A 229,476-nucleotide genomic window follows, 5' to 3' on the forward strand; every position below is an offset into this window, starting at 1 on the left:
CTACATCCGCTTTTACAATCACCGTCGCCGCCATTCGACGCTGGGCTATCTCAGTCCGATGGAGTTTGAGCGGCGCTATGCGAGCAGTAGCTCTTAACTACCTGTCCACCAGTTCCGGGACAGACCACCATGGTGTGTCTACCAACGAGACATTTTGAATAGGCCCTGAAATACCAGCCCGCTCCTTAGCTTGCCCAACGAGCTTATCCAGGTTTTCAATCCCCGATTGAAGGCGCTTCGAGGCCTCAAAGGGGTCAGAGGCCGGCTGCCCACCAGCTATCCCTTTCGCCTGGTTGAGCACATCCCTGACGGCATCAGCGTTTTGGGAAATGAAAACCCCGGACCCCATGACGACTTCAAGCTGGCGATAGCAGCACTCACTGGTCAGGACCACTTGCCCACCGGGCAGAACACCTCCGAAGGTACGAGAGTTGTGCTGAAGCGGCTTGCGGCACACTCCACAATTGTCTCCATCCTTCTTCAGGATCTTGGAAAACTCTTTGTCATACCTACGGCGCTCTGATCGGTTCATTCCAAGGGAGCCTCATGACAGGTGGTAGAGAAAGTCCCGCAATTCAACGTCGGTCACTGCTTCGGGACTGCGAGTAGCCACGGGGGGGGGACTGCAATGAAATTGCCTTATAGAGCCATGATGTCGTGGGTTGTGCAATGACAGTATGAGCGCCCGCTTTTGGCCGGGAGCAGACGCTGGTGACAGGCAGCTCTCGGCCAATATCTGCCGATCAGGGACGACTCGTATCCAAGTTTAAGCTCATAGTCGTCCCTGACTCCTCAAATGGCGATTGGGGTGAAAGTTCTCCGCCGCCAGACGGTAGCAAACTTAATCTAAATGCTGGTAATGACTCTCACATCCGAGCCGGAAACGCTCTTGATGTACGAGTAACTGGTGCCAAGCACCGCCAGCTGATCAGCGGAAACCTTGCCGGCCGAAATACCGGGTTGGACGATCACAAAGCGGAACACCATTTCATGGTCGTGGCACTTGTTGCGCAGCAGTTCCAAATCCAAGGGCTCACCCTTAAGGATCCTGTCGAAGCCTTTGGGCAACGACTGCTGATAGCGCTGCAACAACCGGTTGAAGAACTTTTCTTCCGTGTGCAACCACTTCACCGAGCGTGATGCCTGACCACAGACCTCGTAGACATCGGAGACACGTGCACCCGGCCGCGCCTCGCCATCTTGCTGAGGGCAGTACTTGCAGTGGTACAGGTCGACAAAGATGGCATCCTTGCTGTCCTTTATCGCCACTAGGTCGGCGATCTCGCCGGCGCCATCATCATTGAAAATGAACGAGTAGTCGTTCTCGATTCGGCGATAGGTGAACCCCTGAACGGTGTCTAGGTTGCGGTCAGCCCTCATCGACTCACAGTGGATCTGGGTCGTGCCCCAGTCCCACGGCTCAATCAGGGCGACTGGCAGCTTCAGGTCCAAACTGTTGGGGGAGTAGTAGCGGTAATTGCCTTCGACCATCGAACCGTCGACGGCCAACAGCACCAACGGGTTGGTATCCAGGTACTGCTCGAACGAACTCTCTTCTGCAAATACGATCTTGACTCCCGGGCAGGAAAATTTGTAGCCGTCATCCAGCAGCCGGATCGTGATGTCAGGCAGTTGGCGCTCCGCGCCATCAATTGCCGTTGCGCTGATAGGCACTTCCAGCGTAAGCGCATTGATTCGCCGGGGCTTGCCCAGTTCGACATCCAGCAGGTTGAACACCTCAGCCAGGTACGCCAGCGAGATCTTCTGCTCATTTTCGATCAGGATGGACGCAGGCCAATCGGCATAGAAAAGTCCCGCAGGCCACGCCGCCTCGATCTTTTCAGAGCGAAGCACATCCTTGAGGACTTCAGATGGATTGATCGTCGCGTCGTTGAGCTTCTGCGAGGCGCGCTTGCACCACTCGATCCAGTCGTTGATGCTGGAAGAGTTCATCTCCCAGATCTTGCCCTTGTGCGAACAGCCAACGGTGGTGCGCTGACCATCCTCGTAGCCGGTTGCAAAGATGTTGGACTTTCTCGCAGTGCCGTTCTCGATTTCACTTATGACGGTATTGATGTCGCGCCCGACATGCATGGTAAAGCGCAGATCCTTGCGCATACGAGACAGGCCCACGTTCTGCAGTTTCATGAGTTTGATGCCGTGCAGGGTGCGGAACGTCGGCTCGCCGCTGATGCGCCGGGCATCCTTAGCGATCAGGTTCAGGAATCGGTTGGTTTGCGATTCATCCCCTGAAGAGTGAACGAACAGCGTCTTGTCAGGCGTATGGTAGTACGCCAGGTAGAGGATCCAGTTGGTGTCCACGATCGCCGACGTTTGCGCCCAGCCGACGGGCGTTTCGCGCCGTGTCACCATAATGATGGTGTCGGCCTCGTCGTTGATGGACAGAAGCTGCAGCGGTTCTTTCTTGTGCGAGAAGTGCTGGGCCTTCTCGGGTCGCCAGTGCTCAAGCTCCACGTGGTAGGCGATCGCACTGATCTTGGGGTTGGGGTTCAACCCGAAAATGTCCTCGGCGTCGGCATCATCCGGAAACTGTTCGGTGAACGTCTCCTTCTCGATCTCGCGGGCGATCTTGTCCTGGCTGACGTCGCGGATCACCGCACTCCAGTCAGCGCTTTCCTTGTACAACACCGCCATCTGGTAGTCGACTTTCTGGTTGGCGATGTTCGAGACGAACTTGGCGTCACCGAGCGTATCATCGACTCGCGTCAGGCGACCGATAAACTGCAAGGTGACGGCGGGACTGCGGTGCTGGTCGTGGATGGCCGCAATCTTAAGCTCCGGTAAGTCGAAGCCTTCCCCCAGCATGTCCACACAGACGATGATCTTGTATTTCTTCTCGACAATCTCACCCAGTAGTTTGGCCCGATTAGGTACTTTGCTGTGGATGAGGATGGGCGAAAGATCCTCGTGCTGCTTGTACAACTCAAACAATTCGGCGGCACGCTTCTGTGACCGCGCCCGCACCATCAGCAGGTGGTTAAACCCACGCGCGCGGTCGTCTCGTAACAGCGCTACCGCCTTGTCAGCCACCGCCTGGTCAGCCAGTTCCAGGTTGTACTCGCGCACCGGATGGAATTCGATCGACTTGAAGTAGCCATCGCTCTGTGCGTCCTTCAACGGGTAGTTGTAGATGATCTTACCGTCCAGCGGCTGGTTATCCTCTCGGAAAGGCGTAGCCGTGAACTGCAGGCAGGGCTTGTCCTTGAACGCAGTCTTTACCCTGTTCCAAGTCAGCGCGGCCACATGGTGCGCTTCATCGATGATTAGGTGGCTGCAGAGCGCGGCCAAGGCCTCCAAGGCGGGCTGGTCGAAGCGCTGCAGCGCTTGCGGCGTGGCGACGATCACGTTGGCCTCGACCAACTGCTGAACCTCATCAGCTGACAGGCCCGAACCGATCGCCTGCACTACCGGGTTGAGTGCGGTGGCCGAAACTGCACCAATCTCCCGCAGCTTCTTCAACTCAGTACATTTCTCGACCAGCTGGGAACGCAACGGGTCGGAGGGCACTAACACTAAGGTTCTGGCCAGCCGCCCGGCGATCAGCAGCCCGAGCATGGTGTCGGTTTTTCCGGTCCCGGTCGGCATCACGATCGTTGCGGTCGTGGCCGGCGCCATCACCAGGTGCCCCAGGGCGGCATAAAGAGCCGCCAGTTGCGGCTTGCGCAAGCCCGGCGTCTGGGTTTCCCGGACAGCCAGATTGAAATTAAACAGATGCTGATGCCAGCTGCGATAGACGTCTGCGTACTTCCCTGCTTCAACGGCCATTACGGTTACCAGAGTGAGGATGAAGATGAGTCTGCCTAAATAATGGCCACAGGCTACCAGTGAAGCGCTAGCACGGTGTAGTCCTGCTAGGCGCCTCCTGTCTTGTGTGATTAATCATCCAGGCATCTCCTCGGCAAGCCGAGCTATCCCCCTTTCCAGTGTTCCATTTTTAGCGGTGGGGCAAAAAGTGGGGCAAAATTCAGCAGCGCTCAAAAACCATCAGACATAAAAAAATCCAGTCACCGTTAAGTGACTGGATTTTCTAGGGATTTTTGGTCGGGACGGAGTGATTCGAACACTCGACCCCTTGCACCCCATGCAAGTGCGCTACCAGGCTGCGCTACGCCCCGACATTGCATCCGAGTTCCCTCAGAAGCGGATCGCACTATACCCCAAGCATTTGCTTTGGAGAAGTGCTTTTTTCATTTTTTTCAGTTACTTGCGCAACACATGCAGCACATCTTCCAATTCGGCGATCATCTGCCGGATCAGTTGCTTGTACTGGGTGGCGTCCTCGCGGGCTTCGTCGCCGGTGAGGCGCTGACGGGCGCCACCGATAGTGAAGCCCTGGTCGTAGAGCAGCGCGCGGATCTGGCGAATCATGAGCACGTCCTGGCGCTGGTAATAGCGCCGGTTGCCCCTTCGCTTGACAGGGTTGAGTTGCGGGAACTCCTGTTCCCAGTACCGCAGTACGTGCGGCTTCACCGCGCAGAGGTCGCTGACTTCACCAATGGTGAAATAGCGCTTGCCCGGGATAGGGGGCAACTCGTCGTTATGACTTGGTTCCAGCATAAGCTTCAACCCTGGCCTTCAGTTTCTGCCCTGGACGAAAGGTGACGACGCGCCGGGCTGTGATCGGGATTTCCTCTCCCGTCTTCGGGTTGCGTCCGGGACGCTGGCGCTTGTCGCGCAGATCGAAGTTGCCGAAACCCGACAACTTCACCTGTTCGTTGTGCTCCAGCGCCTGGCGGATCTCTTCGAAGAAGAGCTCCACCAGTTCCTTGGCTTCCCGCTTATTCAGGCCCAGCTCTTCGTACAGACGTTCAGCAATTTCAGCTTTCGTCAGAGCCCCCATACGCTACTTCCTTAACGTGGCGTTGAACCTTTGTTCCAGCGAGGCGACGATATTCTGCGTAGTCGCGTTCACCTCGTCATCATTAAGAGTGCGTGATGGATGCTGCCAGGTCAAGCCAACGGCCAAGCTTTTTCTAAGCGGATCAATGCCTTTACCGTGGTAGACGTCAAAGAGCCTGAGGTCCGTCAGCCATTCGCCCGCCGTTTCACGGATATTTGCCAGGACGAATTCGGCCGGGGTATCCAGATCGACGATCAGCGCGAGGTCACGGCGCACTTCGGGGAAGCGCGACAGTTCGCTGAATTTCGGCAGGCGACCCTTGGCGACTTCGGCCAGTACCAGCTCGAAGACGTAGACCGGGCGATCCAGGTCCAGCGCCTTGGCCAGCTCCGGGTGCAGGGCGCCCAGGTAGCCGACCAGCACGCCGTCGCGCTCGATCTTGGCGGTCTGGCCCGGATGCAGCGCCGGGTGCTCTGCCGGAGAGAAGGTGAAGGCTTCGAGGGCGCCGGCATTACCCAGCAGCGCTTCGACGTCGGCTTTGACATCGAAGAAGTCGACGCTCTCGCGGCCGTTGGCCCAGCCTTCCGGCTGACGAGCACCGCAGACGACACCGGCGAGCATGTTTTCCTGCACCAGCCCTTCCAGCTGACCAACGAAGCGCAGGCCGCTTTCGAACAGGCGCACGCGGGTCTGCTGGCGGTTGAGGTTGTGCTGCAGGGACTTCACCAGACCCGGCCAGAGCGAGGCGCGCATGGCGGCCATGTCGGCGGAGATCGGGTTGGCCAGCATCAGCGGCTCGACGCCAGGATGGAACAGCTGGAACAGCTTGGGATCGATGAAGCTGTAGGTGATGGCTTCCTGGTAGTCGCGGGCGACCAGCAGGCGGCGCAGCGCCGGCAGCTCGGCCTGGGACTCGGACTTGGTGTTCGGCGCCAGGCGAGCCTGCGGGTAACGAACCGGCAGGCGGTTGTAGCCGTACAGGCGACCAAGTTCTTCGATCAGGTCGACTTCGATGGAGACGTCGAAGCGATGGCTCGGCACACCCACGGTCCAGGCATCGGCACCGGCTTTCTGGACGTCGAATTCCAGCGCAGTGAGCAGGCGCTCGATCTCGGCGTTTTCCAGGGTCATGCCCAGCATCTGAGTGACGCGCTCGGCACGCAGGGTGACCGGCGCAACCTTCGGCAGGTCGGCTTCGCTGGCTTGCTCGATGATCGGGCCGGCTTCGCCGCCGACGATCTGCAGCAGCAGCTCGGTGGCGCGCTCCATGGCGCGGCGGGCCAGTTGCGAGTCCACGCCGCGCTCGAAGCGGTGCGAGGCATCGGTGTGCAGGCCATAGGAGCGGGCCTTGCCGGCGACGGCGATGTTGTCGAAGAAGGCGCTTTCGAGGAACAGGTCGCGGGTCTTGGCGCTGACGCCGCTGTGCTCGCCACCCATTACGCCAGCAATGGCCAGGGCGCGTTCATGGTCGGCGATCACCAGGGTGTCGGCACGCAGGGTGACTTCGTGGCCGTCGAGCAGGACGAGCTTCTCGCCCTCCTCCGCCATGCGCACGCGAATGCCGCCCTTGATCTCGTCGAGGTCGAAGGCGTGCATCGGCTGGCCCAGCTCGATCATCACGTAGTTGGTGATGTCGACGGCGGCATCGATGCTACGGATGTCGGAACGGCGCAGGCGTTCGACCATCCACAGGGGGGACGGCTTGCTCAGGTCGACGTTGCGGATGACGCGGCCGAGGTAGCGCGGGCAAGCCTTGGGCGCCAGCAGTTCGATGCTGCGTACTTCGTCGATATGCGGAGCAACGGCGTTGACCACCACCGGCTTGACCTCGGCGCTGTACAGCGCGCCGACTTCGCGGGCGAGACCGGTCAGCGACAGGCAGTCACCGCGGTTCGGGGTCAGGCCGATCTCGATGGAGGCGTCGTCCAGTTCGAGGTAGTCGCGGACGTTGGCGCCCACCGGCGCGTCTGCGGCGAGCTCCATCAGGCCGGCGTTCTCTTCGCTGATTTCCAGCTCTTTGGCCGAGCAGAGCATGCCGTTGGATTCAACGCCGCGCAGCTTGGCTTTCTTGATCTTGAAGTCGCCCGGCAGTTCGGCGCCGATCATGGCGAAGGGGATCTTCAGTCCCGGGCGCACGTTGGGCGCGCCGCAGACGACCTGGAAGGTCTCCGAACCGTTGCTGACCTGGCAGACGCGCAACTTGTCGGCGTCCGGATGCTGTTCGGTCGACAGCACTTCGCCTACGACCACACCGCTGAACTGGCCGGCGACGGGGATCACGGCGTCGACCTCGAGGCCGGCCATGGACAGACGAGCGACCAGCTCGTCACGGGATACCTGCGGATTTACCCAGCTCCGCAGCCACTGTTCACTGAATTTCATCCTGCTCTCCTAAATGCGTTGACGGTCGTGCGGGCTAGCGGAACTGGCCGAGGAACCGCAGATCGTTGTCGAAGAACAGGCGCAAGTCGTTCACGCCATAGCGCAGCATGGCCAGGCGCTCGATCCCCATGCCGAAGGCGAAGCCCTGGTATTTCTCGGGGTCGATGCCGGACATGCGCAGCACGTCGGGGTGGACCATGCCGCAACCCATGACTTCCAACCAGCCGGTCTGCTTGCAGACGCGGCAACCCTTGCCGCTGCAGAGCACGCACTGGATGTCGACTTCCGCCGAAGGCTCGGTGAAGGGGAAGAAGGACGGACGGAAGCGGACTGAGAATTCCTTCTCGAAGAAGGCGCGGAGGAATTCCTCGATGGTGCCCTTGAGGTCGGCGAAGCTGACGTCTTCATCGACCAGCAGACCTTCGACCTGGTGGAACATGGGCGAGTGGGTCAGGTCGGAGTCGCAGCGGTAGACGCGGCCCGGGCAGACAATGCGAATCGGCGGCTTCTGGTTTTCCATGGTGCGGACCTGTACCGGCGAGGTATGGGTGCGCAGCAGCATGTTCGCATTGAAGTAGAAGGTGTCGTGCATGGCACGAGCCGGGTGGTGGCCCGGAATGTTGAGCGCTTCGAAGTTGTGGTAATCGTCTTCGACTTCCGGACCCTCGGCCACTTCATAGCCGATGCGGGTGAAGCACTGCTCGATGCGCTCTTTGGTGCGGGTGACCGGGTGCAGGCCGCCGGAGGACTGGCCACGGCCCGGGAGAGTCACGTCGATGCGCTCGGCTGCCAGCTTGGCGGCGAGGGCGGCGCCCTCCAGCTCGGCCTTGCGGGCGTTCAGCACATCCTGAACCTTTTCCTTGGCGACGTTGATCAGCGCACCGACCTTGGGGCGCTCTTCGGCCGGCAGGTCGCCCAGGGTCTTCATGACCTGGGTCAGCTCGCCTTTCTTGCCGAGGTAGTGAACCCGGATCTGCTCCAGGGCGTTGACGTCTTCGGTGTTCCGCACGGCGTCCAGGGCCTGCGAGACCAGCGCGTCCAGGTTTTCCATGTACCAACTCCAGATACAAAATAGGGGAAGAGCGGTAAGGCTCTTCCCCTATCGGTGACGTTACGTCCGGACCAAGATCCGGTAACTGTCGCGGGGCTTAAGCCAGGCTGGCTTTCGCTTTCTCGACAATTGCGGTAAACGCCGCTTTTTCGTTCACAGCCAGATCGGCCAGGACCTTACGGTCGATCTCGATGGCCGCTTTTTTCAGACCAGCGATCAGACGGCTGTAGGACAGACCGTTCAGACGAGCACCAGCGTTGATACGAGCGATCCACAGAGCGCGGAACTGACGCTTGCGCTGACGACGGTCACGGTAGGCGTATTGGCCTGCTTTGATGACCGCCTGCTTGGCAACACGGAACACACGCGAACGCGCGCCGTAGTAGCCTTTTGCGAGCTTCAGAATCTTTTTGTGACGACGACGGGCAATCACGCCACGCTTAACACGAGCCATTTATTTATCCTCTACCAGAAATCAACGCAGACGCAGGGAGCGCGCTACACGGCGAACGTCGGAAGCAGCGAGCATCGAAGTGCCGCGCAGCTGACGCTTACGCTTGGTGGTCATTTTGGTCAGGATGTGGCTCTTGAAAGCGTGCTTGTGCTTGATACCACCAGCAGTCACTTTAAAGCGCTTTTTGGCGCCACTCTTGGTTTTCATCTTTGGCATGTTTAGTACTCCGCATTCGTTAACAACTGATAACCATCAGGCCTGCCAGTGCCCGGGAGGTTATTTACGCTTCTTGGGAGCGATGACCATCATCAGCTGGCGTCCTTCCAGCTTAGGATGCTGTTCCACGGTGCCGACTTCGGCGAGGTCGGTTTCGACCCGCTTCAACAGCTCCATGCCCAGCTCCTGGTGGGCCATCTCACGACCACGGAATCGAAGCGATACCTTGGCCTTGTCCCCTTCATTAAGGAAACGTACCAGGTTGCGTAGTTTTACCTGGTAATCCCCTTCTTCCGTCCCTGGACGAAACTTGATTTCTTTGATCTGTTGCTGGTGCTGGTTCTTCTTCGCAGCAGCGGCTTGCTTCTTCTTCTCGAAGAGGTGCTTGCCGTAGTCCATGATGCGGCAGACAGGGGGCACCGCATCAGCAGAAATTTCCACCAGGTCCAGCTTGGCCTCGTCAGCCAGACGGAGAGCCTCATCGAGGGAGACCACACCGATCTGCTGACCGTCAGCACCAATCAGACGAACCTCACGGGCGGTGATGTTCTCGTTGATCGGCGGTTTCGGGAGAGCCCGCTTATCCTGTCTCATTTCACGCTTAATAATGATTACTCCGAGTCTTGGCGACCACGCCGGGAAACCGCCTGAGCAAGCAGCTCAGCGAACTGGGCGACCGGCATCGAGCCGAGGTCTGCCCCTTCGCGCGTACGTACGGCGACGGCCTGCGATTCAACTTCCCTATCACCGATGACCAGCAGATAGGGAACCTTGAGCAAAGTATGCTCGCGGATTTTAAAGCCAATTTTCTCGTTTCTCAAGTCAGACTTGGCACGGAATCCGCTTTGCTCGAGCTGACGCACCACTTCTTCAGCCCATTCGCCCTGCTTGTCAGTGATATTCATCACTACAGCCTGGGTCGGTGCGAGCCAGGCCGGGAACAGGCCGGCGTAGTGCTCGATGAGCATGCCGATGAAGCGCTCGAAGGAGCCGAGAATCGCGCGGTGCAGCATGACCGGGCGGGTACGGCTGTTATCTTCGGCGATATAGCTGGCATCCAGACGCTCCGGCAAGTTCGGGTCGTACTGCAGGGTGCCGCACTGCCAGTTACGGCCGAGGCAATCCTTCAGGGTGAACTCGATCTTCGGACCGTAGAAGGCGCCCTCGCCCGGCTGGTATTCCCACTCCAGGCCGGATTCGTTCAAAGCGTCGGCCAGCGCGCTTTCAGCGCGATCCCACAGCTCTTCGGAACCGACGCGTTTGGCCGGACGAGTGGACAGCTTCATGGAGACATCGCTGAAACCGAAGTCCGAATAGACCTGCAGGGTCAGCTTGATGAAGTCGGCCGCTTCCTTCTTCACCTGCTCTTCGGTGCAGAAGATGTGGGCGTCGTCCTGGGTGAAGCCACGCACGCGCATGATGCCGTGCAGCGCGCCGGACGGCTCGTTGCGGTGGCAGGCGCCGAACTCGGCGAGGCGCAGCGGCAGGTCACGGTAGGATTTCAGGCCCTGATTGAAGATCTGCACATGACATGGGCAGTTCATCGGCTTGACCGCGAAGTCACGGCTTTCCGACGAAGTGGTGAACATGTTCTCGGCGTAGTTGGTCCAGTGGCCGGAGCGCTCCCAGAGGATGCGATCGACAACCTGCGGGGTGCGGACTTCCACATAACCGTGGTCGCGCTGCACCTTGCGCATGTACTGCTCGAGCACCTGGTAAACGGTCCAGCCGTTCGGGTGCCAGAAGACCATGCCCGGCGCTTCTTCCTGGAGGTGGAAGAGGTCAAGCTGCTTGCCGATGCGGCGGTGATCGCGTTTCTCGGCTTCCTCGATGCGCTGGATGTAGGCAGCCAGCTGCTTCTTGTCCGCCCAGGCGGTGCCGTAGACGCGCTGCAGCTGCTCGTTCTTCGAGTCGCCGCGCCAGTAGGCACCGGAAATCTTGGTCAGCTTGAAGGCCTTCAGGAAACGAGTGTTCGGCACGTGCGGGCCGCGGCACATGTCCACGTACTCCTCATGGAAGTACAGGCCCATGGCCTTCTCGTCCGGCATGTCGTCGATGAGGCGCAGCTTGTACTCCTCACCACGAGCCTTGAAGGTCTCGATGACTTCGGCACGCGGCGTCATCTTCTTGATGACGTCGTAGTCCTTCTCGATCAGCTCGGCCATGCGCTTTTCGATCGCGGCCATGTCGTCCGGAGTGAAGGGGCGCTCGAAGGCGATGTCGTAATAGAAGCCTTCGTCGATCACCGGGCCGATGACCATCTTGGCGGTCGGGTACAGCTGCTTGACCGCATGGCCCACCAGGTGAGCGCAGGAGTGGCGGATGATCTCCAGCCCGTCCTCGTCCTTCGGGGTAATGATCTGCAGGGTCGCGTCGCTGTCGATGATGTCGCAGGCATCGACCAGGCGGCCATTGACCTTGCCGGCCAGGGTGGCTTTTGCCAAGCCCGCGCCAATGGATTGCGCCACCTCGGCCACGCTGACCGGATGATCGAATGAACGCTGACTACCGTCGGGAAGAGTAATGATGGGCATGGCGCCTCCTCTCCTAGTGGTGACCCCTACGAAAGGCCACATGGGTTGGGATGTGCCAGTAAGCGTCGCCCGCTGGGTAAGCCTGCCTCACAGTGGCAGGCGCCTTGTCGGCACCCTGCGCTTACGCGCGCGGACGTAGATCACTGGAAGAAATCGAAAACCTGTCCGCAAACGATAGCGGGCAAGGCGTGGGATGTTACTGCATGTTTGGGAAGCTGACGAGCGGCAAGCCTGACTTCGCTCAGTACTGGTCGACAAACTCCAGCACGCTGCGATTGAAGGACGCCGGGCGGATCACATTCATGCCGTGGGACGCACCGGGAATCGTCACCGAGCGCGCATCCACAAGCGTCGATTGCAATGCCTGGATGATTCGCGGAAACGGCTCCGGACTTTTTGCCCCGCCGATCAGCAATACCGGCAACTGCAACTGCAAGATCTGCTCATGCCTTATAGGCACGGGATGATCAGCGACCTGCCCAACCAATGTCATGGCATTAGCTGTCGCCATTTCGCGGAATTGCCGGGAAGACCGCGACCAGACTCCTGCACCACTGACAGTATCGACAAAGAGTTGCAGCCCCTCTTCCACCGCCCCCGCTCGAATCATCTCCAGCGCCTGCTGACGAAACTGATTGCGCTCCACGGGAGATACTGGCGCCTCGATATTTACCCCCGCGAAAACATCATCGGCATAGTCCCCGCCGGGATCAGCGAGTGTCAACGAGAGTAATTTCTGCGGAGCCGCCAGTGCCAAGCGCAGACAGATATTACCGCCCCGCGAATGCCCCAGCAGATGAACCGGACCCGGCAACTGATCGAGCAACGCCCACAGATCATCGACATGCTGCTGCGTTGTAAAATCCGGCCCCGCTCCATCCCACTGCTCGGGAAAATAGTGGCGCAGGCTGGGCACCACCACACGATAACGGGCAGACAACGCCTGGACTTGTCCCTGCCAGTAGCGGTAGTCACAGAGCGAACCATGCACCAGCAGCAGCGGCACGCCCTGCCCGGCAACCTGGCACGTCAGTTCATAATCATTGACCCGGTATTGCACTATCTCGTTATTCATCCAGCACTCGCACGCAACGCACCACAATAAAGCACACAGATTTCGCAGGGGCTATTGATCGACGAAAAATACCGCCACACCCTTTAGCCGGCACATTATCCCTCATTGATCAATTAATCGACCAACCCTTTATGCGCCCTTAACATTTAAAGCGCGCTTCCCAATCGCAACAATTCATATATTCAGTTGACGCGAACAATCACAAGAACACAGAATCGCGCCGTACTAAATCACCCTGCATACGGGAGCACCCAGATGTCCAAACTTGCGGAATTCCGCGAAGCCGAGCGCAAACTCCAGGAACAACTCGCCCTGCTCGAGAAACTCAAGAGCGATGGCGGCCTGAAGAAAGAACTGGAGTTCAAGGATCAGCTGCAAGCCTTGATGAACCAGTACGGCATGAACCTGCGCAATGTCATCGACATTCTCGATCCGCAGACTTCCACCGAGCCGGCTGCCGCACAACAGCCGCGCCGTACCCGCCAACTGAAGGTTTACAAGAACCCGCACAACGGCGAGACCATCGAGACCAAGGGCGGCAACCACAAGACCCTGAAAGCCTGGAAACAACAATACGGTGGCGACACCGTGGAATCCTGGCTGCAGTAATGCTGATGTTCCGCGGAGCGCTCCCGCTCCGCGGAATCTATCCTTTGCTCGGCGACTCCTGACAGACGGCTGCATATAAACTAGCCATCGTTAGAAGAAATCCTTATACTGGCCGACAGCGAACACCAAACCCAAGGTCGCCCCTCCCAGCACTCCCTACCTGATCCAGGGCAGAAGCTGGGCTCTACAGGGCCACGGCCAGCGCATCCTCCGCATTGATTCCAGAGCACGCCAACCGCGCCAGGAACATTTGCCCGAGCGATCAGCGCCCCACGTCAGACCCCCTGCTTTCACCCAACATCGCAGCCTGACGCGAACAGACCCCCAAGCTTCCAATCGCTGCCATATTCCGGTCATACGTTTTCTGCATTCTCAGATCGCACCCGGAGCTTTTGACGATTTCGACGGTCATAGGACCGTTACCTATTTGGAAAGACAAGACAATGAAAACCTCCCTGCAAATCCAGGAGGCGATTCGCACCCTCTCGGCGGCCTTCGCCCCTCTGAACTGCGTTATCCAGGCCAAGCGCAAGCACGGCTTCAGCTTCACCCTGGTGAACGAGCATGGCATCGCCAAGCACACCGAACGCCTCTACCCTCAGCAATACCAGGGCGAGGTACCGCTGAGCGCGGTGATTCAGCGAGTGCAAGCCACCATCGCTGCCTGAGCCTGAAAACGAAAAAAGCCCCGCATGAGCGGGGCTTTTGCTTTTCTGCCGTCCCTATAAAGGCAGCACTCAATTCAGACTGATGCCTGCCTTCACCGATTCGATCTCCGCCATCAGCGCCGCATAGCGCTCCGATGGCGCCGCATAGGTCAGCGAGTACGCCGCCCCATCACCCAACGCGACCTGCACGGTCTGCTTGAGCACCTCGGTGCCGTTCTGGCTGATGCCGCAATGCACTTCCAGCCCCGCCAACCCACCCAGCCTCGCATCCAGCGGCTTGCTGCACGCCGCCTGGAATCCCTGGCGCATGAAGTCCTTCTGCAACGCCTTGCGCATCTCGACGATGACATTCTCGACACTGACCTTGGCGGCATCGCCGAGCCGACTGCGCGTGATCTCCATGACCAGATCCTGGGATCCATCCTCCGCCATGCGCACGCCACGCTGACGAACCACCGGTGCATCAGCAGCCGCTTCCGCTGGCGAACGCGAAACCTCCCAGCCCTGCGGCCAGATCACCTGCATTTCTGCCAAAGCCGGCAGCGGCACCCACAACACGCCGAGCAACAACCAGGATCGCAGACCACCCATCACCACCTCCGTGCACACGCCAAGGGCCACCATAGCAGGCAGCCCTGCAATTTCGCGGGCCAGCCGCCCTTCCGAGAGCCAAGGAAAGGGCGACCCTACCGGACCACCCTTCCAGCGCCAAGCACCGCTTACGACGCCTGACGCCCCAACCGCCGGGTCGAAGCTACATTCACAGTACAGCCGAAGGACCGGCTTGCCCGTACCCCCCCCTGAGTTGCCGTCTTGAAGCCCCGCGCGCTCCAGCTGCGGGGCTTCTCCTTAGTGCCACCAGCAAAACGCCGTCCATCGATCGCCGGAAATGCATCAGCGCCGACACAATACTTACCCTGCCGATACCAAATTCTTCGAGACACCGGCGCCCCCGGCGGGTCTACTTCGCACCGATTTTTCCATGTCCCACGGTGTCTCGATGTTATCCAAGCTGACCAAAGCCGCTCTGCTCACCGCCTTAGTATTGCTCTCCGGCTGCTGGCCGTTCTTCCCGCCCTTCGGCGGTCCAGGTGGAGGTGGCCACGGCGGTGGCGGCAACCACGGAGACGGTGGCCACGGCGGCGGTCCCGGCTTCGAAAGTCGCCGATAGCGAAACGCCCGGCGCACCGCATCGGGCGTTTTTGATTCCCGTCATCACAAACAACCTGGGCAGATCCGGCAGACACACGCCCCGAAAGAGAGAGGCTTCGTCACACTCACGCACAGGACGAGCAGAAGGCCGCAGCAGGCTCCATACTTAGAGGCAGAATGAAATCGCAGGCTCAGTGAGGCCACATGAAAAAGCTCACAGCATTGCTCCTGCTCATGCCACTTGCCGCCGGCGCCCAAGCCTCCGACTTCTGCACCGGCATCGGCCTGTTCGCCCGAGCGGGAGCCCTGTACCGAAACGAGGGCAAGACCGAGCAGCAGGCGATAGCGGCCGTTCACGAGGGCAGCGCCAAGCTCGACGCGGATACTCAGGTGGTCGTCAGGTACTTCGTGCGCTTCGGCTACCACGGAGATCAGACACCCGACCAGGCGTTTGCCAACGCCGAGCAGAAATGCCGGCAGTACGAAGCCTATAGCGAGCGCAGAAGCGCGATGAACTAGAGGCGACTCAACCGCCCGCGCCTACTTCGGCGACTGAGGCGGTTCGATGCGATACACGTAGCGGGGATAGTAGAGGCATTCGGTCTTGGCCTTGATTGCTGCCGAGTAGCGCTCCCGAGGACTCGTGCTTTCATTCAGAGCGATCGCCATTTCGGTCTTCACTGCCGCGCTGATGTTGTTTGCAATCGTAATATCTGCACCGCCGCTCATCCCAGCATTATCCACTTGGCGAACAGCAACAGCGCTCGCACCACCAACACCACTGAAAGCCGCAATCCAGGGCGCATTGGCCGCGGCGTCCGCTGCTGTCAGCGCGGGAGCAATCACTGAACCGGCTGCCAAACCAATCAGCGAGATGCCAAGGGTGTCGCGAGACCTCTTCTGGGCCAGTTGCTCGCGCGAGCCGATGACTTCGCTGCAAGTCTGATTGGCATCCTCGATGGCGGACTGGATCTTCGCATCCAGCTTCTCCTCGACCTCGACTCTTTCCTTCTGCGCACTGGCGTCCCCACCCGCCGCCAAGGCCATGAGCTGTTGCCGCCGCTGCAGCAGCTCAGGAAAGCCAGTTTTGAGTGTGTCGGTGGTGGAGCAGCCTTCCAGCAGGGCAAGTGAAAGCAGCAACACGGCGCAATGGCGCATCGGGAGAGTCCTTTCAGTGATGGGCGTCAATATCAAATTGATAGCACACCACCAGCATCGCGACGCCCAACCTCCGATTAATTCAATCAGCGCCCCACCGCACTCCTTGCACGGCAGTTACCGGCGACCGGCGCACTCACCCATAAGCCAACTGAGGGGCTGCCGGGTTAAGCAGGCGAAAGGCAAACCGTGCGAATGACCCGGGATTCTGGTGCGAAGGCCAGCTTCACCAGTCGTGGCGCCGGCAACAAAAGCGATTTCGTCGACGCCTATGCGAGAGGGGCATCCGGGAAAACAAACGCCCAGGAGAGCAAGACGATGCCCCCAAGGCCAACCAGCAGCAATCACCACCAGCCAGCACGCAGGCAAGCGCGCCATCTTCAGCAAGCCGTCCTCGCACGGCGCAGGCCGGTGCTTCGCCAGCTTCACTAGCGGCCTGCTGGCCGGCGCGCAGGTCAGGGTCAGCGATATCCAGGCCATCCTTTGATGGCCTACGCCACTTGGGCCGTCGACGGTCGCAAACTTCCGACCGAGATCAACTTCTGCACCCACTGCAGCACCGAGCCTTAGAAGATCATCCCATTGAGCGAGACCGATCAAATCCTGGGCGCGGATAGGGCCGCATCCCGGTACTGCTTCTCGCAGGAGGCAGCGCGATGTCAGCTCACGCCCAGCAACAATATCGAGGACACGGCGAGGGCGCCTGCGACCAGTGAAAGAACGCCGAGCGCAACAACGGCATCGTCACTGCCAATCAGATCTACCAATGCGGACAGAGCTTTCATCTTCAGGTCCTCCAAACAGCGCTCATAGCGCCTGACCTAAGTCTCGCCCTCCTCGCTCGGCGCCTGACTGATAGATGTCAACGCACCAGCGGGCGCCGGCCGGATGAGGTATTGCCCATGACAAAGGTGATTTCACAAGTTACCGCGAGAACGCCGCGCCCAATGGAGGCCGGCGAGCATAGAAAGCTGCGGTACGTCGGCGGCAAGCCGAGCCTGCAGCAACTCAAACGATGGATTGAGGAAGGCGCGGGACAACTGCGGGGCGTACACATCACCAGGCCAACTGTGCATGAGCTTCGCGCGCTGAGTTCCTGGCTATATGAAGAGCAGGGATTCCCGACCGAGTACGTGCAGGCGCTGACGGGCCACGCCGACGGCGAAATGACGACCTACTCTCAGGAGGGACACGAACAGAAGGCGATCGAGTATCGGAGGATGCGAGCCAACCTGAAACTCTAGAGCCGGCGGCCGTTTTCCCAAGGATTTTCCAAATAGCCCCAAGACAAAAAGGGCGACCCTTTCGGATCGCCCTTTCTGAAATCGCCGAAGCGATTATGTTTGGTAGGCACAATTGGACTCGAACCAACGACCCCCACCATGTCAAGGTGGTGCTCTAACCAACTGAGCTATGTGCCTGTCGTGTGGGGCGCATTCTACGCGATCGTTTTAGAGCGTCAAGCACTTTTTTCAGCTAAGCCACTGAAAAAGTGAATTTTTTTATGTTCGACCGTCCGTAAATTATTTTGCACGGGCACTAGCCGGTCCGATTCGACTCAGGTAGCATCCGCACATCTCGTAAAAAATAACAAACACAGGTGCATTATGCCGCACACTTCCTACCCCTCTTCCTATTACGCAGCTTCGGCCAACCCGGTTCCGGCCCGTCCTGAACTGCAAGGCGAGGTGGAAACCGATGTCTGCGTGATCGGCGCAGGCTACACCGGCCTGTCGACCGCCCTGTTCCTGCTGGAAAACGGTTTCAAGGTCACCGTACTGGAAGCCGCCAAGGTTGGCTTCGGTGCCTCGGGCCGCAACGGCGGTCAGATCGTCAACAGCTATAGCCGCGACATCGACGTCATCGAACGCAGCGTTGGCGCCAAGCAGGCCAGACTGCTGGGCGACATGGCCTTCGAAGGCGGCCGCATCATTCGCGAGCGCATCGCCAAGTACAACATCCAGTGCGACCTGAAGGACGGCGGCGTGTTCGCGGCCCTCAGCACCAAGCAGATGGGCCACCTGGAGTCGCAGAAGAAGCTGTGGGAGCGCTTCGGCCACACCCAGCTGGAACTGATGGACGCCAAGCGCATCCGTGAAGTCGTCGGTACCGACAGCTATGTCGGCGGCATGCTCGACATGAGCGGCGGCCACATCCACCCGCTGAACCTCGCCCTGGGCGAAGCCGCCGCCGTGGAGTCCCTGGGCGGCGTGATCCACGAGCAGTCCCCTGCCGTGAAGATCGACCGTGGTGCCAACCCGGTAGTGCACACTCCGAAGGGCCGTGTGAAGGCCAAGTTCATCGTGGTAGCCGGTAACGCCTACCTCGGCGGCCTGGTGCCGGAACTGGCTTCCAAGTCCATGCCGTGCGGCACCCAGGTGATCACCACCGAGCCGCTGAGCGCCGACCTGGCCAAGTCCCTGCTGCCGACCGACTACTGCGTCGAGGACTGCAACTACCTGCTCGACTACTACCGCCTGACTGGCGACAACCGCCTGATCTTTGGCGGTGGCGTAGTCTACGGTGCACGCGACCCGTCGAACATCGAAGCAATCATTCGTCCGAAGATGCTCAAGGTCTTCCCGCAGCTGAAGGACGTGAAGATCGACTTCGCCTGGACCGGCAACTTCCTGCTGACCCTCTCGCGCCTGCCGCAGGTTGGTCGCATCGGCGACAACATCTACTACTCCCAGGGCTGCTCGGGCCACGGTGTGACCTATACCCACCTCGCGGGCAAGCTGCTGGCCGAAGTGCTGCGTGGTCAGGCCGAGCGTTTCGACGCCTTCGCCACCCTGCCGCACTACCCCTTCCCGGGCGGTCGCATGTTCCAGGTCCCGTTCTCCGCGATCGGTGCCTGGTACTACACCATGCGCGACAAGCTGGGCATCTGACGCCTCGCTTCTCACCGCACGAAAAAACGGCGCCTCAGGGCGCCGCTTTTCTTTTCGGGGACTTCTCCGGTGGCGACGTATCGCTGCGCACCTGGGCATGGCTCATCAGAGCGAAGATCAGGCTGCCGCCGACGATATTGCCCACCAGCGTCGGCAAGGCGAAATCGACGACGAACGCCGCCAGCCCCACTTCGCCGGCAAACATCAGGTAACCCACCTCGCAGGTGCCGACCACGATATGGCTGAAGCTGCCCAACGCCATCAGGTAGGTAACCAGGAAGATGATCCACACCTTGGCGTTTTCCGCCGCCGGCACCAGCCAGACCATGGTGGCGATCATCCAGCCGGATACGATGCCCTTGGAGAACATCTGCCAGTGGTCGTTCTCCATCACCTCGCGGCCGATATCGAGGAAGGCCTGGTCGGCCTTTGTGTCGAAGATCGGCAGATGCAGCATGCCGTAGGCGAACAACAGCGCGCCGACGACATTGCCCGCCAATACCACCGACCACAGCCGCAGCAACTGTCCGAACTTTTCCAGCGTTGGTTCGCTCATCACCGGCAGCACTGCCGTCAGGGTGTTCTCGGTGAACAGCTGCTGGCGCGCGAGAATGATCGCCAGGAAGCCCACCGGATAACCCAGGCTGGTGGTGATCACCGCCATGTCGTGATCCGGCAGCCGAGCACGGAACAACCCCATGGCCATCAGCGACAGGCCGATAGTCAGCCCGGCCGCCAGCGCCGACCACCAGAGCGCCGCCAGAGTGCGGTCCAGTTCATGATTGCCCTGCAGGCGGATGACTTCGTGCAGCACCAGCGCACGGGGCGGCTGGCTTTTCTCGACCTTGCGGCGCTCCTCGGCGGAGAGATCGTCGGCCGTGTCGCTCCCGGCTTTCGAGCTGCGGGAAGGATTGCGAGGCGCCGCCTTCTTAGTAGTCGACGCGCTCTCCTTGGCACGCGCGCCGCCGCGTGCCGGTGGTTTTTCGCTGGCCATGCCAAGCACCTCGCTGGGACATTGCAGGTTTAGGCTGTGCCCTTCCCGCTTCGGTTCCAGAAACCTTCGCGTCTCAGTTCGCCGGGCAGACCGGCACCGCCTGGCAACCGTCACCTGCCGCGGCCGTACTACCGATCCTCTGCGAGAAGCGCGCATCGTCCGGCGCCAGGTGCCGCGCACAACTCGCCGCTGCGCCAGCCTGCTGCGGACAACCACGCTCGCCCAATACGTTGGCCAGGTTGAACCAGCCCGCCGCAAACCCCGGCTTCGCGCCGACGCTGTGGCGCAGCGCATCCTCGGCATCGCCGAGATTTCCGTCGCTGTAGCGCGCATTGGCCAGGGCGAACCAGCCGAGCGACTCCTGCGGCCAGGCCTTGGTCGCGGTGCGGTAGGCCTGCTCCGCCAATGCCGGCTGACCGGTTTCCTCCAGGTCATGGACCGCCCTCAACCAGGCCGTCGGCTCCGCCGTCGCCGGTAGCCGGTCCGCTGGCACGGTCAGCACCGCCCAGCGCTGGCTGCGCTTCCAGGTCACGTCGAAGGCGGTGAAGTCGATCACCAGGCGCTCGGTGATGCCCGAGCGGAGGATCAGTTCGTGCCGATTGCGATCGAAGCCGACCACCACCGCGAAGTGCCAGACCGGCAGCCAGTCCAGCCCCTGATTCTGCAGGATCAGCACCGGATTGCCCGCCGCCACTTCGGTCAGGATATTCTCCAGGCGCGGCCTGAGCGGATAGACCAGCATGCCCTTCTCCCGCGCCGCCGCTACCAGCTCCACCTGCAAGCTGCCCTCGCGTCCAGGGATGAACACCCGATCCTTCAGCTCGCGAGGAGTCACCCGCACGCCGCGCTGATTAAGCATGGTCGCGAGCGCGGCCGGGCCGCACTGGAACTCCTGCTGCGGGAAGAACTGCACATCACTCAGTTCCACCCGCTCCGGCAACGCATCCACGCTGGCTGGCAACCTCGGCGACTGCGCGCAGCCGCCGAGTGCCACGGCCGCCGCAAACGCGACGGCCATGGCCCAGCGTCTCAACGCTGGCACCTCACGAAGGTGAAGATGTGGGTGATACAGAGCAGGTCGGTGATCACGAAGATCAGCAGGAACAACAGGATGATCCCGATGATGCCGCCAGCGGGGGCCTCGTCCAGTTGCTGGTTGAACTGCGCCAGCTCTTCATTGGACAGGCTCTTGATGCGCTGCTCGACCTTGCTGCGCTCGACGCCCATGGACTGCAGTTTTTTCTGCACGCCCTGGTCATCGAGCATTTTCAACAACTGTTCGCGGTCGACCTGTTGCTGCTGTGCCTGCAGCACTTCGCCGGTGCCAACCATGGCGGCCTGAGCCAACGGGACTTCCGCGACGACACCCAACTGCGCGAACACCAGGACTGCTGCAAGGCTCTTTACCCGTCTTGTTATGGTCATTCTGGGTCACCTCATCATGGACTGCATGCACTGGGCAGGAGGTGCAGGCCGCTCGCACGCGAGACAACCGACCACGACGCTCCCGCCGTATCGGCGGCACCGCAGGGCCGCTATCTAGTGTGATGCCGGCTCAGGAAAAGAGTTCGAAGCGAATTTGGCGCCAGTCGGCGTCCAGATGCCCCAGGTAGAGGCAGGCATGGCCATGGGGAAAGAGGATGTGCTCCGGGCCGATGCCCGGACCTTCGAGGCGCAGCAGACGTCCCCAGGGATAATGGCTAATGCGCCCGCGCACATCGTCGACCGTGCCGCCGCGCCACCAGTGGATAGCGGCCTCGGCATCCTCGACGCCTTCGGGCTGCTCGATGCGCACCGGCTCGTCGCGCCAGCCGATCACCCGCTGCGGGTCGAAACCAGCCTGCTGCGCCAGCGGCAGCGGCGTGATCCACTGTGCGCCATCACGCTCCTCGAGCGACACAGCCAGCGGGCACCACTGCGGCTGCTCCAGCGCCCAGAGCAGATCGCCGTCGATGGCCAGCGAAGGTTCGGGCTGGGCCTGGATGCGGAAACCAGGGCAGACCAGCGCGCCTTCGCGCAGGGGAATGCGAAGCTCGCTCACGCACTCTCCTGCCGTAGAAAAGGCCCGACCTTGCGCTCCAGCAGGAGCACCAGCTCGGGCTGGAGATAGACGTAGTCGTCAGGGATATCCAGGCACACCAGGCGCTTGCCGCGCATCGCCACGGGGAAGCGGCGCAGCAGTGCCTGCCGATGGCGGCGCTCCATGACGAAAACCAAGTCGGCCCACTCCAGTTGCTCGGCGCTCAGGGAGACTTCCGCGTCCGACGCCAGACCGGCGGAGTCAGTCTCGACCTCCGGCCAGTTGGCGAAGACGGTTTCGGCAGTGGGACTGCGCAGACGGTTGCGGCTGCAGATGAACAAAGCGCGGCGCACTTCATCCTCCCTACGGCTGGCGCGCAAACGGCAGCGGCGATTCTAGGGAAGAAGGCGGCTCACGGCGACTTCTGTTTCGCTTTCTGGCGCTCGAGGAAATCCACTTTCCACTGCTCGACGCCCAGGTGCTCGGAGTCCAGGCTCGCCTCGACGCCGTACTTGGCCTTGAGCGCAGCCACCTCCCTGGAATGGTCGACGAGGAAGCGGTCGAAGCGCTCGATCAGCTCGCCGTGCTTCACCGTGGACAGGTGGAAGGCGCTGCGCGTGTGCGGCAGCGATGGATCGAACACCAGCGCCCCCGGCTTCGCGCGGATGTTGTCCAGGTAGAAAGTGGCGACCACCACGTTGAAATAGACGCCGTCGGCCTGCTTCTTCAGCGCGGCATGGATCATCTGCTTGAGGTCGGCGCTGGGCGCGAGGGCGATCTGCCCGGCCTGCACCGACTGCTCATAACCGCGTGGCGTCCAGCCATCCACCAGCGCCAGCCGCCTCAAGGCGCCAACGCCTTGCCCCAGCCGCTCCGGCGCCACCAGCACGCCGTCGACGTACTCGGTCACCGGCTGGCTGTAGCGCAGGGTTCTCCCGGCTTTCTGCTCGGGCGCCCAGTTCGGGTTGTCGGGGTACTTGAGATCGACCTGGCCGGACAGCAGCGCCGGCAGCAGCGCGTCCACCGGCAGCGGACGATACTCCAGGGTGATGCCGCTGGTGCTGGCGAAAAGGTCCAGCACCTCACGGGCGAAGCCCTGGTAATTGCCCTGCGCATCGGTGCTGTAGTGAGGGGCGAAGGCCAGGTTCTCGACGCCGACGACGAAGGTCTGCGCCATGGCGACACTTGAAACACCGGTGGAAAAAATGCTGGCGAGCGCGCAGCAGAATGCCTTGAGCTTCAAACGACTCTCCTTGTTGCCTGTTGTTTTTGTTCTGTCCGGCGGGCCGGGCGCCCGCCCTGGCGGACTCAGCCGCCGGTCATGCTCATGAAGCGCAGCACCTGCACCTGCTGGTCGGCTTCGAAATGATGGCGTTCGGGCTTGAGCTGCAGCGCCTGCATCAGCGCCTCGCGCAGGCGCGCGCCGTCGCCGGGGTGCTCGCGCAGCAGTTGGCGCAGGTCCAGCGCGCCCTCGTGGCCGAGGCAGAGCACCAGCTTGCCTTCGGCGGTCACCCGCACCCGGTTGCAGTCGCCGCAGAAGTTGTGGCTGTGCGGGGAAATGAAGCCAATGCGGCTGGCGTAGCCGTCGATGCGGTAGTAACGCGACGGGCCGCCACTGCGCTCCGGCGTCGGCAACAGTTGCCAGCGCTCGGCGAGCTGCGCACGGACTTCGTCGCTGCTGCACAGAGTCTGCTTGCGCTCGTGGCTGCTGACGCTGCCCAGCGGCATCTCCTCGATGAAGCTGATGTCGATACCCTTCTCCAGGGCGAAGGCCACCAGGTCGCAGACTTCGTCGTCGTTGCGGCCCTTCTGCACCACGGCATTGAGCTTGATGCGCTCGAAGCCGGCCTCGCGGGCGGCGTCGATTCCGTCGAGCACCTGCTCCAGCTTGTCGGAGCGGGTGAAGGCGGCGAAGCGTTCGCGGCGCAGCGAGTCGAGGCTGATATTCAGCCGACGCACGCCGGCCGCGCGCAGCTCTGCTGCACGCTCGCGCAGTTGCGATCCGTTGGTGGTGATGGAGAGATCGTCCAGCTCCGAACGTGCGCCCAGTCTTGCCAGCAGACCGGTCAAGCCCTTGCGCACCAGCGGCTCGCCGCCGGTGATGCGGATGCGCTTCACGCCCAGGCCGATGAAGGCGTCGGCCACGGCTTCGAGTTCCTCCAGGCTCAATACCTGGTCGCGCGGCAGGAACTGCATGTCTTCGCTCATGCAGTAGGTGCAGCGGAAGTCGCAGCGGTCGGTGACCGACAGGCGCAGGTAGGTGATGCGTCGACCGAAGGGGTCGACCAACTGGGAATCGGACATGGGGGGTTCCGGATGGCAGGTGCCGAACGAAAGTGCGCTAGAAATACCTTAGAACGTCGTCGCTGTACACACAAAACCGACCCGCGAGTCAGGAAATTGCACGCAAGTACCCGCAACGGGGCCGAGTTGAGGGGCTCAAGAGCCCGGTGCTACCATGCCCGGCTCGGTGACAACAGCTATAACAGCAATAAAAGAAAAGAAGACCAGCCAATGACCAGCATCCGCGAGCGTAACCGTCGCCTCATCCTTCGCGCCGCCAGCGAAGAATTCGCCGAAAAGGGTTTCGCGGCGACCAAGACCAGCGACATCGCCGCTCGCGCCGGGCTGCCCAAGCCCAACGTCTACTACTACTTCCAGTCCAAGGAAAACCTCTACCGCTGCGTGCTGGAAAGCGTGGTGGAGCCGCTGCTGCAGGCCTCCGCGCCGTTCCGCGAGGATGACGAGCCGAGCGAGGCGCTGCGCGCCTACATCCGTTCCAAGGTGAAGATTTCCCAGGAGCTGCCGCACGCCTCCAAGGTGTTCGCCAGCGAGCTGATGCACGGTGCGCCGCACCTGCCCAGGGAATACCTGGATGAGCTGAACGCCCAGGCGCAGCGCAACATCGCCTGCCTGCAGAGCTGGATCGACCGCGACCTGCTGGCACCGGTGGACCCGCACCACCTGCTGTTCACCATCTGGGCGGCGACCCAGACCTACGCCGACTTCGACTGGCAGATCTCCATGGTCACCGGCAAGACCAGCCTCAGCGAGGCAGACTTCGAAGCGGCCACCGAAACCATCACCCGCCTGGTGCTGCGCGGCACCGCGCCGGACAATGGCGCCGAGCCCAAGCCGCAGGGGCGTTTGCGGCCGTTGTCGATCTGACGGTTATCAACCGCTGCAGCATGGGTATCGCTTCGCTCCACCCATCCTACGGATGCCCCGGAAACGCGTAGGAGCGAGGCGCGCGATGAACCGCGCGCCCTGCCCTTCTTCGATCAGCCCGCGTCAGCGACCAGGCCCAGCGCCTGCACGCCACGGATCGCGCATTGCTCGTCGATGTCCGAGACGTCGCCGCTGATGCCGATGGCACCAATCACTTCATTGGCCGAATTGCGGATCAGCACGCCGCCGGGCGCGGGTACCACGTTGCCTTGCGCCAGGGTGTTCACCGCGGCGATGAACGACGGCCGCTGCTGAGCGTCCGCCGCCAGCACCCGCGACGACTTGCCCAGCGCCACCGCGCCCCACGCCTTGCCGATGGCGATCTGCGGGCGAAGCATGCTCGCGCCGTCCTCGCGCTGCAGGCTCAACAGGTGCCCGCCGGCATCCAGCACGGCGATGGTCAGCGGAGCGGTGGACAGCTCGCGGCTGGCGACCAGGGCGTGACGGGTGATGTCCAGTGCGGTTTCCAGACTCAGGGTGCTCATGAGGTTTTCCTCTTCAAGTTGATAAGGCGGTTCAAGATCGACAAGCCGGGGCCACGCCATGCGCACAAGTGAATGCTGCGCACACGCGTATCAGAAATCTGTACGCAATCTAGTAGCCGAAGGTCTCAACCAAAGCAACTGAAAAGGACAATTCATATCTATTTTTGTATACATTTTTTCAAACGACAGTTTGACCCTGCGTTCAGCTTTTTCTCGAGACCCCCGGAATAAAAGGCCCACAGCGAAAAATGACCACTCAGTCCCTCGTATACAACCCGTCTTGACCTTCGTCGAATTGCCTGCCTAGAATCGCCTCAACTTTTGTACACAATCAGTATAAGAACCGAGGAACAAAATATGGCCAGAATGAGAGCAATCGAGGCTGCCGTACTCGTCATGCGTCGCGAAGGCGTGGATACCGCCTTCGGCGTACCGGGCGCCGCCATCAACCCCATGTATGCGGCCATGAAGAAACTCGGTGGCATCGATCACGTCCTGGCCCGCCACGTGGAAGGCGCCTCGCACATGGCCGAGGGCTACACCCGCACCAACGCCGGCAACATCGGCGTGTGCATCGGCACCTCCGGCCCCGCCGGCACCGACATGGTCACCGGCCTGTACTCGGCTTCCGCCGACTCCATCCCGATTCTCTGCATCACCGGCCAAGCTCCCCGTGCGCGCATGCACAAGGAAGACTTCCAGGCCGTGGACATCACCAGCATCGTCAAGCCGGTCACCAAGTGGGCGACCACCGTGCTGGAACCGGGCCAGGTGCCCTATGCCTTCCAGAAGGCCTTCTTCGAAATGCGCAGCGGCCGTCCCGGCCCGGTGCTGATCGACCTGCCCTTCGACGTGCAGATGGCCGAGATCGAATTCGACATCGACGCCTACGAACCGCTGCCGGTGAACAAGCCCAAGGCCACTCGTGCCCAGGCCGAGAAAGCCCTGGCCCTGTTCAATGACGCCGAGCGCCCGCTGATCTGCGCCGGCGGCGGCATCATCAACGCCGACGCTTCCGACAAGCTGGTCGAGTTCGCCGAGCTGACCGGCGTGCCGGTAGTCCCGACCCTGATGGGCTGGGGCACCATCCCCGACGACCACCCGTTGATGGCGGGCATGTGCGGCCTGCAGACCTCGCACCGCTACGGCAACGCCACCGTCCTGGAATCGGACATGGTGCTGGGCATCGGCAACCGCTGGGCCAACCGTCACACCGGTTCGGTCGACGTCTACACCGCAGGCCGCAAGTTTGTTCACGTGGACATCGAACCGACCCAGATCGGCCGTGTGTTCACCCCGGACTTAGGGATAGTTTCCGACGCCGGTTCCGCCCTCGACGTGTTCCTTGAAGTAGCCCGCGAGTGGAAAGCCGCCGGCAAGCTGAAGGATCGCAGCGCCTGGGTCGAAGCCTGCCGCGAGCGCAAGCGCACGATGCAGCGCAAGACCCACTTCGACAACGTGCCGGTCAAGCCGCAGCGCGTCTACGAAGAGATGAACGAGTTCTTCGGCAAGGACACCTGCTACGTCAGCACCATCGGTCTGTCGCAGATCGCCGGCGCGCAGTTCCTGCACGTCTACAAGCCGCGCCACTGGATCAACTGCGGCCAGGCCGGCCCGCTGGGCTGGACCATTCCGGCAGCGCTGGGCGTGGTCAAGGCCGACCCGAGCCGTCAGGTCGTCGCGCTGTCGGGCGACTATGACTTCCAGTTCATGATCGAAGAACTGGCCGCCGGTGCGCAGTTCAACCTGCCGTACATCCACGTCCTGGTGAATAACTCTTACCTGGGCCTGATCCGCCAGGCGCAGCGTGGCTTCGAGATCGACTACTGCGTGCAGCTGGCCTTCGACAACGTCAACGCTCCGGAGCTCAACGGCTACGGCGTGGACCACGTCGCAGTGGTGGAAGGCCTGGGTTGCAAGGCGATCCGCGTGTTCGACCCGAACCAGATCGGCGCCGCCTTCGCCCAGGCTCGCGAGCTGATGCAGCAGCACCGTGTACCGGTGGTGGTCGAGGTGATCCTGGAGCGCGTCACCAACATCTCCATGGGTACCGAGATCAACGCGGTCAACGAGTTCGAAGAGCTGGCGCTGAAAGGCATCGACGCACCGACTGCCATCTCGCTGCTGGACTGATTAGCTGATCCGTACGACTCCTCCCTTCGGGGAGGAGCTGGGGGTGGACATTTCCTGGCGGGGAGTCCCCCACCCCCTGCTCTCTTTCATCAGGAAGCCGAGCGCCACGCACCACCCGTTCAACAGGAGTGACCCCATGCCCCGTTTCTGCGCCAACCTGTCCATGCTGTTCACCGAGGTGGACTTCCTCGACCGTTTCGAAGCCGCCGCGCGCGCCGGTTTCAGCGGTGTCGAGTACCTCTTCCCGTATGACGTCGAGGCCGAGGTGATCAAGGCCCGCCTGGACGCCAACAAGCTCGAACAAGTGCTGTTCAACCTGCCGGCCGGCGACTGGTCGAAAGGCGAGCGCGGCATCGCCTGCCACCCGGACCGCGTCGAAGAATTCCGCGCCGGCGTCGACAAGGCCATCGCCTACGCCAAGGTCCTGGGCAACACCCAGGTCAACTGCCTGGCCGGCATCCGCCCGCAGGGCCACGACTGCGCGACCATCGAGAACACCTTCCTGAACAACCTGGAATACGCGGCAGGCAAGCTCGAAGCCGCGGGTATCAAGCTGGTCATGGAAATGATCAACACCCTCGACATTCCCGGCTTCTACCTGCAGACCACGAAGCAGGCCCAGGACATCCGCGAGAAGGTCGGCAGTGCCAACCTGTTCCTGCAGTACGACATCTACCACATGCAGATCATGGAAGGTGACCTGGCGCGGACCATCGAGAAGAACCTCGCCTCGATCAACCACGTGCAGCTGGCCGACAACCCCGGCCGCCACGAGCCGGGCACCGGCGAGATCAACTACCGCTTCCTGTTCGATCACCTGGACCGCATCGGCTACCGCGGCTGGATCGGCTGCGAATACAAGCCCAAGACCACCACCGAAGCCGGCCTCGGCTGGCTCAAAAGCCACAACGTCATCTGATTCGCCGGCCGGCGCGGTGGGTACGCACTGCGCCAGCCAGCCTAACAAGAACAACCAGGAGAACTCCTCATGGCCAAAATCGGATTCATCGGCACCGGCATCATGGGCCTGCCCATGGCGCAGAACCTGCAGAAAGCCGGTCACCAGATCTTCGTTTCCACCCACCACGACGCAGCCCCGGCGGCCCTGGTCGAAGCCGGCGCCATCGGCCTGGCCAACCCCAAGGAAGTCGCCCAGGAAGCCGAGTTCATCATCGTGATGGTCCCGGACACCCCGCAGGTCGAAGACGTGCTGTTCCGCAAGGACGGCATCGCCGAAGGCGTGGGCCCGAACAAGGTGGTGATCGACATGAGCTCGATCTCCCCCACCGCCACCAAGACCTTCGCCGAGAAGATCAAGGCCACCGGCGCGCAGTACCTGGACGCCCCGGTCTCCGGTGGTGAAGTCGGCGCCAAGGCTGCTTCCCTGAGCATCATGGTCGGCGGCTGCCCGAACACCTTCGAACGCGCCCTGCCGCTGTTCCAGGCCATGGGCAAGAACATCACCCGCGTCGGCGGCAATGGCGATGGCCAGACCGCCAAGGTAGCCAACCAGATCATCGTCGCCCTGAACATCCAGGCTGTTGCCGAAGCCCTGCTGTTCGCCGCGAAGAATGGCGCCGACCCTGCCAAGGTACGTGAAGCGCTGATGGGCGGCTTCGCCTCCTCGCGCATCCTCGAAGTGCACGGCGACCGCATGGTCAAGGGCACCTTCGATCCGGGCTTCCGCATCAGCCTGCACCAGAAGGACCTCAACCTGGCCCTGGCCGGCGCTCGCGAACTGGGCCTGAACCTGCCCAACACCGCCAACGCCCAACAGGTGTTCAGCACCTGCGCGGCCATCGGCGGCAGCAACTGGGACCACTCCGGCCTGATCAAGGGCCTGGAGCACATGGCCAACTTCTCCATCCGCAAGGACTGAGAATCGGCGGATGAAGCGTTCCGCTTCATGCGCCCTGCGAGGTACGCCAACGTAGGGCGCATAACGCCAAAGGCGCTATCCGCCACAGTGCAAAGTGACGGGCGAGGTTATGGGAGTGGCCTCGCCCGCCACGCTGCAAAGCGACTCGAACACCCGGCCGTAGGGAATCACGGCCTCGCCGGCCGGGGTGTTCGATTCCATCGCTGAGCCTTCTGCAAGACAGAAGCCTGAGCCATGGAACACCACAACAAGAATCATCGGAGCCTGTCATGAGCCTCGACCCACGCGCCTTCCTGCGCGAGCTGTTCGACACCGCCATTGCCGCCGCGCATCCGGCCCAGGTACTGGCGCAGCACCTGCCCACCGACAAGGGCGGCCGCACCATCGTCATCGGTGCCGGCAAGGCCGCCGGCGCCATGGCCGAAGTCGCCGAGAAGCACTGGAACGGTGAGGTCCAGGGTCTGGTGGTCGCGCCCTACGGCTACGGAGCGCAGTGCCGCAGCATCGAAGTGGTGGAAGCCTCGCACCCGGTGCCGGACGACGCCGGCGAACGCGTCGCCCGCCGCGTGCTGGAACTGATCAGCGGCCTGTCCGAGAACGACCGGGTGATCTTCCTGCTCTCCGGCGGCGGCTCCGCCCTGCTCGCCCTGCCGGCCGAAGGCATCAGCCTCGACGACAAGCGCAGCGTGAACAAGGCGCTGCTGAAATCCGGCGCCGCGATCAGCGAAATGAACTGCGTGCGCAAGCACCTCTCGGCCATCAAGGGCGGCCGCCTGGCCCGCGCCTGCTGGCCGGCCAGCGTGTACACCTACGCGATTTCCGACGTGCCCGGCGACGAGGCCACGGTGATTGCCTCCGGCCCGACCGTGGGCGACCCGACCACTTCCGCCGACGCCCTGGCGATCCTCAAGCGCTATGCCATCGACATCCCGGCGAACGTGCGCGCCTGGCTGGAAGACCCGCGCTCGGAGACCGTCAAACCCGGCGACGAATGCCTGTCGCGCAGCCACTTCAAGCTGATCGCCACGCCTCAGCACTCCATTGACGCGGTAGCTGCCAAGGCCGAAGCCGCCGGCATCCCGACACTGATCCTGGGCGATCTGGAGGGCGAATCCCGCGAGGTCGCCAAGGTCCACGCCGGTATCGCCCGGCAGGTCCGCAAGCATGGCCAGCCGCTGAAGGCGCCGTGCCTGATCCTTTCCGGCGGCGAGACCACCGTGACCGTGCGCGGCAACGGCCGTGGCGGACGCAATGCAGAGTTTCTCCTCAGCCTCACCGCCGACCTCAAGGGCGAACCGAACATCTGGGCCCTGGCGGGGGACACCGACGGCATCGACGGCATGGAAAGCAACGCCGGTGCCCTGATGAGCCCGTGCAGCTACAGCCGCGCCCTCAAGGCCGGCCTGAATCCGCTGCACGAACTCGACAACAACAACGGCTACGGTTTCTTCGCTGAACTGGGCGATCTGGTGATTACCCGGCCGACCCGCACCAACGTCAACGACTTCCGCGCCATCCTGGTCCTCGAGAACGACAAATGACTCCGGATAAAAAAGTAAAGATCCTCGCCACCCTGGGCCCGGCGATCAAAAGCCGCGACGACATCCGCGCCCTGGTGGAAGCCGGCGCCAACCTGTTCCGCCTGAACTTCAGCCACGGCGAATACGACGACCACGCCCAGCGTTTCGCCTGGGTGCGCGAAGTGGAAGCCGAACTGAACTACCCCATCGGCATCCTCATGGACCTGCAAGGGCCGAAGCTGCGCGTGGGTCGCTTCGCCGACGGTGCGGTCCAGCTGCAGAAGGGCCAGACCTTCACCCTCGACCTGAACGACGCACCGGGCGACGACAAGCGCGTCACCCTGCCCCACCCGGAAATCATCCAGGCGCTGGAGCCAGGCATGAGCCTGCTGCTGGACGACGGCAAGATTCGCCTGCAGGTACTCAACGCCCATAGCGATGCCATCGAGACCCGCGTGATGAACAGCGGCGAGCTGTCCGACCGCAAGGGCGTCAACGTCCCCGAAGCGGTGCTCAAGCTCAGCCCGCTGACCGCCAAGGATCGCCGCGATCTGGCTTTCGGCCTGGAGCTGGGCGTGGACTGGGTCGCCCTGTCCTTCGTGCAGCGCCCCGAAGACATCGAGGAAGCCCGCGAGCTGATCGGCGACAAGGCCTTCCTCATGGCCAAGATCGAGAAGCCCTCGGCGGTGCAGTCCATCGAAGCCATCGCCAGGCTGTCCGACGCGATCATGGTCGCCCGTGGTGACCTGGGTGTGGAAATGCCGGCCGAGAGCGTGCCGGGCATCCAGAAGCGCATCATCCAGGTCTGCCGCCAGCTCGGTCGCCCGGTGGTGGTCGCGACGCAGATGCTCGAATCCATGCGTTTCTCCCCGGCGCCGACCCGCGCCGAGGTGACCGACGTCGCCAACGCCGTCAGCGAAGGCGCCGACTGCGTGATGCTCAGCGCCGAGAGCGCCTCGGGCCAGTACCCGCGTGAAGCGGTGGAGATGATGGCGAAGATCATCCGCCAGGTCGAAGCCGAGCCGGACTACCAGGCCACGCTGGAAATCAACCGCCCGGAACCGGATGCCACCGTCTCCGACGCCATCAGCTGCGCGATCCGCCGGATCAGCCGCATCCTGCCGGTGGCGGTGCTGGTGAACTACACCGAATCCGGAGCCTCGACCCTGCGCGCTTCCCGTGAGCGGCCCAAGGCACCAATCCTCAGCCTGACGCCGCAACTCAAATCCGCCCGCCGCCTGACGGTGGCGTGGGGCGTCCACTCGGTGGTCAACGCGCAGCTCGCCCATGTCGACGAGATCTGCTCCACCGCCCTGGACATCGCCCTGGCACAGCGCATGGCTCGCCGTGGCGACACCGTGGTGATCACCGCCGGCGTGCCCTTCGGCCAGCCGGGCAGCACCAACATGCTGCGCATCGAGACGGTGGCGCCGGCGTTGGAGGTTTGACTCAAGCCTGAGAGCCCCTCTCCCCAACCCTCTCCCTGAAGGGAGAGGGGGCAGTTCGGCGCCGCCGGTGACTCCGGTGTTCCGCCTTCTGCCACTCAAGCCCCCTCTCCCGCTTGCGGGAGAGGGCTGGGGAGAGGGCAACCGAGTTCAGGAGCCACGCCCAAGCGCGTGCCTCCGCACCGAGTCACTCCCGGACGGACGGGGCCGGGAATACGGGGCCGCGTCCCCGTCCGTCCGGGATTGACCTTTGTACTGAGTGCTTACGCACCAGCAACATGCGTACCGAATGCTTGTCGGTCCATGGCCCCCACGCAGCAACTCCCAATGCTGGCCATGGAATTTCGAGGTTGTTGGCGGTGATCCCGCCGGCAACCTCTTTTCTTTTTCCTGACCCGTGGCGCAGCCCCGTATGGCGGCGTCACAAGGTTCTCACGCAGCGCCCGCCGATGGGGCCTCGATGCCCCACACCCAACGAGGCGCTGCGGAGTCACTTTCAACTGCCCAGACGTCAAATGCCCCTGAACAAGTTCATCCCCAACCGGCTGATCGGCTTCGGCCAGATCTACCTGCAGGCCGATGCCCGATTCGGCCTGATCCTGCTGCTGACCATCGCCTGGTCCGCGCCGCACCTGCTGCCCGGCGCCCTGCTCGGCGCGCTGCTCGGGCCGCTGACCGCCCGCTTCGTGCGCGAGCCGCAGACGGACATCGATGCCGGCCTGCACGATTACAACCCGATCCTCATCGGCCTGCTGCTGCCCTTCCAGTTCCAATGGTCGCTGGGGCTGGTGATGCTGAGCATCGCCGCCATCCTCACCAGCGTCGCCGTGCAGGCCGTGCTGCTGCGCCAGTCGCGCCGGCGCTTCGGCCTGCCGGCCTACACCTCGGCCTTCGTGCTGCTGGGCTGGGTCTCGGTCGCGCTGGGCAAGGCGCTCGGTTTCGCGCCGGCCAGCGGCGTCGCCTGCCTGTCCTGCGGCACAGCCAATCTGCTGCTGGATTCGACTGCACTGGGCTTCGGCGAAGTGATCTTCCTCGGTGAACCGCTGGCCGGCCTGACCATCGCCCTCGGCCTGCTGCTGGTGGAGCGTCGCGCCGCGTTCTGGGCACTGGCCGGCGCCGCCGGTGCGCTGGCCATGGCGCCGCTGTTCGACCTGCCGGGCGCCTCGGCGCAGGCCGGCCTGCTCGGCCTGAACGGCGCGCTGGCCGGTATAGCCCTGTCGCTGCGTTTCCGCAGCCCGCTGGCGCCGCTGTGCGGCATCGTCCTGGCGGTGCTGCTGCAACCCGGCTTCGCCCTCATCGGCCTGCCCGCGTTCACCGCGCCCTTCATCCTCGCCTGCTGGCTGGTGATCCTCGGCCAGCGCGTGCTGGAAGCGCTGCTGCACGATCCGCGAAGGGAAAACAGCCGCCCGCGTGTATAGTCGGGGACCTTCTTCCGGCGATGGATCGCACCGATGAACTTCGTGAAATACCAGGCCCTGGGCAACGACTACCTCGTCTATGCCGGCGACGCACCGTTTGCCCTGACCGCTGCGCAGATCGGCCGCGTCTGCGACCGCCACCACGGCATCGGCTCCGACGGCATCCTGGTGGCGAACCACAGCGACGCCGCCTTTGGCCTGCGCATCCTCAACCCCGACGGCTCCGAGGCGGAGAAAAGCGGCAACGGCCTGCGCATCTTCTCCCGCTACCTGTGGGACTGCGGGCTGGTCGCCGGGCAGGCGTTCGACATCGTCACCGCCGGAGGCACCGTCACCAGCCAGGTGTCCGACGAGGGCCGCACCGTGGAGGTGTCCATGGGGCGCGCCGAGTTCGCCTGCGCGAAGATCCCGGTGCTGATCGATGCTCCCGAGGCGCTGGACCACGAGCTGGAAGTCGGCGGCGTGGCGCTGAGGATCAACGCCGTCTCCATGGGCAACCCGCACTGCGTGGTGTTCGTCGAACAGACCAGCCGCGAACTGGCCTGCCGCCTCGGCCCGCTGCTGGAAAACCACCCGCTGTTCCCCCGCCGCACCAACGTGCAGTTCGTCCAGTGGCTGTCCCGCGATGCGCTGCGCGTGGAAATCTGGGAGCGCGGCGCCGGCTACACGCTGTCCTCGGGCACCAGCAGCTGCGCCGCCGCTGCGGTGGCGCGCCGGCTCGGCCTGTGTGACGGGCACATCGACCTGCACCTGGCCGGCGGTCTGCTGAAAATCCGCGTCGAAGACGACTTTCAGGTGACCATGCGCGGCGCCGTGCAGCGGGTCGCCGGCATCGACCTGGATCCGGAAGCCTTCGCCGACCTCGGCTGACCCGCCGGCTGGTTCCTCGGGAATTGCCGACGCGACCGGCATGGATCAATGCCGGCCCGCTCGCGCCCGTCCAGACTTCGACCTGACACCTGCCGAAGCAAAGCCTGACCGATCAATCGACGGGTAACCGCGCATTTCCCGGCATCAGACGGCATAATCCGCGACCTTTCGCACCCGGTCCGCCGGGGCGATCCCACTTCCAGCAGCGAAAGACGTCATGACGCTTCCAACTCCCACTCTTCTGCAGCGCATCAAGGGCACCAGCCTGGTCCTGCGGATTTTCATCGGCATGCTCTGCGGCATCGCCCTCGCCGTGCTCTGGCCGCAGGGTGCGGCGGCAGTCAGCCTGCTCGGCAAGCTGTTTATTTCCGCCCTGAAGGCCGTGGCGCCAGTGCTCGTCCTGGTGCTGGTGATGGCCTCCATCGCCAACCACAAGCAGGGCCAGCGCACCCACATCCGGCCGATCCTGCTGCTGTACCTGATCGGCACCTTCTCGGCTGCCGTGGTCGCGGTGATCGCCAGCTTCACCTTTCCCTCGACCCTGGTGCTCAGCGCCCCCACCAGCGAACTGACTCCGCCCGGCGGTATCGGCGAGGTACTGCGCTCGCTGTTGTTCAGCGTCACCACCAACCCGGTGAAGGCGCTGCTGGAGGCGGACTTCATCGCCATCCTGGCCTGGGCCATCGGTCTGGGCATCGCCCTGCGCCACGCGCGCCAGAGCACCCGCGACCTGCTCGATGACATGGCAGGTGGAGTGACCCTGATCGTCCGCGTGGTGATCGCCTTCGCCCCGCTGGGTATCTTCGGTCTGGTGGCCGGCACCATCGCCGAATCCGGCTTCGACGCATTACTGGGCTACCTGCACCTGCTGGCCGTTCTGCTGGGCTGCATGCTGTTCGTGGCGCTGGTGGTCAACCCGCTGATCGTCTTCGCCAAGATCCGCCGCAACCCCTACCCGCTGGTTCTGCTGTGCCTGCGCGAGAGCGGCATCACCGCTTTCTTCACCCGCAGTTCGGCGGCCAACATCCCGGTCAACCTGCAACTGTGTGAACGCCTGGGCCTGCACGAGGACACCTACTCGGTGTCGATCCCGCTGGGCGCGACCATCAACATGGCCGGCGCGGCGATCACCATCAGCGTGCTGACCCTGGCAGCGGTGCACACCTTGGGGATAGCCGTGGACCTGCCCACCGCCATCCTGCTCAGCGTGGTCGCCTCGGTCTGCGCCTGTGGCGCATCCGGCGTGGCCGGCGGCTCGCTGCTGCTGATCCCCCTGGCCTGCGGCCTGTTCGGCATCTCCAGCGAAGTGGCGATGCAGGTGGTGGCGGTCGGCTTCATCATCGGCATCCTCCAGGATTCGGCCGAGACCGCGCTGAACTCCTCCACCGACGTGCTGTTCACCGCCGCGGCGTGCATCGCCGAAGGCGACGTGGACGAGCCGCAGGAAGGCGAGCGCGCCTGAACCTGCTTTCCCGGATGTGAACCGGGGCGGCTGCGGCCGCCCCGGTGCATCTCGGCTAAGGTGTCTGAATCCCTTCCGTGGATTCCCCCATGGCCGACTCCCCCAGCTGGCGCCAGCGTCTCTACGTCGTCATTTTCCAGTCCGACACCATTGCCGGCCGGCGCTTCGACAGCGCGCTGCTGGTCGTCATCCTCGCCAGCCTGCTGGTGGTGATCCTCGACAGCGTCGACGACATCAGCCACGCCTACGGCAGCCTGCTCAGCGACATCGAGTGGGTGATCAACGGCCTCTTCCTCATCGAATACCTGCTGCGCCTGTACTGCTCGCCCAAACCGCTGCGCTATGCGCTGAGCTTCTACGGGCTGGTCGACCTGCTGGCAGTGCTGCCGGGAGTGATCGCCATCTTCTACCCCGACGCGCAGTACCTGCTGGCGGTGCGGGTGATCCGCGTGCTGCGCATCTTCCGCATCCTCAAGCTGCGCCAGTACCTGCGCCAGGCCGACTTCCTCCTCACCGCGCTGCGCGGCAGCCGGCAGAAGATCACGGTGTTCTTCGTCTCGGTGATGAGCCTGGTGACGGTGTTCGGCTCGCTGATGTACGTGGTCGAAGGCCCCGAGCACGGCTTCACCAGCATCCCGCGCGGTATCTACTGGGCCATCGTCACCCTCACCACCGTGGGCTTCGGCGACATCACGCCGAAGACGCCGCTGGGCCAGGCCATCGCCAGCCTGGTGATGCTCACTGGCTACTCGATCATCGCCGTGCCCACCGGCATCTTCAGCGCCGAACTGCACAACGCCATGCGCCAGGAACGCATACCAGGCGCGCTGGACAAGCCTTGCCCCGCCTGCGCCAAGGCCAGCCACGAAGCCGAGGCGGCGTTCTGCTCGCGCTGTGGCAATCCGCTCTATCCGCGTATGGACGACGCCGCGCAGCGCTGATCCGCGCTGGATAGCCGTTCGTCGGTCATCCTCACCCACGCTCAACCCGTTCCGCACGCCCTCTTCGTCACACGCTGCATGGACGGACGCCGTGGTGGCGTTCCGCAGTGCCGGCCGCCTTCCAGGCCGCGAGGTGAGCACATGCCCTTTCGATTCCACCCACTGATCCTCGCCATGGCCGGCGCGCTGGCCAGCCCTTCGCTGCTGGCCGCGCCGCAGGTGGCCGACAGCCGCATCAGCGCGGTCACGGTCTACACCGACCGCGCCATCGTCACCCGCACCGCCACCCTGCAATTACCTGCCGGCCAGCATGAAATCGCCCTGGAGCAGTTGCCCCTGCGCATCGACGACAACAGCCTGCAGGCCTCGCTCAGCGCCAGCGCCGCCGCGACCCTGCTCGATGTCAGCAGCGCACCGCAGGCGTCGCCGCCCTCCGCGGACAACCGCTTGCAACAACTGGACGCGCAACTGCGCGACATCGAGCGGCAGGAGCGTGAGATCAGCGACCGAGGCAGCGTGCTGGAGAATCAGAAGCAGTTTCTCGCCGACATCCAGGCCAGCAGCACCAAGCCGGGCAAGAACCAGGCACTGCCGAGCATCGACGAACTGAAGAACCTTCTGCAGATGAGCGAGGGCAACCTCGGCCGCATCCTCGACGAGCAGCGCAAGCTCGACCAGCAGGGCGAGGAGTTGCAGCAGCGCAAGCAGGAGCTGGAGAACCAGCGCAGCCACCTGGCTGGCGACGGCACCCACTACAAGCGCGCGATCCTACGCGTAGCGCTGGAGAAGCCCGCACAGGTCCAGCTGCAGCTCAGCTACACGCTCTACGACGCCTCCTGGCGCCCGGCCTACGACGCCCGCCTGCGCGATGGCGAAGAGCAGATCGAGATGACCTACCAGGGCATCGTCCGGCAGAGCAGCGGCGAAGACTGGACCGACGTCGACCTCACCCTGTCCACCGCCCGCCCCAATCTGGGCAGCAGCGTACCGGCACTCTCACCATGGTTCGTCGATACCTTCGACCCGCGCACGGTGATGGCCGCCCGCCCCGCCCCGGCGCCAGCCGCGCCGATGATGGCGCTGGAGGCGAAGAAGGCCCAGCGCTTCGCCGCGGACGAGATGGCCGCGACCGGTTCGCTGGAAGAGATGCCGGTGGCCGTCGCCGAAGTCAGCGGCGCGACCACCAGCGCCTCCTTCCACATCCCGACCCGTGCCACGCTGAACAGCGACGGCAGCTCGCAGAAGGTCTCCATCGCCCAGTTCAAGCTGCCGGCGACCTTCCGCTACCTGGCCACGCCGTCGCTGCGCGAAGCCGCCTACCTGCAGGCCGACACCCGCAACGCCAGCGACTATCCGCTGCTGCCGGGCACACTCAACACCTACCTGGGCAACACCTTCGTCGCCAGCGGCCAGCTGCGCGCAGTGATGCCGGGCGAGACCTTCGAGCTGGCCCTGGGCGGCGACGAGGCGATGTCGATCAAGCGCAAGCTGGTCAACCGCTACACCGACTACACCGGCCTCACGGGTGGCCGCAAGCGCGTCACCTACGAGTTCCGCATCGACGCACAGAACAACCACAAGACCGAGCAGCGCCTGCAGTTCAAGGACCAGTTGCCGGTCTCGCGCAACGAGCAGATCAAGGTGGCTCTGCTGGCGCCCGAAGACCAGGCCGCCACCCGCGAGGACGACGGCAAGCTGCTTTGGGACTGGCAACTGAAGCCGGGCGAGAAACGCAGCACCACCTTCAAGTTCAGCGTGGAGTATCCGAAGGAGCTGGAAGTCAGCGGGCTGGACTGACGTCCGTCGGGAGCAGTCATAGCCCGGCAGGCCTGCTAGGCTGCCGGGCAACCTTCTTCTGCGTTGGGTGCGACACACGGGGAACCCCGCATAAGCAAATAGCCTTTAAGTATTTAAGTGCCATATAACCTGTCGGCATAATCGACACCCAACAACACTGCCCAAAGGAACTGCTCGTGAAACGTCTGTTCAGCGCCTCGCTGCTGGCCGCCGGCCTTGCCCTGGCCTCCACCGCCCAGGCCGCCCAGCCCCTGCTCAACGTCTCCTACGACGTGATGCGCGACTTCTACAAGGACTACAACGCCGCCTTCCAGAAACACTGGCAGGCCGAGAAAGGCGAGAAGATCACCATCCAGATGTCCCACGGCGGTTCCAGCAAGCAGGCCCGCGCCGTGATCGACGGCCTGCCGGCCGACGTCATCACCATGAACCAGGCCACCGACATCGACGCCCTGGCCGACAACGGCGGCCTGGTGCCCAAGGACTGGGCGACCCGCCTGCCCAACGACAGCGCGCCCTTCACTTCCGCCACCGTGTTCATCGTGCGCAAGGGCAACCCCAAGGGCCTGAAGGACTGGAACGACCTGGTGAAGCCGGGCGTGCAGGTCGTGGTGCCGAACCCGAAGACCTCGGGCAATGGCCGCTACACCTACCTCTCCGCCTGGGGCTACGCGCAGAAGCACGGCGCCGATGAAGCCAAGGCCAAGGAATTCGTCGCCCAGCTGTTCAAGAACGTCCCGGTGCTGGATACCGGCGGCCGTGCAGCGACCACCACCTTCATGCAGAACCAGATCGGCGACGTGCTGGTGACCTTCGAGAACGAAGCCGAGATGATCGCCCGCGAGTTCGGCCGTGGTGGCTTCGAAGTGGTCTACCCGACCGTCTCCGCCGAAGCCGAGCCGCCGGTGACCGTGGTCGACAAGGTGGTCGACAAGAAAGGCACCCGCGCCGAGGCCGAGGCCTACCTGAAGTACCTGTGGTCCGACGAAGGCCAGACCATCGCCGCGAACAACTACCTGCGCCCGCGCAACCCGGACGTGCTGGCCAAGTTCTCCGACCGCTTCCCGAAAGTGGACTTCTTCTCCGTGGTGAAGACCTTCGGCGACTGGCGCACCGTGCAGAAGACCCACTTCGCCGACGGCGGCGTGTTCGACCAGATCTACACTCCGAACTGATTCCGCTCCCGCGAAAATGTGAAAGCCGGAGCGGCCCTGCAGCTCCGGCTTTTTTCATGGAGCAGCACTCCTGCAAACAGCGCCGAACCTTCCGGTTGCGACTCGCAGCGATCCCCATGCCGCATCGGCACAGGGCCCATCGATGGGTATCGCTGCGCTCCGCACCATCCTACCCATGCGTCATCTCATCCCTTCCAACCCACTTCGCGCAACGCCGCCAGCAGCCGCTCCCCGCTCAGCGCAGGCACCAGCACGCCGTCATCGGTGCGCATGTCCTTGCCGGCCAGCAGCACGTTGACGATGGCTTCCTCCACTGCCTCGGCAGCGGCGGCGAAGAGCGGCGAGATGTGGTCGTTGTTCACCATCTCCAGGGCCGTGGCGAACGACAGGCCTTTGCGTCCGTAGTCCGCGGGCGGCAGGTCGCGGTTGCCAGTGGCGAAGGCGAGGAAGATGTCGCCGCTGGAGTCGTCGGTACCGCCTCCCGTGCGGGCGATCCCCAGCGAAGCACGCTGCGCCAGGCGCTGGCACTGGTGCGGCAGCAGCGGCGCGTCAGTGGCGAGGATCACCACGATGGAGCCCATACCCGGCGTGCCCTGCTCGGCGAAGGGTGACGGCAGGTCGCCCAGTTGGCGGCCGACCGGGTAACCATCCACCCGCAGTTCGCGGCGCTGGCCATGGTTGGCCTGGACCAGCGCACCCACGGTCCAGCCGCCCTGCTCCATCGGTAGTTTGCGCGAGGCTGTGCCAATGCCGCCCTTGAACTCGTGGCAGATCATCCCCGTGCCGCCACCCACCGGGCCTTCCCGTACCGGACCGGACTCGGCCGCAGCCAGGGCCTCGCGCACCTGCTCGGCGCCGACGTGCTGGCCCCAGATGTCGTTGAGCAGGCCATCGTAGGTTTCCATCACCACCGGCATGCACCAGTAGATGGTCGGGTCCGCCAGCTCGACATGCTCGGCGGCGATCAGCGCATCGCGCACCGCGCCCACGCTGTGGGTGTTGGTGATGGCGATGGGCGTGGTCAGCAGCCCCGCCTCGCGAATCCACTCAAGGCCGGTGGCGTCGCCGTTGCCGTTGAGCACATGGCAGCCGGCGAAGCAGGGTTGCTGGCGCGCCGCGCCGTCACGTGGTTGCACTACCGTGACGCCGGTGCGCACGGCCTTGCCGTCGCGCTCGCCGATCAGAGTACTGTGACCGACACGGATGCCGGGCACATCGGTGATGGCGTTGAACTCGCCGGGAGTGCCCAGGCCGAGGGTGATGCCGAGTTGACGAGCGCGCATGCTGTCTCCTTGGTTTTCGAAAAGGGTTCAGAGCTTCTGGAAGGCCGGGCTGAGCTTGCCGTAGGTGCTGTAGAGAATCACCGACACGGCCAGTATCCCGACAATGATCATGACGTCCCGCGAGGAGGCATCCAGTAGCAGGTTGAGCAACAGGTAGCCGGCGCCGACCACCGCCAGCATCGCCGGCAGCGGCCAAAGCGGCATGCGGTACGGGTGCTCGCGGTCGCGGCGCAGCACGCGGCTGAACAGCGCACAGAGCGCCACCACCAGGTAGACCATCACCAGCAGCAGTACGGTGAAGGAGGTCAGCTCCTCCAGGTTCGAGCTGAAGCTCAGCGCCGCCGAGGGCACGCCGAGGAACAGCGTGGCGATCCATGGCGATTCCCAGCGCGGGTGAATACGGGTGAAGGCACGGTTCATCAGCGGCGTCCACAGCTCGTCGCGGCCGCTGCTGAAGATCACCCGGCCGACCTGGATGACGATGGCGACGATGGCGTTGAACACCGAGAGGAAGATGCCGGCGCTGACCAGCCGCGACAGCGTTGCATTGCCGTGTGCGGTGAGCAGGTAGCCGACCGGGTCGGGGCTGGCGATCATGTCCTTGAGCGAAGGCGCGCCCAGCAGCAGTGCGGTCAGCGGGACGATCTCGATCGCCACCACCAGCACCAGCGACCAGATCACCGCGCGGTGCACATTGCGCCCGCCGCACTTCATATCCTCGGCCAACAGCACCGCGCCGCCAAAGCCGTTGTAGGAGAACAGCGCGGTGCCCACGGCGCCGATCACCAGCGCCCAGGGCGCGGCGGCCAGTATCCCGCCGTCGATGTGCTGCGGTTGCACCAGCACACTGACCGGCTGACTGACGTGGCCAAAGCCGAGCACCACGATCACCAGCAGCGCCGCCACTTCGCAGAGCAGGAACACCCCGGTGATCCAGGCGTTCACGCGGATATTGAGGATGCCCAGCACGTAGCTGGCGGCGACTATCACCAGGGCGACGGTCTGGGTGTCGAAGTTCGTCCCCAGGGCGTTGTTGAGGTAAGTCGCCGCGCCCGTCGCCAGAACCGGCGGGATGAACAGCAGCGAGACCAGTACGGTGAGGAAGGTGGCGTAGCCGGCGAGACCGCCGAACACGCGCTTGGCGTAGACGTACTCGCCGCCGGCGGAGCTGTGGGCGCGGCCGAGTTCGGCGTAGCACCAGGCAAACATCAGCGCCAGGAAGCCGGCGAAGACAAAGGCCAGGAAGGCGCCGCTGCCGGCCTGCTGGATGGCAAAGGGGGCAATGACGAAAACGGAGCTGGCGGGGGTGACCGCCGAGACGGTAATGGCGACTACGTCGAGCACGCCCAGGCTGGGCTTGAGCGCGCTCGCTGGCGCAGGGGAAGCGCTCATATCGTTGTTTCCTCGTGTTGTTATTGGTGGCTGAGGCAGGAACGAAAACCTTCTTGCGCCCTCTTGCTCGGGGCGTCAGGTGGCGCTGAGTCTGTGCGTGGCACGCGGAGCGGCCAATCACCATTTGGGGTTACGCCCCCTTGACGGCAGGCAGGTAAAAGGAGGAAACCGTGGGCCGAACCCACGCCGCCAGTTCGGAGAACTACCGTCGATGCACACCCTGTTCCGCGAGGTCGGCATGCACGCCAACCTCGGCCGCGCCATCGAGCAGATCGGTCAGCCGCGCTTCTGGAAGCAACTGGTCCTGCTGCTGCACCAGTGGTTGCCGTTCGATAACGCCCTGGCGATGTTCTACCCGGCCAGCGGCACCCCGGTGGCGCTCGAGGAATACGATGCCGAACCCACCGCCGGACCGGCCGCCATGGCCATCTACCTCGACGGCCTGTTCCAGCTCGACCCGTTCTACCAGGCCTGCCGCGAGGGCGTGCCCAGCGGGCTGTACCGGCTGGAAGAAATCTCCCCGGACCAGTTCCGCCAGAGCGAGTACTTCCTCAGCTACTTCCACGACAACGTGCTGGAGGACGAGGTGCAGTTCATCCTCCAGCTTCCCGGCCAGGGCGCGCTGTCGCTGTCACTGGGTATGCGCAAGCTGTTCGATGGCGAGCAGACCGGCCTGTTGGCGATGCTCGGCCCCTGGGTGCTGGCGCTGATGCAGCAGCACTGGCAGCAGCGCAGCCAGCGCCTGCTGCCAGGCACCAGCGACGGTGTGGCGGTGCAGGTGCGCGACGCCCTGAGCCACTTCGGCGCCGGCGTGCTCTCCGAGCGAGAACTGGAGATCGCCCGGCTGATCCTGCGGGGTTACTCCTCCAAGGCCATGGCCGAGCGCCTGGCGATCTCGCCGGAGACCATCAAGGTCCACCGCCGGCACCTGTACAACAAGCTCGACATCTCCTCGCAACCGGAGCTGTTCTCGCTGTTCCTGCAGTCGCTGGGGCACGATCCGCAGAATCCCTGAACGCCAACGCGCTTCGCTGCCCAAGGACTGAGCACGTCGCCGGCCCAACCACAGCGCGCCATTCACCCTGGCCACCGCGTTCAGCGTGCGCTCGCAAAAGCTCGAAGTACTGGCAGGGCTCTCCGAGCGCTTCCCCAAGGCGGATGTATTCTCCGTGGTGAAGACCTTCGGCGGCTGGCGGCGGGCTCGGCCAGTTCTACCCCCTGACAGATTTCCCCCCGGCTGCGCGCGCAACTTTGCAGCACAGGCCCTGTATCAACGCCGCAGGCTGGACAGGACCTTCCTGAGCGGCTCGGTGGCACGCCAGCTGGTCGAATTCCTCAGTGCGCGAAGCTCTTCCCGCAAGCATGAATTCTCCTGCCTCAAGTGCTCCTGGAGGCTGCCCATCCTCTCCAGCTCGGCGCCCTGCAAGTCAATTTCGGCCTGAGTTGCTTCCAACTGAAGGAGAGTCGACTGCGGGGTCGAATCAACCTCCTGAAGATAGGGCAAGGCTCCCTTCGTATGGGCCAGCTCTGCAAACTGATCTGCCTTTTCCCCTGGGACCATAAAGAAGTCCCAGCACAGGAAATCCACTGCCTCGACCCAATCCGTGCGGTCTTCCAGGCGGTTCAGGAAGATGTCGAACAGGACATATCCTGCCTCGGTCGCCAGGTCATAGAGGCTTTCCGGCACATGACCATAGGCTTTGAAGGCCAGCGAACCATACTCGACCGAAATGATCGGCCGAAGCCGCTTCAGGACGTCGCCAGCACCTCGCAGACAGTCGATCTCAGCGCCTTCGATATCGATCTTGATATAGGCAACACTGCTCAGATCCTGGGTGAATTCGTCCAACTGATGCACTTTGACCCGAATGGTTCTGGGTCTTGCCAGCTCAGGCACATTGAAGGTTCGCTGGATCAGACCACTTTCTTCCGGAGAACCTTCGGCGAAGGTGAAATCGAATTCGCCATCCTTGTTGGAAAGCGCGACGTTGTGCAGCGAGAGATTGGAATGAGGCAGGGTGCTGCACAACTGTTCGTAAGCGAACGGCAAGGGTTCGAAGGCGATCGCTCTGCCGCTTTCACCAATGCACTCGAGCAATGGACGCAAATGCCGTCCGGCATGTGCACCAATGTCGATCACGGTGTCCCCCGGTCGCAGGATCTGCCGGTAGACATGCTCGAGCATGCGTTCGAACTCCAGGCGAATGATTCCCCGGGAAAGGAGATTGGCGACACCTTCCATTCTCGATCTCATCGACACTCGTTCCATGTTGCGTTCCTTTGTCAGAGCCGGATCCGAATTGGCAAAACCCGATTCAGGCTAGCTGCTTCCTCCCGCTCTGCAATTACATAACAGGACAACTTACCCATCGGGACATCCCGTTGGCGTCCTACGGACACTTCCGTGTCCCATACAGGCTTCTAGACTGGACCCGTGCCATCCAGACACGCCACGACAATCACAAGAGAGCACAGCCTGATGAACGCACGCGCCAATTTCACCCACATGGAAGACGGCAGCGCCGAGGACTGGGCGATCATCGCCAAGGACTTCGGCCAGTACGCCGCGCTTCTGCCCGACCGGATCATGACCCACCTGCGCCTGCTCGACGGCGACTTCGGTGGCTTCCCGGTGGACCGCCTGACCCACTCGCTGCAGACCGCCACCCTGGCCCACCGCGACGGCCGCGACGAGGAGTACGTGGTCTGTGCCCTGCTCCACGATATCGGCGACACGCTCGGCTCGTTCAACCACGCCGACATCGCCGCGGCCATCCTCAAGCCGTTCGTCAGCGAGGCGAACCTGTGGATGATCGAGAAGCACGCGATCTTCCAGGGTTACTACTTCTTCCATCACCTGGGGCTGGACCGGCACCTGCGCGAGCAGTTCAAGGACCATCCGCAGTTCGAGCAGACCATCGAATTCTGCGCGCGCTACGACGCCGCCGCCTTCGATCCGGACGGCGAAGTGCTGCCCCTGGAGTTCTTCGAACCCATGCTGCGCCGGGTCTTCGCCCAGCCCCGCCGCTCGATCTACCAGAAGCCTGACGGCACGATGGCCTGAAGGTCCCGTGGTGACCGGCGGTCCGCGACGAAGAGTGGCGAACCGCCGCTGGCCCGGGGGCTGCGCATGGAATAAGATTCCTCCCAAAATCAGACGCGCAACCGGCCACGAGCCTACGCGCACCAGGGAAGTTTCTTGCGCATGAAGCCTAACGTTCTTGAGCGCCCCAGCAGTCCGCTCACCCCCGCCCCTCTGCGCGAATACCATTCCCGCGTGCTGGCGTATATCGCCATCGCCGCGACCATCACCGCCGGCATTTTCGCCAAGTACTTCGGCTACGAGATCCTCTGGATGATCCCGTACGCCCTGCTCTACCCGCACCTCGCCCAGCAGGTCAGCCGCCGCTTCAAGCGCGACAACCCACAACGCACCCGCCTGGTGCTGCTGTTCATCGACGCCCTGCACGCCGGTATCGCCACCACGCTGCTGGGCTTCTCCGAAGTGCCCAGCCTGATGCTGGTGCTGATCCTCGCCTTCTCCGCGCTGATCATCGGCGGCCTGCGTTCCCTGGGCCTGGCGCTGCTGGTGGCACTGAGCGCCGCGGTCCTCAGCGCCGCGCTGATCGCCCCGGCCTACAAGGGCCAGACGCCGAGCATCGTCGCGCTGGTCAGCGTGCTGTTCTCCACCCTGTATATCTGCATCACCGCCTTTTTCGTGCACCAGCAGGGCCTGCGCCTGGCCCAGGCCCGCTCGGACATCACCCTGGAGCAGGAAAAGGCTGCGCGCCTGGCCAGCAACCTGGCCAAGTACCTGTCTCCGCAGGTGTGGGAATCGATCTTCAGCGGCAAGCGCACGGTGCGCCTGGAAACCCAGCGCAAGAAGCTCACGGTGTTCTTCTCCGACATCAAGGGTTTCACCGAGCTGTCCGAAGAGCTAGAAGCCGAAGCCCTTACCGACATGCTCAACAACTACCTCAACGAGATGTCGAAGATCGCCCTGAAGTACGGCGGCACCATCGACAAGTTCGTCGGCGATTGCGTAATGGTGTTCTTTGGCGACCCGGCCACCCAGGGCGCGAAGAAAGACGCCGTGGCCGCCGTGTCCATGGCCGTGGCCATGCGCAAGCACATGAAGGTCATGCGCCAGCAGTGGCGCGCCCAGGGCATTACCAAGCCGCTGGAAGTGCGCATGGGCCTGAACACCGGCTACTGCACCGTGGGCAACTTCGGCGCCGACACACGCATGGACTACACCATCATCGGCCGCGAAGTGAACCTCGCCAGCCGCCTGGAAAGCGCCGCCGAAGCCGGCGAGATCCTCATCAGCCACGAGACCTACTCGCTGGTCAAGGACGTGCTGATGTGCCGCGACAAGGGCCAGATCGCCGTGAAGGGCTTCAGCAAGCCGGTGCAGATCTACCAGGTGGTCGACTTCCGCCGCGACCTGGGCTCCAACCCCAGCTTCGTCGAGCACGAGGTGCCGGGGTTCTCCATGTACCTGGACACCAACAACGTGCAGAACTACGACAAGGAGCGGGTCATCCAGGCGCTGCAGCAGGCGGCGGAGAAGCTCAAGGACAAGATCATTCTCTGATCCTCCGACCTCCTCGCTCAGGCTCACCCGATCGCGGACAGAGTCCGCTCCTACCCGAAATATTGCGCAAGGGCATGCCCTCTCCCCCACCCTCTCCCTGAAGGGAGAGGGAGCCGCCTGTGCCGGCTGACACTTTGGTTTCAACCTGTGCTGAACGGTCCCCTCTCCCTTCAGGGAGAGGGTTAGGGAGAGGGAATCGCTGGTACAGGGTTTCAGATAAAGACAGTTGTTCCTACGCTCGCCGGGCAGTATCTGGCGTCCGGCAAGGCTCACGCCTGGCATCGCGGCGTAGCCCACCGGCGTAGGAGCGGACCCTCTCCGCGAAATCCATCGCGGCGGCCCCCCTCTCACCGGTTAGCACTAATACGTGCCGCCATTGCAGGCGCACATCCTGCCCACGATCCATCGTCAAACGACGAAGCCCAGCGCTCCTACGAAGAGCCGAAGAGCCCGCCCTTTTCCCCCGCCCATAAAAAAGCCCGCTCAATCGAGCGGGCTGGAAAGGCTCCGGCGCTTCACGTTCACCGGGCCGAATTGCTCGTTGAGGCACTCGTCAGGAGGGCTGAAGCTCCGCAGAGTTGCCCGGGCCGGCGGCCAGTTCGGTGGACAGGGTCTTCTCGTCCAACTGCTTGCACCACTTGGCAACCACGATGGTGGCCACGCCGTTGCCGACCAGGTTGGTCAGGGCGCGGGCCTCGGACATGAAACGGTCGATACCCAGGATCAGCGCCAGGCCGGCAACCGGCAGGTGGCCGACGGCGGACAGGGTGGCGGCCAACACGATGAAGCCCGAACCGGTAACGCCGGCAGCACCCTTGGAGGCAATCAGCAGCACGACCAGCAGGGTCAGCTGGTGGGTGATGTCCATCGGGGTGTCAGTGGCCTGGGCGATGAACACGGCGGCCATGGTCAGGTAGATCGAGGTGCCGTCGAGGTTGAACGAGTAGCCGGTGGGGATCACCAGGCCGACGACGCTCTTGTCGGCGCCCAGCTTCTCCATCTTGGCGATCATGCGCGGCAGGGCCGATTCGGAGGACGAGGTGCCCAGCACGATCAGCAGTTCTTCGCGGATGTAGGAGATGAAGCGCAGGATGCTGAAGCCATGGGCGCGGGCGATGCCACCCAGCACGATCAGCACGAACAGCAGGCAGGTGATGTAGAAACACAGCATCAGCTGACCCAGCTGCACCAGCGAGCCGAGACCGTAGGCGCCGATGGTGAAGGCCATGGCACCGAAGGCACCGATGGGAGCGACCTTCATGATCACGTTGATGATGTTGAACATCACATGGGTGATGCGATCGATGAACTCGAACACCGGCTTGCCGTAGTCACCCAGGCGGTGCAGCGCGTAGCCGAACAGCACGGAGAAGAACAGCACCTGGAGGATGTCACCGTTGGCGAAGGCGCCGACCACGGTGCTGGGGATGACGTTCATGAAGAAGTCGATGGTGCTCTGCTTCTCGCCCGAAGCGATGAAGCCGGTGAGCGCCGCGTTCTTGTTCATTTCGGCGGTCAGCGTGGCGACGTCGGCGTGCATGCCGGCACCCGGCTGGACGACGTTGACCACGACCAGGCCGATGATCAGCGCGACGGTGGAAACGATTTCGAAGTACAGCAGCGCCATGCCGCCCGTCTTGCCCACGGCCTTCATGCTCTGCATGCCGGCGATGCCGGTAACCACGGTGCAGAAGATGATCGGCGCGATGGCCATCTTGATCAGTTTGACGAAGCCATCGCCCAGCGGCTTCATCAGTTTGGCGGTGTCGGGGTAGAAGTGGCCAAGTGCGATACCGATGGCGATGGCGATCAGTACCTGCACGTACAGGCTTTTGTAGAAGGGTTGCTTGGTCATGGCAGCTCTGTCCTCACGGGCGAGTGCTCCCTGGGAGGAAACACAAGACCGAACGCGTTATCTCCCTGCAATGGGAGAATTTGTTTTCAGGGCATGCCAGAAGGCAGGCCTTGATCGCATATGGCAAGTGCTGTGCCAGACCTTTAAAAAATATTTAATCCCTTTAAATTCAATAGCTTCCGTAAAAAGTCGCGGCACGGAAGGCCTCGGAAATGGCGGAAACCCGCCTCCGCACTGGCGGGTTTCCCGCCCTCTGGCGGGTATCCGCCACGGCCTTCGTACCGTAGATTGTAGAACTCCGATCAGGTTCGATCGGGTTAACCGCGCGGCTGTTGGACGTGCGGCCAGAACAACAAGGACCGCTCATGCGTGAACGCACCATTGCCAGCCATTTCGTCCGCGCCGCCGTCCACGGGGCCCAGCGCAAGGGGCTGGATATCCAAGTCCTGCTGCGTGACGCCGGCATCGCCCCGGCCATCCTCGACGAGCCCCGCGCACGCATCGATCCATTGCAGTTCACCTGCCTGATGCAACGCCTGTGGGAAGTGCTCGACGACGAGTACATGGGCTTCGGCGCCATGCCCAGCAAGCGCGGCACCTTCGCCATGATGTGCAACGCGATCATCCACTGCCGCACGCTGGAAAAGGCTCTGGGACGCGGCGCGCTGTTCTACGGGCTGTTTCCCGAGGCACCACGGATCGAGCTGGTGCGCGACGGCGACCGCGCCCGCCTGACCCTGGATGAAACGCACCTGCGCGACCCGGACCACTTTCTCGCCGAGAGCCTGCTGCTCATCTGGCACCGCCTGGCCAGCTGGCTGATCGGCCAGCGCATCCGCCTGGAGGAAGCTACCTTCAGCTACCCGGCGCCCGAGCATCAGGCCGAGTACGACCTGCTGTTTCCCTGCCCTCGCCGCTTTTCCGCCGGCAGCACCAGCCTGCTCCTGCAGGCGCGCTACCTGGACATGCCGCTGCTGCAGGACGAGCGCACGCTCAAGCACTTCCTCAAGGATTCCCCCGCCGACCTGCTCGCCCGCCCCGACGGCGGCGACAGCCTGACCAGCCAGATCCGCCGCCTGCTCGGCCGCGACTGCCGCAGCTGGCCGGACCTGGAACAGGTCGCCGCGCAACTGCACATGAGCCCGCAGACCCTGCGCCGGCACCTGCGCGAGGAGGGGCCGAACTTTCAGGAGCTCAAGGACCAGCTGCGCCGCGACCTGGCGATCTACTACCTGGGCCGCGCCGAACTCTCGATCCAGGACATCGCCGACCAGCTCGGCTTCTCCGAGCCCTCGGCGTTCCACAGGGCGTTCAAGAAATGGACGGGGCTGACGCCGGGCGCCTACCGGGCGCAGCAGGGGGAATAGCTCGGTTTCAACCTGCAGGCGCGCCGGCGCCCAGGCCGTGGGGCGCATAGCCCGGAACGGGTTATCCGCCGATTGCTCTCGCGGCGGATAACGCTGGCGCGTTATGCGCCCTACGACCTAAAACGAGACTACGGTGCGTGGGCGTTCGCGAGCAAGCTCGCGAATCCGAACCGACTCCCGATCACCCCGGCAGGCGAATGCGGAAACACGCCCCGCCCAGCGCGGAATCCTCCAGCGCCAGCTCGCCGTCGTAGCTGTCGATGATGTCCTTCACCACCGCCGTGCCGATGCCCTGGCCGGGGTGCTGGGTGTCCAGGCGCTCGCCGCGCTTGAGGATACGTTCGCGCTGGCTGGCCGGCACACCGGGGCCGTCGTCTTCGATGATCAGCTCGAACAGCCGGCCGTTCTTGCGTGCACTGACCTTTACCGTGGTCAGGCAAAGGCGGTAGGCGTTCTCCAGCAGGTTGCCGAGCATCTCCAGCAAGGCGCCCTTCTCCAGCGGCAGGGAAAAGCCCGGCGGAATTTCCCGCTCCAGCTTCACACGCTTGTCGCGGTAGACCTTGTCCAGCGCACCGCCGATGGTGTCCAGCAATGGGTCGAGTGCCGCGCGGTGGCGGATCAGACCACTCTTGCGCATCGTTGCGCGCTGCAACTGGTAGCCGATCTGCTGGCTCATGCGCTCGATCTGGGTCTGCAGCACCTGCACCTGCTCGCGGTTCTTCGGCTCGTCGGCGAGGGTTTCGCTGACGCCCTGCAGCACCGCCAGCGGCGTCTTCAGGCTGTGGGCAAGGTCGCCCAGGGAGTTGCGATAGCGCTCGCGCTGGGCGCGCTCGCTTTCCAGCAGGCGGTTCACCGAGTCGGTCAGGCGCAGCATCTCGGCGGGGTGATCGTCACTCAGGCGCTCGCGGTCACCGGTCTCGATCTGGTCCAGCTCCGAACGCAGGCCGCGCATGGATCGGAAGCCCCAGCCAAGACCGAGCCACAACAGGCCCAGCAACAGCAGCAGCGCGCCCCCCAACCAGAGGTAGAGTTGATCACGGAAGCCGCTGACCAGCTCACGGAATTCGCTTTCCGGCTGCATGGTGACGATGCTGTAGGCCGCGCGCTTGCCACCGAGCAGGTCGATCTCCACGTCGTAGACGAAGAACTCCTGGCCGGTGGCGTCGCGGATACGGGTGAACTCGTCGATCAGGCCGTCGTACTTGGGCGAGTAATCAACGCTCTCGTCCTGGGCCGAGGTGGAGCGCCAGACCAGCCTGCCGGACTGATCGTAGATAAAACCCAGCAACTTCGATTCGGGGAGGTTGAAGTCCTCCACCGGCAGGTGCTCGGGCATGCTCAGGACATTGCCCTCGATGCGCGCCGAGGACACCAGGGTCGCCACGTCCGCCGCCAGGCGCTGCTGGATGGCGTTCTCCAGGGCAATGCTGAATGCACGCTGGAGCGCCGGCAGCAGCGCCGCCATGAACAGCACGGCGAGAATCGCCGCACCGATCATCAGCCGCAGCCGTAGCGAGCGGATCATTTACACAGCTCGTTGAAAATGTAGCCTTGGCCGCGCACGGTATCGATCGGCTTGAAGCCTGCGGCACTCTCCAGCTTGCGGCGCAGGCGGCCGACCAACACTTCGATGACGTTCGGATCGCGCTCGTCGTCGTCCGGGTAGAGCTGCTCGATCAGGCGCTCCTTGGCCACCACCTGCTGGTGATGGCGCATGAGGTATTCAAGGATGCGGTACTCGAAGGCCGTCAGCTGCAGCGACTCGCCGTTGACCAGCGCCTGCTTGCGGTTGGTATCCAGCACCAGCGGGCCGGCCTCGATGCTCGACTGGGCGAAGCCGCTGGAACGGCGCAGCAGCGCGTTCAGCCGGGCCTCCAGCTCTTCGAACTGGAAGGGCTTGACCACGTAGTCGTCGGCGCCGGCGGCCAGGCCCTCGACCTTGTCCTGCCAGTTGCCGCGAGCGGTGAGGATGAGAATGGGGAAGGTCTTGCCCTGGCTGCGGAATTCGCGGATCAGGTCCAGGCCGCTCATGCCCGGCAGGCCCAGGTCAATCATCGCCAGGTCGTGATGGTATTCGCTGGCGCGGTACAGCGCCTCTTCGGCGTTGGCGACGGCATCGACCACATGGCCTTGCTCGCCGAGCCGGGTATACAGGTGATGGCGCAACAGCGCCTCGTCTTCCACCACCAGCAGTTTCATGCGCGTGCTCCCTGAGTCAGGCAACCGGGCCACGCGGGGCCCGGTTGCGGTACCGGTCAGAACTTGTAGTTGGCACCCAGGTAGAACTGGGAGCTGCTGTGCAGGTCAAGGGATCCCACCTTGCCGCCGCCGTGCGGGCTCATCTCGGTACTCGCGTTGGTACGCAGGTAACGGTAGCCGCCTTCTACGGATGCGTTCTTGCCGAGTTCCTGGAGGATACCGGCTTGGGCGCCGATGGCGTACCCCACATCGCTGTCGCGGCTGTAGCCCTTGGAGTCCTGCTCCAGCTTGACCAGGCCGGCGGTGCCGCCGCCGAACAGCTTGGTGCCCTGGTCGCCCAGCGGCAGGAAGGCGTCGTAGCTGCCGAGCAGGTTCTGCTGGCGCAGCTTCAGGCCGTTCTCGGTGTCGGAGACGTTTTCATAGGTGACGTAGTAGCGACCCTGCTCCATCTGCTGGCCGGCGCGTACGCCCCAGGTGCCACTGTTGTTGATCACACTGTCGAATTTCGGGTTGCCGAGGTTGCGGTTTAGCGCATCGGACTTCTGGATGTTGTTGCTGGTTTCACCCCAGGTCATACCGACGAAGGTGTCGGCGGCATTGGCTGCGGTAGCGGCGACGCTGGCACCGAGAATGGCGGTGGCGAGGGCGATTTTCTTCATGGTGTTCATGGGGATTCTCCCGTCAAGGATGTCTGTAATGTGTTGACGGGAAGTAGGTTACGAGGGGGGCACTGAACCGAACCTGTCGGACTGCTGAACCAATGCTGAACGACTTGGCTGAAGGAAATTTCGCTCCTACAGAAATGCAAAGCCCCGGCACAGGCCGGGGCTTTGCTGGAACGGGCGGGATGCTCAGCCGCCCTGCAACGCCTTCAGGATCTTCTGTCCCGCGCGACCGTCCGCCGGCGTCATACCGCGCTTGTTCTGCTCCTGCTGGATCGCCTTGCGCGTCACATCGCCGATCATGCCGTCGGGCTGGCCGATGTCGTAGCCACGCTGGATCAGCAACTCCTGCAGCTCCTTGCGCTGCGCGCGGCTCAAGCCCGGATCATCGGTCGGCCAGGGCGTGCGCAGGCCCGGCTCGCCGCGCAGGCGATCGGACAGCAAGGCAATGGCCAGCGCGTAGCTTTCCGCCGCGTTGTAGGAATAGATCGCGTCGTAGTTGCGCAGCACCAGGAAGGCCGGGCCGTTGGCGCCCGCCGGCAGCAGGATCGCCGCCTTGGAATCGATGCTCGGGATCGGCTTGCCGTCGACACGTTTCACGCCGCGGCTGGTCCAGTCGGACAGCGCACGGCGCTTGGTGCGCCCCGCCAGCGAGGCGTCGAAGCCCGCCGGCAGTTTCACTTCGTAGCCCCACGGCTGCCCTTCGCGCCAGCCGGCCTTGCGCAGGTAGTTGGCGGTGGACGCCAGGGCGTCGGCGGTACTGCCTACGAGATCGCGATGACCGTCGCCGTCGAAGTCCTCGGCGATGCGCGCGTAGGTCGAGGGCATGAACTGCGTCTGGCCAAAGGCGCCCGCCCAGGAACCGGTGATGCCGCTGTCGCGGATATCGCCCTGCTGCAGCAGCTTGAGGGTGGCGATGAACTCGCCCTGGAAGAACGACTGGCGCCGCCCATAGCAGGACAGCGTCGACAGCGACACCAGCAGCGGGCGCTTGCCGGTGATGCGCCCGTAATCGCTCTCCACGCCCCACACGGCGACCACCGTGGCCGGGTCGACTTGATAGCGCGCCGCGACCTTGCGCAGCAGGTCGGCGTGCTCGGCCATACGCGCCTTGCCGTCAGCCACGCGCTGGTCGTCCACCAACCCGGCCAGGTAGTCCCAGATCGGCGTGGTGAACTCGGGCTGGGCGTCCAGCAGCGGCAGCACGCTCATGTCCGGCTGCAGACCCTGGGTGAATTGCGCGAAGCTGGCGGCGCTGACGCCCTTGGCCTGGGCTGCACCCTGCAGACGATTCAGGCAGGAACCGAAATCGTCGCCCGGCGCTGCCTGCGCCAATGCCGCCGGCAGCAGCAGGGACAAGGCCAGGGACGCGCGGCGCGCGATGGAGGAAGTCTTCATTGGTGTCGAATGCTCAGATCGGTGAAGGTGGCGCGCCCGCCCTCGCTGGCGGGCCCGCGATTGTCCTGCAGGTAGAGCCCTGCCTTGAAGTACAGGCCCTGGTAGGCCCATTTCGTATCCAGTTGCTGGCTGACCTGGCCGCCCTCGACCTGCACGCTCAGCACCCCGCTGCTGGACACGCCCAGCCGGTAGGTAAAGGTATCGCCCAGCGCAATGCCGTCATAGACGGTATAGGTGCGCGTGGTGATGTCGTCCGGCCGATCGCGAACCAGCGCCTGTACCCGCGCCTTGTCCAGGCGCTGCTGGTACACCAGCTTGACCAGCGGCAGGGCCTCGGCGCTGCCGCTGCCGTTGCTGTGGATCTGCCCGATCACCATGCGCCGGCTGGAGGGCACGGACTCCACGCGCAGGGTGGCGACCATCAGGTTCTCCGCCAGCGGATAGCGCCAGGTCAGCAGACGGCCGTCGGGCTTGGTCTCGCGCAGTTCGGTGCGGGGATATTCGCTGCCGCTGGTATGGGCGCCGTTCACCGGCACCCAGAACTCCACGCCATCGGCGCTGCGGCGGAAATACGGGCTCTCGTAGTCACGGCCGAGTTTCGCCGTGGAAATGGTCGCGGCCGGGCCGCGTTGGGGAATGGTCAGATTCCAGGTGCTCAGGTCCAACATCGGCCTATCGCTTCGCGGGTCAGGACATGGGCGCAAGGGTAGACGAGGCTGTCGGACTTTTCATCCATGCGGCTTCCCCCCTCTTCTAACGAACAACCGCGCCCTTGAGCGGCCGCGTGCAGTCTGCACGGGCGTTTTCCGCATCACCGGCTATCGTCATGGTTTCCGCCATCCGCCATCCGCCATTGCCACGGCCAACGCCACGGAGAAACCTCATGCGCCTGCTCACTGCCCTGCTGCTGTTCGCCTTCGCGGCCAGCGCTTCAGCCGCGATCAAGACTCAGGAAATCCCCTACGAATCCACTGACGGCACGAAGATGATCGGTTATTTCGCCTACGACGACGCCAAGTCCGGCATCCGTCCCGGCGTCATCGTCGTCCACGAATTCTGGGGCCTGAACGACTACGCGAAAAGCCGCGCGCGGCAGCTCGCCGAACTGGGCTACAGCGCCCTGGCCATCGACATGTACGGCGAAGGCAAACACACCGACCATCCCAACGATGCCAAGGCCTTCATGGCCGAGGCGCTGAAGAATGCCGACGCCGCCAAGGCGCGCTTCCAGGCCGGCCTGGAGTTGCTGAAGAAACAGCCGCAGACCGACCCGAGCAAGATTGCCGCCATCGGTTACTGCTTCGGCGGCAAGGTGGTACTGGACATGGCCCGCGCCGGCCTGCCGCTGGCCGGCGTGGCCAGCTTCCACGGCGTGCTGGCGACCCAGACGCCGGCGCAGCCGGGGCAGATCAAGGCGAAGATACTGGTCGAGCACGGCGGCGCCGACACCCTGGTTTCGGCCGAGAGCGTTGCGGCATTCAAGTCAGAAATGGACAACGCCAAGGCCGACTACAAGCTGGTGATCCAGCCCGGTGCCAAGCACAGCTTCACCAGCCCGGACGCTGACAAGCACAAGGGGCACGGGCTGGACGTGGGCTACGACAAGACCGCCGACCAGAAGTCCTGGGCGGACCTGCAGGCGTTCTTCAAGGAAATCTTCGACGTCAAACCGGACGCGTCATAAATCGCAGGCAATAAAAAACGGGAGCCCATTCGGGCTCCCGCACTCAATCAAGTGTCTAAGGTCAGAGCCCGCCTTGGCGGCACTCCAACAACAACCTCACCTGCGTCCCCTAGGGAACGCGGCGTGCAGTGTGACAAAGCTTGTCAGACGAATCCGTACGCCTTTGGTGAAGGTTTGCAAACGAATGTAAGTGCCGCGTGACTGGTGAGCCACGTTCCGGCGCGGCAGAATGCTCCCATGACTGCCCTCCCCGACTTCTGCACCCCCCTCGATGCCGACTGGCCCCTGCCCACCCCGCTGGCAGGCATTCAATTGCGCAGCACCCGCTTCGACCGCCAGCGCCTGCAGGCCGGGGACTTTTCCCTGAGCCAGGTCGAGGCGCCGGCCAACATCCAGCGCTCCGTCGCCAAGCGCCAGGCCGAGTACCTGGCGGGGCGCATCTGCGCCCGCGCGGCATTGCTGGCCGCAGGCTCGACGGCCTGGGTACCGGGCACCGACGAGGAACGTGCGCCGGTCTGGCCGACGGGCTTCTGCGGCTCGATCACCCACGGTGACGGCTGGGCGGCGGCCATTGTCGCCCGTGACAGTTGCTGGCGCGGGCTCGGCCTGGACGTGGAGAACCGCCTGGAAACCGCACGAGCGGAGCGACTGGCCGCTGAAATCCTCACGCCGGACGAACTGGCGCGCCTCGACCCACGGCAGGCGGCGCTTCAGGTCACCCTGACCTTTTCCCTCAAGGAAAGCCTGTTCAAGGCGCTCTTCCCGCTGGTGCGCAAGCGCTTCTACTTCGAACACGCCGAGCTGCTGAGCTGGTCCGCCGGGGGCCATGCGCGCCTGCGTCTGCTCACCGACCTGTCGGAGGAATGGCACCACGGCAAGGAGATCGACGGGCAGTTCAGCCTGTTCGATGAACGCCTGCTGAGCCTGGTGGCCATTCCTTCGGTCAAGGGCAGCGCCTGACCGCCGCGACTGACAGACACATCTGAAAGTCTTGACTTAAAAGTCAGAATTTGGCGTCATGCACGCCATCCAGACGTCCCCGTACCTCTTTTGATCCTCAAGTTTTGCCTTCAGAGGAATCGTCAGCAGGCCTATCGGTATATAGAATCTTATACAGCCAAACGGCAACGTCTGGTTCTTGGGGTCCCCACAAAAAGAAATGACCATCGGAGCAAACGTAATGACCAGAAACACCCTGGCGCTCGCCATTGCCGCCAGCTCGCTCGGCCTCATCGCGCAATCGGCACACGCCGGCGGCTTCATCGAAGACAGCAAGGCCAGCCTGACCCTGCGCAACTTCTACATCAACACCGACAACCGCAACGGCCCCGCCTCACCCAGCAAGCAGGAAGAATGGGGCCAGGGCTTCATGCTCAACTATTCCTCGGGCTTCACCCAGGGCACCGTGGGCTTCGGCGTCGACGCCCTGGGCCTGCTCGGCGTGCGCCTGGACGGCGGCGGCAAGGCCGGCAAGGCCGGCGTGGATCGCCAGCCCGGCACCATCTTCCCGCTGGAGAGCGATGGCAGCGCCGTCGACGAATTCAGCAGCCTCGGCATGACTGCCAAGGCGAAGATCTCCAAGACCGAATTCCGCTACGGCACCCTGCAGCCCAAGCTGCCGGTGGTGGTCTACAACGACGCCCGCCTGCTGCCGATGACCTACGAAGGTGGCCAGGTCACCTCCACCGACATCGACAACCTGACCCTGACCGGCGGCCAACTGACCCACACCAAGGGCCGCAACTCCACCGACTGGCGCAGCATGTCCATCGCCGGCGCCAACGGTAGCAGCGCCTCTTCGCGCGACAGCAACAAGTTCTACTTCGCCGGCGGCGACTACAAGGCGACCAAGAACCTGACCCTGTCGTACTACTACGGCGAACTGGACAACTTCTACAAGCAGAACTACCTCGGCCTCGTCCATAACTGGGGCATCGGACCGGGTACCCTGAAGTCCGACATCCGCGTCTTCATCAGCGACTCCGACGGCAAGAACGGCAGCGCCTCCGGCCGCGCCGACGGCTACGTCAGCAGCGGTTACTACGGCGGCAACAGCCTGAAGGGCGAAGTGGACAACAACGTCTACAGCGGCATGTTCACCTACTCCCTGGGCGGCCACAGCATCGGCGCCGGTTACCAGACCATGACCGGCGACAGCGACTTCCCCTACCTCAACCGCGGCGACGGCGAAGGCACCAGCACCTACCTGATCTCCGACGCCCAACTGCTGAAGTTCAACCGTGCCGGCGAGCGCACCTGGATCGGTCGCTACGCCTATGACTTCGCCGACCTCGGCATGCCCGGCCTGACCTTCAGCGTGCTCTACCTGAACGCCGACAACATCGACACCAAGCAAGGCGACAAGGGCGAGTGGGAACGCGATATCGCCCTGGGCTACGTGGTCCCGGAAGGCACTTTCAAGGGCCTGGGCCTGGCCTGGAAGAACGCCGCCATGCGCAGCGGCCTGCCGGCAACCAGCACCGCGGGCGTGCCGAGCCAGCGCGACCAGGACGAGAACCGCCTGATCGTCAGCTACACCATCCCGCTGCTGTAAGGCGTGGAGTGAAACGAAGAAGGGCGGCCAATGGCCGCCCTTTTTGTTTCTGATCTATCCGCAAAGCTGGTCGTCAGGAGGCATCTGCAGGATGGCGTGGAGCGCAGCGATACCCATCGCTCCAGCGCACCGGCAGCCTGGGTATCGGCGCGCTCCACCCATCCTACGAGAAGCAGGCGCAGTCTCAGGCCAGCAACGCCACCGATTTGATCTGCGCCCAAACTTCCTGCCCGGCGTGCAGGCCGAGCTGGTCGTGGGAGTAACGGGTGATCCGCGCCAGCAGCGGCGTGCCGGCCACATCCAGCTTCACCAGCAGGTGCGCCGGGTTGTCCGTCGGCACGATCTCGACAACGGTCGCCGGCAGCACGTTGAGGATGCTGCTGTGGGCCGCCGGCTCCAGGCTCAGGCTGACGTCCCGCGCCTGCACCTTGATGCGCAGCGCCCTGCCCTTGTCCATCGGCGCGTGGGCCAGGCGAATGCGCTGCTCGCAGTGGGGCAGCGCCAGGGTCAGCAACCCGTAGTCAGCGTCGTGCCCCAGCACGTGGCCGTCGATTACCACGCCGGCGTCTTCCAGATGGGAGATGGGCAGATCGGTGCGAGCCAGGGTCTCCACCACCGGGCCACTGGCGATGGCCTCGCCCTGGTCCAGCAGCACCAGGTGATCGGCCAGCCGCGCCACTTCATCCGGCGAGTGGCTGACGTAGAGAATCGGGATATCCAGCTCGTCGTGCAGGCGCTCCAGGTACGGCAGGATTTCCGCCTTGCGCTTGAGGTCCAGCGCCGCCAGCGGCTCGTCCATCAGCAGCAGGCGCGGGCTGGTCAGCAACGCCCGAGCCATGCCGACTCGCTGGCGTTCGCCGCCGGAGAGGTGACCCGGCATGCGCTCCAGCAGATGGCCGATGCCCAGCAGTTCGGTGGCCTGCTCCAACGCCACACGGTGCTGGTCGCGCGGCACGCGCTTCATGCCGTAGGTGAGGTTGCGCTTCACCGACAGATGCTCGAACAGGTTGGCGTCCTGGAACACATAGCCCAGCGCGCGCTGGTGCGGCGGCAGGAACACACCGCTCGCGCTGTCCTGCCAGACCTCGCCGTTCACCACCAGCCGGCCGATCGGCGCACGCTCCAGGCCCGCCACGCAGCGCAGACAGGTGGTCTTGCCGGAGCCGGAATGGCCGAACAGTGCGGTCACGCCCTTGCCCGGCAGCTGCAGGTCGACGTCCAGGCTGAAGCCCGAATAGGCGATCTGGAAGCGGGCCTCGATGGCACGCGCGGAAAACTCTTGCGACATGCCCACCTCAGGCCCAGGCCGACCGGCTGCGGCGACTCGCATAGAGCGCCAGCAGGACGAAGAAGGAGAAGATCACCATGCCGCCGGCCAGCCAGTGCGCCTGGGCGTACTCCATGGCCTCGACGTGATCGAATATCTGCACCGACACCACGCGGGTCTTGCCCGGGATGTTGCCACCGATCATCAGCACCACCCCGAACTCGCCCACCGTGTGGGCAAAGCCGAGGATGCTGGCAGTGATGAAGCCCGGCCGCGCCAGCGGCAGGACCACGGAAAAGAAGGTATCCAGGGGGCTCGCGCGCAAGGTCGCGGCGGCCTCCAGCGGCTTGTTGCCGATGGCCTCGAAGGCGTTTTGCAATGGCTGCACCACGAAGGGCAGCGAATAGAACACCGAGCCCACCACAAGCCCGGCGAAGGTGAACGGCAGGCGCCCCAGCCCCAGGCTCTCGGTCGCCTGGCCGATGACGCCGTGGGGGCCCATGGTGATCAGCAGGTAGAAGCCGATCACCGTCGGCGGCAGCACCAACGGCAGCGCCACCACCGCTCCCAGCGGACCTTTCAGCCAGGAGCGGGTGCGCGACAACCACCAGGCGATCGGCGTGCCGATCAGCAGGAGGATCAAAGTGCTCAGGGCGGCCAGCTCGATGGTGAGCCGGATGGCCAGGAAATCCTCCTGCGTGAGGGGCATCGCTATTCCTTGAAGGCTTAGAGTTCGTAACCGTAGGACTTGATCACCGCAGCGGCCTTCGGCCCTTTCAGGTACTCGACCAGGGCCTTGGCGGCGGCGCTGTCCTTGCCCTTGTTGAGGATCACGGCATCCTGGCGGATCGGGTCATGCAGGTCGGCCGGGACGATCCAGGCGGAACCGCTGGTCACCTTGCCATCCTTGTAGATCTGCGACAACGCCACGAAGCCCAGCTCCGCGTTGCCGGTGGAGACGAACTGGAAGGCCTGGGTGATGTTCTGGCCTTCGACGATCTTGCCGGCGACCTTGTCCTTCAGGCCGAGCTTGTCGATCACCTGGGTGGCGGCCAGGCCGTAGGGCGCGGCTTTCGGGTTGGCGATGGACAGGTGCTTGTACTCGTTCTTCTTCAGCACCTCGCCCTTGGCGTCGACGTAGCCGTCTTTCGCCGACCACAGCGCCAGGGTGCCCACGGCATAAGTGAAGCGTGAACCGGGGACGATTTCCTTCTCTTCCTCGAGCTTCTTCGGCGTGGTGTCGTCGGCGGCGAGGAAGACCTCGAACGGCGCGCCATTCTTGATCTGGGTGTAGAACTGGCCGGTGGCACCGTAGGCGGCGACCAGCTTGTGGCCGGTGTCCTTCTCGAAGTCCTTGGCGATCGCCTGGATCGGCGCAGTGAAGTTGGCGGCGACGGCAACCTGCACTTCATCGGCCAGGGCCGAGTGCAGGGTGAAGCAGGATGCGACCAGCAGAGAAAGACTTGCGAAGCGGTGTTTCATCGTGAGGCTCCAGTGGGTGTTGTTTTTTAAAACTTCGATTTGTCAGGACTGGTCTATAAACTCGGTTCAGCCCCGTGTTACGCCCGGCGCAAAGCCGGCCATTCAAAACGTTCAAGGAGAGTCAGTTCATGAAGGTCAGTGCACGCAACGTGTTCAAGGGCAGCGTCAAGCAGCTGCGCAACGGTGCGGTCAACGCGGAAGTCGTGGTCGCCCTGCCCGGCGGCAGCGAGCTGGTGGCGATCGTCACCGAGGAAAGCGTGAAGAGCCTGAAGCTTGCCCAGGGCAAGGAAGTCATCGCGCTGGTCAAGGCGCCCTGGGTGATGCTGATGACCGAGGCCGACGGCATCCGCCTGTCCGCGCGCAACTGCCTGGCCGGCACGGTGAAGTCGGTCACCGACGGCGCGGTGAACGCCGAAGTCGTGCTGAGCCTGCCGGGCGGCACCGAAGTGGTGGCCGTAGTCACCCGCGATGCGGTCAGTGAGCTGGGCCTGGCGGCCGGCGTGAAGGCGACTGCAGTGATCAAAGCGTCCCATGTGATCCTCGGTGTTCCTGCCTGAAACCCTGCGCGGGCCTGTCGCTGACAGGTCCGCCTGCTGTGCCTGCAAGCGCTCGTTATAGCAAAAATTACATAACGATACCGGTGACTCTGCAATACCCCCGAAGAGAGAGTGATCTCAAAAAGGCTATTTACCGTAGGGAGGGACTGCAGAGTGACGCGGCGAATGCCATCCACCTGTGATGGCACCGCAGCATTCTGCATTTTTTGACTTCAAGGTCAAATATTGTCTTCGACCTTCGGCGCCTGGCGGCGTGGCCACATCAGCGTGAAGCACGCGCCGCCCAGCACTTCGCTTTTGGCGATCTGCGCGCGGCCGCCGTGCCAGTGGATGATCCGCCGCACGATGGACAGCCCCAGCCCATGCCCGCCGGTAACCCGCGCGCGGCTGTCGTCGGCGCGGAAGAACGGCTGGAACAGTCGGTGCCACTGCGCTTCCGGTACGCCGGGGCCGTCGTCCTCCACATCCACCTGGCAGCGGTCCACGCTCACCCGGTAACTGATGCGCACCCGCCCTTCGGCGTAGCGCAGCGCGTTGGTCATCAGGTTCTGCAGCGCGCGATGGAGGTAGCGCGGCTCAGCCTCGATCCAGCTGCCCTGGTCGAACGGCACCAGCGCACCCGCCTCGCAGGTGACGGTAATTTCCCGGCGCAGCGGGGCGATCTCCGACACCACCTGCTCCACCAGCGCGCCCAGCTCGATGCGCTGGTAGCTCAGCGCCGGCGAGCCCTGCTCCAGCCGCGCGTAGGTGAGCATCTCGTCCACCAGCTGGTCGAGGTCCTGAATGTCGCCATCCATGCCTTCCATGTACTTGCGCCGCGCCGTCTCAGTCTCGGCGGACTCGATCATCTCCAGCCCGAAACGCAACCGCGCCACCGGTGTGCGCAGCTCGTGGGATACCGCGCGCACCAGCTCGCGCTGCACCGTCAGCAGCAGGTGCAACTGCTCGGCCATGTGGTTGAAGGCCCCGGCGAGGCGCCCCACCGAGTCCGCGCCGCGCACCTCCACGCGGGTGTCCAGGCTGCCGCGGGCAATGCGCGTGGCGGCGGACTCGAGCCCGCGCAGGCGCTGCTCCAGGCCGCTGATCAGCAGGTACAGGGTCAGGCCGATCAGGGTCAGCGCGACGACCACGATGATCGTCAGCAACTGCGGCGGGTACGGATTCATCTGGTAGATCGGCCCCAGCTCCAGCACCCAGGGCGTGTCGAGTATGCCGGAGAGCACGCGGATCGAATCGCCGCCCTTGCCCAGCGCCATCACCGTGTCGCCCTCTTCCACGCGGCGGCTCTGGTCGTCGTCCAGGTCGACCTCCTTCAGGCGCAGCAGGTGCACCTCGAAGCCGAAACGCTTGTCGCGGACGATGCGCGCCAGGTGATAGGGCTGCTCGCTGGCAGGGTAGCGCTTGAGCTCGTCCATCAGCAGGTAGATGGTGGCGCGCGCCAGTTGCTCGCTGACCTGCTCCACCTCGCCGGTGAGGATCAGCCCTTCCGCTGCACTCACCTGGGTCATCACCTTCACTTCATGGGGCGCGCCGGCCTGCACCAGCACCTGGTCGTTCATCAGCCGCGCCCGGCTGCGCCCTTCCATGCCCAGCGCGTCCAGGCTGGTAAGCTTCAGCGGGATGCCCAGCAGGCGGCTCCACTGGCTCAGCGCACGCTTGCGGTCCACCTCGCTCATGGGCAGCAACTCATCCGCCATCAGGCGGAAGGTGCCGCGCGCCAGGTCCTCGCGGTAACGCTCACCACGCACGTCGTTGACCAGGTGCAAAGTCAAAACCGCCAGCGCGGCGACCGCCACCAGGGTCAGCAGCATGCCGCCGTAGATGCGCAGGAAGATGGATTTCATTGAGGGCTGTTCCGGGGTGACACGGTGCAGGCTGGGAGCACCCTCACCCTAGCCCTCTCCCAGAGGGAGAGGGGACTGTGCGGAGTACGCGTGAAGATTGGCGCCCTGCTCGAATGGCTCGGCTGGCATCGATCACGACAGGACAACACCGAATCGGCAGCTCGCACGGACGGCCCCCTCTCCCCCTGGGAGAGGGTTGGGGTGAGGGCAGGCCCGAGCACCGGACTCACCCTGCCTCCTCCGAGTTGAGCAACCCGTAGTTGTCCAGGCTGAGGAACGCCCCGTCCTTCACCTCGCATTCGCGGCGCCGGCCTTCCAGCGTGAACCCCTGGCGCAGCAGCAGGCGGCCGCTGGCAAGGTTCTCCGTTTCCACCTCGGCCTCGATGCGGTGCACGTTCATTTCGCGGAAGGCGTGGCGGAAGATCAGCGGCAGGCACTCGCCCATCACGCCCTGTCCCCAGTGCTCGGGCAGCAGCCAGTAGCCCAGTTCCAGGCGGCGATGTTCCTGCTGCCAGTTGTTGAAGCCGCAGCCGCCGAGGATGTCCTCGGGCGCATCCGGCCGGCAGATCGCCCACCAGATGCCGCTGCTTTCCTTATAGATGCGCTCGAACCACTCCATCTGCTCGCGGGTGGCTTCCAGCGTCGCGTAGGAGACGCCGTAGTAGCGGATCACCTCGGGATGCGACAGCGCGCGGAACACCGCCGGCTGGTCGGCATCGGTGAAAGCCCGCAGGCGGAAGCGTTCACCATGCAGCTCGGGGAACGGTGGCACGGCGCTCACGGCTCAGAGTTCCCCGACGAACAGGTAGCCCTTGCTGCGCACCGTCTTGATCAGGCGCGGGTGCATCGGGTCGTCGCCGATCTTCGGGCGGATGCGCGAGATGCGCACGTCGATGGAACGGTCCTGGCCGTCGTACTCGATACCGCGCAGGGAGTTGAAGATTTCCTCGCGGGAGAGAATGCGTCCGACGTTGGCCGCCAGCAGCCAGAGCAGGTCGAACTCGGCGCTGGTCAGCTCGATGGTCTGCTCGTCCAGCCAGGCCTCGCGCATCGCATTGTCGATCACCAGCTTGCCGAAGGTCAGGCGCTTGCCGCTCACCGCCGGCGCAGCCTCGGCCGGCTCACTGCGGCGCAGCAGGGCGCGGATGCGCGCCAGCAGCACGCGCGGGCGCACCGGCTTGCACACGTAGTCGTCGGCGCCCATCTCCAGGCCCTGCACCTGGTCCATGTCGTCGGTACGCGCGGTGAGCATCAGGATCGGCCCGTCGTAATCCGGGCGCAGGCGCTTGCAGATGGACAACCCATCCTCACCCGGCAGCATCAGGTCGAGCACCACCAGGTCCGGCCGTTCGGCCAGCACCCGCTCCACCGCCTTGCCGCCATGGGACTCGATGGACACCGCCAGGCCGTTGCTCTCCAGGTAATCCTGGGTCAACTCGGCCAGTCGCTGGTCGTCCTCGACGATGAGAATGCGCGCTTCTTGTTCCACCTTGCCTCCTGATGCGCCATGAGCGAGCACGGCCCCTCTTACTATAGAGAGCCCGCAAAAGCGGCCGGCATTGTAGCCAGATTGCCAGCGCCGCCGCACGCCAACGGCGTAAACAGGCATTGCACGAAAAGGTCAAGGGCTGCTGCGCCAGAAACACTACATATTGTGGTAGTGTTCCTCCCCGCGCAGCGCCCCTTACGCGTGTGAAAAATCTGTCGCCGAGCACGACGAACGGTGAAAGGCAGTCAGCATCAGGGATAGCGCGAGTTACCCCGCTTCACCCACATTCCATGCACATTTTATCCACAGCTTTTCCCCGCCTCCCCGCCTTGCAAACACCCCCTTAGCGCATTATCTTGTATCCCCGTTGCGGTATACCCCTACATCTTGGGGTTACAGCAGCGAACCGGACACAAGAAGAAAGTCGAAATCCCGAGCCTGTTCCACGGCTCCTCCGGTTCCACCACAACGTATTCCAGACGTACTGATGTGCCAGGCGGCCCCGCCCGCGAGGAGCGATTCATGTCGATGGAAATGCGGTACGGGTGTTGCAACGTAACGTTCAACACCACTAGGTATTGTGGTCCCGGCCCGTAAAGCCGGCACCCGAGATGGGCCAGGGAGGCGCTTCGGGTCATTCCCCCTGTTCCAGAAGAATTCCAGCTTGCGGCTGCAATCGCGGGCGACTGCTCTTTATTTCGCAACGACGCCCCGGCGTCAGCAACACACCAAATTACGAGAACGTGGAGACAACCACCCATGCAAATCGACACCACTCGCGAGAACCCGCAGGCCAACGCGCCGCAGGCCGCCGAATCCGCTCAGGATCTGGCTGCCACCGCGCCCGGCCAGCTGCGCGTGATCAAGCGCAACGGCACCGTAGTTCCCTACACCGATGACAAGATCACCGTAGCCATCACCAAGGCGTTCCTCGCCGTGGAAGGCGGCACCGCCGCCGCCTCGTCGCGCATCCATGAGACCGTGCGCCGCCTGACCGAACAGGTCACCGCGACCTTCAAGCGCCGCATGCCCTCCGGTGGCACCATCCACATCGAAGAAATCCAGGACCAGGTCGAACTGTCCCTGATGCGCGCCGGCGAACAGAAAGTCGCCCGCGACTACGTGATCTACCGCGAAGCCCGTGCCAACGAGCGCAAGACCGCCGGCGTCGCCAGCGACATCGCCCAGCCGCACCCGAGCATCCGCATCACCAAGGCCGACGGCAGCACCCAGCCGCTGGACATGGGCCGCCTGCAGACCATCATCCGCGAAGCCTGCGAAGGCCTGGCCGAAGTCGATGGCGCCCTGATCGAACGCGAGACCCTGAAGAACCTGTACGACGGCGTTGCCGAGAAGGACGTCAACACCGCCCTGGTGATGACTGCCCGTACCCTGGTCGAGCGCGAGCCGAACTACTCCTACGTCACCGCCCGCCTGCTGATGGACACCCTGCGCGCCGAAGCCCTGGGCTTCCTGGGTGTCGCCGAGAGCGCCACTCACCACGAGATGGCCGACCTCTACGCACAGGCCCTGGTTGCCTACGTCGAGAAGGGCTCCGAGTTCGAGCTGATCGACAGCAAGCTCAAGGGCTACGACCTGGCCAAACTGGGCGCCGCGATCAACCACGAGCGCGACCAGCAGTTCACCTACCTCGGCCTGCAGACCCTGTACGACCGCTACTTCATCCACAAGGACGGCATCCGTTTCGAACTGCCGCAGGTCTTCTTCATGCGCGTGGCCATGGGCCTGGCCATCGAAGAGAAGGACCGTGAAGCTCGCGCCATCGAGTTCTACAACCTGCTCTCCTCCTTCGACTACATGTCGTCGACCCCGACCCTGTTCAACGCCGGCACCCTGCGTCCGCAGCTCTCCAGCTGCTACCTGACCACCGTTCCGGACGACCTGTCGGGCATCTACAACGCCATCCACGACAACGCCATGCTGTCCAAGTTCGCAGGCGGTCTGGGCAACGACTGGACTCCGGTCCGCGCGCTGGGCTCCTACATCAAGGGCACCAACGGCAAGTCCCAGGGCGTGGTTCCGTTCCTCAAAGTGGTGAACGACACCGCGGTGGCCGTGAACCAGGGTGGCAAGCGCAAGGGCGCCGTCTGCGCCTACCTGGAAACCTGGCACCTGGACATCGAGGAATTCCTCGAGCTGCGCAAGAACACCGGTGACGACCGTCGCCGCACCCACGACATGAACACCGCGAACTGGATTCCGGACCTGTTCATGAAGCGCGTCTTCGACGACGGCAAGTGGACCCTGTTCTCCCCGTCGGAAGTTCCGGACCTGCACGATCTGACCGGCAAGGCCTTCGAAGAGCGCTACGAGTATTACGAAGCCCTGACCGAGTACAACAAGATCAAGGTGTTCAAGGTCGTCCAGGCCAAAGACCTGTGGCGCAAGATGCTCTCCATGCTCTTCGAGACCGGCCACCCGTGGCTGACCTTCAAGGACCCGTGCAACCTGCGCAGCCCGCAGCAGCACGTGGGCGTGGTCCACAGCTCGAACCTGTGCACCGAGATCACCCTGAACACCAACAAGGACGAGATCGCGGTCTGCAACCTGGGCTCGATCAACCTGGTCAACCACATCGTCGACGGCAAGCTGGACACCGCCAAGCTCGAGAAGACCGTGAAGACCGCCGTGCGCATGCTCGATAACGTTATCGACATCAACTACTACTCGGTCCCGCAGGCTCGCAACTCGAACCTCAAGCACCGCCCGGTTGGCCTGGGCATCATGGGCTTCCAGGACGCGCTGTACCTGCAGCACATCGCCTACGGCTCCGACGCTGCCATCGAGTTCGCCGACAAGTCCATGGAAGCGGTGAGCTACTTCGCCATCCAGGCTTCCTGTGACCTGGCCGACGAGCGTGGCGCCTACGAGACCTTCGACGGCTCCCTGTGGTCCAAGGGCATCCTGCCGCTGGACTCCCAGCAGATCCTCATCGAAGCCCGTGGCCAGAAGTACATCGACGTCGACCTGACCGAATCCCTCGACTGGGCTCCGGTACGTGCCCGCGTACAGAAAGGCATCCGTAACTCGAACATCATGGCCATCGCGCCGACCGCGACCATCGCCAACATCACCGGCGTATCGCAGTCCATCGAGCCGACCTACCAGAACCTGTACGTGAAATCGAACCTCTCCGGCGAGTTCACCGTGATCAACCCCTACCTGGTTCGCGACCTGAAAGTGCGCGGCCTGTGGGACCCGGTCATGGTCAACGACCTGAAGTACTACGACGGCTCCGTGCAGCAGATCGAGCGCATCCCGCAAGACCTGAAGGACCTGTACGCCACCGCCTTCGAAGTCGAGACCAAGTGGATCGTCGACGCCGCCAGCCGCCGCCAGAAGTGGATCGATCAGGCCCAGTCCCTGAACCTCTACATCGCCGGCGCCTCGGGCAAGAAGCTGGACGTGACCTACCGCATGGCCTGGTTCCGTGGTCTGAAGACCACCTACTACCTCCGTGCCCTGGCCGCGACCAGCACCGAGAAGTCCACCATCAACACCGGCAAGCTCAACGCCGTGTCGGCTGGTGGCAACGAAGGCCTGCAAGCCGCCGCTGCCGAGCCGCAGCCGGCTCCGGTCCCTCAGGCATGCAGCATCGACAATCCCGACTGCGAAGCCTGCCAATAAGGTGAGCGTGCCGCGAAAGCGGCGCTGACACCGAAACGGCAGACCGCACGGACTGTCCCCTCTCCCTCTGGGAGAGGGCTAGGGTGAGGGGCTCTTCCGGGCCCCTTTTCCCCACCGAACAACAGCCTCCTCCGCCGCGCACCGCGCAGGACGGAAGACGCACAAGCTCTTAGCGTGCACCACACGCCACCAGACATCAGGCCGCCCTAGAACGGCCATCCAGAACAGGAGAGGACCCATGCTGAGCTGGGACGAATTCGACAAAGAAGACGCCACCGAAGCCAAGGCCGCCCCGGCCGTCGCCCAGGCCGCCGCGCAGAACGCTGACAAACTCGACGCCGACGCCGCCGGCTCCGTCGAAGAAGCGCGCGCTGTATCCGCCGACGACTCCGACGCCGTCGCCCGCGCCAAGCAGGCCCTCGACGCCCTGGACATCCAGGAAGGCCTGGACGATCTCGAAGGCTCCGCCGCCCGCGTACAAGTCGGCGACAAGCAGATGATCAACGCCCGCGCCGACCTCAACCAGCTCGTACCCTTCAAGTACGACTGGGCCTGGCAGAAGTATCTGGATGGTTGCGCCAACCACTGGATGCCCCAGGAAGTGAACATGAACGCCGACATTGCCCTGTGGAAGAGCAAGGACGGCCTGTCCGAAGACGAGCGCCGCATCGTCATGCGCAACCTCGGCTTCTTCTCCACCGCCGACTCCCTGGTCGCCAACAACCTGGTGCTGGCCGTCTACCGCCTGATCACCAACCCCGAGTGCCGCCAGTACATCCTGCGCCAGGCCTTCGAAGAAGCGATCCACACCCACGCCTACCAGTACTGCATCGAGTCGCTGGGCATGGACGAGGGCGAAATCTTCAACATGTACCACGAGATTCCTTCGGTCGCTAAGAAAGCGTCCTGGGGCCTCAAGTACACCCGCTCGATCTCCGATCCGAAGTTCGAAACCGGCACCCCGGAGACCGACCGCCAGTTCCTGCGCAACCTGATCGCCTACTACTGCGTCCTGGAAGGCATCTTCTTCTACTGCGGCTTCACCCAGATTCTCTCCATGGGCCGCCGCAACAAGATGACCGGCACTGCAGAGCAGTTCCAGTACATCCTGCGCGACGAATCCATGCACCTGAACTTCGGCATCGACGTGATCAACCAGATCAAGATCGAAAACCCGCACCTGTGGGATGCCCAGATGAAGGACGAGGCCACCCAGATGATCCTCCAGGGCACCCAGCTGGAGATCGAATACGCTCGCGACACCATGCCGCGTGGCGTGCTGGGCATGAACGCCGCGATGATGGAGGACTACCTCAAGTTCATCGCCAACCGTCGCCTGACCCAGATCGGCCTCAAAGAGGAATACCCGGGCACCAGCAACCCGTTCCCGTGGATGAGCGAAATCATGGACTTGAAGAAAGAGAAGAACTTCTTCGAGACCCGCGTAATCGAGTACCAGACCGGCGGCGCGCTGAGCTGGGACTGACGAAAGTAGTAGCACCACCGCAAGTCAAGACCATTAGAAACGCTGTAGACCGAAATGGAATTTTGGGGCAGTGATTAGAAAGCGAAAAGCCCCGCCTAGTGCGGGGCTTTTTTATGGAGCATGGCAATGTACGCCAATGAAAACAACGATAGAATTCAAGAATATATAAAAACACAGAAGCTAAAGAAAAGCCTTCAATCCCTAATAATCATCGCATTTGCATTTACAACACTAATGTTCCTTGCTCGCTTTGAAAGAACCTTTCCAAGCGATATATCCGACATACTCACAAGCATCTCCATAACAGTAACCTGCGTTCTAATTGTCTACTACTACTTACAAACAAGACCAATTTTCCTACCGCGAAATATAATTGAGAGGACCACTCTCCAAGAATTAAAAGCGGCAAGAAGCAGCCTGGAAGAACTGGAAAACTTGTTGTCAATGTACGAAGGCAGCGACAACCCTAACAGCACAGAACTAAAACCTCTCAAAGAGAGAATAAAGAGCTCATACATTGGTCTTTGCCAAGAATGGTTCTCTCCTAGAAACATGCTCAATCTAGATGACTCACTGCTCGCCACAAAAACCGGAATACTAATCCTAAGAAACAATCTGAGCACAACACGAATACATATTCTCGAGCTAATATCGCAAGAACACGAAGATCAAAATACCGAAAATAGAGAAAGCGAGAGAAAAATCGAGAGGACTAGGCTTCTTGGAGAAAGGGCTCACTCTAGAATAACAGGAGAAATAGCGCAGCTTTCCAAGAGAGCCAATATCTACATCTCAATTGGCACAGCAATAACAATTATTGCAGGATACATACTTTACCTAGCCGCTCAAGACTCATACAAAAGCATAATCACGACAGATGGGTCCAATTTAAACGAGTTACTCCAACCAAAGATCTTGCTTGGAGTAACCGTGAAAATATCCATAGTTATATTCATAGAGATATTTGCATTCTATTTCCTAAAACTGCACAAAGAAATAATGGAAAATATCAAATATTATCAAAATGAAATTACAAATATCGATTTAAAAATGGCAGGCCTGAACGCCTCTGAAAGCTCTGACGAGTGCATGAAAATAGCTGTAGAAGAGCTCATCAAGACAGAAAGGAACTTCATAATAAAAGACAAACACACCACCATAGAACTAGAAAAAAGAAAACACGAAAGCACAACAACAAAGGATTTAATAGACACTATATTCAAAGCAATAAAAATAAAAGAAAAATAAATCAACCAATCTCAACAAAGGATTCCTACTTAAGGAATCCTTTTATTAACAAATCACTCTAAACAAGCGAGTAGCCTGGACATCCATCCGGTCCCAACTCCTACGCCGTAGCTGAACTTTGTGTAGGGCGAGTAACGCCCCGCGTTATCCGCCGAATCCCCAAGGTACCCTCCAGACTCCAACCGAGTTCGGAGGGACCCAATGCCAAACTACCGACGCGCCTGGGTGCGGGGTGGCACCTACTTCTTCACGGTCACGCTACGTGACCGCCGCTCCAACCTCCTCACCCAGGAAATCAATCTGCTGCGACGCGTCATCGCCCAGACCAAACGCAACCACCCTTTCCAGATCGATGCCTGGGTCGTGCTGCCGGAACACATGCACTGCCTGTGGACGCTGCCCCCGGGCGACGCCGATTTCGCCACGCGGTGGAAGGTCATCAAATCCGGTTTCGCGCGGCGCATTCCCCACGGAGAGCCGCGGAGCATCGAGCAACAGATGCGCGGCGAGCGCGGTATCTGGCAGCCGCGTTATTGGGAGCATCTGATCCGTGATGAAACGGACTACCAGCGTCACTTCGACTACATCCACATCAACCCGGTGAAACACGGGTGGGTGACGGCGGTGAAGGATTGGCCGTATTCCACCTTTCGCCGGGCGGTTGCCGAGGGCATTTACACCGAAGATTGGGCGGGGGATGTGTCGTTGGATGTGCGGGCGGCGGAGCGGCGGTGAGGTGGATGGCGGATAACTGCTTCGCAGTTATGCGCCCTACGGCAATGCATGCGCCGGCGCTTAGCCCACCCGTAGGGCGAATAACGCGAAGCGTTATCCGCCGCCCAGGTTGACCCGCCCACACCAACGCCATACCCTCACGCCCGGCGCCTAAGAAACGCCTGTCACCTAGCGGCTTGACCGCTCCCGAAAGATAAGCGGCTTTTTTGAGCCTGCGGGATTTTCTCGTCCTCAAAAAAGACTCTGCAACGTCGGGAGTGGGCTAATACAAGACCCGAAAGGGGAATACGTCCGGCCCTCTAGGTGGGGTTTCTTAGCTCCCGGCACCACAGCCCTAAGAAGCTGTTTAGACCTAGCAGAGGTAATGGATATGCCTGTCACCCCCAGCCTTCACCACGAAGGCGCTTCGCTGTACCCGCCCTCTTCGCCCTCCTTCCCGGAGGTGCGCCATGTCTGAAGAGGTCCTGATCCCCACCGAATTCATCCGCCACAAGCGCCTGCTGCGCGCCGTGCTGCTGGAAGACCAGTGCTGGTTCTGCGCCCACGACCTGGGCAGGCTGATCGGTGTTCCATGGCTGGCCGAGCGCGTGGAGCGCAACCTGGACGACGACCAGTTCCGCCGCGCCTGGGTGCGCGATGGCAGCGGCGATTACGTCGATGAACTGCTGATCAGCGAGTCGGCGGTGTATGCGGCGCTGATTCACTACTTCCATCCGGAGAATCGCAGCGTCCGGCAGTGGTTGTCGCTGCATGTGATTCCGGCGTTGCGGGACCAGCATCGGCTGGATGCTGGCGAGCCGAGACGGGAGCTCCTGAGAGGGACGACGACGTTGTCGGTGTTGAAGTGGCAGGGCGTGACCTGGGTGCCCTACCAGAACTGGCCCGAGCTGAGCCTCGGGCCGGAGAGCAAGACGTAGGATGGTGTGGAGCGGAGCGATACCCATCGCTCTGCTCTTCCCATTCGACGCGCGGGCGTTCCCTTGTAGGAGCGGGCCATGCCCGCGATCCGCCGGCAGGGCCGGCGCCCGTTTCGGTGCCTGTGTTGGTCTGTTGCTTCGGAATGGGTGTTTCTGCGCCGCTTCGGCGTACGCGCGGGCTTTTTGTTTCGCCCCCTCGGGCGAGTCCCTTTTGGCAAACGCCCCAAAAGGAACCAAAAGGGCTTGCCCCTGCCATCCGGCTTTTCGCTTCGCGAAAAGTACCCTCGGTTCTTCGGAGTTTCAGGGGGCCGCCGCGAAGGGCCATCCCTGGCCAGTCGCGGCTTCCGCGGCATCCATGCCGCTCTCCCCCTGAAACTCCGATCACCTTCGGCCTCCTGAAAGGGGCATTTCGGCGCGTGCGGTTGTATCGCTGGAAGACTTGCAAGAGCCAAAGCCAGTGCAGCGGCGTTGAGGAGTTTTGTAGGATGGGTGGAGCTTGCGATACCCATGCTGCCCCGCGCACAGCAATCGATGGGTATCGCTGCGCTCCACGCCATCCTACGTTTGTGCTTCGCCGTGGCTTCGGCGTGGATGGAAACTCCAATCGCGGACAAGGTCCGCTCCTACGAAAGCTGGTACGTCGGCGCGGGGATGGTTCGCGAGCAAGCTCGCTCCTACGAAAAGCCAAACCTGCCAATCCCCGGCTCTGGCTCTGGCTCTGGCTCTAAAGGCTTCCAGAGAAATACCAGCGCACTCCGGCCTGCCCCGTTCAGGAGGCCTCGTTGAATTGGAGTTTCTGGGGTTGAGCGACATGGATGTCGAGAGAGCCGCGATGGGCCAGGGATGGCCCTTCGCGGCGGGCCCCTGAAACTTCGATTCAACGAGGGAATTTTTCGCCTAAGCGAAAAACCGGATGTCCGGGGCAAGACCTTTGGTTACTTTGGGGCGTTTGCCAAAGTGACTCGCCCGAGGGGGCGAAACACGAATCCCGAGCGCACACCTAAGCAGCGCTGGAACACCTAGGACAACGCAGCACAACCCAAACAATGGAACGAGGATAGGCGTCGGCCCTGCCGACGGATCGCGGGCATGGCCCGCTCCTACAGGGGGTTCCCTGCAACGCGCAATAAAAAACCGGAGCCTCGCAAGAGGCTCCGGTTTTCATTTCAGCAACCGCTTACTTGGCGGCAGCAAACGCGTTGTAACTGGTCATCAGATTCCGGTAATCCGGAATGTGGTTCGAGCACAGCGCCGCCAGCCCTTCGACATCGTTGCGCCAATCGCGGTGCAGCTCACAGGCCACGCCGAACCAGGTCATCAGCTGGGCGCCAGCCGCTTCCATCCGGCGCCAGGCGGCGTCGCGAGTCATCTCGTTGAAGGTGCCGGACGCATCCGCCACGACGAACACATCGAAACCTTCCGCCAGGGCCGACAGCGCCGGGAACGCCACGCAGACCTCGGTCACCACGCCGGCGATGATCAGCTGCTTCTTGCCAGTGGCCTTCACCGCTTTCACGAAATCCTCGTTGTCCCAGGCATTGATCTGACCGGGGCGGGCGATGTACGGCGCGTCCGGGAACTGCGCTTTCAGCTCGGGAACCAGCGGGCCGTTGGGGCCGGTTTCGAAGCTGGTGGTGAGGATGGTCGGCAGGTTGAAGAACTTCGCCAGGTCGCCCAGCGCCAGCACGTTGTTCTTGAACTTGTCCGGATCGATGTCGCGGACCAGCGAGAGCAGACCGGCCTGGTGGTCAACCAGCAGTACGGCGGCGTTGTCTTTGTCCAGGCGGTTGTAGGTGGCGTTGGTCATGGTGAAATCCTCGATTTGCTTTCAGTGGGTGCCGGCTGCGCCGGAAGATTTGGACTCGTCTTGCAGTGCGTCACTGCATGGAACAAAGATTAAATTCGACACCCTTGATCCACCAGACGGCAAAATTCACTTCTAGCGTTCCATTTTCAGAACGATAGCAACAAGACACCCCGCAAACCCACGGCTCCCAGGGGCGGCCCCCCTGAGCAAACGCCGACCATCACTCCAAGCACCGCCCCAGAGCCCCCGATTTCACGTCCTTCAGAAATCAGCCTACCAACGATCACCCAGGCCTTTACAAGAAATACTGTATTTACATACAGTATTTCCATCCACCCCGAACCGAAGGCCTCCCATGCACGCCGCAACCTACAACCAGCTGTCCGCCCGCGTGAACGCCCTGCTGGCAGACCCGACCACCCTGAAGAACCTCGGCATCACTCTGCGCCGCGAACCCAGCGACGACTCCGCCGCCTGGAGCCAACTGGTCACCGACCTGCGCCAGGCCCCGAACCTGACCCTGCTGCCCCTGCAGGACGGCGCGATCCGGCTGGCCTGGCACAGCTGGCTGGATTGATCCACGAGAGGGAAAGCAAATCAGGATGGACCACAAACTCCCCATCCCAGATGACTTACGGCGAGCTGGTCCGCGCCGTATCGGCGATGGCGTTGCAGGTGGTGGGGTTGAGGCAGTAAGTGATGTAGGTCGCCTGCTTGTTACAGCCGCGCACGCCGATGGTGTATTCGGTGCGCTCCATGGCACGGCGAACCTGGGTGACCTTGCTCGACAGCACGCTGCTGGTGACCGACTCGCAATTGAGCTCGAACTTCGCCCGTGATTCGGTGGCACTGATCGCGGCCTGCTGGTTCGAGGCAAGGAACTCTTCGTTACTCATGCAACCGGACAACGCGGCGACAGCGGCCAGCACCGGCAGGGACAGCGGTAGACGTTTCATGAAGACGCTCTCCGTGTGATTCCCCCGGTAGGGTCAGCTTCTGGAGTCTAGATCGCGCTGAAGGAAACGTCTGACGTGCAGTCCGTCGGCTGATACGGCGCAACGCCACTACGCTTCTACGCTCACCTCTGAGGGTATTGCAGTGGAGCGACGCGTGATGAATCTCGACGACGATTTCAACCTCAGTGATTTCAACTTCGATGACCTGAACATCGATGAACTCAGTCTGGTTCCCATGGAGCCCACCGCCGCGCCCGTTGCGGCGATGCCGGCCAAGCCCAAGGCCAAGTTCCAGATCGACACCCGCCACACCGAGCGCCGTTGCAGCGCCGACCGACGACAATCCATCCGCTTCGAGGACGACCGCCGCAAGGGCGACCGGCGCGGTAGCAGCGTCGGCGATCCCTGGGCGAAGACCATCGACTTCTGAGCGTCGGCAGCGCCAGGTGATTTGCCGGGGCTCGGGCTGAGCTGCTAGAAAGCGGTATCGCATTCAGATTTCCGATACCGCCATGAGCGACAGTGATAAACCGAATACCCGTCTCTTTGACCTCGATCTGCTCCGCGCCATCGTCACGGTGGCCGACTGCGGCAGTTTCACCACGGCCGCTACGCGCCTGCACTCGACCCAGTCCACCGTCAGCCAGAAGATTCGCCGGCTCGAGGAAATGGCCGGGCACCGGCTGCTCGAGCGCGGCAACCGCGATGTGCTGCCCACCGATGCCGGCGACACGCTGCTGGGCTATGCCCGGCGCCTGCTGGCGTTGAATGACGAGATGCTCGAGGCGCTGTCCGGCGCCACCGTGGCGCTGACGGTGCGCATCGGCGTGCCGGACGACTTCGCCAGCGGGCGCACCACCGAGCAATTGGCCGCGTTCAACCGCCGCTATCCACAGGTGAAGCTGGAGGTCACCAGCGGGTTGAGCCGTGATCTGTCCGCCAGCTATGACCGTGGCGAGCTGGACCTGGTACTGCTCAAGCAGCGGCAGAACGCCCGCGAGGCGGTGGCCTGCTGGCCGGAGAAGACGCGCTGGGTGGATAGCGCGAAGAACGCCTGCATCGAGCTGGACCCGCTGCCCATCGTGACCTTCCCGCCACGCGGGGTGTATCGCGACGAGATGATCGCCGCGCTGGAATCCATTGGTCGGCGCTGGCACATCAGTTTCACCAGTTCGAGCCTGTCCGGCATCCAGTCGGCCATCGCCGACGGCATGGGCATCGGCCTGCTGCCGCAGCGCGCGGTAACCACGGAGCACGCCGTGCTGCCGAAGAATATCGGGCTACCCTCGGTGGACGTGTTCGAGGTGGCGATGCTGCACCGGCCAGCGGTGGACCCGATGGTGAAGGAGCTGGCGCGGGTGCTGTCGCGGGTTCTGGCGCAGGACACGAAAGGCTGAGCGCCTCCATCGTCGCATTCAGAAATTGAATACAGCGGATTCCAACATTTAATTTGTGCATGAAGTCGCCGCTGGATATCGTGGTTTCCAGCGACGGCCAGCGCACCGACAGCGCGCCGCTCTGCACGAATTGCTCACCACGGCGCCGCACGCGCCGGGCAGCAAGACAACAATGAGGAATTACCCCATGGCCAAATCCACTTATTACGCGCCGCACGGCGGGCACCCGGCACAGACCGAGCTGCTCACCGACCGCGCCATGTTCACCGAAGCCTATGCCGTGATCCCCAAGGGCGTGATGCGTGACATCGTCACCAGCCACCTGCCCTTCTGGGACAACATGCGCATGTGGGTCATCGCCCGCCCGCTGTCTGGCTTCGCCGAGACCTTCGCGCAGTACATCGTCGAGCTGGCGCCCCAGGGCGGCAGCGACAAGCCCGAGCAGGACATCAACGCCGAAGCGGTGCTGTTCATCGTCGAAGGCGAGCTGACCCTGACCCTGCAGGGTGAAGTGCACAAGATGCAGCCGGGCGGCTACGCGTTCATTCCGCCGGGCGCCGACTACAAGGTGCGCAACACCAGCAGCCAGCACACCCGCTTCCACTGGATCCGCAAGCACTACCAGAAAGTCGACGGCGTACCGCTGCCCGAAGCTTTCGTCACCAACGAGCAGGACATCGAGCCGCGGGTGATGCCCGATACCGAAGGCCGCTGGAGCACCACCCGCTTCGTCGACATGGCCGACATGCGCCACGACATGCACGTGAACATCGTGAACTTCGAGCCGGGCGGCGTGATTCCGTTCGCCGAGACCCACGTGATGGAGCACGGCCTGTACGTGCTGGAAGGCAAGGCGGTGTACCGCCTGAACCAGGACTGGGTCGAAGTGGAAGCCGGCGACTTCATGTGGCTGCGCGCCTTCTGCCCGCAGGCCTGCTACTCCGGTGGCCCCGGTCGCTTCCGCTACCTGCTGTACAAGGATGTGAACCGTCACATGCGCCTGACCCTGAACCAGCCGCACTGAGTGGCAGGTTCAGCCGGGAACTGACTCCGGTTCCCGCAGTGTCACCTGAAAAACCGGCGCCCAGGCGCCGGTTTTTCTTTTGAGCGTCGCCCGTGCCGTGACCGGCCTCGCGTGGCAAGCATGCCCTGGTCTGCTAAAACGTCTGGCTGGGAAATGTTTTGCAGTCGCCGAGGAAACAGGTACATGGAAGTCCGGTTCTTGCCGCAGACCGAGTTCGACAACGTCCATTTCTACCGCGCCGCCACGCTGCTGATTCTGCTGGCGATGGCCGCGTTCACGCTGATCAAGATGTTCAGCGGCGTCGTTCCCCTGTTCTCCGCCCTGCCCCTCTGCCTGCTGCTGCTCGGCGGGCGCTTCGCCTTGGAGTGGCGGCGGGTGTCGAAGGCGGAACCGGCCTTCATCGACAAGGGCGAACTGGTGCTCTGCGGCCAGGAAAGCCACCGGAAGATCGCCCTGGAGAAGATCAGCTCGGTACGCAGCCGCCACAGCCTGTTCATGGTACGGCGCTATCGCTCCTGGTCGGAGCACCTGGCGTTCGTGGAGTTCACCCTGGACAGCGGCGAGCGCGTCTCCACCCTCGCCGAGAGCCGCGTGCTCGAACTTCCCGCGGCCTCGGGCACGCTGGCGGCGGTCGAGTCGGCCATCCTCGCGGCGAAGGTGAAGCGCCAGGGCGGCGAGGCCGACGCCGTCGGCAACGGTCGATGACGGCTCAGGGCGAGCCGAACATGGCCGTCCAGTAGATGCCCGCGTCGCTTTTCGGGTCCGCCGCGTAGGCCGCGCCCAGCTCGCTGTACTGCGGGTTCATCAGGTTGGCGCAATGGCCGGGGCTGGCCAGCCAGCTGTCCACCACCTTCTGCGCGTTGCCCTGGCCGGCGGCGATGTTCTCGCCGATGCGCTGGCCGGCGTAGCCATCCAGTTCCGCGCGGTCGCCCGGCGTGCTGCCGTCGCGGCCCTTGTGGTCGAAATAGTTGTTGTTGGCCATGTCGCGGCTGTGGGCTTCGGCGGTGCCGCCCAGGGTGGCGTTCCAGCTCAGCGCAGCAGCCGGGCCGAATGCCTGGCCGCCGCACTGGCGGCCCTTGCCGCGTGCCGCGTTGATCGCCTGCAACAGTTGCTGGCCTTCGGCTTCCCAGGTGCCCAGCTTGCCCTGCAGCAGCGGGCGGCCGAGCAGCACGCGCCAGTCATCACCCTCGCGGACGATGCCGACATCGACGAACTGCGGGTCCAGCAGCACCTGGCAGAAGCTTTCCTGCAGCGCCTTCATGGCCGCCGTCACATCGCGCGGGCCGGTGAGGCTGAGCATGCGCACGCTGCTCATCGGGTACCCGGCCTGGTTCAGCGCGGCCTTCCACTCCCCCGCAGAAGCGGGCAGCGCCAGACGCGGGTCCGGCGACAGTGGCGGCAGCACCTGGGAGGCCTGGCCACCGCAGGACTGCACGTCGCCACGGTAGGCGTTGATCGCTTCGAGCAGTTGATCCTGGTCGGCCGCGCCGGCATTGGCGGCGGCCAGCAGGCCGAGCGACAACAACAGGCTACGCGGAAGGAACGACTGGCTGGGCATGGATGGCTCCGATGGTCGAAAAGGGCTCAATGATGCGTGATTTCTCGGCGTTTGGCTGCGGCCGGGACGTTCCGGTTCCCTTTGCGGAAAAACCCGGCAACGTTTGCCTGTCCCGGCCTGCAGAGAATTTCCGGGCCGCCTGACATAGGGCAAGAGAGCTCCCGACTTCGATTGCCGGCCCCGCGCTGTCAGGGACAATTCAGGTACCTGAACGAAACCGGACAACCCGCATCGTGCTCAAACCGCTGCATGTCTTCGCCCTGACCTTCCTCCTGGCCGTGCTCGCCACGCTGCTGGCCGGCTGGCACATGCTGCAGATGAAGCAGGACGCGCTGATGTACGCCCGCGCCAGCGGCACCAACACACTGCTGCTGGTGGAGCGTGAATTCCACCGCGACCTCGACGTTCACGCGCAGACGTTGCAGACCCTCGCCAATGTCATCACCGGCCCCAGCACACCGGCCATGACCCAGCAGGTGCTGCAGGAACTGGTACAGGGGCACGCGGCGGGCGCGCTGCAGTCCGGCACCCTGGTGGTGACCGACGCCAAGGGGCAGTTGCTGGTGGACCTCAACCATGCCGGCGAAACCCGCCGCGACCTGTCGGCCCGCGAGTACTTCACCGCGCAGCGCGCCAACCCGGGGCATCTCTACCTCAGCCATCCGTTCCTGCCGTCCTATCCCGGCTCGGGGCCGAGCATCGCGCTCAGCCGCGCCATCGTCGGCAAGGACGGTCAGTTCCAGGGCGTGGCCGTGGCGATCAAGGACCTGCATCACCTGGACGCCTTCGTTCACGGCCTCGACCTGGGCCAACGCGGCGTGGTCGCCATTCGCCTGCTCGACGGCACACCGCTGACGCAATGGCCGCCGCAGCACCCCATGCACGAGGACGAGAGCGGCACCTTCCATGACTTCGTCGCTTCCGGCCGCGCCGAAGCGGTCGACGAGAGCATCGGCGGTGCCAGCGCCCACTGGCGCGGCTACCGGCGCATCGGCGATTACCCCGCCGTGGTCTCGGTGGAGTTGTGCCGCGAGGAAATCTTCCACACCTGGACCGGGCGCACCTGGATCACTGCGGGCCTGCTGCTGGCGATCAATGCCGCGACCATCTGTTTCGCCTACCGCCTGACCCGCCACCTGAAGCGCCGCAATGCCAAGGAGAACAAGCTGCGCATCCAGGCCGACACCGACCCGCTGACCGGCCTGCACAACCGTCGCTGGTTCGATGAGAAGGCGCAGCACGAATGGCAGCGCCGCCGTGCCGGGGATGGCCATCTGGCGGTGCTGATGATGGATATCGACCAGTTCAAGGCCTACAACGACCACTACGGCCACCCGCGCGGCGACCTGGCGCTGATCAATGTCGCGCACCTGGTGCGCAAAGGCTGCCGCCGCGAGGAAGATGGCGCGGCGCGCTATGGCGGCGAGGAGTTCGTGATGATCCTCCCTGGCTGCGACAGCGCCGCCGCCGCGCGGGTCGCCGAGTCGATCCGCCGCGACGTGGAGGAAACCGCGCTGCCCCACGAAAAGAGCCAGCGCGGTGTGGTGACTATCAGCATCGGTGTGGCCAGCACCTCGGACACACCGGCGGACAGCCTGCAGGCGCTGATCGATGCGGCGGACGCCAACCTCTACAAGGCCAAGGAAGCCGGGCGCAACCAGGTGGTGGCCTGAGCGCCGGTCAGCGTGGCTGCATGACCTCGACTTCCTGGATATCGAAATCGCGGCGCAGGTACTCCATGCGCCGCTCGTGGAACTCGCGCATGTGCGGTAGCGAGGAGTGGATGGCCAGGTGCTCGCGGCTCTGCCAGACCTCGAAGAAGGTGAACAGGGTCGGGTCGCTGGCGTCGCGCAGCATGTGGTACTGGAGGCAGCCTTCCTCGGAGCGGCTGGGGGTCAGGTAGGTACGGAACAGGTCCTCGAAGGACTGGGATTTTTCCGGAAGGGTGTGGGCCTGGAGGGTGAAGGCGTACATCGGACTGGCTCCTGGAGGGCGAAAAGATTGCCTAATCCTGACGCAAATCAATCCTCCACATTCTTGATTCTCACGCACGGATCATTTGTCCGAGAACGGGTTTTTCCACCCTGCTGCGCTCGATATTCTGCCGCCATCCAATTTCTCACTTCAGGGCCCACACCATGAAAAAGATCCTGCTGGTCAATGGCGGCAAGCAGTTCGCCCACTCCGATGGCCGCTACAACGCGACCCTGCATGAAGCCGCGATCGCGCATCTGGACCACGCCGGTTTCGACGTGAAGGAAACCTTCGTCGACGGCGGCTACGACATTCAGGAAGAAGTGCAGAAGATGCTCTGGGCCGACGTCATCGTGTACCAGATGCCCGGCTGGTGGATGGGCGCGCCCTGGACCGTCAAGCAGTACATCGACGAGGTGTTCACCGCCGGCCACGGCAGCCTCTACGCCAACGACGGTCGTACCCGCTCCGACGCTTCGCAGAAGTACGGCAGCGGCGGCCTGCTGCAGGGCAAGCAGTACATGATCTCGGCCACCTGGAACGCGCCGCAGCAGGCCTTCGACGACCCGACCGATTTCTTCGAGGGCAAGGGCGTGGATGCGGTGTACTTCCCCTTCCACAAGGCCAACCAGTTCCTGGGCATGAGCCCGCTGCCGACCTTCCTCTGCGTGGACGTGATGAAGCGCCCGAACATCGAGAATGATGTGGTGCGTTATCAGCAGCACCTGAGCGAAGTGCTGGGCGGCGGGGCCTGATACTCCGCGCCTGAAGAATCCGCCCGTACCGCTGGGCAACCAGCATTGGGTTCGTCAGCGGAATCGGCTAGGCTTCGCCCTTTCCTACTGCCTGTTCAGGAGTTATCCCATGGCCCGTGCATCCGCCCGTCACATCCTGGTTTCCAGCGAAGCCAAGTGCAATGAACTGAAAACCGCCATCGAAGGCGGCGCCGACTTCGCCCAGGTGGCGCGCGACAACTCCACCTGCCCGTCCGGCCGCAGCGGCGGCGACCTGGGCAGCTTCCGCCCGGGCCAGATGGTTCGCGAGTTCGACCAGGTCGTGTTCAGCGCTCCGCTGAACGTCGTCCAGGGTCCGGTGAAGACCCAGTTCGGCTATCACCTGGTGGAAGTGACCAGCCGCGAGGACTGATCCGCTTCACCCGCGCCGCGCCCTTTGCCGGGGGCGGCGCCTGCTCTGCTTTGCGCTCCAGATCCCCGCGTCACACCGGCCCGCCCCGCGCCACCAGCATCACGCCCAGCCCGACCAGAATCGAACCGCACACCCGCGGCATCAGCCGCTGTCCGCGTCCCTTGCCCAGTGCGCCCAGCAACAGCGAGGCGAACAGCACGGCGAGCACGTCAGCCGTGGAAAACACCAGGTTGACGATCATTCCGAGGATGAAGAACTGCAGGCCCACCGGCAGGCTCGCGGTCGGGTCGACGAACTGCGGCAGGAAGGTCAGGAAGAACAGCGCCGTCTTGGGGTTGAGCACCTCGACGATGATGCTGTCGCGCAGCACCTTCGGCCGTGCCTCACCCACGTCCTGCTCGTTCCCGAGCAGGCGGCGCCCGCCGAAGATCATCGTGCCGCCAAGCCAGATCAGGTAGGCCGCGCCGGCCAGCTTCAGCGTGAGGTACAGGTTCGGCGCGTGGTGCAACAGTGCGGCAAGGCCGGCGCTGGCGGCGAGGATGTGTGCGTAGCAACCCAGGTGAATGCCCAGCGCGGCGTGCAGGCCGGCGCGGCGGCCGTGAGCGAGGGTCTGCGAGGTCATGTAGAGGATGGCCGGGCCCGGCATGCAGGCGAACGCCAGCGTCGCCACGGCGAACGAGGCCCAGTAGGCAGGCAGTGTCATGGTGTGATCCTTCCCTTGATCGGGTATCGGCCGGCGCTCATCGAGGCGGCGTCTGGTCCGTGTCGGGAAAGGTTAAGCAGCGCGGGCGGCCGGGCACATACGGCAGTTGCCGTATTTTTTCCCGGCGTGCGGGACGCTAGTCTCTGCCGGACGACTCATCCATGGGACGGGGACGCGCCGCATGCGCACGCAGGCAAGGCACAGGTTCGACTCAGGCGCTGGGCAGGCCCAGGCGCACGGCGAAGGCAGCCAGCTCCGCTGGGCTGTGCAAGTCGAGCTTGCGCATGAGGTTTTCGCGGTGCTTGCGCACGGTCAGCGGGCTGATGCTGAAGTGCTCGGCGATTTCCCGAGCACTGTGCCCCTGGGCGGCCAGGATGAGAATCTGTCGCTCGCGCCTGGTCAGTTCCACGGCCGACAGCAGACTGGAATCAACCGGGGTGCGGGCGTTCGGGTTGTCCAGCAGGACGCGCAGGCTGTGCGCCAGAAAATGCCGGCCGCCACGCAGGGCATCGATGGCTTCGAGCAGCTCGCCGGTATCATCGTTCTTGCTCAGGTAGCCGTGTACGCCGGCGTCGAGCACCGAGCGCACCGTGGCCGTCTCCGTGTTGGCGGTGAGCACCAGTATCTTCAGCCGGGGGTGACGCTGGCGCAGTTCGTGGATGAACTGCAGCCGGTTGAGGCCGGGCATGTTCAGGTCGAGCAGGAGCAGGTCCGCACCCTGTTCTTCCAGCAGGGTGTGCAGGCGCATGCCGTCCCCCGCCTCGCCCACTACCTGGATGCCGTCCTGGGTCGACAGCAGCAGGTGCAGGCCGTCCCGTACGATGCCGTGGTCATCGGCGATGACCACCCGCATTTCGCGCTTCCCGTCCATCTTTCGTCTCCCTGAGGCATTCCGGATATGCACAACAGCCTGCAGCAGCGCGATCTGGTCGATCTCTTGTTCCGCCAGTCCTACGCCGTGCTCTTTGCCAACCTGGTGATACCCCTGCCGGTGCTGTACATCTTCCGCAACGCCCTGTCGCCGACGACGATGGTCTTCTGGTTGGTCGCGCTCTACGCGCTCACGCTGGGGCGGATTGTCCTGGCACGCACGTACTTCCGGCAAGCCCCGGCGCGCACGCGGGAAGAAAAATGGTTGTGGAGCAATACGCTGCTGTCCTGGGCCAGCAGCCTGCTCTGGGGATGGCTGGGCTGGGCCGGCTTCGCCCATGGCGATCCGCAGCTCTTCGCCTTCACCTGCATCGTGCTCACGGGCCTGGTGTGCGGCGCGGTGCCCTCGCTGTCGGCCTTTCCGCCGGCCTACATCGGCTCGCTCACCGCGATGCTGCTGCCCATGCTGGTACGCTGCCTGAGCATTGCCGATGAACAGCACACCACCTACAGCTTCTTCATCGTCTGCCTGGCCGCGGTCAACCTGTACTACAGCCGGGTGACCTACCGCAGCCTGTGCGAGACCATCCGCCTGCGCCAGGAAAACTCCGAGCTGGTGCAGGACCTGCGCGAGCAGCGAGACCGCGCCCGCGCTGCCGACCAGGCCAAGACGCGCTTCCTCGCCGCCGCCAGCCACGACCTGCGCCAGCCGATCCACGCCCTTGGGCTGTTCGTCGGGGCGCTCTCCGCCCTCGCCGAGCGCGGCCCCGTCGATGCCCGCCAGGCGCGCGATATCGCCTCGCGCCTGCGCGCCATGCTCGGCAACCTGAGCGACCTGCTCAACGGCCTGCTGGATATCTCGCGCCTGGACGCCGGCGTGGTGCCGGTGGCGCGCGAGCCGATCTCGCTGCACAAGCTGTTCGCCGACCTGCGCGAGGCATTCGCCGGCACCGCCAGCGAGCACAACCTGCGCTGGCGGGTGCAGGACAGCCGGCTGTGGGTGGATAGCGACCCGCTGCTGCTCAAGCGCATCCTCGACAACCTGCTGAGCAACGCCTTCCGCTATACGCCCAAGGGCAGCGTGCTGCTGGGCTGCCGGCGGCGCGGCGACGAGCTGGAGATCCAGGTGATCGACACCGGCGTCGGCATCCATGCCAGCCAGCAGGAGGTAATTTTCGACGAGTTCGTCCAGCTGCATAACGCCGAGCGCGACCGCAAGCAGGGGCTCGGCCTGGGCCTGGCCATCGTGCGCCACACCGCGCGGCTGCTCGGGCATCCGCTGGCGCTGACCTCCGAGGCGGGCCGGGGCACCTGCTTCAGCCTGCGCGTGCCAGCAGCCGAAGCGCCGTTGCAGGCTCCGCCCCTGCCGCTGCCGACGGCCGCCCGCGGGCCCGGCCTGGGCATCATGGTGGTGGAGGACGAAGTCGACGTGCTGCACGCGCTGTGCAGCCTGCTGGAGGTCTGGGGCCATCGCGTCTATCCCGGCACCAGCGCCCTGCTCGCCTGCCAGCGGCATATCGAGGCCAGCCACACTGGCCGCGCCCCCGTGGACCTGATCCTCAGCGACTACCGCCTGGGTGACGGCCAGACCGGCGCCGACGCGGTGCGCCGCATCCGCAGCTACCTGTCGCGCGGGCATTTGGGAGAGGTGCCGGCGCTGATCATCACCGGCGACACCTCCCCCGAGCGCCTGCGCGAGGCCGCCGCCAGCGGCAGCCAGCTGTTGCACAAGCCGCTGGACACCGACCAGCTGCGCGCCGCCATCGCCAGCAGTCAGGATGTGACCAGCACCGCCTGAAAACTGGCGTCAGGCCTTGTGGCATGGGGGCTACGCCGGTTCATCCGGGGCTAAAGTCGCGGCTGGATCGGCCGATGCACTGGGTGAAACGAATCGGCAGCAGCCTTCGTGCCTCACCACTAGAGAAAGCCCTCGCATGTTCAACTCGCGTCTGAAGCAGGAAATCGCCACCCTGCGTGAAGAACTCGCCTCCTTCGAAGAGATCCGCGCCAGCCTCGACGAAGAAATGCTCGTGCTGTTCCTCGACCCCCGAGGGCGCATCGAGTCGGTGAATGCCAACTTCGAGAAGGAAATGCTCCACCGCGGCGAACAGCTCAAGGGCCGCCCGCTTCTCGACCTGATCCCCGACCACGTACGCGGGCTGGACTTCCACCTGAAGGTGAAGCACGCCATCGAACGCGGCGAGCACCTGGCCGGAGTCATTCGCCTGCTGCGCGGCGACGGCGAGGAAGCGTGGCTGCGCTCGATCCTGCAGCCGGTGCACGACAGCGCCGGGAAGATTCAGCACTTCTCGATCTACGCCAGCGACCTGACCCGCACCATCGAGAACTCCCGCGAGCACGAGAACCTGATCGAGGCGCTGCAACGTTCCACCGCAGTAATCGAATTCAACCTGCAGGGCGAAGTGCTCGCCGCCAACGACCGCTTCCTCAACGCTATGGGCTACAGCCTGACGCAGATCCAGGGCAAGCATCACCGGATGTTCTGCGAGCCGGCCGAATACAACTCGTCGCAGTACGACGCCTTCTGGGCCAAGCTGCGCCGCGGCGAGTTCGTCACCGGCCGCTTCAAGCGCCTCGACAGCCGCGGCCACGAAGTCTGGCTGGAGGCCTCGTACAACCCGATCATCGACGCCCACGACCGCCTCTACAAAGTGGTGAAGTTCGCCACCGTGATCACCGAACAGGTACACCGCGAGAACGCCGTTGCGCAGGCGGCGACCATTGCCTTCGACACCTCGCAGACCACCGACGACAGCGCCACCAAGGGCGCCGCCGTGGTGCAGCAGACGGTTGAGGTGATGCGCGAGCTGGCCGACCGCATGCAGGAGGCCGCCCAGGGCATCGAGGCACTGGACCGCCAGTCCCAGGCCATCGGCGCGCTGGTGCAGAGCATCCGCAGCATCGCCGACCAGACCAACCTGCTGGCCCTCAACGCCGCCATCGAAGCCGCCCGCGCGGGCGACCAGGGGCGCGGCTTCGCGGTGGTCGCCGACGAGGTGCGCCAGCTCGCCTCGCGCACCAGCGCTGCCACCGAGGAAATCACCCGCGTGGTGGAACAGAACCAGCACTTGGCGGGCCAGGCCGTGGCCATGATCGACCGAGGCAAGCAGCAGGCCGAGCTGGGCCTGGAGCTGTCCGGGCAGGCCGGTACGGTGATCATCGAGATCCAGGACAGCGCCCAGCGCGTGGTCAACGCCGTGGGCCAGTTCGCCAACCAGCTGTCGACCTGAGGCGCTTCCCTGCGGCACGTCAACACGGCGTGCCGCAGCCTCCCCTAGGCTCCCGTCCGGCATTGCAGCTAGGCTCAATGCAGATGCGCATTTTCGCCATCGAAGGACGACCCCATGAGCGACACTCCCCTCCCCGACGTTATCCAGTATCTGAGCCTGCTGCCCGAGCGCGGCGGCTCGGACATGTTCTTCAGTGTCGGCGCGCCGCCGCACCTGAAGGCCGAAGGCCACAGCCAGCCAGCGGATGACCGCGTACTGCAGAACGGCGAAGTGAAGACCCTGGCCTGGCAACTGATGTCGCCGGCCCAGGCACAGGATTTCGAGCGCGACCTGGAAATGAACCTGGCGCTGAGCGTGCCGGACGTCGGGCGCTTCCGCGCGAACATCTACTACCAGCGTGGCGAAGTGGCCATGGTGGTACGCCTGATCAAGCAGGTGATCCCCGACGTCACCTCCCTCGGCCTGCCGTCGATCCTCGACAAGCTGGCCATGCAGGATCGCGGGCTGATCCTGGTGATCGGCGCGGCCGGCGCGGGCAAGTCGACGACCCTGGCGAGCATGCTGGACTTCCGCAACCGCCACCGCTCCGGGCACATCGTCTGCATCGAGGACCCCATCGAGTTCCTCCACACGCACAAGAAGTCGATCATCGACCAGCGCGAGGTCGGCCTGGACACCCACAGCTACGAAGACGCCCTGCGCAATGTGCTGCGTGAGGCACCGGACGTGATCATGCTCGGCGAGATCCGCGACGCCGCCACCATGCAGCACGCACTGCACTACGCCGAGACAGGCCACCTGTGCGTCGCCACCCTGCACGGCACCAGCTGCCGCCACGCCATCGAGCGTATCACCCGCTTCTTCCCCGACGAGGCGCGCCCGCAGGTGCTGGCCGACCTGTCGCAGAACATCCTCGCGCTGGTCGGCCAGCGCCTGGTGCCCGGCACTCACCAGCGGCGCGCCGTGGCGGTGGAACTGGTGCTGGGCACGCCACACATCCGCGGCATCATTCAGCGCGATGAACTCCCCGAGCTCAAGGGCGCGGTGGAGCGCGCGCTGGAAAGTGGCATGCAGAGCTTCGACCAGAGCCTCTACAAATTGCTCGAGGAAGGCCGCGTGAGCGTGAGCGATGCACTGAAGTTCGCCGACTCGCGCACCGACCTGGCGCTGAAGATCAAGCTGGAGCGCGGCATGGACGACGACAGCGTCGGGCCGGTGTTTGGTAGCTGAACAAGCCTGGTCGGTATAAGCCAGGGTTGAGCCAATCGCGGACAGAGTCCGCTCCTACCGGATAGATCGGTGCTCGGATCGGCCCTCACCCTAACCCTCTCCCAGGGGGAGAGGGGACCGTTCGGAGCCGGATGAAACCACAGCGTCAGCCGGCACGATTTGCTCCCTCTCCCTGAGGGAGAGGGCTGGGGTGAGGGGGAAAGCACAAACACGGAACCACCAGGGAAAGACAGTTGCTCCTACGTATCCTGTTAGCGCGTGCGTAGGAGCGGACTTCGTCCGCGATAGATCCCCGGCAACGCCTATATCCAGGCGTCATATCCCCTGCAACAACGCATCAATATCCACGCTCTGGGCCATCGCCCGGTTCCCCGCATCGTTGGGGTGCAGGTGGTCGCCGCTGTCGTAGGCCGGCAGCAGGCGCAGCGGATGGGCGGGATCGCGCAGGTGCGCATCCAGGTCCACCACAGCATCGAACTCGCCGCTCTCGCGAATCCACTGGTTCACCCGCTGGCGCAGCGCTTCCTTGTTGGCGGCGTGATAGTTCTCGATGGGCGACCCGCTGAGCGCACGCTCGAACGGCAGGAGGGTCGCGCCGATGAGGCGCACGCCACGTACATGGGCCTGGGCGATCAGCTGGCGGTAACCGGCGACCAGGTCCTCGTACTGCACCAGCGGGTTGTTCGGCGCGAAGGTACTGCCGGGCCAGGAGATGTCATTGATCCCCAGCGCCACGATGACCGCCTTCACACCCGGCTTGCCCAGCACGTCACGCTGAAAGCGCACCAGGGCGCTCTGCCCCATGCCGTCGGAGAGCAGGCGCGCTCCGGAGATGCCGGCATTGACCACACCCACGTCACGCAACGCCAGCCGCTGCGCCAGCAGGTCCGGCCAGCGCTGGTTACCGTCCAGGCTGGCGCCACGGCCATCGGTGATCGAGTCGCCGAGCACCGCCACCACCGGGCGCACTTCGGAACTCTCCACCAGCACGTCGGCAAGGAACAACCGCGCCTCCATCTTGCCGTCCGCCGGCAGGCGCGCGGCGTCGAGCTGCTCGCCCGGACCACCGTAGACGCGCTGCTTGCCGTCCCAGTGGAAGCTTTCGATGGCGGTGGGCTGCGGCAGGTAGATCGACACGGCCAGTTCGCCCAGCGGCGGGACGGCAAGGTCCAGGGGATCGCTCAGCAGCTCGGCGCCCGGTGCGATGTACGCCGTGGGCTGACCGGCGAAGGTCAGGCGACGGCCAGGGCCATCGAGCTGGCCGGCGGACGCGGCGAGTGCCACGGCGACACCGCCGATGGCCACCGGCTGGCCGCCATAGGCATTGGACAGCGCGACGCGCACACGCTGGCCACCCAGGCTGAGCTTCACGCTCTGCCGCAGTGTGTGGTTGCCGATCACCGACGGCACACCCAGCGGCAGCGGTACTTCCTTGCCCCAGGTGCGCTGCGGGCTGGCGCTCCAGGTCGCCTGCCAGTGTCCTTCTTCGGCCTGCGCCAGCGGCAGGGCCAGGGTGATCAGGGCGGCGAGCAGCAGTCGTTTCATGGCATTCCTCGAAATCGGTGATGGGGTGGCCATAGGCTCAGCCATTCCCAATCACGGAGGTAGACGGCATATTTGCAGACCCGTCATTCGATAAACGAATAGGACATGGATACCCTCAAGGCGTTGCACTGTTTCGTCCGCGCCGTGGAGCTGGGCAGCCTTTCCGCCGTGGCCCGCGAATCCGGCAGCAGCCAGCCGACAGTGAGCAAGACCATGGCGGCGCTGGAGCGGCAGGTCGGCGCGCAGTTGCTGATCCGCAGCACCACCCGCGTACAGCCCACCGAACAGGGCCGGCGCTTCTACGAGCATGCCCGGCAGACGCTGGAAAGCTACGCCGAGGGCGTCAGCGAGGCCCGTGGCGAGACCGAGCAGGTGCGCGGCCGCCTACGGGTCAGCGCACCGGTGAGCCTGGGCGTGCTGCGCCTGAATGCGCTGCTGCTGGAGTTCATGCAGTTGCACCCGGAGGTCGAGGTGGAATTGCTGCTCAACGACCGCTTCGTCGACCTCGCCGAAGAAGGTATCGACCTCGCCCTGCGCCTGGGCGGCGAACTGCCGGACCAACTGATCGCCCGCCCGCTGGCGCGCTCGCCGCGCTATCTGGTGGCCGCCCCGGCATGGCTTGCGCGGCAGCCCGGGCTGCACGCTCCCGAAGACCTGCCGCTGGCCGACTACCTGCGCTTCGCCTGGCTCGACGCCGGACAGCACCTGTTGCTGCGCCACGCCGACGGGCGCGAACTGAACCTCGCCACACGCAGCCGCTACACGGTGAACAGCTCCCTGGCGATCCGCGAGAGCTACTGCCTGGGCGCCGGCTTCGGCCTGACGCCGGCCTGGCTGGTGGCCGACCTGCTGGCCGACGGCAGCCTGCAACACCTCCTTCCAGAGTGGCGCGGGCCTATTCAGGAGGCCAGTCTGCTGTATCCTTCGCGGCTTTTTCTGCCGGCCCGAACCCGCGCGCTGATCGATTTCCTCATCGAGCGCCTGCCGCGCCTGCCTGGTTTCGAAGCTCTCTGACGGGCAGCGGCTATGCTTTTCGCCAATGAGCAGAACCGGCGCGCCCACCAACCGGTCGAACCCTGACATCCGCTCCCGAGGGACTTGCATGGGCAAGCAACACACACCTTACCTGCTGGCCGCCCTGGCCCTGCCGCTACTGCTGGCCGGCTGCTCGACGAACGCCAGCAATCCCTGCGACGAGCCGCTGAGCGGCGAGGCCTGCCGCCAGGAACGCCTGCTCTACCAGAACGACATGCTGCAGGCGAAGCTGCTGATCGCCAGCGGCGACCTGGCCAACTACGAGCTGGCCGAGGCGTTGCTCGCCCGTTCCATGGAAAAGGACGTGCGCGGCGAGGCGAGCTTCTACATGGCGCTGCTGAAGATCAAGGAAGGCCCGCAGGTGGACGAGGTGCTGCCGCTGCTGGAGAAGGCCGCCGACGCCGGCCAGCCCTACGCCGTGGCGCTGCTCTACAAGATGTGGTCCGAGCCCTTCCTGGTGGAGCAGGCCGACCCGGCCAAGGCCCGGCAGTATCTTGAGGACTACGGCAACCTGGACGTCGCCAAGAGCGGCTACCCGTCGTTCGAGAAGGCCACCGCACTGGTCAACTCGCTGCTCAGCGAGCCACCCGCCGTCGCCGGCCAGCCGGCCCAGCCCTAACCCTCATCGGGCGCCGGAGCGGCCCGGTCAAAGGTCTTCTCGCCCTCGTCCTTGCCGTGAGGCAGATGGTGCTCGATCACCGCGTTGAGCTCCGCGCCCAGCAGCAGCACCGCCGACGAGATGTAGAAATACAGCAACAGCACGATGATCGCCCCGACGCTGCCGTACATGGCGTTGTAGTCGGCAAAGTTCTTCACGTAATAGCCGAAGCCCAGCGATGCGGAAATCCACAGCACCACGGCGAGCACCGAGCCGGGGGTGATGAAGCGGAATCTCTGCTGCACGTTGGGCGTGACGTAGTAGATGATCGCCACCGCCATCATCATCAGCAGCACGATCACCGGCCAGCGCAGGATGCTCCAGAGGATCACCACGAAGTCCTCCAGGCCCACCTTGGCGGCGATCCAGCCCATCACCTGGGGCCCGAGGATCATCAGCGCGGCGATCAGCATCAGCATCGCCACCAGGCCGAAGGTGTAGAACAGCGACAGCGGGATGCGCTTCCACGCCGGGCGTGCTTCGCGCACATCGTAGGCGGCGTTGAGCGCGATCATCAGCGAACGCACCGCCGCCGAGGACGACCACAGCGCCACCACGATACCGATGGACAGCAGCCCGCCCTGGCGCTGCTGCAACTGGTCGATGACCGGGTTGACCTGATCCAGCGCCTGCGCCGGCAGCACGTAGTCGGCCTGCTGGCGGAGGAAGTCGAAGAATTCCGGCAGGTGCAGGAAGCCCAGCAGCGCGATGAGGAACAGCAGGAAGGGAAACAGCGAGAACAGCCCCTGGTACGCCAGCGCGGCGGCATAGGTGGGCATCTCGTCGTCGAGGAACTCCTTCACCGTCAGGCTGATCAGCTTCCAGGGCCCCAGACTGAGCCCGCGCATGTCCATGAATCGCATCCCGCACCGTCCTCCCGATGAGCGTCCCGCCCGCCGGCGGGCTGCAGGGTGGACCTGCGCAACGCCGGCAAAGTTGCAACAAAAGCGCGACGCAGAGCGCCCGCCAGCACAGACCATAGCCGCTGGCGGGGCGTGGAAGCCAGTGCGGGGGCGGTTTCAGTCGGCCAGGCGATAGACCTTGGCGAAGCGCTCGGCCTTCACCACACCGTAGTCGCCGGGGGCGTATTGCATGACCCAGTCGCCAGCGGCACCGGTGAGGCGGTCGCCACCGGCCGAGCGCAGCAGGGTGAAGGGTTCGTCCATGCGCCGGGCCAGCACCGGACTGGGGATGTTGCGGTAGGCACCCGGCTCGCCGTGGGTTAGCGCGGTGTCGGCGGGCCGGTACTTCGGATCGAAGCGCTCGCGGGAGACGACCCAGCGCTCGCCGGTCGCGCCGCTGATGATCGCGTCGCCGACGGCATAACGGTTCGGGCCTTCGAGGCTCATCAATGCGCCTGCCACCGCAGCGAATTCGACGGTAACGGTTTCGTCCTTCACCACGCGCTGCGCGGCGGGATCGGTGCGGAGGTCGACCTGGGTCAGTTCGATCATGGCGGGACTGCGGACCTGCGGAAAAGGTGGGGGAAAGAACGGGGGCAAGCCTACTCGCAAAAGAATCGCCCTGCGAGAAGCCAGCCGCTGGTGGTGCTCTACACTCACTGACCATGCGTGCCGTCACGACACTCCCGGCCGAACCCAGCCCGCTTTCCGGCGGTCGCACCTACTGAGCCAACCCCATCAGCCGTACAGGAATCTCCCATGCCGTTTGCCCGTCTCGCCCTGCCCTTCCTGTTGCTCACCAGCCTTGCCGTCCACGCCGAAGACACTCCCGAAGAAGCGAAATTCCTCAAGGAATCGGCGGACTATTTCGACCAGGTGACCAAGTCCAACCTGCCACGCCAGGTAGACAAGGTGACGACCCTCAACAGCGTGCAGCTCGACCCGGCGAAGAAGATGCTGTATTACCGCTACGCCATCTCCAACCTGCGCCTGGACGCGATGGACCTGGGCGCCCGCGCCAAGTTCGAGAACGGCCTGAAGAAGCAGCTCGAAGGCACCACCTGCGAGCAGCCCGACCTGCTGCAGCGCTTCCGCGAGCACCACCTGAGCGTCACCCACGAGTACGCCGGCAGCGACGCCAAGCCGCTGGCCAGCATCACCATCGACCCGCAGACCCTGAGCTGCGCCAAGACCTGACACTGCACCGAAGAACCGCCGATGAGCCGTGCCGACTACCACCAGGAAAACGCCCAGCGCGCCGAAGCCGAAGCCCGGCGCCTGCTGGCCGAACGCGACCCGCTCGGCGCCCGCTGGCTGCCCTGGGTAGCCGGCGAGCTGTACCGGCTGAGCCCACCGCACTACGCCAACATGGTGCGCCGCGAGCTGGAGCGCCTGACCGCCGGCTGAACAGCCGCCTTCCACGGGACTATGCTGAAGCAGTCAGCTCTCGGCCCGAGGGCGTCCCGTTGGAGGACAGGCTCGTGAAAGGTCTCGACGCGAAGAAACAGGCGAAGAAGAAGCCGCTGAAAACCGCGCACGAAAAACGCATGGCCAAGCGGCAGAAGAAAACCGGCAAGTCGCTGCTGGGTACTCCGCAGCAACCGTCCTGAGGGCGCGCCCCTCGTTCTGCGGATGGCCTCGGTGAGGCTGTCCGCTCACCTTTCTTCCCGCCCCTACAAGTGTGTTCCGGCGCACCGCCCAGGTAAGAGTGCGCGAAACCAATCCGGGTCAGATCAATCCGGCCCGCAGATTCAGCAGCATCCGCTCGCCCTGGGCGAGAATCAGCCCGCCGGCGCGATAGCCGGCGGCGCCGATGCACAGGAAGCGCTCCGCTTCACCCGGCTCCACCTGCTCCACCGCGCGGCTGCCGGGGTGCCAGATGACACTGCCGGCGCTGGTGTTCTTGTCGATGCGCAGGCGCCGCTGCCAGCCGGCATCCTCCAGCACCAGGGAACCGGTGTTGTAGAGCACCTGCTTGACCGCGCCACGGGGAGCCCAGGTGTTGGGCAGGCCGCTGGCCTTGCCGTCCAGCTCCATCCCATGGACCACCGAGCGGCGCAGCGAACCCACGCGCCAGTAGGGCTGCAGGGCGAAGCTGAAGAGGCAGTCGCTGTCATCTTCGTGGTAGCTGGAGAGTTCGATGTCCAGATCCTGGCCCAGGCGCGCTTCCAGGCGCACGTGCCAGTCCTCGATATCCAGCTGCCAGCTGACCACCACCTTGCTGTCGTCGGCCCAGGCATCGAGCATGCGCCACTCGCGCTGGCGCGCCCAGCCGTGCTGCGGCCAGTCGGCTTCCACCGGGTGGCTGCCAAACCAGGGCCAGCAGACCGGGATGCCGCCGCGGATCGGCGCCGTGCTCAGGCTCGGCCACTGGCTGGAGCACCACAGCAGCGGGCGCTCGCCGCGCGGCTGGAAGTGCAGCAGTTGCGCGCCCTGGCGGCTGAACACCGCCTGGCATTGCGGATGATCGATGAGCAACAGGTCGCGACGCTGGAAGCGCACCCAGTCGAAGGGACGCTTGCCCCGCATGGAATGAAAAAAGCGCTGCAGCGGATGCTCGAGCATTGTCCGGATGTCCTGATCCAATCCCTGCCCGGACATTCCGGGGCGTGAAGATCTCTGTAGTTTCACTACATCTTACAGAAAAGGCGGCGATTCTAACCGCAAAGCCTAGTCACGCGCAGCGCCCGCGCCAATGAAAAAAAGGCCCGTCACAAGGACGGGCCAGGTTCGCACCAGGGAGCAATCAGAAGCTGGACTGGATCTTCAGGCCGGCGACCACAGCGTTGTTGACCTCGTCAACGCCGCCCGGATGGCGGATGTACTGCAGGTTCGGCCGCACGGTGAGCCAATTGGTCACATGCACGCCGTAGTACAGCTCGGCGTTGTACTCGGTGTCCTGGATGGGCTGGTACAGCGGGTTGTCGTAGTCGTCGATGCCGTTGACCTGGTTCACCAGGCGCTGGCGATCCTGCACGTCGTCGTTGACGTGGATGCGCGCCACGCCGAAGCCGATATCGTCCTTGGGCCGCGCGTCGAACGGGCCCTTGTAGACCACGCCGAGCTGCTGGTAGTTGTCGACGGTGTTGGTGGCCTTGTCGTGGACGGTGAAGTTGGCGAACAGGCTCAGGCCGCGCGAAGTGTCGCCGTCATGGGCGGTGACCTGCTGCTGCGCCACCACCCACCAGCCGTGCTTGCCGCTGTGGGTCTTGGCCGGCTCGCCGGTGAGCGCCTGCGGGTTGCCGTTGACGTCGTCGTACACGTCGTCAGCCTCGGCAGTGCTGTAGTAGTAGCCCAGGCGGTATTCGCCGGGCAGTTGCTGGGCGCCGACCTTGGGCATCCAAACCAGCTCCACCGGCAGGATGGTGCCCTTGGTGCCGCTGCCGTTGAGCTTGAAGCCGTTGCCGGTTTCCAGGTTCGACGGGTTCTGGTTGTACGCGCCGACCTGGGCGTACCACTCGTCGTTGAAGTTCCACTTCACGCGGGCTGCCCACTGGCTGACCGGCCAGTTGTACCAGATGCCGCCGACCCAGTTGCCCACCTGCGAGCCGCAGAAGGCCAGGTTCTGGAAATCGCAGGGGAAGCTGTTGAAGTCCTCGCCCTCGCCGAAGCGGCCGACTTTCACGTCCAGCGCGCCATCGAAGTACTGCTGCTTGATCCACATCTGCGTCAGGCGCCAGGTCTGGCCACGGCCCCAGACTTCCTGCACGGAGCTGAACTGCCCGGCGCGCGGGTCGCTGATACGGTCGTTGGAGAGGTTGCGGCCGCTACGCTCGGTGACCGTCAGCTGGAACTCGGTGGCGTCCCAGCCGAGGATCTTCTGCAGGTCCAGGTGGGTGCCGAGGGCGAACTGGTCGGAGTAGCGCGCCGTGGTGTGCTGGTCGTAGCCGCCGCCCAGGTTGCTGGCGGCCTCGCCGACGTAGTCGAGCTTGAAGTCGTAGCCCTTCTCCAGCAGCTCGGTGCGCTTGCCGCCCCAGTCACCCAGGCCCCACCTGGACTCGGATGAGAAGGCATCGGCGGCATGGGCGACGTTGCCCGCGCAGCCTAGCGCGAGCAGGCAGCCCAGGGTTCTTGCTGCAGGCCGGTTGTTGTTGTTCTTGTGCATCTCCAGCGTCCTCGTTGTCTTGGTTTCTAGCGTAGTTACAGGCAGGGGTGTTTCAGGAATGCTTCTGGCGGGCCAGCGGCGTCACCTTGTTCGCGCCGTCGCCGCGCGGCTCGGCGCGCAGGCGCTCGCCGCTCTGCGCGTCGAACAGCAGCGCGCGGGAAGGATCGAAGCGCAGCTGCAGGGACGAGCCCGGCTGGGGCGCCTGGTCCGGCGCGAGGCGGCAGCAGACCTTGGCGCCATTGAGCGTGACGAAGGCCAGGGTGTCCGGGCCGGTGGGCTCGACCACCTCGACCTCGGCGCGCAGGTCGCTGGGACCGTTGGCGCCATCAGTGGCCAACTGCACCTGTTCCGGGCGCACGCCGAGGATCAGCTCGCGGCCTTCGATCAGCCCGGCCTGCAGTTGCAGCGGCAGCTCGCAGCGGTCCTGGCCGCTGTCCAGCAGGCCGACCAGCCGGCCGCCCTGCTGCTGGACCTTGAGCGGGATGAAGTTCATCGGTGGCGAACCGATGAAGCTGGCGACGAACAGGTTCGCCGGGGCGTTGTAGATCTGCTGCGGTGTGCCGAACTGCTGGACGATGCCGTCCTTCATCACCGCCACCTTGTCGCCCAGGGTCATGGCCTCGATCTGGTCATGGGTCACGTACACCGTGGTGGTCTTCAGGCGCTGGTGCATCAGCTTGATTTCGGTGCGCATCTCCACACGCAGCTTGGCGTCGAGGTTCGACAGCGGTTCGTCGAACAGGTAGATCTTCGGCCGCCGCGCCAGCGCCCGGCCCATGGCCACGCGCTGCTGCTGGCCGCCGGAAAGCTGCGAGGGCTTGCGTTCGAGCAGGTGCTCGATCTGCAAGAGCTTGGCCACGCGAGCCACCTCGGCGTCGATCTCGGTTTTCGGCAGCTTGCGGATCTTCAGGCCGAAGGCGATGTTCTCGCGCACGCTCATGGTCGGGTACAGCGCGTAGGACTGGAACACCATGGCGATGTCGCGATCCTTCGGGCTCATGCCGCTGATGTCCTGGCCATCCACCAGGATGGCGCCACCGGTGACGTTCTCCAGCCCGGCGATGCAGTTCATCAGGGTGGATTTGCCGCAGCCCGAAGGGCCGACCAGGATCAGGAACTCGCCCGACTCGATCGCCAGGTTGATCGACTTCAGGGTGTCCGCCAGGCCTGCGCCGTAGGACTTGTGCAGGTTGTGCAGTTCAAGGGTGGACATCGGTGCTTACCTCAACCTTTGACGGCGCCGGCAGTGAGCCCGCGCACGAAGTACTTGCCGGCCAGTACGTAGACCACCAGCGTGGGCAGCGCCGCGATCATCGCGGCCGCCATGTCGACGTTGTATTCCTTCACGCCCGTGCTGATGTTCACCAGGTTGTTCAGAGCCACCGTGATCGGTTGCGCGTCGCCACTGGCGAACACCACACCGAAGAGGAAATCATTCCAGATCTGGGTGAACTGCCAGATCAGGCAAACCATCACGATGGGGGTGGACATCGGCATCAGAATGCGTAGGAAAATGGTGAAGAACCCCGCGCCGTCCAGGCGCGCGGCCTTCACCAGCGCATCCGGGATCGCCACGAAGTAGTTGCGGAAGAACAGCGTGGTGAAGGCCAGGCCGTAGATGCAGTGCACCATCACCAGGCCGGTGGTGGTGTTGGCCAGGCCGAGCTTGCCGAGGGTGAAGGACATCGGCAGGAGGATGACCTGGAACGGCAGGAAGCAGCCGAACAGCAGCGCGCCGAAGAACAGCTGCGAACCGCGGAAGCGCCACATCGACAGCACGTAGCCGTTCATGGCGCCGATGAAGGTGGAGATCAGCACGCCCGGCACGGTGATCTTCACCGAGTTCCAGAAGTAGTCGCCCACTGCGCCCCAGGCTTTCACCCAGCCAACCACGGTGAACACGTCCGGCAGCGCCAGCAGGTTGCTGCTCCTGATGTCCTCAGGCGACTTGAAGCTGGTCAACAGCATCACCAGCAGCGGGATCACGTACAGCGCCACGGCGCCCCAGAGGGTCGCGTGCACCGCCAGGCGGCTCAGGCTGAACGACGGTTTCAGGGTCGAGTCATGCATGGCGCTTGCCCCGCAGTTCGGAGTACAGGTACGGCACGACGATGGCCAGCACGGCGCCCAGCATCAGCATCGCGCTGGCCGCGCCCAGGCCCATCTGGCCACGGGTGAAGGTGTGGGCGTACATGAACATCGCCGGCAGGTCGGAGGAGTAGCCGGGGCCGCCGGCGGTCATCGCGGCGACCAGGTCGAAGCTCTTGATGGCGATGTGCGCGAGGATCATCAGTGCGCTGAAGAACACCGGGCGCAGGCTCGGCAGGACGATGCGCAGGTAGATGGTCGGCAGGCTCGCGCCGTCCACCTGGGCGGCACGCACGATGGCCGGGTCGACCCCACGCAGGCCGGCAAGGAACAGCGCCATGACGAAGCCCGAGGCCTGCCATACGGCGGCGATCACCAGGCAGTAGACGACCCGCTCCGGGTCCACCAGCCAGTCGAAGCGAAAGCCGGTCCAGCCCCAGTCGCGCAGCAGCTTGTCCAGGCCCAGGCCGGGATTGAGCAGCCACTTCCAGGCGGTGCCTGTGACGATCATGGACAGCGCCATGGGGTACAGGTACACCGTGCGGATGAAGCCTTCGCGACGGATGCGCTGGTCCAGCAGCACCGCGAGGAACACCCCGAGCACCAGGCAGACGCCGATGAACAGGCCACCGAACAGCAGCAGGTTCTTGCTCGCCACCCACCAGCGGTCGTTGTCCCACAAGCGCAGGTACTGGCTCAGCCCGGCCCAGCTGTAGGCCGGCATGAAGCGTGAGTTGGTGAAGGACAGCAGCAGCGTCCAGCCGATGTAGCCGTACACGCAGACCAGCACCACGAGCATGCTCGGGGCCAGCACCAGCTTCGGCAGCCAGGCCTGCAGGCCATCGAGCAGCGAAGCGCGTGGCGCGACAGCAGGAGTGAAAGTCGGAGATCGGGTCGCCATCTGCTTTCTCGAGGATGAGTGAGCCCACCCGGGCCGCCATGGCGGCCCGGAGTCGTTCAGTTGGGAAGAGAGGCCGGCTCCGCGACGGAGCCGGCGAGCGTGTTACTGCGCGGCGGCCTGGATGGCGGCGCCCAGTTGCTGCGCGGCCTTCTGCGGGTCGGCGGCGGGGTCGTTGAAGAAGTTGGTGACCACGTCGAAGATCGCGCCCTGTACGTAGCTGGAGGCGGCCATGCTGTGGGCCATGCTTGGCACCAGGTTGCCGCTGGCGGAAGCGGCCTTGAAGTCCTTCATCGACTGCTGGGCGCAGCTGTCGAACGGCGTCATGTCGACGTCCAGGCGCACCGGGATCGAGCCCTTGTTCAGGCTGAAGTCCTTCTGGAAGGACGGGTCGAGCACCGCGCGCGCCAGGTCTTCCTGAGCCTTGCGGTTCTCCTCGTTGCTCAGCTTGAACATCACCAGGGAATCGATGTTGTAGTCGAAGGCCTTCTGCGTGCCGGGGAACGGCAGGCACTGGTAGTCCTTGCCCGCCACCTTGCCGGCGGCGGTGAACTCGCTCTTGGCCCAGTCGCCCATGATCTGCATGCCGGCCTTGCCATTGATGACCATGCCGGTGGCGACGTTCCACTCACGTCCGGCAGCGTCGGCGTCGACGTAGCCGTGCAGCTTCTTCAGCGCGGCGAAGACGTCGGCCATCTGAGCACCGGTGAGGGTTTCCTTGTCCAGTTCGACGAAGGCCTTGCGATAGCCCTCCGGGCCCATCTTGCTGAGCACCAGGTTCTCGAACAGGGTGCCGTCCTGCCAGGGCTGGCTGCCGTGGGCCAGCGGCGTGAAGCCGGCAGCCTTGAGCTTGTCGGCGGCGGCGAAGAATTCGTCGAGGGTGGTCGGCGGCGTGGCACCGGCCTTCTTGAAGACTTCCGGGTTGATGTACAGCCAGTTCACCCGGTGCACGTTGACCGGCACGGCCACGTAGTCGCCCTTGTACTTCATGATCTGTGCGACCTGCGGCGGCAGCAGCTGGTCCCACTTGCCTTCGGCGGCGACGTCATTGAGGTCGGCGAGCAGCCCCAGCTCGCCCCACTCCTGGATGTCCGGCCCCTTGATCTGCGCGGCGGCCGGCGGATTGCCGGAGACGGCGCGGGTCTTCAACACGGTCATGGCCGCTTCACCACCGCCACCGGCGACGGCGAAGTCCTTCCAGGTGTGCCCCTTGGCTTCGACGAGTTTCTTCAGGGTTTCGGCAGCGCGCTTCTCACCGGGGGAAGTCCACCAGTGCAGCACTTCGACTTCACCGGCGTGGGCCAGCAGGGGGGAGAGACAGAGGGAGGAAAGACAGATGGCGGCCGACAGGCGACGGATCGCATTCATGGGGAGCACCTTGTTCTTGTTATTGGAGGCAAGTCTTTGCTTGCGATGGTCCGAGTCTATCCAAGGCATTCCGTTCTCCGGGTAACGAAGCGATCTTTGATTGTCACGAGGTGGTGACATTGGGGCTTGGGGTTGATACGAGCGTGGAGGTGGATTGGAGCGTGAAAGCGCGCTTACGGATACCCCCTGGGGGATTTCCGCTCGGCCTACCACCCTCTCCCCCGCCCTGGCTGCGCCCCCCGCTCCGAAGGGAGAGGGAGTTGTCCTCTGCCGTGCCAGGTGTGCAGTTCGCCTGATGCCATCGGAGCTTTCAAATATCAATGGAGAGGCCGGCTGAAACCGAGGTCTCGCTTCACGCCGAACGGCCCCCTCTCCCTTCAGGGAGAGGGTTGGGGAGAGGGCAAAGCGTCCGCATCGAGCGCCAGACGTATCGCCTCCAGCACCGAATCCATCTTCGACAGCACATCATGATTCCAGAAGCGCAGCACCATGAACCCCCTGGCCTTGAGCCACGCGTCGCGCTGCTGACCCTCACTGGAATCCAGATGCTGCCCACCATCCAGCTCAATGATCAACAGGCGTTCGTGACAAATGAAATCGATGATGTAGGGCCCGATGACCTTTTGCCGGCGGAACTTGAGGCCGAGGAAGCGGTGGGCGCGCAGGTGGTGCCAGAGGGCGCGTTCGGCTTCGGTCTGGCCATGGCGGAGTTGTTTCGAGAACTGGGTGAGGTGGGAGGTCATTGGGTTGGCTCCGGCGGGGCTACGCCTGGAGGCTAGTGCCTCGGCCCACCACTCTCTCCCCAGCCCTCTCCCTGAAGGGAGAGGGAGCTTTCCGAGCTGCCTGTAGGCTTCTGCGTCCACTCACACCGTGGCATCAAGCCAACTCCGTGGTTACCACTCGCGCCGATCCAGTCCCCTCTCCCTTCAGGGAGAGGGTTAGGGAGAGGGGCGCAATAACCGAGCACTCCGGAGCGACCAAGAGCAACCAACCGCCCTACTCAACCTCCAGCCGCGGCAACCTCAACGTCACTCGCAGCCCACCCTCACGGCGGTTCTGCAGGGTGACTTCGCCGCCGTGGGTATGCGCGATGTTGCGCGCAATGCCCAGGCCCAGGCCGTAGCCCTGGCCACGCTCGGACAACCGGAAACGCGGTTCGAAGACTTTCTCCAGGCGCTGTTCCGGCACGCCTGGGCCCTGGTCGTCGACGTGCAGGACCACCGCGTCGGGATCATCCTCGATGCTCAGCTGGGCGCGGCCGCCGTATTTCAGGGCGTTGTCCAGCAGGTTGCCGATGCAGCGCTTGAGCGCCAGCGGCTTGCCCGGATAAGGCTCGAGCGCCGCGCCCAGTACCTCGACACGGCCGTCGGCGATGTAGGGCCCGGCGACGTATTGCAGCAACTGGTTGAGGTCCACCGACTCGACGTTTTCGTGGATGTCGGTGTCCTTCACGCATTGCAGCGCGCCCTTCACCAGCAGTTCCAGTTCGTCGAGGTCGTGGCTGAACTTGTCCTGCGCCTGTTCATCCTCCAGCAGCTCCACGCGCAGGCGCAGGCGGGTGATCGGCGTGCGCAGGTCGTGGGAGATGCCACTGAACAGCTGCGCACGTTCGTTGACGTAGCGGTCGATGCGCTCGCGCATGGTGTTGAAGGCGCGGGAGACCTCCACCAGCTCACTCGCGCCGCTCTCCTCCAGCGGCTGTTCCTCGCCGCCCAGGGCGATGTCGCGGGCGGCGCGGGCCAGGCGCTTGAGCGGGCGGCTCTGCCAGTGCACCAGCAGGCCGGTGAACAGCAAGAGCAGCAGACTGGTGAAGGCGATGGAGATGACCTGCTGCGGCGGCAGGCCCTCGGGCTCCAGGGTGACGTAGGGCGCCGGCATCAGGCTGGCGATGTACAACCATTCGCTGACGCCGATGCGGATCTGCGTGACCAGCACCGGCGGGTTCACCGGTTCCAGGGTCAGCGCGTAGTGCGCCCAGGAACGCGGCAGTTCCTCCAGCTTCAGCTCGCCGTTGAACAGCCGCAAGTCGTCCGGGCTGACGAACTCCACCTGCAGCTCGACGTCCTTGCCCAGCTTCTGGTGCAGCACGTCCTGCACGATATCGATCACCGCCTGCTTGTTGGTGGTGTCCGGGAGAGCGCGCAGGTTCAGCGGGCGTTCGTTGAGCGAGACGAAGAAGCGCGTACCGCCCATGCTGCGCAGCTGGTCGAGCACCAGCGGACGATAACCGATGGGCAGCGAGCGAAAGTAGCTGACGCTGGCGGCCATGGAATAAGCCAGGCTGCGCGAGCTGGTGAGCAGGCCGTCGCGCTGGCTGGTGCGCAGGTGGGATATCCAGAACAGGCTCGACAGCCCCTGGGCGATCAGCACCGCCAGCAAGGTGAGCAGCAGCATGCGGCCGAGCAGCGAGCGCGGCACCAGGGCCCAGCGGCGGCGTTCACTCATGGCCGGCGAGGTGCGGACGAACCTGGGCGGCCAGCAAGTAGCCGCTGCCGCGCACGGTCTGGATCAGCCGCGCCGGTTTCTCGGTGTCGCGCAGACGCTGGCGCAGGCGCGACACGGCCATGTCGACGATGCGCTCCAGCGGCATCACCTCGCGGCCACGGGTAGCGCTGGCGATGGTGTCACGGTCGAGAATCTGCCGGGGATTGTCGAGGAACAGCTTGAGCAGGGCGAAGTCGGCGCCGCTGAGGAAATGCTCCTCGCCGTCCTCGTGGAACAGCCGGTGGCTGATGGTATCCAGCCGCCAGTCGTCGAAGGCGATGACTTCGCCGCCGCGCACCTGGGTGAACTGCGCGCGGCGCAGCAGCGCCTTGATCCGCGCCAGCAGTTCGCGGGGGCTGAAGGGTTTGCCGAGGTAGTCGTCGGCGCCCAGTTCCAGCCCCACCACGCGGTCGGCCTCGTCGGAGCTGGCGGTGAGCATGATCACCGGCATGCAGGCATGGCGCTGGTGCGAGCGAATCCAGCGGCACAGACTGAAGCCGTCTTCGTCGGGCAGCATCACGTCGAGGATCGCCAGGGCGGCGTCCTCGTCGCACAGCGCGCGGCGGAAGCTCTCGCCATCGGCGACGCTGCGTACCTGAAAGCCGGCACGGCTGAGGTAGGTTTCCAGCAGCTCGCGGATTTCCTGGTCGTCGTCCACCAGCAGGATGGATCGGGCAGGCTGGTTCACTTCGGGCGTCCTTTGTTCTTGTTGTTCTTCAGGGATGAAGCGGGGTGTCAGCCTTCGTTGCGCAGCGCCTGCTCCAGGGCCACGCCCGCGCCGAACAGGCCCGGATGATCCGCCGTCATGACCCACACCGGAACCGGGTCGAGGTACGGCCCGCTGGTCTTGCCACGGGTGCGGAAGGCCTCGGCGAAGCCGCTGCGCTGGAAGCGTTCAAGGAAGCGCGGGACGATACCGCCGGTGATGTACACGCCACCCAGCGCACCGACCGTCAGCACGGCGTTGCCGGCGACGCGCGCCAGCCAGACGAAGAACTGTTCCAGCACCGCGTCGGCATAGGCGTCGCCGGCCATGGCGCGTTCGCCGATCTCGGCGGCAGTCGCGCACTGCGGCTCCACCCCATCGAGCTGACAGCTCATGCGGTAGAGGTTTTCCAGGCCGCTGCCGGAGAGCACGCGCTCGGCCGAGACGTGGCCGTATTTCTCGCGCAGCAGTTGCCAGAGGGCGAAGTCACGTTCGGAGGTCACCGGCAGGTCGACGTGGCCGCCTTCGCAGGGCAGCACTTCCCAGCCGCCACCCGGCAGCGGCATCAGGCTGCCGACACCCAGGCCGGTGCCCGGACCGATGATCAGCTTGGCGCGGCCTTCCAGCGCCTTGCCGGGGCGCACCTGCACCAGGTGTTCCTCCGACAGCCGCGAGGCCGCCCAGGCCATGGTGCTGAAGTCGTTCACCAGCAGCAGGTGGCTCAGGCCCAGCTCGGCGCGGAAGGCGTCGCGGCGAATCACCCAGTGGTTGTTGGTGAACTTGAAGTCGCCGTCGCCAACGGGGCCGGCGCAGGCCAGGCAGACGTTATCGACGGCCGACAGCGGCTGGCCGACGCGCTGCAGGTAGTCGCGCACGGCGTCTTCCGGGCGCGGGTAGTCGGCGCAGGCCAGGACCTGGATGGACTCGAGGACTTCACCGCGCCACAGGGCGAAGCGGGCGTTGGTGCCGCCGATGTCGCCGACCAGGGCGAAACCGTTCGAGGCGGGCTGAGCGTTGTTGGAAATCATTGTGGGCTCGTGCCTGGAAGTGGAGGAAAAGGTTCAGCGTAGGACAGCGCCGAAGGCTCTCCCGTGCGACAGACAGGCAGTCACGCCGCTCGGAAGACTCCATCAAGTACGCGTCTCAGCGCAAGCCGTCGAGCTCGGCGGTGAAGCTGCAGGCGCCCTGCTCGGCCGAACTGAAGGCATTGCGCATGAAGGCGAACAGCTCGCGACCCATGCCGACATTATCCAGTGTCGGGGTCTCGACGAGCGGACGGGCATCCCACTCTGCGGTATCCACCAGCACGCGCAGCTCGCCGGTAGTGCCGTCGACGCGCACCACATCGCCGTCGCGCAGTTTGGCCAGCGGGCCGCCGTTGAGCGCCTCCGGAGACACATGGATCGCCGCCGGCACCTTGCCGGAAGCGCCGGACATGCGCCCATCGGTGACCAGCGCCACCTTGAAGCCACGGTCCTGCAGCACGCCAAGGAACGGTGTGAGCTTGTGCAGCTCCGGCATGCCATTGGCGCGCGGGCCCTGGAAGCGCACCACGGCCACCAGGTCACGCTCCAGCTCGCCGGCCTTGAAGGCGGCGGCCAGGCTCGACTGGTCGTGGAAGATGCGCACCGGGGCTTCGACGATCTGGTGCTCCAGCGCCACGGCGGAAACCTTCATCACGCCGCGACCAAGGTTGCCTTCCATCAGGCGCAGGCCGCCTTCGGCCGAGAACGGCTTGTCGATGGGGCGCAGGATGTTCTCGTCCAGGCTCGCCGCCGGACCTTCGCGCCAGACCAGCTTGCCGTCGTCGAGGAAAGGTTCCTGGATGTAGCGACGCAGGCCCTTGCCGACCACCGTCTGCACGTCTTCATGCAGCAGGCCGCCGTCGAGCAGCTGACGGATCAGGAAGGACATGCCGCCTGCCGCCTGGAAGTGGTTGATGTCGGCCTGGCCGTTGGGATAGATGCGCGCCAGGGTCGGCACGATTTCGGAGAGGTCGGCCATGTCCTGCCAGGTCAGCTGGATGCCGGCGGCCTGGGCGATGGCCAGCAGGTGCAGGGTGTGGTTGGTCGAGCCGCCGGTGGCCAGCAGCGCCACTACCGAGTTGACCATGGCCTTCTCGTCGACGATCTCCGCCATGGGCACGAACTGGCCGTTCTCCGGCGCCAGGCGCGCAGCCTGGCGCGCGGCTTCGCGGGTCAACTCGTCGCGCAGCGGGGTGTTCGGGTTGACGAAGGAAGCGCCCGGCAGGTGCAGGCCCATCACCTCCACCAGCAACTGGTTGGTGTTGGCGGTGCCGTAGAAGGTGCAGGTGCCCGGCGCGTGGTAGGAGGCCATCTCCGAGGCCAGCAGCTCCTCGCGGGTGGCCTTGCCTTCGGCGAACAGCTGGCGCACCGCGGCCTTCTCCTTGTTGGAGATACCGGTGGGCATGGGGCCGGCGGGCACGAACACCACCGGCAGGTGGCCGAAGCGCAGCGAGCCGATCAGCAGGCCGGGGACGATCTTGTCGCATACGCCCAGGCACAGCGCGGCGTCGAACATGTTGTGCGACAGCGCGATGGCGGTGCCCATGGCGATCACGTCACGGCTGGCCAGGGACAGTTCCATCCCCGGCTCGCCCTGGGTCACGCCGTCGCACATGGCGGGCACGCCGCCGGCGAACTGGCCGACCGAGCCGATCTGCCGCAGGGCGTCCTTGATCAGTTCCGGGAAGCGCTCCAGCGGCTGGTGCGCGGAAAGCATGTCGTTATAGGCGGAGACGATGGCGACGTTGGCCTGGTTCATCAGCCGCAGCGCCTGTTTGTCGGAATCACCACAAGCCGCGACGCCGTGGGCGAGGTTGCCGCAGGGCAGCGTGCCGCGGTGCGGACCCTTGGTGGCGGCTGCCTTGACCAGATCGAGGTAGCGCTGACGCGTGGCCGCGCTGCGGGCCTGGATGCGCTGGGTGACTTCAAGCACACGAGGGTGCATGGCAGCATTCTCCTACAGACTATCGGTTGTTGTTTTTACAACATTATCGTTGATTACTCGGTGTTTACTTTTCATCAACGTGGAAATTTAATTGTTTTTACCACAACAAAAGAAAAGAGACGACCTTCATGACTATACGCCTGGCAATCAACGGATTTGGCCGCATCGGTCGGAACGTACTCCGCGCGCTCTACTCGGGCCCCTACCGCCAACACCTGCAAGTGGTGGCGATCAACGACCTGGGCGACGCCGCGATCAACGCCCACCTGTTCCAGTACGACAGCGTGCATGGGCGCTTCGCCGGCCACGTCGAGCACGATGCCGAAAGCCTCAGGGTAGAGGGCGACCGCATTGCCGTCACGGCGATCCGCCATCCGGCCGAGCTACCGTGGAAGGCCCTGGGGGTGGATATCGTGCTGGAGTGCACCGGCCTTTTCACCTCCCGCGACAAGGCTGCGGCGCACCTGCAGGCCGGCGCGCGCCAGGTGCTGATCTCCGCGCCCGGCCAGGACGTGGACGCCACGGTGGTGTTCGGTGTCAACGAAGGCATCCTGCGCGCGGAACACCGCATCGTCTCCAACGCCTCCTGCACCACCAACTGCCTCGCGCCGGTAGCCCAGGTGCTGCACCGCGAGCTGGGCATCGAACACGGGCTGATGACCACCATCCACGCCTACACCAACGACCAGAACCTCTCCGACGTCTACCACAGCGACCCGTACCGCGCGCGCTCGGCTACCCAGTCGATGATCCCGACCAGAACCGGCGCCGCCGAAGCCGTTGGCCTGGTGCTGCCGGAACTGGCGGGCAAGCTGACGGGCCTGGCGGTGCGGGTGCCGGTGATCAATGTGTCGCTGGTGGACCTCACGCTGCAGGTCGCCCGCGACACCAGCGCCCAGGAGGTCAATGCGCTGCTGGAGCGCGCCAGCGAGCGCTCGACGATCCTCGGCTTCAACGGCCAGCCGCTGGTCTCGGTGGACTTCAACCACGACCCGCGCTCGGCCATCTTCGACGCCAGCCACACGCGGGTGAATGGCCGGCTGGTGAAAGTGATGGCCTGGTACGACAACGAATGGGGTTTCTCCAACCGCATGCTGGATACGGCGCGGGCGATGGTTGCGGCACGCGGCTGACATTCTGTAGGGCGCATAACGCGCCAGCGTTATCCGCCGTGGAGGATGCGGCGGATAACCCGTTCCGGGTTATTCGCCCTACGCCTGGAGTGCTCGCTGGAACCATGGCATTCACTTTCCGCTGCCCTCACCCTAACCCTCTCCCAGAGGGAGAGGGGACTGTCCGGTGCAGGAGGAAACGAGGGTGTCAGCCGGCACGATCTGCCCCCTCTCCCTTCAGGGAGAGGGCTGGGGAGAGGGGACCCCAGGCACGGCGTTACCGTCAAACACCACTCAGCGGTACAGCCTTTTCCCCTGCGCCTCCAGCACCAGCAGGCGCATGTCCGCCTCGGCCAGGATCGCCTCCTGGCCCAGGTGGTCGACGCGCTTCCACGCCTTGATTTCCTCACGGCTGCGGCCGCAGCCCAGGCAGATGCCCTCTTCGAACTCGCAGACCTTGATGCACGGACTCTTCACGGACTTCCTCTCGATTCGATGGGTGAACGTCAGTGGGCCTGCACAATGGACACCCGCGCGGCGCCAAGGTCCAACTCGATTTCCCCATCGGCGCCATCGACACGGGTTATCGAAGCGGGCAATCGAAGGCTGCGCGCCTTGCTAGAATCCGCCCTCCACGCCTTCCGGCCTCGCCCATGCTCGCCCTCAAGCTCACCCTGGTTCCGTTGTTCCTGCTGCTGGTATCCCTCTCCGGGCGCTGGTGGGGGCCGACTGTTGCCGGCTGTCTCGCCGCCCTGCCCGCCATCGCCGGCCCCATCCTGTACCTGATCACCGTGGAGCACGGCCGCGACTTCGGCGCCCAGGCCGCGTTACTGGCGCTGGCGGCGATCTTCGCTTCGGAAGCGTTCAACTTCGCCTATGCCTGGTTGTGCCGGAAGCACCGTTGGACGCTGGCCCTGAGCGGCGCGATGCTCGCCTGGCTGGTGGCTGCCTGGGCCCTGACGCAACTTCCAGCCGCGCCCGTCTGGGCTCTTCTCGCCGCAGTACTGGGCGCGCTGACCAGCCAGCTGTTCATGCCCCGCGCCGAGTTGCCGGGCACGGTCGCCGCGTTGGGCCACTTCGAGCTGGGCCTGCGCATGCTCGCCGGTGCGTTGCTGACCCTGGCCGTCACCGCCCTCTCCGGCTGGGCCGGGCCTAGCTGGAGCGGCCTGCTGGCGGTCTTTCCGCTGCTCTCCATCGTGCTCTGCGTGTCATCGCAGCGCTTGCACGGCGCGGGCTTCGTCATCGCCCTGATGCGCGGCATGGTCAGTGGGCGCCCGGCCTTCGCGGCGTTCTGCCTGTGGCTGGCGTTGCGCCTGCCGGCCAACGACATCCTGCCGAGCTTCGCCGAGGCGGCGCTGCTTTCCGTGCTGGTGCAAGGCGCGGTGCGCTGGCTGATCGGGCTCCGCTCCCGCAAGGCAGCCAAAGCCGCCTGAACGAAAAACGCCACGGCTGGATCAGCCGTGGCGTTTTCGTTTACAGCAGCGCGTGACGCTTAGAGCAGCGTGAAGCTCTGCTCCTTCACGTTGTCCGAATCCAGGCCGACGTAGACCTTGAACTCGCCCGGCTCCGAGGCGTAGCGCAGCTGGCTGTCGTAGAAGCGCAGGTCTTCCTCGCGGATCGGGAATTGCACCACCTTCGACTCGCCCGGCTGCAGCAGGATCTTGCTGAAGCCCTTGAGCTCCTTGACCGGGCGGCTGATGGACGCGGCGACGTCGCGCAGGTAGAGCTGCACGGTGGTTTCACCGGCGACCTTGCCGGTGTTCTTCACGGTCACGCTGGCCGTCAGCTGGTCACCCTTCTTCAACTTGCTGCCCGACATCTTCACGTCCGAGACGCTGAAGTCGGTATAGCTCAGGCCGTAGCCGAAGGGGTACAGCGGGCCGTTCTGCGAGTCGAAGTAGCGCGAGGTGTACTTGTTCGGGTGCTCGTGGTCGAACGGGCGGCCGGTGTTCAGGTGGTTGTAGTAGATCGGCACCTGACCCACCGAGCGCGGGAAGGTCATGGTCAGCTTGCCCGACGGGTTGTAGTCGCCGAACAGCACGTCGGCAATGGCGTTGCCGCCCTCGGTGCCGCTGAACCAGGTTTCCAGCACGGCGTCGGCGTTGGCGCTTTCCCAGCGCAGGTCCATCGGCCGGCCGTTCATCAGCACCAGCACCAGCGGTTTGCCGGTGGCCTTGAGGGCCTTGAGCAGCTCGATCTGGCTCTGCGCGATGTGCAGGTTGGTCTTGCTCGACGCCTCGTGGGCCATGCCCTGGGATTCGCCGACCACGGCCACCACCACGTCAGCCTGTTTCGCCTTCTCGACGGCTTCGTCGATCATGGCTTTTGGGCTGCGCGAGTCGACCTTCACGTCTTCGCTGTATTCGTTGAGGTATTTGACGATCTCCGGATCGTCGGTGACATTGGCGCCCTTGGCGTAGAGCAGCGCGGCATGACCACGGGTGGCGGCGCCCATGCCCTCGAGCACGGTCACGGCCTGGAAGGCCTTGCCAGCGGCGGACCAGCTGCCCATCACGTCGCGCTTGCTGTCGGCCAGCGGGCCGATCAGGGCGATCACGCCGTCACGCTTGAGCGGCAGCACGCCGCCTTCGTTCTTCAGCAGGACCATGCCCTTGCGCGCAATCTCGCGGGCGTCGGCACGGTGCAGGCGGTCCTCGGCGTCGGTGTCGACCGGGTCCTTGCCCTGCAGGTAGCGGTACGGGTCCTGGAACAGGCCCATGTCCCACTTGGCGGCGAGCACGTCGCGGCAGGCTCGGTCGATCTCGTCCTGGCTGATCAGCCCGGCCTTGAGCAGCTCGGGCATGTGCTTGCCGTAAAGGTCGTCATTCATGTTCATTTCGACGCCGGCGTTGATCGCCGCCCGGGTGGCGTCACGCTCGGTGGCGGCCACGCCGTGCTTTATCAGCTCCAGCACCGCGCCGTGGTCGCTCAGGGTCAGGCCCTTGTAGCCCCACTGGCCGCGCAGCAGGTCCTGCAGCAGCCACTTGTTGGCGGTGGCCGGCACGCCGTTGATGCTGTTCAGCGAGACCATCACCGCGCCGGCGCCGGCGTCGATGGCCGCGCGGTACGGCGGCAGGTAGTCCTGGAACATGCGCTGCGGACTCATGTCCACGGTGTTGTAGTCGCGGCCGCCTTCGCCGGCGCCATACAGGGCGAAGTGCTTGACCCCGGCCATGATGGTTTGCGGCTGGTTCAGGCCCTGGCCCTGGTAGCCCTTGACCACCGCGGCGGCGACCTTGCTGGTCAGCCAGGCGTCTTCGCCGAAGCCTTCGGAGACACGGCCCCAGCGCGGATCGCGGGCGATGTCGACGGTGGGCGAATAGGTCAGGTTGAGGCCGTCGGCGCTGGCCTCGATGGCCGCGACGCGGGCGCTGCGCTCGATGGATGCCATGTCCCAGCTCGCCGCCAGGCCCAGGCCGATGGGGAACACGGTACGGTGGCCGTGGACCACGTCATAGGCGAAGAACAGCGGGATCTTCAGCCGGCTTTTCATGGCCGCGTCCTGCAGGTCGCGGATGCCCGGACGGACCACGGTGTTGAACACCGCGCCGGTGGTGCCCTCGGCGATTTCCTTCAGCAGTACCGGCTTGGGATGGTCCGGCCCGACGCTGACCAGGCGCAGCTGGCCGATCTTCTCTTCCAGCGTCATTCGCTGCATCAGGCTGTCGAGGAAGGCGTCCTTCGACTGGCCGGCCAGCGGCACGGCAGGTGCGGCGGCAGGCGCCTGGGCGGCGGAAAGCGAAGCGCTGCCAAGGCCCAGCAGGAGGCCGAGCCAGCAGATACGGCTGATTGGAGTTCTTTTCATATGGGTACTCAGCAGCCTGCGCGACGCGCCACGCCACTGTGGATTGTTGTCGAGAGACGTCGTCAGGGCGGTCGATCGGGCGGCATCCCCGGGTGTTGCCGCCAGCGCCTTGCGAACGCGGCACATAAGGTCGTCGCGCCGAGGGCGGAAGTCAATCACCGAACGGCTGGAAAGCCTCGGTCAGATGCGCCAAAGCCCAGGCTCAATGGTCGCGATTGCGCGCGTTGAACTCCATTTCCTCGAGCATGGCTTCGCGCAGGGCGCGTTCTTCGTCCCATTCGTCTTCCACGGGTGCGGACGGTGCGTGGGCTTGCGGGGGCGCGGGTGCTTCGGGCTGGCTTTCCGTTTCTGGTTCGACAGGCGCTTCGGCTTCGCCCTGCGGCTCGACCTCCGGCAGCGCATGCACGCCGCTGAAGTCGGCATCCACGCCGGTGTCCTCGTCGTCGCTCGGCGGGCGGTCGATCAGGTCGTCGAAGTCGGTCTTCAGGCCCTGCTCCATCTCGTCCAGCTCGGCGAGCAGACTGCGGAAACTGGTCTCCTCCTTCGGTTCCTCCGGCGGCGCGGGCTCCGGCTCCTCGCCGGCATCGCGCACGGCCTGGTCGGCCAGGGCCTGCAGCGACGGCGGCACGTAGTCCTCGTCGTATTCCTCGGGGCTCGGCAGGCTGGCCACCGGCGCCATGTCCTCGAGGATCGGCTGCGGCTCGGGCTCCATCAGTTTCAGCTCGGCCAGCGGCGGCAGGTCTTCCAGGCTCCTGAGGTTGAAGTAGTCGAGGAAGGTGCGGGTGGTGGCGAGCATGGCCGGGCGGCCGGGGACTTCGCGGTAGCCGACGATGCGGATCCACTCGCGCTCCATCAGCGTCTTGACGATCTGGGTGTTCACCGCGACGCCACGGATTTCCTCGATCTCGCCACGGGTGATGGGCTGGCGATAGGCGATCAGCGCCAGGGTTTCCAGCAGCGCACGGGAGTAGCGCTGCGGACGTTCCTCCCAGAGCCGGCCGACCCAGGAAGCGAACTTCTCGCGCACCTGCAGGCGGTAACCGGTGGCGACTTCCTTCAGCTCGAAGGCCCGCCCGGAGCATGACAGACCCAGCACCGCCAGCGCATCGCGGAACTGCTGCGGCTCAGGGCGCTCGGCCTCCTCGAACAGCTCACCGAGGCGTTCCAGCGACATGGGCTTGCCGGCAGCCAGGAGGATGCCTTCGAGCAGGGTCGCCAGTTCTTGCGGGTCGGAGAGATTCATCGGGGGCTCGGGTCGGGGTTGAAGGTTTCGCCGTTCAGGCGGGAAAGCTACTCAAAGCGCGGCGCCAGGGCAACGCTGGCGGATCAGAGCGGCTCGTCTTCCGGCTCGCCGCCCAGTGCCTGGTCAAGCGCTGCCTCGCCTTCCGGGCCGTCGAAGTGGCCGTCCTCGAAGGTCAGCTCGGCTGGCGGCTCTTCGCGCGGCTCGAAGACGTCTTCGTCGCCCTCTTCCAGCACGTCTTCCGACGTTTCTCCGAAGCGTGCGGCGCCCTCCTGCACTTCCGTGCGGGCGCGGACGTGGATGGGCGCAAAAGCTTCGTTCTGTACCAGCTCCACCAGCTGTTCCTTGACCAGCTCCAGCACCGCCATGAACGTCACCACCACGCCGAGCTTGCCCTCCTCGACGCGGAACAGGCTGATGAAGGGCACGAAACCCTCGCCCTTCAGGCGTTCGAGGATCTCGGTCATGCGCTCGCGGGTGGAGAGCATCTCGCGGGTGACCTGGTGACTCTCGAACAGGTCGGCGCGGCGCAGCACCTCGGCCATGCACAGCATCAGCTCCTGCATGTCCACTTCCGGCAGCAGCCGGCGCGCCCGCGCATCCGGCGCGGCGACAGTGGGCACCACGTAGTCACGGCCCAGGCGCGGCAGGTCGTCGAGGTCCTCGGCGGCCTTCTTGAAGCGCTCGTACTCCTGCAGGCGGCGGATCAGCTCGGCACGCGGGTCTTCCTCTTCGGCCTCGGCCTCGGCCGAGCGCGGCAGCAGCATGCGCGACTTGATCTCGGCGAGCATGGCGGCCATCACCAGGTACTCGGCGGCCAGTTCCAGGCGCACCGACTTCATCAGTTCGACATAGCCCATGTACTGGCGGGTGATCTCCGCCACGGGAATGTCGAGGATGTTGATGTTCTGTTTGCGGATCAGGTAGAGCAGCAGGTCGAGCGGGCCTTCGAAGGCCTCGAGGAAGACCTCCAGGGCGTCCGGCGGGATGTACAGGTCCTGCGGCATCTCCGTCAGGGCCTCGCCGTAGACGAGCGCCAGCTGCACCGGCACCTGGTATTCAGGGGCGGCGGCGGGGGCTTCCGGCTCGGTCAGGTCACTCATCGGCCACTCGTCAGGCGCTGGGGTTCGAAGGCGGCATTATCCCTGCTTTTGCCGGCGGCGCGAGGGGCTTTTGGCTCAAGGGATGGGCGGTGTCACATCATTGGCAGGCCGTGCCCTGACAGAAAGCATCGCGGCGGAATCGGTTCGGTTCGGCAGAACCCCCGTGTGCGGCGCTCCTGCACCGTCAGTTGGTCCGCACACCCGTCAGCGGTACGACAGCCCCATGGCATGCCGCACTTCCACCAGCGTCTCCCGCGCGGCCTCGCGGGCGCGCTCGGCACCTTCGGCGAGGATGCTGCGCACCAGCTCGGGGTTGTCCTCGTAGTCCAGCGCGCGCTCCTGGATCGGCGCCAGTTCGTGGAGGATCGACTCGATCACCGGCCGCTTGCAGTCCAGGCAGCCGATCCCGGCGCTGCGGCAACCTTCCTGCACCCACTGGCGGCAACCCTCGTCAGAGTAGATCAGGTGCCACTGCCATACCGGGCAGCGCTCCGGGTCGCCTGGATCGCGGCGGTGCACGCGCGCGGGGTCGGTGGGCATGCGCGCGATCTTTTCCTCGATCACCGCCGGGCTGTCGCGCAGGGCAATGGTGTTGTGGTGCGATTTGGACATCTTCTGCCCGTCCAGCCCTGGCATCTTCGGCGCGTGGCTGGTGAGGGTCTGCGGCTCGGGCAGCAGCACGCGGCTGGTGCCTTCGAGGTAGCCGAACAGCCGGTCGCGGTCGCCCAGGGTCAGGCTCTGCTGCTCCATGAGCAGCGCGCGGGCCGTCTCCAGCGCCTCGGCGTCGCCCTGTTCCTGCCAGGCACGGCGCAGGCTGCTGTAGAGCTTGCCGGTCTTCTTGCCCAGGCGGGTGATGGCGGTCTGCGCGCGGTCCTCGAAGTCGACTTCACCGCCGTAGAGGTGGTTGAAGCGGCGGGCGATCTCGCGGGTGAACTCGACGTGGGCAAACTGATCCGAGCCCACCGGCACCAGGCCGGCGCGGTAGATCAGGATGTCAGCGGCCTGCAACAGCGGGTAGCCGAGGAAGCCGAAGGTGGAGAGGTCCTTGTGGACCAGCTTTTCCTGCAGCTCCTTGTAGGTCGGCACGCGTTCCAGCCAGGACAGCGGGCAGATCATCGACAGCAGCAGGTTCAGCTCGGCGTGCTCGGGCACCTGGGACTGGATGAACATAGTCGCGGCGCTGGGGCTGACGCCCACTGCCAGCCAGTCGATGGCCATGTCGCGCACGTGCTGGCGGATGCTGGCGGTCTCGTCGTACTCGGTGGTCAGCGCATGCCAGTCGACGATGGAGAAGTAGCATTCGTACTCGTGCTGCAGTTTCACCCAGCTCTGCAGCACACCGTGGTAATGCCCCAGGTGCAGGCGCCCGGTGGGGCGCATGCCGGACAGCACACGGCGCAGGGATTCGACGCTGGTCAAGCGGTCAACCTCGCGGGTTCGGCGATGGGACGAGGGAGTATAGCCAGCACGCAGGGCGTGTTCAGGCGTTGACCATGAAGGGTTCCGGGTCGCCGCAGCCGACGCGCACGACCACCGGGTCTTCGTCGGTCAGGGCGATCACGGTGGAGGCCTCGCCGCCGCCGAAACCGCCGTCGATGATCAGGTCGACCAGGTGCTCCAGCGAATCGCGCATCTCGTACGGATCGTTCAGCGGCTCGCTCTCACCGGGCAGGATCAGGCTGACGCTCATCAGCGGCTCACCCAGTTCCTCCAGCAGCGCCAGGGCGATCGGGCAGGCCGGCACGCGCAGGCCGATGGTGCGGCGTTTGGGATGCAGCAGCATGCGCGGCACTTCGCGGGTGGCGTTGAGGATGAAGGTGTAGGGGCCGGGCGTGTGCGCCTTGAGCAGGCGGAACAGGCCGGTGTCGACCTTCGCGTAGAGGCCCAGCTCGGACAGGTCGCGGCAGACCAGGGTGAAGTTGTGCTTGTCGTCGAGCCGGCGGATGTGGCGGATGCGCTCCACCGCGGATTTCTCACCGATGCGGCAGCCCAGCGCGTAGGAGGAGTCGGTGGGATAGGCGATCACCCCCCCCTGCCGGACGATCTCCACCGCCTGCTTGATCAGGCGCGCCTGGGGATTTTCCGGATGGATCTGAAAGAACTGGCTCATGGAGTCTCCTTGATCCCGATGGCGTTCTCGGCGCTGGCAAAGCGCGGCCAGAGCGGCACCAGGTCTTCCGGCACGCTCCGGTAAAGGCCCAGCTCCGACCAGTCGCTGGGGCCGTGGAAGTCGCTGCCGGCGGTGACCATCAAGCCGAATTCGCGGGCGAGGATGCTCAGCACGCCGACCTGCTCGGCCGGCTGCGGGCCGTTGCAGACTTCCAGCGCATGACCGCCGGCGGCGATGAAGTCGGCCACCAGCTTGCGCCGCTTGGTGCGGGTGAAATCGTACTGGTAGGGGTGCGCCAGGCTGATCCAGGCGCCCGCCGCGCGCAGCGTGCCGACGGCGTCGGCGAGGCTCGGCCAGTGCTGTTTGACGTCGCCCAGCTTGCCGGCGCCCAGCCACTTGCGGAAGGCCTCGGCGCGGTCCTTGACGTAGCCCTGACGCAGCAGGAACTCGGCGAAGTGCGGGCGCGCCGGGGCATTTTCGCTGTCGCCCAGTTCGGCCTGAATCGCCCGCGCGCCCTCGAAGGCGCCGGGCATGCCCTTGGCTTCCAGGCGCCGGCCGATTTCCTCGGCGCGAGTCCAGCGGGCGCGGTGCAGGTCGTCCAGCGCCTTTACCAGCGGTTCGGCCGTCACGTCGAAGCCGTAGCCGAGCACGTGAATGGTCGCCCCGCCCCAGGTGCAGGACACTTCGACGCCGTCCACCAGCTCCATGCCCAGCGCCTGCGCGGCACGGCGCGCCTCGGGCAGGCCGTCCAGGGTATCGTGGTCGGTCAGCGCCAGTACGCGCACGCCGCGCCCATGGGCACGCTCGAGCAGGGCCGTCGGGCTGAGCTGTCCGTCGGACGCGGTGCTGTGGCAGTGCAGATCGACTCGCATGGGGCTTCCAGGGAATGCAGGGGGTGGCTTTGTGTCAGGACAGCTTTGTGTCGGGATAGCTTTCTGTATAGACGCTTCTGTGCCAACGCTCCCGCGGCAACGCATTGAAACCATGATCTGACGCAGCGTTGGGCGGATGGCTCTTTCAGTTCATCCGCAGGTTGGTATTATGCCGGCTCTACTGGGCTCTGGCTGCCGTAATGAAGCAATTCATCGATTTCATTCCCCTCATCCTCTTCTTCATCGTTTACAAGCTCGACCCGCGCAACGTCGAACTCGCCGGCCAGAGCTTCTCGGTCGGCGGGATCTACAGCGCCACGGCCGTGCTGATCGCCGCCTCCGTGGTGGTCTACGGCGCCCTGCTGATCAAGCAGCGCAAGCTGGACAAGGGCCAGTGGGTGACGCTCGCCGCGTGCCTGGTGTTCGGCGGCATGACCCTGGCCTTCCACAGCGAAACCTTCCTCAAGTGGAAGGCGCCGGTGGTGAACTGGCTCTTCGCCCTGGCTTTCGCCGGCAGTCACTTCATTGGCGGCCAGCCGCTGATCCAGCGCATCATGGGCCATGCGGTACACCTGACCGATTCCCTCTGGGCGAAACTGAACGTCGCCTGGGTGCTGTTCTTCCTGATCTGCGGCTGTGTCCAGCTGTTCGTCGCCTTCACCTTCCAGGACTACTGGGTGGACTTCAAGGTGTTCGGCAGCCTGGGCATGACCCTGCTGTTCCTGATCGGCCAGGGCGTGTTCCTGGCCCGCCACATGCACGATGAGCCTACCGGCGAAAAACCCAAGGACTGACATGCTCTACGCGATCATTGCCCGTGATATCACCGCTTCCCAAGAACGCCGCCTGGCCGCCCGTCCCGCGCACATCGCACGCCTGGAGCAGCTGAAGGAAGAAGGCCGCCTGGTCCTGGCCGGCCCGCACCCGGCCATCGACAGTAACGACCCGGGCGCCGCCGGCTTCACCGGCAGCCTGATCGTCGCCGAGTTCGACTCGCTGACCGCCGCCCAGGCCTGGGCCGACGCCGACCCGTACCGCGCCGCCGGCGTCTACGCCGAAGTCGTGGTCAAGCCGTTCAAGAAAGTCCTGCCCTAACAGCGCGCGAGCGTTGCACCCCGCGGCACGGAGCGCCACGGGGCATCGCAGCCGGACAGCGCCGGGATGGCCACGGACGGCGGCACATCATCGAACAAGGAGTCCCGATGCGCCGTTTGCCCCTGCTCGCCTGCCTCGCCCTGCCGCTGCCCGCACTCGCCGAAGAGCCCGTCACGGAGCAACCGGCGCAAAGCGCTGTCCAAGCATCAGCTCAACCGCCGGCCGCCAATCCTGAACTGGAGCGGCGCCTGGCCGACAGCGAACGGCAGCGCGCCGAACTGGCCGCGCAACTGGCCGCGCAACCGGCACAGCCGGATAACAGCCAGGACGAAGCCCGCATCACCCGCCTGACCCAGGAAAACCAGCGCCTGAAGCTGCAGCTGCGCGAGGCCCAGGCCAACCAGCCGCCGCGCCTGCTCAGCGAGCAGCAGACCTGGTACGTGACCGGCGCCGGCACTGCCCTGCTGGCCTTCATCCTGGGCATGCTGAGCCGTGGCCGCCGACGCTCGCGCCGCGAATGGATCAACTGAAAGAAGCCTCTTCATGAGTGAACTGCTGCTGATCGACGACGATGTCGAACTCTGCGAACTGCTGACCACCTGGCTGACCCAGGAAGGCTTCAGCATCCGCGCCGCCCACGATGGCGCACAGGCCCGCGCCGCGCTGAGCAGCCGAGCGCCGGACGCGGTCGTGCTCGACGTCATGCTGCCCGACGGCAGCGGCCTGGAACTGCTCAAGTCGCTGCGCAGCGACCACCCGGACCTGCCGGTGCTGATGCTCTCCGCCCGCGGCGAGCCACTGGATCGCATCCTCGGCCTGGAGCTGGGTGCCGACGACTACCTGGCCAAGCCCTGTGACCCCCGCGAGCTGACCGCCCGCCTGCGCGCCGTGCTGCGCCGCAGCCACCCGGCGCAACCCGCTGCGCAGCTTGAACTGGGTGATCTGGCGCTGAACCTGTCGCGCGGCGTGGCCACCATCGGTGCCGAGGAAATCAGCCTGACCCTCTCCGAGAGCCGCATCCTCGAAGCCCTGCTGCGCCAGCCGGGCGAACCACTGGACAAGCAGGCGCTGGCGCAGCTCGCGCTGGGCCGCAAGCTGACCCTGTATGACCGCAGCCTGGACATGCACGTCAGCAACCTGCGCAAGAAGCTCGGCAGCCACCCCGACGGCCGCCCGCGCATCCTCGCCCTGCGCGGGCGCGGCTACTTCTACGCAGCCTGAAATCTCGCCCTGCGGAGGGCCCGGGCCGCTCTGGCCCGGGCTTCGTAAAGTTTCCAGCCGGGCTTCACGTAATCTTTACCGAAGCTTTACGTGGGACTGACCGCCCTTGACCTTGCCAACCCTAGACTGGGCTCATCCGGTAACGACCGGCCCCTGAAAGGAGAAACACCATGCGCAAGACCCTGACCGCCCTGCTGATCGCTGCCGCCCTGCCGACCGTCGCGCTGGCGGCCACTCCCGCGCCGACCGACGCTCCGCCGCCGGCCCCGTTCATGAAGGACCACGGCCCGGGCATGCACCGTGGCGAACACGGCGGTGCGTTCCGCGAACTGAACCTGACCCAGGACCAGCGCCAGCAAGTCGGCAAGCTGATGGGCGACTCGATGAAGGATCGCCGCGCGATCACCGAGAAGTACTGGAACAAGCTGCCCGAGGCCGACCGCAAGGCCATGCAGGAAGAACTGAAGGCCAACCGTGACAAGGCCGACGCCGGCATCCGCGGCATCCTCACTCCCGAGCAGCAGAAGAAGTTCGACGAGATGAAGAAGCAGCGCGAACAGCGCAAGGCTGAATGGGCTGAATTCCAGACCTGGAAGGCCCAGAAGGACGGCGCCAAGACCAACTGATTCGCTCCAGCAAACGCAGGCGCCGGGTTCTACCCGGCGCCTTGCCGTGGAGCCCCTGACAACGGATAGACCATGCGGCTGAACAGGAAGACCATGCGTTCACTCTTCTGGCGGATCCTCGCCGCCTTCTGGCTCGCCCTGCTGCTGGTCGCCGGACTGTCGATCCTGCTGGGCCGCGCCCTGAACCAGGACACCTGGGTGATCGCCCGCTATCCCGGCCTGCATGACATCGCCAAACAATGGACCCTGCTTTACGAGACGCAAGGCCCGGATGCCGCGCAGGAACTGCTGGAAAGCCGCCGCAAGCAATACGAACTCTCGGTGCAGGTGCTCGACGAGACTGGCCAGCGCCTGGTCAACGGTACCTACCTGCCGCGCCCGCCACGCCCGCGTGACAACAACTTCGACCGGGAAAACCTGCCGCGCTTCCCCTGGCGCCAGTTAAGCCAGGAATACACCAGCAGCCGCAGCGACCAGACCTACCTGTTCATCTACCGCATTCCGCACCCGACGCTGCAGGCCTGGCACCGCAGCAGCCTGCTCTGGCCGCTGAGTGCGCTGGGCATCGCGCTGGTGGTGCTGACCGTGTTCAGCCTGCTGCTGACGCTGTCCATCACCCGCCCGCTGAACCGCCTGCGCCGCGCCGTGCATGACCTCGGCCAGACCAGCTATCAACAGGACAGCCTCGCCCGCCTCTCCCGCCGTGGCGACGAACTGGGGGTGCTGGCCCGTGACTTCAACCGCATGGGTGCCCGCCTGCAAGGGCTGATCGGCAGCCAACGCCAGCTCCTGCGAGATGTATCCCACGAGCTGCGTTCACCGCTGGCGCGCCTGCGTATTGCCCTGGCCCTGGCCGAACGCGCCGAGCCCGACCAACGCGCCGCCATGTGGCCGCGCCTGGAACAGGAATGCGACCGCCTGGAAGCGCTGATCAGCGAGATCCTCGCCCTCGCCCGCCTCGACGCCGAGCCCGGCCCGACCAGCCGCATCGACCTGCTGCCGCTGTTCGAGCGCCTGCGCAACGACGCGCAACTGCTTTACCCGGAACAGAACATCCAGCTCGACGTTGCCCCACAACTGGCCCTCGACGGCTGGCCGGACATGCTCGAGCGCGCCCTCGACAACCTGCTGCGCAACGGCCTGCGCTTCAACCCGGCGGAGCAGCCGCTGGAAGTGCAGGCGCGGATCGATGGCGAGCGCCTGCACATCAGCATCCGTGACCACGGTCCCGGCGCCAGTGAGGAACACCTGGCGCAACTGGGCGAACCCTTCTTCCGCGCGCCCAACCAGAGCAGCCCCGGCCATGGCCTGGGTCTGGCCATCGCCCGTCGCGCCATCGAGCGCCACCATGGGCGGCTGCGCCTGAGCAACCATCCCGAGGGCGGTTTCCTGGCCAGCATCGACCTGCCGCTGCGCCGCCAGATCGCCTGAACCGAGCGCATTATCGGAGAGCAACCATGAGCCTTCCCGCCTTCGCTGTCCCGACTCCCGCCCTGCAACAGGCGCTGCCGCCGGCAGCCCTGCTGCGCAGCGAACCCTACGATGATCCGCAGTACCTGGTGCTGGCGGTGGAACTGGCGCGCCTCGCCACGCAATGGCGCGCACGCTGGCCCGGCTTGCGCCTGAGCCTGCCGCAGAGCGGCACCTGGCCACTGGAAAGCTGGCCGGATGCGCTGGGCGAAGCCCTGGATGCCTTGCTGGAAGGGGCGCTGGCGCGCCATCCGCATGCTGCGCTGGAGCTGTCACTCAGTTCAGCACGCGGTGAGCTGCGTCTGGATCTGCAAGGCTACGATCCGCAGGCGCGAGGCTGGCTGCCGGAGGCATTGCCCCCGGCGCGGCGCCTCGCCGCCTGGCAGGGCGGGCACCTGCTCTGGCGCGCCCGCGACGGAGGCTGGAAGGTGCGCCTGGAACTGCCGCTCAGCCCCGCCAGGCGCTGACGAACCCGGCCGGGTCCAGCGGTGCCGGCCGGCGCAGTTCGCCGATAGGCGTGCCGAGGTAGATGAAACCGACGATACGTTCGTTCTCGGCCAGGCCCAGGCCCTCGCGCACCAGCGGGTCGAACGCCATGGCGCCAGTGCGCCACATCGCTCCCAATCCTTCGACGTAGGCCGCCTGGATGATGCCGTGGGCGGCGCAACCCGCCGCCAGCCACTGCTCGATCTCCGGCACCTTGGGGTGATCCTGCAAACGTGCCACAGCGACCACCAGCAGCGGCGCGCGCAGCGGCATGGCGCGAGCCTTGTCCAGCGCCTCGGGCTTGCCATCCGGCTCATTGGCCGCCACCGCGCGGGCGAACAGCTCACCCAGCTCCTTGCGCGCCTCGCCTTCCACAGTGAGGAAGCGCCACGGGCGCAGTTGCCCGTGGTCCGGGGCGCGCAAGGCGCTGCGGAACAGGCGGTCCAGTTGCTCGGGGGACGGCGCCGGCTCGCTCAGGCGGGCATGGGACACACGGTTGAGCAACGCGTCGAGAGCCTCCATGGGCTGCCTCCAGTCAATCTCGAAAGCCGCCATTGTAGACGCAAAGGGTTCGCATTTGTCCGGGAAAGACGGCGCGCTCCTTCTCCGCCCAACTTGTAAAGAGGAACGGCGTCACGCGGTTTACTCTCGGCAGGCGGCAGGTAAAATGGCCGATTCCTATTGGATTCAGACCTCAGCGCATGGCCCTGCCGACACTACGCACCCTCGGATTCATCATCGGCATCTTCGTGATCACGCTGGCGGTCGCCATGCTGGTCCCCATGGCCACGCTGCTGTATTACGGCCGTGCCAACGAGCTGCACCCGTTCATCTGGTCGGCGATCATCACCTTCACCTGCGGACTGGGCATGGTCATTCCCGGCCGCCCGGAGCAGGTACACATGCGCCCGCGGGACATGTACATGCTCACCGTGTCGAGCTGGGTGATCGTCTGCTTCTTCTCGTCCCTGCCGTTCATGTTCGCGCGGCACATCAGCTTCACCGACGCGATATTCGAGAGCATGTCGGGCATCACTGCCACCGGGTCGACCGTGCTGTCGGGGCTGGACAAGATGTCCCCGGGCATCCTCATCTGGCGCTCGCTGCTGCACTGGCTGGGCGGCATCGGCTTCATCGCGATGGCGGTGGCGATCCTGCCGATGCTGCGCATCGGTGGCATGCGCCTGTTCCAGACCGAATCCTCGGACCGCTCCGACAAGGTCATGCCGCGCTCGCACATGGTGGCCAAGTACATAGTCGGGGTCTACGTGGCCATCACCATCGCCGGCACCCTGGCCTTCTGGTGGGCCGGCATGGGCCTGTTCGACTCGCTCAACCACGCGATGTCGGCAATCTCCACTGGCGGCTTCTCCACCTCCGACCAGTCCCTGGCCAAGTGGCACCAGCCAGCGGTGCACTGGGTCGCGGTGATGGTGATGATCCTGGGCAGCATCCCCTTCGTGCTCTACGTCGCCACCCTGCGCGGCAACCGCAGGGCGCTGCTGCGTGATCATCAGGTTCACGGGTTCCTCGGCCTGCTGGTTTTCACCTGGCTGGTGATGGGCACCTGGTATTCGGTGAACTCGGGCCTGCCCTGGTTCGACGCCTTCCGTATCGTCGCGGTGAACGTAACCTCGGTGATGACTACCACCGGCTTCGCCCTGGGCGACTACGGTCTGTGGGGGCACTTCTCGATCATGCTGTTCTTCTACCTGGGCTTCATCGGCGGCTGCTCCGGCTCCACCGCCGGCGGCATCAAGATCTTCCGCTTCCAGGTGGCCTACACCCTGTTGCGCGCCAGCCTGTACCAGCTGATCCACCCGCGCGCGGTGATCAAGCAGAGCTACAACGGGCACCGCCTGGACGAAGAGATCGTGCGTTCGATCCTGACCTTCTCGTTCTTCTTCGGCGCCACCGTCGGCGGCCTGGCGCTGGGCCTGTCGTTCCTCGGCCTGGACTGGATGACCTCGCTTACCGGCGCGGCCAGCACCGTAGCCGGCGTCGGTCCGGGCATGGGCCCGATCATCGGGCCATCGGGCAACTTCGCCTCGCTGCCGGACGCAGCCAAGTGGCTGCTCTGCGGCGGCATGCTGCTCGGGCGCCTGGAGATCATCACCGTGCTGGTGCTGTTCACCCCGGCGTTCTGGCGCCACTGATCGCTCCAACAGCCGCTTAATGGGCCGAATGAACAGGCCGTAGGATGGCGTGGAGCGCAGCGATACCCATCGAATCCGCGCACCGACAGCATGGGTATCGCTGCGCTCCACCCATCCTACAGATCGATATACCGGGAACGCCGGCACACGGCGCTTCTACACAACGACTCACAAGTCCTCGCGGTACTCCCCTGGCGTCTTGCCGAACCAGCGGCGGAAGGCGCGGAAGAAATTGCTCGGCTCCGAGAACCCCAGCAGGTAGGCGATCTCCAGCAGCGTCATGCGCGGCGTGGCGAGGTACTGCTGGGCCAGTTCGCGGCGAGTGTCGTCGAGCAGTTGCTGGTAGCTGGTGCCCTCTTCCTGCAGGCGGCGCTGCAGGGTGCGCTCGGACAGGTTCAGCGCCTGGGCCACGCTTTCGCGCTTGGGCTCGCCCTGGGGCAGCAGGCGGCACAACACCTGGCGCGTCTGATGGCTGAAGCGGCTGCTGACGAAGCGCGCCAGGTATTCCCCGGCGAAACGGTCGTGCAGGCGCGCCAGCTCCTCGTTGGCCGTGGGCAGCGGCGCGCTCATGTCCTCATGGGAGAACAGCATCGCGCAGTCCGCATGGCCGAAGCTCAACGGTGCCTGGAACAGCTCGCGGTAGGGTTCGATATGCGGCGGCGCCTCGCCCGCCAGGCGCACCTCCAGTGGCTTGATCGCCCGCCCGGTGATCCAGCGCAACATCGCGATCAGGCTCGCCAGCGAGCACTCCGCGCTCTGCCGCGGCACAGGCAGGAGATCACCGTGGACCACGATGCGATACAGGCAGCCCTCGGGCAGGCGGCGGAAGGTCAGGTCGGCGCCCTCGGCGATGATCCGCTGGTAGCGCTCCAGGCGCTCGAAGCCCTCGCCCAGGTTGCGGCTGGACATCAGCGCATAACCCACCACGGGGAACGCCGGCGTGTGCACGCGGGCAATGTTCAGGCCGATGGCCGGGTTGCCGGACAACTCCACGGCGCGGTTCCACAGACGGCTCATGGCGTCCTGCGGGAAGCGCGCATCGGGGTCATCGAGGGCGGCGAAATCCAGCTGCAGTTCAGTGAACAGCGCGCGGCAGTCGAGGCCTTCCAGCTCCAGCGACTGGACGATCCCCCGCACCCAGCTCGACAGGGTCGTACGCTCAGGCATGCAATTTCTTCTGGTTATGGTGGTGATCCGCGCCGAACGGCCGGATAAGCCGGCGGCACAGGGGGATACTAAACTGGCCCCCTATGTCATCCGCAAGTCTGAAGGCACCAGCCTACACTGGCGCCATCACAACAACAGGAGGTGCACCATGAGCACCCAGACCGCCGATCGATTCCAGAGCTTCGCCGAGTTCTACCCGTACTACCTGCAGGAACACAGCAACGCCGTGTGCCGCCGCCTGCACTACGTGGGCAGCCTGCTGGTGCTGTCGATCCTCGCCTACGCCATCGTCAGCGGGCACTGGCTGTGGTTGCTGGCCATGCCGCTGGCCGGCTACGGCTTCGCCTGGGTCGGCCACTTCGTGTTCGAGAAGAACCGCCCGGCCACCTTCAAGTACCCGCTGTGGTCGCTGATGGGCGACTGGGTGATGCTCAAGGACGCCTTCACCGGGCGCATCCGCTTCTGAGCCACTGAGCGATCAGCGCGCGGCGTTTCGCAGCGACGCGCGTTCGAACAGCAGCGCCTGCACTTCCCCGCCGGCGTGCTGGGCGATGCGTCGCCAGCTGGCGGGCACGTCGGGAATCTCCTGGTCGTTGTAGCGACTCATCACCAGCCACACGCGACCATCGCCTGGCGGCAGGTCGGCCAGGCGGTCGACGAAGCTGTGCTGGCGGTCATCGATCAGCGAACCGAAGCCATAGTGCCCCGGCCGCCCGGACGAACCATCCGCAGCCGGCGCGGTGTACAGCAGCGGTTCGCTGCCGGTGCGGTTGTAGTAACGGAACGCCAGGTACCAGAGGATATCGTCCACCACCACCCGGTCGCCGGCACGGTAATGGGCGTTGACGTAAGCGACCATGCCGTCGAACTGCTCGTCCGGGTCCGTCTCGTAGGCGCGCGCCAGCCCCAGGCCCTGCAGGCCGAGCAACGTCGCCAGGGTCACCACTCCCAGCGCCCGCCGCGCCTCCAGCAGGCGGTCCAGCGCCAGCGCGAACAGCAGTGGCAGACCCAGCGCGAAGGCCGTCAGGTAGCGCTCGACAAACACCGGCGAAACGAAGGACACGCCATACAGCCCCAGCAGCGGCAGGCCGACGTAGAGCGAGAGCAACACGCCGGCGCGCTGGCGGCTGCGATCGTGATGCAGCACCAGCAACATCGCCCCCACCACCAGCAACGGCACGCCCACCAGCAGGGGCCACGCCAGTTCGTTGCCATCGGACTGCGCCAGCCATTGCCAGAGCATCGACGGGACGGAACGGCCATCCACCGGCGGCGCCCAGCCCACGTCTCCGCCAGCGACCAGCACCGCCATGTGGCGAACCAGGTCCAGCAAGCCGGGCAACCAGGGCAGGAACAGCACGGCGATGGCCAGGTTGGCCAGCCACCAGTCGCGGCGACGCAGGGGAGTGTTCGGCAGCGACGCCAGCCAGGCCCAATGCACCAGCAGGCCGAACAGGCTGAAGTAGTGGGTGTAGAACGCCGCCGTCATCAGCAGGACGTAAGCCAGCAGATGGCGGCGCTTGCCCTCCTCCAGCCAGTAGAGCAAGGCCAGGGTCGCCGCCAGCAGCCAACAACCGAGCAGCGAATACATGCGCACTTCCTGGCTGTAGCGCACCGCCGTGGGCAGCAGCGCCAGCAACACGACAGCGAGCAATGCCGCGCGGCGACTGGCGAGGCGCCAGGCCAGCCAGCCGCCGAGGAACACCGCGAGCGTGCCGAACAGCGCACTGAACAGGCGCAGCGACAACACGCCCTCGCCCAGCAGCCCGGTCCACAGATGCAGCAGGTAGAAGTACAGCGGCGGGTGCACGTCGTGGGCAGCGTGCTGCCAGAGTTGCAAAGGCGAATAGCGGGCGAGGAACAGGCTGGAGCTTTCGTCGCCCCAGATGGCCGAGCCGGTCAGCTGATACAGGCGCAGGCACAGCGCGAGGGCCAGCAATGGCAGGAACCACCACTGGCGCAACAGGTCAGGCAGGCTCGGGGACTCGCGGGAAGACATCATAGCCTCGCAGGGAGAAACTTCCGTGCCGCTGAGTGTACGTCAGCCGCGCCCGGCTTACCGGCGGATCAGCAGTTCCCGCGCGCGGGCCTGGTCATCCGGTTGTAGCTCCGCGAGCAGCTCCACCTCGCCGGCGATCAGCGCGCCCACCGGCACGCCGTCGCGATAGAGCACGCGGTTGCCGCTCACTGCCGGCACCTTGCGCCCCGGCAGCAGGGTGCCAGCCAGGTTCAGCGGGTCGACCGCCGACACCACCACCCATTCGCCGCTTGCTTCCCGGCGACGCACTTCACGCAGCAGGCCGACGGCCTCGGGCAAGGCGAACTGCTCGCCGGTCAGCCCGGCGACGAAGCGCCCGCCGCGGATTTCCCCGCGCGCTTCCAGGCGGTGGTAGACCCGCAGCAGGTCGCGCCATGGCGGCAGCCAGTCGGCTTCGCGGTCGAGCAGGCGCCAGCAGACCACGCCGTAGCGGCGCAGCAAGGTCATGGCGACATGTTCCAGCACTTCCGCCGGCAACCGCTCTCCTGGTTCCAGCGTGGCGCGACGCAGCAGCGCCCAGCGCCCGGCATCGGCCATGCCGAACAGTGGCGTGCGCGAACGACGCTGCGGGTGCCGCCGAGCCGCCGGCATCAGCAGGGCGCGCAGACCGGCGAAGCTGTCGGCATTCACCCGCCCGGCCGCCACCAGTTCACCCAGCACGGTTTCCAGCTCGGTGCGCAGCAGGTGGCTGTCGCTGGCCAGCTCCTCGAAGAAGGACGCGCCGTGCTCCTTGAGCACCTCCAGCACCTTGCTGGCCTTGGCGGACAGCTCGGCACCCGCCTGCCCCGCGCTCAACGCGCTCCACTGCGCCATCTGTGCGCGGGGCAGCAGCACGATGGGCGTGCTCTTCAGCGGGCCGCCGCGGCTTTTCGCGGCCGTTCGGCCCGGCAGGCGCGCCCAGACGATGCGGCCGGCGCGGCACAGGTCATCCAGCCAGTTGATCCCGTAGTCGGCCACGCGGCTGGGCAGGATGTCGCTCTCCCAGGCACTGGCGGCGGCCTGGAAGCCTTCCAGCTGGCTGAGCACGCCGGCCAGGGATTCCGCGCCGCGCACCCGCGATCCAGCGGACACCCGCTGCCAGTCGAACAGGAAGCGCATGAAATCCGCCCGCGCCACCGGTTCGATCTCCCGGCGCAGGCGCTTGACCGTGTAGCGATGGATGCGCGCGAGCAAGTGGCGTTCGCACCACTCCTCCTCGCTCGCGCCCGGCGTGAAGCGACCGCGCAGCACGTAGCCCTCGCGTTCCAGGCTGGCCAGGGCGAAGCCGGTATCGCCGGAGGGAATCCCCAGGTCATCCGCCAGCTCGCGCAGCAGGCGCGGGCCGAAGCCGGTCAGGCGCGCCCGCACCAGTTCGACCTGCGCTTCGTCCACTGACAAGGGTTCACGCAGCTCCGCGGGCAGATCGAGCGAGGGCTTCATCGAGACCTGAGGATGCAGCGCAAGCCATTGGCTGAGCCGTTCCGCCGCCACCCAGACGGCGCCCACGGACAGCTCCAGGCGCGTCGCCCTCCCCGCTTTGGCCAGTGACTTGAGCAGGAATGGCCAGCCCTCGTTGGCCTGCGCCTCGCTTTCGCGGATGCCACCCAGACCGGTCAGCGCCTCGTGCATTTCGTCAGCGTCGCGGGCTTCGGGCCAGGCCTCGGCGCGTACCGCGTCGATGGCATCGGCATCCAGCGCGCCGAGGTCGTCGGCGCTTTCCGGGTCGGTCCAGCGGCGGCTCCGCACGGCCTGGGTGCGGCGCTCTTCCAGCGGCGCGTCGTCAAGGAAGGAGTACGGGCTGGCGGACAGCACCTCTGCCGCCAGCGGCGAGGGCGCCGGCAGGTCGCGCGCGAGCAGGGTCACCGCACCACTTTCCATGCGTCGCAACAGATCGAGCCAGCCTTCGCAGTCCATCGCTTCGTGCAGGCAGTCGTCCAGGGTCTGAGCCACCAGCGGATGATTGGGAATCTCGCGCTCGCCGACGATGTTCTCCAGGCAGGCCACCTGGTCGGGGAACACCGAGGCCAGCAGGTCCTCGCTGCGCATGCGCTGCAACTGCGGGGCGACTTTCCGCCCGCCGCTGTAGCGCGGCAAGGCCAGCGCGGTGGTGGCGTTCCAGCGCCAGCGCACACCGAACAGCGGTGCGTCGAGCAGCGCCTGGATCAGCACGTGTTCGCCGCTGTTGGAGTGCAGGTAGCGCCACACTTCGTCCAGCGGGAAGCTGTGGCTGGTGGACAGCGAGAGAATGATCGCGTCTTCCGTGGCCGCAGCCTGCAGCTCGAAGTTGAAGGTGCGGCAGAAGCGCTTGCGCAGTGCCAGGCCCCAGGCGCGGTTGATACGGCTGCCGTAAGGCGAATGGATGACCAGCTGCATGCCGCCGGATTCGTCGAAGAAGCGCTCGAGGATCAGCGTCTTCTGCGTCGGCAGCGCGCCGAGGGCGTGGCGTGCGCGGGCCAGGTACTCCACCAGCTGCCGCGCCGCCGCGTCGTTCAGGCCAAGCAGCCCCTGCAGCCAGTCGATAGCCCGTGCCAGCGGCTCAGCGTCGCTCTCGCCCTGGGCGAGCAGTTCGTCCAGTTGCCCGCGCAGGCGCGCGACGCTGGTGGACAGCTCGTCGGTGCGCCCCGGCGCCTCGCCGAGCCAGAAGGGAATGTTCGGCGGCTGGCCCTGGGCGTCTTCGACGCGCACGCGGCCCGGCTCCACACGCAGGATGCGGTAGGAGATATTGCCCAGCTGGAACACATCGCCAGCGAGGCTCTCCACCGCGAAATCCTCGTTCACCGTACCCACGCTGAGGCCCTGTGGCTCCAACAGCACGGCGTAGTCGCCGGTATCGGGGATGGTGCCGCCGGAGGTTACGGCGGTGAGCTTGGCTCCGCGCCGGCCACGCAGGCGCTGGTGTACGGCATCACGGTGCAGGTAAGCGCCGCGCTGACCGTTGCGGCTGGTGTAGCCCTCGGCGAGGGTGCGCAGCATGGCGTCGAAGTGTTCGCGGCTCAGCTCGGCGTAGGGCTGCGCCGCGGTAAATAGCTCGAACAGCGAGTCCTCGCGCCATTCCTGGCAGGCCACTTCGGCGACTATCTGCTGAGCCAGCACGTCCAGCGGAGCGTGGGGAATGCTCAGGGCGTCCAGCTCGTTCTGCCGCACGCTGTCGAGCAATGCCACGCATTCGATCAGGTCATCCCGCGAAGTCGGGAACAACCTTCCCTTGGGCGTACCACCGACACTGTGGCCGGATCGGCCGACCCGCTGCAGGAAGGCGGCGATAGAACGCGGCGAGCCGATCTGGCAGACCAGCCCGACGTCGCCGATGTCGATGCCCAGCTCCAGCGACGCGGTGGCCACCAGCACCTTCAGTTGCCCGGCCTTGAGCCGCCGTTCGGCGCCCAGGCGAAGTTCCTTGGACAGGCTGCCGTGATGCGCCGCCACCCAGCCGGCGCCGATGCGCTCGGCCAGGTGCCGGGTGATGCGCTCGGACAGCCGTCGGGTATTGACGAAAACCAGCGTGGTGCGGTGCTCGCTGGCCAGTTCGGCGAGGCGGTCGTAGACCTTGTCCCAGACATCGTGGGACATCACCGCCTCCAGCGGCGCTGCGGGCACTTCCAGGTTCAGGTCGCGCTCGCGGCTGTAGCCGATGTCGACGATGCGGCAGCCCTGGTGACGCCCGACAAGAAAACCCGCCACTGCCTCGATGGGCTTCTGCGTGGCGGACAGGCCGATGCGCACCAGCGGCGCTTCGCACAACGCCTGCAACCGCTCCAGTGACAGCGCCAGGTGGCTGCCACGCTTGCTCGCGGCCAGCGCGTGGATTTCATCGACTATAACGCTGCGCCCCCCCGCGAGCATGGCGCGGCCAGAGTCCGAGCCGAGCAGCACGTAGAGCGATTCGGGTGTGGTGACCAGAATGTGCGGCACCTGCCGGCGCATGGCCTCGCGCTCGCTGGAGGTGGTGTCGCCGGTGCGCACCGCGGTGCGGATATCCACCTCCGGCAAGCCCATTTCCAGCAGCGCCGAGCGGATGCCGGCCAGAGGCTCCTCGAGGTTGATGCGGATGTCGTTGGACAGCGCCTTGAGCGGCGAAACGTAGATCACCGAGGTGCGATCGGGCAGCGTACCGCCGTTCGCCAACCCCTCGCGGACCAGCGCATCGATGGCCGAGAGGAAGGCCGTGAGCGTCTTGCCCGAACCGGTGGGCGCCGCCACCAGGGTCGATTCGCCTGCCTGGATTGCCGGCCACGCCTCGACCTGCGCCTGCGTCGGTGCCGCGAAGTGCGCACGGAACCAGCCGGCCACCGCCGGGTGGAAGGCGGACAGCACATCGGCGCGCCTGGCGCGGGAGGAGGTTCGAGGAGCAGTCATGCAGACCAATATGGTGGTGCGCGAAGCCCGTCACAAGGACCACTGATCGCGCCTCGCCGGAGGCTGCGCCAGCCGGTACTCTTCCCCCATCCAACCGGCGGAAGTACACCGATGAGCGACCGTGATCGCGACTACTACTGGGAGCAGGTCAGGCGGCAGAACAAGCAGAAGCCACCCGAAGACCCGAAGCGCAACTGGCGGATGCTGGTGAAGCCGCTGCTATGGTTTCTCATCCCCCTGCTCCTCCTCGCCGCCGGCACTGCCCTGTGGCGCAATCCGGCCAGCCAGCTCTGGCTGCACGAGCGCTGGGTGCTGCTGCAGATTCGTCTGGGTACGACTCCTGACGGCATGCAGACGACGCCCGCCACCTCGCCCTACAGCGACAAGCCCCGCAGGCTGTCCGACTGCATCAAGCCCGGCAACGTGATCGACGATGAAGTGCACGCCTGCATGAAGGGGTATCGACCGAAGACCTGGTGACTGGCTGGCTTCGGCCCCGCCGGCGGATCGCGGGCTCCTGCGGGTCAACCTGCCAACACGGGAGCGGGTCTTGTCTGCGGCGCAATCCTCAGCTACCGGAAAGCCCCCCATGCAGCCCCTACAAACAGGCATGGTCACGCCTCGTCGTTCTGTCCCAGCCCATGCATCCGCAGCTTGTTGGCGATGGTGGTGTGCGACACCCCGAGCCGCTTGCCCAACTGCCGGCTGCTCGGGTGCTCGCGGTAGAGCCGCTCCAGCACGGCCCGCTCGAACCGGCCGACGATGGCGTCGAGCCCGCCTTCCAGGGAGAAGTCCCCCAGTGGGTGCGGCGCGCCATAGTCCGGCAGGCGGATGTGCTCGGGACGGATGGTGCCGCCTTCGCACAACGAGACCGCCTGGAACAGCGCGTTCTCCAGCTGCCGCACGTTGCCCGGCCAGTGGTAGCGGCCGAGGCGGTCCAGCGCCTGCGCAGACAGTTTGGGCAGCGAGCAGCCGATCTGCCGGCTGGCCTGGTCGAGAAAGTGCTCCACCAGCGGCTCCAGGCCGTCCAGGCATTCGCGCAGCGGCGGAATGTGCAGCGACAGCACGTTGAGCCGGTGATACAGGTCTTGGCGAAACTCGCCCTTGGTGCAGAGCTCGGACAGGTCCACCTGGGTCGCGCAGATCACCCGCACGTCCAGGTACACCTCCTCGTCGCTGCCCACGCGGCGGAAGCAGCCATCCTGCAGGAAGCGCAGCAGCTTGGCCTGCAGGCGCGGGCTCATCTCACCGACGCCATCGAGGAACAGCGTACCGCCGGCGGTCAGCTCCAGCAGGCCGAGCTTGCCTTCCGGGCGCGCGCCCTCGAAGGCACCGGGGCCGTAGCCGAACAGTTCGGTCTCGGCCATGGATTCGGGCAGGCCGGCGCAGTTCAGCGCCATGAATGGCGACTGCCCGCGCGGGCTGGCGAGGTGGCAGGCGCGGGCCAGCAGTTCCTTGCCTGTGCCGGTCTCTCCTTCGATCAGCAACGGCGCGTCGAGCGGCGCCATGCGGCGTGCCTCGCGCACCACCGCGGCCATCACCCGAGAACTCTGGAAGATGCTGTCGAAGCCACGCAGCTCCAGGCGACGCACGTTGTAGATGCGCTCGCCGACGCGGTCGGCGCGGTGCAATGTGAGCACGGCGCCAGCCAGTGCTTCGCTTTCGTCGTGTTCGGTCTGCAACGGCGCGATGTCGGCGAGGAACACATCGCCCTTCACCTTCACCCGCAGGCCGTTGATGCGGGCCTTGTTGGCCCGCACCAGTTCGGGCAGGTCGAGGTCCTCGACGTAGCGCGACAGCGGGATGCCCGGCACTTCGTCGACACGCACACCCAGCAACTGAGCGGCGGCGCGGTTGCCCGCGACGATCTGCCCGGCCATGTCGATGGACAGCACCGGGAACTCCAGCGCTGCCAGCAGCGCGTTCAGCTCCAGGTGACGGCGTTCGCTGGGCATCAGGCCGACGCGCTTGACGCCGAACACGCCAGGCACCGCTTCAAGCTTGGGCTTGAGCGACTGGAACTGCAGGTTGATGAGGTTCGGGCAGAGCAGGTAGATGGCGTTGCCCTGCTCGCCGCCGACTTCGCCACGGTTGACGTTGATGCCGTAATCGACCAGCAGGTTGAGGATGTCGCGCAGGATGCCGACGCGGTTCTGGCAGTGCACTTTGATACGCATGGCGGGCCCGTGGTTGTCGTTGTGGTGGGCAATCCGGCACGGATTTTCGCAAGGCGGCCGGAAATTACCGTCAAGAATATGTGACAGATCACCGCATCTTCAAGCCATGGCCGGATGCCTGCGCCACCAAGCGTAATCATTTCTTTACGGATTACCGTACGCAGCGCCTGCCAGTACTGTGCCAGGGGGGCTGTTCGCCGGCACGCATCGCGCTATTTGTGAGTCATCACAAGAACAGGCAGCTCGACGCCGGAGGCTCCATGAAGACAACGCAGTACGTGGCCCGCCAACCTGACGAAGACGGTTTCATCCACTACCCGGAAACCGAACATCAGGTCTGGAATACCCTGATCACCCGCCAGCTGAAAGTGATCGAGGGCCGCGCTTGTCAGGAATACCTGGACGGCATCGAGCAGCTCGGCCTGCCCCATGAGCGCATCCCGCAACTGGGCGAGGTCAACCAGGTGCTCCAGGCCGCCACCGGCTGGCGCGTGGCGCGGGTGCCGGCGCTGATCCCGTTCCAGACCTTCTTTGAGCTGCTGGCCAGCCAGCAATTCCCCGTCGCCACCTTCATCCGCACCCCGGAAGAGCTGGACTACCTGCAGGAGCCGGACATCTTCCACGAGATATTCGGCCACTGCCCGCTGCTCACCAATCCCTGGTTCGCCGAATTCACCCACACCTACGGCAAGCTCGGCCTGGCCGCCAGCAAGGAAGAGCGCGTGTACCTCGCCCGCCTCTACTGGATGACCATCGAGTTCGGCCTGCTGGATACCTCGCAGGGCCTGCGCATCTACGGCGGCGGCATCCTCTCCTCGCCCAGGGAGACGGTCTACAGCCTCTCCGGCGAGCCCGAGCACCAGGCCTTCAGCCCGCTGGAATGCATGCGTACGCCATACCGCATCGACATCCTGCAGCCCCTGTACTTCGTGCTTCCCGAACTCAAGCGGCTGTTCGAGCTGGCCCACGAGGACATCATGGCGCTGGTGCGCGAAGCCATGCACCTGGGCCTGCACGCGCCGAAGTTTCCGCCGAAACAGGCCGCCTGATCCGCTGCAATCGATCCCATCTGTGCCTAGGATGAGACGTGCTCGCGAGCCTAAGATGGTTCGCGAGCGCACTCCTATGCCACCCCAAGACAAGGAGAACCTTTCATGACCGCACTCACCCAAGCCCATTGTGAAGCCTGCCGCGCCGACGCCCCGAAGGTGTCCGACGAAGAGCTGGCGGTGCTGATCAAGCAGATCCCGGACTGGAACATCGAGGTCCGCGACGATCACATGGAACTGGAGCGGGTCTTCCTGTTCAAGAACTTCAGGCACGCCCTGGCCTTCACCAACGCGGTGGGCGCCATCGCCGAGGAAGAAGGCCACCACCCCGACCTGCTGACCCAGTGGGGCAAGGTCACCGTCACCTGGTGGAGCCACGAACTGAAGGGCCTGCACCGCAACGACTTCATCATGGCCGCGCGCACCGACGAGCTGGCCGCGACAGCAGAGGGACGCAAATGAACCATTTCGCCAAGGTCACCCGCGTACCGGGCGACCCGATCCTGGGCCTGCTCGAAGCCTACCGGGCGGATCCCAACCCCGCGCGGCTCGACCTTGGCGTGGGCGTCTACAAGGACGCCCAGGGCCTCACCCCGATCCCGCGCGCGGTGAAGCTCGCCGAACAGCGCCTGGTGGATAGCGAAACCACCAAGAGCTACGTCGGCAGCCACGGTGATGCCCTGTTCGCCGCGCGCCTGTGCGAGCTGGTGCTGGGCGTCACCTCGCCGCTGCTGGCCGATTCGCGCGCCGATGCCACCCAGACGCCCGGCGGCACCGGTGCCCTGCGTCTGGCGGCGGAGTTCATCGCGCACTGCCTGCCGGGCAAGAGCATCTGGCTGAGCGACCCGACCTGGCCGATCCACGAGACGCTGTTCGCCGCCGCTGGCGTGCCGATCAAGCACTACCCCTACGTCGGCGCGGACAACCGCCTCGACGCCGAAGCCATGTTCGCCATGCTGGAGAAAATCCCCCAGGGCGACGTGGTGCTGCTGCATGCCTGCTGCCACAACCCCACCGGTTTCGACCTGGATCACGGGCAATGGCAGCGCGTACTGGAGATCGTCCGTCGGCGCGAACTGCTGCCGCTGCTGGACTTCGCCTACCAGGGCCTGGGCGACGGGCTGGAAGAGGACGCCTACTCCGTGCGCCTGCTCGCCCAGAGCCTGCCGGAAGTGCTGATCACCAGTTCCTGTTCGAAGAACTTCGGCCTCTACCGCGACCGCGTCGGCGCGCTGATCGTCTGCGCCGAAAACACCGACAAGCTCACCGACATCCGCAGCCAGCTGGCGCTGTTTGCCCGCAACCTCTGGTCCACCCCCCCGGCCCATGGCGCGGAAGTGGTCGCCACCATTCTCGGCGACCCGGAACTGAAGAACCTCTGGCTGGACGAACTGGACGGCATGCGCGGCCGCATCGCCGAGCTGCGTGTCGGCCTGGTGGAAGCCTTGCGCCCCCACGGGCTGGCGGATCGTTTCGCGCACATCGCCATCCAGCGCGGCATGTTCTCCTACACCGGCCTGCAGGCGGAGCAGGTACGCATCCTGCGCGAGGAGCACAGCATCTACCTGGTGAGCAGCGGCCGCGCGAACATCGCCGGACTCGACGGTGAGCGCCTCGACCACCTGGCGGCGGCCATTGCCCGCGTCTGCCGCTGACAACGATTTCTTCCCCCTCGACCGGCCTTTGAGCCGGTCTTTTTTTGCCCAGACGCCGGAATCACCGTGCAGGAGCGCGCCATGCCCGCGATCGCTCGCATGGCGCGCTCCTGCAGATGAATTGCTTCAGTAGTCGTCGCGCTTGCGGAATGCCCAGCGCCCGGCCAGACCGGTGAAGCTGGCCACCAGCACCACGAGGATCCAGAAACCTTCCGGGTCGCCGGAGAACGGAATGCCGCCGACGTTCATACCGAAGAAGCCGGCGATGATGTTGATCGGCAGCGCCAGCACCGTGACCACGGTGAGGGTGAACAGCGTGCGGTTGCTCTGTTCGTTGATCTTCGCAGCGATCTCTTCCTGCAGCAGCTTGATGCGTTCGCCCAGCGCGGTGAGGTCGTTGATCACCAGGGAAAATTCCTCGGTCGCCTCGCGCAGCACGCGCACATCGTCCTCCGTCAGCCACATCGGCGGGCGGTTGAGCAGGCGCATCAGCGAGCCCGGCTCCAGCGCCAGCAGGCGCTGCAGGCGCACCAGCACACGGCGCATGGCGCCCAGGTCGGCGCGGCTGGCGGAGAGGCGCGAGGAAAGCAGCTGATCCTCGATGCGGTCCACGCTGATGCTGGTCTCGCGAACGATGCGGGTGAGGATTTCACCCTGGTCGCGCAACAGGTGAATCAGCAACTCCAGTGGCGAGTTGAAGCTCTCGCCGTGCTTCACCGAAGAACGCAGCGTGTCCACCGAGCGCAGCGGCTGCGCACGGGCGGTGACCAGCAGGCGACCACGGGCGCAGACCCAGAGGGTGGCGACATCCGAGGACATGCGACTGCCGAAGTCGAATACCACGTCGTTGACCACCGCCAGCAGCGCACCGTCCACATGCTCGATGCGGGTGGAGCGCGAGCCTTCGCGCAGGGTCTCGAAGAAGTAGTCGGGCAGTTCCAGGTGCGACTTCATCCAGCGCTCGCAGGCCGCGTGCGCCAGGTTAAGGTGCAGCCAGAGGAATTCGTCCGCCGCACGCGGCTCCCGCAGGCATTGCAGGGCCGTTGGCGAATCGATCTCGAGCCCCGGTTGGTCGGGGCGAAAGCTGAAGCCATAAAGCAGGCCGAACAGGTCGGAGTCCTGATGGCTCTGGACGATGCTGTGGTTCATGGGACCCCGCTGAACCTGGGATATCTGACGTAGGGCGAATGACCGTTTGCGGTCATCCGCCATGGCGGATGAAGCGTTCCGCTTCATGCGCCCTACGAAAGCCGCATCGCCCTTCCGGTGTTATCAGAACCGGGTGAACGGCAGATGACAGCCAGGTGTCAGCCGAACAGTGCGGCAACGGTGCGCTCACCCAGCGCCGGGCCGATACTCATGCCCACGCCGGTATGCATCAGCACGGCGGTGATGCCGTCGGCGGCCTGCAGCACCGAGAACGGTCCCGGTCCGCGCGAGCCATAGACGCCCTGCCAGCGCTCGACGATCTCCACGCGCATACCCAGCGTGTCCTCGGCCAGTTCCAGCATCAGCCGGTCGACGAACTCGGCATTGAACGGCGCCGCGTCGCTGCCGTAGTGGTGGGAGTCGCCGATGATCAGCTCGCCATGGGGGGTCGGGCTGACCAGCAGGTGAATGCCCTGCTCTTCCAGCTCCGGCGTTTCGCGGCGGATCTGCTCGCGCACCGCTTCGGCCTCGGGCAGGTCGGAGAAGGCGCCGTAATGCACGCAGCTCAGGCCGGTGAGGATCGAATGGGAAAGACCGATGTCGACCTGCGGGCGGGCGCGCAGCATCTGCAGACGGCACACCTGCGGTTCCAGCGGTGCGATGACTTCGGCCAGCAGCGTCTGGTAGTCGTGGCCGGAGCAGACGATGACCTGCCCGGCGGTGAAGGTGCCCGCCGTGGTGCGCAGCACGCCGGTGTGGACATCACGCACCAGAGTGGAGAAGTGGAACTCAACGCCGTGCGCGCGGCGCAGGTAATCGATCAGGCTCGGCAGCGCCTCGCGGGAATACAGTTGCTGGTCGTCGAAGCCCAGCAACGCCGCGCGATGATGACGGAAGTGTCCCTGATAAAGGTCGTTCAGTTCGCTGCCGCGCAGCAGGCCCACGCGGTAGTCCAGCTCCCTGGCGCGGCCGGCGCAGAAGGCTTCCAGCAGGTGTTCCTCGGCTTCGCTGCGGGCGAACAGCAGCGAACCGTTGCGCCGCAGGGAGAACCCGGCGCCTTCCGCCCACTGCGCCCAGATCGGCCGGCTGGCGCGGGCCAGGTCTGACATCACGCCCGGCGGCTGTCCGGTGACCAGTCCCTGACCGAAGTTGCGCACCGAAGCGCCCAGCGGCGTGGCGGTGCGCTCGAAGACGCGCACGGAGAGGCCGCGGCGAGCGGCGGCGTAGGCGTGGGAAAGGCCGAGGATTCCGGCGCCGACGATGGCGACGTCGCAGTGGGTGTGGGTCATGGGGATAGGTTCCTTGCGTATAAAACAAGCAGAAAAGCGCCTCTCCCAGCCCTGGCTACGCGCCCCGCTCCGAAGGGAGAGGGAACCCTCCTCTGCCGAGAAAAGTTACGAGTTCATCCTGGTATTTCAAGTGCAACCTTCGGAGCGAATGCACTTTCAGTCGCCGCGTTGTCCTGCCCTCCTGGGCTCCAGGACTGCACAACCTCGAACCGACACGCCGAACGGCCCCCTCTCCCTTCAGGGAGAGGGTTGGGGAGAGAGAGCCGCCAGCGCCGAGCCTTGGTCGAACCTTATTTCTGCGCGACCTTTTCCGACTTGCCGTCGTAGCGCTTGCGCCACTCGGCGAGGATCTCGTCGCGGTTCTTCGAGGCCCAGGCGAAGTCGTTCTTGATCAGGCGCTGTTCGTAGTCGGCCGGCAGTTCGGTCTGCGGCTTGGCGATCCCGGGCTGGGCCAGCACGGCGAAGTTTTCCTTGTACAGCTCCATGGCCTTGGGGCTGGCGGAGAAGTCGGCGAGCTTCTTCGCCGCGGCTTCATGCTGGGTGCCCTTGACGATGCCGGTGGCTTCGATTTCCCAGCCCAGGCCTTCCTTCGGCAGGACGATGTCCAGCGGCGCGCCCTGGCGCTTGAGCTGCACGGCCGGGTATTCGAAGGAGATGCCGATCGGGAATTCGCCGGCGGCGGCCAGCTTGCACGGCTTGGAACCGGAGTGGACATACTGGCCGATGTTCTCGTGCAGCGCGTCCATGTAGGCCCAGCCCTGCTTCTCGCCGAAGGTCTGCAGCCACGCGGAGACGTCGAGGAAGCCGGTGCCCGAGGAAGCCGGGTTCGGCATGACGATCTTGCCCTTGTACTCGGGCTTGGTCAGGTCCTGCCAGCTCACCGGCTTCTCCAGGCCCAGCTTCTCGGCCTCGACGGTGTTGAAGCAGATGGTCGCGGCCCAGACGTCCATGCCGACCCACGCCGGCGGGTTGGCCGGGTCGCGGTAGTTCTTGCCGATGGCGTCCAGGTGCTTGGGCGCGTACTTCTCCAGCATGCCCTGCTGGTCGAGGATGGCCAGGCTGGAGGCGGCCAGGCCCCACACGGCGTCGGCCTGCGGGCGATCCTTCTCGGCCAGCAGCTTGGCGGTGACGATGCCGGTGGAGTCGCGCACCCACTTGATCTTGATGTCCGGGTTCTCGGCTTCGAAGGCCTGCTTGTAGGCGGTCAGCTGTTCCGGTTCCAGGGCGGTGTAGACGGTCAGCTCGGTGTCGGCGGCGTGGACCTGTGCAGCGAAACCGGCAACCACGGCGGCGGCGAGGGCAAGACGTTTGAACATGTGGAGCTCCTTGGCAGTGTTGGTCTCCCGCTCGGGGCGGGTTTGTCAGGGGTTGAGCCCGGCAGCTGACCTGAAAGGGCACAGGCGCCGGGCGACAGCGTCCAGCGGTGTTACGGGTTCGCGCCCGTCCTCCAGGCCTGGGAGCGGCGCAGCAGGCCGCGCGAGGCGCCGGCCAGCAGCAGCGACACGGCCGCGGAGGTGAGCAGGATCAGGGTAGACATGGCGGCGGCGCCGCCGACGTTGCCGGAGTCATCCATGTTCAGCACGGCGACGGCGGCAAGGATGGTGTCCGGGTTGTAGAGGAAGATCGCCGCCGAGACCGTGGTCATCGCCGAGACGAACAGGTAGCGGGTGATGTCCAGCAGCGCCGGCAGGCAGATCGGCACGGTGACGCGCAGGTAGTGGCGCCACAGCGGCATCTTCAGCGACAGCGCGGCGGCCTCGAACTCGCCGTCGAGCTGGCGCAGCGCGGCGGTGGCGGTCATCTGCGCGGTGGTCAGGTAGTGGGAAATGGTGCACACCACCAGCAGCGCCATGCTGCCGTAGAACACGTGCAGCGGGTTGCCTGGCAAGTTGAAGAAGAACACGTAGCCCAGGCCCAGCACGAGGCCCGGCACAGCCATCGGCACGAAGCACAGCATGCGCAGCAGTTGGCTCAGCCAGCGCTGCTCGCGGGTCTTCTCGATCAGGTAGGCACCGGTGAAGATCAGCGCGCTGCCGATGATCGCGGTGCACGCCGCCATGGTCAGACTGTTGCGGTAGGCCAGCCAGCCGCCGCCGGCAGTGGTGTTGAAGTCGTAGTGGTTCAGCGACAGCGATAGGTTGTACGGCCAGAACTTCACCAGCGAGGAGTACACAGCCATGCCCAGCACGCCCAACAGCACCGCGCTGATCAACACGACGATGGCGAGGAAGGCAGCATCGCGACGACGCGACGGCTTGGGATGGTAGACCTGCGCGCGGCCGCTCATGGCGCCGCCCTGGCGACGGCGCAGCCAGGTGTCGACGGCGAAGCTGAGCAGCGCTGGCAGCAGCAGGATCATGCCGATCTGCGCGCCACGGCCGAACTGCTGCTGGCCGACCACCGCCTTGTAGGCTTCCAGTGCCAGCACCTGGTAATCGCCGCCCACCACGACTGGCACGCCGAAGTCGGTGATGGTCAGGGTGAACACCAGGCAGAAGGCGGCGAATACGCCCTGCCGAGAAGCCGGCCAGGTGATGCTGCGGAAAGCCTTCCAGGGCCCGGCACCCATGCTAGAGGCGGCGTCGAACAGTCGGGCATCGGCCAGCGACAGCGCCGACAGCAGGATCATCAGCGCATGGGGGAAGGTGTAGATAGCCTCGCCAAGGACTATGCCCCAGAAGCCGTAGATGTTGTCCGGCAGCAGGTGGCGCAGCAGGCCCTGGTTGCCGAACAGGTAGATCAGCGCGATGCCCGGCAGCATCGACGGCGCCAGCAACGGTAGCAGGGAGATCCCGCGCCACAGGCCCTTGGCCGGGATCAGCGTACGCTGCAGCGCGTAGGCGAACAGGTAGGCCGCCGGCACGACGATGCACGCCACGCTCAACGAAACCTTCAGACTGTTGCCCAGCAACCAGTGAAAATTGTCGCTGCGCAGCAGTTCGCCCATGGCCGCCAGGCCGCCGCCCTGTCCCGCTTCGCCGCTGAAGCCACGCCAGAAGATGGCCAGCAGCGGCATCAGCACCGCGAGGGTGAGCAGGAGCAGCAGCAAGTACTTGCCGCCGCGGACGAACAGGCGATCCCCCAGATCGCCGCGAATCTTGCCGGCCGACAGCGCCGGGCTGTGTTTCACCACGGCTTCCATCTCAGGCGAACACCTGCAGGCTGCGGGGCGGCAGCGACACCCAGATGTCCGGGGTGCCCAGGCGCGGCATGTCCTCAGGCGCCAGCTCGGCGAGCAGCGCGTGGCCCGGCAGCTGTTCCAGCTCGAAGCTCATGCGGCAGCGGTTGCCAAGGAAGGTGATCTCGCGGACCTGCGCGCGGAACAGGTTTTCCTGGTGTACGGCGGGGTTCACGCTGATCGCTTCCGGGCGGCAGAACAACCGGCCCGAGGCACTCGGTGCCTGGCAGTGCAGGCGCAGGTTGAGGCTGCCGACCCGTGCGTGACCGTCACTGCCAGGCTCGAAGGGCAGCCAGTTGCCCTGGCCGACGAACTCGGCGACGAAGGGCGTGCTCGGGCTGCTGTAGATCTCCTGGGCTGTGCCGTACTGCTCGATGCGCCCGTGGTTCATCACCGCGATGCGGTCGGCCATCAGCATGGCCTCGTCCTGGTTGTGGGTGACCATCACGGTGGTGATGCCCAGGCTCTTCTGCAACTGGCGCAGCTCGCCGCACAAGTGTTCGCGGACGCGGGCGTCCAGCGCCGACATCGGCTCGTCGAGCAGCAGCAGCGAGGGGCTCGGCGCCAGCGCGCGGGCCATGGCGACGCGCTGCTGCTGGCCGCCGGAGAGCTGGCCGGGGTACTTCTTCTCGCTGCCGGTGAGGCCGACCAGTTCGAGCATCTCGGCAACGCGGCGGCGCGCTTCATCCTTCGAAGCGTTGGTCAGACCATAGGAGATGTTCTGCTCGACCGTGAGGTTGGGAAACAGCGCGTAGGACTGGAACAGAATGCCGTAGTCCCGCGCCTGCGGCGGCAGGTTCGAGACATCGCGCGAGCCCAGGTGCAAGGTCCCCTCGTCCTGCTGCTCCAGCCCGGCAATGCAGCGCAGAAGGGTGGTCTTGCCGCAGCCGGAAGGGCCGAGCAGGCACACCAGCTCACCGGCCTTGACCTCCAGCGACACGCCGTCGAGGGCGACGAACTGGCCGAAGCGCTTGCGGATGTGACGCACGCTGAGCGGCGTGCCGGCGATGGTGGGATGCATGGCGGTACCTCGTTTTCTTGTGGTCCACGCCGCGTGAGCCGTGACGTGAAGGAACGAGGTCCATGCTAGGGAGCGATTGCGACGGCACTATTGCTAAAGGGCCAAGTGCGCCGATAGATCCATAGGCAGATTTGGGTATAGGGGCGAAGTTTTTTGGGAAGTGCCGTGTAGAGCGGTCAAACGTAGGGCGGATAACCCGGAACGGGTTATCCGCCAATACCCATGTGGCGGATAACGCTGGCGCGTTATTCGCCCTACGAACTACCACCTTGCCCGGCGCCCTGCCGTCCCTGCCGGTGAACGCTTAGTAGGATGGTGTGGAGCGCAGCGATACCCATGCTGACGGCACACGGAAATTGATGGGTATCGCTTCGCTCCACACCATCCTGCGTTCGTGCGTCGCTCTGACTTCGGTGGGGAGGGAAACTCTGATCGCGGGCATGGCCCGCTCCTACACGGGAATCGGTTCTACGCCTGCGCCAACGCCAGAAACGCACTCGGCAAGCGCGCCTGCCGCCGGTCCTTCAGGCAATACAGGTACTCGTCGATCAGGCTGGCGCCCTTGATCTCAAGCACGCACAAGTGCGGGTTATCCGGCACTTCCTGGCGGGCGATGATGCTCACGCCCAGGTTGCGGATCACGGCCTCGCGGATCGATTCGCGGCTGCCGATCTCCAGCATCGAGGCCGGCGTTACCCCCGCCTGCTGCAACATCGCTTCGGTCAGCTGGCGGGTGGTAGAACCCGCCTCGCGCATCAGCAGGCAATGGCTGCGCAAGTCGCCCAGACTCACCGATTGCAGCGCCGCCAGCGGGTGGCTGCGGTGCACCGCCAGCACCAGTGGATCGCTGCCCAGCACCACGCGGGTCAGGCGCGCGTCGTCCACCTGCTGCGAGGAGGCCGCCAGGTCCACCCGGCATTCGATCAGCGATTCGAGCACCTGCTGGGAGTTGCCGATCTCCACCGACACTTCGATCTGCGGGAAGCGCTCGCGGAAGTTCTTGATCAGCCCGAGCACGTAATAAGGAGAGGTGGCGCCGATGCGCAGCGCACCCTGCATCTGCCCACAGTTGCGCAGGTAAAACTCGATGTCGGCTTCCTGCTGCAACAGCGCCTCGACCATCGGTAGCAGGCGCGCGCCCTCGTCGCTCAGGGTCAGGCGACGGCCGCCGCGATAGAACAGCTCCACCGCGTACTGGCTTTCCAGGTTGCGTATCTGCGTGGTCACGGTCGGCTGGCTGAGGCCGAGTTTCTTCGCCGCCTGGGTGATGCTGCCCAACTTCGCCACCCGGTAGAACGCCTTCAATTCCGCGCTCAGCATCGACCGATCCGCCTTCTCGAAAAATTCATCAACATTTTTTCTCGACGCTGCCGGCAAACCGGCGCCGGCCCACTGACGACGCGGCCTGCAGCCAGGCGACAAAACACCCGAAAAGGTCAATGTACCTGACCTGTATCACTGGCAACACCAGTTGTCGCTGGACAGCCCGGACTTGAGCGACTTTCATTGCCCTTGGAAAAATCCCACACGGAAAACCGAAGGCGGCCCCACAAGGGTGCGCCCAAGGAGCAATTGATGAAGTACAAAGTCACCATGGTTTTCGGAACCCGTCCGGAAGCCATCAAGATGGCCCCCCTCGCCCGCGTCCTCCGCCGTACCCCGGAAATCGAGCTGCGCATCTGCTCCACTGGCCAGCATCGCGAGATGCTACAGCAAGTGCTGAACTCCTTCGAACTCGAGGTGGATGAAGACCTCGACGTCATGACCCAGGGCCAGACGCTGAACAGCCTGTCCCTGCAGATGATGGGCAAGCTGGACGACAGCTACGACCGCCATCGCCCGGACATCGTGCTGGTCCACGGCGACACCACCACCAGCTTCATTGCCGCCCTCACCGCCTTCCACCGGCAGATCCCGGTCGGCCATGTCGAGGCCGGCCTGCGCACCGGCAACATCCACCAGCCCTGGCCGGAAGAAGCCAACCGCCGCCTCACGGCAGTGATCGCCGACCTGCACTTCCCGCCGACCAAGGCCTCGCGCGACAACCTGCTGCGCGAAGGGGTGAACATCGACCAGATCGAAGTCACCGGCAACACGGTGATCGACGCCCTGCTGTGGATGCGCGAGCACCTGCACGAGACCGGCTGGAAACCCGCCATCGACTCCCCCCTGGCCAAATTCACCGGGGACCGCCGGGTGGTACTGATCACCGGCCACCGCCGGGAAAACTTCGGCAAGGGTTTCGAGCGCATCTGCCTGGCCCTGGCCGAGCTTGGCCAGCGCTTCCCCGATGTGGACTTCGTCTACCCGGTGCACCTCAACCCGCAGGTGCAGAACGCCGTCTACGGCCTGCTCTCGGACAAGCCGAACATCCATCTGATCGCTCCGCAGGACTACCAGCACTTCGTCTGGCTGATGGACCGCGCGCACATCATCCTCACCGACTCGGGCGGCATCCAGGAAGAGGCCCCGGCGCTGGGTAAACCACTGCTGGTGTTGCGCCGTGTCACCGAGCGCCCGGCCGTGCTGGAAGGCGGCACCGTGGTGCTGGTGGGGACCAACACCGGGCGCATCGTCAGCGAAGCCAGCCACCTGCTGCGCGACGAGGAAGTCTACGAGCAGATGAGCCGGGTATTCAGCCCCTACGGCGACGGCCATGCCAGCGAGAAGATCGTCGCCCGGCTGCTCTCCTGGTTCGGTGAATCACGTACGCCAAGCGAGTTCGAATGAGCCTCGAACTGGTCGATATCCTCACCTACGTTCTCTATGCCCTGAAGTACCTGGCGATCATCCTCGCCGCGCTGATGTTCCTGCTCGGCCTGGATGACCTGTTCATCGACCTGGTGTACTGGGGCCGGGTACTGGTGCGCCGCTTCCGTATCTACAACCGCTTCGACCGGGCCGACGAGGAACGCCTCTTCGCCGCTCCGGAGAAGCCGCTGGCGATCATGGTGCCGGCCTGGAACGAGGTCGGCGTGGTGGGCGAGATGGCCCGCCTGGCCGCCTCTACCCTGGACTACGAGAACTACCAGATCTTCGTCGGCACCTACCCCAACGATCCACAGACCCAGGCGGACGTGGACGCGGTGTGCCTGCACTACCCCAACGTGCACAAGGTGGTCTGCGCGCGTCCCGGCCCCACCAGCAAGGCCGACTGCCTGAACAACATCATCGACGCCATTCTGCGCTTCGAGGCCGATGCCCGCATCGAATTCTCCGGCTTCATCCTGCATGACGCCGAAGACGTCATCTCGCCGCTGGAACTGCGCCTGTTCAACTACCTGCTGCCGGCCAAGGACCTGATCCAGATCCCGGTCTACCCCTACGCCCCGGAATGGACCGGCTTCACCGCCGGCCACTACGTCGACGAGTTCGCCGAGAACCACGGCAAGGATGTGCCGGTGCGCGAGGCGCTGACCGGCCAGGTACCCAGCGCCGGCGTCGGCACCTGCTTCAGCCGCCGCGCCATCGCCGCGCTGCTCGAAGACGGCGATGGCATCGCCTTCGATGTGCAGAGTCTCACCGAGGATTACGACATCGGCTTCCGCCTCAAGCAAAAGGGCATGAAGTGCATCTTCGCCCGCTACTCCATCACCGACCCGCAGCTGGCGCTCAAGAGCGACTGGGTGCCGGGCATGGACCGGCGCTTCTCCCAGGTCATCTGCGTGCGCGAACACTTCCCGCGCACCTGGCAGCACGCCATCCGGCAGAAATCCCGGTGGATTACCGGGATCGTCTTCCAGGGCACGCGCAACCTGGGCTGGAGCAGCAAGACCATGCTCAACTACTTCCTCTGGCGCGACCGCCGGGGGCTGATCGCCTACCTGCTGAGCTTCCTGGTCAACCTGCTGTTCCTGGTGCTGATCACCATGTGGCTGATCACCAGCCTGTCGCCCAACGCCTGGCGCTTCCCGTCGATCCTCGAAGGCAGCCAGTTGCTGGTGGTGCTGCTGTTCCTCAACGGCCTGATGCTGCTCAACCGGCTGTTCCAGCGCTTCTGGTTCGTCACTCGTTTCTACGGCATCTTCGAGGGGCTGCTGTCGGCGCCGCGGATGATGTGGAGCAACTTCGTCAACTTCTTCGCCAACCTGCGCGCGCTCAAGCAGGTGATGGAGATGGGCGATTCACGCCGGGTCGCCTGGGACAAGACCACCCATGAATTCCCCGCCCTCGCCGGCCCGCAGCGCACGCCACTGGGCCAGCGCCTGGTCGCGCAGAGCCTGATCACCGAAGAGCAGCTGCAATCGGCACTGACCAGCCCGGTCCGTCGCCGCCTGGGCCGCGAGTTGCTGCTGCGCGAACTGATCACCAGCACCCAGCTGGTCGAAACCCTGGCCGAAGAGCTGGGCGAGGAATGGGCGCCGCTCAACCCCTTCACCCTCGACGAGAAGCTCATCGAAGCGCTGCCGCGCAAGCTCGCGCTGCGCTATGCGGTACTGCCGGTGGCCCTCGAGGGCGACACCCTAGTGCTGGCCAGCGAGCAGCAGATCAGCCAGGTGTCCCTCGGCGCCATCAGCCGCCAGCTCAAGCGCCCGGTGCGCGGTCGCCTGGCTCCCCAGGGACGCGTCACCCTCGGCTTGCGCCACTGGTACGGAGGCCGCAACCAGACCGACGAAACCCGCGCCATCATCGACGCACTCCGTCAGCGCCAGGGCGACGAGTCGCTGATGGAACGCTTGTGCGGGCACGTGGTGATGTTCGGCACCCTGCTACAGGTACGCGGGATGGTCCCGCCAAGCCTGTTCAATCAGGCCCTGATCGATTTCGATCCCGAGCAGGACTCCCTCGGCGAACACCTGATCAAGCGCGGCATGATCACCCAGCAGGTGCTCGAGGAAGCGCTCAAGGAACAGGCCAGCGAACAGCACGAGGCCTATCGCATTGCCCGGGAGGCCGAGTGAAACCGCAACAACCCCTGCTTTACGGCCTGATCCTGGCCAGCATCGCCGCCCCGCTGGCGCAGGCCGCCGATGACCAGCTCACGGAGTTCCAGCGCTTCCGCAGCTTCCCCTACCTCGACAAGGGCTACAAGGAAGCGAAGAAGAGCAACTGGGCGGAAGTCGAACGCCTGATGCGCCACTTGCTCGACCGCGTTCCGAACAACACCGAGGCGCGCGCCCTGCTGATCCAGTCCCTGGCCAAGCAGCAGCGTTTCGACGACGCCGAGAAGGAAGCCCAGGCACTGGCCGGCACCGATGCCGGCGCGCAGGCCCTGACCGAATTGCGCCTGGACCTGATCGAGAACGGCCCGCCCCCCGAAGCCCAGATCAACCAGTGGCTGGCCCACACCAGCAGCGCCAACGAGCGTGTGCGCCTGTGGCAGGCCTACAGCCTCAAGCTCGGCCAGACCCAGGGTGCCGCCAAGGCGCTGGAATGGCTCGGTACCGTACCGCCGGGCAGCGATGGCCGCGTGCTGCGCGAGGCCCGCGCCAACTGGGCCGAACAACTGCGTGACTGGGACACCACCATCGCCCAGCTGGCTCCGCTGGCCGCCGCTCACCAACTCTCCGCCGATGACTGGCGCCGCCTGGCCAACGCCTACGCCCAGCGCCTGGAAGAAAAGCCGCTGGAGGAGCTGATCCAGCAGGCGCCCGACGCCAACGCCGCGCGCCAGGCAAGACTGGCGATCATCGACCGCGCCATCGCCGTCGAGCAGACCGAAGTGGCCAAGCGCTGGTTGCTCACCCTGCCGGAACAGGACCGCAACGACCCGACACGCCAGGCGCAACTGCTGGAGGTCGCCCGCGACAGCGCTGACGCCCCGCTGGTGACCAAGCTCAGTGACCAGCAGAACCGTCCCTGCCTGGAAACCACCGAATGGCTGTCGCGCCACGACCAGGCGGAGGCATTGGCGAAGCTGCAGCAGTGCAAGCCGGCTGACGATCCGAAGACCTGGCTGGTGCTGGCCCAGCGCCTGGACGCCACCGACCTGCTGGAGAACACCCGGCTGCCCGAACCCTGGGACACCGCCCGGCGCGACCAACTGGTGGACTCCTGGCGGCGCCAAGGGCGCACCGATCTGGCTCTGGCCTGGCTATCGCGCCAGCCACAGACGCCCGACACGGTGCGCCAGCGCGCCGAGCTACTGCAGGCCCGCGGCCGCACCGGCGAAGCGGCGGCACTGTGGGAGCAGCGCTATCGCCAGACCGGTGACCTCAAGGCGCTGGATCAGGCCAGCTACCTCGCCCTCAACGCCGGGCGCACCGAGCGCGCCAAGCAACTGCTGGAGAGCGCCTACGACCGCCGCGGCGGCAACCTGCCGCCCACGCTGCTGCAGCGCCTGGCCGGCATCCACGCACGCAGTGACACGCCTCTGGACGTCGCGCGCATCGAAGCCCTGTTGCCCAAAGCCGACCCGGTCTCGCGCGGCTACCTGCTCGGCCGCCTCGCCGAAGCCGGGCGCTGCGACGCCCTGCAACGCTACCTGAGCCCGAACTCCAACACCCCCGGCGAGCTGCGCGCCCTCGGCCGCTGTTCCATGCCCGCGCGGCCCGGCGAAGCGGTGGTCTACTACCAGGCCGCGATCGCCCACGGCGACAAGCAAAGCCAGCTGCCACTGGCCTATGCGCTGGAAGCCGCCGGCGATCCGGCCGGTGCGCTGCGCATCTTCAACGCCCTGCCCGCCAGCGAACTCAACGACAACGCCCGTCTCACCGCCAGCCGCGCCGCGTTGCTCACCAACGACAATGCCGGCGCCGAGCGCTACTGGCAGCAGGCGAAGAAAGGCAGCGCGGACGACTGGGCACTGGGCGCCAACATCGCCGACGCCCGCGGCGATTACCCCGAAGCCCTTTCGCGGCACCGCGAGGCCCTGCAGCACCAGCCCAACGGCCAGCACTTCTACAACGCCGCCGGCAGTGCACAGAAGGCCGGGGACACGCAGCAGAGCAAACTCTGGCTGGCCGAGGCGGTACGCCGCGAACCGAACAATCCGCGCTTCCGTGCCGACTACGGCATGCGCCTGGCCGGCACCGACACCCCGGAAGAACGCCGCACCGCGATCCCCTACCTGGAGCGCGCCACCCGCGATTACCCCGAGGACTTCCGCCTGGGCGAAACCCTCGCCTGGCGCTATGACGAAGCCGAGGACAGCTTCGCCGCCCGCCGCGAGCTGCGCCGGGTGATCGACCTGGAACAGGACCCGGTCGCCGCCGATGACGAGTACGGCAGCCTCGAAGCCCGCCGCTTCCGCCAGCGCCGCGCACACCAGGTCATGTCCCAGCGCGACAACCTGACCATCGCCAGCACCTGGTCGCCTGCCGGCGTCACCACGGTGCCGATCCTCAATGGCGACAACCAGACCGGCAACCGCCGCCGCGCGCAATCGCAGAACCTGCAGACCTTCATCTGGGACCACGCCCTGGGCGAGGAGCCGACCCGCAACGGCAGCACCCTCTCGGTCTACGGCCGGGCGATCGCCGGCAACGAAGGACGCAAGCAGTACACCCAGACCCTCGCCGCCGGCTTCGGCCTGCGCTACAAGCCCTTCGGCGACTACAACCTCAACCTCTACAGCGAGCTGTACAAGCAGAATACGGTGAACGACGACGGCGATTCCGACTACGCCTTCGACGGCATCCGTCTGCACGAGATCGGCACCCCCGAGAAGTTCGAGCGCTACGTGCGCCAGCGCGACAAGTACGGCCAGACCTCCACCGACTTCCTGCTGCGCGCCACCGCCTCCTTCCTCGACCAGGGCGAGTACCGCAACGACTGGCGCGTGGACGAGAGTGACTGGGACGAGCGCTTCCTTTACACCGACTTCGCCTGGTGGACCCACGCTGGCGACCATCAGTGGGTCTCGCGCTACCAGCAGGGCCACACCTGGAAGCTGCCGGTGGACTCGCCGCAGACGATCATGCCGTACGGCTTTGCCGAGTTCTCCGCGCAGGACCCGAGCAACGACTGGCGCCAGGACCTGCGCAGCGGCGTCGGCCTGCGCTGGCAGTACTGGTATGGCGAGGACCGCTACAACGCGTACCGCGCCCACGTCACCGTGCGCACCGAGTACCAACTGGGCATGGCGGGCAATCTCTATGAACAGGCCAACGGCTGGCTGGTGGGACTCGAGGTGAACTTCTGATGCGACGTCTGATTTTCACCCTGGCCCTGCTGTGTTCCACCGCGGCGCACGCCGATGAGCGCCTGTTCTACCAGCCGCTGAATGTCGATGCAGCGCTGAGCGACGCGCAGTGGCAGCAGATCTGGCGCGCCAGCGCGGCCCAGGGTACGAAGACCCTGATCGTGCAATGGACCGCCTATGGCGACTCCGACTTCGGCGGTGCCAACGGCTGGCTCGCGCGCTCCCTGAAAAGCGCCCACGACAATGGCCTGCAACTGGTCCTCGGGCTGTACATGGACCCAGCCTACTACCAGCGCCAGAGCGAGCTGGACACGCCCGGCCTGGAAGCCTACTGGCAGCATCAGCTGGGCCGCTCTCTGGCGCAGCAACGGCAGGTGGGCGAGCAGTGGAAACTGCCCGTCGCCGCCTGGTACCTGCCGATGGAACTGGACGACTGGCACTTCCAGGCCGTCGAACGCCGCCAGGCCTTGCAGCATCAGCTTAAGCACTTTGCCGGGCAGTTGAAGGCACCGCTGCAACTGAGCGCCTTCTCTGGTGGCAAGCTGGCGCCGCAGGTATACGGCGACTGGCTGGGGCAGATCGCCGGGCTCGGCGTGCAGGTCTGGTGGCAGGACGGTGCCGGCACTGGCGCGCTGCCCGAGCGCGTGCGCCAGGCTTACGCCGCCGCCCTGCCCTGCCCGGTCGGCATCGTCCGCGAAGCCTTCCGCCAGACCAGTGCCGCCGGCCAGCCTTTCCATGCCGAACCTGCCTCGCCTTCCAGCGCGTCCACCGGCTGCCACGCCAGCGCCGTGTTCGAGGTGCGCTACCGGCCCTGGGGCAAGGCGCTGCTGGACAACCAGCGCGCGCATCCCAGCACCTCCGCAACGCCCTGAAACATCCCCCACCCGATGCCCGCCGCACGCTAGCGCGGTCGGCATCGGGTTCGGCTATTCTCGCGCGAGCGATCCCACACGCGCACAGGGCGGTTCATGTTCAAGACCATCGAGTCCGAGATACTCAAGCAAAGCGTCCCGGCCGGGATCAGGGCCGAATTCCTCCAGCACGATTTCGAGCGACTCCACGGGCTCAGCCTGCTGATCTTTGCCGTGAGCGCCGCCATGTGGCTGCTCTTCGATCTCATCGTCAGCTTCCAGGCCGGTCAGGGTTTCACCTATGTCTCGGTGCTCTTCCTCGGTGTGTTCTTCCTCATCACCGTGGTGGCCAGCTTCGTACGCAAGGCGATGCACTTCTACTGGCTCAACCTGGCCTTCGTCATCACCTTCAGCCTCGGCGCACGCCTGGTGATCGACGGCTTGCCGGAGCCACTGCGCCCTGCCTGGCTGGTGATCGCGGCCGCCACGGTGCTCTACAGTGCCACCGCGATGCCGCTGAACAATCTCGCCTTCTATTCCGTGCTGGTAGTGACCTGGACCTTCCTCAACCCGCTGCTGGGCGATGTGCCGGCCCTGGACGCGCGACGCAGCATGCTGGTCTGCTACCCGCTGTTCATCAGCGCGCTCTCGGTCTACATCTTCCACCACCTGAGCAAGGCCAAGCTGTACAACTACGCCATGGCCCGGCTGCTGCTGGATCAGGCCTACCTCGACGTGCTCACCGGCATCCCCAACCGCCGCTCCTTCATGACCCGCGTCGGCCAGCGCCTGGGAGGCGACGGCGAGCAGCGCTACCTGGTGATGATCGACATCGATCACTTCAAGCGGGTCAACGACACCTACGGGCATGACATCGGCGACGAAGTGCTGACCCGCGTCGCGCGCGCCATCCAGCATGAAATGCAGGACTTCGAATTCGCCCGCCTGGGCGGAGAGGAGTTCGGCCTGTACCTGTGGGGGATCAGCGTGGAGGAGGCTCAGTCGCGGGTCGAGCAGTTGCGCCGCGTGACCGCCGAGCTGCCCGGTACACCCAACGTCACCATCAGCCTGGGCCTGGCCCATCTCACCGCCGACGGCACCCTCAGCCAGGCGCTGATCAAGGCCGACCAGGCGCTGTACGACGCCAAGCACAACGGGCGCAACCGGGTGACCTTTTCGCCTTGATGGCCACCTCGGGCAGAAACGAAAAAGGCCCGCAGTTGCGGGCCTTGGCGTACTGGTGTCCCGGAGAGGGGTCGAACCTCCAACCTTCCCCTTAGGAGGGGGACGCTCTATCCAATTGAGCTACCGGGACAATCGGGTCGGCATGTTAACCACCGACAAGCGATTTGTCATGCCGCCGCCACCGTCGCGGTCCATAATTTCGCCGTCAGCCGGAGAATCACCATGACCACAGACGACGGCGCCCTGCCCGACTCCCCCTTCGCTACCTTCGATGTGCGCGTCGCCACGGCCGATGATGCGGCGGCCCTTGCTCCTCTGCTGCAACAACTGGGCACACGCGACCCGCTGCCCGACACCGCGTTGCTCGCCCTCGCCCTGAGCAACCAGCAGCCCTCGCGGGTAACGCTGATCGCCGAGCGCGACGGAGCCTTGCTCGGCACCTGCACGCTGCACCTGATCGAACACATCGCCCACGGTTTCGCCCGCTCGGCAATCCTCGAGGACATGGTGGTGGACAGCCGTGCACGCGGCCAGGGCATCGGCCAGGCGCTGATCGGCCGGGCCGTGGAATGGGCGCGGGACTGGAAGTGCTACAAGCTGGCGCTCTCCAGCCACCAGGACCGGGAAATGGCGCACCGTTTCTATGCGGCGATGGGCTTCGCGCCCCACGGCGTCAGCCTGTCGCTGAGCCTGGACTGACTTCAGCTGGCCTGGGCATCCGGCGGGGCGAGCAAGCCCAGCAGGTGGCCGACTGTCACATCCAGGGACACCGAGTTATCCAGCTCCACCAGCGGCCCGGGCAGACCATCGGCAAAGTGCGCATTGCGCGCCAGGCGCTCCTCGATTTCCACCAGCGTCTCCCGCCCGCGCTTGAGCAGGCGCTGTCGCAGCACCTCGGCATCGACCTTCAGCAGCACCGCGATCAGCTGCGGATAACGACGACGGGCCTCAGGCAGGTACTTGCGCGAACCATTGACCAGCACGTCGTGACCGGCAGCAAGCCAGTCATCTATCTCGCGGGGAATGCCGTAATGCAGGCCATTGGCGCGCCAGCTCATGGCAAAGGCGCCGGAGCGCTCCAGCTCGGCGAATTCGTCGATGCTCACCGACTGCGCCTCTTCACCCCGCGCCTCGGCTGACCGGGTGATGACGCGCCGGACGATCCGGCAATCCAACGCGGCCAGCGGAGCGCTGGCGGCCTGCAACACGCTGTCCTTGCCGGAGCCCGAAGGGCCCATCAGGAAAATCAGTCTGCCTGGGGTCATGAAACTCTCGGTGCGCCGGCGGCTCGGCGCTACTTCAATTCTGATCCGCGGGGCGGATAATACTCCGAGCCTTGTGCGATATCAGTGAAAACCCGATATCGACGCCCGCACGCCGCCACCGCTCCTGACTCTCCACCCAGCGCTGTGCCATCATGGCAATCCGCGACGAAGTGCCCTCATCAGGCTGCCCAACGGCAGGCAGGCGCACAGTACACATCGACTACGCTGACTGGAACGGGCACTTCGCCAGCTTTCCCTTCAATTCCCATCCAAAGAAGGGTCTGCCTAGGCGGTCTCATTTCGGACGATTGGTGCTGGCATTTAGCCTTCACCCGAGACACAATATGCCGAAGGTTTGACGTCAAGTTATTGGATATTTTTTCAAAAGCTTTGACGACGCGCTGAACGGCCACTGGAAATCGCTGTCAAAGGGCCTGAACGAACGCTGACCCATGGCATCGGCCTCCCTGACTTACAGGTTTAAAGTATGCGCCCATTGAAACAGGCAACCCCCACCTACTCCAGCCGTACCGCTGACAAGTTCGTCGTACGTCTGCCCGAAGGCATGCGTGAGCGTATCGCCGACGTCGCTCGCAGCCACCACCGCAGCATGAACTCCGAGATCATCGCGCGTCTCGAACAGAGCCTGCTGCAGGAAGGCGCCCTGCAGGACAACCTGGGCATTCGCCTGGACAGCCCGGAACTCAGCCTGCACGAGCGCGAACTGCTGCAGCGCTTCCGTCAGCTGACCCATCGTCAGCAGAACGCGCTGATCGCCCTGATCGCGCACGATGCCGAGATGGCACAGAACGACGCCTGATTCGTTCGCGCCACCCGAAACAGCCGGCCTCGAGCCGGCTTTTTCATGCCCGCGATTTACCGGTGCCGCATAACCACAGGCACAAAAAAGCCGCCTCGCGGGCGGCCTTTTCGGCAGAGCTGGCGTTACATCAGGAACAGCGTGGCCAGCCCGAGGAAGATGAAGAATCCGCCGCTGTCGGTCATGGCGGTGATCATCACGCTGGAGCCCATGGCCGGGTCGCGGCCCAGGCGCAGCAGCGTCATCGGGATCAGCACGCCCATCATCGCGGCGAGCAGCAGGTTGAGCGTCATGGCGCCTGTCATGACCGCACCCAGCTCCCAGTTGCCGTAAAGGTAGAAGGCAACCAGACCGATCACGCCACCCCATACCAGGCCGTTCACCAGCGCTACGCCCAGCTCCTTGCGCAGCAGGCGGTTGGCACTGCTGGTCTGGATCTGATCCAACGCCATGGCGCGGACAATCATGGTGATCGTCTGGTTACCGGAATTGCCGCCGATGCCGGCCACGATGGGCATCAGCGCGGCCAGCGCCACCAGCTTCTCGATGGAACCTTCGAACAGGCCGATCACCCGCGAGGCGATGAAGGCAGTGACCAGGTTGGTGGCCAGCCACGCCCAACGGTTGCCGACCGACTTCCAGACCGAGGCGAAGATGTCTTCTTCCTCGCGCAGACCGGCCATGTTCAGGACTTCGCTTTCGCTTTCCTCACGGATCAGGTCGACCATCTCATCGATGGTCAGACGGCCGATGAGCTTGCTGTTCTTGTCCACCACAGGGGCGGAAATCAGGTCGTAACGTTCGAACGCCTGGGCGGCGTCGTAGCCGTCCTCGTCGGGGGTGAAAGTCACCGGATCGGTAGCCATGACTTCAGCCACGTCCTTGTCCGGATCGTTCACCAGCAGGCGCTTGATCGGCAGCACACCCTTGAGCACGCCGTCGTAGTCGACCACGAAGAGCTTGTCGGTATGGCCCGGCAGCTCCTTCAGTCGACGCAGGTAGCGCAGCACCACTTCCAGGCTGACGTCGTCGCGGATGGTGACCATCTCGAAGTCCATCAGCGCGCCGACTTGGTCTTCCTCGTAGGACAGCGCCGAACGCACACGCTCGCGTTGCTGCTGGTCGAGGCTTTCCATCAGCTCGTGGACCACATCGCGCGGCAGTTCCGGCGCGAGGTCCGCGAGTTCGTCGGCGTCCATGTCCCTGGCCGCGGCGAGGATCTCGTGATCGTCCATGTCGGCGATCAGGGTTTCCCGCACGGAGTCGGAGACTTCGAGGAGGATGTCGCCGTCGCGCTCGGCCTTGACCAGCTGCCAGACCGTCAGGCGGTCATCCAGCGGAAGGGATTCGAGAATGTGGGCGATGTCGGCCGGGTGCAACTCTTCCAGCTTGCGCTGGAGTTCCGCCAGGTTCTGGCGATGCACGAGGTTTTCGACGAGGTCTTGATGCTGGCCTTCCTGACGGTGCGTCAGGTCTTCCACCAGCTTGTGCTTGTGCAGCAGGTCGACCACCTGGTTGAGGCGGTCCTGCAGGCTTTCCTGCGGCTTCTTGGCTTCTACTTCGGTCATAGCACGCTCCACCCCCAGTGGCAGAACGGGCCAGAGGGGATCAATACATCAGGTCGTGTGTACGCAATCGGGGTTCTGAGTAACTACTGGGTAAGTCCATGGTGGTGTCCCATGCGCCCATCGAGGGCAGATGCGGGAAATGATAACACTCCGGGGTGTATTAGGCGTTACAAAATGGCGGCCAGAACAATCGCTTGCGGGCGAAAGTTCACTGGCGAATCACTGCCCGGTTCGACGCCCGAAAGCTCCCACAGGACACCCGGCTCCGACTGACAATTTCCACTCCTAGGCTGCAGGCAGGCCCGCCATCACGGAGGAAACCATGCGCCTGCCCGCCCTGCTCTGCTCACTCCTGATTCCACTGGTTCCGACCAGCGAGGCGACCTCGGTGTTCCGCTGCACTGCGGCCGACGGCAGCGTGCTGTTCAGTCAGTATGGCTGCCCCGTGGAAAGGCAGCAGGAAATCCAGGAAGCGAACAACCCCACGCCCGGCAGCGGCGAGCCGGTGCCGATGGCGATCCCGCAAGAGTCCGCCCCACAGAAGCCGCTGGTGCGCAGCAAAGGTCAGGGCAAAAAGGACGCCGAGCGAGAGTCCGTCGTGGTCGTTGGCGAACAGCAGAATGGCTGCGGCAATCGCGTCACTGGCAGCGCACGGCGCAAGGCGATCATCGAAGGGCGAGTGAGGACCGGAATGACCCGCAGCGACGTGGAGAGCGCCCTGGGGAGGCCCGACAGGACCAGCCAGCACAACGAGACGTTGCGCTACCACTACGAGGCGGACAAGAAGCACGGCGCACGTACCGTGACCTTTGACGAGGATGGTTGCGTGATGGGCAAGGCGAAGCGCTGATTACGCCGCCCAATGCTTTTCGAATGGAAAGTTTTTTGAAGGCAAAGAAAAAGGGCCTGCATTACTGCAGGCCCTTTTGTATATGGCGCACTCAGGAGGATTCGAACCTCCGACCGCTCGGTTCGTAGCCGAGTACTCTATCCAGCTGAGCTATGAGTGCGTCGTTGGCAAAGTTTAACCAGATTCACCAACTGGTTGCAGCTAATGGCTTTTCAGCCCTTTCGCCACTGAAGCCCCGCTTTCGCGTTGCCTCTTATATGGCGCACTCAGGAGGATTCGAACCTCCGACCGCTCGGTTCGTAGCCGAGTACTCTATCCAGCTGAGCTATGAGTGCGCTGATGAGGGCGCAAATTCTAGGGCGATTCTTCTGAGCTGTCAACAAGATTTTTTCAATCTTTTCAGTCACTTACGTAACCGGGCAACTCATCGCACCAGAGGATGCAATGGCGGAGAGGGGGGGATTCGAACCCCCGACACCCTTTTGAGGTGTACTCCCTTAGCAGGGGAGCGCCTTCGGCCACTCGGCCACCTCTCCGCAACACGGGGCGCATGATATCCATGTTTTCCCCGTTTGCAAAGAAAAATTTTAGAAAAATTAATGGTTTGGTTCTTGGTCTTTCTCTTTCTGGATGCGCTGGTAGATTTCCTCACGGTGCACGGCAACTTCCTTCGGCGCATTCACACCGATACGCACCTGATTGCCTTTGACGCCCAGTACAGTCACGGTGACGTCATCACCGACCATCAGGGTCTCTCCGACCCGGCGTGTCAGAATCAGCATTCCTTTCTCCTTACGTGTTACGGGATAAGCAGTCTGCAAAAAAAGAAATGGTGGCAGATTCGTATAGATCAAGTGCGCGAATCCTTCACCCAAGTATTGACCAGTCCTGCCGGAAAGAAAGTTCCTGTCAGACAGTCAAAAACGACAAAAGGCGCGGGGTAGCCGCGCCTTTCGGTATATCCCGCCTTACTCGCCCTGTCGGGCCGGGGCGTCGAGTTCGAAAGCGGTGTGCAGGGCACGGACCGCCAACTCGAGGTATTTCTCTTCGATGACCACGGAAACCTTGATTTCCGAGGTGGAGATCATCTGGATGTTGATGGTCTCCTTGGCCAGGGCTTCGAACATGCGGCTGGCGACACCGGCGTGAGACCGCATGCCGACACCGACGATGGAAACCTTGGCGATGTTGGTGTCGCCAGTGGCTTCGCGCGCACCGATGGTGGTGGCGGTCTGCTTGAGGATTTCCAGGGCGGCCTGGTAGTCGTTGCGGTGCACGGTGAAGGTGAAGTCGGTGGTGTTATCGTGCGCGACGTTCTGCACGATCATGTCGACTTCTACATTGGCGGCACTGATCGGGCCGAGAATCTTGAAAGCAACGCCGGGAGTATCCGGTACGCCACGGATGGTCAGCTTGGCTTCGTCGCGGTTAAAGGCGATGCCGGAGATGATCGGCTGTTCCATGGATTCCTCTTCATCAAGGGTAATGAGGGTGCCCGGACCCTCCTGGAAGCTGTGCAGCACGCGCAGCGGGACGTTGTACTTGCCGGCGAATTCCACCGAGCGGATCTGCAGCACCTTGGAACCGAGGCTGGCCATTTCCAGCATCTCTTCGAAGGTGATCTTGTCCAGGCGGCGCGCCTGCGGCACGACGCGCGGGTCGGTGGTGTAGACGCCATCGACGTCGGTATAGATCTGGCACTCATCGGCCTTCAGTGCCGCCGCCAGGGCTACGCCGGTGGTGTCGGAACCACCACGGCCGAGGGTAGTGATGTTGCCCTGCTCGTCCACACCCTGGAAGCCAGCGACCACGACTACACGACCGGCTTTCAGATCTGCGCGAATGTTCGCATCGTCGATGCTCAGGATACGCGCCTTGGTGTGGGAACTGTCGGTAAGGATACGGACTTGGTTACCGGTGTAGGAAACCGCCGGCACGCCGCGCTTCATCAGCGCCATGCTCAGCAGGGCGATGGTCACTTGCTCGCCGGTGGAGACCATCACATCCAGCTCGCGCGGAATCGGCTGGTCCATGATCTGTTTCGCCAGACCAATCAGGCGGTTGGTCTCGCCGCTCATGGCGGACACCACCACGACGATGTCGTCGCCCGCTTCACGGAATTTCTTCACCTTCTCGGCTACCTGCTCGATTCTCTCGACGGTGCCGACGGAGGTCCCTCCAAACTTCTGTACGATCAAAGCCATTTCAAAAGCCGCCTGATTCCTGAAGGGCGCCCATTAAACATGCATCACCGCATGCTGCCAAGGCCCGCCGGACGCGCTGCGGGCCCCGTATTTCAGGGCCTTTAGAGGCCCTGTTCGACAAACTTCACTGCCAGCGCCAGAGCTTCGTCCAGCTTGCCGGCATCGACGCCACCGCCCTGGGCCATGTCCGGGCGACCACCGCCCTTCCCGCCCACGGCCGCAGCGGCCTGCTTCATCAGATCGCCCGCTTTCAGCTTGGCGGTCAGGTCCTGGGTCACGCCGGCGACCAGCACGACCTTCTCTTCGAACACGCCGCCCAGCAGGATGACCCCGCTGCCCAGCTTGTTCTTCAACTGGTCGACCAGCGCCAGCAGCGCCTTGCCGTCCAGGCCGTCGAGACGCGAGGACAGCACCTTCACGCCACCGACTTCCACGGCGGAACCCGCCAGGTCGTCGCCGGCCGCGCTGGCGGCCTTGGCCTTGAGCTGCTCCAGTTCCTTCTCCAGCTGACGGTTGCGTTCGATCAGACCGGAGAGCTTGTCCAGCAGGTTGTCACGGCTGCCCTTGACCAGGCCGGCTGCCTCCTTGAGCTGCTCTTCGGCACCGTTGAGGTAGGCCAGCGCTGCGCCGCCGGTGACCGCCTCGATACGACGCACGCCGGAAGCCACACCGCCTTCGCTGGTGATCTTGAACAGGCCGATATCGCCGGTGCGGGACACGTGTGTACCGCCGCACAGCTCGACGGAGAACTTGCCGCCCATGCTCAGCACGCGCACCTGATCACCGTACTTCTCGCCGAACAGCGCCATGGCGCCCTTGTTCTTGGCGGACTCGATATCGGTCTCTTCGGTCTCGACCTCGGAGTTCTTGCGGATTTCGGCGTTGACGATGTCTTCCAGTTGCTTCAGCTGCTCGGGCTTGATCGCCTCGAAGTGGCTGAAGTCGAAGCGCAGGCGCTGGCTGTCGACCAGCGAGCCCTTCTGCTGGACGTGATCGCCCAGTACCTGGCGCAGCGCAGCGTGCAGCAGGTGGGTAGCGGAGTGGTTCAGCGCGGTGGCCTGGCGCACGCCAGGCGCGACCTCGGCCTTCACGGCAGCGCCAACGGTCAGGCTGCCCTGGGCAACCACGCCGTGGTGCAGGTGAGCGCCGCCAGCCTTGGTGGTGTCGCGCACGTCGAAGCGCACGCCTGCAGCCTCAAGGAAACCGCTGTCGCCAACCTGGCCGCCGGATTCGGCGTAGAACGGAGTCTGGTCGAGGACGACCACGCCCTCCTCGCCTTCACCCAACTGCTCGACGGCCTTGCCGTCCTTGAACAGGGCAATGATCTGGCCGGCGCCGGAAACGCCCTGGTAGCCGAGGAAGCGGGTGTCGCCATCCACTTTCACCAGGCTGTTGTAGTCCATGCCGAAGGCGCTGGCGGAGCGGGCACGCTCGCGCTGGGCCTCCATCTCGCGCTCGAAGCCTTCCTCGTCGAGGGTCAGGCTGCGCTCGCGGGCGATGTCGTTGGTCAGGTCCACCGGGAAGCCGTAGGTGTCGTACAGCTTGAACACCACGTTGCCGGGGATGACGCTGCCCTTGAGCTCGGACAGGTCCTGCTCGAGGATCTTCAGACCCTGCTCCAGGGTCTTGGCAAACTGCTCTTCCTCGGTCTTCAGCACGCGCTCGATGTGCGCCTGCTGCTGCTTGAGCTCGACGAAGGCCTCGCCCATCTCGCCGACGAGGGCGGAGACGATCTTGTGGAAGAAGGTGCCCTTGGCGCCCAGCTTGTTACCGTGGCGGCAGGCGCGACGGATGATGCGGCGCAGCACATAGCCACGACCTTCGTTGGACGGCAGCACGCCGTCGGCGATCAGGAAACCGCAGGAACGGATGTGGTCGGCAACCACTTTCAGCGACGGTGCGTCGTCGTTGGCGCAGCCGATGGCGTCGGCCGAAGCCTTCAGCAGGCTCTGGAACAGGTCGATCTCGTAGTTCGAGTGGACGTGCTGCAGCACGGCGCTGATGCGCTCAAGGCCCATGCCGGTGTCCACGCTCGGCGCCGGCAGCGGGTGCATGACGCCGTCCGCGGTGCGGTTGAACTGCATGAAGACGTTGTTCCAGATCTCGATGTAGCGGTCGCCGTCTTCTTCCGGCGAGCCGGGCGGGCCGCCCCAGATGTCGGCGCCGTGGTCGAAGAAGATCTCGGTGCACGGGCCGCACGGACCGGTGTCGCCCATCGCCCAGAAGTTGTCCGATGCGTAGGGAGCGCCCTTGTTGTCGCCGATGCGGACCATGCGCTCGGCGGGAATGCCGACTTCCTGGGTCCAGATGTCGTACGCCTCGTCATCGCTGGCGTAGACGGTGACCCAGAGCTTTTCCTTGGGCAGGTTCAGCCATTTGTCCGAGGTCAGGAATTCCCAGGCGTAGGTGATGGCGTCGCGCTTGAAATAGTCGCCGAAGCTGAAGTTGCCCAGCATTTCGAAGAAGGTGTGGTGGCGCGCGGTGTAACCGACGTTTTCCAGGTCGTTGTGCTTGCCGCCGGCACGCACGCACTTCTGGCTGGTGGTGGCGCGGGTGTAGGCGCGCTTTTCCAGGCCCAGGAAGCAATCCTTGAACTGGTTCATGCCTGCGTTGGTGAACAGCAGGGTCGGGTCGTTCGCGGGGATCAGCGAACTGGACGCTACGCGGGTGTGCCCCTTCTCTTCGAAGAAGCGGAGGAAGGCTTCACGGATTTCAGCGCTTTTCATAGGTTCTTCCACGGAAAAATGCGGCCACGAATCGCCGGCAAAGGGCCGCATTATATCGGCCCCGCATCAAGGTTGTAGTGTCTTTGCGCGATAGTTAACCCCTATCGCGCAATAATTTCTGTCAGGAACGACGAAAGGCGGCAAAAGCTTCGACGATACGCGGGATATCGGCGCTTTTCACATCGAGGTGGGTGACCAGTCGCAGGCGCGCCGCCGGGCTGACACGAATGCCATGTTTGGCCAAGTGCTCACCCAGCGCGCCGGCCTGCTCGCCGATGCCGACGTAGACCATGTTGGTCTGCACCGGCTCGATGGCATAGCCCAGTTCCGCCAGGCCACGGCCCAGCGCTTCGGCGTTGGCGTGGTCCTCGGCCAGGCGCTCGACCTGATGGTCCAGCGCATACAGTGCCGCCGCAGCCAGACCGCCAGCCTGGCGCATGCCGCCGCCAACCATCTTGCGCAGGCGACGCGCGCGGCCGATCAGCTCGGCATCGCCGCAGAGCACCGACCCCACCGGCGCACCAAGGCCCTTGGACAGGCACACCGAGACGGAGTCGAAGTGGCGGGTGATCTCGCCGGCATCCACGCCCAGCTTCACTGCCGCGTTGTACAGGCGCGCGCCGTCCAGGTGCAGCGCCAGGCCACGGCGGCGAGTCATTTCCCGTGCAGCGGCCAGGTAGGTCAGCGGCAGGACCTTGCCCTGCATGGTGTTTTCCAGCGCCAGCAGGCGAGTGCGGGCGAAGTGGAAATCGTCCTGCTTGATCGCCGCCTCGACCTTGGCCAGGTCCAGCGAGCCGTCGGCTTCGCCATCGATGGGCTGTGGCTGGATCGAGCCCAGGACCGCAGCGCCGCCGCCTTCATATTTATAGGTGTGCGCCTGCTGGCCGACGATGTACTCATCGCCCCGGCCGCAGTGAGCCATCAGGCCGAGCAGGTTGCTCATGGTGCCAGTGGGCACGAACAGCGCGGAGGCGAAGCCCAGGCGCTCGGCCAGGGACGCTTCCAGACGGTTCACCGTCGGGTCTTCGCCGTAGACGTCATCGCCCAGTTCGGCCCGCGCCATCGCCTCGCGCATGCCGGCGGTGGGCAGGGTCACGGTGTCGCTGCGAAGGTCGATGATGGACATGGCAAGGCTCCTCGGGCATCAGGCGGAAAGGGCCGATGCTAAGCGCTCGCCAGAGGGGAAACAAGGCGCGCGATGGGCGCGCGCCGGGGAGATCAAAGCTCGGTGGGAATGACCAGGATGCCGGCGCGCAGGCCGTTCTTCACCCGCGGGTTGGGGAAGATGATCCGCGCGCCCTGCTCTTCCACGATCCAGCGGGTGCCGCCGATGTCCTCGGCGAGCAGGAAGCCGTGATCCAGCTCGGTGAAATTGTCCACCGCATCGTCCAGATGCAGGCGGAAGTGATCACTGTGCTTGATCACTTCGCGGGAGACCGCGAACAGTTGCAGGCCGTCGATCTGCGCGCCGCCCGCCTCCTGGCCGCTGATCACGCCCTGCAGCATCGCTTCGAGGCGATCCAGGTTCACCGCCTGGTTCTGGCCGAACGGCCGCGCCTTGCCCAGTTCCAGGGTGAACGCCTCGGCGCCCAGCTGGCTGTAGGTGTAGGCGCTGAAAGTGATGCCCGGCTTGCTTTGCAGCAGCACCGCATCGATGCCGGCACTGCGCAGGCGCGCCAGCTCGTCGCGGGAGTGCTCGCGGCCGCTGGCCCAGGGGTAGAGCGCGAACTGCTCGATCTTCGAGCCCCGGATGGCCGTGTGCAGGTCGTAGTGCAGACGCGGGCGGCCCTCGCGGGCGAAGAACGCGGCAGCCAGACGCTCCAGCTCTGACGCCCGCAGCGCTTCGTTGCCGCTGCCCTCCTCGTGGCGACCGCAGAACAGGCGGTTGATGTCCTGCTCCAGGTAACGCTCGCCACGGCGCATGGCCTCGGGATTGCCGAGCAGGAACAGCACCCGCGACGCCGGCTTCAGCTCGCCACGGGCGATGCGGTGTACCAGGCGGTCGAGCAGTTCGATGGGGGCCGTCTCGTTGCCGTGGATACCCGCCGAGAGCAGCAGGTCGCGGCCATTGTCGCGCGCCACCGGCGGAGTGACTTCGAGGGCGCCTTCAGCCAGCCAGTGCAGACGGGTACCGTCCGCGGTGAGCTGAATCTTTTCCGTCGGCTCACGGCCGGCGAGGGTCAGTTCGAGCAGTTTGCCCAGAGCTAGCATGCGGACGCCTCCATCATTCCCCGCGGCCGGAGCGGCCGCAGACTCCGCGATCAGTGGTGATGGTCACATCCACAGTCTGGACCATGTTCGTGGACTTCGGCGGCTTCCAGCTCAAGGCTCAGGCCCAACTGGTTCACCGCCTGCGGGCGCACCACCAGCAGCGGGATCTCGGCGTCGTCCTCATGGGAGTCGGCGTAGATCGTAAGGCCGCCCTTGCCATCGGCCTCCAGCCACAGCTCGCGCCCTTCCAGGCGGATGGCCAGGCGCGCGGTGTGGGTTTCGCGGCGCTCGCCCTTGTTGTCTTCGAGAATCAGCGGGAGGCTTTCGGTCATGTCAGTTACTCAAATCTGCTGGAAGGGATAAACCGAGCCCAGTTTAAGGATCTGGCTCAATTCATCCAACGCCGTCCGGCACTCGACGAGCAGTTGCGGATCGGCCAGGTCGGTTTCGGCCAGTCGATCGCGGTAGTGCTTGTCGACCCAGGTGACCAGGGTGTCGTGCAGGGTCGGGGTCATGATCACGCCCGGATTGACCGCGGCCAGCTCGGCGTCGCTGAGCGCCACGCGCAGGCGCAGGCAAGCGGGGCCGCCGCCGTTCTGCATGCTCTGCTTGAGATCGAACACCTTCACCTCGCGGATCGGGCCGTCCTCGGCGGTCAGGCGCGAGAGGTATTGCCAGACGCGCTCGTTCTTGCGGCACTCCTCCGGGACGATCAGCAGCATGTTGCCATCGGCGCGCGTGAGCAACTGGCTGTTGAACAGGTAGGACTTCACCGCGTCCTCGACAGTCACCTGGTCGCGCGGCACGCACACGGCGCGGAAGCGACCGCCACGGCGCCCCAGCTTGTCGTGCAACTCGGCAAGCACGCGCTCGGTGTCAAGGAAGGCGTCTTCGTGGTGGAACAGCACTTCGCCGTTGCCGACCGCAATGACGTCGTTGTGGAACACGCCCTGGTCGATTACCGCCGGGTTCTGCTGGGCGTAGACCACGCCGTCGTCGCTCAGGCCGTGCAGGCGGGCGACCGCCTGGCAGGCTTCCAGGGTCTGCCGCGCCGGGTAGCGCTGCGGCGCCGGGAAGCGGCTGTCGAAGGCGCTGCGACCGAACACGAAGAACTCGACGCCAGCTTCGCCATAGGACTTGCAGAAGCGCGTGTGGTTGGCCGCGCCCTCGTCGCCGAACTGGGCGACTGCCGGCAGCGCGGCGTGGTGGGCGAAGTGCTGCTCGTCATTGAACATCGCCGCAAGGATGCGGCTGGTCTGCGGGTGCTCGATGGAACGGTGGAACTTGCAGTTCAGGTTGGCGGCGGTGAAGTGCACGCGGCCATCGGCCGTGTCGGCACCGGGGCTGACGGTGGCGGCGTTGGCGGTCCACATGCAGGACGCCGAGCTGACCGCAGCGAGCAGCGGCATGGCGTCTTTCGCTGCCTTGGCGATCACCTCGGCGTCGGTGCCGGAGAAGCCCAGGGCGCGCAGCGAGGCGACGGCAGGGCGTTCCTGCGGGGCGAACACGCCCTGCTTGAAGCCCATTTCCATCAGCGCCTTCATCTTCGACAGGCCCTGCTTCGCCGCTTCGCGCGGGTTGGAGGCCGCCTGGCTGTTGCTCTGCGAAGCCACGTTGCCGTAGGACAAGCCGCCGTAGTTGTGCGTCGGCCCGACCAGACCGTCGAAGTTCATCTCATAGGCGGTCATCACAGGCTCACTCCCGGAGTCAGGGTTGCAGGCAGGCTCAGGCTGTCGCTTTCCAGCGAGGCGACCGGGTACGCGCAGTAGTCGGCCGCGTAGTACGCGCTCGGGCGGTGGTTACCGGAGGCGCCGATACCGCCGAACGGCGCGCTGCTGGCGGCGCCGGTCAGCTGCTTGTTCCAGTTGACGATGCCGGCGCGGCTTTCGATGAGGAAGTCCTCGTAGCGCTCGCGGGAGTCCGACAGCAGGCCGGCAGCGAGGCCGTACTGGGTAGCGTTGGCTTCACGCACGGCGGCGTCGAAGTCGGCGTAGCGGATCACCTGCAGCAAGGGGCCGAAGAACTCTTCGTCCGGGCGCTCGCTGACGGCGGTCACGTCGAGGATGCCGGGAGTCAGCAGCGCGGCCGTGGCCAGCGGCTGGGTCATCGCCAGCAGCGGCCTGGCGCCCTTGGCCAGCAGTTGTTCCTGAGCCTTGATCAGATGCTCGGCGGCGGCCAGCGAGATCACCGAGCCCATGAAGGGCGCCGGTTGCTCATCGAAGGCGCCGACCTTGATGGTCGCGGCCACGGCCACCAGGCGCTCGATCAGCGCGTCGCCCCAGGCGCCCTGCGGCACCAGCAGGCGGCGGGCGCAGGTGCAGCGCTGGCCGGCGGAAATGAAGGCGGACTGGATGATGGTGTAGACAGCAGCATCCACGTCCTTCACTTCGTCGACGATCAGCGGGTTATTGCCGCCCATTTCCAGTGCCAGGATTTTCTGCGGGCGACCGCCGAACTGGCTGTGCAGCAGGTTACCGGTGCGGCTGGAGCCGGTGAAGAACAGGCCGTCGATGTCGTCGTTGCCAGCCAAGGCCACCCCAGTATCGCGGGCGCCCTGCACCAGGTTGATCACACCAGCGGGAATGCCCGACTCGATCCAGGCCTGCAGGGTCAGCTCGGCGACCTTCGGGGTCAGCTCGCTGGGCTTGAACACCACGGCATTGCCCGCCAGCAGGGCCGGCACGATGTGGCCGTTGGGCAGGTGGCCGGGGAAGTTGTATGGGCCGAACACGGCGACCACACCGTGAGGCTTGTGGCGCAGCACGGCAGTGGCGTCGGCCAGCGGGCCACTCTTTTCACCCGTGCGTTCACGGAAGGCCTGGACCGAAATGTTGACCTTGTTGACCATGCTGGTCACTTCGGTGGCGGCTTCCCACAGCGGCTTGCCGGTCTCCTCACCAATGGCGCGGGCCATTTCTTCGGAGCGGCCCTTGAGGGCAGCGGCGAAGCGCTCCAGCACGGCGATGCGCTCCTGCACCGGGCGACGGGCCCAGGCCGGGAAGGCATTGCGCGCGGCGGTGACGGCGGCGGCGACTTGCGACTCGGAAGCGGCACGGCCGGACCAGACCACGTTCTGGCTGACCGGGCACAGCGATTCCAGAGGCTCGCCTTCGCCCGCCAGCCACTGGCCGGCAATGTAGTGGGTATTCATCATCAGGCTCCCCTGACGCCGGGCGGCGTCAGTTGCGTTTTCCGGAGAGGGGCACCGCGCGGACCGAGGCCCCGGCGGACAGGCGCAGGCGCTTGGCAGTCTGCGCATCGACCACCAGCGAGCCGGCGGCCACGCGCGCCGGGGCCGCGGTGATACGGCACTCCTCGCGCTTGCGGTTGTGGATCAGGTAAGGCTCGGCATCGTCGCCCGGCGTGCCGATCGCCAGCACCAGGTTCTGGCTGTCGGCGATGGCGCGGACCTTCTCGGTCGGCGCCTCGATGGCGGGGCCGGCGTCGAAGATGTCGACGTAACCCTGATAGCTGAAACCTTCAGCCTTGAGCATGGCCAGCGCCGGCTCGGTATCGGAGTGCACACGGCCGATCACCGAGCGCGCCTCTTCCGAGAGGAAGCAGGTGTAAAGCGGGAACTTGGGCATCAGCTCGGCGATGAAGGCCTTGTTGCCCACGCCGGTCAGGTAGTCGGCCTGGCTGAATTCCATCTTGAAGAAGTGCCGGCCCAGGCTTTCCCAGAACGGCGAGCGCCCGGCCGCATCGGACATGCCGCGCATCTCGGCGATCACCTTGTCACCGAACAGCTCGCGGAACTCGGCGATGAACAGGAAGCGCGCCTTGGACAGCAGGCGACCGTTCAGGCCGGAGCGGTGATCCGCATGCAGGAACAGCGAGCACAGCTCGGACTGCCCGGTGAGGTCGTTGGCCAGGAAAAGCGTGGGAATCTCGCGGTGGATGCCCAATTCCTGGGAGGCGCTGACGGTCAGGCCAACGCGGTAGTTGTACCAGGGCTCGCGCAGGCCGACGGCGCCGGCCACGGCGGAGATGCCGACGACCTTGCCTTCATCGTTCTCCAGCACGAACAGGTAGTCGGCGTCGGCGCGCTCGGCTTCGCCACGGAAGGCCTTTTCGGCCCAGTTCACCCGGTGCTGCAGGCGCTGCTCGTTGGCCGGCAGGGTGGTCAGACCGGTGCCGGTGCTGCGCGCCAGGTCAAACAGAGCCGGCAGGTCGGCGCTGGTTACGGGACGGACGATCATGCTCTCTCCCCTCAGATCGCAACCAGGCGCACGCTGGCGCCCTCGCCGATGCCCAGGGCATCGGCGGTTTCCTGGTTCAGGGTGACGGGCTTGCCCGGCACCCAGTCGAGTTCGGCGACAATGGCGCGGAAATCCTGCAACTGGCCGTTGGTCACCAGATAACTGCGGCTCCCATGACCCGACGCGCCGATGCGCACCGGCACCTGGCGGCTCTGAGCGATGGAGCGGATGTTCGAGGTCCGCGCATGCAGCGCCGGACCGCCATCGAAGATATCCACGTAGTTCTCGGACTCGAAGCCGTCGCGCATCAGGATGTCGAAGGTGATCTGCGCACGCGGATGCACCTGGCCCATCGCTTCCTGCGCCTCGTCGGGCAGCAGCGGCACATAGATCGGGTAGTGCGGCATCAGCTCGGCGAGGAAGGTGCGGCTCTTCAGCCCGGACAGTTTTTCGGCCTCGGTGTAGTCGAGATCGAAGAAGTTGCGCCCGATGGCGTTCCAGAACGGCGACTGGCCCTGATCGTCGCTGTAGCCGACGATCTCCACCACCACCGCGTCGGCAAAGCGCTCCGGATGGCTGGCCATGAACAGCAGGCGGCCACGGGAGTTGAGCTCGGCGATCGGCGTGTTCACCAGGTCGCGCTCGACGTAGAAGCTGGTCAGCAGGCTGTTGCCGGTGAGGTCGTGGCACAGCGAGAGGACGTGGATCTTGTTGTGGATCTTCAGCTCGCGGGAAGCATGCACGAAGGTTTCGTTGCGGAAGCTGTAGAAGGGCTCGGAGAAGCCGGCGGAAGCAACGATGGCCGAGCAGCCGACCAGGCGGCCAGTCTCGCTGTCCTCGAGCACGAAGAAGTAGCTCTCTTCACCGTTGAAGCTCACTTCGGCGGCGAACGAGGCCTCCGAGGCGAGGATCTTCTCGCGCAGGCGTTCCGCGTCGTCCGGCAGCGACGTGACGCCGACCGGGCTGTCCGCGGCGAGACGCTGCACTTGCTGCAGGTCGGCCACTTGGGCGGGGCGCATCACCAGCATGGCGTCACTCCTCTAACCAGACAAAAATTGTGATTCTTGGTTGATGGATCATGGACGCGACACAGCCTGTGCCGCGCTCATAGGGGCATTCGAAGAACCGGCCGGGACGATCCGGCCGGTTGAGCGGCGAGGCACAGGCCCCGCCGGTTCAGCGTAGCCGGGGGATCAGCCGCGGGTCAGCTTGGCGATGGCGCGCTCGAGGCGATCCAGGCCTTCGTCGATGTCCGCGTCCGGGATCACCAGGCTGGGCGCGAAACGCACCACGTCCGGGCCAGCCTGCAGGACCATCACGCCTTCCTTCTCAGCGGCGTTGAGCACGTCCTTGGCCTTACCCTTGAAGGCATCGTTGAGCACCGCGCCGATCAGCATGCCCATGCCGCGAACCTGGGTGAAGATGCCGTACTCGGCGGCGATCTTTTCCAGGCGGACCTTGAAGCGCTCGTGCTTGGCTTTCACACCTGCGAGCACTTCCGGGGTATTGATCACGTCGAAGGCTGCGCCGGCGACTGCGCACGCCAGCGGGTTGCCGCCGTAGGTAGTGCCATGGGTGCCGACGACCAGGTGCTCGGCGATCTTCGCGGTGGTCAGCATGGCGCCGATCGGGAAGCCGCCGCCCAGGCCCTTGGCGCTGGAGAGGATGTCCGGGTTCACGCCGTAGTACTGGTGGGCGTAGAGGTAGCCGATACGACCGAAGCCGCTCTGCACTTCATCGAAGATCAGCAGCGCGTTGTTTTCGTCGCACAGCTTGCGCACGCCTTCCAGGTAGGCCTGGTCGGCCGGCAGCACGCCGCTCTCGCCCTGCACCGGTTCGATGATCACGGCACAGGTCTTGTCGGAGATGGCCGCCTTCAGGGCTTCCAGGTCGTTGAACGGGATGTGGGTGATGCCTTCGACCTTCGGGCCGAAACCATCGGAGTACTTGGCCTGGCCACCGACATTGACGGTGAACAGGGTACGGCCGTGGAAGCTGTTGACCATCGAGATGATCTCGTACTTCTCGGGGCCGTAGACATCGTGGGCGTAGCGGCGCGCCAGCTTCAGCGCGGCCTCGTTGGCCTCGGCGCCGGAGTTGGCGAAGAACACGCGCTCGGCGAAGGTGGCGTCGATCAGCTTCTTGGCCAGGCGCAGGGCCGGCTCGTTGGTGAAGACGTTGGAGACGTGCCAGATCTTGCCGGCCTGCTCGGTCAGCGCCTGCATCAGCGCTGGATGGCCATGCCCCAGGGAACTGACCGCGATGCCGCCGGCGAAGTCCACCAGCTCTCGGCCGCTCTGATCCCAGACTCGGGAACCCTCGCCACGCACCGGAATGAAGGCTGCCGGCGAATAGTTGGGAACCATGACCTGGTCGAAGTCGGAGCGTTGGACCTGAGCTTGCGGAGCGGACATCGGTGTTCTCCTGCCTGGTTGAGGCGGCTATCGATGAATGGATTGTAGGGACGAACAGCGGGCCGTCATTGCCGCCATGCGACAACTTGTTATAGCGCCAACCCGCGAATTGCCGAGGCTTACGGAAATGCGACAGAAAGCGTCGGGAAGGCGCAGTGTAAGGCCTGCGGCCTGCTGCGGGTACAAGCGACCGTGGAATTTGTTCGCTGCGCGAACGAGGGAAAAAGGAATAAGGCAGGAAGGGGCTTTTGTGCAGGAGCGAGAGGGCGTCTGCCCCCTGCTCGCCAACTGCGCAACAAGAAAGTATCAGGCGAAGCTTGTAGGGCGGATAACCAGCTCCAGGTTATTCGCCCTGCGCAAAGCGCGGTGTCAACCGCGCTCGGTGGCGACCGGGGCGGCTTCGGCGGCGCTCTGGCCGCGGCGCTGGTTGCGGTCTTCGCGCGGGGTCACGCCGAAGAAGTTGCGGTAGGCGCTGGAGAAATGCGGACCGCTGGAGAAGCCGCAGGACAGGCCGATCTGGATGATCGACTTGCTGGTCTGCATGAGCATCTGCCGCGCGCGGTTCAGGCGCAGCTCCAGGTAATACTGGCTGGGCACCCGGGTCAGGTACTGTTTGAAGATGCGCTCCAGCTGGCGGCGCGAGACGCACACGTGCTGGGCGATCTCGTCGGTGGTCAGCGGCTCCTCGATGTTCGCCTCCATCAGCAGCACCGCCTGGGTGAGCTTCGGGTGGCTGGAGCCGAGGCGGTTCTTCAGCGGGATGCGCTGGCGTTCGGAGCCTTCGCGGATGCGCTCCACTACCAGCTCTTCGGAGACTGCGCCCGCCAGCTCCGCACCATGGTCGCGGGACAGCACGGCCAGCAGCAGATCGAGCACCGCCATGCCGCCGCAAGCACTGAGTCGATCACGGTCCCACTCGAACAGGTGGTTGGTGGCGATGACCTTGGGGTAACGCTCGGTGAAATCGTCGTGCCAGCGCCAGTGCACAGCGGCGCGGTAACCGTCGAGCAGACCCAACTGCGCCAGCGGGTAGATACCGGCGGACAATGCTCCGATGCTCACACCGCTGCGCGACAGCTGCTTGAGTACGGCAGCCAGTGGCGCGGGGACCGTCTGCGGAATCTCGTCGGCGACCAGGAATATCCGCTGGCACTGCTCCAGCACACCGCTCCAGGCCTGCCCCGGCAGGCGCCAGCCATCGGCCTCGGCCACCGGTTCGGCGCTCATGAAGACCGGTTCGTAGAGCGCTTCGGGGTGCAGTCGGCGGGCGACCCGCAGAGCCTCCTCGGCCAGACCGAGGGTCAGCGCCCGCGTGTGCGGCCAGAGGAGGAATCCGATGCGTTGTGCGGTCATGCGATCAGGTCACCAGGCGACTGTAACGGACAGCTTACTTCAAGCTGCCGGAAAGGAACTGCTTGAGGCGTTCGGATTGTGGATTGGCCAGGACTTCCTTCGGGCAGCCCGCCTCTTCCACCAGGCCTTTGTGCAGGAACACCAGCTGGTTGGAGACCTCGCGGGCGAAGCCCATCTCGTGGGTCACCACCACCATGGTGCGGCCTTCCTGGGCCAGGTCCTGCATCACGCGCAGGACTTCGCCGACCAGCTCGGGGTCGAGCGCCGAGGTCGGTTCGTCGAACAGCATGACTTCCGGCTCGACCGCCAGGGCACGGGCGATCGCCACGCGCTGCTGCTCACCGCCAGACATGTGGGCCGGGTAGGCATCCTTGCGGTGCGCCACGCCGACTTTCGCCAGGTAGTGCTCGGCCTTTTCCAGCGCCTCTTTCTTCGACACGCCCAGTACGTGGACCGGCGCTTCGATGACGTTTTCCAGGGCACTCATGTGCGACCACAGGTTGAAGTGCTGGAACACCATCGACAGGCGCGAGCGCATGCGCTGCAGCTGCTTGGCGTCGGCAGCCTTGAGCGCGCCGTCCTTGTTCGGCACGAGCTTGAGCTCTTCGCCGTTGAGCAGGATCTTGCCCGCATGGGGCTGTTCGAGCAGGTTGATGCAGCGCAGGAAGGTGCTCTTGCCCGAGCCGGAGGAGCCGATGATGCTGATCACGTCGCCCGCTTTCGCCGCCAGGGAGACGCCCTTGAGCACCTCGTGGGTGCCGTAGCGCTTGTGCAGGTCCTGGATTTCCAGTTTGTACATGGTGTCGGTTCTCGAATTCAGTCGTTGATCAGCCGGCCCTTGCGGAACGGCTCACGCCCGGCCACCTTGGCCAGCCAAAGCCCCGGCTGGGCGTAGCGCCCACGCTCGATGGCGAACAGCACGCCGGAAGTCCCGGCGCGAACAGTGCTGACCTGGTCGTTCAGCGGGTCGACCACTTCGAACAGTGCGTCGCCCTTCTCCACCCACTCCCCCGCCTTGCGCAGGAAACTCACCACGCCTACGTGGGGAGCGTAGAGGTATTCAGTGCCTTCGAAGGGCATGCCTTCGCAGCATTCGGCCGGTGCCGCCGGCCAGTCGCCGGCGATCAGACCCTGCTCGGCGAGGAAGCCGAGGATGGCCTCGGCATTGGCCTGCCCCTGGTCGACGCGGGTATCTCCCACACCGCCCAGCTCGACGGTGGTCGCCAGGCACGCCAGCGGAATCGCCGCCTGCGGGAAGGCCTGCGCCAGGCGCAGCCAGGGCAGCGAACAGGATTCGTCGAAGGAACTGCCGCCGGAATCTTCGGCAAGCAGAGCGACGCCGGCTTGCAGACGCGCAGCCAGGGACTTCCAGCGCGGCCAGTGCTGCGGGATCGCATAGACGTGGATGGCAGCGTCGAAGTCGCAATGCAGGTCGAGGACCACTTCAGCATCGCAGGCGTGGCGCAGCAGGATGCGCTGCATGCCCTGCAGCTCGGACGAGGCCGGCGGCAGCGCGTCGAGGCCATCACGCATGGCCTGGCGGATCAGCTCGACGTTGGCGGCTTCATCGACGCCCAGCTGGTCGCCGACACGCTCGGCAACCAGAGCGCTCAGCTCGACGAAATCGCGGTTGAAGTTCTTTCCGCTGCCGAACTCGAAACGCCCCAGATGGCTGGCCTGCAGGGTCTGACCCAGGCCGATGGGGTTGGCCACCGGCACCAGTTCGACGACGCAGTTCAGCTGCCCGCGCGACTCGAGGTAGGCCAGGCGCTGCTTGAGTTCCCAGGCGGTGCGCATGCCCGGCAGCTCGTCGGCATGCAGGCTGGACTGGATGTAGACCTTGCGCGGGCCCTTGCCGTAGCGGAATACGCTCAGGCGGCGCTCGCTACCCAGGCTGCTCCACGGCAGCAGATGATCGATACGTTCCACGGTGTATTCCTCAGTGCTTGCGCGGCGCGAGATAGGCCAGCCAGCGGCGCTCGGCCAGCTTGAACAGGCGCACCAGGGTGAAGGTCATGATCAGGTAGAAGATGCCGGCGGTGATGAACGCCTCGAACGGCAGGTAGTACTGCGAGTACACGGTGCGCGCGGCGCCGGTGATGTCCACCAGGGTCACGATGGACGCAAGGCTGGTGGTCTGCAGCATCATGATCACTTCGTTGCTGTACTGCGGCAGCGCGCGGCGCAGGGCCGAGGGCAGCAGGATGCGGCGGTACAGCTTGATCCGCGACATGCCCATGGCCTTGGCGGCTTCGATCTCGCCGTGCGGGGTCGCGCGGATGCTGCCGGCAAGGATCTCGGCGGTGTAGGCGCTGGTGTTGATGGCAAAGGCTGCGCAGGCGCAGAAAGTGGCGTTGGACAGCAACGGCCACATCGCGCTCTCGCGCACCGCCTCGAACTGTGCCAGGCCGTAATAGATGAGGAACAGCTGCACCAGCATCGGGGTGCCGCGGATCACATAGGTATAGAGCCAGGCCGGCAGGTTCACCGCGGGGTTCTTCGAGCAGCGCATCAGCGCCAGCGGCACCGCCGCCAGCAGACCGAAGAACAGCGAGATTGCCAGCAGCTTGAGGGTCACCAGCAGGCCGCTGAAGTAGAGCGGCAGGCTGTCCCAGATGACGGAGAAGTCGAAAATCATGATCAGGCTCCCGGTCTCAAAGCTCGGCGACTTTCACGCCGACCGAATAGCGGCGTTCGAGCATGCGCAGCAGCACCAGGGAAACGCTGGTGACCACCAGGTACAGCGCCGCCACGGCGAGGAAATAGGTGAAGGGTTCGCGTGTGGCGTCCGAGGCCTGCTTGGCCTTGAACATCATGTCCTGCAGGCCGACCACGGAGATCAGCGCGGTGGCCTTGACCAGTACCAGCCAGTTGTTGGTGAAGCCGGGGATGGCCAGGCGGATCATCTGCGGCACCTGGATGCGGAAGAACACCTGAAGCGGGCTCATGCCGTAGGCGAAGCCGGCCTCGCCCTGCCCTTTCGGGATGGCCATGAAAGCGCCACGGAAGGTCTCGGACAGGTAGGCGCCGAAGATGAAGCCCAGGGTGCCGACCCCGGAGGCGAAGGGGTTGAGGTCGATGTAGTCGTCATAGCCGACCATGGGCGCGATCCAGTTCACCGCAGCCTGGCCGCCATAGAAAATCAGCAGGATCAGCACAAGGTCCGGTACGCCGCGGATCACGGTGGAATAGAGGTCGCCGCACCAGGCCAGCCACTTCACAGGCGACAGGCGGATGGCCGCGCCGAGCAGACCCAGCGCGATCGCCAGGGCCATCGACAGCAGGGACAGCTGAAGCGTCAGCCAGGCACCATCGACGATGGTGGCTCCGTAGCCATTGAGCATAATTTCGTACCTCGTGAAACCGGACGCCGCCCGCAACGACACGGACGCTCAGGGCGAGCGCGACTGCAGGCTCACCCCCAATAAAAAAGTGGCACAAACTTCAGGATCAGGCCTGGGTCTGTGCCACTTCTGGACGTGGATCAGTTCTCGCCGTAGACGTCGAACTTGAAGTACTTGTCCTGTACTTCCTTGTACTTGCCGTTGGCACGGATGCCGGCGATGGCCGCGTTGAATTTCTCGGTCAGGGCGGTATCGCCCTTGCGCACGGCGATGCCGGCGCCACCACCGAAGTACTTCGGATCGTTGTATTCCGGACCTACGAAGGCGTAGCCCTTGCCGGCATCGGTTTTCAGGAAGCCGTCGTCGAGGTTGACCGAGTCAGCCATGGTCGCGTCGATGCGGCCGGAGACCAGGTCCATGTTGGCTTCGTTCTGCGAGTTGTAACGCACGACCTCGATGCCGGCCGGAGCCAGGACGTCGGTGGCGTAGCGGTCATGGGTGGAGGCGCGCAGCACACCGACCTTCTTGCCCTTCAGGTCCGCCAGCGGATCGCTCAGGGTCACGCCTTCCTTCATCACGAAGCGCGCGGGGGTGTGGTAGTACTTGTTGGTGAAGTCCACGGACTTCTTGCGCTCGTCGGTGATGGTCATGGACGAGAGGATGGCGTCGATCTTGCGAACCTTCAGTGCCGGGATCAGGCCGTCAAACTCCTGCTCGACCCAGGTACATTTGACCTTCATCTCTTCGCACAGGGCGTTGCCGATATCCACGTCGAAACCGGCGAGCTTGCCGTCGGGAGTCTTGAAGGAGAAAGGCGGATAGCCGGCTTCGATGCCGATGCGGACCGGCTTGTCGTCAGCGTGGGCAACCAGGGAAAGCGCGGACAGGGCCAGCGCACCGAGAAGTGCAAACTTCTTCATCAGTAACTCCTTCGAGGGTAGGGCTTCGATTGGCAGGAGAAAGGGGTTGGCCCAGGCTGCCCGTGCAGAAGTGAAGGTTATTGTTCGTCTGCGCATTGCCGGCGCGATTCTTGTGAAAAGCGCGCCTACCGGGGTGAGCGGCATTCTAGCGACAGCCCCGGAGCGGTTATTTCTTCAATGCGACAAGTAATTATAGAAGCGCCGGAGACAGAGCCCCGGCGGCTTGACGGCGTGGATTTTACGTGATCTGAAAGCGAGTAGTAAAACCCAATTTACTTGCAGTAATTGGGCCACAAATACCAGACCTCAGTCCCTGCGCGGGGTGCGCGATATTGACTCATTCCGCGCGGACAGAAAAGACGCACCGAAGCTGTGCGAAATGTTTCCTGGCGCCTCATTTTGTCGCAGGGAAATGTTACCGGTGGGAGGGACGCACACTGTAGGAGCGAGCTTGCTCGCGAACTGCATCCGGTCAGTGCCGGGATTGATGGGTATCGCGGCGCTCCACGCCATCCTACGTTGATGCTCCAGGAGAGCTTCGGCGATTGTGGATTGTGGGCCGCCGGCACAAAAGCGCAGAAATGAAAAACGCCCCGGCAAGCGGGGCGTTTTTCATCGGGCGGCGGATCAGGCCGCGCGCATGGCCTGGTGCGTATCGATCAGGTGCTGCACCACACCCGGATCGGCCAGGGTGGAGATATCACCCAGGGTGTCGTACTCGGCCGTGGCGATCTTGCGCAGGATGCGGCGCATGATCTTGCCCGAGCGGGTCTTCGGCAGGCCCGGCGCCCACTGGATCACATCCGGCGTGGCGATCGGGCCGATTTCCTTGCGCACCCAGGCACGCAGTTCCTGGCGCAATTGCTCGTTGCTTTCCTCGCCGGCATTCAGGGTGACGTAGACATAGATGCCCTGCCCCTTGATGTCGTGCGGTACGCCAACCACTGCGGCCTCGGCCACTTTCGGGTGGGCGACCAGGGCGCTCTCGATCTCGGCGGTACCCATGCGGTGGCCGGAGACGTTGAGCACGTCATCGACGCGGCCGGTGATCCAGTAGTAGCCGTCTTCGTCGCGGCGGGCGCCGTCACCGGTGAAGTACATGCCCTTGAAGGTCTTGAAGTAGGTGTCCACGTAGCGGTCGTGGTCGCCGTACAGGGTGCGCGCCTGGCCCGGCCAGGAATCCAGGATCACCAGGTTGCCCTCGGTGGCCCCTTCCAGGATGTTGCCCAGGTTGTCCACCAGCGCCGGCACCACGCCGAAGAACGGCTTGGCAGCGGAGCCCGGCTTCAGGCCGTGGGCGCCCGGCAGTGGGGTCATCAGGCAGGCGCCGGTTTCGGTTTGCCACCAGGTGTCGACGATCGGGCAGCGCGACTGGCCGACGGTCTCGTAGTACCACTGCCAGGCTTCCGGATTGATCGGCTCGCCCACCGAACCCAGCAGGCGCAGGCTGGAGCCGTCGGCGCCTGCGACCGCTGCCTTGCCCTCGGCCATCATGGCGCGGATGGCGGTCGGGGCGGTGTAGAGGATGTTGACCTTGTGCTTGTCGACGATCTTCGCGACGCGGGAGATGTCCGGGTAGTTCGGCACGCCCTCGAACAGCACGGTGGTCGCGCCGTTGGCCAACGGGCCGTAGACGACGTAGGTGTGACCGGTGACCCAGCCGATGTCGGCGGTGCACCAGAAGACTTCACCCGGACGGTAGTCGAACACCCGCTCATGGGTCAGCGAGGCGTAGACCAGGTAGCCGCCGGTGGTGTGCAGCACGCCCTTGGGTTTGCCGGTGGAGCCGGAGGTGTAGAGGATGAACAGCGGGTCCTCGGCGCCCATTTCCTTCGGTGCGCAGGTGGAGCCGGCGACCTTCATCAGGTCCTCGAACCACACGTCGCGGTGCTGGTTCCACTTGATGTCCGAACCCGTGCGCTTGCAGACGATGATCTTCTGCACACTGTTGGTTTCCGGGTTGGTCAGGGCGTCGTCGACGTTGGCCTTGAGCGGGGTCTTCTTGCCGCCACGCAGACCTTCGTCGGCGGTGATCACCACCTTGGAACGGCAGTCGATGATGCGGCCGGCCAGGGCTTCGGGGGAGAAGCCGCCGAACACAACGGAATGGATCGCACCGATGCGGGCGCAGGCCAGCATGGCGACCACGGCTTCCGGGATCATCGGCATGTAGATGGTCACCACGTCGCCACGGTGCACGTCCTGGCCGCGCAGGGCGTTAGCGAACTTGCAGACCTGCTCGTGCAGCTCGCGGTAGGTGATTTCACGGTGCTCGGAAGGATCGTCGCCTTCCCAGATGATGGCGAGCTGGTCGCCGCGCTCGGCCAGGTGGCGGTCGAGGCAGTTGTAGGAGAGGTTCAGGGTGCCATCGGCGAACCACTTGATGTCCACGTGGTGATCGTCGAAGGAGGTCTGCTTGACCTTGGTGAACGGCTTGATCCAGTCGATGCGCTGGGCCTGTTCGCGCCAGAAGCCGTCGGGGTTGACCACCGACTGCTGGTACAGCTTCTTGTAGGTGGCCTCGTCGGTCAGAGTGGTCGCGGCCACTTCGGGACGCACGGGGTACACGGATGCCGCTGTCATGGCGTTCTACCTCGGTGAAGAGTGTTGTTTTTGTTGCCCTAAGTTGTAACGGCGACACCCTCTCCCGAACCATACGACCATGGTCTTACCAATCCTTAGTCTTAGTGATGAGCCCCATAAGCCGTTGTTTTGGCAACGGACTCATGGGGCCGCGACAACCTGTCACATGCCAAGGGCGTGGGGCAGCGCCAGCGAGATGTAGGGCACGTAGGTCACCAGGATCAGGAACAGCAGCAGGATCATCAGCCACGGCAGCGCCGCGCGGATGGTCGAGCCCAGCGGCAGGCCGGTGACCGCCGAGGTGACGAACAGGTTGAGCCCTACCGGCGGGTGCACCAGACCGATCTCCATGTTCACCACCATGACGATGCCGAGGTGGATCGGGTCGATCCCCAGGCGCATGGCGATGGGGAAGAAGATCGGCGCGAGGATCAGCACGATGGCCGAGGGCTCCATGAAGCTGCCGGCCACCAGCAGCACCACGTTGACCATCAGCAGGAAGCCGATCGGCGTCAGCCCCTCCTGCATCACCCACTCGGTGATCTGCTGGGGAATCTGCTCGGTGGTCAGCACGTGGGCGAAGAGCATGGCGTTGGCGATGATGAACATCAGCATGATGCTCAGCCGCCCCGACTCCACCAGCACCTTGGGGCAGTCGCGCAGGCGCATGTCCTTGTAGACGAACAGCGCGACGAAGGCCGAGTAGACCGCCGCCACCGCCGCCGCCTCGGTAGGCGTGAACAGCCCGGAGTAAATGCCGCCAAGGATGATCACCAGCAGCAACAGGCCCCAGATCGCCCGGCGTGCGGCGGACAGCCATTCGCGCAGGCTGGCGCGCGGTTGCGCCGGCAGCTTCTTCACCCGCGCGACGATGTAGATCACCACCATCAGAATCACGCCCAGCAGCAGGCCCGGCACCACGCCGGCGACGAACAGCTTGCCCACCGAAGTCTCGGTGGCAGCCGAGTACACCACCATGACGATCGACGGCGGAATCAGGATGCCCAGGGTACCGGCGTTGCAGATGATCCCGGCGCCGAACTCGCGCGGGTATCCCGAACGCACCATGCCGGCCACGGCAATCGAGCCCACTGCCGCCACGGTCGCCGGCGAAGAACCGGACAGGGCGGCGAACAGCATGCAGGCCAGCACCGCCGCGATCGCCAGGCCGCCACGGATGTGGCCGACGCAGGCATTGGCGAAGTCGATCAGCCGGCGGGCCACGCCGCCGGTGGTCATGAAGGCGCCGGAAAGCAGGAAGAACGGGATTGCCAGCAGCGTGTAGGCCTCGGAGGTCTCGAACAGCTTGATCGCCAGCGAACGCACCGAGTCAGGACTGAACAGCAGGATCGTCAGTGCGCCGGAAAGCCCGAGGGAAATGGCGATGGGCACGCCGATGAACATGAAGACGAAGAGCAGGAGGAACAGGATCATCACGGTCATGGACGGCTCTCCGCGGCTTCTTCACCGGCCAACTTCGAGGCTTCCGCGGCCTCGTCGGCGAGGCCCAGGCCGAGTTGGCGGCCGCGCAACAGGTTGACGAGGATTTCCAGGTAGCGCAGGACCACCAGGCCGAAGCCAATGGGCACGATCACCGCGATGTAGGCCTGGAGGATGCCGAAATGGTCGAGGTCTTCCGCGCCGATGCCGGCGACGAACAGGGTCTTCACCCAGTCGAAACTGGCGACCATGAACAGCCCGGCGTAGCCCAGGCAGCAGAGACAGGCCAGCACGCCGATGCAGCGTTGCACCGGGCGCGGCGCCAGCCGCACCAGCGCGTCCACGCCCAGGTGGCCGGCGGTACGCACGCCATAGGCGATGCCGAAGAAGATCAGCCAGCCGAACAGCGCCTTGGTCAGTGCGTTGCTCCAGGACATGTCCTGGGCGACGCCGAGGATCGCATCGCCGATGGCGTAGAGCGGCCCCTGTAACGATGGCAGGCGGTCGCCCAGGTCATAGAACAGGGTGAAGACGTTGGTCATCACCACGTAGACGAAGGTCACCAGCGTCATGGCCGCCAGCAGGAAGGCGATGGCGCCTTCCTCGAAGTGGTTCCAGACGCGCACGAGTCGGTTCATCGAAAGTTCTCCACAACGGAACATCCGCACACAGCCCCGCCAGCCGGCGGGGCCGGGTGGATCAATGGGGACGGTTGGAGGCTTCGGCGGCCTGGAGGAAATCGGCGCCGACGTTGTCGCGGAATTTCTGCCACACCGGCTGCATCGCCTCGCGCCAGTCGGCGCGCTGCTGCGCGGTGAGCGGGTGGATCTCGCTGGTGCCGCTGGCGAGGATGCGCTGGCGGGCGTCGCGGTTCAGCCGCTCGGCTTCCTGGTTCACCTTCACGGTGACCTCGGCCATGATCTTTTCCAACTCGGCGCGCAGGTCCGGCGGCAGGCCGTTCCAGAACTTCGCATTGGTGATCACCATGTAGTCCACCAGGCCGTGGTTGGACTCGGTGAAGTACTTCTGCACCTCGTTGACCTTCTGGCTCTCGTAGTTCGACCAGGTGTTCTCGGTGCCATTCACCACGCCGGTCTGCAGGCCCTGGTAGACCTCGGCGAAGGACATCTTGCGGGAGATCGCGCGCAGCTCGCGGAACTGTTCGTTGAGCACGTCGGAGGCCTGCACGCGGAACTTCAGTCCGCGCGCATCGCCCGGCTCGAGCAGCAGGCGATTGGCCGACAGCTGCTTCATCCCGTTGTGCCAGTAGGCGAGGCCGAGGATGCCCTTGCCCTGCATGCTGGTCAGCAGGCTCTGGCCCTGCGGGCTGCGCTGGAAGTTGTCGACGGCGTCGATATCGTCGAAGAGGAACGGTAGATCGAAGATCTGTACCTTGCGGGTGTACTGCTCGAACTTGGCCAGGGACGGCGCGAGCATCTGCACGTCCCCCAGCAGCAGCGCTTCCATTTCCTTGCCGTCGCCGTACAGCGAGGAGTTCGGGTAGACCTCCACGCGCACCCGGCCGGGCAGGCGCTCTTCGGCCAGGCGCTTGAACATCAGCGCGCCCTGCCCCTTGGGCGTGTTCTCCGCAACCACGTGAGCGAACTTGATCACTATCGGTTCGCTGGAAGGCCGGGGTTCATCGGCAGCCTGAATGGCAGAAGCGCAGGCCAACGCCAGGACGGCGAGCAACGCCCGCCCCATGGTTGTAAACATCGCGTCACCCTCAATTTGTTCTTGTGCTTGCGAGGTGAGCCTGGCGACAGGCTCGCAACGAGACTGACGCAAATAGTCGCGTTCGGAGAATTCGTCTTTTCCCAAAGCGGCGTTCGACACAGCGGAACGCAAGGTACGAAAAAACACGCCCGGCAGATGCCGGGCGCGGTGAGGTTCAGAGGCTCAAGACAGAAGAATGGCGCGTCAGCCGGGCACTTGGGTGCGATGCTCGAGCATCATCCGTTCGTGCTCCTCAAGCATGCCGGGCACACAATCACGGAGGAACTCCACCCAGGTGCGGATCTTCGCGTCGAGGTACTGGCGCGACGGATACAGCGCATAGACGTTGAGGTGGAACAGGCTGTAATCGGGCAGCACGCGCACCAGGCTGCCGTCCTTCAGGCCCTGCACGGCGGAGTACACCGGCAGCGCGCCGATGCCCATGCCGGCGCGTACCGCCTCGGTCATGGCGTCAGCGGTGTTGACCTGGAAATGCGTCTGGTTGATGCCGACCATTTCCTGGCCGTCGGGGCCGTCGAACAGCCACTTGTCCAGCGACATCACCGAGTTCACCAGGCGCAGGCAACGGTGATCGGTCAGCTCGCCGAGCTGCTTGGGCAGGCCATGGCGCGCCACATAGTCGGGCGACGCGCAGAGCACGCTGTAGGTCTTGCCGATGCGCTTGGAGACGAAGCCCGAATCCGGCAGCTCCTGGGCGATGACCACGGAGATGTCGTAGCCCTCGTCGAGGATGTCGGTGATGCGGTTGGCCAGGGTCAGGTCGAAGGTGACCTCCGGGTAGATCTCGCAGTACTGCGAGATCGCACGGATCAGGTAGTGCTGGCCGATGCCGGTCATGGCATGCACCTTCACCTTGCCGTGGGGCCGGGCATGGGCGTCGCCCGCTTCGGCTTCGGCCTCCTCGATGTAGCCGAGGATCTGCTGGCAGCGCTGCAGGTAACGCTGGCCGGCTTCGGTCAGGGCGATGCGGCGGGTGGTGCGGTGCAGCAAGCGGGTACGCAGGTGAGCTTCGAGCTTCGCCACCGTCCGCGAGACGTAGGCGGTGGTGAGGTCCATGCGCTGGGCGGCGGCGGTAAAGCTGCCGGTCTCGGCGACACAGACAAAGGCACGCATGTTGTGCAGCAGGTCCATCATTTCTCCTGAGAGCCTGTCCACGCCACGGCGGGCGGCCTCTGCAACGGCGCTCGGACGAGCAACGCCTTGTTACAGATTCATGACAGGCGGCGAATTGTCGCACACCTGTCGCGACGGGATTATTGTCCTTTCAGGCAACAATAATTCATCCAACCGTCAGCTTATCCTGCCCCCCGGCGCACTTCTAGAATCGCCCTCCCCAACGCGGCCCGCCGCGACACCCCAGGATTCGCACCCGTGCTCCGCCTTTCGTGCAACGTGCTGCCACCCCTTCGCTCGGCCTCAGAACTACAGGGGTGTCCAAACCCGTCCGCCGCCTGCCAAGAAAAGCCCGACCACCGCCTGCCGAGATAAGCCCGATGAGCAGTCTGTCCGTGCGCCTGCCCAAGGCCGCCGCGGTGCGCTTCGCCCTGTCCGACTGGGCGCACACCGACGGCGTCACCTGGATGTTCATCCTCAAGACGCTGATCACCGCCTTCACGGCATTGTGGCTGGCCTACCGCCTGGAGCTGCCGCAACCCAATACCGTGCTGGTAAGCGCCTTCATCGTGCTGCAGCCGCAGAGCGGCCAGGTGCTGGCGAAGAGTTTCTACCGCATCCTCGGTACGCTGGCCGGGCTCACGGTGATGGTTACCTTCATTGCCCTGTTCGCCCAGGAGCGCGTGCTGTTCCTGCTCTGCGTGGCGATCTGGGTCGGCCTGTGTACTGCGGGCGCGGCGCGCTACCGCGACTTCCGCGCCTATGCCTGCCTGCTTGCCGGCTACACCGCGGTGATGATCGGCATCCCTGCCACCCTGCACCCCGAAGGTGCCTTCATGCAGGCGCTGTGGCGGGTGATCGAGATCACCCTGGGGATTCTCTGCACCGGCGTGGTCAGCGCCGTGGTCCTGCCGCAGACCAGCACCGCCGCCCTGCGTAACGCGCTGAACACCCGCTTCGGCGACTTCGCCGGCCTCGCCAGCGCGGGTCTCAACGGCACGCTGGAGCGCGAGCGCTTCGAGCAGGCCAGCGCACGTATCGCTGCCGAGGTGGTCGGTCTGGAAAGCCTGCGCAACGTCACTGCCTTCGAAGACCCGCACATGCGTCTGCGCAGCGGCCGCCTGGCGCGGCTGAACAGCGAGTTCATGCAACTGACCACACGCTTCCATGCGCTGCAGCGGCTGCTCGACCGCCTGCGCGAACGCCAGGCCAGCAACGTGCTGGAAGTGCTGATGCCGTGCCTGATCGATGTCAGCGAGCTGCTCGCCAGCTGGCACGGCCGGCCGCTGAGTGAAGCGGATGCCGAGCGCCTGAGCGTGCAGCTGGAACTCTGCAAGCACCACCTGATGCCCCGCATCCGCGAAGCCCGCGCCAACCTCGGCCACACCTGCCCGCGGGAAGCCGACCAGCTGGACTTCGAGACTGCCGCCGAGCTGCTCTACCGCTTCGCCGACGATATGCACAACTACGCCCAGACCCACGCCTCGCTGGCCGCGCACAAGCACGAACGCGAGCAATGGAAGGAGCGCTTCACACCCAAGGCCAACGCCCTCGCCGCCGCCGTCGCGGGGTTCCGTTGTGCGCTGCTGGTGATAGTCGGCGGGGTGTTCTGGATCGAGACTTCCTGGCTGAGCGGAGCCACCTTCGCGCTGACCTCGGTGCTGATCGCCGCGCTCTCCTCCGCCTCGCCGAATCCCAAGCGGCTATCACTGCAACTGACCCTCGGTACGCTGCTCGGCGCCACGCTCGGCTTCATCCTGACCTTCCGCGTGCTGCCGCACATCGACGGCTTCCCGCTGCTGTGCTTCGTACTCTCGCCGGTGTTCGCCCTCGGCGCGTTCCTGATTACCCGGCCCAAGTGGAGCGGCTACGGCGTCGGCCTGCTGGTGTGGTTCTGCATCGCCTCGCTGCCGGCCAACGTGGCGCGCTACGACGCCTACACCTTCATCAACGAATACCTGGCGATGCTGCTGTCGATGGGCATGGCGGTGGTCGCGGCCATCGTCATCCTGCCGCCGAACCGGCCGTGGCTGTGGGAGCGCCTGGAAGCAGAGCTGCGCCTGCGCGTGGTGCGGGTGATCAGCGACCCGCTGAAGGGCCTCTCATCGAACTTCGAAAGCGGCACCCGCGACCTGCTGAACCAGGCCTATGGGCTATCCACAGGCCGCCCGGACGTGCAGCGTCGGTTGCTGCGCTGGACCTTTCAGGTGCAGGAGATCGGCCTGTCGATCATTGAGCTGCGCCGCGAGCAGGCTGCCCTGCCGAAGGAGCCCTGGTACGCCGAGCGCATGCCCTGGCGCCGGGCGATCCGCGCGCTGGGCCGGGCGCTGATCCGGCTGTTCATCCAGCCCAGCGAGAGCAACCGCCAGCGCGCCCTGGCAGCAGTGGAACACGCCATCCATGCCACGCGCACCACGGACGATCGCCGCCCGCCGCACTTCGATTCGTCGCCCCTGCGCCGGGTGTGCAGCTACCTGCACTTCATTCGCACTTCGCTGCTCGACCCACAGTCGCCGCTGCGCGATTGAGGTCGCCCATGTTCGCGAGCAAGAACTGGGCGTCCCCCCTCGTTCCTGCAGGAAAAGCCTGACGCTCCTACACGAGAGGTCGTGCCAGCCTACCCTCTCCTCCGCCCTGGCTACGCGCCCCGCTTCGAAGGGAGAGGGAGCCGTCCGTGCCGGCTGACGCTTTGGTTTCACCCTGCACCATACGGTCCCCTCTCCCTTCAGGGAGAGGGTTAGGGAGAGGGAAACTCCGGGCACGGACTTTCAGAGAAAGACAGTTGCCCCTACGCCAGCCGGCAACCCCGCCGCGAATCCGCCAGACCTGCGACAGCCCGCCGCAAGACCACCCCCGAAACCCGCGTCGCGCCTGGATTGTTGCCTCTGAGTACGAAGTCTTGTTGGCGCCTGGATATATGACTCAGGTCAGGCAAATCCTATTATTTCCGTGCTGTTACAGCGCGCGCCGCAACACCACCCAAGACCCGTAAATCATTCCCCAACGCTTCCCGATGCAGCCATGAGCTGAACGTCACGGACCCGTCACGTCCGGACTCCGGGAACAAGGCAGGTAAATTCATGAAAGCTGTAGTCATCCTGGCCATGCTGGGCTTCTCTTCGCTCGCCCTCGCCGAGCAGGTGAACGCCGCCGACCAGGCGCCAAGCGCGGCCGTGGAGCAGTACACCTACGACATGAAACTGGACGTCGCCCACGTCATCTCGACCACCGACGTATCCAACGAATGCGGCATCGTGCCGGCACGCATGACCTACGAAGACACTCAGGGTCAGCGCCACACCGTCGAATACCAGGTGTGGGGCAACGGCTGCTCCGGCGGCTAAGCAAATTGCGCAGTCCCGCCGCGGCCCACGCAGCCCGGCGGGAATGCCAACCCTCTTTACGGCTGCAGGGCCGCCTTCGTGATGTTGCGACTGTGAGCGCCGAAGTGCCGGATCAATTGCAGAATCTGCTCATCCAACGCCTCATCGTGGCTGAACGGCTCCGGTGAGTTCCCCGCGCTGAAATCCCCCGCCGGCGCCTTCTCGTTTTCCAGCCAATGGCCGATCGCCGCATCAAACGCCGCCGCATGGGCATGGGATTCGCTCGCCACCACCTCGCGCAGGTACTGGGTCGAATACGGCGGGTAAGTGCCATCCGTGCTGACATCCGCATAGGCCGCCAACAACGGCGACTGCCCGCCCAGGCGCAGCGTCTCGCGCAGCCAGTCCACCTGATAACGCTCAACACCCGTATGCCGGTCCGCCACGCGCTGGATCGCCGCCTGCTTGTCGGCGTCGAAACCGGCAATGGACTTGCCCGCCGTCCACAGCATGCTGGTGGTGGTCTCGCCCGGCAGCGGCGTCGAGTGGTAGGGCTGGGTCATGTCCTGGATGTAGTGCATCGCCCAACCGAGGAAACGGTAGCCCCAGTACGGATGACCCTTGTCGAAGGCGAAGCGCGCCAGGCCATAGAACTGGTAGGCGCGCCACTCAGGCCAGTTGCGCTCCAGGTACGGGGCGCCGGTGTAGATGATCGCGTCCTCGTGGTAGAAGCCCATGTGGAACGGCGCCTGGGAGCTGAACTCGTAACGCGGATCACCGAACGGCTGGGTGCCGAAGCCGTAGCGCTGGCCGGCTTCGCCGGGGTTGTCGCTGAACAGGTTGATGTCGTGGCCGAAGTCCGGCTCGTCGGCAGCACTGGCCAGCACGTCCAGCGCGGGAATCTTCTCCCCCGCCTGCAACTGCACGAAGCGCCACTGGTTCCAGCCGGAGAGATTGCGGAACACCAGCACGTCCGCCGGCTGCAGGGCCGCATGCTTCTGCAACAAATCGCTCGACAGCTCACCTCCGGGCGGCGGCTGCACGGCGGTGGCCAGCTTGATCTCGGGGTTCAGGCGCAGCGCCATGAGGAAGGCCTTGCGCAGGTCGTCGCGGCCGTCCTCGGTCAGGCGCAGATCGTCCGGGCGCGGTGGGTACTGGCGAAAGTGCTCGCGGGCATAGGCCTCCTGCTCGTCCAGCAACTGCACCAGGCCGGCGCGCTGCTGGCTGACGAAGCTTTCCAGCGGCTCGACCTCGACGTCCGGCGCCTGGGCGACCGCCGGCAATTGTTGCAGGGCGATGTAGCTGCCCAGGGTGTGATTGGACCAGGCCCAGAGGCTTTGCGGCAGGGCCAGCAGGCCCGCCAGCAGGCAGGTGGGCAGACAGGTGGAAAGTCGCTTCATCGGCTCTTCGCTCTTATTTGCCAGTGCAGTTATTTGCCAGTGCAATGCGGAAAATTCCGACGCAGCCTAACAATCCAAAGCCACTCCGGCACTGTCCAAGCTTGCCAGCGCGTGTCACCGATAACGCCACGGATGACCATCATCAATGGCACGAACCGCCTCAGCCACTACACTTGCCCGGCATGGAAAGGCACCGGTTGCGCGCGCGTGCCGGCCACTCGAAATAAGGGCGTCCCCATGCTGCAGTCCGTTTCACCCAAGCAAGACCTCCCCCTCAAGCCCGATCCAGCCGAACCCCGCAGCGGCGTCCTCGCCCCCTTCAGCATCGCCGCGTTCCGCATCATCTGGATCTGCAACCTGTTCGCCAACCTGGGCACCTGGGCGCAATCGGTCGCCGCCGCCTGGGTGGTCACCGAGGCCCATGCCAGCCCGTTGATGGTCGCGATGATCCAGGTCGCCTCGGCGCTGCCGCTGGTGCTGCTGTCGATCATGTCCGGCGTGCTGGCCGACAACCACGACCGCCGCAAGATCATGCTGGTCGGCCTGACGGTGGAGCTCTCCGGCGCCGCGCTGGTGACGGTGCTGGCATTCATGGGCTACCTCGACCCGCTGATGCTGATCGTGTCGATCCTCTGGCTGTCGCTGGGCAGCTCGATCACCATCCCCGCCTGGCAGGCGGCAGTGAACGAGCAGGTGCCGCCGCGCATGCTCGGCGATGCGGTGCTGCTCAACAGCGTCAACTACAACGTCGCCCGCGCCGTCGGCCCGGCCATCGGCGGCCTGCTGCTGTCGGCCACCGGGGCCTCCTGGGTATTCCTGTTCAACTGCCTGTGCTACGCCGCGCTGATCTGGGCGATCTGGCAATGGCGCCGCGACGTGCCCAAGCGCACCCTGCCGCCGGAGCACATCTTCGAAGGCGTGATCGCTGCGCTGCGCTTCACCCAGTACTCCAGCGTCACCCGCCTGGTAATGCTGCGCTCGGCGGTGTTCGGCCTATCGGCCAGCGCCGTCTGGGCGTTGCTGCCGCTGCTGGCGCACCGCAACCCGGACGGCAGCGCCTCGGTGTACGGCTACATGCTCGGCGCCCTGGGGCTGGGCGCCATCGTCGCCAGCACCATGGTGAGCAAGGCGCGGCAGTGGCTGGGCAGCAGCCGGTTGATCAGCTTCGCCGCCGCTACGCTCGCCGTGGTCATGCTCATCCTCGGCTGGGTCGACAACCTCTGGGTGATCTTCCCCGCGCTGGTGCTGGGCGGCGCCTGTTGGATCGCGGCAGTGGCCACGTACAACTCCGCCGTGCAGATCCTCGTGCCCGACTGGGTCAAGGCCCGCGCCCTGGCGCTGTACCAGACCGCGATCTACGGCGGCCTGGCGGCAGGCTCCTTCCTCTGGGGGCACTTCGCCGAAACCATGGGTGTGCAGGGTGCGCTGATCGCCGCTGGCTGCCTGCTACTGGTCTCGGTGGCGCTGCTGTACAACTCCCGGCTGCCGGAGCTGGATTCGACCAGCATTGCCCGCGCACCGGGCGGCGTGCCGGGGCAGCCAACCTTCGTGTTCAACCCCGAGCGCGGCTCGGTACTGGTCTCCATCGAGTACCGGATTCCCGCCGAGCGCACCCGTGACTTCGTCCGCTCCGCCAAACCCCTGCGTCGTCTGCGCCTGCGCAACGGCGCGGAGCGCTGGGCGCTGTACCGCGATGTGAGCAACCCGGAGGTCTGGCAGGAACTGTTCCTGGTGGACAACTGGATCGGCCACCTGCGCATGCTCGATCGCCTGACCCTGGAGGACAAGACCATCATCGACAACGTCACCAGCCTGCACGTGGGTGACGCGCCGCCGGTGATTCGTCACGGGGTGAGCTACGAGTCGGGCAGCTATGAGGCGCCGCCGGAGACGCTGGGCTAGCGGCGCACAAAAAAAACGCCTCCCGGTCAGGGGAGGCGCTTGGGGTGATGCGAAAGACTTATTCCGCGGCAGGCTTCTTGCGCTTGAGCGGCGCCAGGCCGTCCTGGCTCACCACCTTGGACGGGCCAGCCTTGCGCTTGGCAGCGGGCTTCTTCTTCGCCGCCGCCTTGCCACCGGCCTTCTTAGCATCATCCTTTTTCTTCTTGGTGCCAGCGGCCTTGCCGGAAGCCTTGACCTTCTTCGGCCCCTTGTAGGTGGCCTTCAGCTCGTTGATGACACGCAGCTCGAAGCGCAGCTTGAGGTAACGCTCGATGCTCGACATCAGGTTCCAGTCGCCATGGCCCACCAGCGAGATCGCCGCACCCGTGGCGCCTGCACGCCCGGTACGGCCGATGCGGTGCACGTACTCATCGCCGCGACGCGGGATATCGAAGTTGATCACCAGGTCCAGGCCGTCGACGTCCAGACCGCGTGCGGCCACGTCGGTGGCGACGAGGATCTTCACCGCACCCTGCTTCAGGCGCTCGATGGCCAGCTTGCGATCCTTCTGGTCCTTCTCGCCGTGCAGCACGAAGACCTTGTGGCCAGCGGCAATCAGGCGGCCGGTCAGACGGTCGGCGGCAACGCGGGTGTTGGTGAAGACGATGGCCTTCTCGTAGCTCTCATTGGTCAGCAGCCACTGCAGCAGCTGTTCCTTGTGACCGACGTGGTCGGTCAGGATCACCTGCTGGCTGACGTCCTCGTTCAGCTCGCTGACGCGGTTGAGCTGCAGGACCTCAGGCTCGCGCAAGACCTTCTCGACCATCTCGTGCAGGCCGCTGCCGCTGGTGGCGGAGAACAGCAGGGTCTGGCGCTCGGTCGGGCACTGTGCGGCGAGCTTGAGCACGTCCTCGGAGAAGCCCATGTCGAGCATGCGGTCGGCTTCGTCGAGGATCAGCACTTCAACATCGCCCAGCGGCAGGTTGCCGGCGTTGAACTGCTCGTTCAGGCGACCCGGGGTACCGATGATGATCTCCGGGTTCTTGCGCAGGCGCGCACCCTGCACCTTGAAATCCTCGCCGCCGGTGATCAGGCAGGCCTTGATATAGGTGAACTGGGCGAAGCGCTCGACTTCCTTGAGGGTCTGCTGGGCCAGCTCGCGGGTCGGCAGCAGGATCAGCGCGCGGGCGCCGCTCTTGGGCTTCTCCTCGGCGAGCAGGCGATGCAGCAGCGGCAGCAGGAAGGCGGCGGTCTTGCCGCTGCCGGTCTGCGCCGTCACCCGCAGGTCGCGTCCCTCCAGGGCCTTCGGAATGGCCGCAGCCTGGACCGGGGTCGGCTCGGTGAAGGACAACGAATCGAGCGCCTTGAGCAGGCGTTCGTGGAGGGCGAATTGGGAGAACAAGGCAGACCTCGATATCACGTAAAGACCAAATAGCTGCATAGCTTAATGTTTGCCGAGCCGGCGCGCTGGAATTATTGCCGACGGCCCCTGCGCACGACCCGCCGCGTCAATAACCCGACAAACGTACGGGCGCCGGTCCAAAGGCGATGCCATGCTCTGATGGGCCTGACAAAAAGGAGAATACAGGTGCCATCGACTCTCATTTACTACGTGGCGGCCAGCCTCGACGGTTACATCGCCCGCCCCGACGGCAGCGTGGACTGGCTCGATGGCTACGGCAGCGAAGCCGACGACCACGGCTACAACGCCTTCTATGCCGGCATCGATGGGCTGCTCATGGGCCGCGCCACCTACCTGTTCTGCCTGAACCAGGGGCAGTGGCCCTACCCGGACAAGCCCGCGCTGGTGATGACCCGCTCCAACCACCTGCCCAAGGCCGCGCCCCAGGTGGAACTGGAGCACTACACCCCGGTGGACGCCCTCGCCTCGCTGGAAGCGCGCGGCTGCGAACGCATCTGGCTGGTGGGCGGCGGCAGCCTGGCGGGCAATTTCCTCGCCGGAGGCTTGCTCGACGAAGTGATCGTCAGCATCATTCCGCACCTGCTCGGCGCCGGCATTCCCCTGTTCAGCATCGGCCTCGAGCAACGCCTGCAGCTGCTCGAGCAGCGCAGCTTCCCCAGCGGCATCGTGCAGATGCGCTACCAGGTTCTGAAGGAAACGCCCTCGCCATGACCGCCACCATTCGTATCGCCGCCGCCTGCCTGCTGGATGAAGCCGGACGCCTGCTGCTGGTGCGAAAGCGTGGCACCCACGCCTTCATGCTGCCCGGCGGCAAGCACGAGCCCGGCGAGACATCGGTCCAGGCCCTGCTGCGCGAACTGGGCGAAGAACTCGACCTGCACCTGGCGACCTCCGCACTGACCCCGCTCGGCCACTTCCAGGCCAATGCCGCCAACGAGCCGGACATGCGCGTCGACGCGCAGGTTTACGTCGCCGCCCTGCCTCACGCCGTCCAGCCCGCTGCCGAGCTGGAAGAACTGGCCTGGATGGACCCCACCGGCAACTATCCGCACAACCTCGCCCCGCTGCTGCGCGAGCAGGTGCTTCCCGCTCTGCTTGCCCATCTGGGCTGATTCGTTCAGCTCAAATACCTGCATTTCGTCGGGTTTTTCCTTAAGAAGCCTTAAGCGACTGGCTTCTGGCTAGTATCCCGCCAGTTTTCTGCCGCCCGGCCGAAAGCCGCGTTTTATAGGGCTTCCGGCTATAAGGTCAAGCCGTGACTGATGCGTCTGAGCACATGTCACGCAGCGCCCTGCAAGTCACAAGGGAAAAGTCAGAATCGACAGACGGTACGAACTGTCATGAAAAGTCGTTCAGAATGCGTGGAATTTTTGAGCGGACCAAAGGAAACCACGCCGACAACAATGGCGATCCAGCGGAGTCTGGGCGATATCAACCAGCAAGAAGACATGCCGAATGCGCAGTACCCTTTTGACATGCCTTTCCATAGGCTTGGCGACTTTCTTGGTCGCTACCGAGGCTAGCGCCTCCTACAAGATCACGCGCACCTATCAACCCGCCCCGGTTGATCTGCGCGTCCCGGTCCAGGGCAGCGCCCTGCTGACCTTCAACGCCAAGCAGCCGGTCAAGCCGACCAAGAGCGAGGCGCACCAGGTTACCCAGCGTGCCTACAGCATGATCGGTACGCCTTATCGCTGGGGCGGCACTTCGCCCAAGCGCGGCTTCGATTGCAGCGGCCTGGTGAACTACGTGTTCCAGAACGTCGACGAAGTCGACCTGCCGCGTACCGCGCAGCAGATGTTCAGCATGCGCGGCAACTCCAAAGTGGCGCGTGATGACCTGCAGCCCGGCGATCTGGTGTTCTTCCGCATCCACAACCGCCGCAATGTCGACCATGTCGGCATCTACGTCGGCGACAACCAGTTCGTCCACGCGCCGCGTCGCGGCCAGAAGGTCCGCGTTTCCGACCTCGGTGGCGACTACTGGAAAAAGCACTACACCGCTGCCCGCCGCATCCTGCCGGAAACCCTGGCCAAGGCTGACGTCGGCGGTCGCTTCGACTGACGCCGAGCGCTCTCCCCTTGCCGGAGAGCGCTTGCTCCTCACCTCTCTCTTCGCTTACAGCCCGCGACGCGCCTGTCGGCGCAGCAGTCGCGCGCTATCCCAACCGGTCAGCAGCACGGCGATCCAGATCGGCCCGTAGGTCCAGATCTGCGCCGGATTGAACGCCTCGCCCAGGAACAGCACGGCGATGGCAAACAGCAGCACCGGCTCGACGTAGCTCAGAATTCCGAACAGCCCCATGGGCAGTAACCGGCTGGCGGCCATCATCGCGCCGAACGCCAGCGCGCTGATCAGTCCCAGCAGCGGCAGCAGCGCCCACAGGCGCGGCACATCCTCCAGCACCTGGCCGCTATTGGTTATCCACAGGGCCGCCAGGGCGAACGGCAGCAGCACGATCATCTCGAAGACAAAGCCCGACAGCGAATCCACGGCCATCTTGCGGCGCAGCATGAAGTACGGCGGATAGCCCAGCGCAGTGATCAGGGTGAACCAGGAGAATGCGCGGGTCAGCCAGAGTTCATGCAGCACACCCGCCAGCGCAAAGGCAACGGCGATGGCCTGCAGCGTGGTCAGGCGCTCGCCGTAGAACACCCGGCCGCACAGCACCATGGTCAGCGGCAGCAGGAAGTAGCCCAGCGACAGCTCCAGCGTGCGCCCGACCATGGGCGCCCAGATGAACACGCCCCACTGGATCAGCATCATCGCCGCCGTCAGCGGGAAGCACGCCAGCAGCCACGGCTCGCGCAACAGGCGCCGGCCCGCGTCGCGCAGCACACCGCCCTGGCGGGTGAACAGCACCAGCAGCAGGACCATCGGAATCGACCAGACCACCCGGTGCGCGATCACCTGGATGCTGGTCAGCGGCTCCAGCGAATGGATGTAGCCCGGCAGGGTCACGAACAGCACGGAAGACGCCAGGGACAGCGCTACGCCACGCCCGGAGATGTTCATGCGAAGCGCTCCTTCTGACGGCGCAGGCCGAAACGGTTGACGCCCAGCGACGCCACGATCACCGCACCACCCAGCGCCAGGCGCGGCAGGTCGGCGGCTTCGTTCCAGATCAGCAGATTGATCAGCAGGCCCACCGGCACGTGCAGGTTGTTCATCACCGCCAGGGTGCCGGCATCCACCAGCGTGCCGCCCTTGTTCCACCAGAACTGCCCCAGCGCGGTGGCCAGCAGGCCCATCCACACCAGCACGCCCCATTGCAGGTCGGTCGTTGGCAGCTTCTGCGGATTGCCGAACAGCAGCCAGCCCGGCAGTGCAATCAGCAGCGCGCCAACGAAGAAGTAGCCGAAGCGGCGGTATTGCGGGATATCCGAGGGATAGCGCTGCACCAGGTGCTTGTAGAACACCTGCCCCGCCGCGAAGGTCGCATTGGCCAGTTGCAGCAGCAGGAAACCCTGGATGTAGTCGCCGCTGACGCCGTCGTAGCGAATGATTCCGGCGCCGAGTACCGCCACGGCGGCTGCCAGCAGCGCCCAGGCGTTGAAGCGACGGTTCAGCGCGTCATCGATCAGCGCCACATGCAGCGGCGTCAGCACGGTGAACAGCAGCACTTCCGGTACCGTCAGCACGCGGAAGCTCTGGTACAGGCAGACGTAGGTAATGCCGAACTGCAGCGCGCCCGCCAGCATCACGCCGGCGATGAAGCGCGGCTCGACGCCGCGCCAGCGGGTCAGCGGCAGGAACACCAGACCGGCCAGCACCACTCGCGTCAGCACCGCGAAATAGCTGTCGACCTGCCCGGCAAGGTACTCGCCGATCAGGCTGAAGGAGAACGCCCAGAGGACGGTGACGAAAAGCAGATAAGGCATGAAAAAGACGACCGGAACGGGGCAGGCAACATAGCGCCAGTCTCAGCGTAGAGAAAGCACTGCGCGCCCGCGCCCCAGGAAAGGCAGAAACGAAAAAGGGCGACCGAAGTCGCCCTTTTCCTTGGATGGTGAATCAGGGATTAGCCCTGGTTCTCCATCTGAGCACGGATCAGATCACCGATGGTGGTCGGACCAGTGTTTTCTACGTCTTGCTTGGTGCGCAGTTCTTTCATCGCATCTTTCTCGTCATCAACGTCTTTCGACTTGATGGAGAGGGAGATGACGCGGCTCTTACGGTCGATGCTGATGATCTTGGCTTCGACTTCTTCGCCTTCTTTCAGAACGTTGCGAGCGTCTTCAACGCGGTCACGGCTGATTTCGGAGGCTTTCAGAACGCCTTCGATTTCGCCGCCCAGGCTGATGACGGCGCCCTTGGCGTCGACTTCTTTCACGGTGCCGCGAACGATGGTGCCTTTCTCGTTGAGCGATGCGTAGTTGGAGAACGGATCGTCTTCCAGCTGCTTGATGCCCAGGGAGATGCGCTCACGCTCCGGATCAACGGAGAGGATGACGGTTTCCAGCTCGTCGCCCTTCTTGAAGCGGCGAACGGCTTCTTCGCCAACTTCGTTCCAGGAGATGTCGGACAGGTGAACCAGACCGTCGATGCCGCCTTCCAGGCCGATGAAGATACCGAAATCGGTGATCGACTTGATGGTGCCGGAGATCTTGTCGCCCTTGTTGAAGCGGCCAGAGAAGTCTTCCCACGGGTTGGACTTGCACTGCTTGATGCCCAGGGAGATACGACGACGCTCTTCGTCGATGTCCAGAACCTGAACTTCCACTTCGTCGCCAACTTGAACGACTTTCGACGGGTGGATGTTCTTGTTGGTCCAGTCCATTTCGGAGACGTGTACCAGGCCTTCCACGCCCTCTTCCAGCTCGGCGAAGCAGCCGTAGTCGGTGAGGTTGGTGACGCGCGCGGTAACGCGGGTGCCTTCCGGGTAACGGGCTTTGATGGCAACCCATGGGTCTTCGCCCAGTTGCTTCAGGCCCAGGGATACGCGGTTGCGCTCGCGGTCGAACTTCAGAACCTTGACATCGATCTCATCGCCAACGTTGACGATTTCCGACGGATGCTTGATACGCTTCCAGGCCATGTCGGTGATGTGCAGCAGACCATCGACGCCGCCCAGGTCAACGAACGCACCGTAGTCGGTGAGGTTCTTGACGATACCTTTGACCTGCTGGCCTTCCTGCAGCGATTCCAGCAGAGCTTCGCGCTCGGCGCTGTTTTCGGCTTCCAGGACGCTGCGACGGGAAACGACAACGTTGTTGCGCTTCTGGTCCAGCTTGATGACCTTGAACTCGAGCTCTTTGCCTTCCAGGTGAGTGGTGTCACGCACCGGACGCACGTCGACCAGCGAACCCGGCAGGAACGCGCGGATGCCGTTGACGTCGACGGTGAAGCCACCCTTGACCTTGCCGTTGATGACGCCTTTGACCACTTCGTCGGCAGAGAAAGCAGCTTCCAGAACGATCCAGCTCTCGGCACGCTTGGCTTTTTCGCGGGACAGCTTGGTTTCACCAAAGCCGTCTTCTACCGCGTCCAGCGCAACGTGGACTTCGTCACCCACATTGATGGTCAGCTCGCCCTGTTCGTTGTAGAACTGCTCGACCGGGATGACGCCCTCGGATTTCAGACCGGCATGGACGGTGACCCAGTCACCATCGATGTCGACCACGATGCCGGTGATGATTGCACCCGGCTGCATGTCGAGGGATTTAAGACTTTCTTCAAAGAGTTCTGCGAAGCTTTCGCTCATGTCTATACCTGTAGTCAAAGGCTTGTAAGCCCGATTCCGTGCCACCAGCAGACACGGTCAAGTGATGAAAAAGAAGCCAGCGGGATCAAGACTGGTATCCCGCCGGCCCCCTGTTGCACCCGCCGAAACGGATGCTCCACATTCAGATTTTAAGGGAACGTTTCGCTCGATATGGGCGAAACCCTCCCGATATAAGGTCTGGAATGGTAGCAACGGATCCCGATTGCGTCAATCGGCGACCCTGGTTTCCAACGTTCTTCGCGACTCCAGCCTCACTTCTGTATTTTCGCCCAGCCTCGGAAATTGGGAGAACCGCCCGTCTGATCCCTGATGCGGGCATCCTTACCCGAAAAGAAAAATCCCCGGCATGGCCGGGGATTTTCGTTTCCCGATCGACTAGTCGGCCAGCCCCAGCCGCGAAACCTCGGCAAGAATGCTGTCCACCACGTCGTCGATGCTCATCGAGGTGGAGTCCACCAGGATGGCGCCTTCGGCAGGCTTGAGCGGAGCGACGGCACGCTGGCTGTCGCGCTCGTCGCGGGCGCTGATTTCCTCGGCCAGTTGTGCCTGGTCGCTGTCGATGCCCTTGCCCTTGAGCTGCAGGTAGCGGCGACGGGCGCGCTCCTCGGCGGAGGCGGTGAGGAATATTTTCAGCGGAGCGCCGGGGAAGACCACGGTGCCCATGTCGCGCCCGTCGGCGACCAGGCCCGGCGCTTCGAGGAAGGCGCGCTGGCGTTGCAACAACGCATCGCGCACCGCCGGCAGCGCAGCAACCTGCGAGGCGCCGGCGCCGACTTGCTCGGTACGGATCACGTCGGTGACGTCTTCGCCTTCGAGGATGATGTGCTGGCCCTGCCCACCCTTGGCATGGGTGAACTGCACATCCAGGTGCGCAGCCAGCACCTTGAGGGCTTCCTCGTTGGTCAGGTCGATGCCGTGGTTACCGGCAGCGAACGCCAGCAGGCGATACAGCGCACCGGAGTCCAGCAGGTTCCAACCCAGGCGCTTGGCCAGCAGACCGGCGACGGTGCCCTTGCCCGAGCCACTGGGGCCGTCGATGGCGAGGACCGGCCATTCACCGTTCATCAGTTCTTCTCCTCGGCGACGCGGATGCCCGCGCCGGAAGCCAGCCCGAGGAAATTCGGGAAGGAAGTCGCAACGTTGGCGCAGTCGTGGATGCGGATAGGCGCACCGGCGCGCAGGGAGGCCACGCTGAAGGACATGGCGATACGGTGGTCGCCGTGGCTCCAGACTTCGCCTCCGCCGTAGCTGCCGCCGTCGATGATGATGCCGTCCGGGGTCGGCTCGCACTTCACGCCCAGGGCCAGCAGGCCGTCGGCCATGACCTGGATGCGGTCGGACTCCTTCACCCGCAGCTCTTCTGCGCCGCGCAGGACGGTGCGGCCTTCCGCGTTGGCGGCGGCGACGAAGAGTACCGGGAACTCGTCGATCGCCAGCGGCACCAGGTCTTCGGGAATATCGATGCCTTTCAGCTGGGCAGAACGCACGCGGATGTCGGCAACCGGCTCGCCGCCCACTTCACGCTGGTTCTCCAGGGTAATGTCGGCGCCCATGAGTTTGAGGATGTCGATGACGCCGGTACGGGTCGGGTTGATGCCGACGTGCTCCAGAGTCAGGTCGGAACCTTCGGCGATGCTCGCGGCGACCAGGAAGAAGGCTGCCGAGGAGATATCGGCCGGCACTTCGATCGAGGTGGCGCTGAGCTTGTGGCCGGACTCGACGCGGGCGGTGGCGCCTTCAACGTCGACCGGGTAGCCGAAGCCGCGCAGCATGCGCTCGGTGTGGTCGCGGGTCGGGGCCGGCTCGGTGGTGGAGGTTTCGCCAGCGGCATAGAGGCCGGCGAGCAGCAGGCAGGACTTCACCTGGGCGCTGGCCATCGGCATGTCGTAGTGCATGCCGGTGAGTTTCTGGCCACCACGGATGGTCAGCGGCGGACGGCCTTCGGGGCCGGTCTCGATCACTGCACCCATCTCGCGCAGCGGCTTGGCGACGCGGTTCATCGGGCGCTTGGACAGCGAAGCGTCGCCGGTCAGGGTGGTGTCGAACGGCTGGGCGGCGAGCAGTCCGCTGAGCAGACGCATCGAGGTGCCGGAGTTGCCCAGGTAGATCGGGCCAGGCGGGGTCTTCAGACCGTGCAGGCCAACGCCGTGAACGGTCACGCGGCCGTGGTGCGGGCCTTCGATGACCACACCCATGTCGCGGAACGCCTGGATGGTGGCGAGGGCGTCTTCACCCTCGAGGAAACCTTGCACCTCGGTCGTGCCTTCGGCGAGGGAGCCGAGCATGATCGAGCGATGGGAAATGGACTTGTCGCCCGGTACGCGAACACGTCCGGAAAGGCGGCCACCCGGCTGGGCCAGGAAAATCAGGTCATTGTTGTGCATGGCGTCCACATAGGCCCGACGGGCCAGGATTTTGCTGAAATGCTCGCGGGCAACGCGGGCGCGAGTGAAGACGCCCATCAGTTGTTGCCCGTCCCCTTTATCGACGGCCCCGCGCAGATCATCGAGGTCGTCACGGAATACGTCGAGGATGCGCAGCACCGCCTCGCGGTTGGCGAGGAAGATGTCGTGCCACATCACCGGGTCGCTGCCGGCAATCCGCGTGAAGTCGCGGAAGCCGCCAGCGGCGTAGCGGAAGATTTCCAGATTCTCGCTGCGTTTGGCCAGCGAGTCGACCAGCGTGAAGGCCAGCAGGTGCGGCAGGTGGCTGGTGGCGGCGAGGACTTCGTCGTGGTGTTCGACGGCCATCTGCTCGACATCCGCACCCAGCTCGCGCCAGAGGCGATCGACGCACTGGATCGCATCCGCGTCGGCATTATCCAGCGGCGTGAGGATGACTTTATGACGACGGAACAGTTTCGCGTTGGCCGCTTCCACCCCGCTCTGCTCGGAGCCGGCGATGGGATGGCCAGGGACGAAGCGCGCCGGCATGCCACCGAACACCGCTTTCGCAGCACGCACCACGTTGCCCTTGGCGCTGCCCACGTCGGTGAGGATAGCGTTGCCGATGTCCAGGGCGGCGAGCTCGCCGAGGACCTTTTCCATGGCCAGGATCGGCACGGCGAGCTGGATCACGTCAGCGTTACGGCAACCGGCGGCGAGGCTTTCCTCGCAGCGATCGACCACGCCCAGCTCCACCGCCAGACGGCGGGTCTCCGGGTCACGGTCGACACCAACCACTTCCTCGAACAGCTCCTTCTCGCGGATACCCTTGGCGAAGGAGCCGCCGATCAGGCCGAGCCCCACCACCACCAGGCGGCGCAGCTTGTGCGGCTGGGCATCAGGCACGGGCGAGTACCTTGGCCAGCGCTTCGAGGAAACGGGCGTTCTCGGCCGGCAGGCCGATGGAAATGCGCAGGTGCTGTGGCATGCCGTAGCCGCTCACCGGACGGACGATCACGCCCTCGGCGAGCAGGGCCTGGTAGACCGGACCGGCATCGCGCTCGAGGTCCACGGCGATGAAGTTGCCCTTGGAGGGAATCCATTGCAGGTCCAGGGCGCGCAGGCCGTTTTCCAGCTGGGCCATGCCTTCGTCGTTGATGCGCTTGCCTTCGGCCAAGTACTGGGCGTCGTCCAGCGCGGCGCAGGCGGCGGCCAGGGCCAGGCTGTTGACGTTGAACGGCTGGCGCACGCGGTTGAGCACATCGGCGACCTGCGCCGAGGAGATCGCGTAGCCGACCCGCAGCGACGCCAGGCCGTAGGCCTTGGAGAAGGTCCGCGAGACCAGCAGGTTCGGGTAGCGAGCCAGGTACTTCAGGCCGTCCGGCAGCTCTTCGCCTTCGGCGTACTCGATGTAGGCCTCATCGAGCACCACCAGGACGCTTTCGGGAACCTGCGACAGGAAGCGCTCCAGCGCGTCCGGGCCGAACCAGGTGCCGGTGGGGTTGTTCGGGTTGGCGATGAAGACCACGCGGGTGTTGCCGTCGATGGCTGCCAGCATGGCTTCCAGGTCATGGCCCCAGTCTTTGGCCGGCACAACCTTGCCCTGGGCACCGACGGCCTGGGTGGAGATCGGGTAGACGGCGAAGGCGTACTGGCTGAACACGGCGTTCAGACCGGGCGCAAGATAAGCACGGGCGACCAGGTCGAGGATGTCGTTGGAGCCGTTGCCCAGGGTGACCTGCTCGGTGTCGACGGCGCAACGAGCGGCCAGTCGGCTCTTCAGCTCGAAGCCGTTGCCGTCGGGGTAGCGGGTCAGTTCGGCCAGTTCGGCACGAATGGCTTCAAGGACCTTCGGGCTCGGGCCCAGCGGGTTCTCGTTACTGGCCAGCTTGACGATGCCAGCGGGATCGAGTTTCAGCTCGCGGGCCAGTTCATCGACCGGCTTGCCGGGTACGTAGGGGGAAAGCTTCTGCACGCCCGGCTGGGCCAGGGCAAGGAAATCACACGACATCGCTAAAAGCCTCAAGCTATGGACCGCAAGCCATCAACCGTCCACCGACGTGTCGGCAGCTTGCGGCCCTGGCTTGCGGCTGTCGGTTCAGAGAACCGCTTTGGGGTACGAGCCCAGCACCTTCAGGGCAACGGCTTCGCTGTTGATCTTTTCCAGGACGTCCTTGATCAGAGGGTCCTTGTGGTGGCCGACGAAGTCGATGAAGAACACGTAGGTCCACTTGCCGCTGCGCGACGGGCGGGTCTCGATGCGGGTCAGGTCGATGCCGTTGTTGTGGAACGGCACCAGCAGCTCGTGCAGCGCGCCCGGCTTGTTGCGCATGGAAACGATGATGGAAGTCTTGTCGTCGCCGGTGGGCGGCACTTCCTGGTTGCCGATCATGAGGAAGCGCGTGGAGTTGTCCGGGCGATCCTCGATCTTTTCGTGCAGCTTGTCCAAACCGTACAGGCTGGCGGCCATGTCGCCGGCAATGGCTGCGCTGTTCCACTCGCTCTTCACCCGCTTGGCGGCATCGGCGTTACTGGAAACCGCCACGCGCTCGACGTTCGGGTAGTGCGCGTCCAGCCACTTGCGGCACTGAGCCAGGGACTGGGCGTGGGAGTAGATGCGGGTGATGTTGCCGGTCTTGGTGTTCTCGCCCACCAGCAGGTGATGGTGGATGCGCAGCTCCACCTCGCCGCAGATCACCATGTCGTGCTCGAGGAAGCTGTCGAGGGTGTGGTTGACCGCGCCCTCGGTGGAGTTTTCCACCGGCACCACGCCGAAGTTCACCGCACCGGCGGCGACTTCGCGGAACACTTCGTCAATAGCCGCCATCGGCGTGCTGATCACCGCATGGCCGAAGTGCTTGAGCGCCGCGGCCTGGGTGAAGGTGCCTTCCGGGCCGAGGTAGGCCACTTTCAGCGGCTGCTCCAGGGCCAGGCAGGAGGACATGATCTCGCGGAACAGACGAGCGACTTCCTCGTTGTCCAGCGGGCCCTTGTTCAGCTCCATGATGTGCTTGAGCACCCACGCCTCGCGCTCGGGCCGGTAGAACACCGGCTTCTCGCCTTCGGGCAGGGCAGCCATCTTCACGCGCGCCACGTCGGTGGCGCAGCGGGCGCGTTCGCTGATCAGCTCGAGGATCTTCTCGTCGAGGCTGTCGATGCGTACGCGCAAAGCCTTGAGCTGGTCAGCGTCGCTCATCAGCCGTGCTCCTTCTCGAACTCGGCCATGTAGCCAACCAGGGCTTCGATGGCGTCCAGGCCCAGGGCGTTATAGATGGAGGCACGCATGCCACCCACCGAACGGTGGCCTTTCAGGTTGAGCAGGCCGCGCGCATCGGCGCCTTCGAGGAAGGCCTTGTCGAGCTTCTCGTCGGCCAGGCGGAACGGCACGTTCATCCAGGAGCGGGCGCTGGGCTGGATCGGGTTGGTGTAGAAGTCGCTGTTGTCGATGAAGCCGTACAGCATGTCCTTCTTGGCGCGGTTGCGCTGTTCCATGGCGTCGACGCCGCCCTGCTCCTTCAGCCACTCGAAGACCAGGCCGGAGAGGTACCAGGAGTAGGTAGCCGGGGTGTTGTACATGGAGCCGTTATCGGCGGCGACCTTGTAGTTGAGCATGGTCGGGCAGATGCTGCGGGCGCGGCCCAGCAGGTCTTCGCGGACGATGACAACGACCAGGCCGGAAGGGCCGATGTTCTTCTGCGCGCCGGCGTAGATCAGGCCGAACTTCGACACGTCGGTCGGGCGGGAGAGGATGTCCGAGGACATGTCCACCACCAGCGGGACGTCACCGACTTCCGGAATCCAGTCGAATTCCAGGCCGCCGATGGTCTCGTTGGACGCGTAGTGCAGGTAGGCGGCTTCCTTGGACAGGTTCCACTCGTTCTGCCCGGGAATGGCGAAGTAGTCATACTTGGATGCACTGGCAGCCACGTTGACGTTGCCGTAGCGGCGAGCCTCTTCGATGGCCTTCTTCGACCAGATGCCGGTTTCCACGTAGTCCGCCACGCCGTCTTCGGGCAGCAGGTTCAGCGGAATCTCGGCGAACTGCTGGCTGGCGCCGCCCTGCAGGAACAGCACCTTGTAGTTCGACGGCACGCCCATCAGGTCGCGCAGGTCCTGTTCGGCCTTCTCGGCGATGGCCACGTAGTCGTCGCTACGGTGGCTCATCTCCATGACCGACAGGCCCTTGCCCCGCCAATCCAGCAGTTCGGCGCGGGCGCGCTCCAGCACCTCGGTGGGAAGCGCCGCAGGACCGGCGCAGAAGTTAAAGGCTCGCTTGCTCACATCCACTCTCGCTATCAGTCTTCGCTGGCCTGCGGGGCTTCTTCAGCCGCAGCTTCGCCTGCTTCTGGGTTCTCTTCCGACACTTCGCCCTCGACGATCTCGCCGTCGATGACGTCGTCTTCGTCTTCCACCACGGTCGGCTCCTGCACCCGCTCCAGACCCACGACGGTCTCGTCGGCGGCCAGCTTGATGAGGATCACGCCCTGGGTGTTACGGCCAGCGCCGCGGACTTCGTCGACACGGGTACGCACCAGGGTGCCCTGGTCGGAAATCAGCATGATCTCCTCGCCGTCCAGCACCTGCACGGCGCCCACCAGGTTGCCGTTACGCTCGTTGATCACCATGGCGATCACGCCCTGGCCACCACGACCGCGACGCGGGTAGTCGGCCAGCGGGGTGCGCTTGCCGTAGCCACGCTCGGAGGCGCTGAGGATCTGCGCTTCGCGGCACTCAGGGATCAGCATGGAGATGATGCGCTGGCCTTCGGCCAGGCGCATGCCGCGCACGCCACGGGCGTTACGGCCCATGATGCGCACCTTGCTTTCCTTGAAGCGGATGACCTTGCCGGCGTCGGAGAACATCATCACGTCCTTCGAACCGTCGGTGATGGCGGCGGCGATCAGCGAGTCACCCTCTTCCAGCTTCAGGGCGATCAGGCCGTTGGAGCGCGGCTTGGTGAACTGGATCAGCGGGGTCTTCTTCACGGTGCCTTTCATGGTGGCCATGAAGATGTACGCGCCGGTCGGCTCGTCCTGGCTGAAGTCGGCGTCGTCGCCCTCTTCGGCCTCTTCGGCTTCCACTACTTCGGCGACCTGCTCGGCGACCACGTCGTCGTCATCGTTCTCGTCGCCGGCGAACTGGGCGCGCACGGCTTCCAGGTCGATCTGCAGCATCGCGGTGATGCGCTCGCCCTCGTCCAGCGGCAGCAGGTTCACCAGCGGACGGCCACGGGCGGTACGCGAGGCTTCCGGGATCTCGAAGGTGCGCAGCCAGTAGACCTTGCCCTTGCTGGAGAACAGCAGCAGGGTGGCGTGGCTGTTGGCGACCAGCAGGTGCTCGATGTAGTCCTCGTCCTTCACGCCACTGGCGGACTTGCCCTTGCCACCGCGACGCTGGGCCTCGTAGGCGGCCAGCGGCTGGGACTTGGCGTAGCCGCCATGGGAGATGGTCACCACGCGCTCTTCTTCGGTGATCAGGTCGGCGATGGTCAGGTCCATCTGCGAGGCGACGATCTCGGTGCGGCGGGCGTCGCCGAACTCGGCCTTGACCTTTTCCAGCTCCTCGCGGATGACTTCCATCAGGCGCTCGGGGCTGGTCAGGATACGGATCAGCTCGCCGATCAGGGTGAGGATTTCCTGATACTCGGACAGGAGCTTCTCGTGCTCCAGGCCAGTCAGGCGGTGCAGGCGCAATTCCAGGATTGCCTGGGCCTGTTCCGGCGACAGGAAGTACTTGCCGTCACGCAGGCCGTACTGCGGGTCCAGGTCTTCCGGGCGGCAGGCATCGGCGCCGGCGCGCTCGACCATCGCTTCCACGGCGCTGGATTCCCAGCCAGTGGCGATCAGGCGCTCCTTGGCCTCGGCCGGGGTCGGCGAGGTCTTGATCAGTTCGATCACCGGGTCGATGTTCGACAGGGCAACGGCCTGACCTTCGAGGATGTGGCCGCGCTCGCGGGCCTTGCGCAGCTCGTAGACGGTCCGGCGGGTCACCACTTCACGGCGGTGACGAATGAACACCTCGAGCATGTCCTTGAGGTTCATCGTGCGCGGCTGGCCATCGACCAGGGCCACCACGTTGATGCCGAAGACGCTCTGCAGCTGGGTCTGGGCGTAGAGGTTGTTCAGCACGACCTCGCCCACTTCGCCGCGACGCAGCTCGATGACCACGCGCATGCCGTCCTTGTCGGACTCGTCGCGCAGCTCGGTGATGCCTTCGATCTTCTTCTCTTTCACCAGCTCGGCGATCTTCTCGATCAGACGGGCCTTGTTCAGCTGGTAGGGCAGCTCGGTGATGATGATCTGCTGGCGGTTGCCGCCCTTCTCCATGTCCTCGATGGTGGCGCGGGCACGGATATAGACGCGACCACGACCGGTGCGATAGGCCTCGATGATGCCCGCACGGCCGTTGATGATGCCCGCGGTCGGGAAGTCCGGACCGGGGATGTACTGCATCAGGTCATCAATGGACAGCTCGGGGTTGTCCATCAACGCCAGACAGCCGTCGATCACCTCGGTGAGGTTGTGCGGCGGAATGTTGGTCGCCATGCCCACGGCGATACCGCTGGAGCCGTTGACCAGCAGGTTCGGGATCTTGGTCGGCATGACCGCCGGGATCTGCTCGGTGCCGTCGTAGTTGGGCACCCAGTCGACGGTTTCCTTGTCCAGGTCCGCCAGCAGCTCATGGGCGAGCTTGGACATGCGCACTTCGGTGTATCGCATGGCTGCGGCGTTGTCGCCGTCCACCGAACCGAAGTTGCCCTGGCCGTCGACCAGCATGTAGCGCAGCGAGAACGGCTGGGCCATGCGGACGATGGTGTCGTACACCGCAGTGTCGCCGTGCGGGTGGTACTTACCGATCACGTCGCCGACCACACGGGCGGACTTCTTGTAGGGCTTGTTCCAGTCGTTGCCCAGTTCGCTCATGGCGTACAGGACGCGACGATGCACGGGCTTCAAGCCGTCGCGCGCATCGGGCAGGGCACGACCGACGATCACGCTCATGGCGTAATCGAGGTAGGACTGTCGGAGTTCGTCTTCGATGTTGACCGGGAGGATTTCTTTGGCCAGTTCGCCCATGAGAAGCCTGGTTCCTTTTTCAAATGGGACTCCGCCAAGCCCGTCCTGAGCCCGGCGGAGCGCGGTGCGCCATCAAAGCGCCACCGACTCTCTACAAATCAACGACTTGGCCGTTGATCCGCGATGCTGTGGGGGCCGAAAAAATGCCCCATCAAGAACCGTCGGAGCTTACCACAAGCCAGGGTCAAACCCTACCCTCGGCCAAGCCCCTCGATGAATTGCCGCAGGCCCCGTCAGTGCAGGCGCTTGCGGCTCATCAGCTGGGCCATCCGCTCGGTGTCCGGACGTTCGACGACGCCGCGCTCGGTCACGATGGCGTCGATCAGGTCGGCCGGGGTCACATCGAACACCGGATTGAAGGCTTCGACGTCAGCGGCGACACGTTTGCCGCCGATTTCCAGGAGTTCGCGACCGTCACGCTCCTCGATCGGAATGTCCTCGCCGCTTTCCAGGCCCATGTCAATGGTCGAACTGGGCGCCACCACCATGAAACGCACGCCGTGGTGCATCGCGGTGACCGCCAGCTGATAAGTGCCGATCTTGTTGGCGACGTCGCCGTTGGCGGTGATACGGTCGGCGCCGACAATGACCCAGGTGATGCTTTCGGTCTTCATCAGATGCGCGGCGGCCGCGTCCACGTTCAGGGTGACCGGCACGCCTTCGTTGGCCAGTTCCCAGGCAGTCAGGCGAGCGCCCTGCAGCCAGGGGCGGGTCTCGTCGGCGTAGACACGCTCGATCAGCCCTTCCAGATGCGCCGCGCGCAGCACGCCCAGTGCGGTGCCGAAGCCACCGGTGGCCAGGGCGCCGGTATTGCAGTGGGTGAGGATCTTCTGCGGGCCGCCATGGTGCTTGCGGATCAGGTCCACGCCCAGTTGAGCCATGGTCAGGTTCGCCTCGCGGTCGCTCTCGTGGATCGCCACGGCCTCGGCTTCCAGCAGCGGCAGCGGGTCCTCGCCCGGCTTCAGGCGCTCCAGGCGGTCGCGCATGCGGTTCAGCGCCCAGAACAGGTTGACTGCGGTCGGACGCGACTCGGCCAGCACCGTGAAATCATCTTCCAGCGCCGCGCGCCAGTCGCCACCAGCGGCCACACGGGCACGCAGGCCCAGCACCAGGCCATAGGCAGCGGCGATGCCAATCGCCGGCGCGCCGCGCACGACCATCTGGCGAATGGCGTCGGCTACGCCTTCGGCGGTCTCGTACGACAGCCAGGTTTCCTCCAGCGGCAGCAGGCGCTGGTCCAGCAGACGGAGTGTGCCCTTGCGCCAATCAATGGCCGTGACCCGTTCGGCCGCCAACAGTCGCTCACGCATGGAACACCTCTTCATTTCAATGGAATCGCGGGCCGCTCCGGCGCCACGGGAATCACCCGGAAACACCGGGAAACGGCCGAGTATACCGAGCCTGAAGCCCTGGTGCTCGGCTATACTCGGCGCCTTTATCCACGCGCCCAGGATGCGCTTCATGCCGACCGAAAAAGTCCCGCTCGACCTGCTGCTCTTCCCCACCTGGATCGTCCCCATCGAGCCCGCCGGCGTCGTCCTGCGCGATCACGGCCTGGGCATCCGCGACGGCCGCATCGCCCTGCTCGCCCCTCGCGCCGAAGCGCTGCGCCATCCGGCCATGGAAACCCGCCAGCTGCCGGGCATGCTGCTCTCCCCCGGCCTGATAAACGCCCACGGCCACGCGGCAATGAGCCTGTTCCGAGGCCTGGCGGACGACCTGGCGCTGATGACCTGGTTGCAGGAACACATCTGGCCGGCGGAAGCCAAGTGGGTCAGCGAGGACTTCGTCCGCGACGGCACCGAACTGGCCATCGCCGAGCAGCTCAAGGGCGGCATCACCTGCTTCTCGGACATGTACTTCTTTCCGCAGGTCGCCTGCGAGGTAGTTCACAAGGCCGGCGTGCGCGCGCAGATCAGCGTGCCGGTGCTGGACTTCCCGATCCCCGGCGCCCGCGACGCCGACGAGGCGATCCGCCAGGGCCTGGCGCTGCGCGACGACCTCAAGCATCACCCGCGCATCAAGGTCGCCTTCGGCCCGCACGCGCCCTACACGGTCAGCGACGACAAGCTGGAAACCATCCTGATGCTCGCCGAGGAGCTGGACGCCGGCATCCACATGCACGTCCACGAGACTGCCTTCGAGGTCCAGCAGGCGCTGGAGAAGAACGGCGAACGGCCCCTGGCCCGCCTGCATCGCCTCGGCCTGCTCGGCCCTCGCTTCCAGGCGGTGCACATGACCCAGGTGAGCGAGGACGACCTGATCATGCTGGTGGAAACCAACAGCTCGGTGGTGCACTGCCCGGAATCCAACCTCAAGCTGGCCAGCGGCTTCTGCCCGGTGGAGCGGCTGTGGCAGGCCGGCGTCAACGTCGCCATCGGCACCGATGGCGCGGCCAGCAACAATGACCTCGACCTGCTCGGCGAAACCCGCACCACCGCACTACTGGCCAAGGCCGTGGCCGGCCAGGCCACCGCACTGGACGCCCACCGCGCGCTGCGCATGGCCACCCTGAACGGCGCCCGCGCGCTGGGCATGGAGCAAGAGACCGGCAGCCTTGAGCTGGGCAAATCCGCCGACATCACCGCCTTCGACCTCTCCGGGCTGGCCCAGCAGCCGGTGTACGAGCCGGTCTCGCAGGTCATCTATGCCAGCGGCCGCGACTGCGTTCGCCATGTCTGGGTCGGCGGCAAGCAGCTGCTGGACAACGGCAAGCTCACCCGCCTGGACGAAGAGCGCCTGATCGCCGTCGCCGGCGAGTGGGGCCGCAGGATCGCCGGCGCCTGAGCCCCGACGCCCCTGGCGCTGCGACAATCTGTCATGCCGCGCCCCATCCATTGAACGAAGCTGGCATCATAGTCAGCCTTCGTTTCCAGCTTTTTGATCAATAGGGACACCATGAGCAACGTCGACCACGCCGAGATCGCCAAATTCGAGGCCCTCGCCCACCGCTGGTGGGACCGCGAAAGCGAGTTCAAGCCCCTGCACGACATCAACCCGCTGCGGGTCAACTGGATCGACGAGCGCGTCAGCCTCGCCGGCAAGAAGGTGCTCGACGTCGGCTGCGGCGGCGGCATCCTCAGCGAAGCCATGGCCCAGCGCGGCGCCACCGTCACCGGTATCGACATGGGTGAAGCGCCCCTGGCGGTCGCCCAACTGCACCAGCTGGAATCCGGCGTACCGGTGGAGTACCGCCGCATCACCGCCGAAGACCTGGCCGAAGAGATGCCCGAGCAGTTCGACGTGGTGACCTGCCTGGAGATGCTCGAGCACGTGCCGGACCCGGCCTCGGTCATCCGCGCCTGCTACCGGATGGTCAAGCCCGGCGGCCAGGTGTTCTTCTCCACCATCAACCGCAACCCGAAGGCATACCTGTTCGCCATCGTCGGTGCGGAGTACGTGATGCGCCTGCTGCCGCGTGGCACCCACGACTTCAAGAAGTTCATCCGCCCCTCCGAGCTGGGCGCCTGGTCGCGTGACGCGGGCCTGGCGGTCAAGGACATCATCGGCCTGACCTACAACCCGCTGACCAAGCACTACAAGCTGGCGGGCGACGTCGACGTCAACTACATGATCCAGACCCTGCGCGAGGAGTGAGTCGCATGCTCAGAGCGGTTCTCTTCGACATGGACGGCACGCTGCTGGATACCGCGCCGGACTTCATCGCCGTGTGCCAGGCGATGCTCGCCGCCCATGGTCGCGCGCCGATCGATGACCAGCGCATCCAGGATGTGGTTTCCGGCGGCGCCCGCGCCATGGTCGCCGCGACCTTCGACATGGACCCGGAGGCCCCCGGCTTCGAGGCCCTGCGCCAGGAGTTCCTCGACCGCTACCAGGAGCATTGCGCCGTCTTCACCCGCCCGTACGACGGCATGACCGAGCTGCTGGAGAGCATCGAACAGTCGCGCCTGATCTGGGGGGTGGTGACCAACAAGCCGGTGCGCTTCGCCGCGCCGATCATGGAGCAGCTCGGCCTGGCCGAGCGCTCCGCCGTGCTGGTTTGCCCGGACCACGTGACCAGGAGCAAGCCGGACCCGGAAATGCTCCTGCTGGCCTGCAGCCAGCTGAAGGTCGACCCGTCCGAAGTGCTGTTCATCGGTGACGACCTGCGCGACATCGAGTCGGGCCGCGCCGCCGGGACCAAGACCGCGGCCGTGCGCTACGGCTATATCCACCCGGACGACAACCCCGCGCACTGGGGCGCCGACGTCATCGTCGACGCACCCCGCGATCTGCTCGCCGTCCTCGACCGCGCCCTCTGCTCCTGCTGAGCCGACTTCCCGGGAGCCCGTCGCGCTGACGGGCTCCGCCAAGGAGAAACCATGTTCGACTATTCCGCCCGCCCCGACCTGCTCAAGGGCCGCGTGATCCTGGTGACCGGCGCCGGCCGCGGTATCGGCCGGGCCGCCTCTCTCGCCTTCGCCGCCCACGGCGCCACCGTACTGCTGCTGGGCAAGACCGAGGACTACCTCAACGAGGTCTACGACCTGATCGTCGCCGCGGGTCATCCGGAACCGGTGGTGATTCCGCTGAACCTGGAAACCACCCTGCCGCACCAGTACGACGAACTGGCGGCGATGATCGAGAAAGAATTCGGCAAGCTCGACGGCCTGCTGCACAACGCCTCGATCCTCGGCCTGCGTTCGCCCATCGAGCAGATTTCCACCGACAACTTCACCCGCGTCATGCAGGTGAACGTCAACGCCATGTTCAGCCTGACCCATACCCTGCTGCCGCTGCTCAAGCTCTCCGAGGACGCCTCGGTGGTCTTCACCTCCAGCAGCGTCGGCCGCAAGGGCCGGGCCTACTGGGGCGCCTACGCGGTGTCGAAGTTCGCCACCGAAGGCCTGATGCAGGTACTGGCGGACGAGTGCGAGGACATCACCCGCGTGCGCGCCAACAGCGTCAACCCCGGTGCTACCCGAACCGCCATGCGCGCCCACGCCTATCCGGGCGAGAACGCCTACAACAACCCGGCGCCGGAAGAGATCATGCCGGTCTACCTGTACCTCATGGGCCCGGACAGCCAGGGTGTGAACGGGCAGGCCTTCAACGCTCAGGACTGATTCCGCCCCTGAAGATTCGGCACTGACGTACCAGCGGCGTTGGCCTGCAGCCCAGCAACCACGCCGCTTTCCGCCAATTTTCCGGCTCCACCGCTCGCTACGTTCCGGCAAAGTGCCACTATTTCGCCAGACTTCTGGCGAAACCTTCCGCCCCTCGGGAACCCTGACCGCCATCGGTCGGTCAATACGGCGTCTTTTCAGGCCTTTCCGCGCCCTGGCACGGAAATCGCTCTGTCCTTCGCAAACGCCGTAAAAATGGTCACCGCCATGGTTCCTCCCAAGCAGTCCAACACCATCGATTTCGATGCTGCCAAGCTCCAGCGCGCAGCCAGCCAGGACACCCGCGCCCTCTCGCGGCGTCCGCTGGACCTGCTGGAATTGCGCCAGCAGCTGAACCTGCAATTGCAGGTGAGCCTGGAGGCCGAGCGCATCCTGGCGGTGTTCTTCCGCGAGATCCAGCAGATGCTGCCGGTGGAATACATGGCCTACTCCCACGCCGGCGCCGACCTGCGCCTGGAGTTCGGTGAAGCGGCCCGACACAACGCCGACTACCGCCTGACCCACGGTAGCGAATACCTCGGCGAGATCAGCTTCCGCCGCGCCCGGCGCTTCTCCGAGGCCGAGCTGTCGCAGCTGGAATCGCTGATGGCCTGCCTGCTCTACCCGCTGCGCAACGCCCTGCTCTACCGCGCCGCCGTGCAGTCGGCACTGCGTGATGCGCTGACCGGCACCGGCAACCGCATCGCCATGGACCAGACCCTGGGCCGCGAGGTCGAGGTGGCACGGCGGCACCTGCTGCCGCTGTCGATCCTCATGCTCGACCTTGACCACTTCAAGCAGATCAACGACGAGCACGGCCACAGCGTCGGCGACGACGCCTTGCGCGCCGTGGCCACGGCACTGAAGAACAGCCTGCGCAACGTCGACATGGTGTTCCGCTTCGGCGGCGAGGAGTTCCTCGTACTGCTCTCCAACACCCCCGGCGTCTCCGCCGTGCAGGTGGGCGAACGGCTTCGCGCTGCCGTGGAGGAGCTGAACCTGGCCGCCGACGGCAAACGCTTGCCGCTGTCCATCAGCCTGGGCTGCGCGACACTCAATGGCGGCGAGTCGGTGGACGATCTCCTGCGTCGGGCAGACAACGCCCTCTACGAAGCCAAGCGCGACGGCCGCAACCGGCTGGCCTGCGCCAGCTGACGCCTGCCTCGACTGCAGGAGCACTGCCGGGTCGACAGCGCAATGCTTTCCCACCCAATCGCAGGCAATAAAAAAGGGCTCCGAGGAGCCCTTCTTCATTTTCCGCTATCGCTTAGCGCTTGAAGCCCGGACGCATGCCGTCACCGGCAGCTTGCGGACGACGCTTGGCGATCGGCTTGCGGGCGACCGGCTTGCCGGGACGCTCGGCCAGCGGAGCGCCCTTCTCGCGAGCCGGACGGTCGCTTGGCGCCTTGCGCGGAGCACGGCCTTCGCCGGCATCGCTGCGCGGGCCACGGGCCGGACGATCGGCGCCGTCACGCGGAGCGCGAGCAGGACGATCACCACCGGCGTCACGCGGCTTGCGCGGAGCGCGGCCTTCACCAGCATCGCTGCGCGGTCCACGAGCCGGACGATCACCCGCATCGCGCGGAGCACGAGCAGGACGATCACCACCGGCGTCACGCGGCTTGCGCGGGGCGCGGCTGTCGGCGGAGTCACCGCGCGGGGCGCGCGCCGGACGGTCGCCTGCATCACGCGGAGCGCGAGCCGGGCGCTCGTCCGAATCGCGCGGAGCACGGGCCGGACGCTCACCAGCAGCCGGACGCGGAGCACGCTGCGGACGCTCGCCTTCGGCGCGCTCGGTGCGGGTACGCGAGCCACGGCCAGGACGCTCGCTGGGCGCCAGCTTCTTGCCGAGCTTGCGCTCCTGGCGCTCGACCTTTTCCTTGGTCTTGGTGGAGACCGCCGGCAGGGCGATCGGCGTCAGGCCGACTTCCTCGCTGAGGATGTCCAGCTCGCGCTGGCCCATCTCGCGGTAGCGGCCCATGGTCAGCTCGGAGGTCAGGAAGACCGGTCCGAAGCGCACGCGCTTCAGGCGGCTGACCACCACGCCCTGGGATTCCCACAGGCGGCGGACTTCGCGGTTACGGCCTTCCATCACCACCACGTGGTACCAGTGGTTGAAGCCTTCGCCACCCGGCGCTTCCTGGATGTCGCTGAACTTGGCCGGGCCGTCTTCGAGCATCACGCCAGCTTTCAGGCGCTCGATCATCTCTTCGTCGACTTCGCCACGCACGCGCACGGCGTACTCGCGGTCCATTTCGTAGGACGGGTGCATCAGGCGGTTGGCCAGCTCACCGTCGGTGGTGAACATCAGCAGGCCGGTGGTGTTGATGTCCAGGCGGCCGACGTTGATCCAGCGGCCACTGCGCAGGCGCGGCAGGCGGTCGAATACGGTCGGACGGCCTTCGGGATCGTCGCGGGTGCAGACTTCGCCTTCGGGCTTGTTGTAGATGAGCACGCGACGGACGTGCTCTTCGATCTTCTCGCGCTTGAGCAGGCGGTCATCGACGGCGATGGCGTCGCGGTCGCCCACGCGCTGGCCAAGGGTGGCCACGGCGCCATTGACCTTGACGCGGCCTTCTTCGATCCAGGCCTCGACGTCGCGGCGCGAGCCGACGCCCATGCGGGCGAGGACTTTCTGCAGTTTCTCGCCGGCCGGGGCTGGGGTAAGTTCTTCAAGGTTTTCGTGCGTGTCGGTCATCTGGGCACCTCCCGGTGTGGCATGCAACGAATAAAAAAGGTCGCGCATCATACGCGCTTGCGGGCAGCAAAGCACCGTCCGCAGTCGGGAAAGACTAGTCGACTTACAGGGGGAAGATAGCCATGCAGCCAGAAGACGACTTCACCGGCGCCAAACTCGCGCTGTTCCACGGCGGCCAGCTGGTGGTCTACAAGCGCGACGAGAAGCCCGGCATCCCCTACCCCGGCTGCTGGGATTTCCCCGGCGGCGGCCGCGAAGGCGGCGAAACGCCGGCGCAATGCGCGCTGCGCGAACTGGAGGAAGAATTCGCCCTGCGCCTGGACGAGCAGCGCATCGAATGGCAGCGCCGCTACCCGGCCACCCATGGCCCGGCGCCGTGGGCGTGGCTCCTGGTGGCGCGCCTGGAACAGGCCGAGTTCGAGGCCATCCGCTTTGGCGACGAAGGCCAGTACTGGCGCCTGATGCGCGTCAGCGAATACCTCGCCCACGACCAGGCGGTGGATTACCTGCAGGAACGCCTGCGGCATTTCCTCGCAGGACGGCTGGACATCGCCTGATTCCGCACCGCGGGCCGCTGATCCGTATTTGCGCGGCCTATCTGAATCTGTTTCCTACCCGCGCATTTTCCTAGATTGCCCGCTCACCGAAGCGCGTCGGACTCGCAGTCCATGGCGCGCCCGGACGTTCTGACACAAGCGGGAATCGAGCATGAACACGAAAAGCACGGAGCAGGCGTACAACTACAAGGTGGTCCGCCAGTTCGCCATCATGACGGTGGTCTGGGGCGTCATCGGCATGGCCATGGGGGTTCTGATCGCCTCCCAACTGGTCTGGCCGCAACTGAACCTGGACCTGCCCTGGACCAGTTTCGGGCGCCTGCGCCCGCTGCATACCAGCCTGGTGATCTTCGCCTTCGGCGGTTGCGCACTGTTCGCCACCAGTTACTACACGGTGCAGCGCACCTGCCAGACGCGGCTGTTTTCCGACAGCCTCGCCGCCTTCACCTTCTGGGGCTGGCAGGCGCTGATCGTGACCATGATGATCACCCTGCCGCTGGGCTACACCACCACCAAGGAATACGCCGAGATCGAATTCACCGGCGCGGTGTGGATGGCCATCGTCTGGGTCGCCTACGCGGTGGTGTTCTTCGGCACGCTGATGAAGCGCAAGACCTCGCACATCTATGTGGGCAACTGGTTCTTCGCCGCCTTCATCCTCGTTACGGCAATGCTGCACATCGTCAACCACCTGGCCATTCCGGTGGACTGGTTCAAGTCCTACCCGGTCTACTCCGGCGCCACCGATGCCATGGTGCAGTGGTGGTACGGGCACAACGCGGTGGGCTTCTTCCTCACCACCGGCTTCCTCGGCATGATGTATTACTTCGTGCCCAAGCAGGCCGGGCGACCGGTGTACTCCTACCGGCTGTCCATCGTGCACTTCTGGGCGCTGATCACCCTGTACATCTGGGCCGGCCCGCACCACCTGCACTACACCGCGCTGCCCGACTGGGCGCAGTCGCTGGGCATGGTGATGTCGCTGATCCTCCTGGCGCCCAGCTGGGGCGGCATGATCAACGGCATGATGACGCTCTCCGGCGCCTGGCATAAGTTGCGCACCGACCCGATCCTGCGCTTCCTGGTGGTCTCCCTGGCGTTCTACGGCATGTCGACCTTCGAAGGTCCGATGATGGCGATCAAGACTGTCAACGCCCTGTCTCACTACACTGACTGGACCATCGGCCACGTCCATGCCGGCGCACTGGGCTGGGTGGCGATGATTTCCATCGGCTCGCTCTACCACCTGATTCCCAAGGTCTTCGGTCGCGAACAGATGCACAGCATCGGTCTGATCAACGCACACTTCTGGCTGGCCACCATCGGCACGGTCCTCTACATCGCCTCGATGTGGGTCAACGGCATCACCCAGGGCCTGATGTGGCGCGCGGTGAACGCCGACGGCACGCTCACCTATTCCTTCGTCGAAGCGCTGCAGGCCAGCCATCCCGGCTTCGTGGTGCGCATGAGCGGCGGCATGCTGTTCCTCGGCGGCATGCTGCTGATGGCCTGGAACACCTGGATGACCGTGCGCCAGGCGCGCCCGGAAGCCCTGCGCATCGCCGAGCGGATGGCCTGAGATGACGCTCTGGCTGGGGTTGGTCGGCCTGCTGGCGCTGTACTTCGGCGTCGGCTGGTGCCTGCGGGCGCACCGCGAGCGCGGCATTGAGGAGGCCAGCATGCTGCCCTTCGCCGATGACGAAGAAGCCGCCCAGCGCATGGAGAAAGCCACGGGCCGCAGCCGCACTGGCTGCGCCTGCCCCGGCCGCTGCCAGGGCGACTGCGAGCACTGGCGCGACTGGCAGCCCTAGCGCGCTACCTCGGGCGCGCACCTGCGACAGAGCGCCGCATCACCTCCATCAATTTTCATTAGCAAGCACATCAATTTCCCGGCGGGCAGCCCGAGGAGGAATATCACTCCCGTGCCCCGCCACCTGATGGACGCCTGAAGCATCGTCCCCTGTCCTGTCTGGACCCCAGGACAGACATCATCGATGCCAGTGCTCCCCGGTGGGGCTTTCAAAATCCCATTCAAAGGACCCCGAGCGGGCCCTTCACCGAGGAAATAAAGAATGAAGCTTGCCTCTGTCGTGTCGGCTGTCATCTCCAGCCTCGCCCCGATGGCTTTTGCCCAGGACGCAATCAAGAACCCCGGCGCCGAACTGCCGGTTACCGAATACCACTACGGCATGTCCCTGGACGTCGACAAGGTTCTGCACCGCACCGACAACTCCGGCAAGGTCGGCATCGTGCCGGCATTCATGGTCTACCAGGATCACAACGGCGAGACCCACAAGGTCCGCTTCCTCGAATGGGGCGGCAGCACCAGCCAGGGCTGACCTTCAGCGAACATCGTCCTCCGGCCGTCTTGGCCCAACCCCGCGAGCCTGTGGTGGCGGTCGGGGGGCGATCCTGATTCCTGCACAGCGATGCAGCTCGCCCCTGCGAAGAGCCATCAGCACGGGGCTGCACCCACAATGAAAAAACGCGCCATTGGGCGCGTTTTTTCACACAGCGAAAAATCAGATTTCCACCTGCGTCCCCAACTCGATCACCCGGTTCAGCGGCAGGTTGAAGTAACGCAGGTTGCCATTGGCGTTCTTCAGCAGGAAGGCGAACAGCGCCTCGCGCCAGCGCGCCATGCCGATCAGCTTGGACGGGATCACCGTCTCGCGGCTGAGGAAGTAGGTGGTGCGCATCGGGCTGAAGTCCAGCTCGTTGAGGTGGCACAGTTTGAGCGCCTGCGGGATGTCCGGGTCTTCCATGAAGCCGAAGTGCAGCACCACGCGGAAGAAACCCTCGCCGTAGGCATCCACCTCGAAGCGACGGTCCGGCGGCACGCGCGGGCTGTCTTCGTTGACCACGGTGAGCAGCACGACCTGCTCATGCAGCACCTGGTTATGCAGCAGGTTGTGCAACAGCGCATGGGGCACGGCGTCGGTGCGGGCAGTGAGGAACACGGCGGTGCCCTGCACACGGTGCGGCGGCTGCGAGCGGATGCTGGAAATGAACAGCGGCAGCGGCAGAGAGCCCTCGTCGAGGCGGTCCACCAGCAGTTGGCGGCCGCGCTTCCAGGTGGTCATCAGGATGAACAGGCCGATACCGGCGATCACCGGGAAGGCACCGCCCTGAACGACCTTGGGCAGGTTCGCGGCGAAGAACAGAGTGTCGACGAACAGCATCATCAGGAAGAACGGAATCGCCAGCCACAGCGGCCACTTCCACAGCAGCCAGACCACCACGCCCATCAGCAGTGTGGTCATCAGCATGGTCCCGGTCACCGCCACGCCATAGGCCGAGGCCAGGGCGGCGGAGGATTCGAAGCCCAGCACCAGCAGGACCACGCCGACCATCAGCGCCCAGTTCACGCCCGGAATGTAGATCTGCCCCTGCTCGTGGCTGGAGGTGTGCTGGATCGACATGCGCGGCACGAAGCCGAGTTGGATGGCCTGGCGGGTCAGCGAGAAGGCGCCGGAAATTACGGCTTGCGATGCAATCACCGTCGCCGCAGTGGACAGCGCCACCATCGGCACCAGCGCCCAGCCCGGCGCGGTCAGGTAGAAGGGGTTACGCGCGGCTTCCGGGTTGACCAGGATGGTCGCGCCCTGGCCGAAGTAGTTCAGCACCAGCGCCGGCAGCACCAGGGCGAACCAGGCACGGGCGATGGGCTTGCGGCCGAAGTGGCCCATGTCGGCGTACAGCGCTTCGGCGCCGGTCAGCGCCAGCACGGTGGCGCCGAGGATGGCCACGCCGATGCCCGGATGGGAAACGAAGAAGTTGAAGGCCCAGGCCGGGTTCATCGCCTTCAGCACTTCCGGCTGCCGCGACACGCCGTAGGCTCCCAGCGCCGCCAGCGCGAGGAACCACGCCACCATCACCGGGCCGAACAGAATGCCGATGCGCGCGGTGCCGTGCTTCTGGATGAGGAACAGGCCGACCAGCACGATCAGCGACAGCGGCACCACCCAGTGCTCCAGGCCGTCGAAGGCGATCTCCAGGCCCTCGATGGCCGAGAGGACCGAGATTGCCGGGGTAATCATGCTGTCGCCATAGAAGAGTGCCGCACCGATCAGGCCGGCGATCACCACCATCGCCTGCAACCGATGCTTCCCGGCGGCGGCGCGGCGAGCCAGCGCGGACAGCGCCATCACCCCGCCCTCGCCCTGGTTGTCGGCGCGCAGTACGAAGATCACGTACTTGATCGACACCACCCAGATCAGCGACCAGAAGATCAGCGACAACACGCCGAGAACGCCGTCGTGGTTGGCCTGTACGCCATATCCGCCGACGAAGACTTCCTTGAGGGTGTACAGCGGGCTGGTGCCGATATCGCCGTAGCAGACGCCCACGGCGCCGACCATCAGGCCGATCGCGGAGCTCGAATGGGGCTGCTCATGCTCAACGGTGCCGGCGCTTGCATCGGACATGTAACAAAATTCCTCAAAAAAATTCGGCGCATCCTGCTCCGACCCTTTCGTCGATGCAAGAGCCGGGTACGAAGGTTCTGAATGACTATAGAGCGTGTTGCCCGGAATTACCGGGCGAACGGGGCTGTCCGGCGGCGTGCGACAGCTTGTCCCAGAGAGGCTGGTCAAGTGCGCGGGACGCCGCTAGAATTGCGCACTTTTTGATCAGAGGCGCCGCCAGCGCGCCCTTCGAGGTTAGCCGCACATGTCCACCGCCACACCCAAAGTCGGATTCGTCTCGCTCGGATGCCCGAAAGCGACCGTCGACTCCGAACGCATCCTCACCCAGCTGCGCATGGAAGGGTACGAAATCGTTCCCACCTACCAGGACGCAGACGTGGTGGTGGTGAACACCTGCGGCTTCATCGACAGCGCCAAGGCCGAGTCTCTGGATGCCATCGGCGAAGCCATCGCCGAGAACGGCAAGGTGATCGTCACCGGCTGCATGGGTGTCGCCGAAGACAGCATTCGTGACGTGCACCCCAGCGTGCTGGCCGTGACCGGCCCGCAGCAGTACGAGCAGGTGGTCAATGCCGTCCACGAGGTGATCCCGCCCAAGGCCGAGCACAACCCGCTGATCGACCTGGTGCCGCCGCAGGGCATCAAGCTGACCCCGCGTCACTATGCCTACCTGAAGATTTCCGAAGGCTGCAACCACAGCTGCAGCTTCTGCATCATCCCGTCGATGCGCGGCAAGCTGGTCAGCCGGCCGGTCGGCGACGTGCTCAGCGAAGCCCAGCGCCTGGTCAAGGCCGGCGTGAAGGAACTGCTGGTCATCTCCCAGGACACCAGCGCCTACGGCGTGGACCTGAAGTACAAGCTGGACTTCTGGGACGGCCAGCCGGTGAAGACTCGCATGCTGGAGCTGTGCGAGGCGCTTTCCTCGATGGGCGTGTGGGTGCGCCTGCACTATGTCTACCCGTACCCCAACGTCGACGACGTGATCCCGCTGATGGCCCAGGGCAAGCTGCTGCCCTACCTGGACATCCCCTTCCAGCACGCCAGCCCGAAAGTGCTCAAGTCCATGAAGCGCCCCGCCTTCGAGGACAAGACCCTGGCGCGCATCAAGAAGTGGCGCGAGATCTGCCCCGAGCTGACCATCCGCTCCACCTTCATCGTCGGCTTCCCCGGCGAGACCGAGGAAGACTTCCAGTACCTGCTGGACTGGCTGACCGAAGCCCAGCTCGACCGCGTCGGCTGCTTCCAGTATTCCCCGGTGGAAGGCGCTCCGGCCAACGACCTGGGCCTGGACGTCGTACCCGATGACGTCAAGCAGGACCGCTGGGAGCGCTTCATGGCGCACCAGCAGGCGATCTCCGCCGCCCGCCTGCAACTGAAGATCGGCAAGGAAATCGACGTGCTGATCGACGAAGTGGACGATGAAGGCGCGGTCGGCCGCTCCTACGCCGACGCCCCGGAAATCGACGGCGCCGTGTACATCGACAGCTTCGACGTGAAGCCGGGCGACAAGGTGCGTGTACGCATCACCGACGCCGACGAGTACGACCTCTGGGCCGAACTGGTCTGATCCGCAAAAGCCCCGCTGAAGCGGGGCTTTTCATTTCAAGGGTAAGAACATGACCAACAACGACGTGCTGCGCAGCCTGCGCTACCTGCTGGACATCCGCGATGCCCAGGTGGCCGAGATCACCGCGCTGGCCGGGTTCAACGTCAGTGCCGAGGAAATCGGCGCCTACCTCGCCCGCGACGACGAGCCGGACTTCAAGCCGTGCAGCGACCGCGTGCTGGCGCACTTTCTCGACGGCCTGATCGTGCATCGCCGTGGCCGCGACGAATCGCGCCCGCTACCGCCGGTGGAACTGCCGCTGACCAACAACATCACCCTGAAGAAGCTGCGCGTCGCCTTCGAGCTGCGCGATGACGACATCCTCGCGATCCTCGACAGCGTCAGCTTCATCGTCACCAAGACCGAACTGGGTGCACTGTTCCGCAAACCCGGCCACAACAACTACCGCCCCTGCGGCGACCAGTTGCTGCGCAACTTCCTCAAGGGACTGACCCAGCGCCAGCAGCGCTGAGGCCGCCGTGCTCTATCGTCTGGCTGCCGACGCCGTCGTCCTGCTGCACCTGGGGGTTCATCCTCTTCGTGCTGCTCGGCGGCCTGCTGGTGCTGCGCAGGCCGTGCCTGGCCTGGCTGCACGTGCCGGCGGCGGCCTGGGGCATGGCGGTGGAGTTCCTCCACCTCTACTGCCCGCTCACTCCGCTGGAAAACCACTTCCGCGCGCTGGCCGGCGACAGCGGCTACAGCGGCGGCTTTGTCGAGCACTACCTGATCCCGTTGATCTACCCCGCCGGCCTGACCGAAACGACACAGGTCGTCCTCGGCCTGGTGGTGGTGGCGGTCAATCTGCCACCGTACCTGTTTCTGTTGCGCCGGACGTTGCGTTCGCGCTGAGCGGCTTGCCTATTGGCAGATACGCCAGGCTGGCCTCCTTGTTCTTCGCATGGCCCAGGCGCTGGCCATTGTTGAGCCTCGACTCGATCAGCCGGTGATCCGCCGTCAGCCAGTTCAGCGGCTGCTTTCCTTCGTGGGTCACCTGGGAAATGATCAGCGTGCGTGCGGGGTCCCAGTCCTCGCCGGTAGTCTTGCGCAGCCAGTCGAACAGCGCGGCGCTGTCGCCCTGTGGATAACCGGAGTGGATATAGAGGAACGGATGCGCCTGGCGTTCGCCGCGCTGCTCCAGGTACATCGGCAGGCGCGCATCGTCATCGCCGAGGATCAGCACCCGCCACTGCGACCAGGGCGCGGTCTGCTCCGCCGCGGCGCGCACCTCCTTGGCGAACAGCGGAACCCCGCCACCGCCGTTGCTCCACGGATAAGCCACGCCAACCACCAGCAGCATCAGCACCGCTCCCGCGCCCACCACCCGAGGCCAGATACGCCCCGGCCCCGCGAGCCCGCGCTCGTGCCGCGATTCGACCACCCACCAGGCCGCCAGCAACTGGGCGAACGGCACCAGCGGCAGCACGTAGTAGCTGCGCCGGCCGCCGCTGGCGGTGAAGAAGGCGAACAGCAGCACCAGTGCCCAGACCAGCCAGCGGGCGTTGGGTTGCAGTTGCTGCCAGCGGCGCGCGGCGAACCACAGGCCGAGTATCCACAACGGCGCCCAGGGCAGCGTGTAGGCCGGCAGGTAAAGCAGGTAGGTGTAGATCGGCCCCTCGTGGTCAAAGGGCTGGAAGAAGCGCACGACGTTCTCGCGGAAGACCAGCGCCAGGCCGCTCTCACCGTAGCTGGGCTGGCCGTAGAAGTGCGACAGCACGAAGGGAATCGCGTAGGCCGCGCCGGCCACCACCAGCGCCGCCAGCAGCCGCAGGTTCAGGTGCCGACGCCAGCGCCTCTCGCTGAACAGGTGCGGCAACAGCACCAGCCCCGGCAGGACGAATCCGATCAGCCCCTTGCACAGCGACGTCAGTGACAGGATCAGGAAGAAGCCCAGGTAGCCGGAGAACCGTGTGTTCTCCGGATCACGCCAGTACCAGGCCAGCGCCGCCAGCACGCCGAACACCGTGAGCACGTCCGCCGTCGCCACCCGCGCCCAGAACAGGAAGTAGAAGGTGGTCGCCAGCAGCCAGCCGGCCAGCACTCCAGTGCCCTTGCGCAACAGGCGCTCGCCCAGCCACCAGGTCAGCCAGACGCTGCCCAGCCCGGCCAGCACGGTACTCAGACGCAGCGTCCAGTGATTGAGGCCGAACAGGCTGGCGGGCGCGGTGATCAGCCAGTAGGACAACAGCGGCTTGTCGTAGTACGGCGCGCCACGCAGGTAGGGGTCGAAGTAGTCGCCCGACTGCAGCATCTGCAATGAAATGTCCGCCCAGCGCACTTCCGGTCCCCAGACCTCGCGCCAGCCCAGCCCGAACACCAGCAGCACCAGCGTGGCGCCCAGCAATAGCGCCAGCGCCTTGCGATCGTTACTCCAACCCTGCATCACCCGGCCCCCGGCCTCTCGAACGTGCGCCGGACACTAGGGCAGCGATGGTTATGTGCAGGTTAAGAAAATGCAGCCATCGCGTAATGCGTCGGCATTTGCCGATTGGATAGTGCTCGGAGCGCCCCGGCGATCCCGCTAGGGTGAGGCGAAAACCCAGCCAGGAGAGGCTCATGCACCCGTACTTTTCCCTCGCCGGACGGACCGCCCTGGTCACCGGCGGCACCCGTGGCATCGGCCGGATGATCGCCCAGGGCCTGCTCGAAGCCGGCGCCAAGGTAATCATCTGCGCCCGTGATGGCGCCGCCTGCGCCGATACCGCCGCCGAGCTGTCGCAGTACGGCGAGTGCATCGGTCTGCCGGCCAACCTCGCCACCGAGGAAGGTGCCCGCGCCCTGGCCGCCGAGCTGAACGAGCGCCTGGACCACCTCGACATCCTGGTGAACAACGCCGGCACCACCTGGGGCGCACCGCTGGAAAGCTACCCGGCCTCGGGCTGGGAGAAGGTCATGCAGCTCAACGTCACTGCCGTGTTCAGCTGCATCCAGCAACTGCTGCCGCTGCTGAAGAAAGGCGGCAGCGCGCAGAACCCGGCCCGGGTGATCAACATCGGCTCGGTGGCCGGCCTCACCTCCCACGGCGAAAGCGCCTACGCCTACGGCCCGAGCAAGGCCGCACTGCACCAGCTGTCGCGCATGCTCGCCCGCGAACTGGTGAAGGACCACATCAACGTCAACGTCATCGCCCCCGGCCGCTTCCCCAGCAAGATGACCCGCCACATCGCCAACGACGAACAGGCCATGGCCGAGGACACCGCCGTCATCCCCATGCGCCGCTGGGGACGCGAGGAAGAGATGTCCGCCCTGGCAATCAGCCTGGCGAGCGCCGCCGGCGCCTACATGACCGGCAACATCATCCCCATCGACGGCGGCTTCCACCTCGGCTGAGCCCCGCTACGAAGGGAATCGGGTACCATGGCGGCCCCTGCAACAGCCCGTGCCGCCATGTCCCACAGCATCTCGCCGATCGGCCACGTCCGCTCCTGCTTCAAGGAGAAGTTCGCCATTCCGCGCCAGCCGCAACTGGCCCCAGCCGCGACCGGCGTGCTGGAACTGCTGCCGCCATTCGATACCGGCGACGCGGTGGCAGGCCTGGAGCAGGTCAGCCACGTCTGGCTGATCTTCCTCTTCCATCAGGCGCTGGAAGACAAGCCGCGGCTGAAGGTGCGCCCGCCGCGCCTGGGCGGCAACCAGTCGATGGGCGTGTTCGCCACCCGCGCCACCCACCGCCCCAATGGTCTTGGCCAGTCGGTGGTGAAGCTGGAGAAGGTCGAGCCCGGCCGCCTCTGGCTGTCCGGCATCGACCTGCTGGATGGCACCCCGGTCATCGACATCAAGCCCTACGTGCCTTACGCCGATAGCGTGCCGGACGCACGCAACACCATCGCCGACACGCCACCCGTCCCCATTGCCGTGCACTGGAGCGACGAAGCCCTGCGCCAGGCCCATGAGCACGGCCTGCGCCTCGGCCAGCCGGTGCACGAACTGGTCGAGCAGTGCCTCGCCCAGGACCCACGCCCGGCCTACCAGAAGCCGCCGCCCGAGCGCCGCTATGGCGTGCGCCTGTGGGACCTCGACGTGCACTGGCACTACCCCGCCGACGGCGAAATCCGCGTGCTGGACCTGCAACCCGCCGCCGACTGAAGCCGGCGTCAGTCCACCGGATTGAGGGCGATCACGTCGCTCTCGAAGCACTCCTGCTCGACGATCAGCGGTTCCACCAGCGGGCGGCTGTCGCGGAAGTGCGCGGTTTGCGTGTGCGCCTCGTAGGCCGCGTCGTCGCGGTAGATCTCGTAGAGGTAGATCACGTCCGGATCGAGGCGATCCTGGGACACATCGAAGACCAGGCAGCCGGGTTCGCTGGACACGGAAGCGGCGGCATTGGCCTTGATGGCGTGGAGGAAATCCTCGGCGCTGCCGGGCTTCACGCGGGTCTTGATGAACAGACTGTACACAGGGCGCTCCTTTTGTTTTAAATTTGAAATCAAATTGTATACAAAAAAGGAACCACGTCCATGTCCGATCTCCCTGCCCGCCCCGGCCGACTCAACGGCCTGCGCCACCTCGCCCTGCTGGTACCGAACCTCGAGGAGTGCGAGCACTTCTACGTCGACGTGCTCGGCATGCAGGTGCTCAATCGCGCCAACGAAGACCTGGTCTACCTCACCTGCGGCAACGACAACCTCTCCCTGGGGCGCGGCTTCGGCGCGGCCAACGGCCTGCAGACCATGGACCACTACGGCTTTGTCGTCGACAGCGTGGAAGAGCTGGAAGCCTGGTACCAGTATTTCAAGGCACGCGGCGTGACCCTGCTGGACCGCCCTTTCGACCATGGCGACGGCGCGCGCAGCTTCCACCTGCTCGACCCGGCGGGGAACAAGGTGCAGCCGCTGTATCACCCGGCGGTTTCCGGCCAGCGCCTGTCATAAGCCGTGCCTCGACGCTCGCGTAGGGCGCATAACCCGCGGCAAGGGTTATCCGCCAATTCGGCGGATAACTCCGCTGGCGTAATGCGCCCTGCGTCCCGCACCACAGGCATCCGCGCATAAAAAAACGCCGCGCCCCCAAAAGGAGTCGCGGCGCTCTTTCGACTGAGCTGTCGTGCGCGGTTTACTTCTCTACGAAGGCGCGCTCGATCAGGTAGTCGCCCGGCTCGCCCATGCGCGGGGAGATCTGCAGGCCGAAGCCGTTCAGCACTTCGCTGGTCTCGTCGAGCATGCTCGGGCTGCCGCAGATCATCGCGCGGTCGTCCTGCGGGTTCATCGGCGGCAGGCCGATGTCGGCGAACAGCTTGCCGCTGCGCATCAGGTCGGTCTGGCGGCCCATGCTGTGGAACTCTTCACGGGTAACCAGCGGGCAGTAGATCAGTTTTTCTTTCACCATGTCGCCGAAGTACTCGTGCTCCGGCAGGACCTTGGTGATGAAGTCGGAGTAGGCCAGTTCGCTGACCCAGCGTACGCCGTGGACCAGAATGACCTTCTCGAAGCGCTCGTAGACTTCCGGGTCCTGGATGACCGACAGGAACGGCGCCATGCCGGTGCCGGTGCTCAGCAGGTACAGGTGCCGACCGGGCTTGAGGTCATCCAGCACCAGGGTGCCGGTGGGCTTGCGGCTGACCATCAGCTCGTCGCCTTCCTTCAGGTGCTGCAGACGCGAAGTCAGCGGACCGTCCGGGACCTTGATGCTGAAGAACTCCAGGTGCTCTTCGTAGTTCGGGCTGGCGATGCTGTACGCGCGCATCAGCGGACGACCGTTGACTTCCAGGCCGATCATCACGAACTGACCGGTCTTGAAGCGCAGACCCGGGTTACGGGTGGTCTTGAAGCTGAAGAGGGTGTCGTTCCAGTGGTGCACGCTGAGAACGCGCTCGGTGTACAGGTTGCTCATCAAGGACTCCTAGGAGAAACGTGGCGCACCCCAGCAGATCCCGGACGTAGCGCAATTGCGCGACATTT

At 64.9% G+C, this 229,476-nt stretch carries 204 protein-coding genes, 6 tRNA genes and 4 pseudogenes; 92 read left to right on the top strand and 122 right to left on the bottom strand.

The features are described 5' to 3' along the window. Window positions 1-97, top strand: a 97-nt coding sequence (locus tag IB256_RS21125) for an IS3 family transposase (protein WP_192403981.1), incomplete at its 5' end; no start/stop codon positions are given. Between the two features lie 749 nt (window positions 98-846). Here the strand turns inward: IB256_RS21125 and IB256_RS21130 are convergent. From IB256_RS21130 to IB256_RS21180, 11 genes are all read right to left on the bottom strand, one after another. Further along, on the bottom strand, window positions 847-3,786 hold the full coding sequence (locus IB256_RS21130; protein WP_192403994.1) for a DEAD/DEAH box helicase: 2,940 nt from the start codon (window positions 3,784-3,786) through the stop codon (window positions 847-849). Window positions 3,787-4,059: 273 nt separating this feature from the next. Then, window positions 4,060-4,136, bottom strand: a tRNA-Pro gene (locus IB256_RS21135). A gap of 85 nt (window positions 4,137-4,221) precedes the next feature. Then, window positions 4,222-4,578, bottom strand: coding sequence for a MerR family transcriptional regulator (locus IB256_RS21140; protein ID WP_015476661.1), 357 nt, complete (start codon window positions 4,576-4,578; stop codon window positions 4,222-4,224). Continuing rightward, complete coding sequence (gene ihfA, locus IB256_RS21145) at window positions 4,559-4,861, bottom strand: integration host factor subunit alpha (protein ID WP_003090661.1); 303 nt, start codon at window positions 4,859-4,861, stop codon at window positions 4,559-4,561. The genes IB256_RS21140 and ihfA overlap by 20 nt, the downstream gene beginning before the upstream one ends. Before the next feature lie 3 nt (window positions 4,862-4,864). After that, window positions 4,865-7,243, bottom strand: coding sequence for a phenylalanine--tRNA ligase subunit beta (gene pheT, locus IB256_RS21150; RefSeq protein WP_192403996.1), 2,379 nt, complete (start codon window positions 7,241-7,243; stop codon window positions 4,865-4,867). Between the two features lie 34 nt (window positions 7,244-7,277). Beyond that, window positions 7,278-8,294: a phenylalanine--tRNA ligase subunit alpha gene (gene pheS / locus IB256_RS21155; RefSeq protein ID WP_024763164.1), complete on the bottom strand. Its 1,017-nt coding sequence runs from the start codon at window positions 8,292-8,294 to the stop codon at window positions 7,278-7,280. Between the two features lie 97 nt (window positions 8,295-8,391). Continuing rightward, window positions 8,392-8,748 carry a 50S ribosomal protein L20 gene (rplT, locus tag IB256_RS21160; RefSeq protein ID WP_045217787.1) on the bottom strand — a complete coding sequence of 119 codons (357 nt, stop codon included), beginning with the start codon at window positions 8,746-8,748 and terminating at the stop codon, window positions 8,392-8,394. A gap of 21 nt (window positions 8,749-8,769) precedes the next feature. After that, complete coding sequence (rpmI, locus tag IB256_RS21165; RefSeq protein ID WP_017516491.1) at window positions 8,770-8,964, bottom strand: 50S ribosomal protein L35; 195 nt, start codon at window positions 8,962-8,964, stop codon at window positions 8,770-8,772. A gap of 60 nt (window positions 8,965-9,024) precedes the next feature. Next, window positions 9,025-9,576 (bottom strand): translation initiation factor IF-3, encoded by a 552-nt coding sequence (infC, locus tag IB256_RS21170; RefSeq protein WP_192290605.1) that lies wholly within the window; start codon window positions 9,574-9,576, stop codon window positions 9,025-9,027. Beyond that, window positions 9,576-11,498 (bottom strand): threonine--tRNA ligase, encoded by a 1,923-nt coding sequence (gene thrS / locus IB256_RS21175; protein WP_192289060.1) that lies wholly within the window; start codon window positions 11,496-11,498, stop codon window positions 9,576-9,578. The genes infC and thrS overlap by 1 nt, the downstream gene beginning before the upstream one ends. A 241-nt stretch (window positions 11,499-11,739) precedes the next feature. Further along, on the bottom strand, window positions 11,740-12,573 hold the full coding sequence (locus tag IB256_RS21180; RefSeq protein WP_192403998.1) for an alpha/beta fold hydrolase: 834 nt from the start codon (window positions 12,571-12,573) through the stop codon (window positions 11,740-11,742). Between the two features lie 255 nt (window positions 12,574-12,828). Between IB256_RS21180 and IB256_RS21185 the strand changes: the two genes are divergently transcribed. Next, on the top strand, window positions 12,829-13,182 hold the full coding sequence (locus IB256_RS21185; protein WP_192289064.1) for a histone-like nucleoid-structuring protein, MvaT/MvaU family: 354 nt from the start codon (window positions 12,829-12,831) through the stop codon (window positions 13,180-13,182). Between the two features lie 443 nt (window positions 13,183-13,625). Then, window positions 13,626-13,850, top strand: coding sequence for a hypothetical protein (locus tag IB256_RS21190; protein WP_138212887.1), 225 nt, complete (start codon window positions 13,626-13,628; stop codon window positions 13,848-13,850). A gap of 69 nt (window positions 13,851-13,919) precedes the next feature. Here IB256_RS21190 and IB256_RS21195 read toward each other — a convergent pair whose 3' ends face one another. Beyond that, the gene (locus IB256_RS21195) at window positions 13,920-14,441 is read right to left on the bottom strand and encodes a DUF4946 domain-containing protein (protein ID WP_192290607.1); all 522 of its coding nucleotides are present in this window, start codon (window positions 14,439-14,441) and stop codon (window positions 13,920-13,922) included. A gap of 448 nt (window positions 14,442-14,889) precedes the next feature. After that, window positions 14,890-15,066, bottom strand: a complete 177-nt coding sequence (locus IB256_RS21200; RefSeq protein ID WP_192289066.1) for a hypothetical protein — start codon at window positions 15,064-15,066, stop codon at window positions 14,890-14,892. A 140-nt stretch (window positions 15,067-15,206) separates the two neighbouring features. On the opposite strand from IB256_RS21200, the gene IB256_RS21205 reads away from it, so the two are divergent. After that, a complete protein-coding gene (locus tag IB256_RS21205; RefSeq protein WP_192289068.1) occupies window positions 15,207-15,521 on the top strand; it encodes a hypothetical protein in 315 nt (104 codons plus the stop codon). 21 nt (window positions 15,522-15,542) lie between these two features. On the opposite strand, the gene IB256_RS21210 is transcribed toward IB256_RS21205, so the two are convergent. Together IB256_RS21210 and IB256_RS30795 are read right to left on the bottom strand one after the other, a co-directional pair. Next, on the bottom strand, window positions 15,543-16,160 hold the full coding sequence (locus IB256_RS21210) for a hypothetical protein (protein WP_192404000.1): 618 nt from the start codon (window positions 16,158-16,160) through the stop codon (window positions 15,543-15,545). Between the two features lie 659 nt (window positions 16,161-16,819). After that, entirely contained in the window at window positions 16,820-16,945 is a 126-nt protein-coding gene (locus tag IB256_RS30795; protein WP_263864834.1) for a hypothetical protein, read from the bottom strand. A 117-nt stretch (window positions 16,946-17,062) separates the two neighbouring features. Between IB256_RS30795 and IB256_RS30680 the strand changes: the two genes are divergently transcribed. Next, on the top strand, window positions 17,063-17,404 hold the full coding sequence (locus IB256_RS30680; RefSeq protein ID WP_225601890.1) for a tyrosine-type recombinase/integrase: 342 nt from the start codon (window positions 17,063-17,065) through the stop codon (window positions 17,402-17,404). A gap of 100 nt (window positions 17,405-17,504) precedes the next feature. On the opposite strand, the gene IB256_RS21220 is transcribed toward IB256_RS30680, so the two are convergent. Continuing rightward, window positions 17,505-17,581 (bottom strand) — tRNA-Val (locus IB256_RS21220). Window positions 17,582-17,767: 186 nt separating this feature from the next. On the opposite strand from IB256_RS21220, the gene IB256_RS21225 reads away from it, so the two are divergent. Beyond that, window positions 17,768-19,051 carry an NAD(P)/FAD-dependent oxidoreductase gene (locus IB256_RS21225; RefSeq protein ID WP_192289072.1) on the top strand — a complete coding sequence of 428 codons (1,284 nt, stop codon included), beginning with the start codon at window positions 17,768-17,770 and terminating at the stop codon, window positions 19,049-19,051. Window positions 19,052-19,085: 34 nt separating this feature from the next. Here the strand turns inward: IB256_RS21225 and IB256_RS21230 are convergent, their stop codons facing one another. From IB256_RS21230 to moaA, 7 genes are all read right to left on the bottom strand, one after another. Continuing rightward, entirely contained in the window at window positions 19,086-20,045 is a 960-nt protein-coding gene (locus IB256_RS21230) for a formate/nitrite transporter family protein (protein WP_192404002.1), read from the bottom strand. Window positions 20,046-20,118: 73 nt separating this feature from the next. Continuing rightward, entirely contained in the window at window positions 20,119-21,063 is a 945-nt protein-coding gene (locus IB256_RS21235) for a PA2778 family cysteine peptidase (protein ID WP_192404003.1), read from the bottom strand. Window positions 21,064-21,074: 11 nt separating this feature from the next. Then, window positions 21,075-21,470, bottom strand: coding sequence for a PA2779 family protein (locus IB256_RS21240; protein ID WP_081518106.1), 396 nt, complete (start codon window positions 21,468-21,470; stop codon window positions 21,075-21,077). A 130-nt stretch (window positions 21,471-21,600) separates the two neighbouring features. Beyond that, a complete protein-coding gene (locus tag IB256_RS21245; protein WP_192289078.1) occupies window positions 21,601-22,086 on the bottom strand; it encodes a hypothetical protein in 486 nt (161 codons plus the stop codon). After that, on the bottom strand, window positions 22,083-22,418 hold the full coding sequence (locus IB256_RS21250) for a low molecular weight protein tyrosine phosphatase family protein (protein WP_192289080.1): 336 nt from the start codon (window positions 22,416-22,418) through the stop codon (window positions 22,083-22,085). Before IB256_RS21250 ends, IB256_RS21245 begins: the two co-directional genes overlap by 4 nt. A gap of 59 nt (window positions 22,419-22,477) precedes the next feature. Continuing rightward, window positions 22,478-23,308, bottom strand: a complete 831-nt coding sequence (locus IB256_RS21255) for a substrate-binding periplasmic protein (protein ID WP_225601891.1) — start codon at window positions 23,306-23,308, stop codon at window positions 22,478-22,480. A 65-nt stretch (window positions 23,309-23,373) separates the two neighbouring features. Continuing rightward, complete coding sequence (moaA, locus tag IB256_RS21260; RefSeq protein WP_081518103.1) at window positions 23,374-24,369, bottom strand: GTP 3',8-cyclase MoaA; 996 nt, start codon at window positions 24,367-24,369, stop codon at window positions 23,374-23,376. A gap of 210 nt (window positions 24,370-24,579) precedes the next feature. Between moaA and IB256_RS21265 the strand changes: the two genes are divergently transcribed. Continuing rightward, entirely contained in the window at window positions 24,580-25,233 is a 654-nt protein-coding gene (locus IB256_RS21265) for a TetR/AcrR family transcriptional regulator (RefSeq protein ID WP_192404005.1), read from the top strand. Between the two features lie 113 nt (window positions 25,234-25,346). Here the strand turns inward: IB256_RS21265 and IB256_RS21270 are convergent, their stop codons facing one another. Then, complete coding sequence (locus IB256_RS21270; RefSeq protein WP_081518101.1) at window positions 25,347-25,778, bottom strand: GlcG/HbpS family heme-binding protein; 432 nt, start codon at window positions 25,776-25,778, stop codon at window positions 25,347-25,349. 357 nt (window positions 25,779-26,135) lie between these two features. On the opposite strand from IB256_RS21270, the gene gcl reads away from it, so the two are divergent. From gcl to IB256_RS21325, 11 genes are all read left to right on the top strand, one after another. After that, on the top strand, window positions 26,136-27,911 hold the full coding sequence (gene gcl, locus IB256_RS21275) for a glyoxylate carboligase (RefSeq protein WP_192404007.1): 1,776 nt from the start codon (window positions 26,136-26,138) through the stop codon (window positions 27,909-27,911). A gap of 136 nt (window positions 27,912-28,047) precedes the next feature. Beyond that, window positions 28,048-28,830, top strand: a complete 783-nt coding sequence (gene hyi / locus IB256_RS21280; protein ID WP_081518099.1) for a hydroxypyruvate isomerase — start codon at window positions 28,048-28,050, stop codon at window positions 28,828-28,830. Window positions 28,831-28,899: 69 nt separating this feature from the next. Continuing rightward, window positions 28,900-29,790, top strand: coding sequence for a 2-hydroxy-3-oxopropionate reductase (locus tag IB256_RS21285; RefSeq protein ID WP_024763150.1), 891 nt, complete (start codon window positions 28,900-28,902; stop codon window positions 29,788-29,790). 269 nt (window positions 29,791-30,059) lie between these two features. Next, entirely contained in the window at window positions 30,060-31,331 is a 1,272-nt protein-coding gene (locus IB256_RS21290) for a glycerate kinase (RefSeq protein ID WP_192289086.1), read from the top strand. Then, complete coding sequence (gene pyk, locus IB256_RS21295; RefSeq protein WP_081518096.1) at window positions 31,328-32,758, top strand: pyruvate kinase; 1,431 nt, start codon at window positions 31,328-31,330, stop codon at window positions 32,756-32,758. The genes IB256_RS21290 and pyk overlap by 4 nt, the downstream gene beginning before the upstream one ends. 512 nt (window positions 32,759-33,270) lie before the next feature. After that, the gene (locus IB256_RS21300; RefSeq protein ID WP_192289088.1) at window positions 33,271-34,173 is read left to right on the top strand and encodes an urea transporter; all 903 of its coding nucleotides are present in this window, start codon (window positions 33,271-33,273) and stop codon (window positions 34,171-34,173) included. A gap of 33 nt (window positions 34,174-34,206) precedes the next feature. Beyond that, complete coding sequence (dapF, locus tag IB256_RS21305; RefSeq protein ID WP_192289090.1) at window positions 34,207-35,043, top strand: diaminopimelate epimerase; 837 nt, start codon at window positions 34,207-34,209, stop codon at window positions 35,041-35,043. Between the two features lie 217 nt (window positions 35,044-35,260). Then, window positions 35,261-36,505 (top strand): serine/threonine transporter SstT, encoded by a 1,245-nt coding sequence (gene sstT / locus IB256_RS21310; RefSeq protein WP_192289092.1) that lies wholly within the window; start codon window positions 35,261-35,263, stop codon window positions 36,503-36,505. 89 nt (window positions 36,506-36,594) lie between these two features. Then, window positions 36,595-37,446, top strand: coding sequence for an ion transporter (locus IB256_RS21315; RefSeq protein WP_192289094.1), 852 nt, complete (start codon window positions 36,595-36,597; stop codon window positions 37,444-37,446). A gap of 141 nt (window positions 37,447-37,587) precedes the next feature. After that, window positions 37,588-39,243 (top strand): mucoidy inhibitor MuiA family protein, encoded by a 1,656-nt coding sequence (locus tag IB256_RS21320; RefSeq protein ID WP_225601892.1) that lies wholly within the window; start codon window positions 37,588-37,590, stop codon window positions 39,241-39,243. 176 nt (window positions 39,244-39,419) lie between these two features. Further along, window positions 39,420-40,418, top strand: a complete 999-nt coding sequence (locus IB256_RS21325; RefSeq protein ID WP_081518090.1) for a sulfate ABC transporter substrate-binding protein — start codon at window positions 39,420-39,422, stop codon at window positions 40,416-40,418. Window positions 40,419-40,603: 185 nt separating this feature from the next. On the opposite strand, the gene IB256_RS21330 is transcribed toward IB256_RS21325, so the two are convergent. Then, on the bottom strand, window positions 40,604-41,701 hold the full coding sequence (locus tag IB256_RS21330; RefSeq protein WP_192404009.1) for a P1 family peptidase: 1,098 nt from the start codon (window positions 41,699-41,701) through the stop codon (window positions 40,604-40,606). A gap of 27 nt (window positions 41,702-41,728) precedes the next feature. Further along, window positions 41,729-43,093, bottom strand: coding sequence for an APC family permease (locus IB256_RS21335; protein ID WP_192289098.1), 1,365 nt, complete (start codon window positions 43,091-43,093; stop codon window positions 41,729-41,731). A 211-nt stretch (window positions 43,094-43,304) separates the two neighbouring features. Between IB256_RS21335 and IB256_RS21340 the strand changes: the two genes are divergently transcribed. Then, window positions 43,305-44,108 (top strand): helix-turn-helix transcriptional regulator, encoded by an 804-nt coding sequence (locus tag IB256_RS21340; RefSeq protein ID WP_192289100.1) that lies wholly within the window; start codon window positions 43,305-43,307, stop codon window positions 44,106-44,108. A 255-nt stretch (window positions 44,109-44,363) separates the two neighbouring features. Here the strand turns inward: IB256_RS21340 and IB256_RS21345 are convergent, their stop codons facing one another. Further along, on the bottom strand, window positions 44,364-45,362 hold the full coding sequence (locus tag IB256_RS21345) for an FkbM family methyltransferase (RefSeq protein ID WP_225601893.1): 999 nt from the start codon (window positions 45,360-45,362) through the stop codon (window positions 44,364-44,366). Between the two features lie 210 nt (window positions 45,363-45,572). On the opposite strand from IB256_RS21345, the gene IB256_RS21350 reads away from it, so the two are divergent. Next, window positions 45,573-46,157: an HD domain-containing protein gene (locus IB256_RS21350; RefSeq protein ID WP_081518080.1), complete on the top strand. Its 585-nt coding sequence runs from the start codon at window positions 45,573-45,575 to the stop codon at window positions 46,155-46,157. Between the two features lie 141 nt (window positions 46,158-46,298). Continuing rightward, the gene (locus IB256_RS21355) at window positions 46,299-47,690 is read left to right on the top strand and encodes an adenylate/guanylate cyclase domain-containing protein (RefSeq protein ID WP_192289106.1); all 1,392 of its coding nucleotides are present in this window, start codon (window positions 46,299-46,301) and stop codon (window positions 47,688-47,690) included. 553 nt (window positions 47,691-48,243) lie between these two features. Here IB256_RS21355 and IB256_RS21360 read toward each other — a convergent pair. Beyond that, window positions 48,244-49,545 (bottom strand): dicarboxylate/amino acid:cation symporter, encoded by a 1,302-nt coding sequence (locus IB256_RS21360; RefSeq protein ID WP_081518078.1) that lies wholly within the window; start codon window positions 49,543-49,545, stop codon window positions 48,244-48,246. 365 nt (window positions 49,546-49,910) lie between these two features. On the opposite strand from IB256_RS21360, the gene IB256_RS21365 reads away from it, so the two are divergent. Then, window positions 49,911-50,912 (top strand): AraC family transcriptional regulator, encoded by a 1,002-nt coding sequence (locus tag IB256_RS21365; protein ID WP_192289108.1) that lies wholly within the window; start codon window positions 49,911-49,913, stop codon window positions 50,910-50,912. Between the two features lie 181 nt (window positions 50,913-51,093). Here IB256_RS21365 and IB256_RS21370 read toward each other — a convergent pair whose 3' ends face one another. The 5 genes from IB256_RS21370 to IB256_RS21390 all read right to left on the bottom strand — a co-directional run bounded on the left by IB256_RS21370 (window position 51,094) and on the right by IB256_RS21390 (window position 55,839). After that, on the bottom strand, window positions 51,094-52,437 hold the full coding sequence (locus IB256_RS21370) for an ATP-binding protein (RefSeq protein ID WP_192404012.1): 1,344 nt from the start codon (window positions 52,435-52,437) through the stop codon (window positions 51,094-51,096). Further along, entirely contained in the window at window positions 52,434-53,111 is a 678-nt protein-coding gene (locus tag IB256_RS21375) for a response regulator (protein WP_151186432.1), read from the bottom strand. Before IB256_RS21375 ends, IB256_RS21370 begins: the two co-directional genes overlap by 4 nt. A gap of 56 nt (window positions 53,112-53,167) precedes the next feature. Then, a complete protein-coding gene (locus tag IB256_RS21380; RefSeq protein ID WP_192289112.1) occupies window positions 53,168-53,779 on the bottom strand; it encodes an outer membrane beta-barrel protein in 612 nt (203 codons plus the stop codon). 183 nt (window positions 53,780-53,962) lie between these two features. After that, window positions 53,963-55,171, bottom strand: coding sequence for a lytic murein transglycosylase (locus IB256_RS21385; RefSeq protein WP_192382066.1), 1,209 nt, complete (start codon window positions 55,169-55,171; stop codon window positions 53,963-53,965). Beyond that, window positions 55,168-55,839, bottom strand: a complete 672-nt coding sequence (locus IB256_RS21390) for a polysaccharide lyase family 7 protein (RefSeq protein ID WP_192289116.1) — start codon at window positions 55,837-55,839, stop codon at window positions 55,168-55,170. Before IB256_RS21390 ends, IB256_RS21385 begins: the two co-directional genes overlap by 4 nt. A 215-nt stretch (window positions 55,840-56,054) precedes the next feature. On the opposite strand from IB256_RS21390, the gene IB256_RS21395 reads away from it, so the two are divergent. The 3 genes from IB256_RS21395 (at window position 56,055) to IB256_RS21405 (ending at window position 59,409) form a co-directional block, all read left to right on the top strand. Then, window positions 56,055-56,855: a dienelactone hydrolase family protein gene (locus tag IB256_RS21395; protein ID WP_192404014.1), complete on the top strand. Its 801-nt coding sequence runs from the start codon at window positions 56,055-56,057 to the stop codon at window positions 56,853-56,855. Window positions 56,856-57,092: 237 nt separating this feature from the next. Then, entirely contained in the window at window positions 57,093-57,815 is a 723-nt protein-coding gene (locus IB256_RS21400) for a 4'-phosphopantetheinyl transferase family protein (protein WP_151186430.1), read from the top strand. Between the two features lie 220 nt (window positions 57,816-58,035). Next, window positions 58,036-59,409: an OprD family porin gene (locus IB256_RS21405; protein WP_192404016.1), complete on the top strand. Its 1,374-nt coding sequence runs from the start codon at window positions 58,036-58,038 to the stop codon at window positions 59,407-59,409. Window positions 59,410-59,593: 184 nt separating this feature from the next. Here IB256_RS21405 and modC read toward each other — a convergent pair whose 3' ends face one another. The 3 genes from modC to modA are packed head-to-tail and all read right to left on the bottom strand — an operon-like array spanning window position 59,594 to window position 62,158. Next, the gene (gene modC / locus IB256_RS21410; protein WP_192404018.1) at window positions 59,594-60,697 is read right to left on the bottom strand and encodes a molybdenum ABC transporter ATP-binding protein; all 1,104 of its coding nucleotides are present in this window, start codon (window positions 60,695-60,697) and stop codon (window positions 59,594-59,596) included. Between the two features lie 7 nt (window positions 60,698-60,704). After that, window positions 60,705-61,391 carry a molybdate ABC transporter permease subunit gene (modB, locus tag IB256_RS21415; RefSeq protein WP_138212850.1) on the bottom strand — a complete coding sequence of 229 codons (687 nt, stop codon included), beginning with the start codon at window positions 61,389-61,391 and terminating at the stop codon, window positions 60,705-60,707. 11 nt (window positions 61,392-61,402) lie between these two features. Next, entirely contained in the window at window positions 61,403-62,158 is a 756-nt protein-coding gene (modA, locus tag IB256_RS21420) for a molybdate ABC transporter substrate-binding protein (RefSeq protein ID WP_045217828.1), read from the bottom strand. 128 nt (window positions 62,159-62,286) lie between these two features. Here modA and IB256_RS21425 point away from each other — a divergent pair, with 128 nt between their 5' ends. Beyond that, a complete protein-coding gene (locus IB256_RS21425) occupies window positions 62,287-62,715 on the top strand; it encodes a TOBE domain-containing protein (RefSeq protein WP_192404020.1) in 429 nt (142 codons plus the stop codon). Window positions 62,716-62,933: 218 nt separating this feature from the next. Here IB256_RS21425 and IB256_RS21430 read toward each other — a convergent pair whose 3' ends face one another. The 3 genes from IB256_RS21430 to IB256_RS21440 all read right to left on the bottom strand — a co-directional run bounded on the left by IB256_RS21430 (window position 62,934) and on the right by IB256_RS21440 (window position 66,048). Next, complete coding sequence (locus IB256_RS21430) at window positions 62,934-64,559, bottom strand: ATP-binding protein (protein ID WP_225601894.1); 1,626 nt, start codon at window positions 64,557-64,559, stop codon at window positions 62,934-62,936. Between the two features lie 226 nt (window positions 64,560-64,785). Further along, the gene (locus tag IB256_RS21435; RefSeq protein WP_151186426.1) at window positions 64,786-65,340 is read right to left on the bottom strand and encodes a GNAT family N-acetyltransferase; all 555 of its coding nucleotides are present in this window, start codon (window positions 65,338-65,340) and stop codon (window positions 64,786-64,788) included. Between the two features lie 3 nt (window positions 65,341-65,343). Then, window positions 65,344-66,048, bottom strand: coding sequence for a response regulator (locus IB256_RS21440; RefSeq protein WP_192289124.1), 705 nt, complete (start codon window positions 66,046-66,048; stop codon window positions 65,344-65,346). A gap of 759 nt (window positions 66,049-66,807) precedes the next feature. Here IB256_RS21440 and IB256_RS21445 point away from each other — a divergent pair. From IB256_RS21445 to IB256_RS21465, 5 genes are all read left to right on the top strand, one after another. Next, complete coding sequence (locus tag IB256_RS21445) at window positions 66,808-69,696, top strand: ribonucleoside-diphosphate reductase subunit alpha (RefSeq protein WP_138212845.1); 2,889 nt, start codon at window positions 66,808-66,810, stop codon at window positions 69,694-69,696. Window positions 69,697-69,934: 238 nt separating this feature from the next. Further along, the gene (locus tag IB256_RS21450; RefSeq protein WP_081518061.1) at window positions 69,935-71,182 is read left to right on the top strand and encodes a ribonucleotide-diphosphate reductase subunit beta; all 1,248 of its coding nucleotides are present in this window, start codon (window positions 69,935-69,937) and stop codon (window positions 71,180-71,182) included. A 126-nt stretch (window positions 71,183-71,308) separates the two neighbouring features. Continuing rightward, window positions 71,309-72,430, top strand: coding sequence for a hypothetical protein (locus IB256_RS21455; RefSeq protein WP_192404022.1), 1,122 nt, complete (start codon window positions 71,309-71,311; stop codon window positions 72,428-72,430). A gap of 201 nt (window positions 72,431-72,631) precedes the next feature. Next, entirely contained in the window at window positions 72,632-73,165 is a 534-nt protein-coding gene (locus tag IB256_RS21460; RefSeq protein WP_192404024.1) for an REP-associated tyrosine transposase, read from the top strand. A 449-nt stretch (window positions 73,166-73,614) separates the two neighbouring features. Continuing rightward, window positions 73,615-74,082 (top strand): Bro-N domain-containing protein, encoded by a 468-nt coding sequence (locus tag IB256_RS21465; protein ID WP_192404026.1) that lies wholly within the window; start codon window positions 73,615-73,617, stop codon window positions 74,080-74,082. 1,177 nt (window positions 74,083-75,259) lie between these two features. Here IB256_RS21465 and ycaC read toward each other — a convergent pair. Then, window positions 75,260-75,889 carry an isochorismate family cysteine hydrolase YcaC gene (gene ycaC / locus IB256_RS21470; RefSeq protein WP_192404027.1) on the bottom strand — a complete coding sequence of 210 codons (630 nt, stop codon included), beginning with the start codon at window positions 75,887-75,889 and terminating at the stop codon, window positions 75,260-75,262. 355 nt (window positions 75,890-76,244) lie between these two features. On the opposite strand from ycaC, the gene IB256_RS21475 reads away from it, so the two are divergent. After that, the gene (locus tag IB256_RS21475; RefSeq protein WP_024763117.1) at window positions 76,245-76,466 is read left to right on the top strand and encodes a DUF1654 domain-containing protein; all 222 of its coding nucleotides are present in this window, start codon (window positions 76,245-76,247) and stop codon (window positions 76,464-76,466) included. Between the two features lie 55 nt (window positions 76,467-76,521). Here the strand turns inward: IB256_RS21475 and IB256_RS21480 are convergent, their stop codons facing one another. Then, complete coding sequence (locus IB256_RS21480) at window positions 76,522-76,845, bottom strand: hypothetical protein (RefSeq protein WP_081518058.1); 324 nt, start codon at window positions 76,843-76,845, stop codon at window positions 76,522-76,524. Between the two features lie 157 nt (window positions 76,846-77,002). Between IB256_RS21480 and IB256_RS21485 the strand changes: the two genes are divergently transcribed. From IB256_RS21485 to IB256_RS21500, 4 genes are all read left to right on the top strand, one after another. Next, on the top strand, window positions 77,003-77,275 hold the full coding sequence (locus tag IB256_RS21485) for a hypothetical protein (RefSeq protein ID WP_192404029.1): 273 nt from the start codon (window positions 77,003-77,005) through the stop codon (window positions 77,273-77,275). Window positions 77,276-77,357: 82 nt separating this feature from the next. Continuing rightward, the gene (locus tag IB256_RS21490; RefSeq protein WP_192404031.1) at window positions 77,358-78,242 is read left to right on the top strand and encodes a LysR family transcriptional regulator; all 885 of its coding nucleotides are present in this window, start codon (window positions 77,358-77,360) and stop codon (window positions 78,240-78,242) included. Between the two features lie 187 nt (window positions 78,243-78,429). Next, window positions 78,430-79,266, top strand: a complete 837-nt coding sequence (locus IB256_RS21495; protein ID WP_192289136.1) for a bifunctional allantoicase/(S)-ureidoglycine aminohydrolase — start codon at window positions 78,430-78,432, stop codon at window positions 79,264-79,266. Between the two features lie 183 nt (window positions 79,267-79,449). Then, window positions 79,450-79,971, top strand: a complete 522-nt coding sequence (locus tag IB256_RS21500) for a hypothetical protein (protein WP_192289138.1) — start codon at window positions 79,450-79,452, stop codon at window positions 79,969-79,971. 4 nt (window positions 79,972-79,975) lie between these two features. Here the strand turns inward: IB256_RS21500 and IB256_RS21505 are convergent, their stop codons facing one another. Further along, a complete protein-coding gene (locus tag IB256_RS21505; RefSeq protein WP_081518053.1) occupies window positions 79,976-80,824 on the bottom strand; it encodes a CAP domain-containing protein in 849 nt (282 codons plus the stop codon). Window positions 80,825-81,057: 233 nt separating this feature from the next. Between IB256_RS21505 and IB256_RS21510 the strand changes: the two genes are divergently transcribed. Then, window positions 81,058-82,497 carry a diguanylate cyclase gene (locus tag IB256_RS21510; protein WP_318653571.1) on the top strand — a complete coding sequence of 480 codons (1,440 nt, stop codon included), beginning with the start codon at window positions 81,058-81,060 and terminating at the stop codon, window positions 82,495-82,497. Between the two features lie 7 nt (window positions 82,498-82,504). On the opposite strand, the gene IB256_RS21515 is transcribed toward IB256_RS21510, so the two are convergent. After that, window positions 82,505-82,798: a putative quinol monooxygenase gene (locus tag IB256_RS21515; protein WP_192289140.1), complete on the bottom strand. Its 294-nt coding sequence runs from the start codon at window positions 82,796-82,798 to the stop codon at window positions 82,505-82,507. Between the two features lie 164 nt (window positions 82,799-82,962). On the opposite strand from IB256_RS21515, the gene IB256_RS21520 reads away from it, so the two are divergent. Then, window positions 82,963-83,553, top strand: a complete 591-nt coding sequence (locus IB256_RS21520) for an NAD(P)H-dependent oxidoreductase (RefSeq protein ID WP_192404033.1) — start codon at window positions 82,963-82,965, stop codon at window positions 83,551-83,553. Between the two features lie 109 nt (window positions 83,554-83,662). Next, window positions 83,663-83,944: a peptidylprolyl isomerase gene (locus IB256_RS21525; RefSeq protein WP_184594568.1), complete on the top strand. Its 282-nt coding sequence runs from the start codon at window positions 83,663-83,665 to the stop codon at window positions 83,942-83,944. A gap of 70 nt (window positions 83,945-84,014) precedes the next feature. Here IB256_RS21525 and IB256_RS21530 read toward each other — a convergent pair whose 3' ends face one another. Together IB256_RS21530 and IB256_RS21535 are read right to left on the bottom strand one after the other, a co-directional pair. Next, the gene (locus IB256_RS21530; protein WP_192404035.1) at window positions 84,015-84,647 is read right to left on the bottom strand and encodes a LysE family translocator; all 633 of its coding nucleotides are present in this window, start codon (window positions 84,645-84,647) and stop codon (window positions 84,015-84,017) included. Window positions 84,648-84,858: 211 nt separating this feature from the next. Beyond that, a complete protein-coding gene (locus IB256_RS21535; RefSeq protein ID WP_225601895.1) occupies window positions 84,859-85,518 on the bottom strand; it encodes a response regulator in 660 nt (219 codons plus the stop codon). Window positions 85,519-85,545: 27 nt separating this feature from the next. On the opposite strand from IB256_RS21535, the gene IB256_RS21540 reads away from it, so the two are divergent. The 4 genes and pseudogenes from IB256_RS21540 to IB256_RS21550 all read left to right on the top strand — a co-directional run bounded on the left by IB256_RS21540 (window position 85,546) and on the right by IB256_RS21550 (window position 89,998). Beyond that, entirely contained in the window at window positions 85,546-87,315 is a 1,770-nt protein-coding gene (locus tag IB256_RS21540; protein ID WP_192289146.1) for a hybrid sensor histidine kinase/response regulator, read from the top strand. A 226-nt stretch (window positions 87,316-87,541) separates the two neighbouring features. Beyond that, window positions 87,542-88,228, top strand: a pseudogene (locus IB256_RS31020) (PAS domain-containing protein); the annotation flags it as partial. Window positions 88,229-88,327: 99 nt separating this feature from the next. Next, window positions 88,328-88,768 (top strand): annotated as a pseudogene (locus IB256_RS31025) (methyl-accepting chemotaxis protein); the annotation flags it as partial. Between the two features lie 114 nt (window positions 88,769-88,882). After that, on the top strand, window positions 88,883-89,998 hold the full coding sequence (locus IB256_RS21550) for a PilT/PilU family type 4a pilus ATPase (RefSeq protein WP_192289150.1): 1,116 nt from the start codon (window positions 88,883-88,885) through the stop codon (window positions 89,996-89,998). Window positions 89,999-90,313: 315 nt separating this feature from the next. Here the strand turns inward: IB256_RS21550 and IB256_RS21555 are convergent, their stop codons facing one another. Continuing rightward, window positions 90,314-91,543 (bottom strand): SGNH/GDSL hydrolase family protein, encoded by a 1,230-nt coding sequence (locus tag IB256_RS21555; protein ID WP_192289152.1) that lies wholly within the window; start codon window positions 91,541-91,543, stop codon window positions 90,314-90,316. A gap of 105 nt (window positions 91,544-91,648) precedes the next feature. On the opposite strand from IB256_RS21555, the gene IB256_RS21560 reads away from it, so the two are divergent. Beyond that, entirely contained in the window at window positions 91,649-92,557 is a 909-nt protein-coding gene (locus IB256_RS21560; RefSeq protein WP_192289154.1) for a LysR family transcriptional regulator, read from the top strand. Window positions 92,558-92,645: 88 nt separating this feature from the next. Then, on the top strand, window positions 92,646-93,197 hold the full coding sequence (locus IB256_RS21565; protein WP_192404036.1) for a hypothetical protein: 552 nt from the start codon (window positions 92,646-92,648) through the stop codon (window positions 93,195-93,197). On the opposite strand, the gene IB256_RS21570 is transcribed toward IB256_RS21565, so the two are convergent. Together IB256_RS21570 and IB256_RS21575 are read right to left on the bottom strand one after the other, a co-directional pair. Further along, window positions 93,194-94,099, bottom strand: coding sequence for a YihY/virulence factor BrkB family protein (locus IB256_RS21570; protein WP_081518044.1), 906 nt, complete (start codon window positions 94,097-94,099; stop codon window positions 93,194-93,196). The two genes, IB256_RS21565 and IB256_RS21570, sit on opposite strands and share 4 nt — an antisense overlap. A 156-nt stretch (window positions 94,100-94,255) precedes the next feature. Next, the gene (locus IB256_RS21575) at window positions 94,256-94,690 is read right to left on the bottom strand and encodes a PGDYG domain-containing protein (protein ID WP_192404037.1); all 435 of its coding nucleotides are present in this window, start codon (window positions 94,688-94,690) and stop codon (window positions 94,256-94,258) included. 207 nt (window positions 94,691-94,897) lie between these two features. On the opposite strand from IB256_RS21575, the gene IB256_RS21580 reads away from it, so the two are divergent. From IB256_RS21580 to IB256_RS30800, 3 genes are all read left to right on the top strand, one after another. Further along, entirely contained in the window at window positions 94,898-95,335 is a 438-nt protein-coding gene (locus tag IB256_RS21580) for a hypothetical protein (protein WP_081518042.1), read from the top strand. Window positions 95,336-95,356: 21 nt separating this feature from the next. Further along, the gene (locus IB256_RS21585; protein WP_138522443.1) at window positions 95,357-95,545 is read left to right on the top strand and encodes a hypothetical protein; all 189 of its coding nucleotides are present in this window, start codon (window positions 95,357-95,359) and stop codon (window positions 95,543-95,545) included. 74 nt (window positions 95,546-95,619) lie between these two features. Further along, entirely contained in the window at window positions 95,620-95,748 is a 129-nt protein-coding gene (locus IB256_RS30800) for a hypothetical protein (protein WP_017516671.1), read from the top strand. Between the two features lie 118 nt (window positions 95,749-95,866). Here the strand turns inward: IB256_RS30800 and IB256_RS21590 are convergent, their stop codons facing one another. From IB256_RS21590 to edd, 11 genes are all read right to left on the bottom strand, one after another. After that, window positions 95,867-96,703 (bottom strand): D-hexose-6-phosphate mutarotase, encoded by an 837-nt coding sequence (locus IB256_RS21590; protein WP_192289160.1) that lies wholly within the window; start codon window positions 96,701-96,703, stop codon window positions 95,867-95,869. A gap of 181 nt (window positions 96,704-96,884) precedes the next feature. Next, window positions 96,885-98,243: a carbohydrate porin gene (locus IB256_RS21595; RefSeq protein WP_138212817.1), complete on the bottom strand. Its 1,359-nt coding sequence runs from the start codon at window positions 98,241-98,243 to the stop codon at window positions 96,885-96,887. A 52-nt stretch (window positions 98,244-98,295) separates the two neighbouring features. Further along, window positions 98,296-99,456 carry an ABC transporter ATP-binding protein gene (locus IB256_RS21600; RefSeq protein WP_192404038.1) on the bottom strand — a complete coding sequence of 387 codons (1,161 nt, stop codon included), beginning with the start codon at window positions 99,454-99,456 and terminating at the stop codon, window positions 98,296-98,298. 11 nt (window positions 99,457-99,467) lie between these two features. Continuing rightward, complete coding sequence (locus IB256_RS21605) at window positions 99,468-100,313, bottom strand: carbohydrate ABC transporter permease (RefSeq protein WP_192289164.1); 846 nt, start codon at window positions 100,311-100,313, stop codon at window positions 99,468-99,470. After that, a complete protein-coding gene (locus tag IB256_RS21610) occupies window positions 100,306-101,232 on the bottom strand; it encodes a carbohydrate ABC transporter permease (protein ID WP_192289166.1) in 927 nt (308 codons plus the stop codon). The genes IB256_RS21605 and IB256_RS21610 overlap by 8 nt, the downstream gene beginning before the upstream one ends. Window positions 101,233-101,334: 102 nt before the next feature. Next, on the bottom strand, window positions 101,335-102,597 hold the full coding sequence (locus IB256_RS21615) for an ABC transporter substrate-binding protein (protein ID WP_192289168.1): 1,263 nt from the start codon (window positions 102,595-102,597) through the stop codon (window positions 101,335-101,337). 377 nt (window positions 102,598-102,974) lie between these two features. Next, window positions 102,975-103,340, bottom strand: coding sequence for an endonuclease domain-containing protein (locus IB256_RS21620; RefSeq protein WP_192404039.1), 366 nt, complete (start codon window positions 103,338-103,340; stop codon window positions 102,975-102,977). Window positions 103,341-103,593: 253 nt separating this feature from the next. Next, on the bottom strand, window positions 103,594-105,015 hold the full coding sequence (locus IB256_RS21625; RefSeq protein ID WP_192404296.1) for an ATP-binding protein: 1,422 nt from the start codon (window positions 105,013-105,015) through the stop codon (window positions 103,594-103,596). Window positions 105,016-105,034: 19 nt separating this feature from the next. Further along, window positions 105,035-105,769: a response regulator gene (locus IB256_RS21630; RefSeq protein WP_081518033.1), complete on the bottom strand. Its 735-nt coding sequence runs from the start codon at window positions 105,767-105,769 to the stop codon at window positions 105,035-105,037. Between the two features lie 47 nt (window positions 105,770-105,816). After that, window positions 105,817-106,815: a glucokinase gene (locus IB256_RS21635; RefSeq protein WP_225601897.1), complete on the bottom strand. Its 999-nt coding sequence runs from the start codon at window positions 106,813-106,815 to the stop codon at window positions 105,817-105,819. 115 nt (window positions 106,816-106,930) lie between these two features. After that, entirely contained in the window at window positions 106,931-108,757 is a 1,827-nt protein-coding gene (edd, locus tag IB256_RS21640) for a phosphogluconate dehydratase (RefSeq protein ID WP_192289172.1), read from the bottom strand. Between the two features lie 128 nt (window positions 108,758-108,885). Between edd and gap the strand changes: the two genes are divergently transcribed. Then, window positions 108,886-109,890: a type I glyceraldehyde-3-phosphate dehydrogenase gene (gene gap / locus IB256_RS21645; RefSeq protein WP_192289174.1), complete on the top strand. Its 1,005-nt coding sequence runs from the start codon at window positions 108,886-108,888 to the stop codon at window positions 109,888-109,890. A 273-nt stretch (window positions 109,891-110,163) separates the two neighbouring features. On the opposite strand, the gene IB256_RS21650 is transcribed toward gap, so the two are convergent. Continuing rightward, entirely contained in the window at window positions 110,164-110,346 is a 183-nt protein-coding gene (locus tag IB256_RS21650) for a DUF1289 domain-containing protein (protein ID WP_081518029.1), read from the bottom strand. A gap of 176 nt (window positions 110,347-110,522) precedes the next feature. Between IB256_RS21650 and IB256_RS21655 the strand changes: the two genes are divergently transcribed. Beyond that, entirely contained in the window at window positions 110,523-111,302 is a 780-nt protein-coding gene (locus IB256_RS21655) for a hypothetical protein (RefSeq protein ID WP_192404040.1), read from the top strand. A gap of 59 nt (window positions 111,303-111,361) precedes the next feature. Here IB256_RS21655 and bglX read toward each other — a convergent pair whose 3' ends face one another. The 6 genes and pseudogenes from bglX to IB256_RS21685 all read right to left on the bottom strand — a co-directional run bounded on the left by bglX (window position 111,362) and on the right by IB256_RS21685 (window position 118,999). Next, window positions 111,362-113,659 (bottom strand): beta-glucosidase BglX, encoded by a 2,298-nt coding sequence (gene bglX, locus IB256_RS21660; RefSeq protein WP_318653574.1) that lies wholly within the window; start codon window positions 113,657-113,659, stop codon window positions 111,362-111,364. Between the two features lie 217 nt (window positions 113,660-113,876). After that, window positions 113,877-114,917, bottom strand: a complete 1,041-nt coding sequence (gene scpB / locus IB256_RS21665) for an SMC-Scp complex subunit ScpB (RefSeq protein WP_192404042.1) — start codon at window positions 114,915-114,917, stop codon at window positions 113,877-113,879. 212 nt (window positions 114,918-115,129) lie between these two features. Next, a pseudogene (locus IB256_RS21670) lies at window positions 115,130-115,888 on the bottom strand (segregation and condensation protein A); the annotation flags it as partial. 333 nt (window positions 115,889-116,221) lie between these two features. After that, the gene (locus tag IB256_RS21675) at window positions 116,222-117,436 is read right to left on the bottom strand and encodes a tryptophan--tRNA ligase (RefSeq protein WP_192289184.1); all 1,215 of its coding nucleotides are present in this window, start codon (window positions 117,434-117,436) and stop codon (window positions 116,222-116,224) included. A gap of 61 nt (window positions 117,437-117,497) precedes the next feature. Continuing rightward, window positions 117,498-118,127 (bottom strand): L-threonylcarbamoyladenylate synthase, encoded by a 630-nt coding sequence (locus IB256_RS21680; RefSeq protein WP_081518024.1) that lies wholly within the window; start codon window positions 118,125-118,127, stop codon window positions 117,498-117,500. Continuing rightward, on the bottom strand, window positions 118,124-118,999 hold the full coding sequence (locus tag IB256_RS21685) for a PHP domain-containing protein (RefSeq protein ID WP_151186399.1): 876 nt from the start codon (window positions 118,997-118,999) through the stop codon (window positions 118,124-118,126). Before IB256_RS21685 ends, IB256_RS21680 begins: the two co-directional genes overlap by 4 nt. 200 nt (window positions 119,000-119,199) lie before the next feature. On the opposite strand from IB256_RS21685, the gene IB256_RS21690 reads away from it, so the two are divergent. From IB256_RS21690 to IB256_RS21720, 7 genes are all read left to right on the top strand, one after another. Continuing rightward, the gene (locus IB256_RS21690; RefSeq protein ID WP_138212802.1) at window positions 119,200-119,793 is read left to right on the top strand and encodes a septation protein A; all 594 of its coding nucleotides are present in this window, start codon (window positions 119,200-119,202) and stop codon (window positions 119,791-119,793) included. A gap of 1 nt (window position 119,794) precedes the next feature. Next, complete coding sequence (locus IB256_RS21695; RefSeq protein ID WP_192289185.1) at window positions 119,795-120,094, top strand: YciI family protein; 300 nt, start codon at window positions 119,795-119,797, stop codon at window positions 120,092-120,094. Between the two features lie 107 nt (window positions 120,095-120,201). Continuing rightward, a complete protein-coding gene (locus IB256_RS21700; RefSeq protein ID WP_192404043.1) occupies window positions 120,202-120,624 on the top strand; it encodes a translation initiation factor 2 (IF-2, GTPase) in 423 nt (140 codons plus the stop codon). Between the two features lie 13 nt (window positions 120,625-120,637). Then, entirely contained in the window at window positions 120,638-121,315 is a 678-nt protein-coding gene (locus IB256_RS21705) for a response regulator transcription factor (RefSeq protein WP_192289189.1), read from the top strand. Between the two features lie 170 nt (window positions 121,316-121,485). After that, window positions 121,486-121,941 carry a Spy/CpxP family protein refolding chaperone gene (locus IB256_RS21710; RefSeq protein ID WP_045210140.1) on the top strand — a complete coding sequence of 152 codons (456 nt, stop codon included), beginning with the start codon at window positions 121,486-121,488 and terminating at the stop codon, window positions 121,939-121,941. A 93-nt stretch (window positions 121,942-122,034) separates the two neighbouring features. After that, complete coding sequence (locus IB256_RS21715; protein WP_192404044.1) at window positions 122,035-123,372, top strand: sensor histidine kinase; 1,338 nt, start codon at window positions 122,035-122,037, stop codon at window positions 123,370-123,372. A 26-nt stretch (window positions 123,373-123,398) separates the two neighbouring features. Then, on the top strand, window positions 123,399-123,878 hold the full coding sequence (locus tag IB256_RS21720; protein WP_192289193.1) for a hypothetical protein: 480 nt from the start codon (window positions 123,399-123,401) through the stop codon (window positions 123,876-123,878). On the opposite strand, the gene IB256_RS21725 is transcribed toward IB256_RS21720, so the two are convergent. Continuing rightward, on the bottom strand, window positions 123,859-124,419 hold the full coding sequence (locus tag IB256_RS21725; protein ID WP_192289195.1) for a nitroreductase family protein: 561 nt from the start codon (window positions 124,417-124,419) through the stop codon (window positions 123,859-123,861). The two genes, IB256_RS21720 and IB256_RS21725, sit on opposite strands and share 20 nt — an antisense overlap. Window positions 124,420-124,598: 179 nt before the next feature. Between IB256_RS21725 and IB256_RS21730 the strand changes: the two genes are divergently transcribed. Then, window positions 124,599-126,053 carry a TrkH family potassium uptake protein gene (locus IB256_RS21730; RefSeq protein ID WP_192289197.1) on the top strand — a complete coding sequence of 485 codons (1,455 nt, stop codon included), beginning with the start codon at window positions 124,599-124,601 and terminating at the stop codon, window positions 126,051-126,053. A 168-nt stretch (window positions 126,054-126,221) separates the two neighbouring features. Here the strand turns inward: IB256_RS21730 and IB256_RS21735 are convergent, their stop codons facing one another. After that, entirely contained in the window at window positions 126,222-127,220 is a 999-nt protein-coding gene (locus IB256_RS21735; protein WP_192289199.1) for an AraC family transcriptional regulator, read from the bottom strand. Between the two features lie 148 nt (window positions 127,221-127,368). On the opposite strand from IB256_RS21735, the gene IB256_RS21740 reads away from it, so the two are divergent. After that, the gene (locus tag IB256_RS21740) at window positions 127,369-127,686 is read left to right on the top strand and encodes an Mpo1-like protein (protein WP_045210136.1); all 318 of its coding nucleotides are present in this window, start codon (window positions 127,369-127,371) and stop codon (window positions 127,684-127,686) included. Between the two features lie 12 nt (window positions 127,687-127,698). Here the strand turns inward: IB256_RS21740 and IB256_RS21745 are convergent, their stop codons facing one another. Both IB256_RS21745 and IB256_RS21750 read right to left on the bottom strand, forming a co-directional pair. Continuing rightward, complete coding sequence (locus tag IB256_RS21745) at window positions 127,699-129,219, bottom strand: glycosyltransferase family 39 protein (RefSeq protein WP_192289201.1); 1,521 nt, start codon at window positions 129,217-129,219, stop codon at window positions 127,699-127,701. A 57-nt stretch (window positions 129,220-129,276) separates the two neighbouring features. Further along, window positions 129,277-133,593 carry a DEAD/DEAH box helicase gene (locus tag IB256_RS21750; protein ID WP_192404045.1) on the bottom strand — a complete coding sequence of 1,439 codons (4,317 nt, stop codon included), beginning with the start codon at window positions 133,591-133,593 and terminating at the stop codon, window positions 129,277-129,279. Window positions 133,594-133,704: 111 nt separating this feature from the next. Between IB256_RS21750 and IB256_RS21755 the strand changes: the two genes are divergently transcribed. Further along, the gene (locus tag IB256_RS21755) at window positions 133,705-134,073 is read left to right on the top strand and encodes a hypothetical protein (protein ID WP_192289205.1); all 369 of its coding nucleotides are present in this window, start codon (window positions 133,705-133,707) and stop codon (window positions 134,071-134,073) included. 134 nt (window positions 134,074-134,207) lie between these two features. Here IB256_RS21755 and IB256_RS21760 read toward each other — a convergent pair whose 3' ends face one another. Then, window positions 134,208-135,770: a sigma-54-dependent transcriptional regulator gene (locus tag IB256_RS21760; RefSeq protein WP_192289207.1), complete on the bottom strand. Its 1,563-nt coding sequence runs from the start codon at window positions 135,768-135,770 to the stop codon at window positions 134,208-134,210. A 260-nt stretch (window positions 135,771-136,030) separates the two neighbouring features. On the opposite strand from IB256_RS21760, the gene phhA reads away from it, so the two are divergent. The 3 genes from phhA (at window position 136,031) to IB256_RS21775 (ending at window position 138,474) form a co-directional block, all read left to right on the top strand. Next, on the top strand, window positions 136,031-136,819 hold the full coding sequence (gene phhA, locus IB256_RS21765; RefSeq protein ID WP_192289209.1) for a phenylalanine 4-monooxygenase: 789 nt from the start codon (window positions 136,031-136,033) through the stop codon (window positions 136,817-136,819). A gap of 105 nt (window positions 136,820-136,924) precedes the next feature. After that, entirely contained in the window at window positions 136,925-137,281 is a 357-nt protein-coding gene (locus IB256_RS21770; RefSeq protein ID WP_081518008.1) for a 4a-hydroxytetrahydrobiopterin dehydratase, read from the top strand. Further along, a complete protein-coding gene (locus IB256_RS21775; RefSeq protein WP_192404046.1) occupies window positions 137,278-138,474 on the top strand; it encodes an amino acid aminotransferase in 1,197 nt (398 codons plus the stop codon). Before IB256_RS21770 ends, IB256_RS21775 begins: the two co-directional genes overlap by 4 nt. Before the next feature lie 126 nt (window positions 138,475-138,600). Here the strand turns inward: IB256_RS21775 and IB256_RS21780 are convergent, their stop codons facing one another. The 6 genes from IB256_RS21780 to IB256_RS21805 form a co-directional block, all read right to left on the bottom strand. Further along, on the bottom strand, window positions 138,601-139,623 hold the full coding sequence (locus IB256_RS21780) for a transporter (RefSeq protein ID WP_192289213.1): 1,023 nt from the start codon (window positions 139,621-139,623) through the stop codon (window positions 138,601-138,603). Window positions 139,624-139,781: 158 nt separating this feature from the next. Beyond that, a complete protein-coding gene (locus IB256_RS21785) occupies window positions 139,782-140,912 on the bottom strand; it encodes a TIGR03364 family FAD-dependent oxidoreductase (RefSeq protein ID WP_192404047.1) in 1,131 nt (376 codons plus the stop codon). Window positions 140,913-141,202: 290 nt separating this feature from the next. Beyond that, the gene (locus IB256_RS21790; RefSeq protein ID WP_037012373.1) at window positions 141,203-142,228 is read right to left on the bottom strand and encodes a putative 2-aminoethylphosphonate ABC transporter substrate-binding protein; all 1,026 of its coding nucleotides are present in this window, start codon (window positions 142,226-142,228) and stop codon (window positions 141,203-141,205) included. 110 nt (window positions 142,229-142,338) lie between these two features. Next, entirely contained in the window at window positions 142,339-144,054 is a 1,716-nt protein-coding gene (locus IB256_RS21795; RefSeq protein WP_192404048.1) for a putative 2-aminoethylphosphonate ABC transporter permease subunit, read from the bottom strand. A 1-nt stretch (window position 144,055) separates the two neighbouring features. Next, entirely contained in the window at window positions 144,056-145,111 is a 1,056-nt protein-coding gene (locus IB256_RS21800) for a putative 2-aminoethylphosphonate ABC transporter ATP-binding protein (protein ID WP_192404049.1), read from the bottom strand. Window positions 145,112-145,579: 468 nt separating this feature from the next. Further along, window positions 145,580-146,431 carry a LysR family transcriptional regulator gene (locus tag IB256_RS21805; protein ID WP_192289222.1) on the bottom strand — a complete coding sequence of 284 codons (852 nt, stop codon included), beginning with the start codon at window positions 146,429-146,431 and terminating at the stop codon, window positions 145,580-145,582. Window positions 146,432-146,686: 255 nt separating this feature from the next. Between IB256_RS21805 and wecB the strand changes: the two genes are divergently transcribed. The 5 genes from wecB to IB256_RS21830 all read left to right on the top strand — a co-directional run bounded on the left by wecB (window position 146,687) and on the right by IB256_RS21830 (window position 155,230). Next, window positions 146,687-147,841 carry a non-hydrolyzing UDP-N-acetylglucosamine 2-epimerase gene (gene wecB / locus IB256_RS21810; RefSeq protein WP_192289224.1) on the top strand — a complete coding sequence of 385 codons (1,155 nt, stop codon included), beginning with the start codon at window positions 146,687-146,689 and terminating at the stop codon, window positions 147,839-147,841. Continuing rightward, a complete protein-coding gene (nrfB, locus tag IB256_RS21815; protein WP_192289226.1) occupies window positions 147,838-150,012 on the top strand; it encodes a cyclic di-3',5'-guanylate-activated glycosyltransferase NrfB in 2,175 nt (724 codons plus the stop codon). The genes wecB and nrfB overlap by 4 nt, the downstream gene beginning before the upstream one ends. Continuing rightward, the gene (locus IB256_RS21820; protein ID WP_192404050.1) at window positions 150,009-153,194 is read left to right on the top strand and encodes an NfrA family protein; all 3,186 of its coding nucleotides are present in this window, start codon (window positions 150,009-150,011) and stop codon (window positions 153,192-153,194) included. Before nrfB ends, IB256_RS21820 begins: the two co-directional genes overlap by 4 nt. Further along, window positions 153,194-154,066, top strand: coding sequence for a DUF4434 family protein (locus IB256_RS21825; protein WP_192289230.1), 873 nt, complete (start codon window positions 153,194-153,196; stop codon window positions 154,064-154,066). Before IB256_RS21820 ends, IB256_RS21825 begins: the two co-directional genes overlap by 1 nt. Before the next feature lie 96 nt (window positions 154,067-154,162). Further along, window positions 154,163-155,230, top strand: coding sequence for a sensor domain-containing diguanylate cyclase (locus IB256_RS21830; protein WP_081517996.1), 1,068 nt, complete (start codon window positions 154,163-154,165; stop codon window positions 155,228-155,230). A gap of 53 nt (window positions 155,231-155,283) precedes the next feature. Here IB256_RS21830 and IB256_RS21835 read toward each other — a convergent pair. Then, window positions 155,284-155,360 (bottom strand) — tRNA-Arg (locus IB256_RS21835). A gap of 92 nt (window positions 155,361-155,452) precedes the next feature. On the opposite strand from IB256_RS21835, the gene IB256_RS21840 reads away from it, so the two are divergent. Further along, window positions 155,453-155,929, top strand: a complete 477-nt coding sequence (locus IB256_RS21840; RefSeq protein ID WP_081517983.1) for a GNAT family N-acetyltransferase — start codon at window positions 155,453-155,455, stop codon at window positions 155,927-155,929. A 2-nt stretch (window positions 155,930-155,931) separates the two neighbouring features. On the opposite strand, the gene phnN is transcribed toward IB256_RS21840, so the two are convergent. Further along, the gene (phnN, locus tag IB256_RS21845; protein WP_081517982.1) at window positions 155,932-156,495 is read right to left on the bottom strand and encodes a phosphonate metabolism protein/1,5-bisphosphokinase (PRPP-forming) PhnN; all 564 of its coding nucleotides are present in this window, start codon (window positions 156,493-156,495) and stop codon (window positions 155,932-155,934) included. Between the two features lie 487 nt (window positions 156,496-156,982). On the opposite strand from phnN, the gene amrZ reads away from it, so the two are divergent. Further along, entirely contained in the window at window positions 156,983-157,315 is a 333-nt protein-coding gene (amrZ, locus tag IB256_RS21850; protein ID WP_017517196.1) for a transcriptional regulator AmrZ, read from the top strand. Window positions 157,316-157,440: 125 nt separating this feature from the next. On the opposite strand, the gene mgtE is transcribed toward amrZ, so the two are convergent. Next, the gene (gene mgtE, locus IB256_RS21855) at window positions 157,441-158,883 is read right to left on the bottom strand and encodes a magnesium transporter (protein WP_192404051.1); all 1,443 of its coding nucleotides are present in this window, start codon (window positions 158,881-158,883) and stop codon (window positions 157,441-157,443) included. Between the two features lie 322 nt (window positions 158,884-159,205). Here mgtE and bamE point away from each other — a divergent pair, with 322 nt between their 5' ends. Further along, window positions 159,206-159,733, top strand: a complete 528-nt coding sequence (bamE, locus tag IB256_RS21860; protein ID WP_192289235.1) for an outer membrane protein assembly factor BamE — start codon at window positions 159,206-159,208, stop codon at window positions 159,731-159,733. Window positions 159,734-159,816: 83 nt separating this feature from the next. On the opposite strand, the gene IB256_RS21865 is transcribed toward bamE, so the two are convergent. The 25 genes from IB256_RS21865 to IB256_RS21985 form a co-directional block, all read right to left on the bottom strand. Then, a tRNA-Arg gene (locus IB256_RS21865) sits at window positions 159,817-159,893 on the bottom strand. A gap of 98 nt (window positions 159,894-159,991) precedes the next feature. After that, window positions 159,992-160,068: transfer RNA gene (locus IB256_RS21870), tRNA-Arg, on the bottom strand. A 110-nt stretch (window positions 160,069-160,178) separates the two neighbouring features. Next, window positions 160,179-160,269, bottom strand: a tRNA-Ser gene (locus tag IB256_RS21875). A 60-nt stretch (window positions 160,270-160,329) separates the two neighbouring features. Beyond that, window positions 160,330-160,515 (bottom strand): carbon storage regulator CsrA, encoded by a 186-nt coding sequence (gene csrA, locus IB256_RS21880; RefSeq protein ID WP_003085981.1) that lies wholly within the window; start codon window positions 160,513-160,515, stop codon window positions 160,330-160,332. A gap of 186 nt (window positions 160,516-160,701) precedes the next feature. Continuing rightward, window positions 160,702-161,937, bottom strand: a complete 1,236-nt coding sequence (locus tag IB256_RS21885) for an aspartate kinase (protein WP_081517979.1) — start codon at window positions 161,935-161,937, stop codon at window positions 160,702-160,704. A gap of 101 nt (window positions 161,938-162,038) precedes the next feature. After that, entirely contained in the window at window positions 162,039-164,663 is a 2,625-nt protein-coding gene (gene alaS / locus IB256_RS21890; RefSeq protein ID WP_192289237.1) for an alanine--tRNA ligase, read from the bottom strand. Between the two features lie 121 nt (window positions 164,664-164,784). Continuing rightward, window positions 164,785-165,789 carry a low-specificity L-threonine aldolase gene (ltaE, locus tag IB256_RS21895; protein ID WP_192404052.1) on the bottom strand — a complete coding sequence of 335 codons (1,005 nt, stop codon included), beginning with the start codon at window positions 165,787-165,789 and terminating at the stop codon, window positions 164,785-164,787. Window positions 165,790-165,881: 92 nt separating this feature from the next. Next, the gene (astE, locus tag IB256_RS21900; protein ID WP_192289242.1) at window positions 165,882-166,874 is read right to left on the bottom strand and encodes a succinylglutamate desuccinylase; all 993 of its coding nucleotides are present in this window, start codon (window positions 166,872-166,874) and stop codon (window positions 165,882-165,884) included. A 50-nt stretch (window positions 166,875-166,924) separates the two neighbouring features. Continuing rightward, on the bottom strand, window positions 166,925-167,206 hold the full coding sequence (locus IB256_RS21905; RefSeq protein WP_026078911.1) for a GTPase: 282 nt from the start codon (window positions 167,204-167,206) through the stop codon (window positions 166,925-166,927). 9 nt (window positions 167,207-167,215) lie between these two features. After that, on the bottom strand, window positions 167,216-168,562 hold the full coding sequence (gene astB, locus IB256_RS21910; protein ID WP_192404054.1) for an N-succinylarginine dihydrolase: 1,347 nt from the start codon (window positions 168,560-168,562) through the stop codon (window positions 167,216-167,218). Continuing rightward, window positions 168,562-170,028 (bottom strand): succinylglutamate-semialdehyde dehydrogenase, encoded by a 1,467-nt coding sequence (astD, locus tag IB256_RS21915; RefSeq protein ID WP_192404056.1) that lies wholly within the window; start codon window positions 170,026-170,028, stop codon window positions 168,562-168,564. Before astD ends, astB begins: the two co-directional genes overlap by 1 nt. A 25-nt stretch (window positions 170,029-170,053) precedes the next feature. Next, window positions 170,054-171,073: an arginine N-succinyltransferase gene (gene astA, locus IB256_RS21920; protein WP_192289248.1), complete on the bottom strand. Its 1,020-nt coding sequence runs from the start codon at window positions 171,071-171,073 to the stop codon at window positions 170,054-170,056. An 11-nt stretch (window positions 171,074-171,084) separates the two neighbouring features. Further along, window positions 171,085-172,101, bottom strand: coding sequence for an arginine/ornithine succinyltransferase subunit alpha (aruF, locus tag IB256_RS21925; protein ID WP_138215125.1), 1,017 nt, complete (start codon window positions 172,099-172,101; stop codon window positions 171,085-171,087). Between the two features lie 165 nt (window positions 172,102-172,266). Then, window positions 172,267-173,487 carry an aspartate aminotransferase family protein gene (locus IB256_RS21930; protein WP_138215126.1) on the bottom strand — a complete coding sequence of 407 codons (1,221 nt, stop codon included), beginning with the start codon at window positions 173,485-173,487 and terminating at the stop codon, window positions 172,267-172,269. A gap of 369 nt (window positions 173,488-173,856) precedes the next feature. Continuing rightward, window positions 173,857-174,840: a transcriptional regulator ArgR gene (gene argR, locus IB256_RS21935; RefSeq protein WP_192289251.1), complete on the bottom strand. Its 984-nt coding sequence runs from the start codon at window positions 174,838-174,840 to the stop codon at window positions 173,857-173,859. A gap of 34 nt (window positions 174,841-174,874) precedes the next feature. Further along, complete coding sequence (gene aotP, locus IB256_RS21940; protein ID WP_015476463.1) at window positions 174,875-175,639, bottom strand: arginine/ornithine transport ATP-binding protein AotP; 765 nt, start codon at window positions 175,637-175,639, stop codon at window positions 174,875-174,877. Between the two features lie 17 nt (window positions 175,640-175,656). Next, window positions 175,657-176,769, bottom strand: a complete 1,113-nt coding sequence (locus IB256_RS21945) for a succinylglutamate desuccinylase/aspartoacylase family protein (RefSeq protein ID WP_192289253.1) — start codon at window positions 176,767-176,769, stop codon at window positions 175,657-175,659. Between the two features lie 10 nt (window positions 176,770-176,779). Continuing rightward, on the bottom strand, window positions 176,780-177,478 hold the full coding sequence (locus tag IB256_RS21950) for an ABC transporter permease (protein ID WP_138215129.1): 699 nt from the start codon (window positions 177,476-177,478) through the stop codon (window positions 176,780-176,782). 16 nt (window positions 177,479-177,494) lie between these two features. Continuing rightward, window positions 177,495-178,184 (bottom strand): ABC transporter permease, encoded by a 690-nt coding sequence (locus IB256_RS21955; RefSeq protein WP_081517967.1) that lies wholly within the window; start codon window positions 178,182-178,184, stop codon window positions 177,495-177,497. A 140-nt stretch (window positions 178,185-178,324) separates the two neighbouring features. Further along, window positions 178,325-179,104 carry an ABC transporter substrate-binding protein gene (locus IB256_RS21960; protein WP_081517966.1) on the bottom strand — a complete coding sequence of 260 codons (780 nt, stop codon included), beginning with the start codon at window positions 179,102-179,104 and terminating at the stop codon, window positions 178,325-178,327. A gap of 627 nt (window positions 179,105-179,731) precedes the next feature. After that, complete coding sequence (gene acs, locus IB256_RS21965) at window positions 179,732-181,687, bottom strand: acetate--CoA ligase (RefSeq protein WP_081517965.1); 1,956 nt, start codon at window positions 181,685-181,687, stop codon at window positions 179,732-179,734. Between the two features lie 162 nt (window positions 181,688-181,849). Beyond that, complete coding sequence (gene dctM / locus IB256_RS21970) at window positions 181,850-183,130, bottom strand: C4-dicarboxylate TRAP transporter large permease protein DctM (RefSeq protein ID WP_151186375.1); 1,281 nt, start codon at window positions 183,128-183,130, stop codon at window positions 181,850-181,852. After that, window positions 183,127-183,765: a TRAP transporter small permease gene (locus IB256_RS21975; protein WP_151186374.1), complete on the bottom strand. Its 639-nt coding sequence runs from the start codon at window positions 183,763-183,765 to the stop codon at window positions 183,127-183,129. The genes dctM and IB256_RS21975 overlap by 4 nt, the downstream gene beginning before the upstream one ends. A gap of 61 nt (window positions 183,766-183,826) precedes the next feature. After that, window positions 183,827-184,843, bottom strand: coding sequence for a TRAP transporter substrate-binding protein (locus IB256_RS21980; RefSeq protein ID WP_192404059.1), 1,017 nt, complete (start codon window positions 184,841-184,843; stop codon window positions 183,827-183,829). A gap of 204 nt (window positions 184,844-185,047) precedes the next feature. Then, the gene (locus IB256_RS21985; RefSeq protein ID WP_081517961.1) at window positions 185,048-185,995 is read right to left on the bottom strand and encodes a LysR family transcriptional regulator; all 948 of its coding nucleotides are present in this window, start codon (window positions 185,993-185,995) and stop codon (window positions 185,048-185,050) included. A gap of 362 nt (window positions 185,996-186,357) precedes the next feature. On the opposite strand from IB256_RS21985, the gene IB256_RS21990 reads away from it, so the two are divergent. Next, a complete protein-coding gene (locus tag IB256_RS21990) occupies window positions 186,358-188,505 on the top strand; it encodes an FUSC family protein (protein WP_192289261.1) in 2,148 nt (715 codons plus the stop codon). A 552-nt stretch (window positions 188,506-189,057) separates the two neighbouring features. After that, complete coding sequence (locus IB256_RS21995; protein ID WP_024766324.1) at window positions 189,058-189,321, top strand: DUF2790 domain-containing protein; 264 nt, start codon at window positions 189,058-189,060, stop codon at window positions 189,319-189,321. 56 nt (window positions 189,322-189,377) lie between these two features. Here IB256_RS21995 and IB256_RS22000 read toward each other — a convergent pair whose 3' ends face one another. Then, complete coding sequence (locus tag IB256_RS22000) at window positions 189,378-190,700, bottom strand: phospholipase (protein WP_192404061.1); 1,323 nt, start codon at window positions 190,698-190,700, stop codon at window positions 189,378-189,380. A 237-nt stretch (window positions 190,701-190,937) separates the two neighbouring features. Here IB256_RS22000 and IB256_RS22005 point away from each other — a divergent pair, with 237 nt between their 5' ends. Continuing rightward, window positions 190,938-192,602, top strand: a complete 1,665-nt coding sequence (locus IB256_RS22005; RefSeq protein ID WP_192289265.1) for an MFS transporter — start codon at window positions 190,938-190,940, stop codon at window positions 192,600-192,602. 58 nt (window positions 192,603-192,660) lie between these two features. Here IB256_RS22005 and IB256_RS22010 read toward each other — a convergent pair whose 3' ends face one another. Continuing rightward, complete coding sequence (locus IB256_RS22010) at window positions 192,661-193,998, bottom strand: DEAD/DEAH box helicase (RefSeq protein ID WP_192404298.1); 1,338 nt, start codon at window positions 193,996-193,998, stop codon at window positions 192,661-192,663. A 144-nt stretch (window positions 193,999-194,142) separates the two neighbouring features. On the opposite strand from IB256_RS22010, the gene IB256_RS22015 reads away from it, so the two are divergent. The 3 genes from IB256_RS22015 to IB256_RS22025 all read left to right on the top strand — a co-directional run bounded on the left by IB256_RS22015 (window position 194,143) and on the right by IB256_RS22025 (window position 196,068). Then, entirely contained in the window at window positions 194,143-194,715 is a 573-nt protein-coding gene (locus IB256_RS22015; RefSeq protein WP_225601899.1) for a dihydrofolate reductase family protein, read from the top strand. Then, complete coding sequence (locus tag IB256_RS22020; protein ID WP_192404065.1) at window positions 194,712-195,116, top strand: NUDIX hydrolase; 405 nt, start codon at window positions 194,712-194,714, stop codon at window positions 195,114-195,116. Before IB256_RS22015 ends, IB256_RS22020 begins: the two co-directional genes overlap by 4 nt. Before the next feature lie 343 nt (window positions 195,117-195,459). Beyond that, the gene (locus IB256_RS22025) at window positions 195,460-196,068 is read left to right on the top strand and encodes a C40 family peptidase (protein ID WP_192404067.1); all 609 of its coding nucleotides are present in this window, start codon (window positions 195,460-195,462) and stop codon (window positions 196,066-196,068) included. Between the two features lie 54 nt (window positions 196,069-196,122). On the opposite strand, the gene rarD is transcribed toward IB256_RS22025, so the two are convergent. The 10 genes from rarD to mtnA form a co-directional block, all read right to left on the bottom strand. After that, a complete protein-coding gene (gene rarD, locus IB256_RS22030) occupies window positions 196,123-197,019 on the bottom strand; it encodes an EamA family transporter RarD (protein ID WP_192289271.1) in 897 nt (298 codons plus the stop codon). Further along, window positions 197,016-197,885 (bottom strand): carboxylate/amino acid/amine transporter, encoded by an 870-nt coding sequence (locus tag IB256_RS22035; protein ID WP_192289273.1) that lies wholly within the window; start codon window positions 197,883-197,885, stop codon window positions 197,016-197,018. Before IB256_RS22035 ends, rarD begins: the two co-directional genes overlap by 4 nt. 140 nt (window positions 197,886-198,025) lie before the next feature. Next, entirely contained in the window at window positions 198,026-199,708 is a 1,683-nt protein-coding gene (rpsA, locus tag IB256_RS22040) for a 30S ribosomal protein S1 (protein WP_017517968.1), read from the bottom strand. Window positions 199,709-200,104: 396 nt separating this feature from the next. Beyond that, a complete protein-coding gene (gene cmk / locus IB256_RS22045) occupies window positions 200,105-200,794 on the bottom strand; it encodes a (d)CMP kinase (RefSeq protein ID WP_192289275.1) in 690 nt (229 codons plus the stop codon). After that, window positions 200,794-203,019, bottom strand: a complete 2,226-nt coding sequence (locus IB256_RS22050; RefSeq protein ID WP_192404069.1) for a bifunctional prephenate dehydrogenase/3-phosphoshikimate 1-carboxyvinyltransferase — start codon at window positions 203,017-203,019, stop codon at window positions 200,794-200,796. Before IB256_RS22050 ends, cmk begins: the two co-directional genes overlap by 1 nt. Continuing rightward, window positions 203,012-204,124: a histidinol-phosphate transaminase gene (gene hisC / locus IB256_RS22055; protein ID WP_192289279.1), complete on the bottom strand. Its 1,113-nt coding sequence runs from the start codon at window positions 204,122-204,124 to the stop codon at window positions 203,012-203,014. The genes IB256_RS22050 and hisC overlap by 8 nt, the downstream gene beginning before the upstream one ends. 87 nt (window positions 204,125-204,211) lie before the next feature. Next, window positions 204,212-205,309, bottom strand: a complete 1,098-nt coding sequence (gene pheA, locus IB256_RS22060) for a prephenate dehydratase (RefSeq protein WP_192289281.1) — start codon at window positions 205,307-205,309, stop codon at window positions 204,212-204,214. After that, window positions 205,309-206,394: a 3-phosphoserine/phosphohydroxythreonine transaminase gene (gene serC, locus IB256_RS22065; protein ID WP_192404071.1), complete on the bottom strand. Its 1,086-nt coding sequence runs from the start codon at window positions 206,392-206,394 to the stop codon at window positions 205,309-205,311. The genes pheA and serC overlap by 1 nt, the downstream gene beginning before the upstream one ends. Window positions 206,395-206,408: 14 nt before the next feature. Further along, window positions 206,409-209,189, bottom strand: coding sequence for a DNA gyrase subunit A (gyrA, locus tag IB256_RS22070; RefSeq protein ID WP_081517945.1), 2,781 nt, complete (start codon window positions 209,187-209,189; stop codon window positions 206,409-206,411). 233 nt (window positions 209,190-209,422) lie between these two features. Next, the gene (gene mtnA, locus IB256_RS22075; protein WP_081517944.1) at window positions 209,423-210,499 is read right to left on the bottom strand and encodes an S-methyl-5-thioribose-1-phosphate isomerase; all 1,077 of its coding nucleotides are present in this window, start codon (window positions 210,497-210,499) and stop codon (window positions 209,423-209,425) included. A gap of 151 nt (window positions 210,500-210,650) precedes the next feature. On the opposite strand from mtnA, the gene IB256_RS22080 reads away from it, so the two are divergent. The 5 genes from IB256_RS22080 (at window position 210,651) to IB256_RS22100 (ending at window position 215,449) form a co-directional block, all read left to right on the top strand. Then, window positions 210,651-211,976 (top strand): TRZ/ATZ family hydrolase, encoded by a 1,326-nt coding sequence (locus IB256_RS22080; RefSeq protein WP_192404073.1) that lies wholly within the window; start codon window positions 210,651-210,653, stop codon window positions 211,974-211,976. A gap of 111 nt (window positions 211,977-212,087) precedes the next feature. Then, window positions 212,088-212,786: a bifunctional 2-polyprenyl-6-hydroxyphenol methylase/3-demethylubiquinol 3-O-methyltransferase UbiG gene (gene ubiG / locus IB256_RS22085; RefSeq protein ID WP_081517942.1), complete on the top strand. Its 699-nt coding sequence runs from the start codon at window positions 212,088-212,090 to the stop codon at window positions 212,784-212,786. After that, a complete protein-coding gene (gene mupP, locus IB256_RS22090) occupies window positions 212,783-213,460 on the top strand; it encodes an N-acetylmuramic acid 6-phosphate phosphatase MupP (protein ID WP_139791535.1) in 678 nt (225 codons plus the stop codon). The genes ubiG and mupP overlap by 4 nt, the downstream gene beginning before the upstream one ends. 51 nt (window positions 213,461-213,511) lie before the next feature. Beyond that, on the top strand, window positions 213,512-214,255 hold the full coding sequence (locus IB256_RS22095; RefSeq protein WP_138215154.1) for a YciK family oxidoreductase: 744 nt from the start codon (window positions 213,512-213,514) through the stop codon (window positions 214,253-214,255). A 267-nt stretch (window positions 214,256-214,522) separates the two neighbouring features. Then, window positions 214,523-215,449, top strand: a complete 927-nt coding sequence (locus IB256_RS22100) for a GGDEF domain-containing protein (protein WP_192289287.1) — start codon at window positions 214,523-214,525, stop codon at window positions 215,447-215,449. A 112-nt stretch (window positions 215,450-215,561) separates the two neighbouring features. Here the strand turns inward: IB256_RS22100 and rluB are convergent, their stop codons facing one another. Further along, complete coding sequence (gene rluB / locus IB256_RS22105) at window positions 215,562-216,992, bottom strand: 23S rRNA pseudouridine(2605) synthase RluB (protein ID WP_151186359.1); 1,431 nt, start codon at window positions 216,990-216,992, stop codon at window positions 215,562-215,564. A gap of 122 nt (window positions 216,993-217,114) precedes the next feature. Between rluB and IB256_RS22110 the strand changes: the two genes are divergently transcribed. The 4 genes from IB256_RS22110 to IB256_RS22125 all read left to right on the top strand — a co-directional run bounded on the left by IB256_RS22110 (window position 217,115) and on the right by IB256_RS22125 (window position 219,888). Continuing rightward, a complete protein-coding gene (locus tag IB256_RS22110) occupies window positions 217,115-217,549 on the top strand; it encodes an NUDIX hydrolase (RefSeq protein WP_192289289.1) in 435 nt (144 codons plus the stop codon). 151 nt (window positions 217,550-217,700) lie between these two features. Further along, window positions 217,701-219,128 carry a cytochrome-c oxidase, cbb3-type subunit I gene (gene ccoN / locus IB256_RS22115; RefSeq protein WP_192404075.1) on the top strand — a complete coding sequence of 476 codons (1,428 nt, stop codon included), beginning with the start codon at window positions 217,701-217,703 and terminating at the stop codon, window positions 219,126-219,128. A gap of 1 nt (window position 219,129) precedes the next feature. Next, window positions 219,130-219,360 (top strand): cbb3-type cytochrome c oxidase subunit 3, encoded by a 231-nt coding sequence (locus IB256_RS22120; protein WP_192289293.1) that lies wholly within the window; start codon window positions 219,130-219,132, stop codon window positions 219,358-219,360. 261 nt (window positions 219,361-219,621) lie between these two features. Then, window positions 219,622-219,888 carry a DUF2790 domain-containing protein gene (locus IB256_RS22125; protein WP_138215160.1) on the top strand — a complete coding sequence of 89 codons (267 nt, stop codon included), beginning with the start codon at window positions 219,622-219,624 and terminating at the stop codon, window positions 219,886-219,888. Between the two features lie 183 nt (window positions 219,889-220,071). Here IB256_RS22125 and IB256_RS22130 read toward each other — a convergent pair whose 3' ends face one another. Then, window positions 220,072-221,976: a potassium transporter Kup gene (locus IB256_RS22130; protein WP_081517935.1), complete on the bottom strand. Its 1,905-nt coding sequence runs from the start codon at window positions 221,974-221,976 to the stop codon at window positions 220,072-220,074. A 244-nt stretch (window positions 221,977-222,220) separates the two neighbouring features. Between IB256_RS22130 and rimO the strand changes: the two genes are divergently transcribed. From rimO to IB256_RS22145, 3 genes and pseudogenes are all read left to right on the top strand, one after another. Beyond that, window positions 222,221-223,543, top strand: a complete 1,323-nt coding sequence (rimO, locus tag IB256_RS22135; protein WP_081517934.1) for a 30S ribosomal protein S12 methylthiotransferase RimO — start codon at window positions 222,221-222,223, stop codon at window positions 223,541-223,543. 49 nt (window positions 223,544-223,592) lie between these two features. Next, window positions 223,593-224,054 (top strand): DUF1456 family protein, encoded by a 462-nt coding sequence (locus tag IB256_RS22140; protein ID WP_081517933.1) that lies wholly within the window; start codon window positions 223,593-223,595, stop codon window positions 224,052-224,054. Between the two features lie 7 nt (window positions 224,055-224,061). Further along, window positions 224,062-224,431, top strand: a pseudogene (locus IB256_RS22145) (DUF2784 domain-containing protein). On the opposite strand, the gene IB256_RS22150 reads toward IB256_RS22145, so the two are convergent. Beyond that, window positions 224,379-225,962 (bottom strand): ArnT family glycosyltransferase, encoded by a 1,584-nt coding sequence (locus IB256_RS22150; RefSeq protein ID WP_192289297.1) that lies wholly within the window; start codon window positions 225,960-225,962, stop codon window positions 224,379-224,381. The pseudogene IB256_RS22145 and the gene IB256_RS22150 overlap by 53 nt on opposite strands. Window positions 225,963-226,135: 173 nt before the next feature. On the opposite strand from IB256_RS22150, the gene IB256_RS22155 reads away from it, so the two are divergent. Both IB256_RS22155 and tsaA read left to right on the top strand, forming a co-directional pair. Further along, window positions 226,136-226,909 carry an SDR family oxidoreductase gene (locus IB256_RS22155; RefSeq protein WP_151186354.1) on the top strand — a complete coding sequence of 258 codons (774 nt, stop codon included), beginning with the start codon at window positions 226,136-226,138 and terminating at the stop codon, window positions 226,907-226,909. 57 nt (window positions 226,910-226,966) lie between these two features. Then, window positions 226,967-227,665, top strand: a complete 699-nt coding sequence (tsaA, locus tag IB256_RS22160) for a tRNA (N6-threonylcarbamoyladenosine(37)-N6)-methyltransferase TrmO (RefSeq protein WP_192289299.1) — start codon at window positions 226,967-226,969, stop codon at window positions 227,663-227,665. 8 nt (window positions 227,666-227,673) lie between these two features. On the opposite strand, the gene IB256_RS22165 is transcribed toward tsaA, so the two are convergent. After that, on the bottom strand, window positions 227,674-227,976 hold the full coding sequence (locus IB256_RS22165) for a putative quinol monooxygenase (protein WP_138212700.1): 303 nt from the start codon (window positions 227,974-227,976) through the stop codon (window positions 227,674-227,676). Window positions 227,977-228,036: 60 nt separating this feature from the next. Here IB256_RS22165 and IB256_RS22170 point away from each other — a divergent pair, with 60 nt between their 5' ends. Then, entirely contained in the window at window positions 228,037-228,450 is a 414-nt protein-coding gene (locus IB256_RS22170) for a VOC family protein (RefSeq protein ID WP_192289301.1), read from the top strand. A gap of 181 nt (window positions 228,451-228,631) precedes the next feature. Here the strand turns inward: IB256_RS22170 and fpr are convergent, their stop codons facing one another. Further along, window positions 228,632-229,408: a ferredoxin-NADP reductase gene (gene fpr / locus IB256_RS22175; protein ID WP_081517926.1), complete on the bottom strand. Its 777-nt coding sequence runs from the start codon at window positions 229,406-229,408 to the stop codon at window positions 228,632-228,634. Window positions 229,409-229,476: the final 68 nt, after the last annotated feature.

The organism is Pseudomonas sp. PDM17 (genome assembly GCF_014851985.1).
Classification (GTDB): domain Bacteria; phylum Pseudomonadota; class Gammaproteobacteria; order Pseudomonadales; family Pseudomonadaceae; genus Pseudomonas.

Coding starts and splice junctions, on each gene's coding strand:
- IB256_RS21235 (WP_192404003.1), bottom strand. CDS start 21,063: ATGGCCGTCGCGTTTGCGGCGGCCGTGGCACTCGGCGGCTGCGCGCAG.
- IB256_RS21390 (WP_192289116.1), bottom strand. CDS start 55,839: ATGTTGGACCTGAGCACCTGGAATCTGACCATTCCCCAACGCGGCCCG.
- IB256_RS21695 (WP_192289185.1), top strand. CDS start 119,795: ATGCTCTACGCGATCATTGCCCGTGATATCACCGCTTCCCAAGAACGC.
- IB256_RS21300 (WP_192289088.1), top strand. CDS start 33,271: ATGCCCCTGAACAAGTTCATCCCCAACCGGCTGATCGGCTTCGGCCAG.
- wecB (WP_192289224.1), top strand. CDS start 146,687: ATGAAGTACAAAGTCACCATGGTTTTCGGAACCCGTCCGGAAGCCATC.
- IB256_RS21780 (WP_192289213.1), bottom strand. CDS start 139,623: ATGAACCACAGCATCGTCCAGAGCCATCAGGACTCCGACCTGTTCGGC.
- IB256_RS21700 (WP_192404043.1), top strand. CDS start 120,202: ATGCGCCGTTTGCCCCTGCTCGCCTGCCTCGCCCTGCCGCTGCCCGCA.
- acs (WP_081517965.1), bottom strand. CDS start 181,687: ATGACAGCGGCATCCGTGTACCCCGTGCGTCCCGAAGTGGCCGCGACC.
- bamE (WP_192289235.1), top strand. CDS start 159,206: ATGCGCCTGCCCGCCCTGCTCTGCTCACTCCTGATTCCACTGGTTCCG.
- IB256_RS21465 (WP_192404026.1), top strand. CDS start 73,615: ATGTCTGAAGAGGTCCTGATCCCCACCGAATTCATCCGCCACAAGCGC.
- IB256_RS21535 (WP_225601895.1), bottom strand. CDS start 85,518: ATGGACGGGAAGCGCGAAATGCGGGTGGTCATCGCCGATGACCACGGC.
- IB256_RS21450 (WP_081518061.1), top strand. CDS start 69,935: ATGCTGAGCTGGGACGAATTCGACAAAGAAGACGCCACCGAAGCCAAG.
- IB256_RS21475 (WP_024763117.1), top strand. CDS start 76,245: ATGCACGCCGCAACCTACAACCAGCTGTCCGCCCGCGTGAACGCCCTG.
- IB256_RS21585 (WP_138522443.1), top strand. CDS start 95,357: ATGAGCCGTGCCGACTACCACCAGGAAAACGCCCAGCGCGCCGAAGCC.
- hyi (WP_081518099.1), top strand. CDS start 28,048: ATGCCCCGTTTCTGCGCCAACCTGTCCATGCTGTTCACCGAGGTGGAC.
- argR (WP_192289251.1), bottom strand. CDS start 174,840: ATGACCGCACAACGCATCGGATTCCTCCTCTGGCCGCACACGCGGGCG.
- IB256_RS21355 (WP_192289106.1), top strand. CDS start 46,299: ATGAAGCCTAACGTTCTTGAGCGCCCCAGCAGTCCGCTCACCCCCGCC.
- modA (WP_045217828.1), bottom strand. CDS start 62,158: ATGAAACACCGCTTCGCAAGTCTTTCTCTGCTGGTCGCATCCTGCTTC.
- IB256_RS22025 (WP_192404067.1), top strand. CDS start 195,460: ATGCGCAGTACCCTTTTGACATGCCTTTCCATAGGCTTGGCGACTTTC.
- IB256_RS21500 (WP_192289138.1), top strand. CDS start 79,450: ATGGAAGTCCGGTTCTTGCCGCAGACCGAGTTCGACAACGTCCATTTC.
- IB256_RS22130 (WP_081517935.1), bottom strand. CDS start 221,976: ATGTCCGATGCAAGCGCCGGCACCGTTGAGCATGAGCAGCCCCATTCG.
- IB256_RS21560 (WP_192289154.1), top strand. CDS start 91,649: ATGGATACCCTCAAGGCGTTGCACTGTTTCGTCCGCGCCGTGGAGCTG.
- IB256_RS30795 (WP_263864834.1), bottom strand. CDS start 16,945: ATGAAAGCTCTGTCCGCATTGGTAGATCTGATTGGCAGTGACGATGCC.
- IB256_RS21425 (WP_192404020.1), top strand. CDS start 62,287: ATGAAGGTCAGTGCACGCAACGTGTTCAAGGGCAGCGTCAAGCAGCTG.
- IB256_RS21270 (WP_081518101.1), bottom strand. CDS start 25,778: ATGAGCACCCTGAGTCTGGAAACCGCACTGGACATCACCCGTCACGCC.
- IB256_RS21540 (WP_192289146.1), top strand. CDS start 85,546: ATGCACAACAGCCTGCAGCAGCGCGATCTGGTCGATCTCTTGTTCCGC.
- IB256_RS21905 (WP_026078911.1), bottom strand. CDS start 167,206: ATGACCGAAAGCCTCCCGCTGATTCTCGAAGACAACAAGGGCGAGCGC.
- fpr (WP_081517926.1), bottom strand. CDS start 229,408: ATGAGCAACCTGTACACCGAGCGCGTTCTCAGCGTGCACCACTGGAAC.
- rluB (WP_151186359.1), bottom strand. CDS start 216,992: ATGACCGACACGCACGAAAACCTTGAAGAACTTACCCCAGCCCCGGCC.
- rpsA (WP_017517968.1), bottom strand. CDS start 199,708: ATGAGCGAAAGCTTCGCAGAACTCTTTGAAGAAAGTCTTAAATCCCTC.
- IB256_RS21680 (WP_081518024.1), bottom strand. CDS start 118,127: ATGAGCCAGTTCTTTCAGATCCATCCGGAAAATCCCCAGGCGCGCCTG.
- IB256_RS22170 (WP_192289301.1), top strand. CDS start 228,037: ATGTCCGATCTCCCTGCCCGCCCCGGCCGACTCAACGGCCTGCGCCAC.
- IB256_RS21575 (WP_192404037.1), bottom strand. CDS start 94,690: ATGATCGAACTGACCCAGGTCGACCTCCGCACCGATCCCGCCGCGCAG.
- IB256_RS21735 (WP_192289199.1), bottom strand. CDS start 127,220: ATGCCTGAGCGTACGACCCTGTCGAGCTGGGTGCGGGGGATCGTCCAG.
- IB256_RS21565 (WP_192404036.1), top strand. CDS start 92,646: ATGGGCAAGCAACACACACCTTACCTGCTGGCCGCCCTGGCCCTGCCG.
- ltaE (WP_192404052.1), bottom strand. CDS start 165,789: ATGTCCATCATCGACCTTCGCAGCGACACCGTGACCCTGCCCACCGCC.
- IB256_RS21595 (WP_138212817.1), bottom strand. CDS start 98,243: ATGCACAAGAACAACAACAACCGGCCTGCAGCAAGAACCCTGGGCTGC.
- IB256_RS21400 (WP_151186430.1), top strand. CDS start 57,093: ATGACTGCCCTCCCCGACTTCTGCACCCCCCTCGATGCCGACTGGCCC.
- dapF (WP_192289090.1), top strand. CDS start 34,207: ATGAACTTCGTGAAATACCAGGCCCTGGGCAACGACTACCTCGTCTAT.
- IB256_RS21955 (WP_081517967.1), bottom strand. CDS start 178,184: ATGCTCAATGGCTACGGAGCCACCATCGTCGATGGTGCCTGGCTGACG.
- rpmI (WP_017516491.1), bottom strand. CDS start 8,964: ATGCCAAAGATGAAAACCAAGAGTGGCGCCAAAAAGCGCTTTAAAGTG.
- edd (WP_192289172.1), bottom strand. CDS start 108,757: ATGCACCCTCGTGTGCTTGAAGTCACCCAGCGCATCCAGGCCCGCAGC.
- ycaC (WP_192404027.1), bottom strand. CDS start 75,889: ATGACCAACGCCACCTACAACCGCCTGGACAAAGACAACGCCGCCGTA.
- IB256_RS21975 (WP_151186374.1), bottom strand. CDS start 183,765: ATGAACCGACTCGTGCGCGTCTGGAACCACTTCGAGGAAGGCGCCATC.
- IB256_RS21315 (WP_192289094.1), top strand. CDS start 36,595: ATGGCCGACTCCCCCAGCTGGCGCCAGCGTCTCTACGTCGTCATTTTC.
- IB256_RS21185 (WP_192289064.1), top strand. CDS start 12,829: ATGTCCAAACTTGCGGAATTCCGCGAAGCCGAGCGCAAACTCCAGGAA.
- IB256_RS21505 (WP_081518053.1), bottom strand. CDS start 80,824: ATGCCCAGCCAGTCGTTCCTTCCGCGTAGCCTGTTGTTGTCGCTCGGC.
- astA (WP_192289248.1), bottom strand. CDS start 171,073: ATGATCGTCCGTCCCGTAACCAGCGCCGACCTGCCGGCTCTGTTTGAC.
- sstT (WP_192289092.1), top strand. CDS start 35,261: ATGACGCTTCCAACTCCCACTCTTCTGCAGCGCATCAAGGGCACCAGC.
- IB256_RS22125 (WP_138215160.1), top strand. CDS start 219,622: ATGAAGCTTGCCTCTGTCGTGTCGGCTGTCATCTCCAGCCTCGCCCCG.
- IB256_RS22095 (WP_138215154.1), top strand. CDS start 213,512: ATGTTCGACTATTCCGCCCGCCCCGACCTGCTCAAGGGCCGCGTGATC.
- rimO (WP_081517934.1), top strand. CDS start 222,221: ATGTCCACCGCCACACCCAAAGTCGGATTCGTCTCGCTCGGATGCCCG.
- IB256_RS21985 (WP_081517961.1), bottom strand. CDS start 185,995: ATGGACCTGCTGCACAACATGCGTGCCTTTGTCTGTGTCGCCGAGACC.
- IB256_RS22015 (WP_225601899.1), top strand. CDS start 194,143: ATGGGCCTGACAAAAAGGAGAATACAGGTGCCATCGACTCTCATTTAC.
- IB256_RS21515 (WP_192289140.1), bottom strand. CDS start 82,798: ATGTACGCCTTCACCCTCCAGGCCCACACCCTTCCGGAAAAATCCCAG.
- IB256_RS21345 (WP_225601893.1), bottom strand. CDS start 45,362: ATGGAACGAGTGTCGATGAGATCGAGAATGGAAGGTGTCGCCAATCTC.
- IB256_RS21710 (WP_045210140.1), top strand. CDS start 121,486: ATGCGCAAGACCCTGACCGCCCTGCTGATCGCTGCCGCCCTGCCGACC.
- astB (WP_192404054.1), bottom strand. CDS start 168,562: ATGACCGCCTATGAGATGAACTTCGACGGTCTGGTCGGGCCGACGCAC.
- IB256_RS21760 (WP_192289207.1), bottom strand. CDS start 135,770: ATGCGTATCAAAGTGCACTGCCAGAACCGCGTCGGCATCCTGCGCGAC.
- IB256_RS21230 (WP_192404002.1), bottom strand. CDS start 20,045: ATGGCCAGCGAAAAACCACCGGCACGCGGCGGCGCGCGTGCCAAGGAG.
- IB256_RS21950 (WP_138215129.1), bottom strand. CDS start 177,478: ATGATTTTCGACTTCTCCGTCATCTGGGACAGCCTGCCGCTCTACTTC.
- IB256_RS21180 (WP_192403998.1), bottom strand. CDS start 12,573: ATGAATAACGAGATAGTGCAATACCGGGTCAATGATTATGAACTGACG.
- pheT (WP_192403996.1), bottom strand. CDS start 7,243: ATGAAATTCAGTGAACAGTGGCTGCGGAGCTGGGTAAATCCGCAGGTA.
- IB256_RS21980 (WP_192404059.1), bottom strand. CDS start 184,843: ATGTTTACAACCATGGGGCGGGCGTTGCTCGCCGTCCTGGCGTTGGCC.
- IB256_RS21960 (WP_081517966.1), bottom strand. CDS start 179,104: ATGAAGAAGTTTGCACTTCTCGGTGCGCTGGCCCTGTCCGCGCTTTCC.
- IB256_RS21725 (WP_192289195.1), bottom strand. CDS start 124,419: ATGGAGGCTCTCGACGCGTTGCTCAACCGTGTGTCCCATGCCCGCCTG.
- nrfB (WP_192289226.1), top strand. CDS start 147,838: ATGAGCCTCGAACTGGTCGATATCCTCACCTACGTTCTCTATGCCCTG.
- IB256_RS22110 (WP_192289289.1), top strand. CDS start 217,115: ATGCAGCCAGAAGACGACTTCACCGGCGCCAAACTCGCGCTGTTCCAC.
- IB256_RS21130 (WP_192403994.1), bottom strand. CDS start 3,786: ATGGCCGTTGAAGCAGGGAAGTACGCAGACGTCTATCGCAGCTGGCAT.
- IB256_RS22035 (WP_192289273.1), bottom strand. CDS start 197,885: ATGCCTTATCTGCTTTTCGTCACCGTCCTCTGGGCGTTCTCCTTCAGC.
- IB256_RS30680 (WP_225601890.1), top strand. CDS start 17,063: ATGACAAAGGTGATTTCACAAGTTACCGCGAGAACGCCGCGCCCAATG.
- IB256_RS21840 (WP_081517983.1), top strand. CDS start 155,453: ATGACCACAGACGACGGCGCCCTGCCCGACTCCCCCTTCGCTACCTTC.
- IB256_RS21485 (WP_192404029.1), top strand. CDS start 77,003: ATGAATCTCGACGACGATTTCAACCTCAGTGATTTCAACTTCGATGAC.
- IB256_RS21770 (WP_081518008.1), top strand. CDS start 136,925: ATGACCGCACTCACCCAAGCCCATTGTGAAGCCTGCCGCGCCGACGCC.
- IB256_RS21190 (WP_138212887.1), top strand. CDS start 13,626: ATGAAAACCTCCCTGCAAATCCAGGAGGCGATTCGCACCCTCTCGGCG.
- csrA (WP_003085981.1), bottom strand. CDS start 160,515: ATGCTGATTCTGACACGCCGGGTCGGAGAGACCCTGATGGTCGGTGAT.
- IB256_RS22080 (WP_192404073.1), top strand. CDS start 210,651: ATGCCGACCGAAAAAGTCCCGCTCGACCTGCTGCTCTTCCCCACCTGG.
- IB256_RS21490 (WP_192404031.1), top strand. CDS start 77,358: ATGAGCGACAGTGATAAACCGAATACCCGTCTCTTTGACCTCGATCTG.
- phnN (WP_081517982.1), bottom strand. CDS start 156,495: ATGACCCCAGGCAGACTGATTTTCCTGATGGGCCCTTCGGGCTCCGGC.
- IB256_RS21800 (WP_192404049.1), bottom strand. CDS start 145,111: ATGCATCCCACCATCGCCGGCACGCCGCTCAGCGTGCGTCACATCCGC.
- IB256_RS21210 (WP_192404000.1), bottom strand. CDS start 16,160: ATGCGCCATTGCGCCGTGTTGCTGCTTTCACTTGCCCTGCTGGAAGGC.
- IB256_RS21205 (WP_192289068.1), top strand. CDS start 15,207: ATGAAAAAGCTCACAGCATTGCTCCTGCTCATGCCACTTGCCGCCGGC.
- IB256_RS21405 (WP_192404016.1), top strand. CDS start 58,036: ATGACCAGAAACACCCTGGCGCTCGCCATTGCCGCCAGCTCGCTCGGC.
- IB256_RS21385 (WP_192382066.1), bottom strand. CDS start 55,171: ATGAAGACTTCCTCCATCGCGCGCCGCGCGTCCCTGGCCTTGTCCCTG.
- alaS (WP_192289237.1), bottom strand. CDS start 164,663: ATGAAAAGCGCTGAAATCCGTGAAGCCTTCCTCCGCTTCTTCGAAGAG.
- IB256_RS21930 (WP_138215126.1), bottom strand. CDS start 173,487: ATGTCCGCTCCGCAAGCTCAGGTCCAACGCTCCGACTTCGACCAGGTC.
- IB256_RS21555 (WP_192289152.1), bottom strand. CDS start 91,543: ATGAAACGACTGCTGCTCGCCGCCCTGATCACCCTGGCCCTGCCGCTG.
- IB256_RS21830 (WP_081517996.1), top strand. CDS start 154,163: ATGTTCAAGACCATCGAGTCCGAGATACTCAAGCAAAGCGTCCCGGCC.
- IB256_RS22005 (WP_192289265.1), top strand. CDS start 190,938: ATGCTGCAGTCCGTTTCACCCAAGCAAGACCTCCCCCTCAAGCCCGAT.
- mtnA (WP_081517944.1), bottom strand. CDS start 210,499: ATGCGTGAGCGACTGTTGGCGGCCGAACGGGTCACGGCCATTGATTGG.
- IB256_RS21745 (WP_192289201.1), bottom strand. CDS start 129,219: ATGTCTTCCCGCGAGTCCCCGAGCCTGCCTGACCTGTTGCGCCAGTGG.
- IB256_RS21430 (WP_225601894.1), bottom strand. CDS start 64,559: ATGAAATCCATCTTCCTGCGCATCTACGGCGGCATGCTGCTGACCCTG.
- IB256_RS21360 (WP_081518078.1), bottom strand. CDS start 49,545: ATGACCAAGCAACCCTTCTACAAAAGCCTGTACGTGCAGGTACTGATC.
- rarD (WP_192289271.1), bottom strand. CDS start 197,019: ATGAACATCTCCGGGCGTGGCGTAGCGCTGTCCCTGGCGTCTTCCGTG.
- IB256_RS22120 (WP_192289293.1), top strand. CDS start 219,130: ATGACGCTCTGGCTGGGGTTGGTCGGCCTGCTGGCGCTGTACTTCGGC.
- rplT (WP_045217787.1), bottom strand. CDS start 8,748: ATGGCTCGTGTTAAGCGTGGCGTGATTGCCCGTCGTCGTCACAAAAAG.
- IB256_RS21340 (WP_192289100.1), top strand. CDS start 43,305: ATGCACACCCTGTTCCGCGAGGTCGGCATGCACGCCAACCTCGGCCGC.
- IB256_RS21740 (WP_045210136.1), top strand. CDS start 127,369: ATGAGCACCCAGACCGCCGATCGATTCCAGAGCTTCGCCGAGTTCTAC.
- IB256_RS21635 (WP_225601897.1), bottom strand. CDS start 106,815: ATGATTTCCAACAACGCTCAGCCCGCCTCGAACGGTTTCGCCCTGGTC.
- IB256_RS21825 (WP_192289230.1), top strand. CDS start 153,194: ATGCGACGTCTGATTTTCACCCTGGCCCTGCTGTGTTCCACCGCGGCG.
- IB256_RS21615 (WP_192289168.1), bottom strand. CDS start 102,597: ATGAATGCGATCCGTCGCCTGTCGGCCGCCATCTGTCTTTCCTCCCTC.
- IB256_RS21805 (WP_192289222.1), bottom strand. CDS start 146,431: ATGCTGAGCGCGGAATTGAAGGCGTTCTACCGGGTGGCGAAGTTGGGC.
- pheA (WP_192289281.1), bottom strand. CDS start 205,309: ATGAGCGACGCTGACCAGCTCAAGGCTTTGCGCGTACGCATCGACAGC.
- IB256_RS21460 (WP_192404024.1), top strand. CDS start 72,632: ATGCCAAACTACCGACGCGCCTGGGTGCGGGGTGGCACCTACTTCTTC.
- modC (WP_192404018.1), bottom strand. CDS start 60,697: ATGTCGCAAGAGTTTTCCGCGCGTGCCATCGAGGCCCGCTTCCAGATC.
- gap (WP_192289174.1), top strand. CDS start 108,886: ATGACTATACGCCTGGCAATCAACGGATTTGGCCGCATCGGTCGGAAC.
- pyk (WP_081518096.1), top strand. CDS start 31,328: ATGACTCCGGATAAAAAAGTAAAGATCCTCGCCACCCTGGGCCCGGCG.
- IB256_RS22140 (WP_081517933.1), top strand. CDS start 223,593: ATGACCAACAACGACGTGCTGCGCAGCCTGCGCTACCTGCTGGACATC.
- IB256_RS21620 (WP_192404039.1), bottom strand. CDS start 103,340: ATGACCTCCCACCTCACCCAGTTCTCGAAACAACTCCGCCATGGCCAG.
- IB256_RS21265 (WP_192404005.1), top strand. CDS start 24,580: ATGACCAGCATCCGCGAGCGTAACCGTCGCCTCATCCTTCGCGCCGCC.
- pheS (WP_024763164.1), bottom strand. CDS start 8,294: ATGGAAAACCTGGACGCGCTGGTCTCGCAGGCCCTGGACGCCGTGCGG.
- IB256_RS21550 (WP_192289150.1), top strand. CDS start 88,883: ATGAGCGACACTCCCCTCCCCGACGTTATCCAGTATCTGAGCCTGCTG.
- IB256_RS21775 (WP_192404046.1), top strand. CDS start 137,278: ATGAACCATTTCGCCAAGGTCACCCGCGTACCGGGCGACCCGATCCTG.
- IB256_RS21445 (WP_138212845.1), top strand. CDS start 66,808: ATGCAAATCGACACCACTCGCGAGAACCCGCAGGCCAACGCGCCGCAG.
- scpB (WP_192404042.1), bottom strand. CDS start 114,917: ATGAATCTCTCCGACCCGCAAGAACTGGCGACCCTGCTCGAAGGCATC.
- IB256_RS21605 (WP_192289164.1), bottom strand. CDS start 100,313: ATGCATGACTCGACCCTGAAACCGTCGTTCAGCCTGAGCCGCCTGGCG.
- ubiG (WP_081517942.1), top strand. CDS start 212,088: ATGAGCAACGTCGACCACGCCGAGATCGCCAAATTCGAGGCCCTCGCC.
- IB256_RS21225 (WP_192289072.1), top strand. CDS start 17,768: ATGCCGCACACTTCCTACCCCTCTTCCTATTACGCAGCTTCGGCCAAC.
- IB256_RS21795 (WP_192404048.1), bottom strand. CDS start 144,054: ATGGAAGCCGTGGTGAAACACAGCCCGGCGCTGTCGGCCGGCAAGATT.
- IB256_RS21610 (WP_192289166.1), bottom strand. CDS start 101,232: ATGGCGACCCGATCTCCGACTTTCACTCCTGCTGTCGCGCCACGCGCT.
- IB256_RS21690 (WP_138212802.1), top strand. CDS start 119,200: ATGAAGCAATTCATCGATTTCATTCCCCTCATCCTCTTCTTCATCGTT.
- IB256_RS21520 (WP_192404033.1), top strand. CDS start 82,963: ATGAAAAAGATCCTGCTGGTCAATGGCGGCAAGCAGTTCGCCCACTCC.
- IB256_RS21600 (WP_192404038.1), bottom strand. CDS start 99,456: ATGTCCACCCTTGAACTGCACAACCTGCACAAGTCCTACGGCGCAGGC.
- IB256_RS21350 (WP_081518080.1), top strand. CDS start 45,573: ATGAACGCACGCGCCAATTTCACCCACATGGAAGACGGCAGCGCCGAG.
- tsaA (WP_192289299.1), top strand. CDS start 226,967: ATGTCCCACAGCATCTCGCCGATCGGCCACGTCCGCTCCTGCTTCAAG.
- IB256_RS21290 (WP_192289086.1), top strand. CDS start 30,060: ATGAGCCTCGACCCACGCGCCTTCCTGCGCGAGCTGTTCGACACCGCC.
- aruF (WP_138215125.1), bottom strand. CDS start 172,101: ATGCTGGTGATGCGCCCCGCCCAAGTGGCCGACCTGCAGCAAGTGCAG.
- IB256_RS21335 (WP_192289098.1), bottom strand. CDS start 43,093: ATGAGCGCTTCCCCTGCGCCAGCGAGCGCGCTCAAGCCCAGCCTGGGC.
- thrS (WP_192289060.1), bottom strand. CDS start 11,498: ATGCCCATCATTACTCTTCCCGACGGTAGTCAGCGTTCATTCGATCAT.
- IB256_RS22100 (WP_192289287.1), top strand. CDS start 214,523: ATGGTTCCTCCCAAGCAGTCCAACACCATCGATTTCGATGCTGCCAAG.
- IB256_RS21705 (WP_192289189.1), top strand. CDS start 120,638: ATGAGTGAACTGCTGCTGATCGACGACGATGTCGAACTCTGCGAACTG.
- IB256_RS21655 (WP_192404040.1), top strand. CDS start 110,523: ATGCTCGCCCTCAAGCTCACCCTGGTTCCGTTGTTCCTGCTGCTGGTA.
- ccoN (WP_192404075.1), top strand. CDS start 217,701: ATGAACACGAAAAGCACGGAGCAGGCGTACAACTACAAGGTGGTCCGC.
- IB256_RS21580 (WP_081518042.1), top strand. CDS start 94,898: ATGCCGTTTGCCCGTCTCGCCCTGCCCTTCCTGTTGCTCACCAGCCTT.
- cmk (WP_192289275.1), bottom strand. CDS start 200,794: ATGAACGGTGAATGGCCGGTCCTCGCCATCGACGGCCCCAGTGGCTCG.
- IB256_RS22150 (WP_192289297.1), bottom strand. CDS start 225,962: ATGCAGGGTTGGAGTAACGATCGCAAGGCGCTGGCGCTATTGCTGGGC.
- IB256_RS21570 (WP_081518044.1), bottom strand. CDS start 94,099: ATGCGATTCATGGACATGCGCGGGCTCAGTCTGGGGCCCTGGAAGCTG.
- IB256_RS21685 (WP_151186399.1), bottom strand. CDS start 118,999: ATGCGAGTCGATCTGCACTGCCACAGCACCGCGTCCGACGGACAGCTC.
- IB256_RS22155 (WP_151186354.1), top strand. CDS start 226,136: ATGCACCCGTACTTTTCCCTCGCCGGACGGACCGCCCTGGTCACCGGC.
- IB256_RS21530 (WP_192404035.1), bottom strand. CDS start 84,647: ATGACACTGCCTGCCTACTGGGCCTCGTTCGCCGTGGCGACGCTGGCG.
- IB256_RS21495 (WP_192289136.1), top strand. CDS start 78,430: ATGGCCAAATCCACTTATTACGCGCCGCACGGCGGGCACCCGGCACAG.
- IB256_RS21730 (WP_192289197.1), top strand. CDS start 124,599: ATGGCCCTGCCGACACTACGCACCCTCGGATTCATCATCGGCATCTTC.
- IB256_RS21995 (WP_024766324.1), top strand. CDS start 189,058: ATGAAAGCTGTAGTCATCCTGGCCATGCTGGGCTTCTCTTCGCTCGCC.
- IB256_RS21755 (WP_192289205.1), top strand. CDS start 133,705: ATGAGCGACCGTGATCGCGACTACTACTGGGAGCAGGTCAGGCGGCAG.
- astD (WP_192404056.1), bottom strand. CDS start 170,028: ATGATGAATACCCACTACATTGCCGGCCAGTGGCTGGCGGGCGAAGGC.
- aotP (WP_015476463.1), bottom strand. CDS start 175,639: ATGTACAAACTGGAAATCCAGGACCTGCACAAGCGCTACGGCACCCAC.
- IB256_RS22020 (WP_192404065.1), top strand. CDS start 194,712: ATGACCGCCACCATTCGTATCGCCGCCGCCTGCCTGCTGGATGAAGCC.
- moaA (WP_081518103.1), bottom strand. CDS start 24,369: ATGTCCGATTCCCAGTTGGTCGACCCCTTCGGTCGACGCATCACCTAC.
- IB256_RS22000 (WP_192404061.1), bottom strand. CDS start 190,700: ATGAAGCGACTTTCCACCTGTCTGCCCACCTGCCTGCTGGCGGGCCTG.
- IB256_RS21370 (WP_192404012.1), bottom strand. CDS start 52,437: ATGATCCGCTCGCTACGGCTGCGGCTGATGATCGGTGCGGCGATTCTC.
- IB256_RS21750 (WP_192404045.1), bottom strand. CDS start 133,593: ATGACTGCTCCTCGAACCTCCTCCCGCGCCAGGCGCGCCGATGTGCTG.
- IB256_RS21320 (WP_225601892.1), top strand. CDS start 37,588: ATGCCCTTTCGATTCCACCCACTGATCCTCGCCATGGCCGGCGCGCTG.
- gcl (WP_192404007.1), top strand. CDS start 26,136: ATGGCCAGAATGAGAGCAATCGAGGCTGCCGTACTCGTCATGCGTCGC.
- phhA (WP_192289209.1), top strand. CDS start 136,031: ATGAAGACAACGCAGTACGTGGCCCGCCAACCTGACGAAGACGGTTTC.
- dctM (WP_151186375.1), bottom strand. CDS start 183,130: ATGACCGTGATGATCCTGTTCCTCCTGCTCTTCGTCTTCATGTTCATC.
- IB256_RS21285 (WP_024763150.1), top strand. CDS start 28,900: ATGGCCAAAATCGGATTCATCGGCACCGGCATCATGGGCCTGCCCATG.
- IB256_RS21715 (WP_192404044.1), top strand. CDS start 122,035: ATGCGTTCACTCTTCTGGCGGATCCTCGCCGCCTTCTGGCTCGCCCTG.
- IB256_RS21195 (WP_192290607.1), bottom strand. CDS start 14,441: ATGGGTGGTCTGCGATCCTGGTTGTTGCTCGGCGTGTTGTGGGTGCCG.
- IB256_RS21365 (WP_192289108.1), top strand. CDS start 49,911: ATGCGTGAACGCACCATTGCCAGCCATTTCGTCCGCGCCGCCGTCCAC.
- mgtE (WP_192404051.1), bottom strand. CDS start 158,883: ATGACCGAAGTAGAAGCCAAGAAGCCGCAGGAAAGCCTGCAGGACCGC.
- IB256_RS21330 (WP_192404009.1), bottom strand. CDS start 41,701: ATGCGCGCTCGTCAACTCGGCATCACCCTCGGCCTGGGCACTCCCGGC.
- astE (WP_192289242.1), bottom strand. CDS start 166,874: ATGCTAGCTCTGGGCAAACTGCTCGAACTGACCCTCGCCGGCCGTGAG.
- IB256_RS21785 (WP_192404047.1), bottom strand. CDS start 140,912: ATGACCCACACCCACTGCGACGTCGCCATCGTCGGCGCCGGAATCCTC.
- IB256_RS21790 (WP_037012373.1), bottom strand. CDS start 142,228: ATGTTCAAACGTCTTGCCCTCGCCGCCGCCGTGGTTGCCGGTTTCGCT.
- IB256_RS21395 (WP_192404014.1), top strand. CDS start 56,055: ATGCGCCTGCTCACTGCCCTGCTGCTGTTCGCCTTCGCGGCCAGCGCT.
- ihfA (WP_003090661.1), bottom strand. CDS start 4,861: ATGGGGGCTCTGACGAAAGCTGAAATTGCTGAACGTCTGTACGAAGAG.
- IB256_RS21720 (WP_192289193.1), top strand. CDS start 123,399: ATGAGCCTTCCCGCCTTCGCTGTCCCGACTCCCGCCCTGCAACAGGCG.
- IB256_RS21455 (WP_192404022.1), top strand. CDS start 71,309: ATGTACGCCAATGAAAACAACGATAGAATTCAAGAATATATAAAAACA.
- gyrA (WP_081517945.1), bottom strand. CDS start 209,189: ATGGGCGAACTGGCCAAAGAAATCCTCCCGGTCAACATCGAAGACGAA.
- IB256_RS21525 (WP_184594568.1), top strand. CDS start 83,663: ATGGCCCGTGCATCCGCCCGTCACATCCTGGTTTCCAGCGAAGCCAAG.
- IB256_RS21590 (WP_192289160.1), bottom strand. CDS start 96,703: ATGCTCGAGCATCCGCTGCAGCGCTTTTTTCATTCCATGCGGGGCAAG.
- IB256_RS21375 (WP_151186432.1), bottom strand. CDS start 53,111: ATGAAACTGCTGGTGGTGGAAGACGAGGCGCTGTTGCGCCATCACCTG.
- amrZ (WP_017517196.1), top strand. CDS start 156,983: ATGCGCCCATTGAAACAGGCAACCCCCACCTACTCCAGCCGTACCGCT.
- IB256_RS21200 (WP_192289066.1), bottom strand. CDS start 15,066: ATGACGGGAATCAAAAACGCCCGATGCGGTGCGCCGGGCGTTTCGCTA.
- IB256_RS21140 (WP_015476661.1), bottom strand. CDS start 4,578: ATGCTGGAACCAAGTCATAACGACGAGTTGCCCCCTATCCCGGGCAAG.
- IB256_RS21240 (WP_081518106.1), bottom strand. CDS start 21,470: ATGACCATAACAAGACGGGTAAAGAGCCTTGCAGCAGTCCTGGTGTTC.
- IB256_RS21990 (WP_192289261.1), top strand. CDS start 186,358: ATGAGCAGTCTGTCCGTGCGCCTGCCCAAGGCCGCCGCGGTGCGCTTC.
- IB256_RS21480 (WP_081518058.1), bottom strand. CDS start 76,845: ATGAAACGTCTACCGCTGTCCCTGCCGGTGCTGGCCGCTGTCGCCGCG.
- hisC (WP_192289279.1), bottom strand. CDS start 204,124: ATGTCGTGTGATTTCCTTGCCCTGGCCCAGCCGGGCGTGCAGAAGCTT.
- IB256_RS21885 (WP_081517979.1), bottom strand. CDS start 161,937: ATGGCTTTGATCGTACAGAAGTTTGGAGGGACCTCCGTCGGCACCGTC.
- IB256_RS21380 (WP_192289112.1), bottom strand. CDS start 53,779: ATGAACACCATGAAGAAAATCGCCCTCGCCACCGCCATTCTCGGTGCC.